This is a genomic window from Pseudomonas sp. Marseille-Q1929 (assembly GCF_017316265.1).
GTDB lineage: Bacteria > Pseudomonadota > Gammaproteobacteria > Pseudomonadales > Pseudomonadaceae > Aquipseudomonas.
The window spans coordinates 57,672-248,539 of the sequence record NZ_JAFLWU010000004.1 but is presented as its reverse complement, the minus strand read 5'-3'; the positions used below and the strand labels follow the sequence as shown (position 1 = coordinate 248,539).

158 protein-coding genes, 3 tRNA genes and 1 pseudogene (1 of these 162 only partly in view) are annotated in these 190,868 nt (G+C 60.6%); 88 read left to right on the top strand and 74 right to left on the bottom strand.

Annotation, left to right across the window (positions count from 1 at the left end; all coding sequences use genetic code 11):
• The first annotated feature begins 396 nt into the window (after positions 1-396).
• Both glnL and ntrC read left to right on the top strand, forming a co-directional pair.
• Positions 397-1,482 (top strand): nitrogen regulation protein NR(II), encoded by a 1,086-nt coding sequence (glnL, locus tag J1G37_RS08525; protein WP_017734850.1) that lies wholly within the window; start codon positions 397-399, stop codon positions 1,480-1,482.
• Positions 1,479-2,915, top strand: coding sequence for a nitrogen regulation protein NR(I) (gene ntrC, locus J1G37_RS08520; RefSeq protein ID WP_017734849.1), 1,437 nt, complete (start codon positions 1,479-1,481; stop codon positions 2,913-2,915). The genes glnL and ntrC overlap by 4 nt, the downstream gene beginning before the upstream one ends.
• A 537-nt stretch (positions 2,916-3,452) precedes the next feature.
• Here ntrC and J1G37_RS08515 read toward each other — a convergent pair.
• Complete coding sequence (locus J1G37_RS08515) at positions 3,453-3,893, bottom strand: hypothetical protein (protein ID WP_207041088.1); 441 nt, start codon at positions 3,891-3,893, stop codon at positions 3,453-3,455.
• Between J1G37_RS08515 and J1G37_RS08510 the strand changes: the two genes are divergently transcribed.
• Positions 3,892-4,347 (top strand): tRNA (cytidine(34)-2'-O)-methyltransferase, encoded by a 456-nt coding sequence (locus J1G37_RS08510; RefSeq protein WP_003171120.1) that lies wholly within the window; start codon positions 3,892-3,894, stop codon positions 4,345-4,347. The two genes, J1G37_RS08515 and J1G37_RS08510, sit on opposite strands and share 2 nt — an antisense overlap.
• A gap of 121 nt (positions 4,348-4,468) precedes the next feature.
• Here the strand turns inward: J1G37_RS08510 and secB are convergent, their stop codons facing one another.
• Genes secB through J1G37_RS08495 form a run of 3 tightly spaced genes read right to left on the bottom strand, consistent with a single transcriptional unit; the run spans position 4,469 to position 5,649 of the window.
• Positions 4,469-4,948: a protein-export chaperone SecB gene (secB, locus tag J1G37_RS08505; RefSeq protein WP_003171119.1), complete on the bottom strand. Its 480-nt coding sequence runs from the start codon at positions 4,946-4,948 to the stop codon at positions 4,469-4,471.
• Positions 4,949-4,982: 34 nt separating this feature from the next.
• On the bottom strand, positions 4,983-5,234 hold the full coding sequence (grxC, locus tag J1G37_RS08500; RefSeq protein ID WP_017734847.1) for a glutaredoxin 3: 252 nt from the start codon (positions 5,232-5,234) through the stop codon (positions 4,983-4,985).
• 1 nt (position 5,235) lies between these two features.
• Positions 5,236-5,649, bottom strand: coding sequence for a rhodanese-like domain-containing protein (locus J1G37_RS08495; RefSeq protein WP_017734846.1), 414 nt, complete (start codon positions 5,647-5,649; stop codon positions 5,236-5,238).
• A gap of 151 nt (positions 5,650-5,800) precedes the next feature.
• Between J1G37_RS08495 and gpmI the strand changes: the two genes are divergently transcribed.
• The 4 genes from gpmI (at position 5,801) to J1G37_RS08475 (ending at position 10,995) form a co-directional block, all read left to right on the top strand.
• Positions 5,801-7,327 carry a 2,3-bisphosphoglycerate-independent phosphoglycerate mutase gene (gpmI, locus tag J1G37_RS08490; RefSeq protein WP_207041086.1) on the top strand — a complete coding sequence of 509 codons (1,527 nt, stop codon included), beginning with the start codon at positions 5,801-5,803 and terminating at the stop codon, positions 7,325-7,327.
• Between the two features lie 259 nt (positions 7,328-7,586).
• Positions 7,587-8,882 carry a murein hydrolase activator EnvC gene (locus J1G37_RS08485; protein WP_124525400.1) on the top strand — a complete coding sequence of 432 codons (1,296 nt, stop codon included), beginning with the start codon at positions 7,587-7,589 and terminating at the stop codon, positions 8,880-8,882.
• A 30-nt stretch (positions 8,883-8,912) separates the two neighbouring features.
• Positions 8,913-10,220 (top strand): S41 family peptidase, encoded by a 1,308-nt coding sequence (locus J1G37_RS08480; protein ID WP_207041085.1) that lies wholly within the window; start codon positions 8,913-8,915, stop codon positions 10,218-10,220.
• Between the two features lies 1 nt (position 10,221).
• Positions 10,222-10,995, top strand: coding sequence for a divergent polysaccharide deacetylase family protein (locus tag J1G37_RS08475; protein ID WP_207041083.1), 774 nt, complete (start codon positions 10,222-10,224; stop codon positions 10,993-10,995).
• Here J1G37_RS08475 and J1G37_RS08470 read toward each other — a convergent pair.
• The 7 genes from J1G37_RS08470 to J1G37_RS08440 all read right to left on the bottom strand — a co-directional run bounded on the left by J1G37_RS08470 (position 10,986) and on the right by J1G37_RS08440 (position 16,674).
• Positions 10,986-11,741 (bottom strand): ABC transporter substrate-binding protein, encoded by a 756-nt coding sequence (locus J1G37_RS08470; RefSeq protein WP_207041081.1) that lies wholly within the window; start codon positions 11,739-11,741, stop codon positions 10,986-10,988. The genes J1G37_RS08475 and J1G37_RS08470 overlap by 10 nt on opposite strands.
• Before the next feature lie 67 nt (positions 11,742-11,808).
• Positions 11,809-12,579, bottom strand: coding sequence for an imidazole glycerol phosphate synthase subunit HisF (gene hisF, locus J1G37_RS08465; protein WP_003171107.1), 771 nt, complete (start codon positions 12,577-12,579; stop codon positions 11,809-11,811).
• Between the two features lie 9 nt (positions 12,580-12,588).
• Positions 12,589-13,326, bottom strand: coding sequence for a 1-(5-phosphoribosyl)-5-[(5-phosphoribosylamino)methylideneamino]imidazole-4-carboxamide isomerase (gene hisA / locus J1G37_RS08460; protein WP_078740239.1), 738 nt, complete (start codon positions 13,324-13,326; stop codon positions 12,589-12,591).
• A 39-nt stretch (positions 13,327-13,365) separates the two neighbouring features.
• Entirely contained in the window at positions 13,366-13,623 is a 258-nt protein-coding gene (locus tag J1G37_RS08455; RefSeq protein WP_133076491.1) for a DUF2164 domain-containing protein, read from the bottom strand.
• Complete coding sequence (gene hisH / locus J1G37_RS08450) at positions 13,624-14,262, bottom strand: imidazole glycerol phosphate synthase subunit HisH (RefSeq protein ID WP_124525393.1); 639 nt, start codon at positions 14,260-14,262, stop codon at positions 13,624-13,626. It abuts the gene before it with no gap.
• The gene (gene hisB, locus J1G37_RS08445) at positions 14,262-14,855 is read right to left on the bottom strand and encodes an imidazoleglycerol-phosphate dehydratase HisB (RefSeq protein ID WP_003218037.1); all 594 of its coding nucleotides are present in this window, start codon (positions 14,853-14,855) and stop codon (positions 14,262-14,264) included. The genes hisH and hisB overlap by 1 nt, the downstream gene beginning before the upstream one ends.
• A gap of 157 nt (positions 14,856-15,012) precedes the next feature.
• Positions 15,013-16,674, bottom strand: a complete 1,662-nt coding sequence (locus J1G37_RS08440; protein ID WP_017738353.1) for an OFA family MFS transporter — start codon at positions 16,672-16,674, stop codon at positions 15,013-15,015.
• 326 nt (positions 16,675-17,000) lie between these two features.
• Here J1G37_RS08440 and J1G37_RS08435 point away from each other — a divergent pair, with 326 nt between their 5' ends.
• The 4 genes from J1G37_RS08435 (at position 17,001) to J1G37_RS08420 (ending at position 20,735) form a co-directional block, all read left to right on the top strand.
• Complete coding sequence (locus tag J1G37_RS08435; protein WP_207041079.1) at positions 17,001-19,223, top strand: AsmA family protein; 2,223 nt, start codon at positions 17,001-17,003, stop codon at positions 19,221-19,223.
• Positions 19,220-20,287, top strand: coding sequence for an A/G-specific adenine glycosylase (gene mutY, locus J1G37_RS08430; protein WP_207041077.1), 1,068 nt, complete (start codon positions 19,220-19,222; stop codon positions 20,285-20,287). The genes J1G37_RS08435 and mutY overlap by 4 nt, the downstream gene beginning before the upstream one ends.
• Entirely contained in the window at positions 20,284-20,556 is a 273-nt protein-coding gene (locus tag J1G37_RS08425; RefSeq protein ID WP_207041075.1) for an oxidative damage protection protein, read from the top strand. Before mutY ends, J1G37_RS08425 begins: the two co-directional genes overlap by 4 nt.
• A 103-nt stretch (positions 20,557-20,659) precedes the next feature.
• Positions 20,660-20,735: transfer RNA gene (locus J1G37_RS08420), tRNA-Phe, on the top strand.
• 224 nt (positions 20,736-20,959) lie between these two features.
• On the opposite strand, the gene J1G37_RS08415 is transcribed toward J1G37_RS08420, so the two are convergent.
• The 4 genes from J1G37_RS08415 to J1G37_RS08400 all read right to left on the bottom strand — a co-directional run bounded on the left by J1G37_RS08415 (position 20,960) and on the right by J1G37_RS08400 (position 24,136).
• Positions 20,960-22,558, bottom strand: coding sequence for a glycosyltransferase family 39 protein (locus tag J1G37_RS08415; protein ID WP_207041073.1), 1,599 nt, complete (start codon positions 22,556-22,558; stop codon positions 20,960-20,962).
• A 77-nt stretch (positions 22,559-22,635) separates the two neighbouring features.
• Positions 22,636-23,601, bottom strand: coding sequence for an arsenic resistance protein (locus J1G37_RS08410; RefSeq protein WP_207041071.1), 966 nt, complete (start codon positions 23,599-23,601; stop codon positions 22,636-22,638).
• Positions 23,602-23,643: 42 nt separating this feature from the next.
• A complete protein-coding gene (locus tag J1G37_RS08405) occupies positions 23,644-23,952 on the bottom strand; it encodes a type II toxin-antitoxin system RelE/ParE family toxin (protein WP_207041098.1) in 309 nt (102 codons plus the stop codon).
• On the bottom strand, positions 23,942-24,136 hold the full coding sequence (locus J1G37_RS08400; protein ID WP_078731168.1) for a stability determinant: 195 nt from the start codon (positions 24,134-24,136) through the stop codon (positions 23,942-23,944). Before J1G37_RS08400 ends, J1G37_RS08405 begins: the two co-directional genes overlap by 11 nt.
• 180 nt (positions 24,137-24,316) lie before the next feature.
• Here J1G37_RS08400 and J1G37_RS08395 point away from each other — a divergent pair, with 180 nt between their 5' ends.
• Positions 24,317-25,282 (top strand): alpha/beta fold hydrolase, encoded by a 966-nt coding sequence (locus J1G37_RS08395; RefSeq protein ID WP_207041069.1) that lies wholly within the window; start codon positions 24,317-24,319, stop codon positions 25,280-25,282.
• Between the two features lie 19 nt (positions 25,283-25,301).
• The gene (locus J1G37_RS08390) at positions 25,302-25,715 is read left to right on the top strand and encodes a hypothetical protein (protein ID WP_207041068.1); all 414 of its coding nucleotides are present in this window, start codon (positions 25,302-25,304) and stop codon (positions 25,713-25,715) included.
• Between the two features lie 119 nt (positions 25,716-25,834).
• On the opposite strand, the gene gabP is transcribed toward J1G37_RS08390, so the two are convergent.
• On the bottom strand, positions 25,835-27,226 hold the full coding sequence (gene gabP / locus J1G37_RS08385; RefSeq protein WP_207041067.1) for a GABA permease: 1,392 nt from the start codon (positions 27,224-27,226) through the stop codon (positions 25,835-25,837).
• Between the two features lie 553 nt (positions 27,227-27,779).
• Between gabP and J1G37_RS08380 the strand changes: the two genes are divergently transcribed.
• The 5 genes from J1G37_RS08380 (at position 27,780) to J1G37_RS08360 (ending at position 31,983) form a co-directional block, all read left to right on the top strand.
• Positions 27,780-28,553 (top strand): ABC transporter ATP-binding protein, encoded by a 774-nt coding sequence (locus J1G37_RS08380; RefSeq protein ID WP_017738342.1) that lies wholly within the window; start codon positions 27,780-27,782, stop codon positions 28,551-28,553.
• 13 nt (positions 28,554-28,566) lie between these two features.
• Positions 28,567-29,319: an ABC transporter substrate-binding protein gene (locus tag J1G37_RS08375; protein ID WP_207041066.1), complete on the top strand. Its 753-nt coding sequence runs from the start codon at positions 28,567-28,569 to the stop codon at positions 29,317-29,319.
• A gap of 72 nt (positions 29,320-29,391) precedes the next feature.
• Positions 29,392-30,087, top strand: coding sequence for an ABC transporter permease (locus tag J1G37_RS08370; RefSeq protein ID WP_017738340.1), 696 nt, complete (start codon positions 29,392-29,394; stop codon positions 30,085-30,087).
• Between the two features lie 38 nt (positions 30,088-30,125).
• Positions 30,126-30,815, top strand: coding sequence for an ABC transporter permease (locus J1G37_RS08365; RefSeq protein WP_025999969.1), 690 nt, complete (start codon positions 30,126-30,128; stop codon positions 30,813-30,815).
• Positions 30,796-31,983, top strand: a complete 1,188-nt coding sequence (locus J1G37_RS08360) for a methyltransferase (RefSeq protein ID WP_207041065.1) — start codon at positions 30,796-30,798, stop codon at positions 31,981-31,983. Before J1G37_RS08365 ends, J1G37_RS08360 begins: the two co-directional genes overlap by 20 nt.
• Positions 31,984-32,225: 242 nt before the next feature.
• On the opposite strand, the gene bcsQ is transcribed toward J1G37_RS08360, so the two are convergent.
• Positions 32,226-33,185 carry a cellulose biosynthesis protein BcsQ gene (gene bcsQ, locus J1G37_RS08355; protein WP_207041064.1) on the bottom strand — a complete coding sequence of 320 codons (960 nt, stop codon included), beginning with the start codon at positions 33,183-33,185 and terminating at the stop codon, positions 32,226-32,228.
• Between the two features lie 291 nt (positions 33,186-33,476).
• Between bcsQ and lapG the strand changes: the two genes are divergently transcribed.
• Together lapG and lapD are read left to right on the top strand one after the other, a co-directional pair.
• On the top strand, positions 33,477-34,169 hold the full coding sequence (gene lapG, locus J1G37_RS08350; protein ID WP_207041063.1) for a cysteine protease LapG: 693 nt from the start codon (positions 33,477-33,479) through the stop codon (positions 34,167-34,169).
• A gap of 11 nt (positions 34,170-34,180) precedes the next feature.
• Positions 34,181-36,127 (top strand): cyclic di-GMP receptor LapD, encoded by a 1,947-nt coding sequence (lapD, locus tag J1G37_RS08345; protein WP_207041062.1) that lies wholly within the window; start codon positions 34,181-34,183, stop codon positions 36,125-36,127.
• Between the two features lie 56 nt (positions 36,128-36,183).
• Here lapD and J1G37_RS08340 read toward each other — a convergent pair whose 3' ends face one another.
• The gene (locus J1G37_RS08340) at positions 36,184-36,522 is read right to left on the bottom strand and encodes a hypothetical protein (protein ID WP_017738335.1); all 339 of its coding nucleotides are present in this window, start codon (positions 36,520-36,522) and stop codon (positions 36,184-36,186) included.
• A 124-nt stretch (positions 36,523-36,646) separates the two neighbouring features.
• On the bottom strand, positions 36,647-54,973 hold the full coding sequence (locus J1G37_RS08335) for a retention module-containing protein (RefSeq protein WP_207041061.1): 18,327 nt from the start codon (positions 54,971-54,973) through the stop codon (positions 36,647-36,649).
• Positions 54,974-55,314: 341 nt separating this feature from the next.
• Here J1G37_RS08335 and J1G37_RS08330 point away from each other — a divergent pair, with 341 nt between their 5' ends.
• The 5 genes from J1G37_RS08330 (at position 55,315) to J1G37_RS08310 (ending at position 62,419) form a co-directional block, all read left to right on the top strand.
• Complete coding sequence (locus J1G37_RS08330) at positions 55,315-56,667, top strand: TolC family outer membrane protein (protein ID WP_207041060.1); 1,353 nt, start codon at positions 55,315-55,317, stop codon at positions 56,665-56,667.
• A gap of 45 nt (positions 56,668-56,712) precedes the next feature.
• Entirely contained in the window at positions 56,713-58,866 is a 2,154-nt protein-coding gene (locus J1G37_RS08325; protein WP_017734865.1) for a type I secretion system permease/ATPase, read from the top strand.
• The gene (locus J1G37_RS08320) at positions 58,856-60,232 is read left to right on the top strand and encodes an HlyD family type I secretion periplasmic adaptor subunit (protein WP_026136536.1); all 1,377 of its coding nucleotides are present in this window, start codon (positions 58,856-58,858) and stop codon (positions 60,230-60,232) included. Before J1G37_RS08325 ends, J1G37_RS08320 begins: the two co-directional genes overlap by 11 nt.
• A 108-nt stretch (positions 60,233-60,340) precedes the next feature.
• A tRNA-Thr gene (locus tag J1G37_RS08315) sits at positions 60,341-60,416 on the top strand.
• A 785-nt stretch (positions 60,417-61,201) separates the two neighbouring features.
• Positions 61,202-62,419 (top strand): colicin-like pore-forming protein, encoded by a 1,218-nt coding sequence (locus J1G37_RS08310; protein WP_207041059.1) that lies wholly within the window; start codon positions 61,202-61,204, stop codon positions 62,417-62,419.
• Between the two features lie 26 nt (positions 62,420-62,445).
• Here the strand turns inward: J1G37_RS08310 and J1G37_RS08305 are convergent, their stop codons facing one another.
• Positions 62,446-62,760 (bottom strand): colicin E1 family microcin immunity protein, encoded by a 315-nt coding sequence (locus J1G37_RS08305; protein ID WP_207041058.1) that lies wholly within the window; start codon positions 62,758-62,760, stop codon positions 62,446-62,448.
• Positions 62,761-63,052: 292 nt separating this feature from the next.
• Positions 63,053-63,527 (bottom strand): annotated as a pseudogene (locus tag J1G37_RS08300) (phage portal protein); the annotation flags it as partial.
• Between J1G37_RS08300 and J1G37_RS08295 the strand changes: the two are divergent.
• Positions 63,502-63,939: an Eco29kI family restriction endonuclease gene (locus J1G37_RS08295; RefSeq protein WP_347402337.1), complete on the top strand. Its 438-nt coding sequence runs from the start codon at positions 63,502-63,504 to the stop codon at positions 63,937-63,939. The pseudogene J1G37_RS08300 and the gene J1G37_RS08295 overlap by 26 nt on opposite strands.
• Before the next feature lie 145 nt (positions 63,940-64,084).
• Here J1G37_RS08295 and J1G37_RS08290 read toward each other — a convergent pair whose 3' ends face one another.
• Both J1G37_RS08290 and J1G37_RS08285 read right to left on the bottom strand, forming a co-directional pair.
• On the bottom strand, positions 64,085-64,360 hold the full coding sequence (locus J1G37_RS08290) for a hypothetical protein (protein ID WP_207041056.1): 276 nt from the start codon (positions 64,358-64,360) through the stop codon (positions 64,085-64,087).
• Positions 64,361-64,486: 126 nt separating this feature from the next.
• On the bottom strand, positions 64,487-64,879 hold the full coding sequence (locus J1G37_RS08285; protein ID WP_207041055.1) for a hypothetical protein: 393 nt from the start codon (positions 64,877-64,879) through the stop codon (positions 64,487-64,489).
• Positions 64,880-65,235: 356 nt separating this feature from the next.
• Between J1G37_RS08285 and J1G37_RS08280 the strand changes: the two genes are divergently transcribed.
• The 9 genes from J1G37_RS08280 (at position 65,236) to J1G37_RS08240 (ending at position 75,623) form a co-directional block, all read left to right on the top strand.
• Positions 65,236-65,502, top strand: coding sequence for a ribbon-helix-helix protein, CopG family (locus J1G37_RS08280; RefSeq protein WP_124526174.1), 267 nt, complete (start codon positions 65,236-65,238; stop codon positions 65,500-65,502).
• A complete protein-coding gene (locus J1G37_RS08275; protein WP_207041054.1) occupies positions 65,465-65,755 on the top strand; it encodes a type II toxin-antitoxin system RelE/ParE family toxin in 291 nt (96 codons plus the stop codon). The genes J1G37_RS08280 and J1G37_RS08275 overlap by 38 nt, the downstream gene beginning before the upstream one ends.
• A 228-nt stretch (positions 65,756-65,983) precedes the next feature.
• Positions 65,984-66,484, top strand: coding sequence for a sigma-70 family RNA polymerase sigma factor (locus tag J1G37_RS08270; protein ID WP_207041053.1), 501 nt, complete (start codon positions 65,984-65,986; stop codon positions 66,482-66,484).
• Entirely contained in the window at positions 66,484-67,431 is a 948-nt protein-coding gene (locus J1G37_RS08265; protein ID WP_242551481.1) for a FecR domain-containing protein, read from the top strand. The genes J1G37_RS08270 and J1G37_RS08265 overlap by 1 nt, the downstream gene beginning before the upstream one ends.
• A 100-nt stretch (positions 67,432-67,531) precedes the next feature.
• On the top strand, positions 67,532-69,961 hold the full coding sequence (locus J1G37_RS08260) for a TonB-dependent receptor (RefSeq protein ID WP_207041052.1): 2,430 nt from the start codon (positions 67,532-67,534) through the stop codon (positions 69,959-69,961).
• A 140-nt stretch (positions 69,962-70,101) separates the two neighbouring features.
• The gene (locus J1G37_RS08255; protein WP_207041050.1) at positions 70,102-71,445 is read left to right on the top strand and encodes a CHASE2 domain-containing protein; all 1,344 of its coding nucleotides are present in this window, start codon (positions 70,102-70,104) and stop codon (positions 71,443-71,445) included.
• Positions 71,446-71,483: 38 nt separating this feature from the next.
• Positions 71,484-71,849 carry a hypothetical protein gene (locus J1G37_RS08250; protein WP_207041048.1) on the top strand — a complete coding sequence of 122 codons (366 nt, stop codon included), beginning with the start codon at positions 71,484-71,486 and terminating at the stop codon, positions 71,847-71,849.
• 12 nt (positions 71,850-71,861) lie between these two features.
• Positions 71,862-73,427, top strand: coding sequence for a M48 family metallopeptidase (locus J1G37_RS08245; protein WP_207041046.1), 1,566 nt, complete (start codon positions 71,862-71,864; stop codon positions 73,425-73,427).
• A gap of 66 nt (positions 73,428-73,493) precedes the next feature.
• Positions 73,494-75,623: a M48 family metallopeptidase gene (locus J1G37_RS08240; RefSeq protein WP_207041044.1), complete on the top strand. Its 2,130-nt coding sequence runs from the start codon at positions 73,494-73,496 to the stop codon at positions 75,621-75,623.
• Between the two features lie 73 nt (positions 75,624-75,696).
• Here the strand turns inward: J1G37_RS08240 and J1G37_RS08235 are convergent, their stop codons facing one another.
• The gene (locus J1G37_RS08235; protein ID WP_026136539.1) at positions 75,697-76,992 is read right to left on the bottom strand and encodes an OprD family porin; all 1,296 of its coding nucleotides are present in this window, start codon (positions 76,990-76,992) and stop codon (positions 75,697-75,699) included.
• 409 nt (positions 76,993-77,401) lie between these two features.
• Here J1G37_RS08235 and J1G37_RS08230 point away from each other — a divergent pair, with 409 nt between their 5' ends.
• On the top strand, positions 77,402-79,471 hold the full coding sequence (locus J1G37_RS08230) for a TonB-dependent siderophore receptor (RefSeq protein ID WP_207041041.1): 2,070 nt from the start codon (positions 77,402-77,404) through the stop codon (positions 79,469-79,471).
• Between the two features lie 128 nt (positions 79,472-79,599).
• Here the strand turns inward: J1G37_RS08230 and J1G37_RS08225 are convergent, their stop codons facing one another.
• The 3 genes from J1G37_RS08225 to J1G37_RS08215 all read right to left on the bottom strand — a co-directional run bounded on the left by J1G37_RS08225 (position 79,600) and on the right by J1G37_RS08215 (position 84,176).
• The gene (locus tag J1G37_RS08225; RefSeq protein ID WP_207041040.1) at positions 79,600-79,812 is read right to left on the bottom strand and encodes a hypothetical protein; all 213 of its coding nucleotides are present in this window, start codon (positions 79,810-79,812) and stop codon (positions 79,600-79,602) included.
• A 234-nt stretch (positions 79,813-80,046) separates the two neighbouring features.
• A complete protein-coding gene (gene aguA / locus J1G37_RS08220) occupies positions 80,047-81,153 on the bottom strand; it encodes an agmatine deiminase (protein ID WP_207041038.1) in 1,107 nt (368 codons plus the stop codon).
• A 122-nt stretch (positions 81,154-81,275) separates the two neighbouring features.
• Entirely contained in the window at positions 81,276-84,176 is a 2,901-nt protein-coding gene (locus J1G37_RS08215) for an aminotransferase (RefSeq protein ID WP_207041036.1), read from the bottom strand.
• 151 nt (positions 84,177-84,327) lie between these two features.
• Here J1G37_RS08215 and rfbB point away from each other — a divergent pair, with 151 nt between their 5' ends.
• Genes rfbB through J1G37_RS08180 form a run of 7 tightly spaced genes read left to right on the top strand, consistent with a single transcriptional unit; the run spans position 84,328 to position 91,360 of the window.
• Positions 84,328-85,410, top strand: a complete 1,083-nt coding sequence (rfbB, locus tag J1G37_RS08210) for a dTDP-glucose 4,6-dehydratase (RefSeq protein ID WP_207041034.1) — start codon at positions 84,328-84,330, stop codon at positions 85,408-85,410.
• Positions 85,407-86,282, top strand: coding sequence for a glucose-1-phosphate thymidylyltransferase RfbA (gene rfbA / locus J1G37_RS08205; protein ID WP_207041032.1), 876 nt, complete (start codon positions 85,407-85,409; stop codon positions 86,280-86,282). The genes rfbB and rfbA overlap by 4 nt, the downstream gene beginning before the upstream one ends.
• A complete protein-coding gene (gene rfbC, locus J1G37_RS08200) occupies positions 86,279-86,824 on the top strand; it encodes a dTDP-4-dehydrorhamnose 3,5-epimerase (protein ID WP_207041030.1) in 546 nt (181 codons plus the stop codon). The genes rfbA and rfbC overlap by 4 nt, the downstream gene beginning before the upstream one ends.
• Positions 86,821-87,690 carry a dTDP-4-dehydrorhamnose reductase gene (gene rfbD, locus J1G37_RS08195; RefSeq protein WP_207041028.1) on the top strand — a complete coding sequence of 290 codons (870 nt, stop codon included), beginning with the start codon at positions 86,821-86,823 and terminating at the stop codon, positions 87,688-87,690. Before rfbC ends, rfbD begins: the two co-directional genes overlap by 4 nt.
• Positions 87,691-87,726: 36 nt before the next feature.
• A complete protein-coding gene (locus J1G37_RS08190) occupies positions 87,727-89,535 on the top strand; it encodes an ATP-binding protein (RefSeq protein WP_207041026.1) in 1,809 nt (602 codons plus the stop codon).
• Positions 89,532-90,908 (top strand): sigma-54 dependent transcriptional regulator, encoded by a 1,377-nt coding sequence (locus J1G37_RS08185; RefSeq protein ID WP_207041025.1) that lies wholly within the window; start codon positions 89,532-89,534, stop codon positions 90,906-90,908. Before J1G37_RS08190 ends, J1G37_RS08185 begins: the two co-directional genes overlap by 4 nt.
• Complete coding sequence (locus J1G37_RS08180; protein ID WP_207041023.1) at positions 90,905-91,360, top strand: YiiD C-terminal domain-containing protein; 456 nt, start codon at positions 90,905-90,907, stop codon at positions 91,358-91,360. Before J1G37_RS08185 ends, J1G37_RS08180 begins: the two co-directional genes overlap by 4 nt.
• A 128-nt stretch (positions 91,361-91,488) precedes the next feature.
• Here J1G37_RS08180 and cysQ read toward each other — a convergent pair whose 3' ends face one another.
• The gene (gene cysQ, locus J1G37_RS08175; RefSeq protein ID WP_207041021.1) at positions 91,489-92,325 is read right to left on the bottom strand and encodes a 3'(2'),5'-bisphosphate nucleotidase CysQ; all 837 of its coding nucleotides are present in this window, start codon (positions 92,323-92,325) and stop codon (positions 91,489-91,491) included.
• Positions 92,322-92,888 (bottom strand): ADP compounds hydrolase NudE, encoded by a 567-nt coding sequence (nudE, locus tag J1G37_RS08170; protein WP_124526194.1) that lies wholly within the window; start codon positions 92,886-92,888, stop codon positions 92,322-92,324. Before nudE ends, cysQ begins: the two co-directional genes overlap by 4 nt.
• Positions 92,889-92,975: 87 nt before the next feature.
• On the opposite strand from nudE, the gene yrfG reads away from it, so the two are divergent.
• On the top strand, positions 92,976-93,638 hold the full coding sequence (gene yrfG / locus J1G37_RS08165) for a GMP/IMP nucleotidase (RefSeq protein WP_017737570.1): 663 nt from the start codon (positions 92,976-92,978) through the stop codon (positions 93,636-93,638).
• 108 nt (positions 93,639-93,746) lie between these two features.
• Here yrfG and lysM read toward each other — a convergent pair whose 3' ends face one another.
• Positions 93,747-94,187, bottom strand: a complete 441-nt coding sequence (gene lysM, locus J1G37_RS08160) for a peptidoglycan-binding protein LysM (protein ID WP_207041019.1) — start codon at positions 94,185-94,187, stop codon at positions 93,747-93,749.
• 142 nt (positions 94,188-94,329) lie between these two features.
• Here lysM and J1G37_RS08155 point away from each other — a divergent pair, with 142 nt between their 5' ends.
• The 4 genes from J1G37_RS08155 (at position 94,330) to J1G37_RS08140 (ending at position 99,174) form a co-directional block, all read left to right on the top strand.
• A complete protein-coding gene (locus tag J1G37_RS08155) occupies positions 94,330-95,217 on the top strand; it encodes a LysR family transcriptional regulator (protein ID WP_017737568.1) in 888 nt (295 codons plus the stop codon).
• A 97-nt stretch (positions 95,218-95,314) separates the two neighbouring features.
• On the top strand, positions 95,315-96,154 hold the full coding sequence (fdhD, locus tag J1G37_RS08150; RefSeq protein ID WP_207041017.1) for a formate dehydrogenase accessory sulfurtransferase FdhD: 840 nt from the start codon (positions 95,315-95,317) through the stop codon (positions 96,152-96,154).
• Positions 96,151-98,499 carry an FdhF/YdeP family oxidoreductase gene (locus J1G37_RS08145; RefSeq protein ID WP_207041015.1) on the top strand — a complete coding sequence of 783 codons (2,349 nt, stop codon included), beginning with the start codon at positions 96,151-96,153 and terminating at the stop codon, positions 98,497-98,499. The genes fdhD and J1G37_RS08145 overlap by 4 nt, the downstream gene beginning before the upstream one ends.
• A 201-nt stretch (positions 98,500-98,700) precedes the next feature.
• Positions 98,701-99,174 (top strand): glycine zipper domain-containing protein, encoded by a 474-nt coding sequence (locus J1G37_RS08140; protein WP_017737565.1) that lies wholly within the window; start codon positions 98,701-98,703, stop codon positions 99,172-99,174.
• 153 nt (positions 99,175-99,327) lie between these two features.
• Here the strand turns inward: J1G37_RS08140 and J1G37_RS08135 are convergent, their stop codons facing one another.
• The 3 genes from J1G37_RS08135 to J1G37_RS08125 all read right to left on the bottom strand — a co-directional run bounded on the left by J1G37_RS08135 (position 99,328) and on the right by J1G37_RS08125 (position 103,183).
• Positions 99,328-99,759 carry a thioesterase family protein gene (locus J1G37_RS08135; RefSeq protein WP_207041013.1) on the bottom strand — a complete coding sequence of 144 codons (432 nt, stop codon included), beginning with the start codon at positions 99,757-99,759 and terminating at the stop codon, positions 99,328-99,330.
• Positions 99,760-99,783: 24 nt separating this feature from the next.
• Positions 99,784-101,721 (bottom strand): RecQ family ATP-dependent DNA helicase, encoded by a 1,938-nt coding sequence (locus J1G37_RS08130; protein WP_207041011.1) that lies wholly within the window; start codon positions 101,719-101,721, stop codon positions 99,784-99,786.
• A gap of 286 nt (positions 101,722-102,007) precedes the next feature.
• Entirely contained in the window at positions 102,008-103,183 is a 1,176-nt protein-coding gene (locus J1G37_RS08125; RefSeq protein ID WP_124526201.1) for a tetratricopeptide repeat protein, read from the bottom strand.
• Positions 103,184-103,358: 175 nt separating this feature from the next.
• Between J1G37_RS08125 and J1G37_RS08120 the strand changes: the two genes are divergently transcribed.
• The 8 genes from J1G37_RS08120 to J1G37_RS08085 all read left to right on the top strand — a co-directional run bounded on the left by J1G37_RS08120 (position 103,359) and on the right by J1G37_RS08085 (position 110,159).
• Positions 103,359-103,529, top strand: a complete 171-nt coding sequence (locus tag J1G37_RS08120; protein ID WP_207041009.1) for a YhfG family protein — start codon at positions 103,359-103,361, stop codon at positions 103,527-103,529.
• Positions 103,529-104,128: a putative adenosine monophosphate-protein transferase Fic gene (locus J1G37_RS08115; protein WP_207041006.1), complete on the top strand. Its 600-nt coding sequence runs from the start codon at positions 103,529-103,531 to the stop codon at positions 104,126-104,128. Before J1G37_RS08120 ends, J1G37_RS08115 begins: the two co-directional genes overlap by 1 nt.
• Before the next feature lie 311 nt (positions 104,129-104,439).
• The gene (locus J1G37_RS08110) at positions 104,440-104,931 is read left to right on the top strand and encodes a hypothetical protein (protein WP_207041003.1); all 492 of its coding nucleotides are present in this window, start codon (positions 104,440-104,442) and stop codon (positions 104,929-104,931) included.
• On the top strand, positions 104,928-105,563 hold the full coding sequence (locus J1G37_RS08105) for a DUF1493 family protein (protein WP_207041001.1): 636 nt from the start codon (positions 104,928-104,930) through the stop codon (positions 105,561-105,563). The genes J1G37_RS08110 and J1G37_RS08105 overlap by 4 nt, the downstream gene beginning before the upstream one ends.
• Before the next feature lie 269 nt (positions 105,564-105,832).
• On the top strand, positions 105,833-106,189 hold the full coding sequence (locus J1G37_RS08100) for a DUF1493 family protein (RefSeq protein WP_207040999.1): 357 nt from the start codon (positions 105,833-105,835) through the stop codon (positions 106,187-106,189).
• A 146-nt stretch (positions 106,190-106,335) separates the two neighbouring features.
• Positions 106,336-107,199: a DMT family transporter gene (locus tag J1G37_RS08095; RefSeq protein WP_242551480.1), complete on the top strand. Its 864-nt coding sequence runs from the start codon at positions 106,336-106,338 to the stop codon at positions 107,197-107,199.
• Positions 107,200-107,546: 347 nt separating this feature from the next.
• Positions 107,547-108,608 carry a hypothetical protein gene (locus J1G37_RS08090; protein WP_207040997.1) on the top strand — a complete coding sequence of 354 codons (1,062 nt, stop codon included), beginning with the start codon at positions 107,547-107,549 and terminating at the stop codon, positions 108,606-108,608.
• On the top strand, positions 108,609-110,159 hold the full coding sequence (locus tag J1G37_RS08085) for a hypothetical protein (RefSeq protein ID WP_207040995.1): 1,551 nt from the start codon (positions 108,609-108,611) through the stop codon (positions 110,157-110,159).
• Between the two features lie 43 nt (positions 110,160-110,202).
• On the opposite strand, the gene J1G37_RS08080 is transcribed toward J1G37_RS08085, so the two are convergent.
• The 3 genes from J1G37_RS08080 to J1G37_RS08070 form a co-directional block, all read right to left on the bottom strand.
• Entirely contained in the window at positions 110,203-111,744 is a 1,542-nt protein-coding gene (locus J1G37_RS08080) for a phosphoenolpyruvate carboxykinase (RefSeq protein ID WP_207040993.1), read from the bottom strand.
• Between the two features lie 179 nt (positions 111,745-111,923).
• Entirely contained in the window at positions 111,924-112,826 is a 903-nt protein-coding gene (gene hslO, locus J1G37_RS08075; protein ID WP_207040990.1) for an Hsp33 family molecular chaperone HslO, read from the bottom strand.
• 107 nt (positions 112,827-112,933) lie between these two features.
• Entirely contained in the window at positions 112,934-113,341 is a 408-nt protein-coding gene (locus J1G37_RS08070) for a S4 domain-containing protein (protein ID WP_207041092.1), read from the bottom strand.
• Between the two features lie 330 nt (positions 113,342-113,671).
• Between J1G37_RS08070 and J1G37_RS08065 the strand changes: the two genes are divergently transcribed.
• Both J1G37_RS08065 and rimK read left to right on the top strand, forming a co-directional pair.
• Positions 113,672-114,121, top strand: coding sequence for an ATP-dependent zinc protease (locus J1G37_RS08065; RefSeq protein WP_177325340.1), 450 nt, complete (start codon positions 113,672-113,674; stop codon positions 114,119-114,121).
• Complete coding sequence (gene rimK, locus J1G37_RS08060) at positions 114,118-115,023, top strand: 30S ribosomal protein S6--L-glutamate ligase (protein ID WP_003187674.1); 906 nt, start codon at positions 114,118-114,120, stop codon at positions 115,021-115,023. The genes J1G37_RS08065 and rimK overlap by 4 nt, the downstream gene beginning before the upstream one ends.
• Before the next feature lie 141 nt (positions 115,024-115,164).
• On the opposite strand, the gene J1G37_RS08055 is transcribed toward rimK, so the two are convergent.
• Together J1G37_RS08055 and ompR are read right to left on the bottom strand one after the other, a co-directional pair.
• Entirely contained in the window at positions 115,165-116,478 is a 1,314-nt protein-coding gene (locus J1G37_RS08055) for an ATP-binding protein (protein ID WP_207040988.1), read from the bottom strand.
• A gap of 117 nt (positions 116,479-116,595) precedes the next feature.
• Positions 116,596-117,336 (bottom strand): two-component system response regulator OmpR, encoded by a 741-nt coding sequence (gene ompR / locus J1G37_RS08050; RefSeq protein WP_017737550.1) that lies wholly within the window; start codon positions 117,334-117,336, stop codon positions 116,596-116,598.
• Positions 117,337-117,690: 354 nt separating this feature from the next.
• Between ompR and J1G37_RS08045 the strand changes: the two genes are divergently transcribed.
• From J1G37_RS08045 to J1G37_RS08005, 9 genes are all read left to right on the top strand, one after another.
• Entirely contained in the window at positions 117,691-120,027 is a 2,337-nt protein-coding gene (locus J1G37_RS08045; protein WP_124526211.1) for a Tex family protein, read from the top strand.
• Complete coding sequence (locus J1G37_RS08040) at positions 120,027-120,410, top strand: PaaI family thioesterase (RefSeq protein ID WP_207040986.1); 384 nt, start codon at positions 120,027-120,029, stop codon at positions 120,408-120,410. Before J1G37_RS08045 ends, J1G37_RS08040 begins: the two co-directional genes overlap by 1 nt.
• Positions 120,411-120,625: 215 nt before the next feature.
• A complete protein-coding gene (gene gshA, locus J1G37_RS08035; RefSeq protein WP_207040984.1) occupies positions 120,626-122,209 on the top strand; it encodes a glutamate--cysteine ligase in 1,584 nt (527 codons plus the stop codon).
• 263 nt (positions 122,210-122,472) lie between these two features.
• Positions 122,473-123,450: a taurine ABC transporter substrate-binding protein gene (gene tauA, locus J1G37_RS08030; RefSeq protein ID WP_207040982.1), complete on the top strand. Its 978-nt coding sequence runs from the start codon at positions 122,473-122,475 to the stop codon at positions 123,448-123,450.
• 16 nt (positions 123,451-123,466) lie between these two features.
• The gene (gene tauB / locus J1G37_RS08025; protein WP_017254560.1) at positions 123,467-124,246 is read left to right on the top strand and encodes a taurine ABC transporter ATP-binding subunit; all 780 of its coding nucleotides are present in this window, start codon (positions 123,467-123,469) and stop codon (positions 124,244-124,246) included.
• Positions 124,243-125,070 (top strand): taurine ABC transporter permease TauC, encoded by an 828-nt coding sequence (gene tauC, locus J1G37_RS08020; RefSeq protein WP_207040980.1) that lies wholly within the window; start codon positions 124,243-124,245, stop codon positions 125,068-125,070. The genes tauB and tauC overlap by 4 nt, the downstream gene beginning before the upstream one ends.
• A gap of 11 nt (positions 125,071-125,081) precedes the next feature.
• The gene (gene tauD, locus J1G37_RS08015; protein ID WP_207040978.1) at positions 125,082-125,918 is read left to right on the top strand and encodes a taurine dioxygenase; all 837 of its coding nucleotides are present in this window, start codon (positions 125,082-125,084) and stop codon (positions 125,916-125,918) included.
• Positions 125,919-126,000: 82 nt separating this feature from the next.
• Positions 126,001-126,246, top strand: coding sequence for a plasmid stabilization protein (locus J1G37_RS08010; protein ID WP_207040975.1), 246 nt, complete (start codon positions 126,001-126,003; stop codon positions 126,244-126,246).
• Positions 126,243-126,662 (top strand): type II toxin-antitoxin system VapC family toxin, encoded by a 420-nt coding sequence (locus J1G37_RS08005; RefSeq protein ID WP_207040973.1) that lies wholly within the window; start codon positions 126,243-126,245, stop codon positions 126,660-126,662. Before J1G37_RS08010 ends, J1G37_RS08005 begins: the two co-directional genes overlap by 4 nt.
• A gap of 123 nt (positions 126,663-126,785) precedes the next feature.
• Here the strand turns inward: J1G37_RS08005 and mgrA are convergent, their stop codons facing one another.
• The 4 genes from mgrA to epsC all read right to left on the bottom strand — a co-directional run bounded on the left by mgrA (position 126,786) and on the right by epsC (position 132,766).
• Positions 126,786-127,823 carry an L-glyceraldehyde 3-phosphate reductase gene (gene mgrA / locus J1G37_RS08000; RefSeq protein ID WP_017734615.1) on the bottom strand — a complete coding sequence of 346 codons (1,038 nt, stop codon included), beginning with the start codon at positions 127,821-127,823 and terminating at the stop codon, positions 126,786-126,788.
• A 108-nt stretch (positions 127,824-127,931) separates the two neighbouring features.
• Positions 127,932-129,260 carry an OprD family outer membrane porin gene (locus J1G37_RS07995; RefSeq protein WP_207041090.1) on the bottom strand — a complete coding sequence of 443 codons (1,329 nt, stop codon included), beginning with the start codon at positions 129,258-129,260 and terminating at the stop codon, positions 127,932-127,934.
• A 223-nt stretch (positions 129,261-129,483) separates the two neighbouring features.
• Positions 129,484-131,445 (bottom strand): choline transporter BetT, encoded by a 1,962-nt coding sequence (gene betT, locus J1G37_RS07990; RefSeq protein ID WP_017734617.1) that lies wholly within the window; start codon positions 131,443-131,445, stop codon positions 129,484-129,486.
• A 394-nt stretch (positions 131,446-131,839) separates the two neighbouring features.
• Entirely contained in the window at positions 131,840-132,766 is a 927-nt protein-coding gene (epsC, locus tag J1G37_RS07985) for a serine O-acetyltransferase EpsC (protein ID WP_207040971.1), read from the bottom strand.
• A 167-nt stretch (positions 132,767-132,933) separates the two neighbouring features.
• Between epsC and J1G37_RS07980 the strand changes: the two genes are divergently transcribed.
• From J1G37_RS07980 to J1G37_RS07925, 12 genes are all read left to right on the top strand, one after another.
• Complete coding sequence (locus tag J1G37_RS07980; RefSeq protein ID WP_207040969.1) at positions 132,934-133,929, top strand: D-cysteine desulfhydrase; 996 nt, start codon at positions 132,934-132,936, stop codon at positions 133,927-133,929.
• A gap of 278 nt (positions 133,930-134,207) precedes the next feature.
• Positions 134,208-135,002, top strand: coding sequence for a cystine ABC transporter substrate-binding protein (gene tcyJ, locus J1G37_RS07975; protein ID WP_207040967.1), 795 nt, complete (start codon positions 134,208-134,210; stop codon positions 135,000-135,002).
• Complete coding sequence (gene tcyL / locus J1G37_RS07970) at positions 135,002-135,667, top strand: cystine ABC transporter permease (protein ID WP_003187646.1); 666 nt, start codon at positions 135,002-135,004, stop codon at positions 135,665-135,667. Before tcyJ ends, tcyL begins: the two co-directional genes overlap by 1 nt.
• Before the next feature lie 3 nt (positions 135,668-135,670).
• The gene (gene tcyN / locus J1G37_RS07965; RefSeq protein WP_207040965.1) at positions 135,671-136,417 is read left to right on the top strand and encodes an L-cystine ABC transporter ATP-binding protein TcyN; all 747 of its coding nucleotides are present in this window, start codon (positions 135,671-135,673) and stop codon (positions 136,415-136,417) included.
• Between the two features lie 392 nt (positions 136,418-136,809).
• Positions 136,810-137,574, top strand: coding sequence for a hypothetical protein (locus J1G37_RS07960; RefSeq protein WP_207040964.1), 765 nt, complete (start codon positions 136,810-136,812; stop codon positions 137,572-137,574).
• A gap of 187 nt (positions 137,575-137,761) precedes the next feature.
• A complete protein-coding gene (locus tag J1G37_RS07955; RefSeq protein ID WP_207040961.1) occupies positions 137,762-139,003 on the top strand; it encodes an SfnB family sulfur acquisition oxidoreductase in 1,242 nt (413 codons plus the stop codon).
• Between the two features lie 39 nt (positions 139,004-139,042).
• Positions 139,043-140,236: an SfnB family sulfur acquisition oxidoreductase gene (locus tag J1G37_RS07950; RefSeq protein WP_207040960.1), complete on the top strand. Its 1,194-nt coding sequence runs from the start codon at positions 139,043-139,045 to the stop codon at positions 140,234-140,236.
• The gene (locus tag J1G37_RS07945) at positions 140,237-141,589 is read left to right on the top strand and encodes an LLM class flavin-dependent oxidoreductase (RefSeq protein ID WP_207040958.1); all 1,353 of its coding nucleotides are present in this window, start codon (positions 140,237-140,239) and stop codon (positions 141,587-141,589) included.
• A 157-nt stretch (positions 141,590-141,746) separates the two neighbouring features.
• Positions 141,747-142,562 carry a MetQ/NlpA family ABC transporter substrate-binding protein gene (locus J1G37_RS07940; protein WP_207040956.1) on the top strand — a complete coding sequence of 272 codons (816 nt, stop codon included), beginning with the start codon at positions 141,747-141,749 and terminating at the stop codon, positions 142,560-142,562.
• On the top strand, positions 142,559-143,674 hold the full coding sequence (locus J1G37_RS07935) for an ATP-binding cassette domain-containing protein (RefSeq protein WP_207040954.1): 1,116 nt from the start codon (positions 142,559-142,561) through the stop codon (positions 143,672-143,674). Before J1G37_RS07940 ends, J1G37_RS07935 begins: the two co-directional genes overlap by 4 nt.
• On the top strand, positions 143,664-144,308 hold the full coding sequence (locus J1G37_RS07930; protein ID WP_017736886.1) for a methionine ABC transporter permease: 645 nt from the start codon (positions 143,664-143,666) through the stop codon (positions 144,306-144,308). The genes J1G37_RS07935 and J1G37_RS07930 overlap by 11 nt, the downstream gene beginning before the upstream one ends.
• Before the next feature lie 39 nt (positions 144,309-144,347).
• Entirely contained in the window at positions 144,348-144,992 is a 645-nt protein-coding gene (locus J1G37_RS07925; protein WP_207040952.1) for a class I SAM-dependent methyltransferase, read from the top strand.
• Here the strand turns inward: J1G37_RS07925 and J1G37_RS07920 are convergent.
• From J1G37_RS07920 to J1G37_RS07900, 5 genes are all read right to left on the bottom strand, one after another.
• Positions 144,978-146,294, bottom strand: coding sequence for an amidohydrolase family protein (locus J1G37_RS07920; RefSeq protein ID WP_207040951.1), 1,317 nt, complete (start codon positions 146,292-146,294; stop codon positions 144,978-144,980). The genes J1G37_RS07925 and J1G37_RS07920 overlap by 15 nt on opposite strands.
• Before the next feature lie 41 nt (positions 146,295-146,335).
• Positions 146,336-148,534, bottom strand: coding sequence for a glycoside hydrolase (locus tag J1G37_RS07915; protein ID WP_207040949.1), 2,199 nt, complete (start codon positions 148,532-148,534; stop codon positions 146,336-146,338).
• A 215-nt stretch (positions 148,535-148,749) separates the two neighbouring features.
• A complete protein-coding gene (locus J1G37_RS07910; protein WP_207040947.1) occupies positions 148,750-151,809 on the bottom strand; it encodes an efflux RND transporter permease subunit in 3,060 nt (1,019 codons plus the stop codon).
• Positions 151,806-152,876 carry an efflux RND transporter periplasmic adaptor subunit gene (locus J1G37_RS07905; protein WP_207040945.1) on the bottom strand — a complete coding sequence of 357 codons (1,071 nt, stop codon included), beginning with the start codon at positions 152,874-152,876 and terminating at the stop codon, positions 151,806-151,808. The genes J1G37_RS07910 and J1G37_RS07905 overlap by 4 nt, the downstream gene beginning before the upstream one ends.
• Complete coding sequence (locus J1G37_RS07900) at positions 152,873-153,955, bottom strand: efflux RND transporter periplasmic adaptor subunit (RefSeq protein ID WP_207040943.1); 1,083 nt, start codon at positions 153,953-153,955, stop codon at positions 152,873-152,875. Before J1G37_RS07900 ends, J1G37_RS07905 begins: the two co-directional genes overlap by 4 nt.
• 121 nt (positions 153,956-154,076) lie before the next feature.
• On the opposite strand from J1G37_RS07900, the gene J1G37_RS07895 reads away from it, so the two are divergent.
• A complete protein-coding gene (locus J1G37_RS07895; RefSeq protein ID WP_207040941.1) occupies positions 154,077-155,237 on the top strand; it encodes an AAA family ATPase in 1,161 nt (386 codons plus the stop codon).
• Positions 155,238-155,335: 98 nt separating this feature from the next.
• Here the strand turns inward: J1G37_RS07895 and J1G37_RS07890 are convergent, their stop codons facing one another.
• The 12 genes from J1G37_RS07890 to J1G37_RS07835 form a co-directional block, all read right to left on the bottom strand.
• Entirely contained in the window at positions 155,336-156,190 is an 855-nt protein-coding gene (locus J1G37_RS07890; RefSeq protein ID WP_207040940.1) for a transporter substrate-binding domain-containing protein, read from the bottom strand.
• Positions 156,187-156,963 (bottom strand): amino acid ABC transporter ATP-binding protein, encoded by a 777-nt coding sequence (locus J1G37_RS07885; protein WP_207040938.1) that lies wholly within the window; start codon positions 156,961-156,963, stop codon positions 156,187-156,189. Before J1G37_RS07885 ends, J1G37_RS07890 begins: the two co-directional genes overlap by 4 nt.
• On the bottom strand, positions 156,960-157,619 hold the full coding sequence (locus tag J1G37_RS07880) for an amino acid ABC transporter permease (protein WP_017736877.1): 660 nt from the start codon (positions 157,617-157,619) through the stop codon (positions 156,960-156,962). The genes J1G37_RS07885 and J1G37_RS07880 overlap by 4 nt, the downstream gene beginning before the upstream one ends.
• Positions 157,600-158,265 carry an amino acid ABC transporter permease gene (locus J1G37_RS07875; RefSeq protein ID WP_017736876.1) on the bottom strand — a complete coding sequence of 222 codons (666 nt, stop codon included), beginning with the start codon at positions 158,263-158,265 and terminating at the stop codon, positions 157,600-157,602. Before J1G37_RS07875 ends, J1G37_RS07880 begins: the two co-directional genes overlap by 20 nt.
• Positions 158,266-158,608: 343 nt before the next feature.
• Positions 158,609-159,391: a MetQ/NlpA family ABC transporter substrate-binding protein gene (locus tag J1G37_RS07870; protein ID WP_017736875.1), complete on the bottom strand. Its 783-nt coding sequence runs from the start codon at positions 159,389-159,391 to the stop codon at positions 158,609-158,611.
• A gap of 144 nt (positions 159,392-159,535) precedes the next feature.
• Positions 159,536-160,456, bottom strand: a complete 921-nt coding sequence (locus J1G37_RS07865; RefSeq protein ID WP_207040936.1) for a sigma 54-interacting transcriptional regulator — start codon at positions 160,454-160,456, stop codon at positions 159,536-159,538.
• Positions 160,457-160,505: 49 nt separating this feature from the next.
• Positions 160,506-161,087, bottom strand: coding sequence for an alpha/beta hydrolase (locus J1G37_RS07860; RefSeq protein WP_124526238.1), 582 nt, complete (start codon positions 161,085-161,087; stop codon positions 160,506-160,508).
• A 194-nt stretch (positions 161,088-161,281) separates the two neighbouring features.
• On the bottom strand, positions 161,282-164,125 hold the full coding sequence (locus J1G37_RS07855) for a DUF6543 domain-containing protein (protein WP_207040934.1): 2,844 nt from the start codon (positions 164,123-164,125) through the stop codon (positions 161,282-161,284).
• A 208-nt stretch (positions 164,126-164,333) separates the two neighbouring features.
• Entirely contained in the window at positions 164,334-164,735 is a 402-nt protein-coding gene (locus J1G37_RS07850; protein ID WP_159932397.1) for a biopolymer transporter ExbD, read from the bottom strand.
• 1 nt (position 164,736) lies between these two features.
• Entirely contained in the window at positions 164,737-165,459 is a 723-nt protein-coding gene (locus tag J1G37_RS07845) for a MotA/TolQ/ExbB proton channel family protein (protein ID WP_085986520.1), read from the bottom strand.
• A gap of 51 nt (positions 165,460-165,510) precedes the next feature.
• Positions 165,511-166,323, bottom strand: coding sequence for an energy transducer TonB (locus J1G37_RS07840; protein ID WP_207040932.1), 813 nt, complete (start codon positions 166,321-166,323; stop codon positions 165,511-165,513).
• Between the two features lie 240 nt (positions 166,324-166,563).
• On the bottom strand, positions 166,564-167,427 hold the full coding sequence (locus tag J1G37_RS07835; protein ID WP_207040930.1) for a LysR family transcriptional regulator: 864 nt from the start codon (positions 167,425-167,427) through the stop codon (positions 166,564-166,566).
• A gap of 96 nt (positions 167,428-167,523) precedes the next feature.
• Between J1G37_RS07835 and J1G37_RS07830 the strand changes: the two genes are divergently transcribed.
• Together J1G37_RS07830 and J1G37_RS07825 are read left to right on the top strand one after the other, a co-directional pair.
• Positions 167,524-168,693, top strand: a complete 1,170-nt coding sequence (locus tag J1G37_RS07830) for a CynX/NimT family MFS transporter (RefSeq protein WP_207040928.1) — start codon at positions 167,524-167,526, stop codon at positions 168,691-168,693.
• Positions 168,694-168,790: 97 nt separating this feature from the next.
• Complete coding sequence (locus tag J1G37_RS07825; RefSeq protein ID WP_207040926.1) at positions 168,791-169,726, top strand: LysR family transcriptional regulator; 936 nt, start codon at positions 168,791-168,793, stop codon at positions 169,724-169,726.
• On the opposite strand, the gene J1G37_RS07820 is transcribed toward J1G37_RS07825, so the two are convergent.
• A complete protein-coding gene (locus tag J1G37_RS07820) occupies positions 169,617-170,711 on the bottom strand; it encodes a fatty acid desaturase (RefSeq protein ID WP_207040924.1) in 1,095 nt (364 codons plus the stop codon). The two genes, J1G37_RS07825 and J1G37_RS07820, sit on opposite strands and share 110 nt — an antisense overlap.
• 100 nt (positions 170,712-170,811) lie before the next feature.
• Between J1G37_RS07820 and J1G37_RS07815 the strand changes: the two genes are divergently transcribed.
• Complete coding sequence (locus tag J1G37_RS07815; RefSeq protein ID WP_207040922.1) at positions 170,812-171,816, top strand: AraC family transcriptional regulator; 1,005 nt, start codon at positions 170,812-170,814, stop codon at positions 171,814-171,816.
• A 119-nt stretch (positions 171,817-171,935) separates the two neighbouring features.
• Here the strand turns inward: J1G37_RS07815 and J1G37_RS07810 are convergent, their stop codons facing one another.
• Both J1G37_RS07810 and J1G37_RS07805 read right to left on the bottom strand, forming a co-directional pair.
• Complete coding sequence (locus J1G37_RS07810; RefSeq protein ID WP_207040919.1) at positions 171,936-172,301, bottom strand: response regulator; 366 nt, start codon at positions 172,299-172,301, stop codon at positions 171,936-171,938.
• 29 nt (positions 172,302-172,330) lie between these two features.
• Complete coding sequence (locus J1G37_RS07805) at positions 172,331-173,026, bottom strand: Crp/Fnr family transcriptional regulator (RefSeq protein ID WP_207040917.1); 696 nt, start codon at positions 173,024-173,026, stop codon at positions 172,331-172,333.
• A gap of 83 nt (positions 173,027-173,109) precedes the next feature.
• Between J1G37_RS07805 and J1G37_RS07800 the strand changes: the two genes are divergently transcribed.
• On the top strand, positions 173,110-173,637 hold the full coding sequence (locus J1G37_RS07800; protein WP_207040915.1) for an Mpo1-like protein: 528 nt from the start codon (positions 173,110-173,112) through the stop codon (positions 173,635-173,637).
• A gap of 59 nt (positions 173,638-173,696) precedes the next feature.
• Here the strand turns inward: J1G37_RS07800 and J1G37_RS07795 are convergent, their stop codons facing one another.
• The 6 genes from J1G37_RS07795 to dibA form a co-directional block, all read right to left on the bottom strand.
• The gene (locus J1G37_RS07795) at positions 173,697-174,677 is read right to left on the bottom strand and encodes a sulfate ABC transporter ATP-binding protein (RefSeq protein WP_017736171.1); all 981 of its coding nucleotides are present in this window, start codon (positions 174,675-174,677) and stop codon (positions 173,697-173,699) included.
• A gap of 3 nt (positions 174,678-174,680) precedes the next feature.
• Positions 174,681-175,553 (bottom strand): sulfate ABC transporter permease subunit CysW, encoded by an 873-nt coding sequence (cysW, locus tag J1G37_RS07790; RefSeq protein ID WP_207040913.1) that lies wholly within the window; start codon positions 175,551-175,553, stop codon positions 174,681-174,683.
• A 13-nt stretch (positions 175,554-175,566) separates the two neighbouring features.
• Positions 175,567-176,385: a sulfate ABC transporter permease subunit CysT gene (gene cysT, locus J1G37_RS07785; RefSeq protein ID WP_017736173.1), complete on the bottom strand. Its 819-nt coding sequence runs from the start codon at positions 176,383-176,385 to the stop codon at positions 175,567-175,569.
• A gap of 77 nt (positions 176,386-176,462) precedes the next feature.
• The gene (locus tag J1G37_RS07780) at positions 176,463-177,473 is read right to left on the bottom strand and encodes a sulfate ABC transporter substrate-binding protein (RefSeq protein ID WP_207040911.1); all 1,011 of its coding nucleotides are present in this window, start codon (positions 177,471-177,473) and stop codon (positions 176,463-176,465) included.
• Between the two features lie 74 nt (positions 177,474-177,547).
• Positions 177,548-177,730 carry a sulfur starvation response protein OscA gene (oscA, locus tag J1G37_RS07775; protein WP_003170956.1) on the bottom strand — a complete coding sequence of 61 codons (183 nt, stop codon included), beginning with the start codon at positions 177,728-177,730 and terminating at the stop codon, positions 177,548-177,550.
• A gap of 302 nt (positions 177,731-178,032) precedes the next feature.
• A complete protein-coding gene (gene dibA, locus J1G37_RS07770) occupies positions 178,033-179,946 on the bottom strand; it encodes a phosphodiesterase DibA (RefSeq protein ID WP_207040909.1) in 1,914 nt (637 codons plus the stop codon).
• Between the two features lie 166 nt (positions 179,947-180,112).
• On the opposite strand from dibA, the gene desA reads away from it, so the two are divergent.
• Complete coding sequence (gene desA, locus J1G37_RS07765; protein WP_207040908.1) at positions 180,113-181,297, top strand: delta-9 fatty acid desaturase DesA; 1,185 nt, start codon at positions 180,113-180,115, stop codon at positions 181,295-181,297.
• 188 nt (positions 181,298-181,485) lie between these two features.
• Positions 181,486-182,487 (top strand): sensor domain-containing diguanylate cyclase, encoded by a 1,002-nt coding sequence (locus tag J1G37_RS07760; RefSeq protein ID WP_207040906.1) that lies wholly within the window; start codon positions 181,486-181,488, stop codon positions 182,485-182,487.
• A 136-nt stretch (positions 182,488-182,623) separates the two neighbouring features.
• On the opposite strand, the gene J1G37_RS07755 is transcribed toward J1G37_RS07760, so the two are convergent.
• The 3 genes from J1G37_RS07755 to gabD form a co-directional block, all read right to left on the bottom strand.
• Entirely contained in the window at positions 182,624-183,832 is a 1,209-nt protein-coding gene (locus J1G37_RS07755; RefSeq protein WP_207040904.1) for an HDOD domain-containing protein, read from the bottom strand.
• Positions 183,833-183,971: 139 nt separating this feature from the next.
• Positions 183,972-185,249, bottom strand: coding sequence for a 4-aminobutyrate--2-oxoglutarate transaminase (gabT, locus tag J1G37_RS07750; protein WP_207040902.1), 1,278 nt, complete (start codon positions 185,247-185,249; stop codon positions 183,972-183,974).
• Between the two features lie 182 nt (positions 185,250-185,431).
• Positions 185,432-186,874 carry an NADP-dependent succinate-semialdehyde dehydrogenase gene (gabD, locus tag J1G37_RS07745; protein WP_207040900.1) on the bottom strand — a complete coding sequence of 481 codons (1,443 nt, stop codon included), beginning with the start codon at positions 186,872-186,874 and terminating at the stop codon, positions 185,432-185,434.
• A 370-nt stretch (positions 186,875-187,244) separates the two neighbouring features.
• Between gabD and J1G37_RS07740 the strand changes: the two genes are divergently transcribed.
• Positions 187,245-187,321: transfer RNA gene (locus tag J1G37_RS07740), tRNA-Arg, on the top strand.
• 141 nt (positions 187,322-187,462) lie between these two features.
• Positions 187,463-188,182 (top strand): hypothetical protein, encoded by a 720-nt coding sequence (locus tag J1G37_RS07735; RefSeq protein WP_207040898.1) that lies wholly within the window; start codon positions 187,463-187,465, stop codon positions 188,180-188,182.
• A gap of 70 nt (positions 188,183-188,252) precedes the next feature.
• Here the strand turns inward: J1G37_RS07735 and J1G37_RS07730 are convergent, their stop codons facing one another.
• The 3 genes in view from J1G37_RS07730 to J1G37_RS07720 are tightly spaced (at most 26 nt apart) and all read right to left on the bottom strand, a layout consistent with a single transcriptional unit that may run on beyond the window.
• Positions 188,253-188,846: a hypothetical protein gene (locus J1G37_RS07730; RefSeq protein WP_207040896.1), complete on the bottom strand. Its 594-nt coding sequence runs from the start codon at positions 188,844-188,846 to the stop codon at positions 188,253-188,255.
• Entirely contained in the window at positions 188,843-189,415 is a 573-nt protein-coding gene (locus tag J1G37_RS07725; RefSeq protein ID WP_207040895.1) for an RNA polymerase sigma factor, read from the bottom strand. Before J1G37_RS07725 ends, J1G37_RS07730 begins: the two co-directional genes overlap by 4 nt.
• Positions 189,416-189,441: 26 nt before the next feature.
• Positions 189,442-190,868, bottom strand: partial view of a VWA domain-containing protein gene (locus J1G37_RS07720; protein ID WP_207040893.1) — the 3' portion only. 214 nt of this gene lie beyond the right edge of the window; only the last 1,427 of its 1,641 coding nucleotides appear in the window; its start codon lies off the right edge, out of view; its stop codon occupies positions 189,442-189,444.

Genomic DNA, 190,868 nt, shown 5'->3' with positions numbered 1-190,868 from the left:
GATCGCGTAGCGTAATCAACTACGCGATCACTAGTGGAGTAGTACACGGCATAGGCTGTGGGCGGTTTTATGGCTGCCTTAATGATGCTTTTTGAAAAGCTGCCAAGACAGTTGCTCCCACATTTGAACAGAGTGCATTCAGACACCCATTTGCAGTCTTCCTGAACAAGCTTCACAAAACCGCACTATATTGGTGCGACAGGCTGCACCCTTCCCACCGGCCAGCCCATTTTGGTTCGAAACTTCCCGGGCAAGCTGGCAGAACGCCACAGATTCGCGCCTTAAACCCCCATTTCAGGGCTTTCGCGCTTCTTTTCGGAGCCTTGGTTTGGTTTTTGCATTTTCCTTGTATCAGCGCGTGCCTCAAGCCCGCGCCTTGCTCCAAAAGAGGTCCTGATGACCATCAGCGATGCACTGCACCGTTTGCTACTCGACAACCTGACCACCGCGACCATCCTGCTCAACGACGACCTGCGTCTTGAGTACATGAACCCGGCGGCTGAGATGCTCCTGGCCATCAGCGGCCAGCGCAGCCATGGACAGTTCATCAGCGAATTGTTCACCGAGTCGGCCGAAGCCTTGAGCTCGTTGCGCCAGGCGGTGGAGCAGGCACACCCGTTTACCAAGCGCGAAGCGATGCTCACCGCCCTCACCGGCCAGACGCTGACCGTCGATTACGCCGTGACCCCGATCCTCAGCAACGGCACGACCCTGCTGTTGCTCGAAGTGCATCCCCGCGACCGCCTGCTGCGCATCACCAAGGAAGAAGCGCAGCTGTCCAAGCAGGAGACCAGCAAGATGCTGGTGCGCGGCCTGGCCCATGAGATCAAGAACCCGCTCGGCGGCATTCGCGGCGCGGCGCAGCTGCTGGCCCGCGAGCTGCCCGACGAGAACCTCAAGGACTACACCAACGTCATCATCGAGGAAGCCGACCGCCTGCGTAACCTGGTGGACCGCATGCTCGGCTCCAACAAGCTGCCGTCCCTGGCGATGACCAATGTGCACGAGGTGCTGGAGCGCGTGTGCCAGCTGGTCGAGGCCGAAAGCCAGGGCTGCATCACCTTGGTGCGCGACTACGACCCGAGCATCCCCGACGTATTGATCGACCGCGAACAGATGATCCAGGCGGTGCTCAATATCGTGCGCAACGCCATGCAGGCCATCAGCAGCCAGAACGAGCTGCGCCTGGGCCGCATCAGCCTGCGCACCCGCGCCCTGCGCCAGTTCACCATCGGCCACGTGCGCCATCGCCTGGTGACCAAGGTCGAGATCATCGACAACGGCCCGGGCATTCCTGCGGAACTTCAGGAAACCATCTTCTTTCCCATGGTCAGCGGCCGCCCGGACGGTACCGGGCTGGGCCTGGCCATTACCCAGAACATCATCAGCCAGCACCAGGGTCTGATCGAATGTGAGAGCCATCCTGGCCACACCACGTTCTCGATCTTTCTGCCTCTGGAACAAGGAGCCCCATCGACATGAGCCGTAGTGAAACTGTCTGGATCGTCGATGACGACCGTTCTATCCGCTGGGTCCTCGAGAAAGCCTTGCAACAGGAAGGCATGACCACCCAGAGCTTCGACAGCGCCGACGGCGTGATGAGCCGCCTCGCGCGCCAGCAGCCCGACGTGATCATCTCCGACATCCGCATGCCCGGCGCCAGTGGCCTGGACCTGCTGGCACGCATCCGCGAGCAGCACCCGCGCCTGCCGGTGATCATCATGACCGCGCACTCGGACCTGGACAGCGCTGTCGCGTCCTACCAGGGCGGCGCGTTTGAATACCTGCCCAAGCCGTTCGATGTGGACGAGGCGGTGGCGCTGGTCAAGCGCGCCAACCAGCACGCCCAGGAACAGCAAAGCCAGGAAGCCCCACCGGCCCTGACCCGCACCCCGGAAATCATCGGCGAAGCGCCGGCGATGCAGGAAGTGTTTCGCGCCATCGGGCGCTTGAGCCATTCCAACATCACCGTGCTGATCAACGGCGAGTCGGGTACCGGTAAAGAACTGGTGGCCCATGCCCTGCACCGCCACAGCCCCCGGGCGGCGTCGCCGTTTATCGCGCTGAACATGGCGGCGATTCCCAAGGACTTGATGGAGTCCGAGCTGTTCGGCCACGAAAAAGGCGCGTTCACCGGCGCGGCCAACCTGCGGCGCGGGCGCTTTGAACAGGCCGACGGCGGCACGTTGTTCCTCGATGAAATCGGCGACATGCCGGCCGACACCCAGACCCGCCTGTTGCGCGTACTGGCGGACGGCGAGTTCTATCGCGTCGGCGGGCACACGCCGGTCAAGGTCGACGTACGCATCATCGCGGCGACCCACCAGAACCTGGAAACCCTGGTACACGCGGGCAAGTTCCGTGAGGACTTGTTCCACCGCCTCAACGTGATCCGCATCCACATCCCGCGCATGTCGGACCGTCGCGAAGACATCCCGACCCTCGCCCGCCACTTCCTCAGCCGCGCTGCCCAGGAGCTGGCCGTCGAGCCGAAGCTGCTGAAAAGCGAGACCGAGGAGTACCTGAAGAACCTGCCATGGCCGGGCAACGTGCGCCAGCTGGAGAACACCTGCCGCTGGATCACGGTGATGGCGTCCGGGCGCGAAGTGCACATCAGCGACCTGCCGCCCGAGCTGTTGAGCCTGCCGCAGGATTCGGCGCCGGTGACCAACTGGGAGCAGGCGCTGCGCCAATGGGCCGACCAGGCGCTGGCACGCGGCCAGTCGAACCTGCTGGACAGCGCCGTGCCGGCGTTTGAGCGGATCATGATCGAGACGGCCTTGAAGCACACCGCTGGTCGCCGTCGCGATGCGGCGGTGTTGCTGGGTTGGGGGCGTAATACCTTGACCCGCAAGATCAAGGAGTTGGGGATGAAGGTTGATGGTGGTGATGATGACGAGGGCGATGACGCCTGACATCTCTCTAACCTCCACCGAAAATCCAATGTGGGAGCGGGCTTGCCCGCGATAGCGCCGTGTCAGTCACTAGATGTGCTGGCTGATACACCGCTATCGCAGGCAAGCCAGCTCCCACATTTGTTTTGTGCCGGACCCAATACCGTGCACCGCTTCAAGGCACCATGAACCGGCATTGGGCATGGAACCAACACATGAAACTTCAGCGTCGCTGATAAAAACCTGAAAACCAAAAACACCAAAGCCCCGTATCCCGGGGCTTTGCGCTTTCTACAGATTTTTTTCGGCACAACTTGGCGAATCTGGCACGCCCCCTGCAATAACCCTTGTACAACCCAGTTTCGGGGACCTTGGTACAGGCAGGCCGAGAATCCCCTCTTTACACCCGGGGTGCTTGATGCGAACCGCGTCGCGCTCCACACCGCTTTGGGGAACCTTGGTACAGGCAGGCCAGGGATTCCCTCTTTAACACCGAAGCCCGTGCGGCTTCACCCCGTTTTGGGAGCCCTGGTACAGGCAGGCCGGGAACTCCCTCTTTTATTGCTCCTGGAGATGGATCTCCAACCGCCAGCGGCCTTCGGCCTCCTCACCCTTCCAGTCCCCGCGCAACGGCCGAGCTGCCACCAGGTTCAGCAGCAGGCCGCCATCGGTCTTGCGGATACGCCAATTCACATCCTTGTCATTGACCTTGAGCTGCCCACTGGCCGCCTTGCCCTGGGCGTCGAACAGCAGCGCCACGGTGCCATCGATATGTTCACCGTGCAGCTTGGGTTCGCTGTTGAACCACACCACCACGCCGTCCGCCGCTGTATCAAGCTGTTGCAGTTCCACCGGGTCTGAAGTGGTCAGGCGACCAATCATCAGCCCCACCATCATGCCGACAATCGCCAAAGAGCCCATGACCCTCGGCATTAGCTTCGGCCTTGGGTCCTCTTCGGGGGTAGAATGCAGCGCATCTTTACCTTCGGAGCCGTGCATGTTTCACGTCATCCTTTTTCAACCAGAAATTCCGCCGAATACCGGCAACGTTATCAGGCTGTGCGCCAACAGTGGCTGCCACCTGCATTTGATCGAACCTTTGGGCTTCGACATGGACGACAAGCGCCTGCGCCGCGCCGGGCTGGACTACCACGAGTACGCCACGCTCAAGCGCCACGCCGACCTGGCCAGCTGCCTGGAAAGCCTGGGGCACCCACGGCTGTTCGCGTTCACCACCAAAGGCTCGCGGCCGTTTCATGATGCCAGCTTTGCCGAAGGCGACGCCTTCCTGTTCGGCCCGGAAAGCCGTGGGCTGCCGGCCGAAGTGCTGGATGCCCTGCCCGATGGCCATCGCCTGCGATTGCCGATGCGTGAGGGCTGCCGCAGCTTGAACCTATCGAACACCGTAGCCGTTGCTGTCTATGAAGGTTGGCGACAACTCGGTTTCAAGTAATACACAAAACAAAATGTGGGAGCGGGCTTGCTCGCGAATGCGGTATGTCAGTCACTGAAGATGTCGACTGAAGTACCGCATTCGCGAGCAAGCCCGCTCCCACATTTTTTACCGCGTCGACTTATTGAACAGTCGACGAACCTTCCTGTTGCATGCGCTGCAGCTCTTGCGCGTACAGGGCATCGAAGTTCACCGGTGCCAGCATCAGCGCTGGGAACGAGCCACGGGTGACCAGGCTGTCCAGGGTCTCACGGGCATACGGGAACAGGATGTTCGGGCAGAACGCGCCCAGGGTGTGGCTCATGGACGCTTCGTCCAGGCCCTGGATCAGGAAGATACCGGCCTGTTGCACTTCAGCGATGAAGGCCACTTCTTCGCCGTTCTTCACGGTCACCGACAGGGTCAGCACGACTTCGTGGAAGTCGCCTTCCAGTGCCTTTTGACGGGTGTTCAGGTCCAGCGCAACGCTTGGCGTCCATTCCTGGCGGAAGATCGCCGGGCTTTTCGGCGCTTCGAACGACAGGTCACGCACGTAGATGCGCTGCAGCGAGAACTGTGGGCCTTGGTCTTGCGCAGCTTCGGTGTTCTGTTGGTCAGTCATCGCAGATCCTTGTGATCTTGGGGTCTTTTAGGGGTTAGGCGAGCAGCGCATCCAGCTTGCCGGCGCGCTCCAGGGCAAACAGGTCGTCGCAGCCACCGATGTGCTTGGCGCCGATCCAGATCTGCGGCACGGACGTGCGTCCCGCCTTCTGGGCCATTTCGGCACGCACCTGGGGTTTGCCATCGACCTTGATTTCTTCGAAGGCAACGCCCTTTTTCTCCAGCAAGGCCTTGGCCCGCATGCAGTAAGGGCACCAATCGCTGGAATACACGACAACCTGGCTCATATCACTTCACCAGCGGGAGGTTATCGGCTTTCCAGCTGCCGATACCGCCGGACAGTTTGGCGGCGGTGAAACCGGCCTTCAGCATTTCGCGGGCGTGGGTGCCGGCGTGCTGGCCCTGGGCATCGACCAGGATGATGGTCTTGGCCTTGTGCTTTTCCAGCTCGGCCAGGCGCGCGATCAGCTTGTCCTGTGGAATGTTCAGGGCACCGACGATATGGCCGGCGGCAAAATCCTTGGCCGGGCGAATGTCCACGACAACGGCCTCATCCTTGTTGACCAGCGCGGTCAGCTCCGCTGTGCTCAGGCTGCGGCCACCACGGCTCATCTCGTGAGCGATCAGCAGCGCCAGCAGGATGACGAAGGCACCCACGAGCAGATAGTGGGCAGTGGCAAATGCAATCAGGTGATCAACCATCAAGGAGGTTCCAGGGCGTTAAAATGGCGGTAAGTATACACAGCCGTCAGGGGCGGCCAACCCCCGTAAAGCGGTGACGCGGTCGGAACTTCGCTTTAAACTGCCACTCCCTTTTCAATCGCCTTCCTTTATTACCGCCACGAGAGGATCTATGACTACTACGCCTAAACCTTTGGTCCTGATAATTCTCGATGGCTTCGGACACAGTGAAAGCCACCACGACAACGCGGTATACGCGGCCAAGAAGCCCGTACTCGACCGCCTGACCGCGACGATGCCCAACGGCCTGATCTCCGGTTCCGGCATGGACGTCGGCCTGCCGGACGGCCAGATGGGCAACTCGGAAGTCGGCCACATGAATCTCGGCGCCGGACGAGTGGTCTATCAAGACTTCACCCGCGTGACCAAAGCGATCCGCGACGGCGAGTTCTTCGAGAACCCGACCATCTGCGCCGCCGTCGATAAAGCCGTGGCTGCCGGCAAGGCCGTGCACTTCATGGGCCTGTTGTCCGATGGCGGCGTACACAGCCACCAGGACCACCTGGTCGCCATGGCCGAGCTGGCTTTCAAGCGCGGTGCCGACAAGATCTACCTGCACGCCTTCCTCGACGGCCGCGACACCCCGCCGAAAAGCGCGCAATCGTCCATCGAACTGCTGGACGCCACCTTTGCCGCCCTGGGCAAAGGCCGCATCGCCAGCCTGGTGGGTCGCTATTTCGCCATGGACCGCGACAACCGCTGGGATCGCGTGTCCCAGGCCTACAACCTGATCGTCGACGGCCAGGCCGAATTCAATGCCGCCACTGCCCAGGAAGGCCTGGAAGCCGCCTACGCCCGTGGCGAGAGCGATGAGTTCGTCAAGGCCACTACTATCGGCGAGCCGGTGAAAGTCGAAGACGGCGACGCCGTGATCTTCATGAACTTCCGCGCCGACCGCGCCCGCGAGTTGAGCCGGGTGTTTGTCGAAGACGGTTTCAGCGAGTTCGAACGTGTGCGCCAGCCCAAAGTCCACTACGTCGGCCTGACCCAATACGCCGCCAGCATCCCGGCCCCAGCCGCTTTCGCGCCAGGCAGCCTGGAAAACGTGCTGGGCGATTACCTGGCGAAAAACGGCAAGACCCAGCTGCGCATCGCCGAAACCGAGAAATACGCCCACGTGACCTTCTTCTTCTCCGGCGGTCGTGAAGAACCGTTCCCGGGCGAAGAGCGCATCCTGATCCCGTCGCCCAAAGTCGCCACTTATGACCTGCAACCGGAAATGAGCGCGCCGGAAGTCACCGACAAGATCGTCGATGCCATCGAACACCAGCGTTATGACGTGATCGTGGTCAACTACGCCAACGGTGACATGGTCGGCCACAGCGGCAACCTCGCCGCCGCGACCAAGGCCGTGGAATGCCTGGACGAGTGCGTCGGCCGCATCGCCGAGGCGCTGGAAAAAGTCGGCGGCGAAGCGCTGATCACCGCTGACCACGGCAACTGCGAGCAGATGTCCGACGAGTCCACCGGCCAGGCCCACACCGCCCACACCACCGAGCCGGTGCCGTTCATCTATGTCGGCAAGCGTGATCTGAAAGTGCGTGAAGGTGGCGTGTTGGCCGATGTGGCGCCGACCATGCTGAAGCTGATGGGGCTGGAGAAGCCGATTGAAATGACCGGCACCTCGATTCTGGTCTAAATCTCGGATACAGCACAAAACAGTGTGGGAGCGGGCTTGCCCGCGATAGCGGCAGATCAGTACACATTTATGTGGCTGACCCACCGCCATCGCGGGCAAGCCCGCTCCCACATTTGTTTTGCACAGCTTTCAGAGATGTCTTTTAGCCATACCCCCGCCACTCGGCACCTATCTTGCCCCCCAGCCCGAATTGGGCGTTTTTTTTGCAGCAGTTGGCGGGCATACTAGGCCGTCCATTTCCCTGGTGTCGCCCGCCTCTATGCTTCGCGCCTTGATTTCCCTTGCCCTTGTCTGCCTGCTCCAACCGGCGTTTGCCGATGAGCGCGCACAAACCCAACAACAGTTGGACGCTACGCGTCAGGACATTACCGAGCTGAAAAAGCTGCTCGGCAAGCTCCAGGAAGAAAAATCCGGGGTGCAGAAAGACCTGCGCGGCACGGAAACCGAGATGGGCAAGCTGGAGAAGCAGGTCCAGGAGCTGCAAAAAGAATTAAAGAAGAGCGAGTCGGAACTGGAGCGACTCGACGCTGAGAAAAAAAAACTCCAGGGCGCACGCGTTGAACAGCAACGCCTGATCGCCATCCAGGCCCGCGCCGCTTATCAGAGTGGCCGCCAGGAATACCTCAAGCTGTTGCTGAACCAGCAGAACCCGGAAAAATTCGCGCGCACCCTTACTTATTACGATTACCTGAGCCAGGCGCGTCTCGCGCAACTGAAGGGCTTCAACGAAACCCTGCGCCAGTTGGCCAACGTCGAACAGGAAATTGCCGACCAGCAATCACAGCTGCTCGACCAGAAAACCGCCCTCGACACCCAACGCGATCAGTTGGAACAAGTACGCAAGGAGCGCCAACAGGCCCTGGCCAAGCTCAATGACGACGTGAAGGCCCGCGACGCCAAGCTCCAGGCCCGCGAGCAGGACCAGGCCGACCTGGGCAAAGTCCTCAAGACCATCGAAGAAACCCTGGCCCGCCAGGCACGTGAGGCCGAAGAGGCGCGCCAGAAAGCGCTGATCGCCCAGCAGGAAGCCGAAAAAAAGCGCCAGCGTGAGGCCGAGCTGGCAGCCACCACGGATGCTCCGGCGCCGCGTAAACCGGCGCATGCAGCCCCTGGCCCGCTGGTTTCCAGCGCCGGCGAGAACTTCGGCGGCCCTTTTGCTTCAGCCCGCGGCAAACTTCCATGGCCAGTTGATGGTCGACTACTGGCACGCTTCGGTGAAACCCGTGGCGATGACACCCGTGCCAAGTGGGATGGGGTGATGATCAGCGCCTCCTCCGGCAGCCAGGTCCACGCTGTCCACGGTGGCCGCGTGGTGTTTGCCGATTGGCTGCGGGGCGCCGGTTTGTTGGTGATTTTGGACCACGGTAATGGCTATTTGAGCCTTTACGGCCACAATCAGACTTTACTCAAGTCGGCAGGTGATGTTGTAAAAGCCGGTGAATCCATCTCCACTGTCGGTAACAGTGGTGGCCAGGATACCCCGGCGCTGTACTTCGCTATTCGTCAGCAGGGCCGCCCGAGCGATCCTGCACAATGGTGCCGTTCCCAAGGATAGGGCCGCATCTACATTAGGAGTTCGTTCGACATGCTGCATTTGTCCCGCCTCACTTCGCTGGCCCTGACCATCGCCCTGGTGATCGGCGCACCTCTGGCTTTCGCCGCACCGGCGGCACCGGCTGCACCCGCAGTGACTACCAAGGCGCCGTTGCCGCTGGACGAGCTGCGCACCTTTGCCGAGGTCATGGACCGGATCAAGGCGGCTTATGTCGACCCTGTAGACGACAAGACCCTGCTGGAAAATGCCATCAAGGGCATGCTCAGCAACCTCGACCCGCACTCCGCCTACCTCGGCCCGGAAGATTTCGCTGAGCTGCAGGAAAGCACCAGCGGTGAGTTCGGCGGCCTGGGCATTGAAGTCGGCTCCGAAGACGGCAACGTCAAGGTGGTATCGCCCATCGACGACACCCCGGCTTCCAAGGCCGGCATCCAGGCCGGCGACTTTATCGTCAAGATCAACGGCCAGCCGACCCGTGGCCAGACCATGACCGAAGCCGTGGACAAGATGCGCGGCAAGATCGGCCAGAAAATCACCCTGACCCTGGTGCGCGATGGCGGCACGCCGTTCGACGTGACGCTGACCCGCGCGACCATTGTGGTCAAGAGCGTGAAGAGCCAGCTGCTGGAGTCGGGCTACGGCTACATCCGCATCACCCAGTTCCAGGTCAAGACCGGCGACGAAGTGGCCAAGGCCCTGGCCAAGCTGCGCAAGGACAACGGCAAGAAGCTCAACGGCATCGTGCTCGACCTGCGCAACAACCCGGGCGGGGTGTTGCAGGCGGCGGTGGAAGTGGTCGATCACTTCATCACCAAGGGCCTGATCGTGTACACCAAGGGCCGTATCGCCAACTCCGAGCTGCGCTTCTCGGCCACCGGCAACGACCTCAGCGAAAACGTGCCATTGGCCGTGCTGATCAACGGCGGCAGCGCCTCGGCTTCAGAAATCGTCGCCGGCGCCCTGCAAGACCAGAAGCGCGGCGTGCTGATGGGCACCACCAGCTTCGGCAAAGGCTCGGTGCAAACCGTGCTGCCGCTGAACAACGACCGTGCCCTGAAGATCACCACCGCGCTGTACTACACGCCGAACGGCCGTTCGATCCAGGCCCAGGGCATCGTGCCGGACATCGAAGTGCGCAAGGCCAAGATCACCAACGAGGCCGACAGCGAGTACTACAAAGAGGCGGACCTGCAAGGTCACCTGGGCAATGGCAACGGCGGTGCCGACCAGCCAACCGGCAGCGGCGCCAAAGCCAAGCCGATGCCGCAGGACGATGACTACCAACTGGCCCAGGCGCTGAGCCTGCTCAAGGGCCTGAGCATCACCCGCAGCCGTTGATATGCGTTTTGCCCTGATCATCGCTGTGCTGTGCAGCCTGGCCGGAGTCGCTCACGCGGCCCCGGCCAGCGAGCCGCACAAAGCCTACCTGACCCTCATCATCGACGACCTCGGGCAAAACCTGCCCCGGGATCGTCGCGTGCTGGCCCTGCCTGGGCCGGTGACCACGGCGATCATGCCCGACACGCCCCACGCCGCCGAATTTGCCCGCGAAGCCCACAAGGCCGGCAAGATTGTGATCCTGCACATGCCCATGGACCCGGCCACCGGCCCGTTCGCCTGGCACCCCGAGCTGCCCATCGAAGAACTCGGCAAACGCCTGGACGCCGCGTTCAAGGCGGTGCCCTACACCGCCGGCATCAACAACCATATGGGCAGCCGCATGACCGCACAGCCCGCGGCAATGGCGTGGCTGATGGCCGAGCTGCTACGGCGCCACAAGTTCTTTGTGGACAGCCGCACCAGCGCGCAAACCGTCGCTGCCGCCGAGGCGCAGAAGATCGGCCTGGCCAGCGTCTCGCGGGATGTGTTCCTGGATGACGAGCGCACCGAAGCGGCAATCACCACCCAATTGCAGACGGCAATCAAGCTGGCCCACAAACAAGGCTCGGCCGTGATGATCGGCCATCCCTACCCGCAGACCCTGGCGGTGCTGGAGCGCGAACTGCCCAAGCTCAAGGCCCAGGGCGTGGACTGGATCGATATCAAGTTGATGATCAGCGTGCGCAGCAATCAGGCGATGGCCGGGCACGGCAAGGATGGCACCTACAGGTAGCGCGCCATGATCTCGTCAATAGCGCCGTCTTTGCGCAATTGGTCGAGCGCCGCCTGCAATTTGCTCACCGTGTCATCCGGCACTTCTTTGTTCAGCGCCAAGTACAATTGCGCGCTGTTGAAACGCAATACAGTCTTGAGCCCGGTCACACCCACTTGGCGCGCCAGGTAACGCCCGGCCGGGTCGCCGGTGGCCCACAGGTCGATCTGGCCATCCAGCAGCTTTTGCGCGTTGTCCTGGTCGCGCAACACCACCACCGGGTTGAGGCCCTGTTTCTCCAGGGTTTCGGCAATGGCATCGCCTTTGTAGGCGCCAATCTTGTAGCGCCGTGCGTGTTCGAGGTCCGTCAGTTGGATCTTGCTGTCAGCCTTGGCCAGCAGCACCCAGTCGTCCGGGCCGATGGGGCCGACCCATTTGAACAAGGCTTCGCGATCCGGCAGGCGCGCCATCACGAACACGCCGTAGCCAGGTTTTTCCAGGGCGAGTTTGTAGATGCGCTCCCAAGGAAAACGTAGGGTCAGGTTGTAGGAAATGCCGGCGCGCTTGAAGGTTTCGCGCACGATGTCCACGGCGATGCCTTCGATGTTGTCTTCCTTGGCGAAGTTCTTGCCGTTTTTCGCCATGTTGTAGGGCGGGAAGTTTTCCGTCAGCAGCACCAGGGCGGTGCCCGACGGTTCCTCGGCATGGGCCGAGCCCGTCAAAAGGATGGACGTACTGGCGAGGGCGAGCAGCAGCTGTTTGAACATGAAGGGATACCGGAATCCATGGCAAGCGCAGAGAGTGCCGCGCACTTGCCATGGTGTCCAGCAGCGTTTAGCGAACGACGATACCGCGCGCCGCCATGTAGGCTTTTGCCTCGGGAACGGTGTATTCGCCAAAGTGGAAAATACTCGCCGCCAACACCGCGCTGGCATGGCCTTCGATCACGCCGTCGGCCAAATGCTGCAGGTTGCCGACGCCGCCGGAAGCGATCACCGGAATCCCCAGCGCGTCGCTGATGGCACGGGTTACGCCCAGGTCAAAGCCGTTTTTCATGCCGTCCTGGTCCATGCTGGTCAGCAGGATCTCACCGGCGCCCAGGCCTTCCATCTTCATCGCCCACTCCACCGCGTCGAGGCCGGTAGGCTTGCGACCGCCGTGGGTGAAGATCTCCCAGCGCGGGGTTTCGCCCGGGCCGGAGACTTTCTTGGCGTCGATGGCCACCACGATGCATTGCGAGCCGAAGTGCTGCGCGGCTTCGCCGACGAACTCCGGGTTGAATACGGCGGCGGTGTTGATCGACACCTTGTCCGCGCCGGCATTGAGCAGGTTGCGGATGTCTTGCACAGTACGCACGCCACCGCCCACGGTCAGCGGGATGAATACCTGGCTGGCCATGCGCTCGACGGTATGCAAGGTAGTGTCGCGGCCGTCGACGCTGGCGGTGATGTCGAGAAAGGTAATCTCGTCGGCACCTTGCTCATCGTAGCGACGGGCGATTTCCACCGGGTCGCCGGCGTCGCGGATGTTCTCGAACTTGACGCCCTTGACCACGCGACCGTTGTCGACGTCCAGGCAAGGGATGATGCGTTTGGCCAGCGCCATGGTCAGTCCTCAGCCGTTGTAGGCGTCGCAGTAAGCCTGGGCTTCGGCGACGTCCAGGGTGCCTTCGTAGATCGCACGGCCGGTGATGGCGCCGATGATGCCCGGGGCCTTGGCGTCCAGCAGCGACTTGATGTCACCCAGGTTATGGATACCGCCGGAAGCGATCACCGGGATCTTGGTCGCAGCGGCCAGCGCGGCGGTGAACGGCACGTTGCAGCCCTGCATCATGCCGTCTTTGGCGATGTCGGTATAAACGATGGCGGACACGCCATCGGCTTCGAACTGCTTGGCCAGGTCAATCACCTGCACGGTGCTGATTTCAGCCCAACCGTCGGTGGCGACGAAACCGTCTTTAGCATCCAGGCCCACGATCACTTTGCCCGGGAACGCGCGGCAGGCTTCGGCAACGAACGCCGGATCCTTGACCGCCTTGGTGCCGATGATCACGTAGCTCACGCCCGCCTTGACGTAGTGCTCGATGGTTTCCAGGGAGCGGATACCGCCACCGATCTGGATCGGCAGGTGCGGGTAGCGCTTGGCGATGGCGGTGACCACTTCACCGTTGACCGGCTGGCCTTCGAAGGCGCCATTCAAGTCCACCAGATGCAGGCGACGGCAGCCCCCTTCCACCCATTTGGCAGCCATGCTCACCGGGTCATCGGAGAACACGGTGGAGTCTTCCATGCGGCCTTGGCGCAGACGTACGCAGGCGCCGTCCTTGAGATCGATAGCGGGGATAATCAGCATCTGGCAAACCTTATTCGATATTCAGCAATGCTTGGGAAATCAGGGTTTCTCAAGCGACCACAGGTCGCTTTCGATGCTTTCGAACCGCTCTTTGAGCAGCGTCTGCGCATCGAAAATCGCCCGGTTGTAATAGTGCGGCGCAACTTCGGTGGTGAACAGTTCGAGGATCTCGGCGACCTCGAACGAACCCAGCTTCAGCTCGAAGCGATCTTCCATGAACCGCTTGATCTTGAGGGTAGCCTCACTCTCCTGTTCGGGCGTGAGGTTCAAGAGCGGCAACTTCGGCTTCTTGGCCATTTACCAGCGCCCGTTCCAGGCGGCGAAGTTCTGCAGCAATTGCAGGCCATGGGTATGGCTCTTCTCCGGGTGGAACTGCACGGCAAAGCGCGAGCCCTCGGCCAGCGCGGCGGCGAAATCGACACCGTAGTGCCCGCCGCCCACCACCTGGGCCGGGTTACCGGCGGCGATGTAGTAGCTGTGCACGAAGTAGAAGCGCGCCAGGTCCGGGATGTCATGCCACAGTGGGTGATCCACCGTCTGACTGACTTCGTTCCAGCCCATGTGCGGGACTTTCAGGTGGGCGCCGTCTTCGTGCAAGTCCTTGCCGAAGAACTTCACCTGGCCAGGAAACAGGCCGATGCAGTCCACGCCGTCGTTCTCTTCACTGCGGTCGAGCAAGGCTTGCATGCCCACGCAGATGCCGAGGAACGGACGGTCCTGGCTGACTTCGCGCACCAGGCTGTCAAAGCCCAGGCGGCGGATCTCGGCCATGCAATCGCGAATCGCGCCCACGCCGGGGAATACCACCCGGTCGGCTTCGCGAATCACATTGGCATCGCTGGTGATCAGCACCTTGCCGGCACCTACATGTTCGAGGGCCTTGGCCACCGAGTGCAGGTTACCCATGCCGTAATCGATAACCGCGACCGTCTGCATTACAGGACGCCCTTGGTCGAGGGCATTTGCCCGGCCATGCGGTCATCCAGCTCCACGGCCATGCGCAGGGCGCGGCCGAAAGCCTTGAACACGGTTTCGATCTGGTGGTGGGTGTTAGTGCCACGCAGGTTGTCGATGTGCAGGCTGACCAGGGCGTGGTTGACGAAACCCTGGAAAAATTCCTGGAACAGGTCGACGTCAAAGCCGCCCACGGTGGCGCGGGTGTACGGCACGTGCATCTGCAGGCCTGGGCGGCCGGAGAAGTCGATGACCACACGCGACAGCGCTTCGTCCAGCGGGACATAGGCGTGGCCGTAGCGACGGATGCCTTTTTTGTCGCCGATGGCCTTGGCAAACGCCTGGCCGAGGGTGATACCGACATCCTCCACAGTGTGGTGGTCGTCGATATGCAGGTCGCCCTTGCTGACGATATCCAGGTCGATCAGCCCGTGACGGGCGATCTGGTCCAGCATGTGCTCAAGAAAAGGTACACCGATATCAAATCGGGCCTTTCCGGTGCCATCCAGGTTGATCGAGGCTTTGATCTGGGTTTCCAGAGTGTCGCGCTCGACGGACGCCTTACGTTCGGCCATCACCAGCTCCGCAAAATCATTGGGCGAAAAAGGCAGCCATTATAGGGGCGCGGGCGCTAAACAGAAACATCGGAGGGGATAAGACTGATGGAGTGTCGGGGATAGACATGTGCATACAAGCAGGTGCTCCAGGATGGTGCACCTGCCTGTATTCAACTTAGTGGAACAGTACCGCCGTCTTCTGCAGGGTCACCCACACACCCCACGCCAACGGAATACCCACCACCAACCAGGCGGCAATCGCCAATGGCACAGTACCTGGCGCAGCTTTCCACTCCAGGGAAGTGCTGGCGTCGGCGCCTTTGTCATGGCCCAGCGCCTGTTCGGCGGCCAGTTCGGCGTCGGTCATGAAGTACTTGTCGGCCACCGGACGCACCAGCAGGTTGCAGATGAAGCCCAGCACCAGCAGGCCGGCGAGGATGTACAGGGTGATGTCGTAAGCCGCAGCGCGTTCAACGCCGATGCTCAGCTGATACTCACGCAGGTAGTTCACCAACACCGGGCCCAGTACGCCCGCTGCTGCCCAGGCGGTCAGCAGGCGACCGTGGATCGCACCGACCATCTGCGTACCGAACAGGTCGGCCAGGTACGCCGGAACCGTGGCAAAACCACCGCCGTACATCGACAGGATGATGCAGAACGCCGCCACGAACAGCGACACGTTGCCCAGGTGACCCAGGTTCGGGATCAGCGCGTACAGGGCAAAACCCAATGCGAAGAACACGAAGTAGGTGTTTTTACGGCCCAGGTAGTCGGAGAACGACGCCCAGAAGAACCGGCCACCGATGTTGAACAGGCTCAACAGACCGGTGAAGCCCGCCGCGATCGCCGCGATGGACGCCAGTTGACCGGCATCCAGTTGGCCAAACGGCACATCCACGCCCAGCAGCTTGCCGCCGAACACTTCCTGCAGCAGGGGCGACGCCATGCCGAGGATGCCGATACCGGCGGATACGTTCAGGCACAGCACCAGCCACACCAGGCGGAACTGCGGGGTTTTCCAGGCCACATTCACATGCACGTGACGGTGGGTGATCATCGCGTTGCTGGCTTTTTTCGCCGGCGCGGTCCAGCCCTCAGGCTTCCAGCCGGTCGGCGGTACGCGGTAGGACAAGGCGCCACCGATCATGAACACGAAGTAGATCGCCGCCATCACCAGGAAGCTCTGCCATACGCCCACGCTGTCAGGCGTGGCGAAGTGGCCCATCAATGCCGCTGCCAGCGGGGCGCCAACCATCGCGCCGCCGCCGAAGCCCATGATCGCCATGCCAGTGGCCATGCCGCGCTTGTCCGGGAACCACTTGATCAGGGTCGACACGGGCGAGATGTAACCCAGGCCCAGGCCGATACCGCCAATGACCCCGGAGCCGATCCACATCAGCCAGATCTGGTGGGTATAGATCCCCAACGCCGAGATCAACAGGCCGCCACACCAGCACAGCGCCGATACAACGCCGGCCTTGCGTGGCCCGGCATGTTCCAGCCAGCCGCCCCAGATCGCTGCCGAGCAGCCCAGGAAGATGAAGAACAAGGTGTAGATCCAGCCCAGCATGGAGATGGGCCAGTCACATTGGGACGAGAAGATTTGCGCGATAAAACTCATGTCTGGCGCGCAGGCGAGCGGCTTGGTGACGCCCAGCGCCTTCGACAACGGCAGCCAGAACACCGAGAAACCATAGGCCATGCCGATGCACAGGTGGATGGCCAGGGCGGCCGGCGGAACCAGCCAGCGGTTGAAGCCGGGCTTGGCGATGATGCGCTCCTTGGACAGGAACGCAGGCTGTGCGGCAGTTGAAGCTGCCGCAGTGCTAGTGCTCATTGGTGTTTCCCCCAGTTATTAGTATGCGTTCGTCAGGCGCTCTCTCCCTCGGCCTTGCACGCAGAGCGTTGGCCGTTGTTGTTGAGTGAAGCTCCATTGATGCGCGACGTTGTGTCGCAGAAGGCAGACGAACCCGCGAAGATTAGCACCTGTGGATGACAGAAAAACCAAACTGACATCACCTTTTTCGGGATATCTGTTTTGTTTGACGCCAAAATCCCGTTTTGCTGGGTCTGGATACAATGTAACGATGAGGGAACTGACGTACGGTTACGGGCGTTATACTCTGCGGCTAAATTTTGAAATCGACATACAAGGACTCGCCCATGAAAGCGTTCGGCAAAATCCTGGGTCTGGTACTTCTCGGGCTGTTGCTGATCATTGTGGCGCTGGGCTTTGCCCTGACCCACCTCTTCGATCCCAACGACTATAAAGACGAGATTCGCCAGATTGCCCGCGACAAGGCCCACATCGAGCTGACGCTCAATGGCGACATCGGCTGGAGCCTGTTCCCCTGGCTCGGCCTTGAGTTGCACGAAGCCAGCGTGGCCACCCTGACCACCCCGACGCAACCGTTCGCCGACCTGCAGATGCTCGGCCTGTCGGTACGCGTGCTGCCGCTGCTGCGCCGCGAAGTGCAGATGAGCGACGTGCGCGTCGAAGGCCTGAACCTGCGCCTCAACCGCGACAAGCAGGGCCACGGCAACTGGGAAGATATCGGCAAGAACGCGCCTGTCGCGTCCACCGAAACCACCGCGCCAGCCTCCACGCCGGCAGAGCCCGCTGCCGAGCCCAAGGCAGAGAAGCCGCCACAGCCGATCCGCCTGGACATCGACAGCCTGACCATCAACAACGCCCGCGTCGAATACAACGACGAGCAGACCGGCAAGCAATTCAGCGCCGAGAGCATCCAGCTGAGTTCCGGTGCGATCCACGACGGCGCGAGCATCCCCGTGAAGCTCACCGCATTCTTCGGCAGCAACCAGCCGGTGATGCGCGTCAAGACCGAGCTCAACGGCAACCTGCGCATCCAGCGTGCGCTCAAGCGTTACCAGTTCGAAGACATGCGTCTGAGCGGCGAAGCCACCGGCGAGCCACTGCAAGGCAAGACGGTGACCTTCTCCACACAGGGGCAGTTGTTGGTGGACTTGGCGGCGAACGTCGCCGAATGGACCAACTTGAAGCTGTCGGCCAACCAGTTGCGCGCCTTGGGCGAGCTGAAGGTCAACGACCTCGACAAGACCCCGCAACTGAGCGGCGCCCTGTCCATCGCCCAGTTTGACCTGGCCAAGTTCCTCGACAGCGTCGGCCAGCCGTTGCCGCCGATGGCCGAGGGCAGCCTGAGCAAGGTCGAACTGGTCAGCCGCCTCAGCGGCACGCCCACCCGCGTGGCCCTGGACGACCTGAACCTGAAGGTCGACGGCAGCACCTTCACCGGCCGCATTGCCGTGGATGACTTCGCCAAGCAATCCCTGCGCGTACAACTCAAGGGCGACACCTTCAACGCCGACAACTACCTGCCGGCCAAGTCCGAAGCCGCCAAAGGCGCCTCCGCCGCACGCCAGGCCGAAGTGCAGAACAGCGAAGCCGGGGCCATGGCCGCCGGCGGCACCACGCCGCTGCCGGACGCGCCCACCAAGGGCGCGTGGAGCACCGACAAACTGCTGCCACTGACGCGCCTGCGCACATTGGACGTGGATGCCGACCTGGCCTTTGGGCAACTGACCCTGAGCAAGCTGCCGATCGAGAACGCCGTGCTCAAAGCCACCGGCATCGACGGCCAACTCAAGCTCAACACTTTGAGCGGCGGCCTCTACAACGGCACCTTCCAGGCCAACGGCAACCTCGACGTACGCCAGGATATCCCGCTGCTGGCGCTGCAAAGCCAGATCAAGCAAGTGCCGGTCGAACGCATCCTGCAAGCCCAGGGGCAAACGCCACCGGTGAAGGGCCAGATCACCCTCGACAGCAACCTCAGCGGCCGCGGCAACAGCCAGAAAGCCCTGATCGACAGCCTCAACGGCACCGCCAGCTTTGTGATCAACAACGGCATGCTGCTCAACGCCAACCTTGAGCAACAGCTGTGCACCGGCATCGCCCTGCTCAACCGCAAGACCTTGAGCAGCACGCCACAAGGCAAGGACACGCCGTTCCAGGAACTGCGCGGCAACCTGACCTTCCGTAACGGCGTCGCCAGCAACCCAGACCTGAAAGTGCGCATCCCCGGCCTGACCGTCAACGGCAACGGTGACATCGACCTGCGCGTGCTGGGCATGGACTACCGCGTGGGCATCCTTGTCGAAGGCGACCAACGCGCCGTGCCAGACCCGGCCTGCCAGGTGGGCAGCAATTTCCAGGGCATCGAAGTGCCGCTGCGCTGCCGCGGCCCGCTGGAACTGGGCGCCAAGGCCTGCCGCCTGGACAAGGACGGCCTCGGCCAGGTCGCGATCAAGGCGGCCGGCAACAAGCTCAGCGACAAACTTGAAGAGAAACTCGACAAGGTCAACCCGCAGCTCAAAGACGCGCTCAAAGGCCTGTTCAAACGATGAGAAACGAGCAGTTTTCAACGGCGGTGCTGGACTGGTACGACCGCCACGGTCGCCATGACCTGCCCTGGCAACAGGGCATCACGCCGTACCGGGTGTGGGTCTCGGAGATCATGTTGCAACAGACCCAGGTGAGCACCGTGCTCAACTACTTCGACCGTTTCATGGCCTCGCTGCCGACGGTCGAAGCCCTGGCCGCCGCACCGGAAGACGAAGTGCTGCACTTGTGGACCGGCCTGGGTTACTACACCCGCGCACGCAACCTGCAAAAGACCGCAAAGATTGTCGTGGCCGATTACGGCGGCGAGTTTCCCCGGGACGTGGAAAAACTCACCGAACTGCCGGGCATCGGCCTGTCCACCGCCGGCGCGATTGCGAGCCTGAGCATGGGCCTGCGCGCGCCGATCCTCGACGGCAACGTCAAACGCGTGCTGGCGCGCTTTACCGCGCAAGAGGGCTACCCAGGCGAGCCCAAGGTGGCCAAGCAGCTGTGGGCCACCGCAGAGCGCTTCACGCCCCATGATCGCGTCAACGCCTACACCCAGGCGATGATGGACATGGGCGCCACCCTCTGCACCCGCAGCAAACCCAGCTGCCTGTTGTGCCCGCTGGAAAAAGGCTGCGAAGCCCACATGCTCGGCCTGGAGACGCGCTACCCGATCCCCAAGCCGCGCAAGACCATCCCGCAGAAGCGCACGCTGATGCCGATGCTGGCGAACGCCGAGGGCGCGATCCTGCTTTACCGCCGCCCATCGACAGGGCTATGGGGTGGACTGTGGAGCTTGCCGGAGCTGGACGACCTGCAAGACCTCGAACACCTCGCCCACCAGCACGCGCTGGAACTGGGCAAGCAACAGGCATTGCCGGGGCTGATCCATACCTTCAGCCACTTCCAGCTGGCCATCGAGCCCTGGCTGGTGCAGGTCGAGGAATCCGCCCATCACGTGGCCGAGGCCGACTGGCTCTGGTATAACCTCGCCACCCCGCCGCGCCTGGGCCTTGCCGCCCCGGTCAAGAAACTGCTGAAGCGCGCGGCCGACGTTTTGAATGCAGGAGTGTCGTCATGACCCGCACCGTAATGTGCCGCAAGTACAAAGAAGAACTGCCAGGCCTGGAACGCCCTCCGTATCCTGGCGCCAAGGGCCAGGACATTTTCGAGAACGTCTCTGCCAACGCCTGGGGCGACTGGCTGAAACACCAGACCCTGCTGATCAATGAAAAACGCCTGAACATGATGAACGCCGAAGACCGTAAATACCTGGCGGGCGAAATGGACAAGTTCTTTTCCGGCGAGGATTACGCCAAGGCCGACGGCTACGTGCCGCCTGCTCAATAATTGATCAAAAACCGGGGTCGGCACGTAAGCGACGGTAATAATTAAATATTTTTTGAAAACTTGCTTGACGACCCCCTGAAAAACCCGTTTAATGCGCCCCGTTGCCCAGATAGCTCAGTCGGTAGAGCAGGGGATTGAAAATCCCCGTGTCGGCGGTTCGATTCCGTCTCTGGGCACCACTAATTAGTTTTAGGTGGTGCGAACATCATCTGAAACACACAAGAAACCCGCCTAGTGCGGGTTTTTTGTTGCCTGCGATTTTGTGCAGAAATTTCACTTATCCAAGTGGCGATTTAGAGATAGTGAATTTATCTGCAGCGGCCTCGAAGCTGATTCCACAAGGGCTACGCCACTCACTTTTTGAGATAACGCTTCGCCCAGTTAGAGAAATCCTCCAGCATCGTCACTTAAGCAAAAACACCATCAACGGATTGTCATTCAACCGCCCACTGAACACCGGCGCCTGATGCTCCAGCGGCGTCCCCGTCAGCAACGCCGTTTCCTTGCGCGCCACGATCACCCATGCAGGCCGTGGCAACGCGCCCAGCCGCGCTACCTCGCCGGCACTGACAAACAGCGGCTGCTCATCGTGATCCAGATTCATCATGTAGCGCACCGCCCAGGTATCACGACCCAGATTGAGAAACACCAAGGGCCCGGGCTGCGTGACGCGAAGCGCCTCAACCTGGCCAACGAAGGTGCGGGTGTCGAATTGCAGGTCCTTGGCGCGATCCACCACGGTCACCAGCACCAACCATTGCGCGATCAAGGCGATTGCACTGAGCCACACCAGCCGACGCCAGGCGATCACTGCCGCCACCTGCAAAATCAACAACGCGCCAATCAGCAACGGCAACGAAACGTCCGGCCAGTAACCGTGCTTCTGCCACCCATGCCGACAGACAAAGACTACAACCACGCACAACGCCGGTAGCGCCGCGACAAGCCCTTCGTAGCACCTGCGCACGCCAACGAGCCAGCTTTGCGCCTGGAGCAGCCCATAGGCGGCGACAGCGGCAAACAGCGGCACCATGGGCAAGATGTAATAAGCGCGCTTGAAGTGCGGCACCGACAGCCCGAGCAGGATCATCAGGCCGCAGGCTCCCAGTCGCACGACCAATTGCAAATCGTCATTCGCAAACCGCTCAGACCAGCGATGGCGCAGCGCAATCAGTGTCGCCAGCGCCAGCGGCACGACCGGGAAGTAGCGGTACACGCTCAACTGGAAGTAGAAGTAGAACGGCTCGCCACTTTCATCGAGGCGCCCGCCGACCTGCATCTTGAACACCTCATCGGCAAAGGCATCGCCACCGCTGATCCGCGCCAGCTTCACCAACAGCCACCAGCACGCCGCCAACAGCAGCAGGCCAACCGCGCCGTGGATCAGCACCTGCCTGACCCGCCGCCCGGGGCGGCTCAGCGCCCAGTACACGCAGACCACCCCACAGACTTCGATCAAGCCCAACGGTCCACGAATCGCAAAGCCGAGAATGAACAACGGGAACACAGCGAGCTGGCGCCAGCGCGATCCCAAGCGTTCACCGGTGTGCAGCAGGTAGAAACTACCTACACACAGCAGCGACACCATCTGATCCAGGCACACCGAGCGCGATTTATCGAGCAACTGCGCGGTGAGCAGCGTCAGCAGCACCGTCAGCAGCGCCCATTGACGACTCGACGGGACCAGCAGGCGGTAGATCAAGGCAACCACCCCGGCGGACGCCAGGGCTGTGGGCAGGATATTCGCCAGGTGATTGGGCGCACCGAACAGCCGGGCAAATACAAAACTGAAGAAGGTCGCGGTGCCGGGATAGTCCGCGTAGGGCTGGCCGTAGGTTGTCGGGAAAAAACTCGCGCCATGGCGAAACATTTCTTGCAGGAACAGCGCCCAGCGTCCGTCAAAGCCCTGGGGCTGCTGATCCCAGATGCCCAAGGTAAACAGCAATAAGGCCAGCAGGAAAATGCCCAGGGACTCCAGGCGAAAACGGTTGCGGTGATCCATCGGTTGACCTGTCAGGTGAAGGGCGCCGACCTATGGTGCCGACCACCCTGCTGAATCGCGCCTGAACAGACTCACAGTTACCGACGTGCGGGCCACACCAACGCCGGGATCAGGCGGATGTAGATCAATTCACCCACCAACTCGATCAAGGTTTGCAGGATCACCACCGTCGCCGCCAACCCGCGTACATCCTCGGGCAGGGCCAGCGCCAAGGGCAGCACCACCAACGAGTTGCGCGTCGATGCGCTGAACGTCACCGCGCGCGCCGTCGCCGCCGGCAGTGCGAACAGGCGCGCGGCCAACATCCCCATCAGCGGCGACAACACAAGGAAGCCCACGTACACCGGAATCACCGGCACCAGCAGGCTGATATCACGTACCACCGAGGTGATTTGCGACGCGATCACCACAAACAGCACCAACGCCATCGCCGGCACCGGCAGCCAGGCCCAGGCGTTGTTCCACGCGCTGACGAGCGAGGATCGTCGTGCCAGTGATGTGGTCAGCACTGCCAGAATCATCGGCAGCACAATCAACAGCAGGAACGCCTCGACAAACGGCCCCGCCGCCACCACCACGCCCGATTGCGCCCCCAGCATCAACCCCAGGTACACCGGCAACAGCACCAACTGCACCAGCAGCAACACCGGCGTCGCCGCCAGCATCAACCGCGAATCGCCCTTGCCGATATGGGTAAACACCACCACGTAGTCGATGCACGGCGTCAGCAACACCAACAACACCCCCACCAGCAACGCTGGACGTTCTACCAGGCCAAGGGTCAACACCCACACCAGCAACGGCACCAGGATGAAGTTGGCCAGCAGCAAAGCCGATAGGAAACGCTTGTTGACCAGGGCTTGGCGCAATTCCAGAAACGGGATTTGCAGGAATATTGCGTACATCAGCAAGGCGATTGCGGGCGTGACCAGCATGCCCAGGCCGCTGGCCGATGAAGGCACGAGCAAACCGAAGCCGGCTGCCAGGAGGACGGCGACGAAGTAGAGGGGGATCTGATGGTGTTCGAGGGTGTCGCGGGTCATGACAGCGCCCTAGCTGATCGCAAAGGCAACAAGCCTATGGATCTATTGGCGAGAGGTCGAGTGGTAAGGCTTGAGCTTGTCAGAGGGATATTCCTGACGGGTGTGTAGCACCGTCAGTACCTCGATTTGCTCCAGCACTCGATAAACCACCAGATAATTGGGATGAACAACCATTTCGCGCGTACCGATCAAGCGACCACACTTGAATCCGTAGGGCATTGAAGACAGCCCTTCAGTGGCCGCCACAATCTCTCGGTGAAGGGCTGCAGCGGCAACGGGGTTGTACTGCTCAATATAATCAATGATATCGGTCAGGGCGGCGATAGCCTCAGGCCGCCACTTAACGAGCAGCACGGCGAGCCTTGCGCCTCTCTTCCAGCATCCTCTCGACTTCGGCCATGGCCTCATCATGCGGAATGCTCGGGCGAGGATCATCAATCGACGCCTGCACCTTGGCCCGAAACCAACGGTCGTAGCTGGCAGCCTGCTCTTCTGTTTCAAACTCTGAAACGATGGGAGAAAGTGGGATGCTCATAGAGATCTCCGAGTTGGGTGCCTGCCAGTCTAATCGGTCCATGGTCGGGTGTCGTTCCTCTCGGATGTATGGCTCTATCAGTGAGCGCCGAGATTAGTGAACCCACCAAAGGCAGGACAAGTACTGGCAAACTGGCCAACTGTTACTAAAAAAATAAAAACGATTAAAGGCAGAACCCCAATGAATTTGAATGACGCCTCTTCGCGAATGCCCGATGTGACACGCATGCCAAGTCAAAGCACCCCATTCAAAGAACCCACCGCCGACAACCACCTCCTCGGCGGCTTCACCTGGCGCCACCCGCGCACCGACTTCGAACGCGCCGTCGTCATCATCAACGCCGCCACTTCCCTGCGCTGCCGCTATTACTCGCGTTTCGCCGACTACCTCTACACCAACGGCCTTGACGTCATCACCTACGACTACCGTGGCATCGGCGAGTCCCGCAGTGGCTCGCTACGCGGCTTCAAGGCTTCCTGGTCGGATTGGGGCACGCTGGACTTCGAGGCGATCCTGCAGCGCGCCCAACGGGAGTTTCCCGGGCAACCCATCGACGTGGTGGGCCACAGCTTCGGCGGCTGCGCGGCAGGCCTTGGCGCGTCGGGCACGGTGATCCGGCGCATCGTTACCGTCGGTGCACAGTTTGCCTATTGGCGCGACTACGCAGCACGTGGGCGCTGGCAGATGCTCGCCAAATGGCATGTGCTGATGCCATTGCTAACGGCCCTCTGCGGATACTTCCCCGGCAAGCGCCTGGGCTGGCTGGAAGACACGCCAGCAGGCGTGGTGCGGGACTGGAGCTCGCCGACGCCCCGCTATGAAACGCGGCCCAGCGGACGAGACCTGGGTGAGCTGCCATTCAGCCGAGTGACGGCGCAACTCCTGGCCATCAGCCTCACCGATGACCCATTCGGCACCGTGGCAGCCATCGAGCGGCTACTCGGCTACTTCGTCAACAGCGAACGTAGCCATCTGCGGATTGCGCCCGAGGACATCGGCGAGAAACAGGTCGGGCATTTCGCCTTTTTCCGCAGCGAGTATCAGGACCGGCTGTGGCCGATAGCATTGGCGTGGCTGCAAAACGGCCAATTACCGACAGATACCCTTGGGATTTGCGCCAAGCTGCGCTTCAATACCCCACTCTGAACCCTAGGACGTCACACCCATGGCCTCGCCAAACAAGCAGCAAAAACGCGCCCAACGGGCCAAGACCAAGGCCAAGCAAAACCGCACCCAGCGCGCTACCGCGAGCAAGCCAGACGCGTTTGCCGGCGATGACAGCCGCATTGATCTTGAGTCAGTGGATTTGACCGAGCTGTTCGTCGAGATGCGCGCCGCGGGCGAGATCAGCCAGCAGGCATTGTGCGCAGCGTTCCTGTCGCACCCGTTGCTGGCGCTGGTGCTGGAGCAGGAAGGCGAAGAGGAAGCCACCGACTTTATCCTGGCGGCGCTGATCGAGTATCGGCAGTGGGCCACGGATAGCGATGATGAAGCGACGGCACTGGCGTGGATTGAGTCGCCAGCGTTCCAGGCGGATTACGTTGCGGCGTCCCAGGCGCTGGCTAACTCAGCAGACTGACGCAGAACCCAATGTGGGAGCGGGCTTGCTCGCGAATGCGGTGGATCAGCCAACTGATTCAGTGACTGACACTCCGTATTCGCGAGCAAGCCCGCTCCCACATTTTTTAACGCATTCCGTCAGTTAGTGACTGCGGCGCCTACTCTCTGCGCCTTGCGACGACTGGACACCAACAACCCCGCCGCCACCACCAGCAAACTCAACACCCCAGTCGCAATAATCTCGACCCGATGCGCTTCCTGAAACAGCATGATGGTCAACGTACCGACGATAAACACCATCACCGCGTAGGTCAGGCCCGGGAACAGCCACATCTTGAAGACAATCTTCTCACCCGCTGCCGTACGCTTCTGACGCATACGCAGTTGCGACACCGCGATCACCAGGTACACCAGCAGCGCGATCGCGCCGGAGCTGGCCAGCAGGAATTCAAACACGGCAGCCGGAGCCACGTAGTTGGCGAACACCGCGAGGAACGCCGCGCCGGTAGACAGCATCACTGCCCAATAAGGCGTGCCGCTCTTGTTGGTGCGCTTGGCCACGGCCGGTGCATCACCACGACGACCCAGGGAGAACAGCATGCGCGACGCGGTGTACAACGCCGAGTTCAGGCAGCTGGTCACGGCAACCAACACCACGATATCAACGATCATCTTGGCGTTCGGGATGCCCATGCGTTCCAGCACGGTCTGGTAGGAACCTACGGCCGCGAGGGTCGGATCGTTCCACGGCACCAGGGACACCACGATGAAGATCGACAGCAGGTAGAACAAACCAATCCGCCAGATCACCGAGTTGGTGGCCTTGGTGATTTGCTGACCAGGGTTCTTCGATTCAGCAGCAGCGATGGTGACGATCTCGGTGCCCATGAAGGAGAACATGGTGGTGAGGATTGCAGCCAATACCGCGCCCATGCCGTTCGGCATAAAGCCTTGGGTGTCGAACAGGTGCGAGACGCCGCTGACCTGGCTGGTCGGCAGGAAGCCGAAGATCGCGGCCAGACCGAGGATCACGAAGCCCACGATGGCCACGACTTTGATCAGCGCAAACCAGAACTCGAACTCGCCGTAGTTCTTCACGCTGAACAGGTTGGTCGCCGTCAGCAGCAGGGTGATGACCAGCGTAAACGCCCAAATGGCGATATCCGGGAACCAGGCGTGCAAGATGGTCGCGGCGGCGTTGGCTTCCAGCGGGATCACCAAGACCCAGAACCACCAGTACAACCAGCCGATGGTGAAACCGGCCCAGTGGCCGATGGCGCGGTCGGCGTATGTCGAGAACGAACCGGTGTCCGGCGACGCCACGGCCATTTCGGCCAGCATACGCATCACCAATACCACCAGCGTACCGGCGGCGGCGTAGGCCAGCAGCACAGCAGGGCCGGCGGCAGCAATCGCGTGGCCGGAGCCAACAAACAAACCGGCACCAATAACGCCGGCAATCGACAGCATGGTGACGTGACGCGGTTTGAGCCCCTGTTCGAGGTCATTGGAGCTTTGCGTACTACTCATTGACACACCTTTGCGAGGAATTGCGAAAACGGTCCGCCCGGCCTGCGCTCTTTCTCGTGAAAAGAAACCAACAGGGCGTTCTTTATTTTTTACGCAAGATTTGCGCCAAAATGTTACAAGCCCGCAATTGACGCGGGCTGTAGGACAATTCAACAGCCCTCGCAACTCATTGAGAACAATGAAATTCCGCTATAGCGTTACCGTGCGACTCACTTTTAAACGAAAGCACGCACCAAAAACACACACAAAAAGTACGTGACGCGCCATAACGGGGCTGATATGCACCGTTTGCCCGATTGACCCTTCCAACCCCCGGCCAAAGCTGGCACCATCGCGCCCTTTTTTACGCGAAGCCTGCCGGTTTACGGGTTCAAACGTCTGTTCGGTTGTTGATGGCGCGACACGCTGCTGTGCCGATGCGACACCCTGCCGCAGACCACCTGTTAACCGTCCGCAGCGCTGTTGGCTGTCATTCAAACGCTATGCTAGCTTGGCGCCTCGCCAGGAAGGCGGCCCAACAGCAAGCACGCAACGAACACAATGAGGACCGCACATGGCCGAGGCCACGCCCGCGCTTGAAATCCGCAACTTGCATAAACGCTATGGTGAGCTGGAGGTACTCAAAGGTATCTCGCTGACCGCTCGCGACGGCGATGTGATCTCGATCCTGGGTTCCTCCGGTTCCGGCAAGTCCACGTTCCTGCGCTGCATCAACCTGCTGGAAAACCCGCACCAGGGCCAGATCCTGGTCGCCGGCGAAGAGCTCAAGCTCAAGGCCGCGAAAAACGGCGAGCTGATGGCCGCCGACGGCAAGCAGATCAACCGCCTGCGCAGCGAAATCGGTTTTGTGTTTCAAAACTTTAACCTGTGGCCGCACATGAGCATCCTCGACAACATCATCGAGGCCCCACGTCGTGTGCTCGGCCAGAGCAAGGCCGAAGCTATCGAGGTGGCCGAAGCCCTGCTGGCCAAGGTCGGCATCAGCGACAAGCGCCACGCCTACCCCGCGCAATTGTCCGGTGGCCAGCAACAACGGGCCGCCATCGCGCGTACCCTGGCCATGCAGCCTAAAGTCATCCTGTTCGATGAGCCCACATCGGCCCTTGACCCGGAAATGGTTCAGGAAGTACTTAATGTGATCCGCGCACTGGCCGAAGAAGGCCGCACCATGCTGCTGGTCACCCATGAAATGGGCTTCGCCCGCCAGGTGTCCAGTGAAGTGGTGTTCCTGCACCAGGGCCTGGTCGAAGAGCAAGGATCGCCACAGCAGGTGTTTGAAAACCCGCTTTCGGCGCGCTGCAAACAATTCATGTCCAGCAACCGCTAACGGAGCAACATGCATGCAGAACTATAAAAAATTCCTTCTGGCTGCGGCCGTATCGATGGCGTTCAGCGCCACGGCCATGGCGGAAACCCTGAAAATGGGGATCGAAGCGGCCTACCCGCCCTTCAACAATAAAGACGCCAGCGGCAATGTCGTGGGCTTCGACAAGGACATCGGCGACGCCCTGTGCGCCAAGATGAAAGTCGAGAAATGCGAAGTGTACGTGTCCGACTGGGACGGCATCATCCCGGCCCTGAACGCCAAGAAGTTCGACTTCCTGGTGTCCTCGCTGTCCATCACCGATGAACGCAAGCAGGCCGTCGACTTCACCGACCCGTACTACTCCAACAAGCTGCAGTTCATCGCACCCAAAGCCACCAAAGACTTCAAGACCGACGCCGGTTACCTGAAGGGCAAGATCATCGGTGCACAACGCGCGACCTTGGCCGGTACATACCTGGAAGACGAGCTGCCGGACACCACCTCCAAGCTCTACGACACCCAGGAAAACGCCTACCTCGACCTGATCTCCGGCCGCCTCGACGGCATGCTCGCCGACAAGTACGTGCAGTACGAATGGCTCAAGAGCAAAGACGGTTCCGCCTACGAGTTCAAGGGCGACCCGGTAGTAGAAAGCGACAAAATCGGTATCGCCGTACGCAAGGGCGACCCGCTGCGCGAGCGCCTGAACAAAGCCCTGGCAGAGATCAAGGCAGACGGCACCTACAAGAAGATCAACGACAAGTACTTCCCTTTCAGCATCGAATGATCTGAACGGTATGCCCGGCGCGCTCACTTGAGCGCGTCGGCTTTTAGCAATGCCTTGCGATATGAAAACACCATGAATTTCGATCTCTACGGATTCGGCCCCGCGCTTGCCGCTGGTGCGCTGATGACCGTCAAACTGGCGCTCACGGCACTGTGCCTGGGGCTGGTGCTCGGCCTGGCCGGCGCCCTGGCCAAGACGTCCCCGTACAAGCCGCTGCAATGGCTTGGCGGCGCTTACTCGACCCTCGTGCGCGGCATTCCCGAACTGCTGTGGGTACTGCTGATTTATTTCGGCACGGTCAACCTGATGCGTGCCCTCGGCGAGTTCTTCGGTAACCCCGACCTGTCCCTCAGCGCCTTTGCCGCCGGGGTCATCGCCCTGGGCCTGTGCTTTGGCGCCTACGCTACCGAAGTGTTCCGTGGCGCGATCCTCGCCATTCCCAAGGGCCACCGCGAAGCCGGTGTGGCACTGGGCCTGTCGAAGTTTCGCATCTTCACCCGCCTGATCATGCCGCAGATGTGGCGTATCGCCCTGCCGGGCCTGGGCAACCTGTTCATGATCCTGATGAAGGACACCGCGCTGGTGTCGGTGATCGGCCTGGAAGAAATCATGCGCCACGCGCAGATCGGCGTGACCGTGACCAAGCAGCCCTTCACCTTCTTCATGGTCGCGGCCTTCATGTACCTGGGCCTCACCGTCCTGGCGATGACCGCCATGCACTTCCTGGAAAAACGCGCCGCCCGCGGCTTTGCAAGGAGCACCCAATGAGCGGCGACTACAGCTGGCTGGCGCATTTCGACCTGGGCCTGAACTGGGCCGTAATCATCAAGTGGCTGCCCAAACTGGCCCAGGGCGCGATCCTCACCCTGGAGCTGGTGGCCATCGCCGTGATCGCCGGCCTGCTGCTGGCGATTCCGCTGGGTATCGCCCGTTCCTCGCGGCGCTGGTACGTGAGCGCCCTGCCCTACGCCTACATCTTCTTCTTCCGCGGTACGCCGCTGCTGGTGCAGTTGTTCCTGGTCTACTACGGCCTGGCGCAGTTCGATGCAGTGCGCGAGAGTTTCATGTGGCCGTACCTGCGCGATCCGTTCTGGTGTGCCACCGCCACCATGACCCTGCACACCGCCGCCTATATCGCCGAGATCCTGCGCGGCGCGATCCAGGCGATCCCACCGGGTGAGATCGAAGCGGCGCGTGCCCTGGGCATGTCCAAGCCGAAGACGCTGTTCTACATCATCCTGCCGCGCGCCTCGCGCATCGGCCTGCCGGCGTACAGCAACGAAGTGATCCTGATGCTCAAGGCCAGCGCCCTGGCCAGTACCGTGACCCTGCTGGAACTGACCGGCATGGCCCGCACCATCATCGCCCGCACCTATTTGCCGGTGGAGATCTTCTTCGCCGCCGGGCTGTTCTACCTGCTGATGGCCTACATTCTGGTGCGCGGCTTCAAGCTGTTGGAACGCTGGCTGCGCGTTGATGCCTGCCAGGGACGTTGAGGCCCGATTCGAGGCGCTGGATCGGTTCCTGTGCGAACACCAAGGGCTGTGGCGACCACGGCCCTTCACCCACCGGCAACTCTCCTGGGAAGCCGAACACCCCGCGCTCTCCCACTGGCTGCGCCAACGTTCGTTGGCAGACGCTGAAACCGTCCACAACCATCCCCATGACCTAGCTGCCCCCGCACCGTTTCCACAACTGGCAGCCGAGGCGTTGGCGCTCAGTGCTGTGGATAAGTTACCGACGACGCCCCTTGATCCGGCCCGCCATCGCCTGAATGTCGATGTACCCGGGCGCAAATGGCAACAGATCGAAGCCTTTGGCGCCGCACTGGGATTTTCCGCAACGCCGACACACTGGCTGGATTGGTGCGCCGGCAAGGGCCACCTCGGCCGTCGCTTGCTGCAAAGCGGGCAACACCTGACCTGCCTGGAATATGACCCCGCACTGATCGCCGCCGGCCAGGCCTTGAGCGAACACCACGGCCTGCCCGTGACCCATCGCCTGCAAGATGTGATGGCCGACGTCGCGCTCAGCGCCGAGCACACGCCCGTCGCCCTGCACGCCTGCGGTGACCTGCACGTGCGCCTGCTGCAACTGGCCAGCAGCGTCGGCTGCAAACAACTGGCCCTGGCGCCCTGCTGCTACAACCGCATCGGCGCAGAGCGTTATCAAGCCCTGTCCAGCGCAGGCCAGGCCTCGGCGTTGCAGTTGTCTATCGACGACCTTGGCCTGCCTCTCAGCGAAACCGTCACCGCCGGCGCCCGCGTGCGTCGCCAGCGCGACACCTCCATGGCGCGGCGCCTGGGTTTCGATCACCTGCAACGGCAACTGCGCGGCTGCGACGACTACTTGCCCACCCCTTCTCTCCCCAGCGCCTGGCTGGACAAACCCTTCGCCGACTACTGCCGGGAACTGGCGACGCTCAAAGGGTTATCCACAGGTGAGCAAGATTGGCATGCGTTGGAGGCGCACGGCTGGCAGCGCCTGGCCGAGGTCAGAAACCTGGAATTGGTGCGTGGTCTGTTTCGGCGCCCGTTGGAACTATGGCTGGTGCTGGATCGGGCACTGTTCCTGCGCGAAAACGGCTACAGGGTTGAGGTGGGCAGCTTCTGCGAAGCTACATTGACGCCGCGCAACTTGATGGTGCTTGCCGAGCGCGATTAAAGGGCAAGATTGTCGCAGCCAAGCCTGTGGATAACTCTGTTGATGAAATCTTTACAGCGCCTGTAGCCATCTGCATTACGGGCCAAAAGCCAGGCTGTTCATTTTTTGTTCACAAAATAAAACACTCGCAAAACAGGCAGTTGCGACGTGTTGAGAACAGATCCACACAATCGCTGTTGAATCGCGGCAGCAACCAACCAATTGTGCATAAGCATCTGGCATCTTGCCTATAACGCGACCGCTCAAGGCGTGGTTGTTGGCCGGGTCAGTACACGGCACAGCTCGTTGATATCGTCGCTGGCGAGGCTCTGGCCCACGTTGTCCAGCGGGTCCGAACCAAAGGCCAGGGCTTCGCTGAAGGCCAGGTCGCGGTGCACGACATCCAGCAGCTGTTCACCCAGGCGCAGCTTGAACGCTTCGACCATGTCCAGGCTGAACGCCGAATGTTCATCCAGCTGGTTTATGACGAAGTGACAACGCGGCGGGTGATGGCGCTCACGGTAAGGCGCCAACAAGGCCTCCATCTGGTCCAGCGTGCCGAGGCAGGCGGCGTCCGGCTGCACCACCACCAGCACGATGTCGGCGACGTTCAGCGCTTGGTGCAGGTACGCATTATTGCCAGCGGGCGTATCGATGATCACCGTCTGGAGCGCGCTCAAACTCAGCACCGACAGGCGCTGCGCCAGCCAAGTCGGCTCACGGGTAAGCCAGCGCTGGAGGTTTTCCTGCTGCTGCACATCGGTGTCGCCAAAGGGCATCACCTGGCAACCGGCAAACCCGGTTTGCAAGACGCTCTGCCACTGCCCATTGATCAGGCTGGTACGGCCGATGCCCGGTAGCTCATGGCCCACACCAAAGTGCTGGCGCAAGGCGTTCTGCGGGTCGAGGTCCAATGCCACCACCGACTCGCCCAGGCGCTGCAAGCCGCTGCTCAGTGCCGTGACCAGGGTACTGCGGCCAACGCCACCATTGACGGAGACCACGGCCATTACGGTCGGGTGCGGCGCGTTCGCATCAAAAGGCAGGGCGTGTTCGTAGGCATACGGCGTGTTGGCGCTGAAGCGCGAACCGTCCTTCGCATTCACGCGAGTGCCATCATCGAAGGGGATGGTGCCGAAAAAGTGCAGTCGAGCTTTGCGCCCTTCGGGGTCGCGGGACACGCCCTTGCCGAACAGGGCAAACAGATCATCAGTGCGGCTCATGGCCGGAGCTCCTTCACGGCGCGTTTAAAGACGTGGGAGGTCGGCAAGAAACAAGGGGCTTACCGCAGTCTTTTTGTAGGCGCTTTCGTTGGGCCATTTTGTGACAGAGATCAGGGAGTGTCATTATTTTGATGTTATTCTCGGCGCTCTTTCGGACGAGCGGAAAACAGCCAATTTACTGACGTTTAAATCCCGTTATTTATGGCCCCGTGATTTCACCGTGCCATTGTTTTTTACCCGCTATCACCGCACCATTGCCGCACCTTCCAGGCTGCAAGCTCGGGTATAGCTGTGGCGATACGCTTTAAAATCCCCCGGATTCTGTTCGGTTTTGCCATCACGCTGATGCTGGGTGGCGGGCTGCTGGGCGATTTGCATGCCGATTGGGACTTCAGCCAGATCAGCCGCCGTGCCGAGGCGCTCTATGGCCCACTGGGCGCCGGGCGCCAACGCATCGATGCCTGGCAGAACTTGCTGTCGACGCAGAAGCAAATCGGCGAGCTTGAGCAACTCAAAGTGGTCAACCTGTTCTTCAACCGGCAGATGAAGTACGAAGAAGATATCGACCTGTGGCACGAGATTGATTACTGGGCGACCCCCATTCAATCCCTGTGGAAAGGCGCCGGTGACTGCGAAGACTACGCCATCGCCAAGTATTTCAGCCTGCGTAACCTCGGCATCCCGGCCGACAAGCTGCGTATTACCTACGTCAAGGCCTTGCGCCAGAACCGTGCGCACATGGTGCTGACCTATTACGCCAGCCCCGAAGCCATGCCGTTGGTCCTGGACAGCCTGATGGACCCGATCCTGCCCGCCAGCCAGCGCACCGACTTGCTGCCGGTCTACGCGTTCAACGGCGAAGGGCTGTGGCTGACCGGGGCGGCGGGCAATAAGAAAGTCGGTGACACCAAGCGCCTGTCGCGCTGGCAGGATGTCTTGAAGAAAATGACCGCCGAAGGGTTTCCGGCCAGTTCGGATAATTAACAGGAGCTACGATGTCACTGTTCAAACAATTGCTGATCGCTATCTGTGTGTTTCTCGTGGTCGCCTTCAGCGGTAGCTTCGTGGTCAGCCTGGAAAGCTCGCGTACCCAGTACGTCAACCAGCTGCGCTCCCACGCCCAGGACGCGGCTACCGCGCTGGCGCTGTCGCTGACGCCGAACATCGATGACCCGGCGATGACCGAACTGATGGTCAGCTCGATCTTTGACAGTGGCTACTACGCCAGCATCCGCGTGATCGACCTGAGCAATGACCAGGTGCTGGTGGAGCGCTCCGCCGAACCCGACGCCAACGGCGTGCCGGCCTGGTTCGTGAAGATGATCGGCCTGGCGCCGGCCGGCGGCGATGCCATCGTCAGCCGTGGCTGGCAGCAGGCGGCGCGCGTGGAGGTGGTCAGCCACCCGATGTTCGCCCTGGCCAAACTCTGGCAAAGCGCCCTCGGCAGCCTCGGTTGGCTGCTGCTGTGCGGGGCGGCGAGTGCGATCCTCGGGGCCTTGTTGCTGCGCCGTCAGCTCCGGCCGCTGGACTATATGGTCGAGCAATCCCATGCGATTGCCCGTCGTGAATTCCTCAGCCTGCCGGACCTGCCGCGCACCCCGGAATTGCGCCGCGTGGTGCAAGCCATGAACCAGATGGTGGAGAAACTCAAGGCGCTGTTCCACGAGCAGACCGAGCGCAGCGAGAAGCTGCGCGTCGAGTCCTACCAGGACAGCCTGACCGGCCTGGCCAACCGGCGCTATTTCGAGATGCAGCTCAGCTCCCGCGTCAGCAACCTGGAAGAACCCAGCTCCGGCTACCTGCTGATGCTGCGCGTCAACGACCTCGGCGGCCTCAACCAGCGCCTCGGCGGGCAACGCACCGACCAATTGCTGCAAGCCGTCAGCCAGCAACTGGTGCGCACCTGCGCCAAATACCCGGAAACCCACAACCTGATCACCCGCAGCCGTGGCGGTGAATTCGCGGTGCTCGCACCGGGCCTGGTGCGTGACGAAGCCCGGCAACTCGCCCAGGAGCTGGAAGCCACCTTGCAGAGCCTGTACGAAACCGGCGCCACCGACATGCCCACCGTGGCCTACATCGGCCTCGCCCCGTACAACCCCGGCGACGCCTCGGCCGATCTGTTGAAACTGGCCGACCAGGCCCTGACCCAAGCGGAAGCCAGCAGCAGCCAGAGCTGGGTGTGCCTGGAACACCACACCGCTGGCACCGTCAGCGATGACCCGCACAGCTGGCATACCCTGCTCGACCATGCCCTGAAGCAAGGGCGTTTCCGCCTGTTCTTCCAGCCGGTGGTGAGCAGCAGCGATACCCAGCGAGTGCTGCACTACAAGGTGTTGTCGCGCCTGCTCGACAACGAGGACCAAACCATTGCGGCCGGTCATTTCCTGCCGTGGCTGGAACGCTTCGGCTGGACCGCGCGCCTCGATCAAGTGATGCTCGATCTGGTCATCAAGCAATTGGCCCAGCATAACCAGTCGGTGGCGCTGAACCTCTCCGCCGCCACGCTGAACGACCCGCAGGCCATGGAGCAGATCTTCGAACGCCTGGCCCAGCACCCAACCTTGGGGCCGCGCCTGACCCTGGAAATCGGCGAAGAGCAAGTGCCCGAGCAAACCCAGTTGGAGCAACTCATCCGGCGCATGCGCAGCCTGGGCTACAGCCTCGGCCTGCAACGTTTCGGTGGGCGCTTCAGCATGATCGGCAACCTGGCGCACCTGGGCCTGGCCTACCTCAAGATCGATGGCAGCTACATCCGCGCCATTGACCAGGAAAGCCACAAACGCATCTTTATCGAGGCCATCCAGCGGGCCGCCCACAGCATTGACCTGCCGTTGATTGCCGAGCGCGTGGAAACCGAGGGTGAGTTGCGGGTAATCCGCGAGATGGGTGTAGAAGGGGTGCAAGGCCAACTGGTCGGTGAACCGGCGCCCTGGAAGTAAAACGTCGAAGCCTCATGCCTCCTTGACGCTGATGCCGTGAAGGAGGTGTGCGGTGTTCAGATCAGGCCGGTCTCATCGTCATTGATCAGCTCACTCAAGCCGCCCAGCGCCGCCCGGGCCTGGGTCCGCTCCAGAAACTTGGCCTGTGCTGCCGGCGGCAAGTCGGTGATGCGGATCACGCCTTTGGAGGTCAGCACCTGAATCAAGTCGTCCAGCACTCGAATCATCTCAAGGTCACTGTTCTTGAGCTGCTTGAGGCTGTCTTCGATCTCATCGCCGGCAAACCACGCCTGGATCTCATGATGGTCAGCCGGTAGCGTCTCGGTGGCTTCCGCGTAGGCCTGCGCCTCGACGCGTACCAAAGCGTTGTTTTGATCGCGTTGCACGTAGAACATCAGCGTTCTCCCAATAAAAAATCCCTGCAGGCGCCGCGCACGACGCCCACAGAGATTACACACATTTTCCCGAAGCCGATGCCACTGGGGCGCCAATCCCGAAAGATTGCCGCCCCGGTGGTGATCAGTCGTGGTGCTTGACGGTCAGGTCGCCACCGGCGATCAGGTTGTTGATCGCGCTGCTGCCGTTGCCCCAGTTCGCGCCATCGACCTTGATCGTCACATCGGCCGTACCGCCACTGGTGGTGAACGAACCGGTGCTGCTCACGCTCAGCGTCGAGTTGCCCGACGAGTCGGTGGTCAACTTCAGGTAGTTCGCCAAGTTGGTGTCGTTATTGCCTTGCAGCAAGTCGGACAGGTCCAGCTTGTCGCCTTCGCTGTGCTTGAAGTCCGTGATCTGGTCAAAGCCACCGTTGGTGTTGGTATCGCCTTTGAGCCAGACGAAGGTATCGGCACCTGCGCCACCGGTCAGCACATCATTGCCCTTGCCGCCCACGAGGATGTCGTTACCGGCACCACCGGAGAGTTTGTCGTTGCCGCCCTGGCCGAACAGGATGTCGTTGCCGGCATTGCCGATCAACGTGTCGGCGCCATCGTTGGTGCCATAGATGTTCGACGCGTTGGCCAAGGCCCCGACGTCCTGCACGTGCTCAGTGATGTACTGGTGCAAGGTGCGGTCATCCAGCTGATCAACCGCGATGGACAGCTTCTCGGCAGCGAAAGCCTTGAGTGCCGCGTTGCCTTCCTGACCTTTGTAGCTGATCAAGTCGCCGAACAGGATGTCGTTGCCCGAACCACCGGACACGTTGTCCGCACCCGCATCGGCGGTGTGGCCGGTGATGGCGTCTGCCAGCTTCGCGGTGTCGATGGTCGAAACCGACTGGTCGGTGTCGAACTGCTTGAGCACCGCAGTATCGATGCTTGAACCCAAGCCGATCGCCTCGACCACGACTTTGTCGGGCACCGCGTTGACCAGATCGCTGTAGGCCGTCTTGGCGTTTGCCAGTGCGGTATTGGAGCTCTGGTAGACAGCAGCAACGTCAAAGCCGCCATTGCTGTTGGCCACAACCGTACCTTCATAGGTCGAGTTGCCGCGGCTGTCGTAGGAGTAAACCTTACCGCTGCCATCGACAACCACCCGCCAGCTGCCATTGATCACAGCGTAGACAGAATTGCTCTGGCCCAGGACGTAATTGGAGTTGTTCACCACGTTGTCGAAGTAAACGGACGAGCCCCGGCCGCTGTTCAGGTTTGGGTTGCCCTGCACGTCGGTGTACACGTTCGGCGAACCGTCGGTGATGAAGTATGTGAGATTTTTTGCGCCCACGTTGCTGGTGGCGTCGCTGCTCTTGAACCAATCCGAGGCAGCTTTGAAGGCGTCCTGGTAGTTGGTCATGTCGCTGGAATTGGACACCATCTGGTTCAACACGGCCTGCAAGGCAGCCTTGGCAGCGGTTTTGTCGGCCAGGTTGACCGAGACTTCGGACTGGACGCGGGTGTCGAAATTCACCAGCAGCACTTTCACAACGCCCGAATCTTTAGTAGCGGCATTGGCAATCAAGGTATCGAAGATGCTCGAGAGCTGGTCTTTGATCGACTTCATGGCGCTGGAGCCGATACTGCCCGACGTGTCCACAAGGAACGCGATGTTGTAGTTGGTGCCCGGGTTGGTGATGCCGCCTTTGTCGCCAACCACAATGTTGTTCGCCGAGCTGGAACCCAGGTCGATGGTATCGGCACCCGCGCCGCCTTCCAGGTTCAAGGTGTAAACCTGCGGCTTGACCGTGATGGTGCTGGTGGCGACCGAGGAGCTCAAGCTGTCGGAACCGGCGCTGTCCTTCACGGAGATGTCGATGAGACGATCACCGGTGGTCGGGTACTTGCTGGTGCTGGAGTACTGGAACGACTCCAGCAGCGCCTTGTAAGTGGCCGAATCCGCTGCGCCCGAGAGCGTCAGCACGATCTTGCCACTGACGTCGGTACCGACGCTGGTCAAGGTCACGCCTTTGTAAGTACCGCCCACCGCAATCAGGCTGGAGCTGAGCTGATCGCCCGAACTGGCGTTTTTCAGGGTGATGGTCGCACTTTGCATCTGCGTGCTGTCGACGTCGGCAATGCCCACGCTGGCGGTGATCGCCACGCCAGCGTCGGAACGCTCGGTGTACGAGGTGCTGTAGCCGGTGGCGAGAGCGCCGTCTGCGGTGCTGAGGTCCAGGACTGGGGCGTCGTTGACCGGGGTGATCACGATGCTCACCTTGCCGCTCGACGTCACCGTTTCACCGGTGCTCTGCTCGGTGGAGGTTGCCTTCACGGTCAGGTCGAAGGTACCGGTGGAATCCTTGACCGGCGTGAGCGTCAGGGTTTTCAGGTTCCAGGTGCTGACATCGTAGAGCGTGCCCGTGCCGGTCGAGGTGTAGGTGTGGCCGGTGGTGCCGTCGGTGATCACGGTGCCTTTCGGCAGGCCGCTGATTTCCACCTTGTGCAATTCCGAACCGTCGTTATCGGCAAACGTGGCGGTAATCGGGCTGACCTTGATGACGGTGTCTTCCAGGCCGCTGTTGTAGACGTACCCGGTGTAGTAACCCTCGCCATTGACCACATGGCTGTCGCCCAGCACCGCACCGGCGGCTTTCAACGCCTCGATGCTGGTGTAGGTCTGGATGCCGCTGCTGCCCAACGACACCGACGGGGCGTTGTTGATCGACACATTGACGTTGTAGTTGCCCGCGCCAGCCTGGTTGTAGTGGTAGATGTCGAGGGTGTAGTAGCCCGACTCGGTCGGCGTGTAGACCGAACCGGTAATCGCGCTGCCGCTGCTCCAGGTTTCGGTCGCAACCAACTTGCCGCCCACGGTGATTGCCAGGCTGTCGTCGGCCGTACCGGTGAAGGTGTAGCTCTTGCCGGCTTCCAGGTAGATCAGGCCCGAGACCTTGGTCGCGGTGGTGGCCGTCACATTGTCGTTGGCCACGGTATGGATCACACCGGTGGACACAGCGCTGGCAGCGGTTTTGGCGTCGATGACCTTGATCAGGTCGTCGGATTTGACCACGCCGTTACCGTTGGTGCCCAACGCGGTCGGCAGGTTGCCGCCCGTCCAGGTCTGGATGACCAGGCCCTGGGCCGCAGCGCCGGCCTGAGTCACCGTCACAACCCCGGCATCCGCCAGCGGATGGATATCCACGGTGATGGTTTTGGTCTCGCTGTTGGTGTTGCCGTCGGTGGCCTGGAACTTCAGCTCGGTGTAGTGACCTTGCTTGTTGCCCACGCCGGTGCCGCCGAAGCTGCTGTCGCCGGATTCGTTATCCGCCGGGCTGTAACGCACGTTGTGGTTATCGAAGTCCGCCTGGCTGAAGGCCTTGCCGGCCGAAGTGGCGGTTGCCAGATCTGCCGTGGTGAGTTTGACCCACACGCCGTTGACGTTGTACTCGATGGAACCGGCAGGCAGCGCGGTGAACACCACTTTCGGGTTCGCCGAGTCTTCATCCTTGACGCCGAAGGTGGCCCAGGTCAGTTCGACCGGGGTGTCTTCGTTGCTCTGGATGCTGCCGTTGGTGGCGGTTGGGGTGTCGTCGACCAAGGTCACAGTCGGCTGCGCCACGTTGTGCGAGTTCAGGCCTTCTGGGTCGGTAACGGTCAGGTCGATCTTCGGCAGCTGGTTGCCCTTGTTGACGAAGTCAGCACCTTTCTGGGTCAGCACCACGTTGTTGCCGGACAGGCTGTAGTAGCCATCCGCGTTGGTGCCGGGGGTGAAGGTAATCTTCAACTGAGCAACAGGTGTTTCTTCGTCGCTCGCAGTGAAGGTACCAGCCACGGTGCCAACTTTGGCAGTGTCTTCAACGATGGTGGTCGCCGTGATCGCGATCACTGGCACGTCGTTATGCAGGTTAACCACTGGCTGAGCGTTGTTGTTGGAGCTCAGGCCTTCTGGGTCAGCGACAGTCAGGTCGATCTTCGGCAGCTGGTTGCCGGCGTTGACGAAGTCCGCGCCTGCTTTGGTCAGCACAACGTTGTTGCCAGAGATGGCGTAGTAGCCAGCCGCGTTGCTGTTGCCCGTGAAAGTGATGGTCAGACCTTCGCGTGGGGTTTCTTCGTCTTTCGCGACGAAGGTACCGGCGACGGTGCCCGTGGTGACCGAGTTCTCTTCCAGGGTGTTGGCGGTAACGGTGATGACCGGCACGTCGTTATGCAGGTTAACCACTGGCTGCGCGTTGTTGCTGGAGTTCAGACCTTCTGGGTCGGTGACAGTCAGGTCGATCTTCGGCAGCTGGTTGCCGGCGTTGACGAAGTCAGCACCTGCTTTGGTCAGCACAACGTTGTTGCCCGAGATGGCGTAGTAGCCAGCCGAGTTGCTGTTGCCGGTGAAGGTGATGGTCAGACCCGAACGTGGAGTTTCTTCGTCTTTGGCGACGAAGGTACCGGCGACGGTGCCCGTGGTGACCGAGTTCTCTTCCAGGGTGTTGGCGGTGACGGTGATCACCGGCACGTCGTTGTGCAGGTTGACCACTGGCTGCGCGTTGTTGCTGGAGTTCAGACCTTCTGGGTCGGTGACAGTCAGGTCGATCTTCGGCAGCTGGTTGCCCGCGTTGACGAAGTCAGCGCCTGCTTTGGTCAGCACGACGTTGTTGCCAGAGATCGCGTAGTAACCGGCAGCGTTGCTGTTGCCCGTGAACGAGATGGTCAGGCCTTCGCGCGGAGTTTCTTCGTCTTTGGCGACGAAGGTACCGGCGACGGTGCCCGTGGTGACCGAGTTCTCTTCCAGGGTGTTGGCGGTGACGGTGATCACCGGCACATCGTTATGCACGTTAACCACTGGCTGGTCGGAACCTTTGGAGTTCAGGCCTTCAGGATCAGTAACGGTCAGGTCGATTTTCGGCAGCTGGTTGCCGGCGTTGACGAAGTCAGCACCTGCTTTGGTCAGTACAACGTTGTTGCCGGAGATCGCGTAGTAACCGGCAGCGTTGCTGTTGCCAGTGAAAGTGATCGTCAGGCCAGCACGTGGAGTTTCTTCGTCGGTCGCAACGAAGGTACCGGCGACGGTGCCGACGGCAGCAGAGTTTTCTTCCAGGGTGTTCGCTGTAACGGTGATCACCGGCACGTCGTTGTGCACGTTAACCACTGGCTGAGCGTTGTTGTTGGAGTTCAGGCCTTCTGGGTCGGTGACGGTCAGGTCGATCTTCGGCAGCTGGTTACCGGCGTTGACGAAGTCAGCACCTGCTTTGGTCAGCACGACGTTGTTGCCAGAGATGGCGTAGTAGCCAGCCGAGTTGCTGTTGCCCGTGAAGGTGATCGTCAGGCCTTCGCGTGGAGTTTCTTCATCTTTGGCGACGAAGGTACCGGCGACGGTGCCCGTGGTGACCGAGTTCTCTTCCAGGGTGTTGGCGGTAACGGTGATGACCGGCACGTCGTTGTGCAGGTTGACCACCGGCTGATCGGAACCTTTGGAGTTCAGGCCTTCAGGGTCGGTGACGGTCAGGTCGATCTTCGGCAGCTGGTTGCCGGCGTTGACGAAGTCCGCGCCTGCTTTGGTCAGCACGACGTTGTTGCCAGAGATGGCGTAGTAACCAGCCGAGTTGCTGTTGCCCGTGAAAGTGATGGTCAGGCCTTCGCGCGGGGTTTCTTCGTCTTTCGCAACGAAGGTACCGGCGACGGTGCCCGTAGTGACCGAGTTCTCTTCCAGGGTGTTGGCGACAACTGTGATGACCGGCACGTCGTTGTGCAGGTTGACCGCTGGCTGCGCGTTGTTGCTGGAGTGCAGGCCTTCTGGGTCGGTGACGGTCAGGTCGATCTTCGGCAGCTGGTTGCCAGCGTTGACGAAGTCAGCACCTGCTTTGGTCAGCACGACGTTGTTGCCGGAGATGCTGTAGTAGCCAGCAGCGTTGCTGTTACCCGTGAAGGTGATCGTCAGGCCAGCACGTGGAGTTTCTTCGTCGGTCGCAACGAAGGTACCGGCGACGGTGCCTGTAGTGACCGAGTTTTCTTCCAGGGTGTTGGCGGTAACGGTGATCACCGGCACATCGTTATGCAGGTTGACGTTCGGCTGGCCTTCGCCATTCGAGTGAGCGCCCGCTGGATCGGTAACAGTCAGGTCGATCTTCGGCAGCTGGTTACCAGCGTTGACGAAGTCAGCACCTGCCTTGGTCAGCACAACATTGTTGCCGTCGATGGCGTAGTAGCCAGCCGAGTTGCTGTTGCCCGTGAAGGTGATGGTCAGGCCCGAACGTGGGGTCTCTTCGTCAGTCGCAGTGAAGGTACCGGCGACGGTACCTACAGCGGCCGAGTTCTCTTCAATCGTAGCTGGAGCAACGGTAATCACCGGCACATCGTTAACCAGGTTAACGGTCGGCTGGCCTTCGCCATTGGAGTGAGCGCCCGCTGGATCAGTAACGGTCAGGTCGATCTTCGGCAGCTGGTTGCCCGCGTTGACGAAGTCAGCACCTGCCTTGGTCAGCACAACATTGTTGCCGTCGATGGCGTAGTAGCCCGCGTCGTTGGTGCCCGGCGTGAAGGTGATGGTCAGACCCGAACGTGGAGTCTCTTCGTCAGTCGCAGTGAAGGTACCGGCGACGGTACCGACAGCGGCCGAGTTCTCTTCAATCGTGGCCGGAGCAACGGTGATAACCGGCACGTCGTTAACTAGGTTAACAGTCGGCTGGCCTTCGCCATTCGAATGCGCGCCTGCTGGATCGGTAACGGTCAGGTCGATCTTCGGCAGCTGGTTACCCGCGTTGACGAAGTCCGCACCAGCCTTGGTCAGCACAACATTGTTGCCATCAATGGCGTAGTAGCCAGCGTTGTTGGTGCCCGGAGTGAAGGTGATGGTCAGACCCGAACGTGGAGTCTCTTCGTCAGTCGCGGTGAAGGTACCGGCGACAGTACCTACAGCAGCTGAATTCTCTTCGATGGTGGCCGGAGCAACGGTGATGACTGGCACGTCGTTCACCAGGTTAACAGTCGGCTGGCCTTCGCCATTCGAATGCGCGCCTGCTGGATCAGTAACAGTCAGGTCGATCTTCGGCAACTGGTTGCCAGCGTTGACGAAGTCCGCACCCGCCTTGGTCAGCACAACATTGTTGCCATCGATGGCGTAGTAGCCAGCCGAGTTGCTGTTGCCAGTGAAGGTGATGGTCAGACCCGAACGTGGGGTTTCTTCGTCAGTCGCAGTGAAAGTACCGGCAACGGTACCCACAGCAGCCGAGTTCTCTTCAATCGTAGCCGGAGCAACGGTGATGACTGGCACGTCGTTAACCAAGTTAACGGTCGGCTGGCCTTCGCCATTCGAATGCGCGCCTGCTGGATCGGTAACGGTCAGGTCGATCTTCGGCAGTTGGTTGCCCGCGTTGACGAAATCAGCACCTGCTTTGGTCAGCACAACGTCGTTGCCGGAAATGGCGTAGTAGCCAGCGTCGTTGGTGCCCGGAGTGAAGGTGATGGTCAGACCCGAACGTGGAGTCTCTTCGTCAGTCGCGTTGAAGGTACCGGCGACGGTACCCACAGCAGCCGAGTTCTCTTCAATCGTAGCCGGAGCAACGGTGATCACCGGCACATCGTTAACCAGGTTCACAGTCGGCTGGCCTTCGCCATTCGAATGCGCGCCTGCTGGATCGGTAACAGTCAGGTCGATCTTCGGCAGCTGGTTACCAGCGTTGACGAAGTCAGCACCTGCCTTGGTCAGCACAACATTGTTGCCGTCGATGGCGTAGTAGCCAGCGTCGTTGGTGCCCGGCGTGAAGGTGATGGTCAGACCCGAACGTGGAGTCTCTTCGTCCGTCGCAGTGAAGGTACCGGCGACGGTACCGACAGCGGCCGAGTTCTCTTCGATGGTGGCCGGAGCAACGGTGATGACTGGCACGTCGTTAACCAAGTTAACGGTCGGCTGGCCTTCGCCATTCGAATGCGCGCCTGCTGGATCGGTAACAGTCAGGTCAATCTTCGGCAGCTGGTTACCTGCGTTGACGAAGTCCGCACCCGCCTTGGTCAGCACAACATTGTTGCCGTCGATGGCGTAGTAGCCAGCCGAGTTGCTGTTGCCAGTGAAGGTGATGGTCAGACCCGAACGTGGGGTTTCTTCGTCAGTCGCAGTGAAAGTACCGGCAACGGTACCAACGGCGGCAGAGTTCTCTTCAATCGTAGCCGGAGCAACGGTGATGACTGGCACGTCGTTAACCAAGTTAACGGTCGGCTGGCCTTCGCCATTCGAGTGCGCGCCTGCTGGATCGGTAACGGTCAGGTCGATCTTCGGCAGTTGGTTGCCCGCGTTGACGAAATCAGCACCTGCTTTGGTCAGCACAACGTCGTTGCCGGAAATGGCGTAGTAGCCAGCGTCGTTGGTGCCCGGAGTGAAGGTGATGGTCAGACCCGAACGCGGGGTCTCTTCGTCAGTCGCAGTGAAAGTACCGGCAACGGTACCCACGGCAGCCGAGTTCTCTTCAATCATAGCCGGAGCAACGGTGATCACCGGCACATCGTTAACCAGGTTAACAGTCGGCTGCCCTTCGCCGTTCGAGTGAGCGCCCGCTGGATCAGTAACAGTCAGGTCGATCTTCGGCAGCTGGTTACCCGCGTTGACGAAGTCCGCGCCTGCCTTAGTCAGCACAACATTGTTGCCGTCGATGGCGTAGTAACCACCAGCGTTGGTGCCCGGAGTGAAGGTGATCGTCAGACCCGAACGTGGAGTCTCTTCGTCCGTCGCAGTGAAGGTACCGGCGACGGTACCTACAGCGGCCGAGTTCTCTTCGATGGTGGCCGGAGCAACGGTGATGACTGGCACGTCGTTCACCAGGTTAACAGTCGGCTGGCCTTCGCCATTCGAATGCGCGCCCGCTGGATCAGTAACAGTCAGGTCGATCTTCGGCAGCTGGTTACCAGCGTTGACGAAGTTCGCGCCCGCTTGGGTCAGCACTACGTTGTTACCAACGATGGCGTAGTAGCCAGCGTCGTTGGTACCCGGAGTGAAGCTGATGGTCAGGCCGTCACGTGGAGTCTCTTCGTCAGTCGCAGTGAAAGTACCGGCAACGGTACCAACGGCGGCCGAGTTCTCTTCAATCGTCGCCGGAGCAACGGTGATAACCGGCACATCGTTAACCAGGTTCACAGTCGGCTGGCCTTCGCCATTCGAATGCGCGCCCGCTGGATCAGTAACAGTCAGGTCAATCTTCGGCAGCTGGTTACCCGCGTTGACGAAGTCCGCACCCGCCTTGGTCAGCACAACATTGTTGCCGTCGATGGCGTAGTAACCATCAGCGTTGGTGCCCGGAGTGAAGGTGATGGTCAGACCCGAACGCGGGGTCTCTTCGTCAGTCGCAGTGAACGTACCGGCAACAGTACCCACAGCAGCCGAGTTCTCTTCAATCGTAGCCGGAGCAACAGTGATCACCGGCACGTCGTTAACCAACGTCACATCCGGCGTCGCCGCATCGTGCGCGCTGCCTTTGTCGGCATCGGTCACGGTCAGATCAATCGCCGGCAGCTTGTTACCCGCGTTGACGAAGTTCGCGCCCGCCAGGGTCAGCACAACAGCATTGCCAACGAGGGTGTAGTAGCCGTCTTTGTTGCTGTCGCCGGTGAAGGTGACTTTCAGCTGGGCAACCGGGGTTTCAACATCGCTGACGGTGAAGTTACCGGCAACGGTGCCTTCCGCCACTTGGCCTTCCACCAGGGCATTGGCGACCACTTCGATGACGGGCAGGTCGTTGACCGAAATCACATTGATCGGCAGCGTGATCGACTCGGACTTAGGCAACGCATCGCCATCCTGCGCCGTGGCGGTCACGGTCAGGTTTACCACTCCGTAGGCGTTTGCCACCGGGTTGTAGACCAGTGTGGCCCGGCTCCAGTCGCTGATGTCGACGCTTTGATTGCCGGCCGTCGCGGTGAAGGTGTGGCCCGCGCCATCAGAAATGGTCGCGCCTGCCGGAATGCCGCTGATTTCCAGCTTGAGGGTCTCGGAGCCATCCTTGTCGGTAGCGTAGGCGTCAATCGCCGACAACTTGATCGCGTGGTCTTCCAGGCCGGTGTTCAGCACCTGGGTGACGCTGATGTTGTCCATCACGCCGCCAAGGGAGTTGTTGGCTTCGCCGGCCGGGGCCTTGAATTCGAGTTTGGCGTCGCCGTCGGCAGTCACCGGCACCACGAAGGTGTAGGTCTTCATGCCAACGACAGTGGTATCCAGGGTGCCGATTTTGACACCGCCCCAGAATACATCGATGACCGAGTTGTTCTCGGCGCCGGCACGCGGCGAGTAGTCGACCGAGATGGAGTACGCGGTGCCGCTTTCAGCCTTGATGATGGTGTACAGGCTGGAGTCGTCGCCGGCATTTTTCTCCAGCTCGATGACCTGGCTGTTGCCCGGGGTCTCGACGCCGTAGATGCTGCTTTGGCCGATTTCGACTTTGCCGTCGCTGTTGCCGGTCTTCCACTCGGTGGCAGGACCGGTGCCGGCTGCGTTGTTGGCATTGCCGACTGCGACGGTGCCCCACGAACCGTTGAGGTTCGCGCTGTCGAAGTTGATCGCGCTGACAACGCCGCCACCGAGCAGGCCCAGGTGCGGGGTGTCAGTGACCGGTGCAATGGTCACAGGAGCGGTGGTGACGTCGCTGGCTTTGCCGGCATTGTCGACCGCCGTGAAAGTGACCGCCGTTGTGCCGCTCCAGTCAGCCGTTGGGTTGAAGTAGACCAACGCCTTGCCGTCAGCGCCCGCAGGCACCGAGTCACCGACCTTGAGTTCGGTGGTCATGCTTTCGTCGCTGTACAGCTTGCCGTTCTCCGGCAAGCTGGTGATGACGAAGTTGGCAACGGTGCCGTCCACATCGGCGCCGCTCAGCACGATCGTGGCCCCGTGGTCTTCGTCTGCGCCAGTAGAGCTACCGGTTGCAGTCGGGGCATCGTTGAACAGCTCGACAGTGACCTTGCCAGTCGCGGTGCTGGTTTCTGGCGGCTCACGGTCGAGGTTGCCGCCACCATTATCGGTAACGGAGATGGACACGGTGCGATCAGTGCCGGCCGGGTTGTTGCCCGGGGCCTGGAAGGTGATCGCTTCAACCAGCTTGATGAAGTCGGCGGCGCTGCTGCCGGCCGGCAAGTTGCTGGTCAGGGTGTAGACGATCTTGCCATCGGCGGCGCTGCCGCTTTCGGTGATGGTGATACCGGCAACGGCGAGGGCCTTGAGCACGTCGGCGTTGGTGAGCAGGTCGCCAGACACCAGGTGGTCAACGGTGACCACCACTTTGCTGAAGGTTTGGTTGTCGACGTCGGTGATGCTCAGTTTTTCAACCAGTGCCACCGCGCCTTTTTGCTCGACGAACTTGGTGCTCTCGAAGCTGATCACCGGCGCATCGTTGACCGGCACCACGTAGATCACGGAGGTCACTGGCGCCGAATCCGCCTGGCCGTCGTTCACGGTGATGGTCAGGTTGCGGTTGACCGGGCTTGGGTCTTCGCTTTCGCTGGCGAAGTGCACCGAGCGCAGGACTTCCTGGTATTCAGCCTTGGTCGCTTCGCCGGACAGGGTCAGCACACCGGTGGTCTTGTCGTAGCTGACGGTGATCTTGGTGTTGCTCACATCCGCGATCAGCACGTCGTCGGTCAAGTGGTTGACCAGCGTGACCTTGGCGCTTTGCAGGGTGGTGTTGTCGACGTCGGTGATGGTCAGGTTCGCCGCGACGTAGCCGCCTGGCTTGCCTTCGATGTAGGTATCGCCGAACGCGTTGGTCGATTCATTGCCCAGTACCGGGGCATCGTTGACCGCGGTGACCACGACACTGATCTTGCCGGTGGTGACCTCTTCAACGCCGGTGCTCAGCTCTTTGGCCGTGGCTTTCACGGTCAGGTCGAAGCTGGCGGTCGAGTCCTTGAACGGGGTAACGCTCAGGGTGCCCAGGTTCCAGGTGCTCACGTCGTACAGCGTGTTTGCGCCGGTCGAGGTGATGGTATGGGTGCCGTCGGTCAGCACGGTGCCTTCCGGCAGGCCGCTGATTTCGACCTTGTGGGACTCCGAACCGTCGGTGTCGACAAACTTGACGTCAATCGGCGCGATCTTGATCGCGGTGTCTTCCAGGCCGTGGTTGTAGACGTTGCCGGTGTAATAGCCTTCGCCATTCACCACGTGGCTATCGCCCAGCACCATGCCGGCGTCTTTCAACGCTTCGATACTGGTGTAGGTCTGCACGCCGCTGCTGCCCAGCGATACCGACGGGCCGTTGTTGACCGACACGTTGACGTTGTAGTTGCCCGGGCCGTTCTGGTTGTAGTGGTAGATGTCGAGGGTGTAGTAACCCGACTCGGTCGGCGTGAAGGCCGAGCCATTGATACCGCTGCCTTGGCTCCAGGTCTCGGAAGCAACCAGCTTGCCGCCCACAGTGATCGCCAGGCTGTCGTCGGCCGTACCGGTGAAGGTGTAGCTCTTGCCCGCTTCCAGGTAAACCAGGCCCGAGACTTTGGTCGCGGTGCCTTCGGCCACGTTGCCGTTGTTGACATCGCTGGTCACGCCCGTGGTGGCTGCGCTACCGGCGGCTTGGCCGTTGATTACCTTGATCAGGGTGTTGGAGTCGGTCACGCCTTGGCCGTTGGTGCCCAGGGCACCCGGCAGGTTGCCGCCGGTCCAGGTCTGAATGGTCAAACCGGTTGGCACTTGGCCGATGGTCAGCACCGGCACATCCGTCACCGGGTGGATATCCACGGTGATGGTTTTGGTGTCGCTGTAGGAGTTGCCGTCGGTAGCCTGGAATTTCAGCTCGGTGTAGTCACCTTGCTTGTTGCCCACGCCGGTGCCGCTGAAGCTGTCATCGCCGGATTCGTTCTCAGCCGGGCTGTAACGCACGTTGTGCGCGTCGAAGTCAGCCTGGGTGAAGACCTTGCCTGCCGAAGTGTCGGTTTTCAGATCGGCCGTGGTGAGCTTGACCCACTCGCCGTCGACTTTGTACTCGATGGAACCGGCCGGCAGGCTGGTGAACACCACGCCTGGGCTGGTGGTGTCTTCATCCTGAACGCCGAAGGTCGCCCAGGTCAGTTCGATTGGGGTGTCTTCGTTGCCTTCGATGTGGTTGTCGATGGCGGTTGGGGTGTCATCGACCAGGGTGACGGTCGGTTGGCCAGTGCCGTTGGAGTGGAGGCCTTGTGGGTCGGTGACGGTCAGGTCGATTTTTGGCAGTTGATTGCCGGCGTTGACGAAGTCGGCGCCGGCCTTGGTCAGCACAATGTTGTTGCCGGAGATGGCGTAGTAGCCCTGCGTATTGGTGCCTGGCGTGAAGCTGATGGTCAGGCCTTCGCGCGGGGTCTCTTCGTCTTTGGCAACGAAGGTACCGGCGACGGTGCCTTCGCTGGCGGTGTCCTCAACAATGGTGTTGGCCGCAATTTCGATCACAGGCGCATCGTTATGCAGGTTGACCACTGGCTGGTCGGAACCGTTGGAGTGCAGACCTTCAGGATCGGTGACGGTCAGGTCGATTTTTGGCAGTTGATTGCCAGCGTTGACGAAGTTCGCACCCGCCTGGGTCAGCACAACGTTGTTGCCTACGATGGCGTAGTAGCCCGCGTCGTTGGTGCCCGGCGTGAAGCTGATGGTCAGGCCTTCGCGTGGGGTTTCTTCGTCTTTGGCAACGAAAGTACCGGCGACGGTGCCCTCAGTGGCCGAGTTTTCTTCCAGGGTGTTGGCCGTAACGGTGATGACCGGCACGTCGTTATGCAGGTTCACCACTGGCTGGTCGGAACCCTTGGAGTTCAGGCCTTCTGGATCGGTGACGGTCAGGTCGATTTTCGGCAGCTGGTTGCCGGCGTTGACGAAGTTCGCACCCGCCTGGGTCAGCACAACGTTGTTGCCTACGATGGCGTAGTAACCCGCGTCGTTGGTGCCTGGCGTGAAGCTGATCGTCAGGCCATCACGTGGAGTTTCTTCGTCTTTGGCAACGAAGGTACCGGCAACGGTGCCCTCAGTGGCCGAGTTTTCTTCCAGGGTGTTGGCCGTAACGGTGATGACCGGCACGTCGTTATGCAGGTTCACCACTGGCTGGTCGGAACCCTTGGAGTTCAGGCCTTCTGGATCGGTGACGGTCAGGTCGATTTTCGGCAGCTGGTTGCCGGCGTTGACGAAGTTCGCACCCGCCTGGGTCAGCACAACGTTGTTGCCTACGATGGCGTAGTAACCCGCGTCGTTGGTGCCTGGCGTGAAGCTGATCGTCAGGCCATCACGTGGAGTTTCTTCGTCTTTGGCAACGAAGGTACCGGCGACGGTGCCCTCAGCGGCCAAGTTTTCTTCCAGTGTGTTGGCGGTAACAGTGATGACCGGCACGTCGTTATGCAGGTTAACCACTGGTTGGTCGGAGCCCTTGGAGTTCAGGCCTTCTGGATCGGTAACAGTCAGGTCGATCTTCGGCAGCTGATTACCAGCGTTGACGAAGTTTGCACCCGCCTGGGTCAGCACAACGTTGTTGCCTACGATGGCGTAGTAACCCGCGTCGTTGGTGCCTGGCGTGAAGCTGATCGTCAGGCCATCACGAGGGGTTTCTTCGTCTTTCGCGACGAAGGTACCGGCGACGGTGCCCTCAGCGGCAGAGTTTTCTTCCAGGGTGTTAGCCGTAACGGTAATCACCGGCACATCGTTGTGCAGGTTGACCACCGGCTGGTCGGAACCGTTGGAGTTCAGGCCTTCTGGGTCGGTGACGGTCAGGTCGATTTTCGGCAGCTGGTTGCCGGCGTTGACGAAGTTCGCACCCGCCTGGGTCAGCACAACGTTGTTGCCTACGATGGCGTAGTAACCAGCGTCGTTGGTGCCTGGCGTGAAGCTGATCGTCAGTCCATCACGTGGAGTTTCTTCGTCTTTCGCAACGAAGGTACCAGCGACGGTGCCCTCAACGGCTGAGTTTTCTTCCAGGGTGTTGGCGGTAACGGTGATGACCGGCACGTCGTTATGCAGGTTCACCACTGGCTGGTCGGAACCCTTAGAGTTCAGGCCTTCTGGATCGGTAACAGTCAGGTCGATCTTCGGCAGCTGATTACCAGCGTTGACGAAGTTCGCACCCGCCTGGGTCAGCACAACGTTGTTGCCTACGATGGCGTAGTAACCAGCGTCGTTGGTGCCTGGCGTGAAGCTGATGGTCAGGCCTTCGCGCGGGGTTTCTTCGTCTTTGGCAACGAAAGTACCGGCGACAGTGCCCTCAGCGGCCGAGTTCTCTTCCAGGGTGTTGGCGGTAACGGTGATGACCGGCACGTCGTTATGCAGGTTGACCACCGGCTGGTCGGAACCCTTGGAGTTCAGACCTTCTGGATCAGTAACAGTCAGGTCGATCTTCGGCAGTTGATTGCCAGCGTTAACGAAGTCCGCGCCTGCTTTGGTCAGCACAACGTTGTTGCCGGAGATCGCGTAGTAGCCAGCGTCGTTGGTGCCTGGCGTGAAGCTGATGGTCAGGCCTTCACGTGGGGTTTCTTCGTCTTTGGCAACGAAGGTACCGGCGACGGTGCCCTCAGTAGCCGAGTTCTCTTCCAGGGTGTCGGCCGTAACAGTAATCACCGGCACATCGTTGTGCAGGTTGACCACTGGCTGGTCGGAACCTTTGGAGTTCAGGCCTTCTGGATCGGTAACAGTCAGGTCGATTTTTGGCAGCTGGTTGCCAGCGTTGACGAAATTCGCACCCGCCTGGGTCAGCACTACGTTGTTGCCAACGATGGCGTAGTAACCAGCATCGTTGGTGCCCGGCGTGAAGCTGATGGTCAGGCCTTCGCGCGGAGTTTCTTCGTCTTTGGCAACGAAGGTACCGGCGACGGTGCCCTCAACGGCTGAGTTTTCTTCCAGGGTGTTGGCTGTAACGGTGATGACCGGCACGTCGTTATGCAGGTTCACCACTGGCTGGTCGGAACCCTTGGAGTTCAGGCCTTCTGGATCGGTAACAGTCAGGTCGATCTTCGGCAGCTGATTACCAGCGTTGACGAAGTTCGCACCCGCCTGGGTCAGCACAACGTTGTTGCCTACGATGGCGTAGTAACCAGCGTCGTTGGTGCCTGGCGTGAAGCTGATGGTCAGGCCGTCACGTGGGGTTTCTTCGTCTTTGGCGACGAAGGTACCGGCAACGGTGCCTTCGACGGCAGAGTTTTCTTCCAGAGTGTTAGCCGTAACAGTAATCACCGGCACATCGTTGTGCAGGTTGACCACCGGCTGGTCGGAACCCTTGGAGTTCAGACCTTCAGGATCAGTAACGGTCAGGTCGATCTTCGGCAGCTGGTTACCAGCGTTAACAAAGTCAGCGCCGGCTTTGGTCAGCACAACGTTGTTGCCAGAGATTGCGTAGTAGCCAGCGTCGTTGGTGCCCGGCGTGAAGCTGATAGTCAGGCCTTCGCGCGGGGTTTCTTCGTCTTTCGCAACGAAGGTACCGGCGACAGTGCCCTCAGCGGCCGAGTTTTCTTCCAGGGTGTTAGCCGTAACGGTGATGACCGGCACGTCGTTGTGCAGGTTGACCACCGGCTGGTCGGAACCCTTGGAGTTCAGGCCTTCTGGATCGGTAACGGTCAGGTCAATCTTCGGCAGCTGGTTGCCGGCGTTGACGAAGTTCGCACCCGCCTGGGTCAGCACAACGTTGTTGCCAACGATGGCGTAGTAGCCCGCGTCGTTGGTGCCTGGCGTGAAGCTGATGGTCAGGCCTTCACGTGGAGTTTCTTCGTCTTTCGCAACGAAGGTACCAGCGACGGTGCCCTCAACGGCTGAGTTTTCTTCCAGGGTGTTGGCTGTAACGGTGATGACCGGCACGTCGTTATGCAGGTTCACCACTGGCTGGTCGGAACCGGTGGAGTTCAGGCCTTCTGGGTCGGTGACGGTCAGGTCGATCTTCGGCAGTTGATTGCCGGCGTTAACAAAATCCGCACCCTTCTGGGTCAGCACGACATTGTTATCAACGATGGCGTAGTAACCGTCTTTGTTGCTGTCGCCCGTAAACGCGATTTTCAGCTGGTCAGCTGGCGTTTCTGCATCGCGGGCCACAAAGGTGCCCGCCACAGTACCGGCGACCGCGGTATTTTCGACCAGGGTATTGCCCGTCACTTCGATCACCGGCGCATCGTTCACCGGCGTCACCGTCACATTCAGCGTGCTGCTGGAGCCGGTGTTGGTGGTGTAGCCAATGGTTGGCACTTCACCGTTGTAATCCTTGACCGGGGTAAAGGTGTAGGCACCATCAGCACCAATGGTGATGCTACCTACGCCTTCGATATTGGCTGTCTGACCTGCGTTGTAGGTATTACCGCCCACCTGGAAGGTGGCCACGCTCAACACGTTGTCGATGTCGCTGTCGTTGCTCAGCACGTTGCCGGTGGCGACGCCATCTTCGGCGATTGTGTTGGTATCCGGCTTTAATACGCTTGGATCATCAACAGCGACAACAGTGGAAGTTGCTGGCGCAGGATTGATCGCCAGGTCTTCGTAGTTGCCACCGGTCGCGCTGGTGATCGTGGCGGTGACGGTAAGGTCTTTGCCATCTGCCAGGTTGGCAGGCGTGTCGACGCTGACCGTGCCGGAGGACTTACCGGCCTCGATGGTGATGGTGGTGTTGTTGGACAGCTTGATGACGACGTCGGTCTGCGCCGGGTTGTTCACGGTCGCGGTGTAGACGATCTGGCCGCCTTCATTCACCGACGGGGTCGCGGTCAGCGTGACGGTGGTGGTGTCGATGGTGTCGTTGATCTGGGTAACCGCTGGCGCCGGGTCAGTGGTGATGATCAGGTTGCCGCCGCCGGCGGTGCCGGTGATGGTCGCGGAGATCGACGAGGCGTCCAGGTAAGGCGTGTCGTTACCCGCGAACGTGACGTTCAGCGCGCCCGAGGTCTGGCCGGCAGCGATCACCACGGAGAGGCCGTTGGACAAGGTAACGGTCAGGTCGCTGGTCGGAGCCTGGGTGATGAATACGGTGTAGACAACGACGCCACCGGCTTCGGTGATGCTTGGCGTGGCGGTCAGGGTAATCGTGACGCTGCGCGCGTCGGGGCCGTTATTATCGGCGCCGCCGGTTTGGGTGGTGCCCACTGCGTCACCGGCATTCAAGCCGGTCGTCGGGTAGCCGATGGTAGGGTCAACCACGCCTGCGGTGGCTTCCAGTACGACAAAGCTGTGGCCGCCGCCAGCAGCGCCGTCGGCGCCGGCAGAGGTCGGGCCGGCTGCGGTGGCTTCAAGGTCTTGGGTCGGGTCGGCACCGGCAGCGATGGCTTGCTGCAGTTCGGCGACGGACGGTGCGGCTTGAGCGGTGGCGGCGCTGAGGTCGGTAACGGAGTCAGGAGCGTTTGCGCTCCACTGAGTATCACGGCCCAGGTCGATGGTGCGGCCATCGGCCAGTTCCAGGGACACGGCGCCCGCTGCGCCCGTATCAACCTGCTCACCGGCGAACAGACGATCCCCTTCTACAAGCAGGCGACGAATCCCTTCCGGGGATACCGCAAACACTTGACCGACAATGCTTTTGACGACCGCAACGCTGCTCATAAAAGACTCTCCGTGTATTACCGTTCGGGGTATCCATCATGGAGACCGGCCTCATTACCTATGCCGATTCGATAGCTGGAGTACGTAACTAAGTGTGATAAATTTGGCGTCAATAATTTGTTGTTTAATTCAGCAAATTACTTTTCCGTCAAGGTATTGACCTATTTGGCGCCATCCTAAACAATCCGCCCGGTAATGTCACATTGATATTTAATCGGCTCGCGACTTTCTGTTTGGACTACCAGGTTCCTATGACAAGCAGTCATTTCGGTTGCCAATTCCAATGCAATTTTTCACGTTTGTTGCGTTTTTAAGGCAACCAATCCCGGGGAAACATCAGAATGCGTTTGCACCTTTTCAAAGCCGTGCCGTTTGCTCTAGCCGCCAGTTTCGTCCAGGCCCAGACCCTGCCGGAAGCGATGCAAGACGCGGTGCAGAACCATCCTGAGATCCAGGCTGCCATCAATGCGCGCATTGCCGCCGACTATCAGGTCCGCGAAGCCCAGGGCGGCTACCTGCCTAAAGTGGACCTGTTGGGTGGTTATGGCCGCGAAAGCTCCGACAACACCTCGACCCGCGCCGCCAGCAACAGCCATGACTGGAAAACCCTGAACCGCGGCGAGTCGACCATCCGCCTGCAACAAAATTTGTTCCAGGGCTTTGGCACCGTCAATGAAGTCGGCCGCCAACAAGCCACCGCCAACTCCCGTGGCTATGCACTGCTGAACACTTCCGAGCGCACCGCGCTGACCGTCGCCCAGGTGTATCTGGATGTCTTGACCCGTCGCGAGATGGTGCAACTGGCAGAAGACAACCTGAAAAGCCACGAACGGATTTTTGACCAGATCAAACTGCGCACCAGCCGCGGCGTCGGAAGAATGGCGGACATGGACCAGGCCGAAGCCCGTCTGGCCCAAGCGCAAAACAACCTGATCACCGAGCAGACCAACCTGGCAGACGCCAACACCAACTTCTTCAGCGTTGTCGGCAAAGAGCCCGATCAACTTGAAAAGCCATTGGGCGTTGTCACCGCGCTGCCTGCCAGCCTGGATGAAGCCCGTCGCCAGATGATCGCCGACAGCCCGGTGCTGCGCTCGGCCGAATCAGACATAGCCGCCGCTGAAAAGCAGTACGAAGCCGCCAAGTCGACCTTCTACCCGCGTTTTGATGCCGTGCTGCAACGCTCCGCCAACAACAACGTCGGCGGCGACGAAGGCCATGACAATGGCTATTCCGCGATGCTGAACATGCAGTTCAACCTGTACAACGGCGGTAGCGACAAGGCCAGCCTGCAATCCAAGGCTTCCCAGGCCACCCAGGCGCTGGATATCCGCAACAACGCCCTGCGCCAGTTGAACGAAGAGTTGGGCCTGGCGTGGAACGCCTACAACAACGCCACCCAGCAGGTGCCGATCGCGCAGCAATACGTGGACCGCAGCACCAAAGTTCGCACCTCGTACCAGCAGCAGTTCAGCCTGGGTGAGCGTACACTGCTCGACTTGCTCGACAGCGAGAACGAACTGTTCACCGCTCAGCAGCGTTTGGCCCAGATCAAAAGCCTGCATATCTACACGCAGTACCGTATCAAGGCCGACATGGGCCAACTGCTGAAAAGTCAGGGCGTGGTTGCTCCGATGGCATCAGTTGTGCAAAACGATATTAAACCGTCGGTAAACCTGCCAGGGATGAACTGATTCTTGACGGCGTTGAACCACAAAACCGCTTAAGAGAGAGTCAGCTTGGATCCTGAAATTGGTGTGGCGCAACTCAACCATGACCCGCGCACTCAGCATGACGACCCATTGCTAGATGGGTTGTTGGCTCTCTGCTCCCTGCATTACAAGCCCGCCAGCCGGGCCATGCTGACCACCGGCTTGCCGCTGGCAGGCCAGCGCATGAGCGCCGACCTGCTGCCGCGCGCAGCCGCCCGGGCGGGTTTGCAGGGGCGGTTGCTGCAACGCAAGCTGGAACAGATCCCCTCCATCGCATTGCCGGCCTTGCTGCTATTAAAGGAAGGGCGCAGTGCGGTGCTGCTGGGCTGGGAGGGTGATACCGCCCGCCTGCTGCTCAGCGAAAGTGACGGTGGCGAAGTCCACGTCAGCCGTGAAGTGTTGAGTCAAGATTACAGCGGTCGGGTTTTCTTCGCCCAGCCGCAGCATAAATTTGACGTAACCAGCGGCACCCTGATCCCACGCGCTCGCTCGTGGTTCAAAGACACCCTCAAGCGTTCACGCTGGCTCTACGCCGACGCCATCGCCGCGAGCCTGGTGATCAACCTGATCGCCCTGGCCGCGCCGTTGTTCGTGATGAACGTGTATGACCGCGTCGTGCCGAACCAGGCCACCGCCACCCTGTGGGTGCTGGCCATCGGTATTTGCGGCGCCTATCTGTTCGACCTGCTGCTCAAGAGCATGCGCAGCCTGTGCCTGGACCTGGCAGGCAAGAAAACCGACCTGATCATTTCGGCGACGCTGTTTGAGCGCATCGTCGGCATGTCGATGAAAATGCGCCCGGCGCGCGTCGGCAGCTATGCGTCGAACATCCACGAGTTCCAGGGGATGCGTGACTTCCTCACGTCCCTGACCCTCGCCAGCCTGATCGATTTGCCGTTTACCTTGATCATCCTCGGCGTGATCGCGCTGTTGGGCGGCCACCTGGTGTGGATCCCCATCGTCGCCTTCCCGCTCGCCCTGGGGATCGGCCACTTCCTGCAAAAACCGCTGACCGCGACACTTGAGCGCACCATGGCCCTGGGCGCCGAGCGCCAGTCGAGCCTGATCGAAACCCTCGCCGGGCTGGATGCGGTGAAGGTCAACAACGCCGAAAGCGAACGCCAATACCAGTGGGAACAAACCATTGGCACCCTCAGCCGCCTGGAACTGCGGGTCAAAGTGCTGTCGGGCCTGGCGATGAACATCACGTTGCTGATCCAGCAAGTCGCCGGCGTGGCGATGATCATTTTCGGTGTGTACCAGATCATCGACGGCACCCTGAGCATGGGCGGCCTGGTGGCCTGCTACATGCTCAGCGGCCGCGCACTCGGCCCGTTGGCCCAGTTGTCGGGCCTGCTGACGCGTTACCAGCAAGCCAAGGTGACGATGGTTTCGGTGGACCAGATGATGGAGCTGCCGCAGGAACGCAACTTCGACGAACGCCCCCTCAGCCGCAAGACGCTGCAAGGCGCGATGACCTTCCGCGAAGTCAACTTCACCTACCCGGACCAGCAGAACCCGGCACTGCGCGGAATCAACCTGAACGTTCGCCCGGGCGAAAAAATCGGCATCATCGGCCGCAGCGGTTCGGGCAAAAGCTCGCTGGCCAAGCTGCTGGTGGGCCTGTACCAGCCGGACTCCGGCTCGTTGCTGGTGGACGGTGTGGATATCCGCCAGATCGACGTCAGCGAACTGCGCCACAACATCGGCTACGTCGCCCAGGACATCCAACTGCTGGCCGGCACCCTGCGTGACAACCTGGTCTCGGGTGCGCGCTACGTGGACGACGAAATGGTGCTGCAAGCCGCCGAACTGGCGGGCGTGCATGAATTCGCCAGGCTGCACCCGCAAGGTTACGAGTTGCAGGTGGGCGAGCGCGGGCAGAACCTCTCCGGCGGCCAACGCCAGAACGTCGCCCTGGCCCGTGCGTTGCTGCTGAACCCGCCGATCCTGCTGCTCGACGAACCGACCAGCGCCATGGACAACACCGGCGAAGAGCGCCTGAAACAGCGCTTGCAAGCCGTCATCGAAAACAAGACGGTGATTCTGGTCACCCACCGCGCCTCGCTGTTGAGCCTGGTGGATCGCCTGCTGGTGATCGACCGTGGCCAGATACTCGCGGACGGTCCAAAAGCGGCCGTCATGGAAGCGCTGAAAAAGGGGCAGATCAGTGTTGCTTAAGTCCGGCCCAGGCCGTTGGAAAGATGTGATCTTCCGCTACTTCAAGGGCAGCGACTCGCTGGATGACCAGCCCCTGCCCGAAGTCGAAAAAGCCCTGATCGACGACGCCCCGCGCATCGTGCGCCTGACCATCTGGGGCGTGATCGGCTTTTTCGTGTTCATGCTGCTGTGGGCGCACTTCGCGATCATCGACGAAGTGACCAAGGGCGAAGGCAAGGCGATCCCGTCGTCGCGCATCCAGAAGATCCAGAACCTGGAGGGCGGCATCGTCGCCCAGATCTATGTGCACGAAGGCCAGATCGTCGAAGCCGGCGCGCCGCTGATCCGCCTGGACGACACGCGCTTTGCCTCCAATGTCGGCGAAACCGAAGCCGAGCGTGTGTCCATGGAACTGCGTGTGGAACGCCTCAGCGCGGAAGTCGACGACCGCCCGCTGAAGATCACCGACGCTGCGCGCAAAGCCGTGCCCAACCAGGTGTCGAACGAAGAGTCGCTGTACGCCAGCCGCCGCCAGCAACTGGCCGACGAAATTGGCGGGCTGCAACAGCAACTGCTGCAACGCCAGCAAGAACTGCGTGAATTCAGCTCCAAGCAGGACCAGTACCGCAACAGCCTGAACCTGCTGCGCCAGGAGATCGGCATGTCCGAACCTCTGGTGGCCCAAGGCGCGATTTCGCCGGTAGAAGTCCTGCGCCTCAAGCGCTCGGAAGTGGAAACCCGCGGCATGCTCGACGGCACCACCCTGGCCATCCCCCGCGCCCAGGCGGCGATCAACGAAGTGCAGCGCAAAGTCGACGAAACCCGCGGCAAATTCCGCAGCGAAGCCCTCGCCCAGCTGAACGAAGCGCGCACCCTGCTGAGCAAGGCCCAAGCCACCTCCAAAGGCCTGGAAGACCGCGTCAGCCGCACCATGGTCACCTCGCCCGTACGCGGCATCGTCAAGCAGATGCTGGTCAACACCGTCGGCGGCGTGATCCAGCCCGGCAGCGACATGGCCGAAGTGGTGCCACTGGACGACACGATCCTGGTAGAAGCCAAGATCCGCCCACAAGACATCGCCTTCCTGCACCCCGGCCAGGAAGCCATGATCAAATTCACCGCCTACGACTACACCATCTACGGCGGCCTCAAAGGCAAACTCGAACAGATCGGCGCCGACACCGTGATGGATGAAGAGAAGAAAAACACCTTCTACATCATCAAACTGCGCACCGACCGCAGCCACCTGGGCACAGACGAGAAACCGCTGCTGATCATCCCCGGGATGGTGGCTTCGGTGGACATCATCACCGGCAAGAAGAGCATCCTGAGCTACCTGCTCAAACCGATCATCAAGTCCCGGGCCGAGGCGATGCACGAGCGTTGATTGCGGGGAAATAGGGGGTGGTGATGCGAAAACTTGGGTTTTCGCAAAAATAGTCAGATTTCAGGGGTTTACAGAACCTTGGCAGTCGCTATAATCGTCGCCCAACACGCCGGTATAGCTCAGTTGGTAGAGCAACTGACTTGTAATCAGTAGGTCCCGGGTTCGACTCCTGGTGCCGGCACCATACAAAACAAAGCCCCTGCAGAAATGCAGGGGCTTTGTTGTTTCTGGGGTGTTCATATTCTGTCCACGCCTGGCGCCCCAGCTAAACAAGCCGGTGAGCCTCCCCCAGCCGCTGCAAAATCAGCGGCCGGATGTGGAGGTCCGTACTATGGCTAAAGGCGCTCAAACGCCCATGAACACCTGACGGCGTTTTTTTCGCCTGTATTCTTGTGTTATGGCGGCTGTGTGCGGGGCACTTCGGTGCGCCGGGTTCCTTTAGCCCCGGTCTTCCACACCTGCACACAGCCGCCACACTCATGTGGAAGTGCGATTGGCAGTTCCTGAACCGCTAAAGGAGCTTCGCCATGTTCAAGGTCACACCCAACCCGCCTCAAGACCCAATCGACGCCAAGCAGATTGCTCGCTTCCGCTATTGCCTCTGATCAAAAAGCACGAAGGACAGGTAAAAATCGCTGCCACGAATCACAAAACATGCATAAACGCATAATTTTGTTGCGCGCAAATACTGTTCATGCGTACAGTATCGCTGTGCCTCGTGAGTTGTTGAACCGCGAGGCCGAAACCAAGGGGAACACCCTTTAAAGGAATAGCGGCACATATTGTGTCCAATATAAGGATATTAATTTTGGCTAATTTAAAACGTACTGCTGCCTTCGTGGTGGCGAAGGTCTCTGGCAATACAGTTACTGCTCGGAATAACTTTCCACTGCGTACTCATTGTTTTGCGGATATGCATTTTAAACAACAGTCCGTTATCACAATGAAAACAAAAAATGGAGAACAACTATGAGCGGCAGTGGAGCTTCTGGTGACCCGCTTGAAATTGGCTCGACGGTGATTACAGCCTACAAGGAACAAACATTCAGTAGCGGTCCCATCGGGGGCGGTGGTTATAATGATTTTGCGAATAGCCCGATGGAACGCAACGTCATTATCGAGGACAGAAGGATTGTTAGACAGCAATACGGTGTACTTATCAACGACGCAGTCAAAGCCCAAGAGTCTGATTACGCAGCCAAACGTGAATTAATACCTGCGGATGTTCAAAAAAAAATCCAAGGCGACAAACAAGCAAAGGGAGTTAATTCAGAGGATAGAGTTGCGAGTATGACAAGCGAAATCGCTTCTCTAAACCAAATCACCTCACAGACTTCCCTGGATATTATTTCACTCCAAGTAGTCGCCAATAGTTTTTACAAACAAAACTTTTTCGACCGCCCCGTCAATGCATTCATTGAGCGAGCTGCCGGGCTGATCAGTTATCGTATTCAACTCCCTGAACAAAGCTATCTTGATTGGCTAGTGTCACTTAAGGCTGCTTATGAAATTAAACGACTAAATGACCTCGCTGACTTCGCGAACAAGGTTAAACTTAAAACCGAAGAGGCTCGAGTTGCCGCTGAAATCGCAGCAAAGGCTGCCGCCGACAAAGCCGCTGCCGATGCTGCCAAAAAGCCTGTTGACATTGAAGTAGCGATCAAAGCTACGGCAGCATTTTATACAGAGGTGGCAGGCAAGTTTGGTGAAAAATCGGCAACGCTATCACGTAACTTGGCAGATAGCGCTAAAGGGAAGAACATTCGCAGTGCCGAGGATGCATTCAAAGCATTCGACAAATATAAAAACGATATCAATAAAAAATTCAGCGCTAAAGACAGGGCGGCCGCTGCTAAATACATTGACTCAATGGATTTTGACGCCATTAGCAAAGCAGCCGCCAAGTTCAGTAGAGGCTTCGGTTATGTCGGTCCTGCAATGGACTTCAAAGACAGCATTGTTGAGTTCAACAAATCGATGAACTCAGGCGATTGGAAACCGTTCTTTGTGAAGATCGAGTCAATCGCCCTTGGCGTAGCAGCAACAGCCTTGGTGAGTGCAATGTTCGGCTTCATTGCTGTAACCCCCCTAGGCATCATAGCGTTTGCTGCTCTGATTGCAGCTACCGGTGCAGCGATTGATGACAAGCTAGCCGCTGACCTAAACGCATTCATTAAAGCACTGTAACAAATCGCGCTGCCTATACGGCAGCGCTATTTTTTCATGTAAAACAACATCAGAAAAAACATTCCCAACGGAATGGCAAATGCAAAATAAAACAAATACAAAATCGCGTGACCGCCATTAGCAGCTGCCGTCCTTGATGGACCCGTCTCCCAAAACCCCTTTTGCGTATAACGGAACACAGTATCTTCTACTAAGCGCTTTGAGAGCGGGAACAAAAATGCGTTTACGCCAGACACAATAAAAAACACAACTGCATTATCATTCGACTTAAAAACGAATACACATATAAAACAAAGGACAACCCCAATGACTAAATTCTTGAAAAAGTAACTTTTTTCCATGTTTACCAATCCTTGACCAAAACGCTTAAAGCAAAATTAACCGTAGGGAATCTAGCCCTCTGTTCCTACAAGACTACTACACTCATCGAAGATCTGGCCAGATTTCCATCGTGAGCCAAACTGGCCACTATTTGGCCGAACCCCATAATGCTACTCCACACCCCTGCTCATAACTCGCCTAAGCTGATTACCTAAAGGCGCGTGTTACTTCTCCCTCTCCGAACCAAAACGCTTGGCCAAGGAAAAACTTTATGAAATCGCTAACAATTCGTTAAATTTCCAATTAATACCTTCAAGCAATCAAGCTCTGCCAATCAACTTTTCGATCATGTCTGAGCCTCATATTCACTTGCAAAAACAACTGCCGAATCGGCCGTATCTCATTGTTGGTATATACCCGATCAATCTTCTCCACATCCCCAAACCCCGCCGCATTTTCCGGCATACACCCCGCCAACGCCGGGTTCATCCGCCACGCCGCGATCACATCATTCCTCGTAACATTCTTGATCCGCTCAAACTCGTCCTTCGTCGCAATATCCCCCCCCCGGAATAATCTGAATCGCCTTATCCCTGCCCCCCGGAATATTCACAAACAACGACCGAAAATTCACCACGCCCTTGCTCGCCCCAATCTGCGCCTGCATCCGTTCCTCATCCGCCTCCGACAGGTTCGGGTCATTGGTGTAGAAGAAGAACCCCGCATGCGCGCCGTTGTTGTAGTACCGCCGCCGAAACAACGTGGCCGATTCGTTGAGCAACAGCGCAGGATCAAAGGGGTCTGTCCCTATTTCTCTCTCCATTGAGGATTTTGAATGCCGCTTTCTGATCGTGCAGACAGGCTTTCAAAAATCAGCAAAAGATTACTTGATCAAGTTCTTCACGCCGATTTGGAACTCGGAGACAAAAATTTGCTTTGGTTTGGGGAAACACCGCGATAGCTCAAGCACCCGAGCCAATAAGCGCTCGCCATGGGACACGTTACACCCTGGCCGGGAAGGGGCGAACTCTAGCGATCAGGATCAGAAGCCTTACGAGCCTATTCTCGATCAGATAGCCAACCACTTTGTAAAAAACCCAGCATACAAAGACGCTGTACAGATCTATGACCATTTTATGGCTGATATGAGGCAGCTAAATCCTGATGTGGATAAGGCTTACCCACCTGTTCAGGATTAGATAGTCGCTCCACGGAATCTCGGTTCGCCTCAATGCACCTGCGGTCCGGGATTTTCCAGCAGAGAAAGGGGCCCGCTCCCACTTCCGTTAACACCACTTAAAAATGTAAGAGCAGGCCGTCCAGTTAACATAACTAAAGCACCAACTATTTCATCTGCGCCTTGAGATCATACGTATTAACTACCGAAAACCCTTCAATAGACGGGAGACGTATAAGTTGCCCTTCAGGGGCAGACACATCAAACAACATACAATCATCTTCACACCCTAAGAATACTGCCCGATCAAACTTATAATTTCTAGCAAGCGCATCACCTACATACTCTTTGTTAATACCCACGAGGATTTTAATCACCTTAACTTTTTTGCTAGCCATTTTAACTATGGCAACCGTACGAAATTTATTTTCGGCCATCAACATAGAGCGTACAACTGTCAAAAATAACAGGCATGCAAAACAATTTGAAATAACGCTTATTTCCTATGCCCCCCACGCATGGAGGAGTAATGGGGACTGTCCCATTACCCCAATCCCCATTACCCCGATTCAATAATGGCGAATCGCTGAAATCTCATGTTGAGTGAAAATTTTTTCCTCCCCCGAAGGAAGTCGGATTTTTAAAAACCACAATTGTGTTTTGTCTCCATCATACTCTAATGACACCTTCTCGCCTTCAAAGCGCTGCCCTTGTAAGTCATAAACGATCAGAATCGGATACTTGTCGATATGATCGAAAATATTTGGGGGCGGATTATTCATTGCATTTTGTTTATCACCGATATATTTCATAATAAATACCCTCTGAATAATGCGGTACAACATCAACAAGATAACCAATTCAGACCAAAGAACACCTGTAATAAATGACAGTATTTTATGAAAAAATCGAATAACCTTTATGAAAATAAACTCACAACCAGGCTTCAACAAACTGCTCAAAGACAGCTTTCATTGGCAGTATTCTACACATTCCAAGTCACCCTCCTTTCAACTCTAAGCCGTTCATTTACTTGCGAAAACAACTGCCTAATCGGCCGTATCTCATTATCCATATACATCCGATCATTCTTTACCATCGTTATAGACAATGCCCATCAAAATCAGATAGTTACATATTGAGTCAACTCCTCGTGCCGAACCAAATAGAACAAAGCCCTTGCACAAACGCAGGGGCTTTATTGTTTCTACCCCCGCCACACCCAACCGACAAACAGCTATTGACCACCTACCCCCCCAAAGCCTAACGTCTGCATACCGTGTACACAGCGTATACAGAATATGTATGGAGCAACGTTATGGCAGCCTCTCCCGTTCTGTCTTTCCGAGTAAAGCCCGAGCTTGCCAACGAGTTGGATCAACTGGCACACGCGACCGACCGAGATCGTCAATACCATCTGCAGCGGGCTTTGAGTCGCTATATGGCCGATGAATCCTGGCATTTCAAAGCTGTGCAAGAAGGCATCGAGGATGCTGCAGCCGGCAACGTCACTGATCTGGATGCCGTAAAGGCTAAGTGGGTAAAACGTGCCGAAGATCGCATTAAGCAGCAAAGCGGAAAGTGACCTGGATGGAATTTACGAGCACTACGAAGCATTAGTTGGCGCTGAGCTGGGGGAGGCTGCCGTCTTCCATATTCTCAGCAGTCTGGAGATGCTGGAGCGCTTCCCTAACGCGGGTAAAGCGTCTCCAAGCCCCGATTGCCGGGAGCTCATCATCACTACCTACCCGTATCGGGCTACGTACAGCCTGCAAGGTGATCGAGTGATCGTGTTTCGAATTCTTCATCAGCATTCGCAGCGTCGTGAAGATTGGTGATACGTAAAACGTTCAAGCAAGAGGACCTACTGATTACAAGTCAGTAGGTCACGATTCAGCGCCACAGTACAAAGCCCCGCACGCGGGGCTTTGTGGTTTCTGATGTATGAAGAAAGGCAATTTTAAATTGACTCGACACCGCTCATCCAGCATCGAATGCCCCTTGCCTAAATACCCCACCATCACAATAATGAGAGCCATTACCATTTACTCCCCAATGGCCCGCTCATGTCGCCCCTCGATCATTCCGCGCTTCATCAGCTCTACAGCGAACACAACAGTTGGCTAAAAGGCTGGTTGCGCGTGCGTCTGGGCAATGCGGCGGATGCGTCCGATCTGGCGCAGGACACCTTCATACGTGTCATGACGGCCCGCAACACGGCGCCTATCCGTGAACCTCGCGGCTACCTGAGTGCGATTGCCCGCTCGTTGTTGATCGACAAATCCCGCCGTCGGGCGATCGAGCAGGCGTACCTGTTCGCGCTGGCACAACAGCCAGAACCGGTGGCGGTGTCGCCGGAGGTGCGCTTGTCGATCATTGAGATGTTGCTGGCAATCGACAGCCTGCTCGATGAATTGGGCACACGTACCCGGGAGATTTTCCTCGCGGTGCAGCTCGAAGGCCTGACCTACGTGGCAGCCGCAGAGCGGTTTGGGGTGTCGGTAACGACGGTGAAGAATCATCTGATCCGCGCCATGACCCAGTGCCTGTTGCTGGTCGAACCCTGATGGCGGCGCCGCTGGATCTGAAAACGCTGGAAGCCGCCGCCACCTGGTACGTGCAGCTGAATGACGGCGCACCCGACGAAGCGCGTACCCGCGCCTGGCAGGCGTGGTTGCAGGCGAGCCCGCAGCATGCGGCGGCCTGGGCGCGGGTGGAGGCGCTGCAACAGCAGTGGGCGCGAATGCCGCAGCGGGCGGCGCTTTCCGGGTTGGGGGCGGCGCAGCAGCAACGGCGTGACGTATTGAAGATTCTCGGCATGCTAATGGCCGTTGGCGCAGGTTCCTGGCTGGCGGTGGAGCAGGTGCCGTATCGCTCGATGCTCGCCGGGCAACGCACCCACGCCGGTGAGCGGCGGTCGCTGCAACTGGACGATGGCACGCGGTTGGAGATGAATGTCGATACGTCGCTGGATATCCAGTTCGACGGCCAGCAACGGCTGATCCAGCTGTACCAGGGCGAGATCCTCGTGCAAACCGCCAGGGACCCGGCCCAGCGGCCGTTCAGCGTGACCACCAGCGATGGCAACGTGCGCGCACTCGGCACCCGATTCAGCGTGCGCCAATGGGGCGATCACACCGAAGTGGGCGTCGAACAGGCCGCTGTCGAAGTCCGCCCACGCCGCAATGACACGCAACGACTCACCCTGGAAGCCGGCCAACAAGTCAGCTTCGACCGCGATGCCATCGGCCGCCCTCGTCCGTTACCCCAAGGCTCAACCGCCTGGGTCCAGGGCATGCTCAGCGTGGACGACTGGCGCCTCGGGGATTTCATCACCCAGTTGGGCCGCTACCGCCCCGGTGTGTTGCGTTGTGCGCCGGCGGTACAAAACCTGAGCATCTCCGGCGCATTTCGGATTGATGACACTGACACCGTCCTACAAAACCTGGGCAAATCCCTACCGGTGAAAGTGACGTACCTGACGCGCTACTGGGTCAGCGTCGAAGCCCTGTAAAAAAACCTACAAGCAACCTTGCTGATTTCGATTCTCATCCGTCAATGACACAAGCCGCGCACACAGCGGCTCTCTGCCAAGACCACGCAAGGACAATCGAATGCTCCCGCTTCCTCTTACCGCCAAGACGGCCATGGCCCGTGCCGTGCGCCTGGCGCTGTTTGGTTTGACCCTTGCCAGCCTGCCCGCGCTGGCGCTGAACGCGACGCCCGCACATGCCCAGAGCCAAGCCGCGTACGAGATTGCGCCGGGCTCGCTAGGAAACGCTCTGACCCAATTCGGCGTGCAGGCGGGCGTGACGATTTCGTTCGATACCCAGCAGACGCGCAACCTCACCAGCGAAGGGCTCAAGGGCTCGTACACGGTTGAAGAGGGCCTGGCGCGGTTGCTGGCCAACAGCGGCCTGGCGGCGCAACGCCAGAGCAATGGCGGTTATGTGCTGGTCGCCAGCACCAGCGATGGCCCACTGCAACTGCGCGCCACCGAAGTCACCACCAACCAGCTGGGCACCGTGACCGAAGGCAGCGGCTCCTACACCCCGGGCACCATCGCCACCGCGACCAAACTGGTGCTGACCCCACGGGAGACCCCGCAGTCGATCTCCGTGGTAACCCGCCAGGCCATGGACGACTTCAGCCTCAAGTCCCTCGACGACGTGATGCGCCACACGCCGGGCATCACCGTCGCGGCTTACGACAGTGAGCGTACGTCCTACTACTCCCGTGGCTTTGCCATTCGCAACTTCCAGTACGACGGCATCCCGATCCTGCAGGATGCGCAGTACTCCTCCGGCCACACCCTCACCGACACGGTGATCTACGACCGCGTCGAGATCCTCAAGGGCGCCACCGGCCTGCTCACCGGCGCCGGCGGCCTGGGGGGCACCATCAATATGGTGCGCAAAAAACCCACATCGGAGTTCAAGGGCTACATCGACCTGGGCGCGGGTTCCTGGGACAACTATCGCTCGGAAGTGGACGTCAGCGGCCCGCTGACCGAGTCGGGCAACGTGCGTGGGCGCGCCGTCGCGGCCTATCAGGACAAGCACTCGTTCCTCGACCACTACCAGCGCCAGACCGCTGTGTACTACGGCATCCTGGAATTCGACTTGTCCCCCGACACGCTGCTGACCGTCGGCGCCGACTACCAGGACAGCAACCCGCAGGGCTCCAGCTGGTCCGGTTCGGCAGCGCTGTACGATTTGTCCGGCAACCGCATCCACACACCGCGTTCGTTCAACAACGGCGCCAAGTTCAGCTCGTGGGCGCAGTACACACGCACCGGCTTCGCCACCCTCGAACACGAATTCGCCAACGGCTGGGTGGGCAAGGCGCAGTACAACCACCAGATCAACGGCTACGACGCACCGCTTTCCGCGCTGCTGAGCCCGAATGCGACCACCGGCAAAGCCATGATGCTGACGCGCGCCTACTACGGTGAAACCACCAGCGACACCGGCGACCTGTACGCCACCGGCCCGTTCAGCCTGTTTGGCCGCGAACATGAACTGGTGGTCGGCACCTCGGTCTCGCGCTCGCGCTGGACCGGCAAGGACTACACCGCCGCCGTCCACGTCAACGGCAACAGCCACGACTACTTCCCCTGGGATGGCGACGCCGCAGAACCAGGCCGTGGCCCGATGACCAATTACAACGACGAAACCACCCGCCAGAGCGCCGGTTATGTCACCGCCCGCTTCAACGTGACGGACGCCATGCACCTGATGCTCGGCACCCGGGTCAACAACTTCGAAGTCACCGGCACCAGCCAGGTCAAAGACACCGGCAAGGTCGTGCCTTACGCCGGCCTCACCTACGACCTCAACGACAACCTCTCGGCCTACGCCAGCTACACCGAGATCTACCTGCCGCAGCGCGAATACCGCGACCTCAACAACAAACCGGTGGAGCCGGATGAAGGCCAGAACTACGAGATCGGGCTCAAGGGTGAATTCTTCGATGGCCGCCTGAACGCCAGCCTCGCCTACTTTGAAATCCACGAGGACAACCGCGCGGTCAGCGACGACAGCTATGTCTCCGAAACCATCCCCGGGCTGTACGGCGCCTATAAAGGCGTGGAATCCAAGACCAAGGGCTACGAAGCGGAAATCTCCGGCGAACTGGCCCCCGGCTGGCAATTGCAGGCGGGCTACACCCACAAGATCATGCGCGACAAGCAGGGCGAGAAGCTGTCCACCTGGGAACCGGAAGACCAGTTCAACCTCTACACCAGCTACAAGCTGACCGGTGCGCTGGACAAACTCACCCTGGGCAGCGGCGTGCGCTGGCAAGGCACCGGCTGGAAGCTGTTGACCAACAACTACACCACCGGCAGCCAGGACAACTTCTCCCAGGAACCGCTGTGGCTGCTGGACCTGATGGCCCGCTACCAGATCACCGACAACGTCTCGGCCACGCTCAACGTCAACAACGTCTTCGACAAGACCTACTACACCAACATCGGCTTCTATAACTCAGCCTATTACGGCGACCCGCGCAACGTGATGCTCAGCACGCGCTGGAATTTCTGACCGCTACACCCCTCGGCCACAGACTGGCCGAGGGGTTTGGATTGGCCTAGCGCAATGGCACTTAGCCACTTTTCCAATTGACACCCCCTCCCCGCTCCGCTAAAAACCCTGTCTTGCTTGTGCTTTCTATCGAGACACGGATGTTGTCGAACGCCCCGCTGTTCAAATACCGCCGCTATTGGCTGGCCGCATTTATCGTGCTGCTGGCGATTCTCGATCCGTTCGGCCTGGCCAGTTCCAGTGACAAAGCCTCCTCGCAGTGGCTCAACCGTCTGTTCGCCAGCAATTACCCCAGCACCGGCCAGCAACAGGTGGCCGTGATCTTGATCGACGACGCCTACCTGATGCGCAACCAGACTTCCTGGCCGATGCCCTACGGCGAGCAGAGCAAGCTGTTCAAGCGCTTGCTCGCGTACAAGCCCAAGGCGGTGTTTGTGGACCTGCTCTACAGCCACGACCACTCGTTCGGCGACCCGGCGCGGGGCAGCCAGTTGCTGGCAAATGTGTTCGAGCGTTATCAACGCCAAGGCATCCCGTTGTGGCTGGCCAATACCGGCGTGGTGCGCGGCGAGGCGGGCCAGGCCAATACGCTGGCGCCGTTTGTCGAAGTCAGCCGGCCGGGCCTGGTGGCGTGGGAAGGCGTGGACGACAAGTACCCGCTGGCCGTGAACACGCCGATCGGGCTGATGGAAACGCCAGCCCTGGCGATGTATCGATACTTCTGTTCCACGCAACCGTGCAAACAGCCGCCGGTGGATGCGCAGGTCGCCGCACAGATGCAACCCATCGCCGTGCAATGGGGCCTGAAACTCGCGCCGCAACAAGCACGCATCGCTGATATCGGCCATTGCGCGCCAGCGCGGCATTTTTTGCTGGAAGCGGTGGTGCAGTTGTTCCAGGCGGTGTTCTGGAAACTCGACGATTCGGCCCAGGCGCGCTGCCCCTACACGCTGACGTTGGCGGCCAGCGACCTGGAAGTCAGCGACCCGCAAGACCAGGCACTGATCGCCGAATTGCTGCACGACCGCCTAGTGATGGTCGGCGCCAACATCACCTCCACCGGCGACCTGGTGGAGTCGCCGGTCCACGGCCAACTCCCCGGCGTGTACCTGCACGCCATGGCCCTCGACAACCTGATCAATGACGGCATGGACTACGACCACGAGCCCGCCAACCTGCCCGGCCTGCCCTTCCATTGGCTGGATTTTGTCGAGATCGGCCTGCTCGCCTTGATCGCCCTGCTCAAGGCGCTGCACGCGCGGCGGCTGGCGGGCTATCGCACCTGGAGCCGTTGGCGGCGCCAGGAAATCTGGTTTTTCACGTCGCCATGCCCATCGTGGCTGTTGGTGATGTCGGTGCTCATCGCACTGAGTGTGCTGCTGAGCCTGAACCACATCACCCCGGTCAACGTGCTGGGCATTGTATTGCTGTCGTTGGTGCTGTTCAGCGAACGGATCGAAGCCTGGTTCGACCGCGATCGCTGAAGGCACCGCTGTGTTTTTTTGACTCAAGGAACCCAAGGATGAACAAACACCTGATCGTATTGCTCGCCGCCCTGTTCACTCAAGGCGCCTGGGCCGAAACCCACAACGTCATGGCGTTCCTCGCCGACCCGGTGGCGGTGTTGGATGAGCAGGGCAAACAACAGCGCGAGCTGCCGAAAAAAGACACGCCCAGCCAACCCGTGCCGGTGTTGCAGTACAACAAGGCGCTGGACCTGGTGCAGGTGGAACTGGCCGGCCAGAAGGTCTGGCTGGACACCATGGACCTGCGCATCGTGCCGCCGCTCAATATCGTCGAGCTGCCTTGCCAGGGCCTGACCAAGAGCCAGACCAAAGACAGCCGCAACGCCTCGACCATCGGTTTTGGTGCGGGCTGCAATCAATAAAGGAGCGTGGCGGTGAAGGGATATCTATTGCTGGCCAGCGCACTGCTGAGCGGTTGCGCGACATTGAAAGGTGCGGACCAGGCATTCATGAACCTGGTGGGCCCTTCGACCCAATCCAGGGTACAGGGCCACTACGTGGACAACACCGACGTGCGCCAGTACTACAAGCTCGACCCGCAACGCCAGAGCCAGCAACGCTTGAGCTACGACGGCCGCGCGGTGCCAGCAGCTGAAGCGCGCCAGCAGAACCTGGTGGATATCCCGATGTTGCAGGTGTACTTGCAGGGCATCGTCACGCGCTTGTCCAAGGGCTGGCCGGGCGAGTTGCCGACGTTGCAGGTGAAGATCACCGACAGTTACGGCTTCGGGCCGTCGGCCGACCCGTACGGCAATCTGTTCGTGCCGCTGGGCATGCTCGATAACGTCGGCAGCGAAGATGAAATCGCCGCGATGCTCGGCCACGAGATGAGCCACGTGCTGCTGCATCACCATGACCGCATGGCCGCCTTCCAGCAGCAAAAAGAGATGTTCACCACCGTCGCCTCCACGGTCGCCCTGGCCACTATGGCTGCCGACACCGGCATCGACCGCAGCTCCGGCACCATGAAAGTGTTCAGCAAAGACCCGGCCGGCACCCAGAAAACCATCGGCAACACGGTGCTGTACACCACGCTGGCCAACACTTTTTCCGACCACGTGTGGAGCACCGCCTGGGGCCGCAGCCAGGAAGACCAGGCCGATTTGCTCGGCACCGACCTGATGATCCGCGCCGGCTACGCGCCCCGCGCCGCCACCCATAGCCTGGAGCGTTTGAATGACTTCCAGGGCAAGCAAAAACCGTTGCTCACCGGCTTTCTCACCGCGCGCAAGAACGCCATGCAGGACTCGTTGCAGCAGTTCAACCTCAACCAGTTCACCAAAGAGCTGGACGTGCTGGTCAAGGACGGTTTGACCACCGGCATCACCGCCACCACCCAATACTTCAACCGCTCGCATATGTCGGCGATGGACCGCGACACCGAGCTGCGCCAGTACTTGCAGCGCGAATACCGCCAGGAACGCCGCGCCCGGGTCAGCCCGCAAAGCTGGACGACGATGAAGAACACGCCGCAAGTGGCAAAGGCCATGCAGGGCTACAAGGACGCGTATTTCGCCATCGACGCCCTGGAGAAAAACAAGGTGTCCGATGCCGACAGTTTTGTGCGCAAGGCGCTGGCCTCGCCGGTCAAGGATCAACCGGGCATCCGTCGCACCGCCTACACCGTGCGCCTGGCCCAGGGCAAAAACAGCGAGGCGATCAAAGAGTTGCAGGCGATCAAGGACTGGTCGCTGGCCGGCCCTTCGACCTATGACCTGATGATCAGCTACCACCTCAAGCGCGGCGATGGGCAATCGGCGCTGGCGATGATCGACAAAGCCGAGCGTCACCTCGGTTCGGAAGAGCTGTTCATCACCGAGAAGCTGCTGGCCAACCAGCAAATGCAGAACGCGCAACAGGTGCAAAGCGTGCTGCGCAAGTGCGAGCAGTACCCGACGCGCAAGGAGAACTGCAAGAAACTGGCGCCGGTGAAGGCCTGACGGGTATCCCTTAAACGCGGCTTTTCGGTATAACCGGAAAATTTCCCGCGTTGTGAACGGACTCCCATGAACGCCCTGAAGCTGATCTGCCTGCTGGTTGTTTTCCCGTTGCTCCTGGCCACCCTTGGCGGTTGGGAGCTTCAGCGGGCTGACCGCGCCGCAACGGCGCTGGTTGAATTGCGCGTCAACCTTGCGAACTACAAACAACCACTGCAAGCGGTAGCAGCCAGACAACCCGCATCGGCAATCCCCCCACCCGAAGGCCTCATCACCGTTCAAGAGGCCATCGCGCGGGTGGAAAAAACCGAAGCAGAACTGCCCACCGCCCATCGTATCAACCGCGTCCTGCACGCACTGGCGCCGTGGGTGATTGGCCTCGGGTCGCTCGCGGCCCTCATCGGCCTGGCCGCACTCGCCGGCACCCACTGGGCCGGACGCCGCGCGCAGCAGTCGCGGCAGAAGTTGTTGCAGGTGTTCTCCCTCGGCAGCCGCCTGTTGCCCTATGTGCTGGTGAGCCATGTGGTGGCGATGGCCGCGACGGTCGCGTTGGTGCTGGTATTTGAGGGCTTGGCGTTGTGGCACGTGGGTCGACTTGGCAGCGGCGTTATGAAGCTGATGGGCCTGCTCGGGGTCGTCGCTGCGTTTTGCCTGTATTCGATCTGGCTGTTGCTCAAGCAACTGCGGCCCATGCTGGCGATGTTCGAGCCCGAGCCGCTGGAGATGTTCGGGCAGCGCGTCACGCCGGAACAGGCGCCGGGCCTGTGGCGCCACGTCGATGAGCTGGCGGCCAAGCTGGGCGCGTTGCCACCGGAGCATATCGTGGTGAGCCTGGCCCAAGGCTTCTACGTGACCTCCAGCGACGCCTTGGTGATGCCGGCCGAAACTCTGTTGCGCGGGCGCACCCTGCATATCCCGTTGCTCTACCTGGGGCTGCTGGACCGAGAGGAAATCGGCGCAGTGATCGGCCATGAACTGGCGCACTTTGCCGGCGACGACACCGTGTACAGCCTGCGTTTTTTGCCGATCTACGACGGGGTCCACCGCAGCCTCTGTGGGTTGCTCGAAACAATGGCAGCCAGCGACCCGATCCAAGGCCGCTTGATGCGCCCGTCGTTTATGCTCGGCATGTTTTTCATGCAGCGCTTTGATCATGCGGTGAACCATTGGAGCCGCGAGCGTGAGTTGCTCGCGGATGCCGCCGGCGCACGGCTGGTGGGCAATGCGGCTGCCGCTTCGGCGTTGTTGCGGATCTCGGTGTTGCAGGCGCCTCTCGACGACGCGCTGATGGCAGCGTGCGAAAACGCCGTTGAGCGCGACCTGCCCGCTGCCGTGCTCAACGCGCTGCAAGGCGCTGAGTTGCACCTGCCAGCCGAGGCGCTGGACATTCATCAGCCACACCCAACCGATTCCCATCCGTCCAATGGCGAGCGCTTGCAGGCCCTGCACGTACCGCTGGAAGACGCGATGCACAGCGCCACACGCACCGTGGACGCCGAAGCAGCGAACGGGCAACTCGACGCCTGCTTCAGCGCGCCACACATACTGCGCGAGCAATTGACGCAGGACTTGATCGCGGTGGCGGCGCACGAAGAATCTGCCCACACCCATCTGTTGGAAACCCTGGCGGCGTCGGCCGAAGGCGAGCGTGAATTGCACGAAGGCGGCGCGTGGCGAGGCGCGCTGATGGCCGTGTCGGGCCTGCCCTTTGCGCTGGCCGGGCTGTTTATCGTGAGCCGCGTCTGGCTGGTGCCTGAACGCTTGAAAAGCACCCCGCTGTCAGCGCTTGGCGCAGGCGCGTGCCTTGGCCTGATCGGCCTGGCCCTGCTGTGGCTGGGCATCCGCCGCTTCAAGCGCGCGCCACAGACCGCCTTGCGCCTCACGCCAGAGCATTTTGTGTTCAACAATCTGGCGCAGCCGCTGCCCATCGAGCATATCGACGAGATCACCTTGCAGTTCGTCCAGGGAATCTGGGTGACGCTACAGCTGACACCCGAGGCGCCGCTGCCCGAAACACGCAAGACCGCATTCGGCGTACCCGGCGTAAGGGTCAACAAGAAGAAGCGCCAGGTGCTGCTGCTGATGGCGCAGTTGTGCATAGACGGGAAAAAGATCGAGCCCTACGAAGGGCTGTCGATGATGCTCGACTACAAGAACGCCGCACTGGCCCGCAGCATTTTGCAACACCGCGAGGACTGATCCCGCGGCATAAAAAAACCCCGAACCAGTCGGGGTTTTTTATCGCCTGAAATCAGGCGCTACAGCCGATCACTTAGAAAACGTTGATCGGGTAGTCAGCGAACAGACGCAGTTCGTTACCGCCAATGTTGTAGTTGCTGGCGTTGTTCGAAACGCGCAACCACGAGGCACGAGCACGCAGGCTCAGGTCTTTGGCTGGGCCGCTCTGAACCACGTACTTGAACTGGTTGAAGATTTCACGCTCGGTGCCATTGCCGCGGTTGGTGCCGTCGTCAATGTTGGTGCCGCGCACGTAAGCCACGTTGTAGCTCAGGCCAGGCACGCCGTAGGCGCTGAAGTCCAGGCCGTAGCCAACCTGCCAGGAACGCTCGTCCTTGCCGTTGAAGTCAGACCAGTAGGAGTTTGCCAACAGGATGGTGTTGCCACCGTCGCCGATGCCGCTGTTCTTGTTGTCCTGGTGGTAGCCGCTGTACAGGTAGCCGGTGTCACCGGTGCTGCGCTGGTGAGCGACGGTGAAGCTGTGTGCGCCAACAGCCCAAGTAGCCGCCAGGCTCCAGATTTTGTTGTCGCGGGCGTCTTGATCGCCTTGGGTCAGCTGGGCGAAATCTTTGTCCAGCTTGGTTTTGTAGCCGTTGAAGTCGAACGTCAGCGACTGCTTCTCTGGCAGGGCCAGCACGTAGTTCACGTTGACGTATTGCTTCTTCAGCACGTCCTGCATATCGGAAGCGTACAGCGCGGCCGACAGGCTTTCGGTGAACTTGTAGCTACCGCCGACGTAGTCGATGCTCTTCAGGTGGCCGCTGTCGCTGCCTTCGGCGCTTTTACGGCCTTGTTTGGTGAAATGACCAGCGTCCAGTTGCAGGCCGGCGATTTCTTTGGAAACGATCGAGGTGCCCTCGTAGGTTTCCGCCAGCAGACGGCCGCTGTCGTAGGCCAGGACCGGTACGTTCGGCAGTTGCTGACCGTATTTCAGTACGGTGTTGGAGATACGCGCCTTCACGGCTGCGCCGCCCTTGGCCAGGTCGTTGGCTGCAGCGCCGCTGTCGCCTTGCTTGAAGAAGTCGATGCCGCCGCCGCCGCTGCGACCTTTACCACCGTCCAGACGGATAGCGTATTGGCCCAGTACGTCCACACCCACACCCACGGTGCCTTGGGTGAAACCGGACTCGAACTTGCCGATGAAGCCTTGGCCCCATTCAGCTTTGTCCTGGTTGTGGTTTTTGTAGTCACGGCTAATGTAAGCGTTACGTGCCGCGATGTTCAGGTGGCTGTCTTCAACGAAACCCTTGGATTGTTCCTGGTCGTTGGCCATTGCTGTCGATGCGCTCAAAATCCCCAGAGCGATCAGACTCATCCGTTGCTTCAACATTTCTTATATTCCTTATTACTGGTTGAGTACGCGCTATGACACCAGGCTCCGTATTGCTTTCTGGTATCGACTTTTCCCGGAAAAAAGAAGGCCCGCGGACGACTGAACTGCCGCAGGCCTTTTTTTATTGGATGAGTCATGGCTGTTAGCCACAGGCGTTGGGCGCAATCCTAGTCGCGCCCGGAACTATGTGTCAATTTCGCGAATCGTCTGTATTTAGGCGAAATAATTCTAAGCAACGGCCTACAGCGCTTCTGAAAACGACAAAAAACCCTCTCAACCGGGTCGTTAAACACATCCTGTAACATATTTCAAAGCCGATACATTTGGGAATCCATCACGAGCGTTAATGCAAAGCATTACCATTAACGCGCAATTTTCCTCCCAAACAATTCGGATACATATCCCCATGCCTGCCCCACGCCTGACGCCCATCACCCTTGGGCTCTCCGTTCTGCTGTCCGCTGGTTTTGCCTGTGCTGCCACCACCTTGCCCGCTACGTCGATCAGCGCCGAAGCTGACGAAGACGACCCGCGCATCAAGGAAACCAGTACGGCCACGCGCACAGCCACCCCGGTGCGTTATGTGCCCCAGGCCATCGACTCGGTGAAGACGGAAAGCTTGCGGTCCTACGGCACCAATGACCTGGGCCAGGCGTTAAGCGGCATTCCCAACGTCAGCAGCGGCGCCGACACGCGCTTCGACAGCCTGCGCATTCGCGGTTTCGACGCGAGCAACGACTTCTACCTCGACGGCATCCGCGACGACAGCCAATACATCCGCGACCTGCACAACATCGAGCGCATCGAAGTGCTCAAGGGCCCAGCCGCAGTACTCTACGGGCGAGGCGGTCAGGGAGGGATCGTCAACCGCGTGAGCAAACTGCCCACCGCCGGGCATAAATCCAGCATCGAAGCCCAGGGTGGCAGCAATGATCTGCGCAGCCTGTACGCCGACTTGAGCACCGACCCCAGCGACACCATCAGCCTGCGCCTGAACATGGGCAACCAGGACAACAACAGCTTCCGTCACGGCGTCAGCGGCAACCGCCAGCTGTTCGCACCGTCCATGAGCTGGCAGCTCACCCCCGACCTGAATTGGCTGGTGCAATACGAATACAGCCGCTACAACCGCACGCCCGACCGTGGCATCCCCGGCGTCAATGGCCGCCCGGCCGATGTGAGCCGCAGCACCACCTACGGCGACAGCCGCGACTACATCGACGACAAGTCCCAGTCGCTGCGCTCCAAGCTCGCCTATGAGCTCAACGACAACTGGCAACTGCGCCAGACACTCGGCCTGTTCAAGCTCGACAGCGACTTCGACAACACGTATCAAGTCGGTTACGTGCCGGCGACCAACCGCGTCACGCGCCAGCGCTGGCAGCAGGACCTGCGCACCTTCAACATCACCAACAACGTCGAACTGGAAGGCAGCTTCAGCACCTTCGGCCTGGAGCACCGCCTGCTCACTGGCGTCGAAATGGGCAGCCAACGCCGCGACCCGAAGCTCTACAACGGTGGCAACAGCGTGCCGAGCCTCGACCTCAACCAGCCCAACCGCCACCTCAGCCACACCGGGCGCATGAGCGTATCGAGCAACAACCACACCGAAGTCGAAAGCCGCGCCGTCTACGTGCAGGACCAACTGCGCCTGAACGATCAATGGCAAATCCTCGCCGGCCTGCGCTACGACCGCTTTGAAGTCGACACCAAGAACAAACTCAACAACCGCCAGCAAGCCGTCGACAGCCACAACGCCAGCCCACGCATCGGCCTGGTGTGGACGCCCCTGGAAAACCACTCGTTCTACGCCTCGTGGAGCAAGACGTTCTCCCCGGCGGGCGGCGGCCTGATCGGCATCACCCCGAGCGCCACCAGCGGCGCCAACGACCTGAGCCCCGAGCTGACCAAGCAAAAGGAAATCGGCGTCAAAAGCGACTGGCTCGACGACCGTCTGAGCACCACGCTAGCCGTGTACGAGCTGGAGCTCTACAACCGCCGCACCAGCGACCCGCTGGACCGCTCTATCACCCTGCTCAGCGGCCTGCAACGTTCACGCGGCGTCGAGTTGACCGCCACCGGCAAGATCGTCGGCAACTGGTACGTACGCGGGGGAATCGGCCTGCAAGACGCCACCGTGGTGAAGGACAACAACGGCTTTGAAGGCAAGCGCGTCAACGACGTGGCCAAGCGCAATGGCAGCCTGTTTATCACCTGGAAACCAGAGATGGGCTGGTACGCGGAAACCGGCTTGACCCTGGTGGGCGACCGTTACGCCGACAGCCTCAACACCGTGGTGCTGCCGGGCTACGGCCGTTGGGATGCGTTGGCCGGGTTCCGTCAGAAAGAATGGGATGTGCGCGCGGCGCTGAACAATATTGCCGACAAAAACTACTACGCGTCGGCGACCAGCGTGGCGCAGATCCAACCGGGCGAGCCGCGTAGCCTCGTCGTAACGGGCACCTACAGCTTCTAAGACCGAACACAGAACCAATGTGGGAGCTGGCTTGCCTGCGATAGCGGTCTATCAGTAACTGATAGGCAAGCTGGCCCACCGCTATCGCAGGCAAGCCAGCTCCCACATTTTCTAGATTGCAGTGTTCTTTAGTTTTTCAGCAGATCGCACAACGCGTGTACTTCATCCTCACTGAACAGCCCCACCGGATACCGCTCGCTCAACACGCTGCGCAAATCAGGCAGCCTGCTCTTCCGTGAGCCGTTTTCCTTCAACCAGAGCCCCAGTGCTTGGATCGCGTCGCCGTTGACCCGCATCGGGTGAAACGTGCGCGTGTACATCAGGTTGATTTGAGGACTCATTTCAGCGCTCTCTCCTACTGCTTGAGCGGCTAACTTACTCAAGGTTTATGACAGAACCGCTTAGTCATAAACCTCGATCACTGTCACAACAGCGATACAAGAGCTATGCCAACCCCCTGTTTTTGTAGGCATTTACCCACAAAAAAGCCCGCGACCTTGCCAGGCCGCGGGCTTGCCATGACTACCGGAACTGCTCAGTGCCCGGTCACCGTCATGCTGCTGTTACAACTGCACTCACTTTTTCTGCGCAGCTGGCTGTTGTTGGGTCAGGCAATGGATATTGCCGCCACCCAGTAACAGTTCGCGGCCAGGCACCATCACCACTTCGTGCTGCGGGAACAGGTCCTGGAGGATCTTCTTCGCCGGGCCGTCCATCGGGTCATCAAAGCTTGGCGCGATGATGCCGCCGTTGACGATCAGGAAGTTCACGTAGGAACCCGCCAGGCGCACAGTCGGATTACGCTCCTGCGAACCGTCTACCGGGTCGACACCGGCGCATTCTTCCTCGGTGGCATACAGCGGCCCCGGGATCGGCATTTTATGCACAGTGAACGCGCGGCCCTGGGCGTCGGTGCTGCTTTGCAGCACGTCCATGGCGGCGTGGCAGCGGGCGTAGTTCGGGTCTTGCGCGTCATCGGTCCAGGCCAGCAACACTTCGCCGGGGCGCACGTAGCAGCAGAAGTTATCCACATGGCCGTCGGTTTCGTCGTTGAACAGGCCGTCCGGCAGCCAGATGATCTTATCCACAGCCAGGTTGGCGCTGAGCACCGCCTCGATCGCCGCGCGGTCGAGGTGCGGGTTGCGATTGCGGTTGAGCAGGCATTCTTCGGTGGTGATCAGCGTGCCTTCGCCGTCAACGTGGATCGAGCCGCCTTCCAGCACGAAGCCTTCGGTGCGGTAGCGTGGCGCGCGTTCGATTTCGAGGATCTTGCCGCCCACCTGCGAGTCGCGGTTCCACGGGGCGTACAGGCCGCCGTCAAAGCCGCCCCAGGCGTTGAAATCCCAGTTCACGCCGCGCACTTCGCCGCTGTGGTTGATGACGAAGGTCGGCCCGGTGTCGCGCACCCAGGCGTCGTCGCTGGACATTTCCACCACGCGGATATTCGGTACATCCAGGCGCGCGCGCGCATTTTCGTACTGGCCAGCAGATACCGCCACGGTCACCGGTTCAAAACGCGCAATGGCCTTGGCCACCGCCACATGCGCTGCCTGCGCCGGCTTGCCGCCCAGGCGCCAGTTGTCCGGGCGCTCGGGCCAGATCATCCAGGTTTGGGTTTGTGGCGCCCATTCGGCAGGCATATGAAAGCCATCGGCGCGGGGTGTGCTGTGCAGGGTGGTCATGGCGTTCAAGACTCCGAATGGGGGCAAAGGCCGACTTTATAACGGATAAAAATCGGCTTTAAAAGCGATCAAAGATCATCGGCGATAAATATGACAATAAATAGCCGATAAGAATCGATTAATTACAATTGCTCACCGAGCACCTTCGACAGCATGTCGACGAAGAAATCCACACTGCGTTTAGAGGTAACCATCGGCGGCTTGATCTTGAGGATGTTCAGATAATCCCCCGTCGGCTGCATGAAAATCCCCAGCTCGCGCAGGCGATCACACAGCAACGCGGTTTCTTCAGTGGCCGGCTCCAGCGTTTGCCGGTCGCGGACCAACTCCAGGCCCAGATAGAAGCCGGAACCATGGACCGCGCCCACCAATGGATGCCGGTCGATCAGTTCTGCCAACCGCGCCTTGAAATGCCCACCAACCACCTGGGCGTTTTCCCACAGCTTTTCTTCGGCCATCACGTCCAGCACCGCCATGCCGATCCGGCAACTGACCGGGCTGCCCCCCGACGACGAGAAGAAGTACCCCTCGGCCTCCAGCGCCTCGGCGATGTCGCGCCGGGTAATCACCGCGCCCAGCGGCTGGCCGTTGCCCATGCCCTTGGCCATGGTGATGATGTCCGGCACCACGCCCTGTTCTTCAAAGCCCCAGAAGAAGTGGCCCATGCGCCCGTAGCCAACTTGCACCTCGTCGGCGATACACACACCGCCCTGGGCGCGTACCAGCCCATACACCTGCTGCAAATAGCCCGGCGGCAACGAGATACCCCCGGCATTGCCGTACACCGGTTCGCAGATGAAACCCGCCAGCTGGCGTTTGCTCGCGGCGATTTTCGCCAAGTTGTGTTCCACACTTCGTACGTAGTCCGGCGCACTGTCTGGCCCCCGGAACTCGCCGCGATAGGTATTCGGTGCAGTCACCGGATGCACCCAGTCCGGGCGGCTGCTCAACGCCTGCGGGTTGTCGGCAATCGAGGTGGACACCGCATCCGCCGCCACCGACCAGCCGTGATACGCCTCCAGCACGCTGAGCATGTCGCGCCCGCCGCTGTAGGCCCAGGCCAGGCGGATCGCCAGGTCATTGGCCTCGGTGCCGCTGTTGACCAGGAACACCCGGTCCATGCCTTGCGGCGCCAGCGCGAGCAGGCGCTCGGAAAATTCCGCAATCGCCGCGTAGTGGAAACGCGAGTTGGTATTGAGCAGCGACCACTGCCGCGCCGCCACCGCCGCCATGCGCGGGTGGCCATGGCCGAGCACCGCGACGTTGTTGAGCATGTCCAGGTAGGCGCGGCCCTGCATGTCGATCAAATGGTTGCGCCAGCCGCGCTCGATGCGCGGCGGGTCGACGTAATAGTGCTTTTGCGAACGCGCGAAGCTGGCATCGCGGCGGGCCAGCAGCGCCTCGGGGTCCAGCTCCGGTTCGGCGTCGCAGGCCAGCCCCAGCAAGGTCGCGGGCGATGGGCACAAGGCTTGCCACGCCAACGCCCGCGACGGCGTGCAGAACAGCGGCGGCGCAAGCTCGGCGCGGCACAGTTGCACGGTCAACGGCGCGTGCACTTCACCCAGCACTTGGCCCTCGACCAGCAGCGCGCCCGCGTTCAAGACGGTGTTCACGCCCCACAAGCGCAGGCTCACCGCCACGCCCTGCACACTTAGCAGGCCGTCCGCGCCGTGCTGCAACGTCCCGGCGAAAGGCACTTCCAACAGCGTGCCGTGGGGCAAATGCAGCTCGACATGCAGCGGGAACGTCGCTGGTTCAACGGCACTGTCCGGGCAGGTCTGCGACAGACGATACTGGCCATAACGGCTGGCCGCCAGTCCATGCACCGCCGCCGCTTCATCCAGCAAGCGGCGATCAATCCCCGGTTGCTCCCAGTTGCCCGCCTCGAAATGCGGGCTGAGTACGCCGAGGTCGATCAAGGCAAATTCACGCCCCACCAGCCCCGGCAGCAACGGTGCGAAATCCTCGCTGGCCACCGCCGGCAGGTCTTCGCCGACACTGCGCAGAATCGCCGCCTCCATCAACTCGAACGGCACCGACGTGGCCACGTGGAAGATTTCCCACTCGTGCTCGGCGTTTTTCAGCAGGTAAGCGTTTTCCGGGTCCAGGCGCTGCTGTTGCTCGCTGCTCAACACCAGCACCGCCGCCCGCGCGACGATCAGCGGCCACAGCGCCTGTAGCTCGGCACGCTGCAACGGCGTCACCGCATGGCACGCCTGGATCGCCGGCAAGATCGCAAAGGGATCGCCCTCAGCGTGATGCAGCAACGCGGCGCACGTCACCGAGAGGTCGGCAATGCGCCAGGTGTGCACCAGGTCGCCAAAATCAATCACGCCCTCGACCTGCCACTGCCGCGCGGCATCACGCTGCCAGACCACATTGTCATCGGTGATATCCATGTGCACGGCTTGCCACGGCAACTGCTCCGCCAGCGGCCGGATGCGCGCTTCAACCTGTGCGGCGACCTGTTCCAGCGCGGTGCGGTACGGCAGCTCCGGCAAGGTCGCCAGCAAGTGCGCGATCAGTTCACATGCGTGGCGCGGGTCCCACTGCAACGTGCGCTCCAGGCCCGCATGGGTGAAATCCGCCAGGGCCAGGCTCATGCGCCCGCACAGTTCACCAAAGCCTGCGATCACGCCGCGTCCCAGGTGCGGCAGATGGGTCAGCGGCTGGCCGTCGATGTAGTCGAGCAGGCGCAGGTGCAGGGTTTGCCCGTCGAGGGTGACGGTCAGCAGCTCTTCACCGTTCAGCGCCTTGATCACCTCTGGCACGCGCACGCCTTGCAGGCTATTGAGCGCAGCGTGCTGGGCCTGCAACTCCACGGCGGCGTAATCGCCCCGGCAGATTTTCAGAACAAATCGGCCGCGAGGGCTGTCCACCCTGTAATTGAGGTCTTGCTGGCTGCCCAATGATTGCAAGGTGCCAGCCAGGCCATAATGCTGCCCCAACAATTGCGCTGCCTGCTCGGGGCCCACTTGCGGGCAGGGTAGACTGGCGCGGTGAATCAACGTGGCGAGCAGCATCGGGGGCGACCTCGGTATTTTTATCAGGCGCTTAGTTCGCCATTGTTCAGGGGGCTTGTGCAACCCCCCGACACATCCTGCCCCACCCCGCGCAGTAACACAGGCTATGCTCCATTCGCTAAATGTCCGTCAAAAGGAAAAGGGCCCCGACATGCGCATTCTCATTACCGGTGGCGCCGGTTTTATCGGTTCTGCTCTGGTACGTCACCTGATCCAGCACACCGAGCATGAAGTGCTCAACCTCGACAAACTCACCTACGCCGGCAACCTGGAATCGCTGACCAGCATCGCGTCCAACAGCCGCTACGAGTTCGTCCAGGCCGACATCATCGACCAGTCCACTGTCAGCGCCGTGCTCGCGCGCTTCGAGCCGCAGGCCATCATGCACCTGGCCGCCGAGTCCCACGTGGACCGCTCCATCGACGGCCCGTCGGATTTTATCCAGACCAATATCGTCGGCACCTACAGCCTGCTGGAAGCCGCCCGGGGTTATTGGCAGACCCTCGATCCAGCGGCGAAAAACGCATTCCGCTTCCACCACATCTCCACCGACGAGGTGTACGGCGACCTGCACGGCGTGGACGATCTGTTCACCGAAGCCACGCCCTACGCCCCCAGCTCGCCCTACTCCGCGAGCAAGGCCGCATCCGACCACCTGGTGCGCGCCTGGCAGCGCACGTATGGCCTGCCGGTGCTGCTGACCAACTGTTCAAACAACTACGGGCCGTTCCACTTCCCCGAAAAACTCATCCCGCTGGTGATCCTCAACGCCCTCGCGGGCAAGCCGTTGCCGGTCTATGGTGATGGTTTGCAGGTGCGCGACTGGCTGTTTGTCGAAGACCACGCGCGGGCGCTGCTCAAGGTGGTGACGCAAGGCGTGGTGGGCGAGACCTACAACATCGGCGGCCACAACGAGCAAAAGAACATCGATGTGGTGCGCAGTATCTGCGCGCTGCTGGAAGAACTGGCGCCGCCGCATCCGGTCGGCGTGGCGCACTACGCCGACCTGATCACCTTCGTCAAAGACCGCCCCGGCCACGATCAGCGCTACGCCATCGATGCCGGCAAGATCCAGCGCGAACTGGGCTGGGTGCCGCAGGAAACCTTTGAAACCGGTCTACGCAAAACCGTGCAGTGGTACCTGGATAACCTGGAATGGTGCCGCAGGGTCCAGGACGGCAGTTATCAGGGTCAACGATTGGGCAACACCGACATGAAGGATCTGATCGCATGATGAAAGGAATCGTACTGGCCGGTGGCTCCGGCACGCGTCTGCACCCCATCACCCTGGGCGTGTCCAAACAGCTGTTGCCGGTGTATGACAAGCCGATGATCTACTACCCGATCTCGGTGCTGATGCTGGCCGGCATCAAGGAAATCCTGGTGATCTCCACCCCTGCCGACCTGCCGCAATACCGCAACCTGCTGGGTGACGGCAGCCAGTTCGGCGTCACGTTCAGTTATGCCGAACAACCGTCGCCGGACGGCCTGGCGCAAGCGTTCCTGATTGGCGAAGCATTCATTGGCAGCGACCCGGTGTGCCTGATCCTCGGCGATAACATCTTCCATGGGCAAAGCTTCAGCGCGCAGTTGCACGCCGCGGTACAGCGCGGCAAAGGCGCCACGGTGTTCGGCTACTGGGTCAAAGACCCGGAGCGCTTCGGTGTGATCGACTTCGACAGCGAAGGCCGCGCCCTGTCCATCGAGGAAAAACCGGCGGTGCCCAAGTCCAGCTATGCGGTCACCGGCCTGTATTTCTACGACAACGACGTGATCGAGATCGCCAAGGCGGTCAAGCCCTCGGCCCGGGGCGAGCTGGAAATCACCGACGTCAACAACGCCTACCTGCGCCGCGGCGACTTGCAGGTGGAACGCTTTGGCCGTGGCTTCGCCTGGCTCGACACCGGCACCCACGACAGCCTGCTGGACGCCTCGCAGTACGTGCAGACCATCGAGCGCCGCCAGGGCCTGAAGGTCGCGTGCCTCGAAGAAATAGCCTACGCCAGCGGCTGGATCGACCGCGAACACTTGCTCGAACGCGCCAAGTATTTCGGCAAGACCAGCTACGGCCAGTACCTCTACTCGCTGGCGGGAGACAACCTGTGAACGTGGTTGAAACCGCACTGCCCGGCGTGCTGATCCTTGAGCCCAAGGTGTTCGGTGACGAGCGCGGGTTTTTCTACGAAAGCTTCAATGCCCGGGGCTTTGCCGAGGCCACCGGGTTGCAGCGCGACTTTGTGCAGGACAACCACTCACGCTCGCAAAAAGGCGTGCTGCGCGGCCTGCACTATCAGCTCGAACACACCCAGGGAAAACTGGTGCGCGTCACGGCCGGCGAGGTGCTGGACGTGGCCGTGGACATCCGCCGCAGCTCGCCAAACTTCGGCCAGTGGGTCGGTGTGCGGCTGTCGGCGCAGAACCACCGCCAACTGTGGGTGCCGGAAGGCTTCGCCCATGGGTTTGTGGTGCTCAGCGATTACGCCGAGTTCCTGTACAAGACCACCGACTATTACCAGCCGAGTGCCGAGCGCAGCATCCTGTGGAATGACCCGACGCTGGCCATCGACTGGGGGCTGAGCGAGGCGCCGCAACTGTCGGCCAAGGACCAGGCGGGCAAATTGCTGATGGAAGCCGACCTGTTCCCATGAAGATCCTGATCACCGGCCAACACGGCCAAGTCTCCCAGGCACTGCAACAGCGACTCCAGGGTTTGGGCGAACTCATCGTGCTCGGCCGCGACCAATTGGATCTGGCCAACCCCGAGCACATCCGCCAGCAAGTCCGCGCTCACCGCCCCGGCCTGATCATCAACGCCGCCGCCCACACCGCCGTGGACCTGGCCGAAAGCGAGCCGGACGCCGCGTTCGCGATCAACGCCATAGCGCCCGGCATACTCGCCGAGGAAGCCAAGGCCCTGGGCGTGCCGTTCATCCACTACTCCACCGACTATGTGTTCGATGGCCGCAAATCGGCGCCCTACTCCGAAAGCGACACGCCGAACCCGCTCAGCGTCTACGGCCAAAGCAAGCTGGCCGGCGAGCGGGCGATTGCGGCGGTGGGCGGCGAGTACCTGATCCTGCGCACCAGCTGGGTGTATTCCAACCACGGCAAGAATTTCCTGCTGACCATGCAACGCCTGCTGCAAGAGAAGCCGCAGATGCGCATCGTCGCCGACCAGATCGGCGCGCCGACCTGGGCGGGCAGCATCGCCAATAGCACCCGCGCCCTGATCGAACGCTGGCAGGCCGGCGCAGCCGGTGAATGGGGCGTCTATCACCTGACCGCCGGGGGCGAAACCTCATGGTTCGGCTTCGCCCAGGCCATCGCCCAACAACTGCGCGCCGAAGGCAAGGCCTGCGCCGAACTGGAGGCGATCCCCTCCAGCGCCTACCCCACACCCGCCCAGCGCCCGCTGAACTCGCGCCTCGATTGCAGTCGCCTGCAACAGCAGTGGCACGTCAGCCAGCCCCACTGGCAGGACGCATTGCGCGAGTGTCTTGCCGCGCAGCACTAGGCATAATGCGCCTGTACCCACAGGCGCCCGACTCCCATGACTCCAACCCTCCCGCGAAGACCCCGCTGGCGCAGCCTCGCCCTGTTGGCGTTGTGCCTGGCGCCGCTGCTATGGCCGCTGGAGCATCTGGCCGAGCGTTATTACCGCAACGAGCTGGCCGGGCAGAACCGCCAGACCCTCGACCTGTACGTCGCCAACCTGCTCGGCACCCTGCACCGCTTTGAGGTGCTGCCGCAGATCCTCGGCGACTTGCCGGCCCTGCGCACGGCGCTGGACGCGCCGCAGGTCAGCACCAACCTGACCAACGCCAACCAGTTGCTCAAGGACGTCGCCGCCCAGGCCGGGGTGGAGGTGATGTACCTGATGGACACCCACGGCAAGACCCTGGCCGCGTCGAACTGGGATAAACAGGACAGTTTCGTTGGGCGCAATTTTTCCTTCCGGCCGTATTTCAGCGAAGCCATGGACGGGCGCCTGGGGCGGTTTTTCGGCCTGGGCACCACCTCGGCCAAGCGCGGCTACTTCTTCGCCGCCGCTGTGCGCGATGGCGACACCATCATCGGCGTGCTGGTGGTCAAGGTCGACCTGGACCACACCGAAAGCCTGTGGGGCAATACCCCGGAACAACTGCTGGTAACCGACCACAACGGCGTGGTGATCCTCACCTCACGCCCGCAATGGCGCTTCCGTGCGACCCGCCCGCTGACCGCCGAAGAGCGCCAGGCGATCATCGCCATCCAGCCCTACCCGACGCGCGACCCGCAACCGCTGACCCTCAGCTCCACGGCGTGGCTGCGCCAGTCCACGGCGATTGCCGAGACCGGCTGGAACGTGGAAATCCTCGCGCCACAATCCTTGATCAACCGCCCGGTGCGCACCGTGGTCGCCGTCGGCGGTGCGACGTTGCTGGTGCTGATGCTATTGCTCGGCTTGATGATGCAGCGCCGCCGTCACTACCTGGAGCGCATCGCCTTCGAAGCCAAGGCGCGCCGCGAGCTGGAAGCGCGGGTGGTCGAGCGGACCAGCGACCTCGAAGGCCTGAACCGGCGCCTGAAACAGGAAGTGCTGGAGCGCGAACAGGCGCAGCAGGAACTGGTGCGCGCCCAGGATGACCTGGTGCAGGCGGGCAAGCTGTCGGCGCTGGGCACCATGTCGGCGAGTATCAGCCACGAGCTCAACCAGCCGTTGGCGGCGATTCGCAGCTATGCGGAAAACGCCGAGATCCTCCTCGACCACCAGCGCACCGACGATGCGCGCGGCAACCTCAAGCTGATCAGCGAGCTGACCGGGCGCATGGCCTCGATCATCGCCCACCTGCGCGCCTTTGCCCGCCGCGATCGGCATGCGCCGGAAAGCGTCGGCCTGCAACCGGCGCTGGACGATGCGCTGGCCTTGCTGGCCAAGCGGCGGCGCTCGATGGAAGTCGAGCTGATCCGCGACATGCCCGAGGCGACGCTGTGGGTACAGGCCGGCGAAACCCGTCTGCGCCAGGTGCTGGGCAACCTGCTGGCCAACGCCCTCGACGCCCTCACCGAAAAAGGCCCGCCGCGCAAACTCTGGCTGAGTGCCGAAACCACCGAACAGGGCGTCAACCTGTACATTCGCGACAACGGCCCGGGCTTTTGCATGGAAGCCCTGGGCCGCGCCAGCGAGCCGTTCTACACCACCAAGACGCGTACCCAGGGCCTTGGCCTCGGCCTGGCGATCTGCGACACCTTGATGCGTGCCTTTGGCGGCGAACTGTTGTTCGCCAACCACAAGGAAGGCGGCGCGCTGTTAACCCTGAAATTGCGTGCCGGCTCGCCGGGCGTCAGTCTGCAACCGTCCGAGGACCGCAGCGTATGAGTATCGACAACGGGATTCAGGTGGTGTTGATCGACGACGATCCACACCTGCGTCAGGCCCTGTGCCAGACCCTGGACCTGGCGGGGCTGAAAGTCCTGCCACTGGGCGAAGCCAGCGGCCTCACCGCGCGCCTGTCGCGGGATTGGCCGGGGGTGGTGGTCAGTGACATCCGCATGCCCGGCATGGACGGCCTGGAGCTGCTCGCCGAATTGCACGGCCAGGACCCGGACCTGCCCGTGCTGCTGATCACCGGCCATGGCGACGTGCCGCTGGCGGTGCAGGCCATGCGCGCTGGTGCTTATGATTTCCTGGAAAAACCCTTCGCCAGCGACGCCCTGCTCGACAGCGTGCGCCGCGCCCTGGCCCTGCGTCGCCTGGTGCTGGACAACCGCAGCCTGCGCCTGGCCCTCAGCGACCGCCAGCAACTGAGCACGCGTCTGGTGGGTCACTCGCCGCAAATGCTGCGCTTGCGCGAGCAGATCGGCGCCCTGGCGGCGACCAAGGCCGATGTGCTGATCCTCGGCGAGACCGGCGCCGGCAAAGAAGTGGTCGCACGGGCGTTGCACGATCTGTCCAGCCGGCGCAGCGGGCCGTTCGTGGCGATCAACGCCGGCGCCCTCGCCGAATCAGTGGTGGAAAGCGAACTGTTCGGCCACGAGCCCGGCGCGTTTACCGGCGCGCAGAAACGCCGGATCGGCAAGTTCGAATTCGCCAACGGCGGCACGCTGTTCCTCGATGAAATCGAAAGCATGAGCCTGGATGTGCAGGTCAAGCTGCTGCGCCTGCTGCAAGAGCGTGTGGTGGAACGCCTGGGTGGCAATCAGTTGATCCCGCTGGACATCCGCATCATCGCCGCCACCAAGGAAGACTTGCGCCAGTCGGCGGACCAGGGCCGCTTCCGCGCCGACTTGTATTACCGCCTCAACGTCGCCTCGCTGCGCATCCCGCCCCTGCGCGAGCGCGGCGAAGATGCGCTGATGCTGTTCCAGCACTTCGCCGATGAAGCCAGCAGCCGCCACGGCCTGACCCTGCACGAACTGCAACCGGGCCAGCGCGCGCTGCTGCTGCGCCACAGTTGGCCGGGCAATGTGCGTGAGTTGCAAAACGCCGCCGAACGCTTCGCCCTCGGGCTGGAGTTGGCGCTGGACGCCACGCCGGACAATCCCAACGCCCACGTGCTGACCTCCACGTCGGGCGGCTTGAGCGAGCAGGTCGAGCAGTTCGAAAAAAGCCTGATCGCCGCCGAACTGACCCGCCCCCACGGCTCCATGCGCAGCCTCGCCGAAGCCTTGGGCGTGCCGCGCAAAACCTTGCACGACAAGCTGCGCAAGCACGGCCTGAACTTTGCCAACCAAAGTGGTGACGACGAATGACCCACGCCAGCGACTACCTGGAATCGGTGCTGCACCACGACATCCCCCTGACCCGGGAGATGGGTCTCAAAGTGCGCGACTGGCAACACGGGCGGCTGGAACTGCACCTGCCGTTGCAGGCCAATATCAACCACAAGAGCACCATGTTTGGCGGCAGCCTGTATTGCGGCGCGGTACTGGCGGGTTGGGGCTGGCTGCATTTGCAGTTGCGTGAGGAAGGGATTGAAGACGGGCATATCGTGATTCAGGAGGGGCAGATCAGTTATCCGCTGCCCGTCACGCGGGATGCCAACGTTGTATGCGAGGCGCCGGAAGAGAAAGTGTGGAAGCGGTTTGTGGCGACCTATAAGCGTTATGGCCGCGCAAGGTTGACGTTGGCAACGTGGATCGTGAATGAGGGCAGTGAGGACCGCGCCGTTGCCTTCACAGGCCAGTACGTCCTGCACCGATAACCGCCACAACACGAAACCAATGTGGGAGCGGGCTTGCTCGCGAAAGCGGTGGATCAGTCAAAGATGTATTTACTGACCCACTGCATTCGCGAGCAAGCCCGCTCCCACATTTTTGATCTGCTGTGGTTTTAAGACCTCGCCAGACTCAGCAGGCGTTCGCGCCATGCAGCTTTTGCCGGCAACGCCAAAAAGAACGGATTCAACAACGATTCCCGCGCCGGATAACTGAACGGCACACCGCTCAACTCCAGCACTTCGCCGCCCGCCCCTTCCAGCACACCCTGAGCCGCGGCAGTGTCCCACTGCGACGTCGGCGCCAGGCGTGGATAGCAATCGGCGCTGCCCTCCGCCAACAGGCAGAACTTCAACGAGCTGCCGATATTAGCCAGTTTCAGCTCGCCCAACCCTTCGCTCAAACCTGCCAGCAAACGCTCCTGCTCCGGGCTGCTGTGGCGCCGGCTGGCAACCACGGTGAACGCTTCACCCGCCGCCGGGGCCGTGCGCACCTGGATCTGCTTGGGCGCTTCGTTCACGTCCGAACGCCATGCGCCCAGGCCCGCACCGCCGAAGTAGCAACGCCCGCTGGTGGGCATCGACACTACGCCAAACACCACGCGGCCCTGCTCGATCAAGGCGATATTGACGGTAAATTCTTCGCTGCCGGCGATAAATTCCTTGGTGCCGTCCAGCGGATCAACCAGCCACCAGCGCTGCCAACCGACGCGGATGTTCTGGTCGATATCGGCATCTTCTTCGGACAGCACCGGGATGCTCGGGTCCAACGCGGTCAGGCCGGCGAGGATCAGGTGGTGCGCCGCCAGGTCGGCCGCCGTCACCGGCGAGTCATCGGCCTTGGCTGTCACGGCCACATCGGCACGCCAATACGGCAGGATCACTTCGCCAGCTTGACGCGCCAGCTCGATCACCGGGGCAATAAACGGGTGGCCTAAAAACAATTCGCTCATGCGTCAAACGCTCCACGCTGGGTCAACAGGTCTCGTACCAGATACAACGCGGCCAGCGCACGGCCTTCGCTGAATTGCTCGTTTTGCGCAAGCTGCGACAGCTCGCGCAGGTTGACCTTGTCCACGCGCATCGGCTCAGGCTCATCGCCTTCCAGACGTTCTTCGTAGAGATCGGTGGCCAGCACCACCTGGATTTTCTGGCTCATGTACCCCGGCGACAACGACAGCTCGGTGATCAGCTCCAGTTGGCGTGCACCGTAGCCCGCTTCTTCCTTGAGCTCCCGCTCGGCCGCCGCCAACACATCTTCGCCGGGCTCGATCAGGCCCTTGGGCAGGGACAGTTCATATTCGTCGGTACCGCCGCAATACTCTTCCACCAGCACCGCATGCTCGTCATCCAGCATCGCCACGATCATCACCGCGCCGTAGCCGGCACCGCGGCCCACCAGGCGTTCGTAGGTCCGCTCAACGCCATTGGAGAAGCGCAATTGCACGGCCTCCACGCGGAACAAACGGCTACTGGCGACGATTTCGCGGGCGAGGACGGTGGGTTTCTGGCGCATAAGCGGCTCCTTGGCGTGATCGGGTTACTATACCGTGGCTTTTCCGATTGTTTGTGTCGGATATTTTTACTTACATGAGACCGCCCCATGCCCTCTTTGCCCTGGCACGCCATCGACACCGTCCTGCTGGACATGGACGGCACCTTGCTCGACCTGCATTACGACAACCATTTCTGGATGGAACACCTGCCGCAACGCTACGCCGAGTTGCATGGGGTAAGCCGGGCCATGGCCGAGATGGAATTGCAGCCGCTGTTCGAGCGTAACGCCGGACAGTTGCAATGGTATTGCCTGGATTTCTGGAGTGCCGAGCTGAAGCTGCCGGTGCGCGAACTCAAGCTGGAAACCGCCCACCTCATCGCCCTGCGCCCGGATGCCGACACCTTCCTGGCGGCGATCAAACAGGCTGGCAAGCGCGTGATCATGATCACCAACGCCCATCGCGACTCGCTGTCTTTGAAGTTGGAACGCATTGAACTGGCGCCGTATTTCGAGCGGTTGATCAGCTCCCACGACTACGGCTTCGCCAAGGAAAACCCACAATTCTGGGATGCCCTGCAAGCCGATATCGGCTTCGACCCGGCGCGCAGCCTGTTTATCGACGATACCTTGCCGATTTTGCGCAGTGCGCGGGCGTTTGGGGTGGGGCATTTGTTGGCGGTGAAAGAGCCGGATAGCAAGAAGGGGCCAAAAGACACTGGGGAGTTTGCCGCAGTCGAAGACTACCGCGACCTCATTGGCGGACTCTGACCCAATGTGGGAGCGGGCTTGCCCGCGATTACGGAGTGTCAGTCAATGTTGTTGTGACTGATTCACCGCTATCGCGGGCAAGCCCGCTCCCACATTTTGCTCCGTGTATTACTCAGGAATACGCAGCGTCTGCCCTGGGTAAATTTTATCCGGGTGTGACAACATCGGTTTGTTCGCTTCAAAGATCTTGTTGTACAGGTTGGCGTTGCCATACACCGCCAGGGAAATCGCGCTCAGTGTGTCGCCCTTCTTCACTACGACAAAACGCGCGGCCGCAACCACTGGGCCAGACACCGTAATCTGATCTTCAACACTGGCCACCCCGGCAATGTTGCCTGCCGCCAGAATGATCTTTTCCTTCTCTTCCTGGCTGGCGACTTCACCGGTGATCGTCACCTTGTCACCGTCAACGGTGGCATGCACGTTCGGGTTGCCCAGCCCCACATCTTCAATATGCTTTTTCAGATTCTCACCGGCGTTGGCATTGCCCGGTGTCAACAGGTCGATCAACTTCGCGCCCGCTTCCTTAACAAAGCTAAAAAGACTCATGGTTCGCTCTCCTTTGGGTTTAAGTTCCAGATGCCAAAGACTAGACCAGTCCTACAGAACCTGGTTCCAGCCCGACCAATGACCAGACGACTCCTACACGCGCTAGAATCCCCCCGCCATTGGAATAAGCCCTGGAGCGAAGATGGACATCAAACAGCTGAAATTCCTCATCGCCCTCGACGAAACCCGTCACTTCGGCCAAGCCGCGGCACGTTGCCACATTACCCAGCCGACCCTGTCGATGCGCCTGCGCAGCCTCGAAGAAGAACTGGACCTGCCGTTGGTCAATCGCGGCCAGCGCTTCGAAGGCTTTACTGCCCCCGGTGAACGCGTGCTGGCCTGGGCACGCACGGTGCTGGCGGCCTATGACGGCTTGCAGGCCGAAGCCGCCGCCTGTCGCGGCAACCTCGTCGGTACGCTGCGCCTGGGTGTGGTGCCGCTGTCGAGCTTTGATCCACTGGCCTTGATGCAACAACTGCATAAAGAGCACCCCAGCCTGCGGTTCGAGCTGTCGGCACTCAGCTCCGAGCAAATCCTTGAACAACTGGCGAGCAATCGCCTGGACCTGGGCGTGTCCTACCTGGAGCGCCTGGACAATGAACGCTTCGACTCCCTGGCCTTGGGCGAAACCCGTATGGGCCTGCTCTACGACCAGCGCTTCTTCAGCTTTGGCGACAAACCGCTGAGCTGGGAAGCGTTGACCGAACTGCCCCTGGGCATGCTCACCAGCGGCATGCACTTTCGCCAATCCATCGACCACAACTTCCACAGCCGTGGGCTCAACCCGCAACCGCTGCTGCAAACCGACGCCGTCCATCAGTTGTTACAAGCTGTGCACGGCGGCCTGTGTTGCGCGGTGATGCCGCTGGACGGCGGCCTGGACGCGCTGACCGAGCATCTGCGCCTGCAACCGATCGAAGATGCCCACACCCTGGCGCGCCTCGGGCTGATCATGCGCCGCAGCGCGCCGCGCTCGGCGTTGGCCGAGGCGTGTTTCGCGCTGTTTCAGAAATCGCAAAACCCGTCTTGATCGACGTCATCTATCGGTAGATCAGTACTGGCAATTAGACGCGACGCTTTGTCGCGCCTAGTCTAAACACTGATCAATCCGCCGGTGGTATTGCCCCATGAACGCCAAGCGTCCAGTCTGCGCGGCGCCCGCCCTTGATACACCCGCGCCGGCCGCCAGCCAGAGCTACCAGTTTTGCAATCTCGAACACACCGAAGTCGCCAGCACCGCGCTGGCGGAAGAAGTGGCGTTGGCGATTGCGTATAACGATATTAGCCAGGCGGTCATGCTGGTGACGCCCACCGACCTCGAAGATTTTGTCGTTGGCTTCAGCCTCGGTAGCGGCATTATCGCCGACGTTAGCGACATATATGACCTGAAACTCAGTGGTTCAGGCTCAGCCCAATACGCTCAGGTGCAGATTTCCAGCCGTGCGTTCTGGAACCTCAAGCAACAGCGCCGCCAGTTGGCCGGCACCAGCGGCTGCGGCTTGTGCGGCGTGGAAGCGGTGGAACAAGCCCTGCCCGACTTGCCAGTGCTGCCCGGCGCACCCTTGCCGCCTGCCGAATGGCTCGACGGCCTGCGCCAGCGCATCAGTGCTTTCCAGCCTTTGGGCCAGTACAGCGGCGCCGTGCATGCCGCCGTGTTTATGAACCATCAGGGCGAATTGCTGCTGGGCCGCGAAGACATCGGCCGGCATAACGCCCTGGATAAGTTGATCGGTGCCCTAATCCGCCAAAAGATTCCGACCGACGGCGGCCTGGCGATTGTCACCAGCCGTTGCAGCCTCGAGCTGATCCAGAAAGTCCTGCGCGCGGGCATCCAGACCCTGGTCAGCCTGTCGTCGCCCACCGGCCTGGCCCTGCAATGGGCGCGCCGGCATAACCTCAATCTCATCCACCTGCCGCAGAAAAGTGCGCCGCGGGTCTACAGCCCTGCGATGGAGAACCAGCCGTGAGCAATCATAACCAAGCCGACCAAACCCCAACCCCGCGCTACAAACCCTACAAAGGTGCGGCCGGCGGCTGGGGCGCGCTGATCAGCGTGGCGCAGGCCTGGCTGACCAGCGACAACGCCCTGAAAAACCTGCGCATGATGCTTAAGACCAACCAGAACGGCGGCTTCGACTGCCCGGGCTGCGCCTGGGGTGACTCGCCTGAAAGCGGCATGGTCAAGTTCTGCGAAAACGGCGCCAAGGCGGTCAACTGGGAAGCCACCAAGCGCCGTGTGGATGCAGCGTTTTTCGCCAAGCACAGCGTCACCTCGCTGATTGCACAAAGCGACTATTGGCTGGAATACCAGGGCCGTCTCACCGAGCCGATGCGCTACGACGCCGAGACCGACCGCTACCAACCCATCAGTTGGGAAGCCGCGTTCGACCTGGTGGGCAAGCACCTCAACGCCCTGCCCAGCCCGGATATGGCCGAGTTCTACACCTCGGGCCGCGCCAGCAACGAAGCGGCGTATCTGTATCAGCTGTTTGTGCGTGCGTTTGGCACCAACAACTTCCCGGATTGCTCGAACATGTGCCACGAAGCCAGCGGCGTCGCCCTGGCGCAAAGCGTGGGCGTGGGCAAAGGCACCGTGACCTTTGACGATTTTGAACATGCCGACGCCATCTTCGTCTGGGGCCAGAACCCCGGCACCAACCACCCGCGCATGCTCGAGCCGCTGCGCGAAGCGGTAACACGCGGCGCCCAGGTGGTGTGCATCAACCCGCTGAAAGAGCGCGGCCTGGAACGCTTCCAGCACCCGCAGCACCCGCTGGAAATGCTCACCAACGGCGACAAACCGACCAACACCGCGTACTTCCGCCCGGCGCTGGGTGGCGACATGGCCATCCTGCGCGGCATGGCCAAGTTCCTGCTGCTGTGGGAACGCCAGGCCCAGGCCGAAGGCAAGGAAGCCGTGTTCGACCACGACTTCCTCAACGAACACACGGTCAACGTGCTGGATTACCTGGCCAAGATCGACGACACCTCCTGGGATGAAATCGTCGAGCAGTCCGGCCTGACCCTGGTTGAGATCGAGCAAGCGGCGCGCATGTACGCCAAAGGCAAGAACGTGATCATGTGCTGGGCCATGGGCATCACCCAGCACCGTCACTCGGTGCCGACCATCCAGGAAATCGCCAACCTGATGCTGCTGCGCGGCAACATCGGCCGCCCGGGCGCCGGCCTGTGCCCGGTGCGTGGCCACAGCAACGTGCAGGGCGACCGCACCATGGGCATCAACGAACGGCCACCGGTGGCGTTCCTCGATTCCCTGGAGCGCCGCTTCCAATTCCAGGTGCCGCGGGAAAACGGCCACAACGTGGTCGAAGCGATCCACGCCATGCTCGAAGGTCGCTCCAAGGTGTTTATCGGCCTGGGCGGCAACTTCGCCCAAGCCACGCCAGACAGCCCGCGCACCTTTCAAGCCCTGCGCAACTGCGACCTGACCGTACAGATCAGCACCAAGCTCAACCGCAGCCACCTGATGCACGGCAAAGACGCGTTGATCCTGCCGTGCCTGGGCCGTACCGACATCGACATCCAGGCCGATGGCCCGCAAGCGGTGACGGTGGAAGACTCGTTCAGCATGGTCCACGGTTCCAACGGCCAGTTGCAGCCACTGTCGAAGCTGATGAAATCCGAACCCGCCATCCTCGCCGGTATCGCCGCCGCCACCTTGGGTAGCAAGCCGGTGGATTGGAACTGGCTGGTGGCCGACTACGGGCGCATTCGCGACCTGATCGCCGACACCATCCCGGGTTTCAAGGACTTCAACGAGAAGATCAAAAACCCGGGCGGTTTCTACCTGGGCAACTCCGCCGGCGCCCGGCGCTGGAACACGCCTTCGGGCCGCGCCAATTTCCGCGCGAACATCCTGCCCAAGGACCTGATCCACGAGCGCACCCACGCCACGGGCCGCGTGCCGGACCTGATCATGCAATCGATGCGCTCCCACGATCAGTACAACACCACGATTTACGGCCTGGACGACCGCTACCGTGGGGTCAAGGGCCAGCGTGACGTGTTGTTCGTCAACGAAGCCGACATCATCCGCCTGGGCTTCAAGCCGGGGCAGAAGGCGGACATCGTGTCGCTGTGGGAAGATGGCCGTGAGCGCCGGGTGAAGGGCTTCACCCTGCTGGCGTTTGATATTCCGGCAGGGCAGGCAGCCGCTTACTACCCGGAAGTGAACCCGCTGGTGCCGCTGGAAAGCACGGGGGATGGCAGCCATACGCCAACGTCGAAATTCGTCGCGATCCGTTTGGAAGCCGCGAGTGACAACGGCTTGATCATGGCGCGCACGGCGTAGATCTGCGGGCACAAAAAAGGCCGCTTTTGCATAAAAGCGGCCGTTCCGAAGAGCTAAAGACCCACCAAATCGACTTAAGTTCCCTAGCCAAAACAATAACTTAGCTAATTGTGCACAACTCGTGTTACTGGTCGGATTTCTATTGTCACAATGCCGATACAGCCTCAGGATCGCGCCGTCATCCCCTTGAGGTTTCCCTGAATGAAGTTCTCCTCGATTCTCTTGTTGTCCCTTGGCCTGGTCAGTGGCGCAGCCATGGCCGGTGGCACCACCGAAGCCGGTGTAGGCGGCGCATTGGGCGGGGTTCTAGGTTCGGTTGTTGGCCAGCAGCTCGGCGGCAACACCGGCTCCACCATCGGCGCGGCCCTGGGCGGCGCAGGTGGTAGTGCGGTCGGTGCCGACAAACGCAGCCGTGGCGAAGCCGCCATTGGCGGCGCATTGGGCGCGGCCGGCGGCAACGTGGTCGGCCGCAGTGTCGGCGGCAGCACTGGCAGCCTGATCGGCGCAGCCGCCGGCGGTGGCGCAGGTGGTGCGCTGGGTAACTACATGGGCAACAAGAGCGACGACGATGATCGCCGTTCGCGCGACAACCGTCGTTATGATCGTGATGACCATCGTGGCCGTGGGCATGCTTACGGGCATCGCAAGAACAAGCATCACTACCGTCACCGGTAAGCCCGCGATCTAAAAGGCACCGCAGGCTAAAAAATGTGGGAGCTGGCTTGCCTGCGATGGCGCCGTGTCAGGCAACAGATGCAAACCTGACATACCGCTATCGCAGGCAAGCCAGCTCCCACAGTTGGCTTTCATCGTTTGCAGAATTGGGGCTCAGACCACCAACCCCTGCAACGCCTCTCGCAACACCCCCGCAATCGCCACCGGCTGATTCGACCCACGCTCCACAAACACATGCACAAAGCGCCCCGCCGCGCAGGCGTCGTCTTCGCCCGCCTTGAACACCGCCAACTCGTATTGCACCGAACTATTGCCCAACTTGCCCACCCGCAGGCCGATCTCGATACGCTCGGGAAAGGCGATCGACGCAAAGTAGTCACACGCCGAGCTCACCACAAAGCCCACCACCTTGCCGTCATGAATATCCAAACCACCCTGTTCGATCAGGTAGGTGTTCACCGCCGTGTCGAAGAAGCTGTAGTAGGTGACGTTGTTCACATGCCCGTACACATCATTGTCGTGCCAGCGCGTGATGATCGGCTGGAAGTAAAGGTAGTCGGCACGTTGTGGCACTGAGTCGGGCATCGGGCGCATCTCGTGTAGGTGAGTTCAAAGGTCACGCAAATGGGCTTCGGCCCACTCGCGTACTTCGGCATACGGATAGTCTTCCAGCGCAGCAAAACCCGGAATACCCCGCGCCTTCAACTTGGTAAACAACGGCACGCTGATCCCGCCGAGGAACCGCGTCAGGCGTTCCGCTTCGGGCAGTTGGCCGGTGTGCTGATGATGCCTGTGGATAAAATCCCCGCACAGCCCCATGAAGTTTTTATCCACAAGCGGCGGCAAAGCGGGCGGCGGCGGCAAGTGCGCAACATTGCCATGGCAAACCGAGCAATGCCCGCAGCGCAGCGGCGCGTTTTCATCGCCAAAATACTGCGCCAGCCGTTGGCCCAGGCAGCGCTCGGTGGCGAACAGGTCGAGCATGGCGTGAATCCGCGCCACCTCGCCGATCTCGTGCTGCTTGAAGCCTGTGTATAACTCGGCGCTCAACGCCTGTGGATCAAAATCCGTGTCCAGCAGGCTGTAGACTTCGGTCATCTGCTTGCTTTCCAACTCGATCAGGCCCTGCTCCTGGAAGTAATCCAGCGCTTTCACCACGCGGTCGCGCCCGGCGTTGTGCTGTTGATACAACGCCTCGAAATCCACCGTGGCCCAGCTCCTGGCACGCTTGCACACCTCGACGATCGCCGCGACAAACTGCTGCCGCTCGCCGCTGAACCTTGCCAACAACGCATCGGGCTCGATCAGGTACTTGAAGCGGTATTCCGCATAAAACGCGTAGCGCGGCGCAATCACGCCCTTGAGCTCCAACTGCACCAACAGCGTCTTCAGCGGCAGCTCGCGGATGTTGCTGTGATCCGATAGCGAGCGCAGCAAAAACTCCCACTGCCTCTCGCCCCGCGCCGCCAACAACTCCTCCAGCACACGTCGGATGCCATCCTGCTCCGGCGTATCGCCATACACGAAGTTTTCCAGCACGTTGAGGCTGTCGCGGTTGGCCAACACCAGGCAGTCGGACGGCTGCCCGTCACGCCCCGCGCGGCCGATCTCCTGGCTGTAGTTCTCGATGGATTTGGGCAGGTCGAAGTGCACCACGTTGCGGATATCACTCTTGTCGATGCCCATGCCAAACGCGATGGTCGCGACGATGCAGTTGGAGCGCCCGCCCATGAAGCGCTGCTGGATGCCCTCGCGCTTATCGTGAGGCAGACCCGCGTGATAAGCCTCGGCCTGGATGCCGTTGCGGTTGAGGTGCTCGGCAATCTGCTCGGCGGTTTTTTGCAGGGTCACGTAGACGATGCTCGGCTGGTTCGCCCACTCGCTCATCCACTGCACCAGCCGTCGGCGCTTGTCTGCCCCACTCACCGGCTCCACCAGCAAATTGAGATTGGGCCTGTAGAAGCCTGTGGTGACCACATCGCCTGGCGCGATGGCGAACTTCGCCTGCATGTCGGCAATCACCTTGGGAGTTGCTGTGGCCGTCAACAGCAGTGCTTGTGGGATATTGAACTGACGCTGGTAGTCCGGCAGCTTCAAATAGTCCGGACGGAAGTTGTGGCCCCATTCGGAAATACAGTGCGCCTCGTCCACCACCAACAGCGAAATCTGCACGCTTTGCAGGAAGTTGCGAAAGCGCTCGTTCTTCAAGCGCTCCACGGAAATCATCAGGATCTTCAATTCACCCGAACGCGCACGGGCCATCACGTCATTGGCGTCTTCGCGGCTCTGCGCCGAGTCGATGCTGCCAGCTGAAATGCCATGGCGTTGCAGGAAACCCAACTGGTCCTGCATCAACGCCAACAACGGCGACACCACCAGCGTCAGGTGCGGCAGCAGCACTGCCGACAGCTGGTAACACAGGGACTTGCCCGAGCCGGTGGGGAAAATCGCGGCCGCAGAACGGCCGGCCAGCACGGCGCTGACCGTCTCTTCCTGGCCCAGACGAAACTGTGGATAACCAAAGACCTGCTGGAGGGTGTCGTGCATCGGCTGTCACTCCATTGACCACTGAGTTGGCTTGAAAACATAGCCCGGGAAGTTCAGCGGATCGAGAAAGGTCGCATGGAAAAAAGAGACAGGATGATACACAGGGTGAGGGATGGTCCTGAGACTAAGTAGGAACTTCCCACGGAGTCCGCGGGAAAAACACAAATCCAAATGTGGGAGCGGGCTTGCTCGCGAATGCAGGGTGTCAGTCAATACTCTTCTGACTGATACACCGCATTCGCGAGCAAGCCCGCTCCCACATTTTGTGTTCTGCGCTATGACGGAATCAGCGGTTCTTCACGCGCTCAATCGCCGTGTCATACACCGGATTGGCCTTTTGCTCTTTGGCCAACTGGTAGTGACGCAACGCATCCTGGAACTGCCCGGCCGCTTCATAGATCCGCGCGATGTTGTAGTAAGACCCGGCACGCACGGTTGCAGCATTCGCACCCGACGCCAACGCGATGGCCTTGCGGTTGGCCCAGATCGACTCGGCAGTGTTGCCGGCCTTCTGATACGCCAGACCGAGGTTGCCGTAAGCCTTGCCGAAGCTGTTATCCAGATCGATGGCCTGGCGGAAGTAGTCAATCGCCTGATCCAGGTTACCCGCCTGGTAGGCCGCTTCGCCTTTCAGGTTCAGCTTCTTCGCATCAGCCTGTACGGACGAGCTAACAACCACTTCGGTGACGGCCACGCTGTCATCCAGCAACGGTTTGACTTCGTTCAGCACATTCGCCGCATCCACGGTGACGCCGGTGAAGCTGTTGATATCCTGGAAGTCGCCGCTGCCGGTCATGCGGAACACGGTCCACAGGTTGCCGGTGCGATTTTTCGGCACGTAGTAGGTGCGTACCAGGGATTGCCCCATGTACACGAACACCTTGGCTTCGCTGTCGGACAGCTGGCTCGAATTCGGGTAGCTCTGGTTGGAGTAGTCATGCACGGCATACACGTAGCTTTCGCCGTAGTGTTTTTTCTGCAGGGTGATGGTTTCCGGGCCGTAGCTGTCGGTGTCATCCACGTCCAGCTCGGCATCAGTGCCCTTTTTGCTGGCGTAGTAGATGTTGTTGCCCGGGAAAATCATGTGGGAGTCGAGGTCGGAAGGGTTGCGGCCCCAGGTCAGCACGACGCGCAGGCCGTCGAGGTTTTCCATCACCGGGCTGATCGCGTAGGTCATGCCCTTGCATGGGCATTTCACCACCAGGTTGGAATAGCCGGGTTTCTTGATGATCAGCAGGCTGCTGCCATCATCGGCGGCCGCGCTGGTGAGGACCACCTGGCCTTGGGCGTTGGTGCGGCCCACGACGTTTTGCGCGCCGTTGCGTTGCAGCAGCACTTCGGCGTCGGCGATTTTCTGGTCCTTGACCACTGCGCTGAGCACTTCAATCGGCAACTGCTCGGCCTGGACTGAAAACGCTACTGCACACAATGACATCGCCGAGGCGACACGAAGCAAACCCATGCTTAACTCCCTTTAAGTAGTGGGCAAAATCGCCCTACAAGATTTTGCGCTGCAACATACGCTGAATTCAGCGAGCTGGCAGTTTTTTTGTACAAAATGTGACGTGGTTTTTATCGCGCCTGCCCTCGGAAGCATTGCGCTACAATCAAACCTTGCCACCCCGGAGTACGCTGCGATGAGCGAACTGACGTTTGAGCAAAAACAGGATCATTACCACAAGATCCGCCGTTCCAATTACCTGGCCAGCCTGCGCCTGGAAGGGTTCGACACCCAACCGGCCGACGTCGACAAACCCCTGCCGACCCGCGAAGCCGTCCTTGCCAAGTACCGCGACCCCCCACGCTGATGCTCGACAAATATGGCGTGGGCCAGGACCCGTACTGCTATCCCGGCAGCAGCGTGCTGCGCAACCGCCTCGATTTGCACGACGAAGCCCGACTGCACCAGGCTGAGCGGGAACTCTCCGAAATCGCCGTAGGTAACCTCCCGCTCTTCCCACCGCCCTACGACCTCGATCGCTTGCAGCACATCCACCGCATCCTGTTCGGCGACCTCTACGACTGGGCCGGCGAACTGCGCAGCGTCAACATCCAGAAAGGCGACACCCTGTTCTGCACCCCGGAACGCATCCCACCGGAAGCGGCGAAAATCATCGGGCATATGGAAGCGGCCAACTGGTACGTCGGCGCGACCCAGGCCGAGTTGGTGACGCAGATTGCCGAGGCGTACGGCGACCTCAACGTCATCCACCCCTTCCGCGAAGGCAACGGCCGGGCGCAGCGGATTTTGTTTGAACAAATCATTGTGAATGCGGGGTTTTCGGTGAACTGGTGGCTGGTGAAACACGCCGCTTGGGTGCCGGCGAATATTGATGCGGTGGCGTGCGATTATCGCGGGTTGGAGGCGATTTTCGAGCGGTGTATCAGCAGGCCTGCCAGCAGTTGATCGCTCCCAGCCACACCGCTAAACCTGTGGGAGCTGGCTTGTCGAGTCGTCGCACCGCTGCGATGGCGGTGTATCAGCCGAAAATCCCCTACCTGACCCACCGTCATCGCGGGCAAGCCCGGCTCCCACAATTGGCGCGTTTTTCCTGTGAAATCACTGCCAAGCTACCAATGCCGGACGGCACTGTAAGAAACCGCCAAACACCGTGACATCCGCGTCTGAAACTGCTTAAAACACTCATGCGCCCCTCTACAAAACCCACATTCGCCTGACCGAAACTAGCGCCTTTTCCACGGCCTGGGCAAAACCCTGTGAACATCGAAAGGACTCAATACATCGGCCACTACGGCGTCATTTTCACCGTGTTGCGCGTTACCGTTTTACCTGCCAATCGGCACGCGCTGGCAAACCTCTGCCTACTAGACGCTGGCGCGTCCGCAAATAAGGTCCGCCAACAACTGGTGGATCTCTACGGAAAAATGCTTGCTCGCGATTTGCCTTGCAGGATGACCATCGCGATCACCAAACCGCTAACCCGACAGCAGGCGGACCTGTTCAATGAGCGCGGGACCATCATCGCTTTGCTGCTAGCGGGCGCTTTCAGCGCGCCAATTCACCCATTTTCAAAACTCGTGGCTCGCGTTGCTGCCACAACGGTGGGAGTAATCACCAAAAGCTTCATTCGCACCTATCACGCAGGCTATGTGGTTATTGGAATTGAAGCGCAGGTCGATGGTGGGATAGGCCCCCAGCGCTCCATGTCTGCAATGGTTATTCCATTCATGGGGGGCATCACCCGATGATGGAGTACCTGCAATGGCTGATTTTTATTGTGTTGAACGTTGTCATCGACAATAAAATACGCGCGCAAAACCTAAGGAAGTATGTCGGTTTGTCTCTGCTAGCCACAGGGCTAGCCTGTGCAATATGGCTCCCTTACTGGGCACACGAAGCCCAGTTGCCCAGCGTGCCGATAGGCGCAGTCCTATTAGGTTCGGGACTGTTCCTGGACCGCCACCGCTACAGTCGAACCAAATCCGCTCACCCACTGCTTGTGGCACCCACGCTTAACTTGGCCGCCGATTTCCCAGACGACCCCCTCATGCTCCATCTTCTACAACTCGTACATGAAGATGTGGGCCTGCCCAAGCACCAGGCCATTAACCTCAATACCTCAATCAACCACGACCTCGGCTGTAGCAGTAGCGAGGCCAGACGATTGATGGCAGCGCTGAAACAAGATTTCGGTTTGAAACTCGGTGACTATAAAAGCAACCGCTACTTCAAGCGCCGAGGTTTCGACGTCTATTTGCGATATGTAGAAAGAGGGTGCGAAGGCAAGGCGCCACTCACCATCAACATGCTCTACCAAGCCATCAGAGCCAAACGCTGGGACTCTGAGACGCTCGAAGCAATCGGTTACCCGTCGTCATGAGTATCTATCTGCAAACAGCCTTTTTCCTCGGCCTTTACTTGCTGCTGCATCTACAAATCACAGACCCCACCCTCAGAAAGCGTTTCGCACTCACATTTCTCGTGACCGGGCTCACTTTGACGTTCCTACTACCCTACGTGGCGGTGATTCTCAGAATGCCCTTCCTACCTGTCTTCGTATTCTTGATAGGCTTGGCACTCTTCATCACCCGCAACAAATACCGCCTGCAACACAACCATCCCCCTCACCCACTCCTGCGTGCCCCCACCATGAACCTTGCCGCCGACTTCCCCGAAGACCTCGCCATGCAGCAACTCCTGCAACTGCTGCACGAAGAAATCGGCCTGCCGAAACACAAGACCCTGCGCCTGCAAACCTCGATCAACTTCGACCTCGGTTGCGACGGTGCGGAGGCCAAGCAGTTCATGGAAGCCGTGGAGGAGGAGTTTGCCCTCGATATGGGCGACTACGACGCCTATCGCTACTTCAACCCGCCGGTGTTCGATGTCTTCCTGAAGCACCGCGCCAAGGGTCGCGGCGACAAAATCCCTCTGACCATCGGCATGCTGTACCTGGCGATCAAGACCCACACCTGGGACACGCAAACCCTGGAAAACCTCAGCTGACCTCAACAACACAGAGACCCCACTGTGGGAGCGGGCTTGCCCGCGATGGCGGTATCAACTGACACACCGCTATCGCGGGCAAGCCCGCTCCCACATTCGATCTGCGCTAATCTGGCAAGCCGCGCACGAACCAACAAGGACCTTACATGGACGTAACAATGGGCCTGCTGGCCGCCCTGCTCTGGGGTGGCACGGACTTCCTCGTGGGCCTCAACGCCCGCGCCGTCGGCGTTAAACGCGCGGTGTACTTCGGCCAAGCCCTCGGCTTTTTGATCATGACCCTGTTGCTGGTCATCTTCCCGGCCTTCCTCTTCAAATCCCTCGACGCGCCGCTGAGCGTTTGGCTGCTGGGCATCGCCGCCGCCCTGCTCACCGTCTCCGGTGCCCTCGCACTGTCCAAGGCGTTCGCCCTCGGCAAAGCCGCCATCGTCGCGCCGCTGGTGACGTCCTACGGCGTAGTCACCACGCTGCTGTCCTGGGCCAGCGGTGAACACATCAGCCTGCTTCAACTGGGCTGCATCGCCCTGTGCGTGGTCGGCGTGATCCTCTCCAGCCTCCACAAGGACAACGGCACGCCTCACAACAACCCACGGCTGTCCATCGCTTACGCCATGCTCGCCGCAACGCTGTACGGCACCAGTTTCTGGCTGCAAGGCCGCTATACATTGCCGGCGCTGGGGCCGATCAGCATGTTGTGGCTGGGTTACCTGGTGGGGCTTTGCGTGCTGGTGATGATGGTGCTGAGGATCAAGGATGGCCTGAAAATCCCGCCGCTGAAAAACTGCGCGACGTTGACCGGGGCGAGCCTGATGAACCTGGGTGGGTTCTCGGCATTTTCGTGGGGGGCGATGGCGGGGTCGGTGTCGGTGGTGACGGTGATCAGTACGTTGTCGGGGGGAATCGCGGCGATTCTGGGGTTTGTGTTTTTCAAGGAGCGGTTGTCGAGGGTGCAGGTGCTGGGGGTCGTGCTGGTGCTGGCCGGGGCCGTGGTTTTACACATCGCCCACTGATCTGTCACGCACAAAAAACCGTCTGAAAGAAGCGGCTCTTTCATAACAACCGAATCCTAAACTTGGGATAGCCAGCCTTGATCGCATCTAAATGCTAGCAAAATGATGCTATTCCGGCTTAACCTCTTGAAGCGCTGTCCGAGCGCAGGCATAGCGACTAAATATTGGCGCTGCCCAAGGATGAAAGGAAAGCAAATGGATGCGACATACTGGATAGGGAAATCCGAAATAGAACGCCCCCCTCGACTTACAATCTACCTAGTCGATAACTGGTTAATACGCTCGCGCAAGTCCGCCGCCAAAGAACAAAATAACTCACCTTATCAAATAATTTAAAGAGGCTCCCTATGGCAGTTCTTGATAGAAATAGCGTAATTAGCACGTGCTTTTTCCACGTGGACATTTTAAACAAAACAAAAGAGCAAATTGCCGGCGATCTTAAGAACCAAGATCTTGAGGTGTATCTCGAAACATTACTAGTAGAAATCAACGATAAAGAGCAAAAAAGGATTTTTGATTTCAGTGAGCCAGAGAGTGCCTTCAAACTTTCAACGAGGGTAGTATCAGATAGCGAAGACTTAAGCACCAATCTCGCTGGAGAGCAACTCGTACAAAAACTACTAGACCAAGAGATAATAACTAATGAGCGATACAAACATCTTGGAAAAAATGAGGGCGCCCATGTTAAAACAGGTAGTTTTTTACAGTTCATTTATAAAGAAAATGGAAACCTCCGATATCTTGGTGTAAAGGTCGACCATTTGGTCATTTTAGATGACATCGACTTCAAGAAAAGGAAAGGGCTAAGTTTAACCGAAAAAGTATACAAAGCATTCAAGGTTGACTATAACGAAAAAAAGTCACCAACATGCATTAATATTTATGATTCGAAATCAGGACTTACCAAATACTGGTGGGCAGAGTTCCTTGAATTAAAGGAAAGAAACACAGACACATACAACACAACTACAGCTTGTACAGAAACGATAACAAAACTCGCAACATTGAAAAAAGACTTCCCTCAGGACTACACCATACTTAGAAATGCCACTGTTGCCGCCTTCAAAAAAGAAGGTGCGATGAACTATTTAGGTTTTGTTGAAGACACAATATCAAAATACAAATCAGACAATGAAAAATTCGAAGAAGCCAAACAAAAAATAATCGTAAAACTTAAAGACCTCCCAAAAGCAAAAGGTTTCGATACCGTATTTGAATTAGTACCTTCAGCAGTACCGTTTCGCAATACAAATTACAAACTCACAACTGAGATTTCCCTTTCCATCCGAGAAGGCATTAGCAACTTGTCTGAAAAAGTCTGGTCAGAAGTCACATCAGATGGACGAGAGTTAGTGGTGATAGAATCAAAACTGGCTAAGCAGTTCAAAAGAAAAGAACGGGAGCTATAGATGCTAAATCTATCCGAACTTAAAAAAAAATCTAAAGCATTTGAAGCCCGCGACGTGCTTTCTAGATTTTCGCTGGACATGAGTTTGGAACAGCACTGCTGGCAGGATATCAATACCTTAGTGGCTCAACTGGCAGGAGTAGCGGCCAGGGATAGTTTTGAGTTTACGATTGATTTGGATGGCGCAGATAAAACAATAACATCCTGCGAACAGCCAAATATAGATGAACTGCAAAAACACTATCAGGAGCACAACGATGAAAACACAGGCTTAACGCTAGAGCTCAAGATAAATAAAACACTTAGCGAAAGCACTTACTCCGTATACAACCTACAACTGTTCGCAGAGTTCATTTCATCCCAAAGCGTATTGAAATCTATAGAGCTCTTCAGTAGAAATATGGGAAGCCATCTTACATTCGAAGTATTCGAAGATATAACGCCTTTCGGAAGCGAGGTCATAAAATTCATAAAGCACGGCGAAAACATAAAACATAGCCAGCCACACACAATCAAAAGACGAAACAAACGAATCGAGTCCTTTAAAGAAGGCACTACATCAGTAGGGCTGCCTAATAATTTTACGGCTGATGACTTCGAACTTTCAACTCAAGAAAAAATAGATCCAAAGCTGGTAACTTTTTTCGAAACCTCAAAACTCGTTTACGCTCTTGCTTTTTTGTCTAACAGTACGGAGGTCAATGCAAATGGGGAAGTGCAGTTTAAATTTAACGGATATAGATCCTTCGTCACAATTGCTCAGCGACCGGAGGACCTCAAAGAAGATAATAAAATCGCCTTCAAAATATATTCATGGGCTTTTGCAGAAGGCCCTTCCACCGACAAACTAGGATTAATCAGAAACATAATAACTTTAAACCATCAAGACCAAAGCCTAAATCTTACAAGTAACACTTGGCACACAATTCAATCAAATTACGAAATATACCTAAAAGAAAACATAAGCCAATACCTTGAATTAAAAGGTAAATTATTAGAGTTCATATCCGAATTCAACAAGAGAGTTCTGGATTCGACCGACGGATTCATCAGCTCATTCCAGAATAGCACCGTAGCCTTTGTTTCATTCATAATTTCAGTCGTAGCCATTAACGGATTAAAAGACGCTGGTTCTGAAAAGATTTTTTCAAAAGAATATTTTTTAATATCCGCTTTCATTTGTGCAACTTCAGCTCTCTGGCTGCACTTCTCTAGAAAAGACACCCAAGATAGAATCACGCATATAACAACCCAGACTAAAAATTCAATTTTGACAAACTATAAAAACATTCTTAGCGAAGACGAATTGAACTTGAGCATTGAGCCTGCAATAGCAAGTATTAATATACATACAAAGGAGCGAATAAAAAAATATACAACTCTTTGGATTTTTACAATTGTTTTGTTTTTTCTTGTTTTCTCAATCGGGCTTGCAATCTCAACCGTTGATCCCATCTCTCCCAAACCTAAAACCGACTTAATTTCTCCACCAACGATCAAAGATCAGATAAAGAACGCACCTCTGCCTCAAACCAATCTTCTATCGACATAAAAAAGCCGCCTACAAGAGGCGGCTTTTTCACAACGATCGAATCTTACAACTTAGGACCCGCAGCCTTGATCGCATCGCTCACTTCAAACTTCTTGAAGTTCTCGATGAACAAGCCAGCCAGCGCCTTCGCCGCTTCATCGTAGGCAGCCTTGTCAGCCCAGGTGTTGCGTGGGTTCAACAGGCCAGTCTCAACGCCCGGTACGGCCAGTGGCACGTCGAGGTTGATGGTATCGAGGTGTTCGGTCTCAGCACCGATCAACGCGCCGCTCTGGATCGCTGCGATCACGCCGCGAGTGGTCGGGATGTTGAAGCGGTTGCCGACGCCGTAGCCGCCGCCGGTCCAGCCGGTGTTGACCAGGTAGACCTTGGAGCCGAAGCCGCGGATGCGCTTGATCAGCAGCTCTGCGTATTCGCCAGCCGGACGCGGGAAGAACGGTGCGCCGAAGCAGGTGGAGAAGGTCGACTTGATGCCGCCGCCGGAACCCATTTCGGTCGAGCCCACCAGTGCGGTGTAGCCGGACAGGAAGTGGTAGGCCGCTTGTTCTTCGCTGAGGATCGACACCGGTGGCAGTACGCCAGTCAGGTCGCAGGTCAGGAAGATCACCGCATTTGGCTCGCCGCCCAGGTTCTTCTCGGAACGCTTGGCAACGTGTTCCAGCGGGTAGGCAGCGCGGCTGTTCTGGGTCAGGCTGACATTGGTGTAGTCAGCGTGCTTGGCGTCGTCGATGACAACGTTTTCCAGCACGGCGCCGTGTTTGATGGCTTTCCAGATGACCGGCTCGTTCTTCTCGGAGAGGTCGATGCACTTGGCATAGCAACCGCCTTCGATGTTGAACACCACGCCTTCGCCCCAGCCGTGTTCGTCGTCACCGATCAGGTAACGGCTTTCGTCGGCGGACAGGGTGGTTTTACCGGTGCCCGACAGACCGAAGAACAGGGTCACGTCGCCTGCTTCGCCGATGTTGGCGGCGCAGTGCATTGGCAGCACGTCGGAAGCCGGCAGCAGGAAGTTCTGCACCGAGAACATGGCTTTTTTCATCTCACCGGCGTAGCGCATGCCGGCGATCAGCACTTTCTTCTGGGCGAAGTTGAGGATCACGCAACCGTCGGAGTTGGTGCCGTCACGCTCTGGCACGCACTCGAAGTTGGCCACGTTGAGCACTTGCCATTCATCACGGCCGGCCGGGTTGTACTGGGCCGGGTTGATGAACAGGCAACGACCGAACAGGTTCTGCCAGGCAGTCTGGGTGGTCATTTTCACGGCGAGGTAGTGGTCTTCGGCCGCACCTACGTGAACGTGGGAAACGAAATGCTCTTGCGCATTGTTGAAGGCCTCGACGCGAGCCCACAGGGCATCGAACTTGTCGGCCGGGAACTTGCGGTTGATCGGGCCCCAGGCGATGGCGTCCTGGGTAGTCGGCTCTTCAACGATGAAACGATCGACTGGCGAACGACCGGTACGGTGACCGGTTTCTACGACCAGCGCGCCAGTATCGGCAAGCACGCCTTCACCGCGCTGCAGGGCTTCTTTGACCAGATCGTCAACACTCAGATCGGTGTATACGGCGTTATTGGCTTGCGTCATGAGGTTCCCCGTCGGCCTATGGCCGAGTGCTCCAAACGTTTTGTAGTAGAAAGTTGCGCACTACTACCGCGAAAAAAGTGGGCCGGATTATGCCAGAAAAGCCCAAAAAGAGTAGGGCCCTCCCGTCAGAACTGCGCTAATCCGGCGTTTGTCAGGTGATTTACCTGTGCTTAAACGTTTTAGTGGCGGGTATCGGAAGGGGTGTCGATGCCTGCGCCGGCGAACAATTGCGACACATCGGCGGCATCGAACAGGTAGCGCTCATTGCAGAACTGGCAGTCGATCTCGATATGGCCGCCGTGTTCCACCACCAGGTTCTGTGCATCTTCCAGGCCCAGGCTGACCAGCGCATTGGCCGAGCGCTCGCGTGAGCAGCTGCAGTTGAAGCGCAGGGACTGTGCGTCGAATAGACGCACGGCTTCTTCGTGGTAGAGGCGGTGCAGGATCGTTTCGTTGCTCAGGCCCAGCAGTTCTTCCGCCGTGAGCGTGCCGGCCAGGGCGGTGAGACCGCGCCAGCTTTCCGCGCGATCGTCGTCGTCCTTGATGCGATCGGCCGGCAGTTGTTGCAGCAGCAGGCCACGGGCACGATGGCCGTCGGCGTTGAGCCAGAACTTGGTGCCCACTTGCTGGGACATCACGAAATAGTTGGTGAAGCAGTCCGACAGCGTCTCGCCGTCAAGGTCGACGATGCCCTGGTAGCGCTGGCCTTCGGTCGGGTCGACGGTGAGTGCCAACACGCCGTTGGGCATCAGGTCGGACAGGGTCGCGTCCGGGGCGATCTGGTCGGCCTCGTAACGGGCCAGGCCACGGATGTCGCGCTCGCTGGAGCACTCGATCATCAGCAACGGGATCGGGCCTTCGGAACGGGCCTGCAGGATCAGCAAACCGTCGAACTTCATGGTGCCCACCAGCAGCGCCGCAGCCGCCATCAACTCACCGAGCAATTGCGCGACCGGCTCAGGATAGGCGTGCTTGGCGAGGACTTCGGCGTAGCTGCGCTCCAGCGAGACCAGTTCGCCACGGGCGTCGGTCTCGTCGAAGATGAAGCGTTGGGTGAAGTCGGTATCCGGTAGATCAGTCATAGGTCTGGGTATCTGAATTGAAGAATATTGACGCGAAGATGCTGCAGTTTATGAACAAACCGAGGCAGTTCCAAGCCAAGTGACGCTTTGGGCGATTGCCGGTGGCCTCAGTCGTCGTTTCCGCTGCCGCGAAACTTGAACAGGTCGCGACGTTGTTTTTTGCTCGGTTTGCCATCGGTGGTCATACCGATGGCGCCGGCTTTGCGCATCGCCGCCGCATTTTCGCGCTTGGCGATGCTGGCTTCGGTCTCGGCGTACAGCGCCTGGGCTTCAGGCGCACCACGTCGCACAGCGGAAAGCGCCTGTACTACGACAGTCTTTTCATCAAACCCTGTACGAATCTGAAACTCATCTCCGACGCGCGGTTCTTTGCCCGGCTTGCAGCGCTCGCCGCGATGGTGCACCTTGCCGCTCTCGATGGCGGCCTTGGCCAGGGCACGGGTCTTATAAAAACGCGCCGCCCACAGCCACTTGTCCAAACGGACCTTTTCTTCCTCTTCCTGCTTTTGAGCCACTTGAATTCCTCGCTCTGAAAAATGTCGCAACTTTACCGTTGAAACCCTTCGACGCATAAACCTCAAGGCTCACCTAAGATACGCCAGGCGGCTGGAGTTTTACGTGACTTTCCATTGCACCGACTGATTACCGGCACCTGAGCGATATCTGTCGCCATTTGCCGAATATTCTGCGTGAATACCGCGAATTCGGCGCCACCCCTTCACGGATGGTCGGGGATTGTCACAATCCATGCGCAGTTGGACGTTACTGTCCTCGAAGACTACGAAACATTTCTGAATGACCGGTTACCCATATTGAAGACATTTGACCATTTGACCGTTGTGGGTCTGCGTGAGTGGGTGGCACTTCCCGACTTGGGAGTGGCCGGCCTGCGCGCCAAGATCGACACCGGCGCCAGCACCTCAAGCCTGCACGCCACCGATATCGAGCCTTTTGAGCGCGACGGTGAGAACTGGGTGCGCTTTACCGCGCACCTGGGCAGCGTGGTGCAATTGCGTCACCGCCGCTGTGAAGCGCCCCTGGTGACGATGAAAACCATCAAGAGCTCCAACGGCCATGCGCAGGTGCGCTATGTCATCAGCACCACCCTCGCGTTGGGCGATCGGGTATGGCGGGTGGAATTCACCCTGGCCTGCCGCAAAGCCATGCGTTACCGCCTGTTGCTCGGTTCCAAGGCGCTGATTGACGGCCAGTTGGTGGTCAATCCCGGCGTCAAGTACGTACAAGACAAGCCGGTGTTCCCGGTCTCTACTATTTCTGCCCCAGGTGCTGCATGAAGATTGCTGTGCTGTCGCGAAACCCGCGTCTGTATTCCACCCGCCGCCTGGTCGAGGCCGGCACCGAACGTGGCCACGAAATGGTGGTGATCGACACGTTGCGTGCCTATATGAACATTGCCAGCCACAAGCCGCAGATCCACTACCGGGGCAAACCCCTGGAGGGCTTCGATGCGGTCATCCCGCGTATCGGCGCTTCGGTGACCTTTTATGGCTGCGCGGTGCTGCGCCAGTTTGAAATGATGGGCGTGTTCCCCCTCAATGAATCGGTGGCCATCGCCCGCTCGCGGGACAAGCTGCGCTCGCTGCAACTGCTGTCACGCCGGGGCATCGGCTTGCCGGTCACCGGTTTTGCCCACTCCCCGGACGACATCCCCGACCTGATCGAGATGGTCAACGGCGCACCGCTGGTGATCAAGGTGCTGGAAGGCACCCAGGGCATTGGCGTGGTGCTGTGTGAAACCGCCACGGCGGCAGAGTCGGTGATCGAGGCGTTCATGGGCCTCAAGCAGAACATCATGGTTCAGGAATACATCAAGGAAGCCGGTGGTGCGGATATCCGCTGCTTCGTGGTGGGCGACAAGGTGATTGCGGCGATGAAACGCCAGGCCAAGCCGGGCGAGTTCCGCTCCAACCTGCACCGTGGCGGCAGCGCCAGCCTGATCAAGATCACCCCGGAAGAGCGCATGACCGCGCTGCGGGCGGCCAAGGTCATGGGGTTGAGCGTGGCAGGTGTGGATATCTTGCGCTCCAACCACGGGCCGCTGGTGATGGAGGTGAATTCATCGCCGGGCCTGGAAGGGATTGAAACCACCACGGGCAAGGATGTGGCGGGGATCATCATTCAGCATCTGGAGAAGAATGGTGGGCCGAATATGACGCGGACCAAGGGCAAGGGCTGATTTCACGCTCTCTACCAGCCACCACAAAAGACTGTGGGAGCTGGCTTGCCTGCGATGAGGGCGGCACATTCAACATAATTGTTGACTGAACCACCGCTATCGCAGGCAAGCCAGCTCCCACATTGGGTTACTGGGTGTCTGTTAGACCGCGTCTCTGGGCAGCATCAGCCCAAGCGGCAAACGCACCCGCGCCTCCAGGCCACCGCCCTCACGGTTGCGCAGCTCAACATTGCCGCCATGCATCGAGGCAATCCGCCGCACAATCGCCAGCCCAAGGCCGGTCCCCTTGCCACCCCGGGCACGGTCGCCACGGGTGAACGGGTTGAAGATGCCTTCCAGCTCGTCCGGATCGATACCGGCGCCGCGGTCCATCACGCTCAGCACGACATAAGGCGCAGCACTGTCGCCGGACACATAGGCCGCCACTTCCACATCGGAACCCGCGTGATGCAAGGCGTTGCCGATCAGGTTGTTCAACAGGCGCTTCATCGACACCCGACGCAGCGCAAACGGCTGGATCGGCTCCAGGCGCATGCGCACCTGTTCGCCATTCTGGTTGTAGGGCGCCACCACCTCACGTACCAGGTCCGTCAGGTCCACTTCCTCGACCACTTCGTCACGGCCATCACGGATAAACGCCAGGAACTGGTCGAGGATCGCGTCCATGTCCTCGATATCCCGGACCATGTCGTCGGTGAGATCGCTATGGTTGCCCATCAACTCCAGTGACAGACGCAAGCGCGTCAACGGTGTGCGCAGGTCATGGGACACCCCCGCCAACATCAGCTCGCGCTCGCGCCCGGCCTGTTCGACGTCCTCCGCCATCTGGTTGAAGGCGCCGTACACCTCGGTCATCTCACTGGGGGTATCGCTGACCGGCAGGCGCACGCTGCGCCCCTGGCCCAGTTGGCGGGCGGCAAACACCAGGCGTTTGAGCGGCTGGTTGAGCTGGCGCACGAAAATCCACGCGGACGCAGTCGAAAGCAAGCCAATGGCCAGGAACCAGCCCAACACGTTCCAGATCTTCTGGCCCCGCAACGGGTGCGGGTACAGCGGCACTTTCAGCCAATCCTCACCCAGGCTCGGCGCGCGCACCCACAACGCAGGCGATACATGCATGCGCAGACGCACCTCGGTGTCTTCACCCAGTTCGGCCTGCATCTGGCGCTGGTAAATCTCGCTGTAGGGCCAATGCTGTTCGCCCTCCGGCACACCGGCACCGGCCACGCGCACCAGGGTGGCGGCCTTGGCGATCTTCTCGCGGTTCTCAGGGTCGGCGGCCCAGTAGGCACGCAGCGTCAGGGCGACGCCGTGGCTGTACTGTCGATCCACGAGCACGTCTTCGTTCATCAATAGATAAACGAGCGTGAGTGCCTTGGAAAACAGAACGACGATCAGCACCAGCCAAAGGGTGCGGGAGAAAAAGCTTTGCGGGAACCACAGCGGGGTTTTCATAGAAGACAGCTAGACACCTTGCAGGAATGAGCGGCGCTCGCAGAATTGCAGACGCCGGGCATCCCGTCGACCCTCACGGAGCCGAACCCATGGATGCCCGTTCCTGCAAATCTTCGGTCACTTGGTTGCAGTGCCATCCGGCACAAACACGTAACCCACGCCCCACACGGTCTGGATATACCGTGGTTTGGACGGATCCGGCTCGATCATTCGGCGCAGACGGGAGATCTGCACGTCGATGGAGCGCTCCAAAGCGTCCCACTCCCGGCCACGGGCCAGGTTCATCAGCTTGTCGCGGGTCAGCGGCTGGCGTGCGTTCATGACCAGCGCCTTGAGCACGGCGAACTCGCCCGTGGTCAGCATGTGCACTTCGTCACCACGCTTGAGCTCACGGGTCGCCAGCGACAGCTCGTAGTCGCCAAACGTAACGCTCTCGTCTTCGCTGCCCGGCGCGCCCGGAACCGGCGGTGCCTGGCGACGCAATACGGCCTTGACCCGCGCCATCAGCTCGTCCGGATTGAACGGCTTGGCCAGGTAGTCATCAGCGCCCAGCTCCAGGCCCTTGATGCGGCTCAGCTCATCGCCCTTGGCGGTCAGCATGATGATCGGGATCTGGTTGTTCGCGCTGCGCAGGCGCTTGCAGGCAGTCAGGCCGTCTTCGCCCGGCAGCATCAGGTCGAGGACGACCAGGTTGAATACTTCACGCCCCAGCAGACGATCCATCTGCTCGGTGTTCGGCACCGCGCGGGCACGGTAGCCCTTGGAGTTGAAGAAACGCTCCAGCAGGCTGCTCAGCCCCGGATCGTCATCAACGATGAGAATTTTTTCGCCTTCAGCAGTTTGTGCAGTGCTGCTCATTGGATGCTCCTCTTATCTCGGCGCGCATTATGGCGTAGCTGCCGTTATACGCACCGTGTGCATTGTTAGCAGATTTTTCCTCTACTGCCAGCGAACCCGCGCCCTACAACCTTTGGCACAGTCCCCCCAAGGACAGAACGCTGGTTATAATGCGGCGCCTTCGTGCAGGGCAACGTCAGATCGTTACCGTTTACTGCCGGGCTTTTTTTACCCGCTTGTCGTGATTTTTTCGATTTCGAGGGTCAATAGGCTGCCTCTTGACCCAGGCAGCGGCGCCAGTCGGGCCGCTCAACCAGCCGCGCAAGGCCTTGTTCTACGGGCCTGCGGGCTGCTTTCAGAATTTCAGGTGGTTTTATGGACAGCATCAACAGCCGCATCGCCGAGGAACTCGGTGTACGCCCGCAACAGGTCGAAGCGGCCGTCGCTCTACTGGATGAGGGCTCCACGGTGCCCTTCATCGCCCGTTACCGTAAAGAAGTGACCGGCAGCCTCGACGACATCCAGCTGCGTCACCTGGAAGAGCGCCTGCGCTACCTGCGAGAACTCGACGAACGGCGTATCAGCATCCTCGCCAGCATCGAGGAACAGGGCAAGCTGACCCCTCAGCTTGAACGCGACATCAAGCTCGCCGACACCAAGACCCGCCTCGAAGACCTGTACCTGCCGTACAAGCAGAAGCGCCGCACCAAGGGCCAGATCGCCCTGGAAGCCGGCCTCGGCGAGCTGGCCGACGGCCTGTTCAACGACCCGTCGCTGACCCCGGACACCGAAGCCGCGCGCTTCATCGACGCAGAAAAAGGCGTCGCCGACGTCAAGGCCGCCCTCGAAGGCGCCAAGTACATCCTCATGGAGCGCTTCGCCGAAGACGCCAGCCTGCTGGAAAAACTGCGCACCTACCTGAAGCAGGAATCCATCCTCAGCGCCCGCGTGATCGCCGGCAAAGAGGAAGAAGGCGCCAAGTTCCGCGATTACTTCGAACACGACGAACCGCTCAAGAGCATGCCGTCCCACCGTGCGCTGGCGATTTTCCGCGGGCGCAACGAAGGTATTCTCAGCTCCGCGCTGAAAGTCGGCGACGAGCTGCCGGGCACCATGCACCCGTGCGAAGGCATGATCGGTCAACAATTCGGCATCCAGAATCAGAATCGTCCTGCGGATAAGTGGCTCGGTGAAGTGGTGCGCTGGACCTGGAAGGTCAAGCTCTACACCCACCTCGAAACCGACCTGCTCGGAGAGTTGCGCGACGGCGCCGAAACCGAGGCGATCAACGTGTTCGCCCACAACCTGCACGACCTGCTGCTGGCCGCACCGGCCGGCCCGCGTGCCACCCTGGGCCTCGACCCGGGCCTGCGCACCGGCTGCAAGGTCGCGGTGGTCGACTCCACCGGCAAGCTGCTGGACCACGCCACCGTGTACCCGCACGTGCCACACAATAAGTGGGACCAGACCCTGGCGATCCTCGCAGCGCTGTGCGCCAAGCACGCCGTGGACCTGATCGCCATCGGCAACGGCACCGCCAGCCGCGAGACCGACAAGCTGGCCGCCGAACTGATCAAGAAATACCCCGCCATGAAGATGACCAAGGTCATGGTCTCCGAGGCCGGCGCTTCGGTGTACTCGGCGTCGGAACTGGCCTCCAAGGAATTCCCGGACCTCGACGTGTCGATCCGTGGCGCGGTGTCCATTGCCCGCCGCTTGCAGGACCCGCTGGCCGAACTGGTGAAGATCGACCCGAAATCCATCGGCGTCGGCCAGTACCAGCACGACGTGTCGCAGCTGAAACTGGCGCGCGGCCTGGATGCGGTGGTGGAAGACTGCGTAAACAAGGTCGGCGTGGATGTAAACACGGCCTCCGTCGCCCTGCTGGCGCGTATCTCCGGCCTGAACAGCACCCTGGCGCAGAACATCGTTACCCACCGTGACGAAAACGGCGCCTTCAAAACCCGCGCCGCGCTGAAAAAAGTCGCTCGTCTGGGTGAGAAAACCTTCGAACAAGCCGCAGGCTTCCTACGCGTCATGAACGGCGACAACCCACTGGATTCGTCCGCTGTCCACCCGGAAGCCTACCCGCTGGTGCAACGCATCGCCGCCGAAACCGACCGCGACATCCGCTCGCTGATCGGCGACGCCGCGTTCCTCAAGCGCCTGGACCCGAAGAAGTACACCGATGAAACCTTCGGCGTACCGACCATCACCGACATCCTGCAAGAGCTGGAAAAACCTGGCCGCGACCCGCGTCCCGAGTTCAAGACCGCCGAGTTCCAGGACGGCGTCGAAGACCTCAAGGACCTCGAGCTGGGCATGATCCTCGAAGGCGTGGTGACCAACGTGACCAACTTCGGCGCGTTTGTGGATATCGGCGTGCATCAGGACGGTTTGGTGCATATCTCTGCGCTTTCGGAGAAATTCATCAAGGACCCGCGTGAGGCGGTGAAAGCCGGTGACGTGGTCAAGGTCAAGGTCATGGAAGTCGATATCCCGCGCAAACGCGTCGGCCTGTCGATGCGCATGAGCGACACCCCTGGCGAGAAAATCGACGGTGCCCGTGGCGCCCGTCCAGGCTCGGCGCCGCGCCAGTCGCAGAACCGCTCGGAAAACACCGCGCCGCGCAAGGAAACCGCGACCGCCGCACCAAGCAACAACGCCATGGCCTCGCTGTTCGCCAACGCCAAGCAGTTGAAGAAACGCTGATGGAAATCCCGGCCGGGTTGACCCAGAGCGCGTTCAGCGAACTGATCGGCTGCCGCCTGCAACGCCTTGAAGAAGGCGTTGCCGAGGTGGCCCTGACCCTGGAGCCGCACCTGCGCAACCGCGCGGGCAAGCTCCACGGCGGGGCGATTTTCAGCCTGGTGGACATTACGATGGGGCTGGCCTGTTCCAGCACCCATGGTTTCGACCAGCAGAGCGCGACCATCGAATGCAAGATCAACTACATCCGCGCCGTCGAAGACGGTGACGTGCTGTGCACCGGCCGGGTGATTCATGCTGGCCGACGCACCCTGGTGGTCGAGGCGGATGTGTACCAGGACGACAAACTGGTCGCAAAAGCACAAGGCACCTTCGCTGTCCTATAGCTCCCCACCCTCGATTTGAGTTAATTTCGGCGCTGCACTAAACAGCGTCGGAATTTTCTTGCTGCGCTATAGCCAAATTCATGGAGTGAAGTCGGCTTTTTCAGAGCGGGTCAAATCGACTCTAGACCAGGCGATCACGCCAGTTTTAACTTCACCCTTGTAGACCGTCCTGCCCACCCCCATATTGGGGCGACTGACGCGTGAAGGAATCCAACTTGAGCGAACTTCTCAACCGCCGCCTGGCTTTGCTCGGCAAGCGCGAACACCTCTCCCTGCTAGAGCAGTGCTTGCACGGCATCGAGCGCGAATGCCTGCGCGTCACCGGCGAAGGCCGCCTGGCACAAACGCCGCACCCCGAAGCCCTGGGCGCCGCGTTGACCCACGAACAGATCACCACCGACTACTCGGAATCGTTGCTGGAGTTCATCACTCCCGCCCTGCCAGACCCGGCCGATACCCTGAGCAGCCTGGACAAGATCCATCGCTTTGCCTACACCAAGCTCGGCAGCGAATACCTGTGGAGCCCCTCGATGCCGTGCCCGCTGCCGGCCGAGGAAGACATTCCGATTGCCTACTACGGCACGTCCAATATCGGGCAGCTCAAGTACGTGTACCGCAAGGGCCTGGCCCTGCGTTACGGCAAGACCATGCAGTGCATCGCCGGCATCCACTACAACTTCTCCCTGCCGGAACAGTTGTGGCCGTTGCTCAAGGAGACTGAAGGATTTGTCGGCACCGACCGCGATTACCAGTCCACGGCCTACATCGCCCTGATCCGCAATTTCCGCCGCTACAGCTGGCTGCTGATGTACCTGTTTGGTGCGTCGCCGGCCCTGGACGCCGGCTTCCTGCGCGGTCGCTCGCACCAGCTCGAAGTGCTGGACGCCGACACCCTGTACCTGCCGTACGCCACCAGCCTGCGCATGAGCGACCTGGGTTACCAGAGCAATGCCCAGGCCGGTCTTACGCCGTGCTACAACGATTTGAGCAGCTACACCGACAGCCTGCGCGAAGCGGTGGCAACGCCCTACGCGCCGTACGTCGAAATCGGCACGCACAAGGACGGTGAATGGGTGCAGCTCAACACCAACATCCTGCAGATCGAAAACGAGTACTACTCCAACATCCGCCCCAAACGTGTGACCTACACCGGCGAGCGGCCGATCCAGGCGCTGATGGCCCGTGGCATCCAGTACATCGAAGTGCGCTGCCTGGACATCAACCCGTTCCTGCCGATGGGCATCGACCTGCCGGAGTCGCGTTTCCTCGACGCCTTCCTGCTGTACTGCGCGCTGAATGACAGCCCGCTGTTCGCCAGCAACGAGTGCGGCAACGCCACGTCCAACTTCCTCAGCGTGGTCAAGGAAGGTCGCCGTCCAGGCCTGCAATTGCAGCGCGACGGCCAGCCTGTGGGCATGAAGGAATGGGCCACCGAGTTGCTGGAGAAGATCGCCCCGCTGGCCGCTTTGCTCGATGAGAGCCACGGCATCAACGAACACAGCCAGGCCCTGGACGCCCAGCTGGCGAAGGTCCAGGACCCGTCCCTGACCCCGTCGGCCCAGGTGTTGGCGGCGATGGCCGAGCGCAAAGAGAGCTTTGCGCAGTTTTCCCTGCACCAGAGCCAGGTGCATGCCGAGCATTTCCGCAGCGAACCGCTACCGGCTGCAGAGCAAGCGCACTTTGAAGAACTGGCCAGCAAGTCGCTGGCACAGCAGGCGGAGTTGGAGCAGAACGAAGTGGGCGACTTTGATGTGTTTGTGGGCTCGTACCAGGCCAGCATTTTGGCAATCAGTAACTAAAACAGAACCCGGCCCCCTCTGTGGAGCCTGGCTTGTGTGGGAGCTGGCTTGCCTGCGATAGCGGTGTATCAGTTGGCATCTGTGCTACTGACCTACCGCTATCGCAGGCAAGCCAGCTCCCACATTTGCCTGCGCCAGACTGAAGATCTGGCTCCACGCTTCTCCTCATAAGCTAATTCGAAAATGTTATTTATTTTCGAGTTCTTAGATCATTTAGTCTCCTCACACGCCGACCCTCGGCCGCCTGATTGAGGAGCTTCCCCTTGAAACGATTGACCCCTCTGCGCCTCTTGGCCGCATTGTCCCTGGCCGGTGCCAGCCTGTTTGCCCAGGCGGCGGATGTGACCATCGCTTACCAGACCACCGTGGACCCGGCCAAAGTCGCCCAGGCCGACGGCGCGTATGAAAAAGCCACCAACGCCAAGATCGACTGGCGCAAATTCGACAATGGCGCCGACATCATCGCGGCCATTGCTTCCGGCGACGTGCAGATCGGCTACCTCGGTTCCAGCCCGCTGACCGCTGCCATCACCCGCAAAGTGCCGGCGGAAACCTTCCTCGTCGCCACCCAGATCGGCGGCGCCGAAGCCCTGGTGGCGCGCAATGGTTCGGGGATCAACGGCCCGCAGGACCTGATCGGCAAGAAAATCGCCGTGCCCTTTGTGTCCACCGGCCACTACAGCCTGCTGGCCGCGCTGAAGCACTGGAACATCGACCCGTCGAAAGTGACCATCCTCAACCTCGCGCCACCGGCGATCATCGCCGCCTGGAAGCGTGGTGATATCGACGCCACTTACGTATGGGACCCAGCCCTCGGCGTGGCCAAGGAAAACGGCAAGGTGCTGATCACCTCCGGCGAACTGGCCAAGTTTGGCGCACCGACCTTCGATGCCTGGATCGTGCGTAAGGACTTCGCCGCCAAGCACCCGGAAATCGTCACGGCTTTCGCCAAAGTCACCCTGGATGCCTACGCCGCCTACCGCAAAGACCCACAAGCCTGGATCGCCGACAAAGGCAACGTCGACAAGCTGGTGAAACTCTCCGGCGCCAAGGCCAGCGATATACCGCTGCTGCTGCAAGGCAACGTCTACCCGCTGGCCGCCGACCAGGTAACCCTGCTGGGCGCACCGACCACCAAGGCGGTGACCGACACTGCCGCGTTCCTCAAGGAACAAGGCAAGGTTGACGCCGTACTGCCGGACTACGCCCCTTACGTCAGCGCCAAGTTCATTACCAACTGATCAGGAGTTCATCGCGATGGCCTTGCTACAACTGGAGCGCATCAGCGCACAGTACCCAGGCGCCACAGAACCGGTACTGTCTGACATCTCAATCGACCTGGGGCCCCAGCAATTGCTGGTGGCCCTCGGCCCGTCCGGCAGTGGCAAGACTTCGCTGTTGAACCTGATCGCCGGCTTTGTCGAACCCTCTGCCGGGCGCATCACCCTTGATGGCGTGCCGGTCAAAGGCCCCAGCGCCGAACGCGGCGTGGTGTTCCAGGACGACGCCCTGCTGCCCTGGCAGGACGTGCTGGCCAATGTCGGCTTCGGCCTGGAACTGGCCGGCGTGCCCAAGGCGCAACGTGAAGTGCGCGCCCGGGAAATGCTCGCCCTGGTGGACCTGGCCGGTTTCGACAGCCGCCGTATCTGGCAGCTCTCTGGTGGCCAGAAGCAACGCGTCGGCCTCGCCCGTGCGCTGGCAGCCGACCCGCGCGTGCTGCTGATGGACGAACCCTTCGGCGCCCTCGATGCGTTCACTCGCGAACAGATGCAGGAGTTGCTCCTGCAAGTCTGGCGGCGCACGGCCAAGCCGGTGTTCCTGATTACCCACGACATCGAAGAGGCGGTCTTCCTCGCCACGGACTTGATCCTCCTGGCGCCCAACCCTGGGCAAATCGTCGAACGCCTGAGCCTGGACTTCGGCCAGCGCTACGCGGCCGGTGAATCGGCGCGGGCGATCAAGTCCGACCCGCGCTTTATCGAAACCCGCGAACACGTGCTGGGCAAAGTGTTCTCCCAACGGCAGGTGTCCGCATGAGCAGCTACGAACTCGCCGCCAAGCCGGCGGTGCACACCGTTATCCCAGTGCGTCGCAGCTTGAGCACGCGCTGGATCAGCGTGCTGACGCTGGTCGCGCTGTTGGCCATCTGGTGGGCCGTGACTGCCACCGGTCTGATCGAACCGCTGTTCCTGCCGCCGCCGTCCGCCGTGCTGCAAAAGGGCTGGCTGCTGGCGACCAGCGGCTATATGGATTCCACCCTGTGGCAGCATCTGGGCGCGAGCCTCAGCCGCATCGGCCTGGGCCTCGGCTTTGCCGTGCTGACCGCCGTGCCGGTGGGGATTGCCATCGGTTCCAACCGTATCGCCCGGGGCATTCTCGATCCGTTGATCGAGTTCTACCGGCCGATTCCGCCGCTGGCCTACCTGCCGTTGATCGTGATCTGGTGCGGCATTGGCGAGCTGTCCAAGGTGCTGCTGATCTACCTGGCGATCTTTGCGCCGATCGCCATCGCCACCGCGACCGGCGTGCGCACCGTTGACCCGGCCAAGCTGCGCGCGGCGCAGTCGCTGGGGGCAACCCGCGCCCAGTTGATCCGCCATGTGATTTTGCCGAGCGCCCTGCCCGATATCCTCACCGGCGTGCGCATTGGTTTGGGTGTGGGCTGGTCCACGTTGGTCGCCGCCGAATTGATCGCCGCCACCAGCGGCCTGGGCTTCATGGTGCAGTCGGCGGCGCAGTTCCTCGTCACCGACGTGGTGGTGCTGGGCATCCTGGTGATCGCCCTGATCGCCTTCGCCATGGAAATGGGCTTGCGTGCCCTGCAGCGTAAATTAGTGCCGTGGCATGGCCAGGCACATTGAGTGAGAACCGCATGAGCAGCCTGACCGTTACCCCCTTGAGCATCGCCCTCGGCGCCGAGATCCGTGGCGTCGATATCACCCAGCCGCTGAACCTCGAACAGCGCGACGCCATCGAACAGGCGTTGCTCACCCACTCGGTGCTGTTCTTCCGCGGCCAGGCCATCACCCCGCAACAGCAAGCGCGGTTCGCCGCGAATTTCGGCGACCTGCATATTCACCCGATCTACCCCAACGTGCCGGAACAGCCCGAAGTGCTGATCCTCGACACCGCCGTCACCGACGTGCGCGACAACGCCGTGTGGCACACCGACGTGACCTTCCTGCCCACCCCGGCGCTCGGCGCCGTGCTCAGCGCCAAGCTGCTGCCGGCGTTTGGCGGCGATACGTTGTGGGCCAGCGGGATTGCGGCGTACGAGGCATTGTCCGCGCCATTGCAGCGCTTGCTCGACGGGCTGACGGCTACACACGACTTCACCAAATCCTTTCCGCAGGAGCGCTTTGGCAACACTGCCGAAGACCTGGCGCGCTGGGAAGAAACCCGCAAGAAGAATCCACCGTTGTCCCACCCGGTGGTGCGTACGCATCCGGTGAGCGGACGCAAATCGTTGTTTGTCAGCGAAGGGTTCACCACCAAAATCAACGAACTTGAACCGACTGAAAGCGAGGCGATTCTCAAGCTGCTGTTCGCCCACGCCACACGGCCGGAGTTCACCATTCGCTGGCGCTGGCAGGAAAACGACGTAGCGTTCTGGGACAACCGCGTGACCCAGCATTACGCCGTGGATGATTACCGGCCGCAACGGCGGGTGATGCACCGGGCGACGATTTTGGGGGATGTTCCGTTCTGACGATCCGATGGGCGGGCTCGTCGAATCCCCAGGACAGCCGCTATGCTATCAATGATTTCATTGATAGCATGAGGACAGTCCCATGGCCAGCCTTACCATTCGTAATCTAGATGACAGCATCAAGGAACTCTTGCGCATCGAAGCCGCCCACAACGGGCACTCCATGGAAGAAGAAGCTCGTCTGATTTTGCGCAAGTCCTTGGTAACCGTCGGCAAGAGCCAAGGGCTGGGTAGCAGAATTCATGCGCGTTTTGCACAAGCAGGCGGCCTGGATCTGGACTTGCCCGAGCGCAATGCCCTCGTGAGGACGGTGGAGTTCGATGAATGATCGTTCTCGATACCAATGTCCTGTCTGAATTGATGCGAGCTACGCCCGCAGAAGCAGTGCTTCACTGGATTGACAACCAAGCCGCTGAAGCGCTGTTCATCACCGCAATTACGATGGCGGAAATTCTTCACGGCATCGAGCGCTTGCCTGACGGGAAACGCAAGCACAGTCTACAAACTCACGCGTTGGCGATGTTCGAAGACGACTTTGCTGAGCGCATCCTGCCATTCGATGCAGACGCGGCACTGCATTACTCGAAGCTGGTGACCACTCGCGAGAAATCCGGAAAACCCGTTGGATTGGCTGACGCACAGATAGCCGCAATCTGTCGTGCGCGACAAACAAAGCTGGCAACAAGAAACGTAAAAGATTTTGAAGGCACCGGGGTGAATATCATTAACCCGTGGGCCGCCTGATGAAGATCAAAATGTGGGAGCTGGCTTGCCTGCGATGACGGTGTATCAGCCAAAACTTCATCGACTGACACTCCGCATTCGCGAGCAAGCCCGCTCCCACATTGACCGCGTACTGCCTGCCGGTTACTCAGCGGTGGATGGTTTTTCCCACAGGTTGATTCCGCCCTCCTGGGCAAACCGGTCGATCTCCGCCAACTCTTCAGCGCTGAAGCTCAAGTTCTTCAACGCGCCGACGTTCTCGATGATCTGCTCCGGCCGACTGGCACCGATCAGTGCACTGGTCACCCGTGGATCACGCAGTGTCCACGCCAGCGCCAACTGCGCCAAACTCTGGCCACGACGCTGGGCGATTTCGTTCAGTGCACGCACGTGGGCGATGTTCGCTTCGGACAAGTGCTTGGCCTGCAACGAGCCGCCACCCGGACGATTCACCCGCGCATCCGCCGGTACGCCGTTGAGGTACTTGTCGGTCAGCAGCCCCTGGGCCAATGGCGTGAACGCAATCACCCCGGCGCCGAGTTCTTCGGTGGTGTCCAGCAGGTCTTTTTCCACCCAACGGTTGAGCAGGTTGTAGGCCGGCTGATGGATCAGCAGCGGCACTTTCCACTCTTTGAGCAAGGCGGCGATTTCGCGGGTTTTCACCCCGGAGTAGGACGAGATACCGATGTACAACGCCTTGCCCTGTTGCACGGCGGTGGCGAGGGCGCTGGCGGTTTCTTCCAGGGGGGTGTCGGCGTCAAAACGGTGGGAGTAGAAGATGTCCACGTAGTCGACGCCCAGGCGTTGCAGGCTCTGGTCCAGGCTCGCGAGGATGTATTTGCGCGAGCCGCCGCCCTGGCCGTAAGGGCCGGGCCACATGTCCCAGCCGGCCTTGCTGGAGATGATCAGCTCATCGCGGTAATGCTTGAAATCTTCGCGCAGCAAACGGCCGAAATTGATCTCGGCGCTGCCGTACGGCGGGCCGTAGTTGTTGGCCAGGTCGAAGTGGTTGATACCCAGGTCGAACGCGGTGCGCAGCAGGGCGCGCTGGGTGTCGATCGGGGTGCTGTCGCCAAAGTTGTGCCACAGGCCGAGGGACAGTGCAGGCAGCACCAATCCACTGCGGCCTACGCGGCGATACGGGATAGATTCATAGCGGTTTTCGGCAGCAATGTACGTCATCGAATCCTCTCTGGGCTTAGGGCAAATAAGGCCTGGGAATAACCTTATTCCCAGGCCTTTTAACCAGCTGAATCGCTTAAGTCTGCCCTTCCGTTTTACAGCAATTGCCTACCAGAGTGGAACGACGTAGCTGACATAAAAGCGGTTTTCATCCTGCACGGTGGCACCGGTAATGTCCGGGCTGGCGTGGGCATTTTTCCAGGTCACGCCGAGGCCCTTGAGGGTGCCGGTGGGCACTTGATACGCCACGGCCACGTTGCGCTCCCATTCGCTGGTGGTGCCTTGTGCGGTGCGGATGTCATCGCCGTGGGCATAGGCCGCCGAGAACGTCAGGCCAGGTACGCCGAGTTTGCCCAAGTCATATTTGTACTGCGCCAGCCAGGTGCGTTCGCCGGCGTGCTGGAATTTGTTCAACTGCATGTTGGTCAGTGCCGGCGTGTCGGCGCCTGAGCCAGGGCCTTGGCGGTTATTGCCGCTGTTCAGGCCGGAGTCGAGGTAGGGGAAGTCGCTTTCGCCGCTGTTTTTCTGGATGCCCAGGCCGACGGTGTGGCCGTCCAGGCTGTAGCTCTCCAGCAGGCTGGCGGTGGTCTGGTTGATACGCCCCTTGTTCACGCCGTCGCCGTAAAGGCCACTGGCGGCGTAGTCTTTTTCACCGTCGGCGTTACCGCCCACACCCAGGCTGCGGAACACGCGCACGTCGGTGTCCAGTGCGCCCACCGACAACGCGTCATGGCGCTTGGCGCCCACGAAGAACTGCTGGTAGTAATCCTCAAGGTTGGAGTACCAAAGGCTCACCGTGGTGTTCTGGATGCCGGTGTAGTCGGCGCCGCCGAACAGGAAGCGATCACTTTCCTTGGTCCCGCCGGCAGTGATCATGCCCTGGTCGCCGGTTTCGTTGCGGATCTTGGTCTTGAAGATATCGCCACCGGTGAAGGTGAAATCACTGAGGTCCTTGGACACCAGTTGCACACCGGTATTGGTCTGCTGGTACAGGCGCCCATCAGTGTTGGCCAGCACCGGGTTGTTGCCATACAGCGTGCCCACGCGCAGCTCATCCTTGGCGAAGCGCATCTTGAACGTCGGGCTGAGCACGCCGAACTGGTCGGCGGATTTGCCGTTGTCCAGCGGGAACATGCTGCCGGGGTAGCGGCTCTGGTGATCCTTGTCGTTGAGGTCGCCACCGGAATCCAGTTTCAACCCGTAGAACGCCTGCAAGTCGAGGCCAAAGCCCACCGGCCCTTCGGTGTAGCCGGACTTGAAGTTGAACTCGAAACCCTGGCCCCAATCACGAATGCTGTGGGCCTTGGCGTTGCTGTTCACCACATCGCGCCCTTGCTGGTTGAGATAGCGATTGAGCAGGGTCACATCGGCGTGGCTGTCATCGATAAAATCGGCATGGGCGGACAGCATAAAGCTCGCCATGGCGGCACCCACCATGGGGCTTAATAACGTCTTCATTGGTACCGGTCTCCGTCACTGTTCTGAAATGAAAGCGTCAAACGCTTCACACAATTAGGCGGTGGACAGATGACAGTTGCGCGTCAAAACCGGCGTGCGACGGATGAAATTAAATTCATGAAAGCCCTGTAGATCAGGGCTTTGCGAGGTTTTTGCGGGAGGGTTCCCCCTCCCACAAAATGCAGACTTCACACACCAGCTATCAGCGCACCAAATGCAGGAACTGCAAGTGCCGCTCGTACTGATCAAGGATGTCGTTGATGATCTGCTCCTTGGTGTAACCCACCAAGTCATAGTCCTGGCTACCCTCGGCCAAGTGCACTTCCGCCCGGTAGTAGCGGCGGTTGTTGAGCTCCTTGGAACCCATGCCGCCCCGCGCAAACGACGGCGTGAAGTAGCCGCGCATCTGCACCTGGTAGATGAACGGATGTTCCTCGCCATGGCCGATTTCCAGGCTGACACTGTCGTTGGACGGGTCGGGCTGCGTCGTCACATTCAGGCCTTTCTCGACAAACACCGCCGTCACTTCTTCAATCGCCGGGCGCACCGTCGATTCAAGGAAGCGATACACCTCATCCCGCGACGGGAAGTGCACGGCCTGGCTCAAGCGCTGGCGCCAACCGCCACGGCCCCTGCGCGAGGCCGACACCGGTGCCAGCGAATGCAGTTGCGCGATCTGCTTCTGGGATTCGAGGTAGAACGCCTTGTGCAGCCCCCACATCATCAACAGCAGGATCAGCGAGAACGGCAACGAGGTCAGCACCACTGCGGACTTCAGCGAATCGATGCTGCCGGCAAACAGCAGCGCACTGGTGACCAACCCGGTCATCACGCCCCAGAACACCCGCAGCCATTTCGGCCCGTCTTCATCGGCGTTGCCACCCTTGGACGACAGCGTGGACAGCACCACGGTGCCGGAGTCGGCCGAGGTGACGAAGAACACAAAGCTGATAAACACCGTGACCGCAATCACAGTCTTGCTCCACGGGTAGGTTTCCAGCAGCAGGTAGAGGCTCATCGACGGGTTGTCGATGGCCGACTGGCCAAGCGCGGCCATGCCGTGGTTAAGCACCTGGTCGATGGCGCTGTTGCCGAAAATCGACATCCACGCCAGGGTGAAACCCAGCGGGATCAGCAGCACGCCAAACACGAATTCACGGATGGTACGGCCACGGGAAATACGCGCGATAAACAGGCCCACGAACGGCGACCATGCGATCCACCAGGCCCAGTAGAACACCGTCCAACCGCCCAGCCAGTCGCTGGGTTTGTCGTAGGCGTACACGTCGAAACTCTTGGTCGGCAAGGCGCCCAGGTAGTCGCCTAGGTTCTGGATCAGGGTGTTGAGCAAATGCTGGGTGGGCCCGGCGAACAACACAAACAGCAGCAGCGCGCAGGCCAGCAGCATGTTGATGTCGGACATTACCCGCACGCCCTTATCGACACCGGCCACCGCGACAATAATCGCCGCGCCCATCATCAGGGTGATCAGGCCGACCTGGATCCACTGCGTGTGGGCAATGCCAAACAAGTAGTCCAACCCGGAGTTGAGGTGCAACACCCCAAAGCCCATGTCCGCGCCCAGGCCGAACACCGTGGCGATGATGCCGAAGCCATCCACCGCGTAACCGATGGGGCCGTTGATGCGCTTGCCGATCAGCGGGTACAGCGCCGAACGCAACGCCAGCGGCAGGTTATGCCGGTAGGCGAAATACGCCAGGGCCATGCCGACAAACGCGAACACGCCCCAGCCGTGCAGGCCCCAGTGCAAGAACAGGATCTGCATGGCCTGGCGCGCAGCGTCGGCGTTCATCGGCGCGCCTTGGGGCGGTTGCACCAGGTGCGTCAGCGGCTCGGATACGCAGAAGAAAAACAGCGTGATGCTGATCCCGGCGGCGAACAGCATGCCGGCCCAGGACAGGTAACTGAATTCGGGCTCGTCGTGGTCGGCACCGAGTTTTATCTTGCCGTAGCCCGATAACGCGGTGACCACCACGAAGACCAGATACAGGGTCATCGCCAGCATGTAGTACCAGCCGACCGTATTGGCCGCCCAGTTTTGCGCGGCCAGCAGCCAGGCACCGGCCTGTTGTGGGATCGCGATGACAATCAAGCCGAACAGCAGGATGAACGTGGCGGCGAAGTAGAAAACCGGCGCATTCATGCGCACCAGGCCGCTGGGTGGGGTGGACGATGCACTCATGAACGATGCACCCCGAGGGTGAGGGATGTGGCTGTAAAAAACGGACTCAGCAAAGGTAAGCCTCCTGTTGTGAGCGGGCAGCGAACCACCGGGTTTAACTTGAACGAGCATTCAAGTTAAACATGGATAGGCAGTTTTGGACTAATCCCAGGGCCGAGCGGTAGGCAATTCCTACACTAGCTCAAGGATGGGTATGACGGACGGGGATGGCAAATCGTTCAGCGACTTGGGGGTGAAATACACAAAACATGTGGGAGCTGCCTTGCCTGCGATAGCGGTCAATCAGCTAGCACTATGCTGACTGATCCACCGCTATCGCAGGCAAGCCAGCTCCCACATTGAGTCTGTGTTCGACTTACTTTTGCGTACCATCATCATGTTGCAGATTGGCCTGGGTGATATTCGCCCCGCTCGGTACGCTGCGGGTCAGCCACACGTTGCCGCCGATGGTCGAGCCCTGGCCGATGGTGATGCGCCCCAAAATCGTCGCCCCGGCGTAGATCACCACGTCATCCTCGACAATCGGGTGGCGTGGGTGGCCTTTTTGCAATTGCCCATCTTCATCGGCCGGGAAGCGTTTGGCGCCCAGCGTTACGGCCTGGTAGATACGCACGCGCTCGCCGATGATCGCGGTTTCGCCGATCACCACGCCGGTCCCATGGTCGATAAAAAAGCTCGGGCCGATCTGCGCGCCGGGGTGGATATCGATCCCCGTCGCCGAATGGGCGATTTCCGCACTGATGCGCGCCAACAGCGGCAACCCGGCGCGGTACAGGTGATGCGCCAGACGATGGTGAATCACCGCGAGGATGCCGGGGTAGCACAGCAGCACTTCGTCCACGCTGCGCGCGGCCGGGTCACCGTGGTAGGCGGCCAGCACGTCGGTGTCCAGCAGGCTGCGCAGGGACGGCAAGGCCAGGGCAAAATCCTGGATCAGGCGGATGGCATGGGCGTCCACGCTACCGTCATCTTGGCCGCTCTGGCGGGCGGCGTAGCGCAGTTCCAGGCGGGCCTGGGCCAGCAGGGCATTGAGCGCGACATCGAGCGTATGGCCGACGTAGAAGTCTTCACTTTCCTCACGCAAATCCACCGGCCCCAGGCGCATGGGGAACAGCGCACCGCACAGCGACTCAAGGATCTGCGCCACCGCCTCGCGCGATGGCAACTCGCGCCCGCCATGTTCGCCGCTCAGGCGGCCATTGCGCGTTCGCCACTGGTCCCGGGCGCCGCGCAACTGGCTGACGATGGTCTGTAACTGCCAATGACTGGAACGCTCACTCACGGTATTCACTCCTGACGAAATGGCCATCACTTTACGGTATGCAGGCGGGCCGCCCTTAAGAACCAATGGTGCGATGCTAAGAACCATCAGGCATAAGCAGATTGGCGGTTGCCCGATGAAAAGTGCCTGCCTATAGTCGCCCCATCACTTAGCCACCGTGCGCAGCCATGATCAAACAACAGCTGGACCGCTTTAACCGCCTGGAACTGCTGGGCGGCGCCACTGCCCTGGAAAAACTCGAACGGCTGTCGGCCTGGCTGGGCCGGGACATCTACGTCAAGCGCGACGACACCACGCCCCTGGCCATGGGCGGCAACAAGCTGCGCAAGCTCGAATACCTCGCCGCCGATGCCATCGCCCAAGGCGCCGACACCCTGGTGACGGCCGGCGCGATCCAGTCCAACCACGTGCGCCAAACTGCCGCGCTGGCGGCCAAGCTCGGCCTGGGTTGCGTCGCCCTGCTGGAAAACCCCACCGGCACCGACGACCCCAACTACCTGGGCAACGGCAACCGCCTGCTGCTGGAGTTGTTCGACGCCAAGGTCGAACTGGTCGAAAACCTCGACAACGCCGACGAGCAACTCCACGCCCTCGCCGAGCGCCTGCGCAGCAACGGCAAAAAGCCGTATCTGGTGCCCATCGGCGGCTCCAACGCCCTCGGCGCCCTCGGTTACGTGCGTGCCGGCCTGGAGCTGGCCGCGCAGATCGAAGACAGCGGAATCGAGTTCGCCGCCGTGGTCCTGGCCTCCGGCAGCGCCGGCACCCACAGCGGCCTGGCGCTGGCGTTGAGCGAAGTGCTGCCGGATTTACCGGTGATTGGCGTCACCGTCTCGCGCACCGACGAAGCCCAGCGCCCGAAAGTCGAAGGCCTGGCCGAACGCACCGCCGAGCTGCTCGGTGTGGCAATTCCCGAGGCATTCAAGGTGACCCTCTGGGACGAGTACTTCGCCCCACGCTATGGCGAGCCGAATGCCGGGACACTGGCGGCGATCAAGCTGGTGGCAAGCCAGGAAGGCCTGCTGCTGGACCCGGTCTACACTGGCAAGGCCATGGCCGGGTTGCTGGACGGCATCGGCCGCCAGCGGTTTGAGGATGGGCCGATCATTTTCCTGCATACCGGTGGGGCGCCGGCGCTATTTGCCTATAACGCCGCATTTAGCTGAAGGAACAGGGATCAACATGTGGGAGCTGGCTTGCCTGCGATAGCGGTGGGTCAGCTTGCTCATCTGTAACTGATAGACCGCCATCGCAGGCAAGCCAGCTCCCACATTAGATCGCCGCATATTTCCAAATAGAATATCAAATTATATTTATATTATTTTCAAGTCTTAAAAACCGGCTTTATCATCGCGCCGTAGGCGAAGACGCGCTACGCGCTTTAAGGCAGGATACGACTACTGCGTCACCTGCTTCGCTCAACATAAAAACACAGGGGCTCTTCATGACTATTTCCGTATTCCGTCGCACGCTGCTGGTAGGCACTTTGGGCCTGGCACTCGGCGCTGGCCTGATCGGCCAAGCCGTTGCCGGCGAGCAGTTGGACAACATCAAAAAAGCCGGCGAAATCAAGATCGGCCTGGAAGGCACCTACCCGCCGTTCAGCTTTGTCGATGAAAGCGGCAAGCTCAGCGGCTTCGAAGTGGAACTGTCCGAAGCCCTGGCCAAGGAGCTGGGCGTGAAGGTCAAGCTGCAAGCCACGCCATGGGACGGCATCCTCGCCGCCCTGGAGTCCAAGCGCCTGGACGCGGTGGTCAACCAAGTGACCATCTCCGAAGAGCGCAAGAAGAAGTACGACTTCTCCAAGCCGTACACCGTCTCCGGCATTCAAGCGCTGACCCTGGCGAAAAACGTCGACACCATCAAGACCGCCGACGACCTGGCCGGCAAGAAAGTCGGTGTGGGCCTGGGCACCAACTACGAACAATGGCTCAAGGACAATCAGCCTAAAGCCATCATCAAGACCTACAACGATGACCCAACCAAGTTCCAGGACCTGCGCATCGGCCGCACCGACGCGATCCTGATCGACCGTCTGGCCGCCCTCGAATACGCGAAGAAAGCCACCGACACTGCCGCTGCCGGCGCTGCGTTCTCGCGCCAGGAAGCCGGTGTTGCCCTGCGCAAAGGCGAGCCTGAACTGCTCGACGCCGTGAACAAGGCCCTCGACAAGCTGCGCGCCGACGGCACCTTGAAGAAGCTGTCCGAGAAGTACTTCGCCGCTGACGTCACTCAATAATGGAAGCAGGTTTCCAACTCGCGCTGGACTCCGCGCCCTTTCTGCTCAAGGGCGCGTATTACACGGTGATTCTCAGCCTCGGCGGGATGTTCTTCGGTTTGCTGCTGGGCTTCGGCCTGGCCTTGATGCGCTTGTCGCGCTTCAAGCTGTTGAGCTGGACCGCCCGAGTCTATGTGTCGTTCTTTCGCGGCACGCCCTTGCTGGTGCAGCTGTTTTTGATCTACTACGGCTTGCCGCAAGTGGGCATCGAGCTGGATCCGATCCCGGCGGCCATGATCGGCTTTTCGCTGAACATGGCCGCTTACGCCTGTGAAATCCTGCGCGCCGCCATCGCCTCCATCGAGCGCGGTCAGTGGGAAGCCGCGGCCAGTATCGGCATGACCCGCGCGCAGACCCTGCGCCGGGCCATCCTGCCGCAGGCCATGCGCACCGCATTGCCGCCACTGGGCAACAGCTTTATTTCGCTGGTCAAGGACACGGCGCTGGCCGCCACCATCCAGGTGCCCGAGCTGTTCCGCCAGGCGCAATTGGTCTCGGCACGCACCTTTGAAATCTTCACCATGTACCTGTCCGCCGCCCTGATCTACTGGATTCTGGCGAGCATCCTGGCGCATTTGCAAAATCGTCTGGAAGACCGGGTCAACCGGCATGACCTGGAGTCTTGACCCATGATCGTGGTTGAACAACTGACCAAACAATTCAAGGGCCAGGTGGTGCTCAACGGCATCGACCTGGAGGTCAAGGAAGGCGAAGTCATCGCCATCATCGGCCCCAGCGGCTCCGGCAAGACCACCTTTCTGCGCTGCCTGAATTTCCTCGAACAACCCACCAGCGGCCGGATCAAGGTGGGTGACATCGAGATCGACACCAGCAAGCCGATCAACCAGCAACAAGGCCTGGTAAGGCGCTTGCGCCAGCACGTGGGTTTTGTGTTCCAGAACTTCAACCTGTTCCCCCACCGCACCGCGCTAGAAAACGTCATCGAAGGCCCGATCGTGGTCAAGAAGATACCCCGCGACGCAGCTGTTGCCCTCGGGCGCAAGCTGCTGGAGCGGGTCGGTTTGGCGGGCAAGGAGGACTCATACCCGCGACGCCTCTCGGGTGGCCAGCAACAGCGCGTGGCGATTGCCCGGGCGCTGGCCATGGAGCCGGAAGTGATCCTGTTCGACGAACCCACCTCGGCGCTCGACCCGGAACTGGTCGGCGAAGTGCTGGCGACCATCCGCAGCCTGGCCGAAGAAAACCGCACCATGGTCATCGTCACGCACGAGATGAGCTTTGCGCGGGATGTGGCCAACCGGGTGATCTTCTTCGACAAGGGGGTGATCGTCGAGCAAGGCGAAGCCAAGGCGTTGTTCGCCAACCCCAAGGAAGAACGCACCAAACAGTTCCTGAGCAAATTCCTCGCGCACTGAGTGCCATGGACTTGTGTGAACTGGCTTTTGTGGGAGCTGGCTTGCCTGCGATGCAAACACCTCGGTGTTACAGGTAGACCGAGGTGATGCCATCGCAGGCAAGCCAGCTCCCACATCAACTGCGTTCCTACAGGGAATGCTCATTCCAGCCTATAAAACATCCCGCCATCCCCACCCGAAAATCCCCGCGCCAGTCGGACACTTCTGAATCTCCCCCAACCCGCCGTTTAGCCCTTTGCCGCCATTGACGCCTCTTGGCCAACCCTCTTATCTAGCGCCCTGAGGATTGGATCCTATCCCGGCTATTCACTGAATCGTTCTTTTCAGCCCCTGCCCGCACCCCGCGCAAAAGGCCGGAACGATTGCTGCTGGCTGCATCAAGGAGATTACTTATGACGCACACCCTGCTCACCGCGCCGACCCTGCCACAGGCCCTTCGGAACGGCATCAACGCCCTGGCTGCCGCGCAGCTGCAGGTCGATATCGCGCCCTATCCCGACATGGACGAAGGCGACCTGATCGAGCTGTTCTGGAACAACTGCTTTGCCGCCTCACGCCGGGTGACCGCCTGCAAGGTCGGCACGCCCACACACCTGCGGGTGCCGGAAAGCTTTGTGCAGGATGGCCCGGCCCAGGTTCATTACCAGGTCATGCAAGTCGGCCACGCCGCCGCCCGCTCGGCCGTGACGCAGGTGCGGGTGAAGACCAACTACCCGGGCGGCCAGCCCTCGCCGCTGTATTGCGACGAAAACCTGAACCTCGCCCCCGCCAGCCTGCCCGAGACCATTCGCCGCTACGGCGTCAATGCCAACCAGGTACGGCGCGGCGTTCCCCTGACCATCGAGCCCTACCTGAACATGACCAGCGGCGACGCCATCACCCTGCGCTGGGGCGATGTGCGCCTGGACCTGCCGAAGATCCGGGCCAAGGATATCGGCCTGCCTGTGCGGGTGTGGGTGCCTTCGGCGGTGATTGTCGAAGCCGGCGACGACAGCCGCCTGGACGTCACGTACTGCATCCTCGATCACGTCGGCAACAATTCGCGCTGGGCGCCGGCACGCACGTTGCGCATCGCCGCCGGGACGCCGACCCGCCCGGCCGGGACGGCGCTGATCTATCAGCCGCGCCCCCTGGGCTCGCCTTGCGAACCTGGGTGACAGACCTTCTATGCTTATTCCAAAAATCACGTTTATTTAAATATTTAACACGCTTAGGGTATATGCACCGGACCACCGGACATCTTTGATTTTTCTGTTTTCATTTCATTGAATGCGAGGTCGGTATGGTCAGAATTACCCCGGTGCACAACGCCAGGGCATTGCGTGCAGCCAAGGAGCGGCGCTGATGTCTAACTTGGCTCAAACACCCCCCCAGAGTGATCGGGACGTCGCCCCCCTGCTGTTGCCAGCCACCGTGCTGCGCAACGATGCAGAGGCGCTGGACGCGGCCCATGCGCTGGCCCAGGCGGCACGCCTGCAAGCCGCCCAGCGCGATCAGCAACGCAAGCTGCCATGGGCGCAGCTGGAACAGTTCACCCGCAGTGGCCTGGGCAGTATTTCCATTCCTCGTGAATACGGCGGCCCGCAGGTGTCTTTCGTGACCCTGGCCGACGTATTCGCCATCATCAGCGCAGCCGACCCGGCCCTCGGCCAGATCCCGCAAAACCATTTCGGCATCCTGCACCTGGTGCAGGGCGCGGCCACCGAGCGCCAGAAAAAACAGCTGTTCCAGAGCGTCCTCGACGGCTGGCGCATCGGCAATGGCGGCCCGGAACGCGGCACCAGGAACACCCTGGAACTCAAGGCGCGCATCACCGCCAAGGGCGACGGCTATGTGATCAGCGGCCAGAAGTTCTACTCCACCGGCGCGCTGTTCGCCCACTGGGTGGCAGTCAAGGCGCTCAACGACGACGGCAAGCAGGTCATGGCATTTGTGCGCCGTGGCACCGAAGGGCTGCGCATCGTTGACGATTGGTCGGGCTTCGGCCAACGCACCACCGCCAGCGGCACGGTATTGCTGGATCAAGTACCGGTGGACGCCGAGTTGGTAGTGGAAAACTGGCGCATCGGCGAAACCCCGAACATCCAGGGCGCCGTCTCGCAACTGATCCAGGCCGCCATCGACGCCGGCATCGCCCGCGGCGCCCTCGACGACACCATCGCCTTCGTGCGTGAACGTTCGCGCCCGTGGATCGACGCCAAGGTCGAACGCGCCAGCGATGACCTGTATGTGATCGCCGACATCGGCAAGCTGAAGATCGAACTGCACGCCGCCGAAGCGCTGTTGCGCAAGGCTGGCCACGTGCTGGACCAGGTCAGCGCCGCGCCGATCACCGCGCAGTCCGCCGCCCGTGCCTCGATTGCCGTGGCCGAAGCGAAAGTGCTGACCACCGAAGTGTCGCTGCTGGTCAGCGAAAAGCTCTTCGAATTGGCCGGCAGCCGCGCCACCCTCGCCGAGTTCAACCTCGACCGCCACTGGCGCAACGCCCGCGTGCACACCCTGCACGACCCGGTGCGCTGGAAGTATCACGCCATCGGCGCCTATCGACTGAACGGCACGTTGCCGGCTCGTCACTCCTGGATTTAACCGACCAGAACACTTCCTCTACAAGCTTCTGGAGCACATATGACTTTCTCTGCAAACGTCGCGGTTATCACCAGCGACGAACAAGCCCTTGTTGTCGCCAGCGACCTGGCCGAAGACTTCCGCCGCGACAGCGCCCAGCGCGACCGCGAACGCCGTCTGCCCTTGCCCGAACTGGACGTGTTTTCACGCTCCGGCTTGTGGGGTATCAGCGTGCCGAAAGAATACGGCGGCGCGGGCGTGTCCAACGTCACCCTGGCCAAGGTCATCGCGCTGATCGCCCAGGCGGATGCGTCTTTGGGCCAGATCCCGCAAAACCATTTCTACGCCCTCGAAGTGCTGCGCATAAACGGCACGCCAGCGCAGCAACAACGCCTGTACGCCGAGGTATTGGCCGGCCAGCGGTTCGGCAATGCCCTGGCCGAACTGGGCACCAAGACCGCCCACGACCGCGTCACCTCGATCACCCGCGACGGCGACGGTTTTCGCATCAGCGGCCGCAAGTTCTATTCCACCGGCGCGATCTACGCCCAACGCATCCCCACTTCGGTGGTGGATGAACACGGCGTGCAGCAACTGGCCTTTGTCCCGCGTGACAGCGACGGCCTGACAGTGATCGACGACTGGAGCGGCTTCGGCCAGCGCACCACCGGCAGCGGTTCGGTGGTGTTCGACAACGTGTGGGTCGCCGCCGCCGACGTGATCCCGTTCCAGAGCGCTTTCGAACGCCCGACCACCGTCGGCCCGCTGGCGCAGATCCTGCACGCCGCCATCGACACCGGCATCGCCCGCGCTGCGTTTGAGGATGCGCTGCATTTTGTGCGCACCAAGACCCGCCCGTGGATCGATTCCGGCAACGACAAGGCCAGCGAAGACCCGTTGACCCTGAAAAGCTTCGGCCACCTGAGCATCCGCCTGCACGCCAGCGAAGCTTTGCTTGAGCGCGCCGGCGAGTTCCTCGACCGCGCCCAGGCCGACAGCAACGCCGAGACCGTGGCGGCCGCCTCGATTGCAGTGGCCGAAGTGCGTGCCTTGAGCACCGAGATTTCCCTCGCCGCCGGCAGCACCCTGTTCGAACTGTCCGGCAGCCAGGCGACCCTGGCCGAGCACGGCCTCGACCGCCACTGGCGCAACGCCCGCGTGCACACCCTGCACGACCCGGTGCGCTGGAAGTACCACGCGGTGGGCAATTACTACCTCAACGATGCAAACCCGCCACTGCGGGGGACCATCTAAATGGCCAAGAAAAAAATCCTGCTCAATGCCTTCAACATGAACTGCATCGGGCACATCAACCACGGTATGTGGACCCACCCACGGGACACCTCGACCCAGTACAAGACCATCGAGTACTGGACCGAATTGGCGCAGATCCTGGAGCGCGGGCTGTTCGACGGGCTGTTCATCGCCGATATCGTCGGCGTGTACGACGTCTATCAAAATTCCATCGACGTGCCGCTCACAGAGTCGATCCAGCTGCCGGTGAATGACCCGTTGCTGTTGGTCTCGGCGATGGCGGCGGTGACGAAAAACCTCGGCTTCGGCCTCACCGCCAACCTCACCTACGAGCCGCCGTATCTGTTCGCGCGGCGCATATCCACGCTGGACCACCTGAGCCGTGGCCGTGTGGGTTGGAACATCGTCACCGGCTACCTCGACAGCGCCGCCAAGGCCATGGGCCTCACCGAACAGGTCGAGCATGACCGCCGCTACGACCAGGCCGACGAGTACCTGGAGGTGCTCTACAAACTCTGGGAAGGCAGCTGGGAAGACGACGCCGTGGCCAACGACCCGCAGGCGCGGGTGTATGCCCAACCGGGCAAGGTGCACAAGGTCGAGCACCACGGCGAGTTCTATCAGGTGGAGGGTTATCACCTGTGCGAGCCGTCGCCGCAGCGAACGCCGGTGCTGTTCCAGGCCGGCAGTTCGGATCGCGGTTTGCTGTTCGCCGGGCGGCACGCCGAGTGCGTGTTTATCAGCGGGCAGAACAAGACCGCGACCAAGATCCAGGTGGACAAGGTGCGCGCCAGCGCCGTCGAAGCTGGGCGTAACCCGGACGACATCAAGGTGTTCATGGGCCTCAACGTGATCGTTGGCGCCACCGAAGAGGCGGCCTGGGCCAAGCACGCCGAGTACCTGAGCTATGCCAGCGCGGAAGCCGGTGTGGCGCACTTCTCGGCGTCCACGGCGATTGATTTCTCGCAATACGAACTGGATGAACCGATCCAGTACGTGAAGAGCAACGCGATCCAGTCGGCCACCAAGAACCTGCAAAACAACGACTGGACCCGACGCAAATTGCTGGAGCAGCACGCCCTCGGTGGGCGCTATATCACCCTGGTCGGTTCGCCCGAACAGGTGGCGGATGAGTTGGAGTCGTGGATCAGCGAGACCGGGTTGGATGGGTTCAACCTGACGCGGATCGTCACGCCGGAAAGTTATGTGGATTTCATTGAGTTGGTGGTGCCGGAGTTGCAGAAGCGGGGGTCGTACAAGACCGCTTATGAGACCGGAACACTGAGGGAAAAAGTCTTCCACAACACCGCGCGCCTGCCCGAGCAACACACCGGTTCCAACTACCGACACTGATCAAAAATGTGAACAGAGAATGTGGGAGCTGGCTTGCCTGCGATAGCGGTGTGTCAGTCACCTGATTCATCTACTGACAGACCGCTATCGCAGGCAAGCCAGCTCCCACAGTGGACCTCCATTGTTTGTACCAATACCTTATGACTGGAAAATCATTATGAAAAAAACACTGCTCTCCCACCCAGTCAAAGCACTGGCCCTGGCCCTCGGCCTGTTCAGCTCGGCGGTCTTCGCCAACGACGCACCGCTGAAAGTCGGCACCACCGCCGCCTTCGCCATCCCCCTCGAAGCCGCCGTGGCCGAAGCCGGCAAGCAAGGCCTGAAAGTCGAGCTGGTGGAGTTCACCGACTGGATCGCACCCAACGTCAGCCTGGCCGCTGGCGACATCGACGTGAACTACTTCCAGCACATCCCGTTCCTGGAAAACGCCAAGGCCGCCGCCGGGTTTGACCTGGTGCCCTACGCACCGGGGATCATCAACAACGTCGGCCTGTATTCAAAGAAATTCAAAAGCATCAACGACCTGCCCCAAGGCGCCAGCGTGGCCATCGCCAACGACCCGATCAACAGCGGGCGCGGCCTGCAACTGCTGGCCAAGGCGGGTTTGATCACCCTCAAGCCGGGTGTGGGCTACAAGGCCACCGAAGAAGACATCGTCAGCAACCCGAAGAAGATCAAGATCCTGCAAGTCGAGGCCGTGCAACTGGTGCGCGCCTATGACGACGCCGATCTGGTGCAGGGCTACCCGGCCTATATCCGCCTGTCCAAGACCTTCGATGCCGAGTCGGCGTTGCTGTTCGACGGCCTCGACCACCCGGAATACGTGATCCAGTTCGTCACTCAGCCCAAGGGCACCACCGACCCACGCGTAATCAAGTTCGTCGATATCTACCAGCACTCGCCCGTGGTGCGCGCCGCGTTGGACAAGTCCCTGGGCAAGCTCTACCAAGTCGGCTGGGAAGCTAAAAAATGACCGCCGCCCACTCCCAACTGCGCGACCTGGGCACACCGCCCAGGGACGCCGAGCAGACCGAACTGCACCCGGACCTCAACCGCGCCCATGTGCGTTTCATCAACCTGGGCAAGAGCTACGACGGCAAGGTGCATGCCCTGCAAGGCATCGACCTGGCGATCCAGCGCGGTGAAGTGTTCGGCATCATCGGCCGCAGCGGCGCCGGTAAATCCTCGTTGATCCGCACCATCAACCGCCTGGAACAACCCAGCAGCGGGCGGGTGCTGATCGATCAGGTGGACATCGGCGACTACGACGAAGACCGCCTGGTGGCGCTGCGTCGGCGCATCGGCATGATCTTCCAGCACTTCAATCTGATGTCGGCCAAGACCGTGTGGCAGAACGTCGAGTTGCCGCTGAAAGTGGCCGGCGTGCCCAAGCCGCAACGCGAACAGAAGGTGCGCGAGCTGCTGGAACTGGTGGGCTTGCAGGACAAGCACAAGTCTTACCCGGCGCAGTTGTCCGGCGGGCAGAAACAGCGCGTGGGCATCGCCCGCTCGCTGGTGCACGACCCCGAGATTTTGCTGTGCGACGAGGCCACGTCGGCCCTCGACCCGGAGACCACCCAGTCGATCCTTGGCCTGCTGCGCGAGATCAACAAACGCCTGGGCCTGACCATCGTGCTGATTACCCATGAGATGGCGGTGATCCGCGAGATTTGCGACCGCGTGGTGGTGCTGGAACACGGTCACATCGTCGAGCAAGGCCCGGTGTGGCAGGTGTTTGGCGCCCCCCAGCATGAAGTCAGCAAAACCCTGCTGGCGCCCCTGCAACACGGCTTGCCGGAGGAACTGCAAAGCCGTTTGCAGGCCGTGCCAACATCGGCCGAGGCGGCGGTGGTGCTGCGCTTGCAGTTCACCGGCAGCGACACCGACGAACCTGACCTGGCCGCGCTGTTCAGCGCCCTCGGCGGGCGCGTGCGCTTGCTGCAAGGCGGCGTGGAGCGCATCCAGGGCCATGCCTTGGGGCAATTGCTGCTGGCAGTGAGTGGCTCGTTCCACAGCGCCGATGAGTTGCGCAAGCGCGCTGGCAATTGGGCACAACAGGCGGAGGTGCTGGGCTATGTGGTTTGATCGTTTATTGCAGGGCGCCATCGACACCTTGTTGATGGTCGGTGTGTCGTCGCTGATCGCGCTGCTGGTGGGGATTCCGCTGGCAGTGTTCCTGGTCACCAGCGACAAGGGCGGCATCTACCAGGCCCCGGCGCTGAACCGTGTGCTCGGGGCGTTCGTCAATCTGTTCCGCTCGATTCCGTTCTTGATCCTGATGGTGGCGTTGATCCCGTTCACCCGGCTGATCGTCGGCACCACCTACGGCGTGTGGGCGGCGGTGGTACCGCTGACCATCGCGGCCACGCCGTTCTTTGCGCGGATTGCCGAGGTGAGCTTGCGTGAGGTCGACCATGGCCTGATCGAAGCCGCCCAGGCCATGGGCTGCCGGCGCTGGCACATCATCTGGCACGTGCTGTTGCCGGAAGCGCTGCCGGGGATTGTCGGCGGGTTCACCATCACGTTGGTGACGATGATCAACTCCTCGGCCATGGCCGGTGCGATTGGCGCCGGTGGCTTGGGCGACATTGCCTACCGCTACGGCTATCAGCGCTTTGATACGCAGATCATGCTGACCGTGATCGTGCTGCTGGTGGTGCTGGTGGCGTTCATCCAGCTCGGCGGCGATCGGTTGGCGCGGGTGCTGAACAAGCGCTGAGGTATAGTCGGGGCATCTCCGCACTCGGTATCGCCCGCTATGTCCCTCAAGCCCGACGACCTCGACCAGATCACCTCCACCACCCTCGGCCACTACAACAAAGTGGCCGAGGACTTCCGTGCAGGCACCCGCGACCACGATGTGAGCCAGAACATCGACGCGCTGCTGCGCCACATCCACGGCACTGCACCGTTTACCGTACTGGATTTCGGCTGCGGCCCGGGTCGCGATTTGCAGACCTTCACGCGCATGGGGCATATCGCCGTGGGCCTGGACGGCTCGGAGCGTTTTGCGCAGATGGCGCGGGAAGACAGTGGGTGCGAGGTGTTGCAGCAAGACTTCCTCAAGCTGGACCTGTCGGCTGAACGCTTCGACGGGATCTTTGCCAACGCCGTGCTGTTTCATATCCCCAAGCAGGAATTGCCGCGCGTGCTCAAGCAGCTGCATGGGGCGTTGAAAGCCGGGGGCGTGTTGTTCAGTTCCAATCCTCGCGGGGAAAACCAGGAAGGTTGGAATGGGCCGCGATACGGCTCTTATCACGACCTTGAAGCGTGGCAGGCGTTGTTGGCCGAAGCCGGGTTTGTGGAGCTGGAGCATTACTACCGGCCGGCGGGGTTGCCGCGAGCGCAACAACCCTGGTTGGCCAGCGTCTGGCGCAAGCCGGATCTATCAGCGGGCCAGTGACAGGCCATCCACAAACACTTCGCGGATATCCTTCACCCCTGCGGCAAATACCAGTGCGGCATACGGCTCCTGCCAGGGCGCAAAACTGCGGGGGTCGAGCAACACCATGTCGGCGCGCTTGCCCACCCTGAGGCTGCCCACTTGGGCATCGATGCCCAACACCTCGGCACTGCCCAGGGTATGCAGGCGCAGCACTTCATAGGCCTGCATCGCCGCTGCACGCTGATGCACGGCGCGCACTTGGTACAACCCCATGCGCATGTTTTCAAAAGGATCGGCCCGGTCAGCGCTGGCTTCGCCGTCCACGCCCATGCCGACTTTCATGCCCGCCGCGCGATAAGCCAGTACATCCGCATTACCGGAGCCGAGCCGCCCGTTGGACATGGGGTTCCAGCTCATGCTCACGCCGGCGCGGACCGCGGCGGCAGTCAGCTCGGGCGTGGAGTGGATAAAGTGACCGAAGATCAGGCGCGGCCCGATGATGCCTGCCTGTTCGAGCAACGGATAACGCTCACGCTCTCCCGCTGACTCCACCACTGACTCCAGGTAATGCTGCTGATTGCCCAGTGAGAACTCGCGCATCAAGTCACCCTCAACCTGGGCCTGCCCGGGCGTGGCGCTGATAAACCCTGCATAACCCGCCAGCATGGTGCCCAGGTATCGTCCCGATTCTGGTTGCGCACCGGCCCACGCCAGGAATGCCGCCGTGCGTTCACGGGCCATGGCCGGCGTCCAGCTGTCGTTGATCGTGCGCACATTGAACCCATGCACCACACGCACCCCGGCATCCAGCGCACCGCGCAACTGCTGACGATCCACTTCGCCGCTGCGGTCGGCACCGGTGTAGGTGAAATTGAACACACTGGTGATGCCATTGCGCAGGTGCTGGGTAGCGCCGCGCCGGGTCAGTTGGTAGAGCTGTGCAGCGTCCAGTTTCGGCGCCTCGACCCCATACAGCTGGGCAATCCAGCCTTCGAGATTATCGTTGGCGGCAATACCGTAGAACGCGCTCTGCCACAGGTGGCTGTGCGCCGAGACAAACCCCGGCAACAACCACTGCCCCTGAGCATCAAGCCGACGCTGCACAACGAGCCCATCCGGCGGTTGGCCAGCCGCCAGGCCGCTGATGGCACCGTCCTGGCCCACCAGTAAATACCCCTTCACTGGCTGGGTCTGGCCCGGCTCCAGGGTGAGGATGTAGGCATTTTCGATCAACAGCCGTGGGTCGCCCTTTCGAGGTTCGTGCTGGCACGCAATGACAACCAGCAACCCAAGGGCCAGAAGCGCAGATTTCAGATACATGGAGGCACCCTCCCGTTTTTGACCGGCAAAGGTGGCCTCACTCACTGCAGAGGGGTGCCGGCGCGATACTGCGTTGTGTGGTCGCCTGCCTCGAACGCGGTAATGCTGTATCCCTCGAACGTGACGCCATCGATCTCACGGGACTGCGCAGAGAAGTTGGCGACCAGTCGAGTACCCTCGGCAAACGTGGTCTGTTGCACCTGCCGATCATCCGTCAGCCAGCGAAAGTCAGTCATGACCTGAGTCGCCAGCCGCTGATGCAAGGGGCGGAAGAATTGATCCTGGCGCTGTATCCCCGGCAAACGCTGTTTGAGTGTAGACGCGCTCAAGTGATACAGCGGCGGCACGTTGTAGAGCAACTGCGCCAGCTCATTCTGGACCCGCACATTGCTCAGCTTGAGGCTGTCGAACAGCCAGTGATGGGTGGTGATCACCGAACCATGGAACACCGCCTGATACAGCGGCAAACGCATGCTTGGCTCGAAATGGATCGTGCGAAACGGCTCGTTCAACGGCACCGGCTTGAAGAACACCGCAGGCTGCTCCGGCGGGTACCAGTTGCCCACGTAATACGGTGATTGCTTGTCCTGGGTCATCGCTTTATCCCCCCAGCCAATCACCGGCGTCTGCATGCCGTGGGCGAACAGGATGCCCTGGGCAGTGATTGCATTACCGTCTTCGGAACCGGCCGGCAACTGGCGTGCGGTGTTGAGCCAACGTGACGCATCGATATTGCCTTCGGCATTTTGCGCCTGGCTCATGGGGGCGCCGTCGCGGTAGCTGTCGAAGACCATGCCTGTGGCGTAGGCGTCGAGGAACCAGGCGTTGAAGCCGGCCTTGGCTTGCACCGCCTGTACCCGCGCCTCCAACAAGGGCCGCACACAACGTGGGTCGGTGTAGTGGCCCGATTGCTGGAAGCCGGTTTTCAGCTTGCCGGTTTGCAACACAATCGCGCAGTCACGATAGGCCCGAGTGCCAAGATGGGCGGTGGTCCAGTCGGGGTTTTCGCTGGCGGACAAGGCGGTCTCATAGGAATCGTAGGGCGCCATCAGGAAACCGGCGTCCACTCCGGTGCGAATCGCCTCGGGGTGCCAGAGGCCGCCTTCCCAGCCTTCGCCCAGGGTCACCAGCAAACGTGGCAGACCTGCACGGCTCAACGCTTGAATCGTTTGGTTGCCCCACGTGCCAGGGGTGTCACGCAGCGCTCCGGCAAATGTGCCGGCCAATTCACTGCGCAGCTCGCCATAGCGTGCAGCGAGGCGCGTCATGTCGGGCTCGTCCACCTGCCAGCTCTGCCGGGCTTTTTTGTTGATCGCTGCGTTGAGCCCACGCAGCAACACCGTCTGTTCGTAGCGATTGAGCGGCGTGGCCTGGGCCAAGACGTTTGTCGCTTCCTTGTCCAGCAGACCCTTGAGTTCATGGGTGCGCAGCCGCTTGAGCAGCAGCGGCCAGTCCTGCACATCTTGCGCAGCCAACAGATCATTGCCCCACAGATAAACGTGGCTGGCCCCCAGCAATTTCCCGCCCTCGGGTGTCTGCTGCAACTTATCCACAAGCGGCTCATAACGGCCCTGCTCAACCAGCCACTGGCGATAGCGTTTGGCACCGGCCAAGGGGTCGGCATCGCCCAAATGCAGCAACAGGGTCATGGGCGCGGCGGGATCAAGTGCGGTGAACTCATGGGTCACCGACAACGCCTGGTCCGCCTGCCAATGCAAGTGGTTGTTGTGGGGGTTGGTCAGCAACCAGTTCAAGGTGAAGCGGCCGTGGTCCATGCCCCACAACGGCAGGCTGAGATCCTGGGTGGTGTTGATGTCGCCCTGATCGAGTAGAAAGGCTTTCCACACGGCATTGTCGGCGGGCACGTAATGCCCTTCGGCCAACGGCCAGATCAAGCCCTTGCCAAAGGCGCTGGCGGGTTGTTGAAGGATCGGTAATTCACCCGGTTCGCGCGCGGTGATGGCGAATGTCAGGTCACGTTGCGCAAGGCTTGCCGTCACGCGCAAGGCGCCCCACTGCCAACTGGCTTGCTGGGCGTCCTGCGCGAGCTGGCTGACGGCGCGTGCGGCAACGCCGCTGGAGGCCTGCACTGGCGCCTGGCCGTTGGGCGTAACGCGGATGGCGAGGGTGGCGGGGTCGAGTTCGACGCGCCACAGCGGGTTTTCGAGGACGGTGCTGGCCAGGGCGAGCGGGGAGATGAGGAATGTGCAGAGCAGTAAGAAATGACGATGCCAGTTCATAGCGTTCGACCGGGTGGGGTGGAGGTCGGGAGGGTAGAACACTGCGCTGCCTGACATGGCAGTGATAGATATTTCAGGAGGTTTCCCACAGCCCCTCAGCCCTGTGGAGATCCAACTGTGGGAGCGGGCTTGCCCGCGATTGCGGTGGGTCAGCCACTAAATTGTTGACTGACAGACTGCTATCGCGGGCAAGCCCGCTCCCACATTTTCTAACCTCATTCGGCCTGTTGCTCAGCCTTTGGTTCGCGGATCTTGTACCAAGCCACATACAGCGCCGGCAGGAACAACAACGTCAACAACGTGGCAATGATGATCCCGCCAATCATCGCGTACGCCATCGGCCCCCAGAACACTTCGCGGGCGATGGGGATCATGCCCAGGCTCGCCGCTGCCGCCGTCAGCAGGATCGGTCGTCGGCGGTGCTCGGTGGCTTGCACCACCGCATCCCACGGTGAATAACCGGCCACTTCGTACTCGTCGATCTGCGTCACCAGGATCACCGAGTTGCGGATGATGATGCCGATCAGCGCGAGGATGCCAAGGATCGCCACAAAGCCCATGGGCGTGCCCGTGGGAATCAGCGCCAGGACCACGCCGATCAGCCCCAGCGGCGCGACGCTGGCCACCAGGAACATCTTCTGCACGCTGTGCAGCTGGATCATCAGGAACGTCGCCATCAGGAACAGCATCAGCGGCACCACGCTGGCAATCGGGCCCTGGGCCTTGCCGCTTTCTTCCACGGTGCCGCCGGTGGCGACCTTGTAGCCCACCGGCAAATCGGCGTTGAATTTGTCGATAGTCGGGGCCAGCTGTTTCACCAGATCCGTCGGCTGCATCTCATCGCGCACCGACGCCTTGATGGTGATGGTCGGCTTGCGGTCACGACGCCAGACCAGCGGCTGCTCCAGCTCATAACGCACCGTGGCAAACGCCAGCAGCGGGATCGACGTGCCGTTGGGCGTGACAATCTGCAAGTTCTGCAAGGTTTCCGGCGTGCCGCGCTCGGCGTCTTCGGCGCGGCCGACCACGTTGATCAGGTAGATATCGTCATGCACCTGGGTCACCGAGGCGCCGCTGACCACACTGTTCATCAACTGCGCGACGTCTTCCGACGACAACCCCAGTTGCCGCGCCTTGTCCTGGGCGATGTCCACCCGCAGCACTTTACCGGGCTCGTTCCAGTCGTAGATGATCTCGCCCAGGTGAGTGTTCTGGTCGAGCAACGTGGCCAGTTCGATGGCATGTTTGCGCACCTGGTCGATGTCCTTGCCGGACACCCGGTACTGGATCGGCCGCCCCACCGGCGGGCCCATTTCCAGCGGCTGCACATAGCTGCCGATGCCGACGAAGTCATCGCGCAGGCGCTTTTGCAGGCGCTTGATCAACTCGCCGCGTTCTTCCAGGCCTTTGCTGACGATCACCAGCTGTGCGTAGTAGGGGTTTTCCAGTTGCTGGTCCAGCGGCAGGTAGAAACGGATCGCGCCCTGGCCGATGTAGGTGCTCCAGCGCGCGATGTCCGGGTCGTCCTTGATGATCGCTTCGAGGCGGTCGACGGCCTTGCGCGTCTCGTTGATCGAGGCGTTTTGTGGCAGGTTCAGGTCGACGAGGATTTCCGGGCGGTCCGACGACGGGAAGAACTGGTTCTGCACGAACTGCATCGAGAACACCGACGCCACAAACAACGCCACGGTAATGCCGATGGCCCACCAGCGGTTGCGCATGGCCCAGAGCATGCCGCCGTTGAACGCACGACCGACCCGCCCAGGCTCCGCATCGTGGGGTTTGACCTTGGCGCTGAGGATATGCACGCCAATCACCGGCGCAAAGAGCACGGCCACCACCCACGACACCAGCATCGCCACGGCAATCACGGCGAACAGGGTGAAGGTGTATTCGCCCGCCGAGCTGGCGTTGAGGCCAATCGGCACGAAGCCGGCGACCGTGACCAAGGTGCCGGTGAGCATCGGGAACGCTGTGGAGGTATAGGCGTAGGTCGCCGCCTGTTCCTTGGTTTCGCCTTTTTCCAGGCGCGTGATCATCATCTCCACGGTGATCATGGCGTCGTCCACCAACAGGCCGAGGGCGATGATCAACGCGCCCAGCGACACGCGCTGCATGGTGATGCCGCTGTATTCCATGAACACGAATACCAGCGCCAGCACCAGCGGGATCGAGCACGCCACCACCAGCCCGGCACGCAGGCCGAGGCTGATAAAGCTCACCACCAGCACGATGATCACCGCTTCAAACAGCGCGCTGGTGAAGCCGCCGACGGCCTCTTCCACCACTTCCGCCTGGTCGGACACCTTGTGCACGCCAACGCCCACCGGCAGGTCGGCGGTCAGCTCGTCCATGCGCTCATGCAGGGCCTTGCCGAACGCCTGGATATTGCCGCCCTTCTGCATGGCAATGGCCAAGCCAATCGCCGGCGTGCCGTTGAAACGGAACATCGGCCGCGCCGGGTCGACGTAGCCACGGCTGATCTCGGCGATGTCTGCCAGCCGATAGAAACGGTCATTGAGCCGCAGGTTGACGTCGGCCAGGTCTTTTTCCGAGGCGAACTGCCCGGACGTGCGCACCGAAATCCGCTCCGGCCCGGCCTCGATCACCCCGGCGGGCGTCACCGCGTTCTGCGATTGCAGGCTTTGCACGACCTGGCGCTGATCAATGCCCAGCGCGGCCAGTTTGCGCGTGGAGAAGTTCAGGTAAATCACTTCATCCTGCTGGCCGATCATCTCGACCTTGCCCAGCCCCGGCACCGAGCGGATCTCGGCGCGCACCTGCTCCACGTAGTCGCGCAACTGGCGCATCGACAGGCCGTCGCCGGTAAAGGCGTACACCGAGCCAAACACGTCACCGAACTCATCGTTGAACGACGGCCCCTGCAACCCCTGGGGGAAGCTGCCGCGAATATCGTCGATCTTCTTGTGCACCAGGTACCAGATGTGGGGGATGTCCTTGGCGCTGGTGGTGTCCTTCAAGAACACAAACACCGTGGACTCACCGGGCCGGGTGTAGCTTTTCACGTAGTCGAGGGAGTCCAGCTCTTCGAGTTTTTTCTCGATGCGGTCGGTGACCTGCTTGAGGGTTTCTTCCTGGGTCGCACCGGGCCAGCGGGTCTGGATCACCATGGTCTTGATGGTGAAGGACGGATCTTCCTCGCGGCCCAGGTTCATGTAGGAAAACACGCCCATCAGCAGCGCGACGAACATCAGGTACCAGACGAAGGACTGATGCTTGAGGGCCCAGTCGGATAAGTTGAAGCTGCCTTTCATCGCGGGCTGTCCTCGTCGATTTTGACTGTCTGCCCGGGTTTCAGGCTGTTCACGCCGGCGGTGACGATGCGCTCGCCGGGTTTGACGCCGCCGTTGAGCACGGCGCTGCTGGCATCACGGCTGATGACGGTGATGTCACGCGGTTGCACGGTGCGGCTTTGGGTGTCGAGCAGCCAGATGCGGGTCTTGCCATCGAACTCCTGCAACGCGCTCAGGGGTACTTCGATGCGTGGCGCGATGGCGGTGCTCAAGGTCACGCTGATCGCCGTGCCCAGGCGGAACGCAGGCGGCGTCTCGGCCAAGGTCAGGCGCGCACGACGGGTGCGTGTGGCGCTTTGCGCCTGGGGTTCGATCTCGCGCACGATGGCGGTAGTGTGCACGCTCGGGTCGAGTTGCCCGGCGACCAGGAACACCACGTCAGGGGGCAGCCGCTCGGCCAGGCCGGCCGGCAGGTCGATCACCGCTTCCTTGATGTCCGGGCGGGCCAGGGTCACCACTTGCTGGCCGGCGCTGACCACCTGGCCGGCTTCGGCATTCCAGGCGGTGACGATGCCGGCGTGGTCGGTGCGCAGTTCGGCGTAGTTGAGCTGGTCCTTGGCCTGGTTGACCGCCGCCTGGGCCTGGTCCAGGGACGCCTGGGTGGTTTTCAGGTCGGTCTGGGCAATGTCCAGCTGGGCCTGGGCGCCGACGCCACGGTTGAACAGTTCCTGCTGGCGGCGCGCGTTGGCCTGGGCGTTGATGAATTGCGCCTGGACCTTGGCCAGGTCGCCCTGGGCCGCGCGCAGCTGGTTTTGCTGGTCGGTGGGGTCGAGCACCGCGAGCAAGGCGCCCTGCTCCACTTCGGCGCCCACATCCACCGCACGCCGGGCGATACGCCCGGGCACGCGGAAACCCAGGTTGCTTTCATAGCGCGCCTGGATCGTGCCGGCGAAGCGGCCGAGATTGGCCTGGTCCTCCGCTTTCACTTCCATGGACAACACCGGGCGCACTTGTTCGGGCGGCGCCTCTTCCTTGGAGCACGCCGCGAGCAACAGGCTGGCAGTGAGCAAAACCGTCAGGCGCTTCATGGCTGGGCTCCTGGTTGGGCAATCTCGACCAGCATGCCGGGGTGGAGCAATTGCCCACCGGCCACCACGACTTTTTCGCCGCCCTTGAGGCCCTCGCTGATGATGACTTTACCGGTGAGGTAACGCGCCACGCTGACCTTGTGCAGCTGCGCCTTGCCGTCGCCGTCGATCAACCACACGGCGGGCTCGTTGAGGTCTTTGGTCAGGGCCGACCAGGGCAGCTCGATGCTCGGCTTGGCCGGGCCATTGGCGGTGGCGCTGACCACCGAGCCCAGTCGCATGCCCTTGGGCAACGCCTCCAGGGCAATCTTCACCTGCACGGTGCCGGTGTTGGCAGCCACGGCCGGGGTGACTTCGCGGACCTTGCCTTGGGCCTTGATGCTGGGGTTATCCAGCAGGCTCACGGTAATCGGCGCGTCGGGCGGTGGCTCCACCAGCAGCGACTCGTAAACGTTGAACACCGCATCGCGTTCGCCATCCTGGGCCAGGCTGAAGATCGGCACGGTGGCCTGCACCACCTGGCCCACTTCGGCCTGGCGCGCAGTAATCACACCGGGGGCTTCGGCGATCAGCGCCGTGTAGCCGAGTTGCTCGCGGGCGTTGGCCAATTGCGCCTGGGCAGCGGCCAGGGCGCTTTGGCTGCTGCGCAGTGCGGCCTGGGCGGCGTCGTATTCGCTGCGGCTGGTGTAGCCCTTGGGCAGGAGTTTTTCCTGGCGCACAAAGGCCGCCGCCGTTTGCTTGACCCGTGCCTGTTCGGCCACGACCTGGGCCAGGGCGGAATCGACATTGGTCTGCAAATCCTTGGGATCGAGCTTGGCCAGCACTTGCTTGGCGCTGACGCGGTCACCCACATCGACCATGCGCTGGATGATCTTGCCGCCGACGCGAAAGGACAGGTCGGTTTGCACGCGGGCCTGGATGTCGCCGGTGAGGGTCACCGCCGCGGCGAAATCCGCCGGTTGCACGGTCTGCACAAAGACCCGTGAATGCTGCTTGGGCTCGGCCTTTTCCTGGCCACAACCGCTGAGCAGCGCCAGTAGGCCAAGTCCGAAAATACAGGTGCAAATACGACCGCCCATGCAGGCTCCTTTTGCGCGATGCGATATACCAAGTGTGTATGCGACTGTGAGCTTAGTTCAGGGTTCCTTATCTGCATGCAGGCTCCCATACTCCGAGGGTTCCCACACCGATTGAATGCCCATGCTCAAGACCCTCGCGGTGGCCAATTACCGCTCGATCAACCAATTGGTCGTGCCCCTGGACCGGCTGAACCTGATCACCGGCCCCAATGGCAGCGGCAAGTCCAACTTGTACCGCGCCTTGCGCCTGCTCGCCGAAACCGCCCAGGGCGGGGTGATCAATGCGCTGGCCCGTGAGGGCGGCCTGGATTCGACCTTCTGGGCCGGGCCAGAGACTATCAGCAAGCGCATGCGTGAGGGCGAGGTGCCGATACAAGCCACAACGCGCAACAGCGCCAAACGCCTGCGGCTCGGGTTCGCCGGCGAAGACTTCAGCTACGCCATCTCCATGGGGCTGCCTTCACCGGGTATCAGCTACTTTTACCTGGACCCCGAGATCAAAAAGGAATGCATCTGGGCCGGCCACCTCTATCGCCCGGCCAGCCTGCTGGTGCAGCGCTCCGGCCCCATGGTACGCGCCCGGGAGGGCCGCGCCTGGGATGTGCTGGCCCAACACACACCGACCTACCACAGCCTGTTCGATCAGGTCGGCAGCCTGCGTGGCTCGCCGGAGGTACTGATCCTGCGGGAAAACATCCGCGGTTGGCGTTTTTACGATCACTTTCGCAGCGATGTCGATGCCCCGGCGCGCCAGCCACAACTGGGCACGCGCACGCCGGTGCTGCACCACGACGGACGCGATCTGGCGGCAGCGTTGCAGACCATTCGCGAAATCGGCGACCACGAGGCTTTGCAGCGAGCGGTAAGCGACGCGTTCCCCGGCGCGCGCTTGAATATCGAGCCATTGGCGGGCGGGCGTTTTGCCCTTGAGTTCTACCAGGAAGGCTTGCTGCGGCCATTGTCGGCAGCGGAGTTATCGGACGGCACCTTGCGCTACCTGCTGCTGATCGCGGCGCTATTGACGCCACGGCCACCGACCATGATGGTGTTGAACGAGCCAGAAACCAGCCTGCATCCGGATCTGCTGCCGGCGTTAGCGCGCTTGATTATCCAGGTGTCCCGGCAGTGCCAGGTGTGGGTGGTGTCCCATGCCAGCCGCTTGATTGCGGCGTTGCAGCAGGATGAAGGGTGCAATTCAATTGTGCTGGAGAAGGTGTTGGGGGAGACGCGGATTGTGGGACAGGGGATTTTGGATGCGCCGGCGTGGCATTGGCCGCAATAGTGGGTGACTGGGAGGGCCTCATCGCGGGCAAGCCCGCTCCCACATTTGAACTGTGAATACCTTCAAATGTGGGAGCTGGCTTGCCTGCGATGGCTATTTCAGCCCTGCCACTTACCGCCTTCAACAATCACACTCTCAGGCTTGGTGTCATCGCTCAGCTCTTTACGCACATATTGGTCATACAGCTTGAGCAGGAACTTCTCCTCACCCAACTTCGCCAACTCGGCATTCACCCAGTCACGCAGTTCGATATTGCCCTTCTTCACCGCTGGCGCAATCGGTGCTTCATCACCGAGTTTCTCTTCCAGCACGCGGTAGCCCGGGTTCTGCTTGGCCCAGCTGAACAGCACCAGGTTGTCTTGCGCATAAGCATCACCACGGCCCGCCGACAGCGCTTGCAGCGACTCGGAGTTTTTCTCGAACTTGAGCAGTTTCCAGTCCGGATGGTTTTTGGTCAGCCAGATATCGGCGGTGGTGCCGGTGGTGACGATGGTGGTGCGCGTCGCCAGGTCATCCAGGCTTTTCACCACGCTGTCGTTGGGCACCAGGGCCTGCACCGCGACTTTCAGGTTGGGGTTGGTAAAGTCCACCGCTTCCTTGCGCTCTGGCGTCACGGTCATGTTGGCGAGGATCAGATCAACCTTGTCGCTTTGCAGGAACGGAATGCGGCTGGCCGGCTCGACGGCGACGAATTCGACTTTGTTTTCATCGCCCAGCAGGTCCTTGGCGAATTGGCGACCGATGTCGGTATCGAAGCCGACGTAGCGCCCGGCTTCGTTCACAAAGCCGAACGGCGGCTTGTCGGTGAACACGCCGACGATCAGCTTGTCGCGCGCCTTGATCTTATCGATGTAGCTCGCCGCAGCGGCGACGGGTTTGGCAGGCTCTTCGGCCTTTTTATCGCAGCCGGCCAATACAGCGACGGCCAACAGTGGCAGCAGTAGTTTTTTCATAGCAGCTCCAGTTCCTTGGTTTTCTTCGGCAGTGTTGAGACAAAGGAGAACTTCTCCAGGAACTGCTGCGCGCGTGCGGTCTGCGGGTTCGTAAAGAATGCCTCGGGGGTGTTGTGTTCGAGGATGCGACCGGCCTCCATAAACACCACGCGGTCGGCGACGGCGCGGGCGAAGGCCATTTCGTGGGTGACGATCAGCAGGGTCATGCCATCGCGGGCCAGGCCCTGGATCACTTCCAGCACTTCCTTGACCATTTCCGGGTCGAGGGCGGCGGTGACTTCGTCAAACAGCATGACTTGCGGGTTCATGCACAACGACCGGACGATGGCAATGCGTTGCTGTTGCCCGCCCGAGAGCTGGCGCGGGAAGGCGTCGCGCTTGTCGGCCAGACCGACGCGCTCCAGGAGTTTTTCGGCTTGCTCGCGGGCTTCGCGGGGTTCGCGTTTTTGCACTTTCAGCGGGCCGAGCAGGATGTTGTCGAGCACGCTCATGTGCGGAAACAGGTGGTAGCTCTGGAACACCATGCCGATGTCCTGGCGCACTTGGCGCCAGTCGGTGTGTTTATCCAGCAACTCTTTACCGGCGAAACGCAGGCTGCCGCTGTGGGCGACTTCCAGCCCGTTCAGGCAGCGCAGCAAGGTGCTTTTGCCACAGCCGCTGGGGCCGAGGATCACCACCACTTCGCCGCTTTGCACGCGCAGGTCGATGCCCTTGAGCACCTGCGCTTCGCCGAAATATTTATTGAAACCCTGGAACTCGATCAATGCACTCATGCTTGGGCCCAGCGCCGTTCCAGCACCTTGGAGGCGGCCGACAACGGGTAGCAGATAAAGAAGAAAAACAGGAACAGCACGCCGTAAATCAACACGGATTCGTAGGTGCGTTCGATGATTTGCTGGCCGACCTTGATCACGTCCACCACACCGATCAGCACCGCCAGGGAGCTGGTCTTGATGATGCGCGTGTAGACGTTGATGGTCGGCGGCGTCATGCGCTTGAGCGCCTGGGGCAGCAGCACGTAGCCGTACAATTGCGGGTCGGACAGGCCAATCGACAAGCCCGCCTCACGCTGGCCCCGGGGCAGCGAATGCAACGCGCCGCGCACCACTTCGCCGACTTCACTGGCGCCCCACAGCGACAGCACCAGCACCGCGCACCAGAAACTCGGGATGCTCAGGCCAAAGAAAATCGGCAGGCCGAAAAACAGCAGGTACAGCCACACCAGCACCGGGATCGCACGGAACAGCTCCAGGTACACCCGCAGCACCGCGTTGATCACTTTGTTATTCAAGGTGCGCAGCACGCCGTAGAGCACGCCACCGACGGTGCTGAAGGCGATGCTCAAGAAGGAAATCGACAGGGTTTGCGCAGCGCCCTTGCCCAGTTGCGGCAACGACACCCATAACAACTCAAGACCCGAACTGGCCATGCTGGAGCCTCCTTTCCAGGCGGCTGAGCAGCAGCGACAGCGGCAAGAACAGCAGCACACAGATCAGCGTCAGCACGGCGAGCATTTCGTAGGTCTTGTAGTACAGCGCGATGTAGCTCTTGGTGGTGTAGAGAATCTCCGGCACCGCCACGGCGGAAACCACGGTGGTTTCCTTGAGCAGGAAGATAAAGTTGGCGAACAGCGCCGGCAGGCTGAGGATGCCGGCCTGGGGCAGGATCACATGGCGCAGCAGCTGCCAGTCGGACAAGCCGATGGACTTGCCCGACTCGATCTGCGCCAGCGGCACCGCTTCCACACCGGCGCGCAGCACTTCGGTGAGGTAGGCGCCGCCGAGGAACGTCATGGTGATGATCGCCGCCCAGAACCCGGAGATATTGAAACCCAGGGCCGGCAGGGCGAAGTAGACGAAGAACAGTTGGATCAGCAGCGGTGTGTTGCGCGCCAATTCCACGTACAGCGCCACCAGGCGCGACAGGTACGGCGTGCGAAACACCAGCAGCGCGGCGTTGATCAGCGCCACCAGCAGCGAGGTGGCGATGGCGATCAGGCCCACTTGCAGCGTCACCCCCACGGCTTTCAGAAACGCCGGCAGGGTGGTGAGGATAAATGCGAAATCGAAGGTCATCGGCAGTCCAAAACACCGCAGGGGTAATGCGGCGTGCGCGGTTCGATCCGGCGTGGGTAACGTCGGGTAGCGCAGACTTTAAAGGTATAAAAACAAATATTTAAATACCTAAATAGCATATTGATATCACGCAAAAACCTAACTGCCGCAAACCCACACAAATCCCCTGTGGGAGCTGGCTTGCCTGCGATAGCGGTGTGTCAGATACAGATGTGCTGGCTGATACACCGCTATCGCAGGCAAGCCAGCTCCCACAGTTTTGACCGTATTCCAGGCCCAATAAAAAACGCCGACGCTGTAGAAGCCGTCGGCGTTGAAACCTTGAAGGGGGTTTTCAGCTACATCAGAACGCCGGCAATACCGCGCCGCTGTATTTCTTCTCGATGAAGGCTTTGACTTCCGGGCTGGTCAGGGCCTTGGACAGTTTCTGGATCGCATCGCTGTCCTTGTTGTCCGGGCGTGCCACCAGGTAGTTCACATAAGGAGAATCCGCACCTTCGATCAACAGCGCGTCTTTCGCTGGGTTCAGACCGGCTTCCAGGGCGTAGTTGGTGTTGATCAAGTCCAGGTCAACCTGGTCCAGCACGCGTGGCAACAGGGCCGATTCCAGCTCTTTGAACTTCAGGTTCTTCGGGTTGCTGGCGATGTCTTTCGGCGTAGCCAAGGCGTTTTTCGGGTCTTTCAGGGTGATCACACCCGCCTTTTGCAGCAGCAACAGGGCGCGGCCGCTGTTGGAGCCTTCGTTAGGGATGGCAACGGTGGCGCCATCTTTCAGCTCGGAGATGTTCTTGATCTTCTTCGAGTAGGCGCCGAACGGTTCAACGTGCACGCCGACCACGGTGGTCAGGTTGGTGCCTTTACCTTTGTTGAAGTTTTCCAGGTACGGCAGGGTCTGGAAGTAGTTGGCGTCCAGGCGCTTCTCGGCCACTTGTACGTTAGGTTGTACGTAGTCAGTGAAGACTTTGATCTGCAGGTCCACGCCTTCTTTGGCCAGGGTCGGCTTGATCAGCTCAAGGATCTCCGCGTGCGGGATCGGCGTGGCGGCAACCACCAGTTTCTCGTTGGCTTGGGCGAAGCTTGCAGTCAGGGCAGCCGCCAGCGCGGTAAACAACAGAACCTTTTTCATGCAGTGTCCTTAATTCCGGGGCGTCGGTGACGGCCGCTTGTTATGTGATGTGCCAGCGATGTGCTATCGCGGCGTGAAACGGACAATACCTAGATTTTTTATTCCCGAACAATATCTTTTATTCACTTTGATATTCCATTTTGCTCATGTAGCTGCTTTTTGAGATAGAAAGTTGCGCAAGGTTTCCTGCTCAGCCGGGCTGGCACTGTTGAAGATCCGCTGCACTTGCTCCAGCGGCGAGCCCACCACCGGCAAATTCAAATGCTCGGGCAGGATTTCGTCGCCACTGCTCACCAGCAACGCAAAGTGAATAACGTTCTCCAACTCACGGGTATTGCCCGGCCAGCTGTGCTGTTCCAGCACCTGTTGAGCTGCATCGCTAATCAACGGCACCGGCAAGTCCAGGCGCTGGCTGTAGATACCGAGGAAATATTCGGCCAGGGACAAGATATCGCCCACCCGCTCGCGCAGTGCCGGCAGTTCCAGCTGGCCTTCGCTCAGGTAATGAAACAGGCGCTCATGGAACTTGCCCGCCGCCACGGCCTGGGCCAGGTCGATGCTGGTGGCGGCGACCAGGCGCACGTCCACCGGGCTCGGCTGATGGGCGCCGACGCGGGTGACTTCGTGGTTTTCCAGGGCGGCGAGCAATTTGACCTGGATCGGCAGCGGCAAGTCGCCGATCTCGTCCAGGTACAAGGTGCCGCCATTGGCCGAACCAAACCAGCCGGCTCGGCTGCTGGCCGCGCCGCTGTGGCTGCCGGCGGCGTAACCGAACAGCTCGGCATCGGCATAAGTCGGGCTGATCGCGCCGCAGTTGACCGAGACAAACAAGCCGCCGCGATCGCTGCCACGGTGAATGTGCCGCGCCAGCAACTCCTTGCCGCTGCCGGTCTCGCCGCGAATCAACACGGGCAAGGCGCGCGGCGCGAGGCTTTCGAGGTCTTCGCGCAGTTGGCGCGAACGGGGGTCGACAAACACCAGCGCCTTGGCGCGGATGCTCAGCGGGCTTTTATCGGCGTCGGGAAAGGTCAGCAACGGCTGGCCGTAGGTTTCATGCAGACTCATGGCAGGCTCCCGCCCCGGCTCCACTCAGGGACGGGGCGTTGAAAAATATTCAGGCACTACGGCGGGCGTGGTGCTCAAGGCGGTTTTGCAGGCGATAGAGGTAGGCAAAACCCTGCTCCCAGCGCTGATGGCCGGACTTCACATTGATATGCCCGGCGCCCGAGAGGATGCCGGCTTCGGCACCCCACTGACGTGCCAACTCCAGGGCCCGTGGGGCGCTGACGGCACTGTCGTTGTCGGAGCTGACCACCTGGCTCGGAAACGGCAGCAGGTCGGTAGGAATCGGCGCGAAATTGCGCAGGGCCGGCGAGCAAGCAGGCCGTTCGACATCGGCCGGCGCCACCAGCAAGGCGCCACGCACCTGCCGCAAGAACTGCACGGGGGCCGTCGCCGCCCAATGCGCCACGGTGATGCAACCCAGGCTATGGGCGATCAGGATCACCGGCGTGCTGTCGGCGGCGATGGCCTCGGCCAGCGCAGCCACCCAGTCTTCGCGGCGCGGCGTCAGCCAATCGGCCTGCTCCACGCGGGCGCTGTTGGGCAGGCTGTTCTGCCAGTGACTTTGCCAATGATCTTCTGGCGATCCTTGCCAGCCCGGCACGATCAGATAACGAATCGACTCGCTGTGCATGGGTGTGCCCTCCTGCAGCGTTTAACGTTGTAGGACAGTATAGGGACGGGTTTTATATTCGTTAAGGAATAAGAAGCTATTTATTAATAACTAAAAACTCATACCCCCTACTCGCTCCGCCACCCACGGGTGCAGCTTGCGCGAACCCGGCACCTGAGTTCCGGGGGCAAAAACGCCCGAAGATGCACGCCGACTCAGCGAGAATGGCGCATGGAATGCTCTGCTCCGATGTCGACTCCAAATTTCCGGTCCATGGGCAGGTAGTATTCCTGTGCTTGTTGCAACTTTCGGCTGTAGTCCTCGGGCGCTACCAGCCGCCCACTCAGTACCTCAGACAAATCGTCGAGCACAGGGAAAAGCCCATACTTTTCTTGTTTAAGGACGTCATTGAACATGACAGGACCTGTCACCTCAAAAATTTTCTTCTCATAGGCCTTGTATGCATCCAACTCGGCCGTAGTCGGGTTTTCTCCGATGAAGGGCCGATTGGCATCCAACCAACTTTTGTTGGCTTTAAAACGCCGATCGATCTCCTCGAGAATTTTGTCAAATACCGGGTTATCCGCGTGGCTCGCAAAGTTGCTGGTATTAAACCCGGCAAAATCAGCCTGCGCGTAGGTAACAGGAGAATTCAACAAGACATCGTTGGGTGTAGCCGTGAGAGAGACTTCACCTACGCCATGGGTGAGTGCATCGTCCGTATCCAAATAAATACCACCGTAGCGTTTTATCAATACCGCACGCATGACATCTGACGACGCGGCCAGATTCTGCCCTTGCCCTGATCGAAAGTATTGATACAGCTCAGCATATTCCCCAGCGTTTAACTCACGAAAAACTTCATCTGTTTTTATGTCGTGCACTTCAAGACCACCCACCTTGTGATCCAGGGCGTCTTTCACCGCGGAAAAAACACTCTGGTTATTGGCATCAACATGCACAATGGATTTGTAACCGGGGCTTTTACGAGCGTTCTCCATTATATTTTTTACGAGTTGATCGGGCATTTCATTTCCAGCCCAAAAATAATGTATTACCTTGGGTATTTCCGTAGCGTTCGACGGCACTGACGGCAATACAGGCAGCGTTACAACCTTGTTTTCAACCGACGGCAGCCTCTTCTCGGCACTGGCCAACAGCTGCGTTTTTGTACCCGACTTCCATTCACCCTTGACTTCTCGCCAATAAAAAATATCCGCCGGAGTACCGTCTAACGCGAGCCCTCGCCATGCGCCGGCCTCCAAGTCATAAATCGCGGGGGCCAAATACCCATCTACAGCCACCGCGTACGTTGCCGATTTTGAAACCACCACATCATCCATGGGCATATCAAAACTTTTAAATAGAGTCGGTGCTTTAACAGGGCTCATGGGATAGCCAATCTGACCATTGACCCGTTGTGGTGCCCTGAAAAATGGCTGCGCCGTTTCATCGGTGGGGATTGAATGGGCAATCGCCTCGCTTTCCGGTTTCAATGCCCCGGCAAGCGCGCCGCTTCCATGCGCCACCACGGGTGGTACCGCGTTCAATACGCCAAACACAATACGGTCGGCTCCCGTGGATTTGCCCTTGGCTACATCGTCAATGCCAATGGTTGTTTCGGTGATACCCGCCCCCAGGTAGAACACATCCACCGCTAACGCAACCTCCGGCATGACAAGCGCCAATGGCGTCATGAACAGCGCCACTTTTGCGGCTTCCTCCACGCCTTGGGTGATCTTCGCCTTTGTATAATCACTGTCACTGACAATCGCATTGTCTGCGTCCGAGAAAGACCGCGCCTTTTGCAGAGCCATGACCTCCTGAAACGGGTCGCCGGTCAACGGAGCCACTTTGATGTATCGTTCGGGCAACCACGCATTGATCTTGGAAGGGCTGAACTCTTGCGCTTCCTGCGCCGTGGACCAGGCACCCAAGCCTTGCAAGGACTGGTGTACGCCGTCGGAAAAAGTCTTGTCTGCCTGGTCCTCAAGGGAGAAGTGCGTCATGAGCGCAGCGCGCTTGATCGGATCGGCGGCCTGCTTGGCCAACCACACCCCCATTTGCTGAGGATTATCAAAACGGTGCAGGGGCGAAGAGTTGCCGGGCACATACAACAATGTCAGCTGTGTTTTCTTGTCCGTCACACACAGCAAATCTGTCGACTTCATACCGTTTACGCTGACCAGGCCGATGTCCAGGTCCGGGTCCTGCAACGTGCGCTTCTCAAAGTCTTGAACGCTCAGTTCAGGCCATGGCTTCTTGGCAAAGGGCCCCATTGCACGCTGGGCCAGGTCTACCGCCTCCGGGTCCAGGCTCCCCTCCAGGCTCTGGAACTTGATGGCCTTGACGAAAGCCATCCGGCTCAGGGTCGTATAGGCGTCGGATTGCTTCTCCCAAAAAGTGCTGAGGGCATTTTTGTATAGCTCGGTCCGGTCTGTATCCCAAACCAGGGTTTTTAAGTCGGCGACGGGTATGTCGACACGCGTGGACTCACTGTAGGGCTGAACCGCCGCAGATGCCGGATCATGATAGATGCCTTGTTCGGCGCGCGAAGACTCAACCACCTCCTCCACTTTGTTGTAAGCAAATATCAGGGGTGAAACGTATTGGCCGAACTTCTGAAGCCAGTTCTTATGATCTTCAACCGGCACCCCCTGAAGATTTTTCAACGCTGCCTGAGTCAGTGTCACTTTTTCTACAACATCTTTTTCAGTACGCCCCGAATCCTTGAATGTCACCAGGTATGTTTTATCCGGATCAATAGTTAAACCCCAACGTTGATTGATTTTACTTGCGAGGATTTTTGATATTTCGCTTTCTGGTGTCATTTGCCTGAAAGCATGCGACTTCAGATAAGACTCGATTCGGTCATTTTTCCCCAACGGCGGCTGGTCGGGCACTGTCGAAAGGGATGTCTGAGGGACAGTTGATGAATGAGCGGGCGCTTCAGAAGATGGGGTCACATCTTCATGACTGGGGGGATTGTTGGTTTTTTTGTCTTCAATGACGGGCGTGGTCAACAAACTGACAAGATCAACGGGAAACCGAATGGCCATCTAATTTTTCCTTCCATTAAATCACTATGTACCCCTCCAAAAAATAATAAAACTTCCGACAATTCGCACGCTCGGAAACACTAAAAAACAACAGTAAATCTTACAGACAGCACCGTATTCAGCTACATATTCACATACATTTCGAGAATAAAAAAAGGCCGCACCCTGCCAAGGAGACGGCCAAAAAATTGTCGAGGCTTTGTTGCAACTAACGAGCGGTAATCACCGACAACTTGGTAATCCCCGCGCGTTCGATAGACGCCATGGCTCGCGCCACTTCTCCGTAGTTCACACCATCGTCAGCCTGCAGTTGCACCCGCACATCGGGGTCCTTGGCCTTGGCCGCCTGCAGGTTGAACTCCAGCAGGTTCGGCTGGATTTCGTCCTTGTTGATAAACACTTTGCCGGCGCCGTCGATGCTCACCACCAGCGGGTCCTTCTGCTCCACCGGGGCCACGGCCTCGGTCTTGGGCAGGTTGATCGGGATCGCGTTGGTCAGCAGCGGCGCGGTGACGATAAACACCACCAGCAGTACCAGCATCACGTCCACCAGCGGCGTGACGTTGATCTCGCTCAGCACCTCATCACTGTCTTGCGTGGAGAAGGCCATATCAGGACGCCTCCTTCACTTTTTGCGGGGTGCCGGCCGCAGTTTTGTTCAGCGCCGGGTGCAGCAGCACGCGGAACGAATTTTTCTGCGCGAGGCTGTAGAAGTCGTGGGCGAAGTCGTCGAGGTCGGCAGCGGTGAGCTTGAGGCGACGCAGGAAGTAGTTGTAGACCAGCACCGCCGGCACCGCGACGGCAATACCAACGCCCGTTGCAACCAGCGCGGCACCAATCGGCCCGGCCACGGTTTCGAGGCTGGCGGAGCCGGCGGCGCTGATGCCTTTGAGGGCTTCCATGATGCCCCACACGGTGCCGAACAGGCCGATAAACGGCGAGGTGCTGCCGATACTGGCGACCACGGCCAAGCCGGTTTCCAGGGAGCGACGCTCACGTACGATCTGCTGGCGCAGGGCGCGTTCGAGGCGGTCCTGGTGGTTGATGGCCTGGCTCAAATCCGCTGCGTGAGGGGTGTCACCAACCTGGATCGCCGCATAACCGGCCTGGGCCACACGAGCAGCGGCGCCAGGTTGGGTCTCTGCCAGCTCGGCGGCCGAGTCGAGACTCGACGCCGCCCAGAACTGTTTGTGGAACTTGCGATCCTGCGCCTTGAGGCGACCGAACTGCACGCCCTTCAACAGCGCCAGGCCCCAGGTCGCGACCGAAAAGACCACCAGCAGCCAGATCACCGCGCTTTCGATGGATTCAAGTGGAGATGCTAATGCCATGATGTGTTCCCTCTGTGCAGGTCGCGGCGTGTGAGACACACCGCAGCCGAATAGTTAGTGAATCTTGAAATCGATCGGGACGCTGACCCAGCCGTTCTGGGCCACGTCGCCCTGCTTGGCCGGCACAAAGCTCCAGCGTTTCACTGCGGCCAGCGCGGCGTCGTCGAGTTGCTGGCGACCGCTGCTTTTCTGGATCTGGATCTCGCCTGGCTTGCCGCTGGCCAGCACCTGCACCCGCAGCAACACCGTGCCTTCCCAGCCCCGGCGCTGGGCCAGTGACGGGTATTCGGGCGCCGGGTTCTTCAAGTACGCGGCGTTGGCCGAGGCCGGTGTGACCGGGGCCGGCGCCGGTGGAGCAGGCGGCGCAGGCGGTGCGGGTGTCGGTGGCGTGGGAGGTTGCTCGACCGGCTTCGGGGCGGGCTTGGGCTCAGGCTTCGGCACGGGCTTTGGCTTGGGTTTTGGAATCGGTTTTGGCGGCGCCGGCTTGGCGGCCAACTCATCCACTACCGGCGGCGGTGGCTCGACCACGGGCGGCGGCGGTGGTGGCGGCACGGGCGGTGGCGGTTCAACCACCGGCGGCGCCGGCTGGGAAAATTCGATGGTCATCGGCGGAATTTCCGGCGGCACGATCGGCAGCACCGGCGTGGGCTTCTGCGCCACCCAGTAGATCACCGCACCGTGCAGGGCCAGCACCAGCAGGCCCAGCAGAATCCCTTCGCGCCGGCTGGAGAAACGCTTGGGGGTTTGCTGCGTTCGCAGTTGCCCCAACGGCGCGCGGTGCGGCCGCCCAAGGTCGACCAACTCACCACTCGGTGCCTGGCGCCATTGCGCCTCTTGTGCACTGGCGGCGGTCTGGACATTGCCCATTGATTCACTCCCTACGGTCTTGAAACCAAAAAACCGACGGGCCTGCATGGAAGGCCGTCGAGGGCTGAATCATCGGGGCCAGACGCTTATCTCTTAAAGTAATCTTTAAAGTTATACATAGATCTAAATTGAATAAACGAAACATTCAGAAACGCCAAGCCCACGTCTTCCGTGGCCTGGCGCCGAGGCGGTTTTTTTCAATGCTTTGCAGGCATACAAAATATTCCGCAAAGGCATTGATCAATAGGGGTTGTTTGCACACAAATCGAACAACTCGCTCTGCAAACACTGCCCCGCCGCGCCCAAGCCGCTGCGCGCATACAACGCCAGGCGCACGCCCTGCACCGCCGGCAAACCGCTGTCTTCGCCAAGGATCAGGTGCCCCGCCTGCACCACACGACGCGGCAACAAGCTGATCCCCAACCCCGCCGCCACCGCCGAGCACACACTGGCCAGGCTCGCGCTGGAGTAGCCAATGCGCCAGCGCCAGCCGCCCACTTCCAGGTGTTGCAGCATTTCATTGCGGTACAGCCCGCCCACCGGAAACGCCACCAACGGCAGCGGGTCACGGCCCAGGGACGGCGTGCTGCGGCTGTCCACCCAGCACAGCGGTTCCGGCCATGAGGCCAGGCAGTCGTCGCTGTCGCCCATTTGCTTGACCAGCAACACGTCGAATTCACCGCTGCGGTACTGGCGCTGCAACTCCGGGCCGAGGCCGCTGGTGACTTCCAGGCGCACCCGTGGATACGCCAGCACAAACGCCGACAACAAGGGCATCAGGCGCTCGGCGGCAAAGTCTTCCGGCACCCCGAGGCGCAACACGCCGTCGCTTTGCTGGTTGATCAACACATCGGCGGCCTCTTCATGCAGCGCCAGGATGCGCCGCGCGTAGGCCAGCAGGCGTTCACCCTCGGCGGTGGCGACCACATGGCGCTGGTCGCGGTCGAGCAACTGGCAGCCGGTAACGTCTTCCAGGCGGCGGATCTGCTGGCTCACGGTGGATTGGGTCAAGTGCAGGCGCTCGGCGGCGCGGGTGAAGTTGCCGCAATCCACCACGGCGACAAAACTGCGTAACAACACGGGATCGAACACGGCGCTCACCATTCCATTTGCCACTGGTTTTCATGGTTATATTTAATTTCAGAATACCTGCGTGGCTGGCCATACTCACGCCTCATTTACCTGCCGCAAGGGCGCTGCATGACCCTCAATAAATCCTTCGCCGGCTGGGGCCTGCTGATTGTGCTGGGCCTCAACCTGCGGCCGATCCTCAGTTCCATCAGCCCATTGCTCGGCGAGATTCGCCTGGCCACGGGCTTGAGTTTCCAGAGCAGCGCCCTGCTCACCAGCCTGCCGGTGATTTGCATGGGCTTGGTCGCGTTGGTCGGCGTGCGTGTCGAGGCGCAGTTGGGTGAACGGCGCGGCATCGCCCTGGGCCTGATGATGATCCTGCTGGCGTGCCTCGCCCGCTGGCTGATGGGCCAGGGCGCTGCGCTGCTGGTGACGGCGTTGCTGGGCGGTGCCGGTGTGGCGCTGATCCAGGCGCTGGTGCCGGCGATGATCAAGCGCGAATTCCAGCACCGCGTGCCGGTGGCGATGGGCGTGTACTCGGCCTCATTGATGGCCGGCGGTGGGCTCGCGGCGCTGCTCAGCCCGCTGGTGGCCACGCAGTTCGGCGATTGGCAGGCGGGCCTGGGCGTGTGGCTGTTGCCGGCGCTGGGCGCATTGTTGCTGTGGGCCTGGTTGCCACTGGGGGCGGAAAAAAGCGCCAAGGAGATCCCGGCGTTCAAGGGCCTGCGCAATCGCCGCGCGTGGTTGCTGGCGCTGTATTTCGGCCTGGTGAACTGCGGCTATATGAGCCTGGTGGCGTGGCTGCCGGCGTTTTATCAACAGTTGGGCTGGGGCGTGCTGCCCAGCGGTTCGTTGCTGGCGTTCATGACCATCTTCCAGGTGCTCGCGGCGCTGTTGATGCCGGTGCTGGCACAACGCGGGATCGACCGGCGGCCGTTACTCGGCATCAGCCTGTTGGCGCAAACCGTGGGTTATCTGGGCTTGATCATTGCGCCGCTGCAATTTCCCCATCTGTGGGTCGCGTTGTGTGGCTTTGGCCTCGGCGCGTGTTTTGCCCTGAGCCTGCTGCTGACCCTCGACCACCATCGCGACCCGCGCCAGGCCGGGCAACTGGCGGCCTTTGTGCAGGGCGTGGGCTTCTTGATCAATGCCGTGTCGCCGTGGATGACCGGCTGGCTGCGCGAACTCACCGGCAACTTTGTCAGCGCCTGGGTGGTGCTGGCCGTCACCGCCGTGGCGATGCTGGTGGTCACACGGGTATTCAGCCCGGCGACCTACCGCACGGCGCCCGCTCTATAGTTATGCGTTTAAGATCTAGATAAAACAAACATGCTTCATTGACGGAATAAGCACGCCGCTTAAAATCCCGGTTCTCCTCTTGGACGCCGGGCCCCCCATGGATCTTCGCCAACTGCGCTATTTCATCGCGCTCAACGAGCACCGCAGTTTCGTGCGCGCCGCCGACGCCATGGGCATCACGCAACCGGCGTTCAGCCGCAGCATCCAGGGTCTGGAGCAAGAGTTCGGCTGCGTGCTGGTGGACCGCGCCCACAAAGAGCTGCGCCCGACCCCGGAAGGCCAGGTGGTGCTGCAACATGCCCTGAGCCTGGTGCAAGGCGCGGCATTGCTAAGCCACGAAGTCACGCGCATGACCAAGCTCGACGCCGGCGAAGTGCGCTTGGGTTGCGACGTGGTGGCGGCGGTCAACCTGCTGCCCCAGGCCCTGGCGCGGTTTGTCAGTGCCTACCCCAAGGTGCGCAGTGCCTTGCAGGTGGATAACTGGGAACGGCTCGGGCGCAGCCTGAGCCGCGAAGAGATCGAATTTTTTATCGCCGATGTGCGCCACTTCGAGGCCGACCCGAACTTCCAGACCCAGGCCCTGACGCCCCGACGCAGCGTGTTTTTCTGCCGTGCCGGGCACCCGCTGCTGGCCAAGGACAGCCTGTCCACCAACGACCTGTTCGGCTACCCGCTGGCCACGCCGTTGATCGCGCCGGGCATTCGCAAGCTGTTGGCAAACCTCAGTGGGCGCATCGACTTTGCCCCCGCCATCGAGTTGGAACAGTTCGCCGCGCTGGCGAGCATCGTGCGCCAGTCCGATGCGATTGGCCTGGGCGCCAGAGAAGCCTTCGTCGATGACTTCGCCAGCGGCGCGTTGCAGGTGCTGCACTGGCGCAACCTGCCCCACGCCCTCGACAGCTTGAGCAACCGCTGCGGGATCATCAGCCGCGCTGGGGCGCGCTTGTCGCCTGCGGCGAAGGCGTTGATCGAGACGTTGCTGGCGGTGGAAAACCAAGCCGATTGGCCCGCGCAAACGTCCCAAAGTCATTGAAGCGTACGCCCATCTGCGCCATCACCTTGTGCGCCACCTTGGCGGTCATCTGGCGGATGTAGAACGGCTCCTTCACCACAAAATGGTGGATGCCATGGGTGCTGCCAAAGTTGAAGCAGAACGCCTGCAACGGCCACAGCCACCACGGGTTCAATACCTGGGTCTGCTGGATCACATTGCCCAGTTCCACATCGCCGTAGTAGTGCATGTTTGAGCTGACAAAGTGCAGGCAAAAGGTGCGCAGCACATTGGGGCCGATGATCACCACGGCGGCGATGTCGATCACCTGCATCATCTGCAAGGTGCTGGCTGACCACTCGATGGGCGCGCCCAGCAGGCTGGCGATGCCATTGGCCGCGTGGAAACCGAGGAACACGTACCATGCGCCCCAATGCAGCAGCGCCAGCGGCGCGTACACCAGCAGCGAGCGCTTGAGGATGCTGAGCTTGTGCTTCCAGGTCTTGGCCCGCAGCAGGCGAATAAACGCCGACATGACGTTGTCGCCGACCATCAACAACCGCGCAAAACCCCAGGGCTCGCCGTTGGTGATGGCGCGTTCTTCCATGTCCGTCTCGGTGCCGGAGACCTTGTGATGGTTGAGGTGCAGGTGGCGGCGAATCCACGGGTTGATCGTGCTCGGCCGCGCCAGCCACACCAGGCCCATCATCAGGTGGTGGGGGATGCGCTGCTTGCGAAAGTACATGCTGTGGATCAGGTCGTGTTCCAGCTCGTGGGTCAGCGAAGCCAGGAACGCGTTGATCAACAGGCACGCCCACCAGGCCATATGACCCGTGATGTAGAGCGCTGCCGAGCCCAGCATGCCGAGCAACGCAAACGCCAGGATGCCCGCGCCCAGCGCGTCCTGATGCAGCAGCCACGGGTGCTGCTGGCGCAGGCGTACGCCTTCGGCCAGCACCACTTCACGGATATGCGCCGAACGCTGTTGCGCGTTCATCTGCTGGGGACTTGCAGAAGTACCGTCCATGCTTCCATCCTCTGGTTATTGATGCGTCCATCCTGCCCCACGCGATCTGGCAGGGCGCTAGCCCCGGACGCCAACCTGTTGACCGCAAGCGCCAATCGCCATGACCGAACCCACCTCCCTCGCCAGCTGGACCCGCGCCCTGCGCAAGCAGCTCGACGCCCTCGGCCTCGACAGCGCCGCACTGTGCGTGCAAGCCGGGCTCGACCCGCAGCAGATGGACGACCCCAATGCGCGCTACCCACTGTCGGCCACCACACGGTTGTGGGAGCTGGCGGTGCAGGCCAGCGGCGACCCGGCGATTGGCTTGCGGGTGTCGCGGTTTGTCAGCCCCACCACCTTTCATGCGTTGGGTTATGCGCTGGTGGCCAGCGGCAGTTTGCGCGAGGTGTTCGAGCGCATCGTGCGTTATCACCAGGTGGTCAGCGATGCGCTGACCCTGGAGTTGAGTGGTGATGGCGAGCGCTATCGTTTTCGCCTGCTGCAACCCAGCGGCAGCCCGGCGCCGGCGTTCGAAGCCATTGATGCGTTTGCGGCGATTTATGTGCGTACGTGCCGCAATCGCCTGGGCCGGGACTACGCACCCTTAGCCGTTTACTTGCAGCGCCCCGAGCCGGCCGATCCCCAGCCCTGGCACACGGTGTTTCGCGCGCCGGTGTTTTTTGGCGCCGAGGAAGACCGCCTGGAATTCGCCGCCCAAGACTTCGACAGCCACCTCGACGACGCCAACCCCGAACTGGCCGAGCACAATGAAACCGTGCTCAAACGCACCCTTGCCCAGCTGCAACCGCTGACCTGGGAGCGCAAGGTGCGCCGGGTGATCGAAGCGCAATTGCCCGACGGCGAGCCGAGTGCGGAACGGGTCGCCCAGGCGTTGCACTTGAGTTTGCGCAGTTTGCAGCGGCATCTGGCGGACGAAGGCTGCCGGTTTGATGCGTTGCTCAATGAGTGCCGGGAGAATTTGGCGTTGCTGCATTTGCGCGATCCGCAGTGTTCGTTGGCGGAGATCAGTCATTTGCTGGGGTTTGCTGATACGAGCAGTTTTAGCCGGGCGTTCAAGCGGTGGACGGGGGTGACGCCGGGGCAGTTTCGGGAGGGGTTGAGGTAGATTTGTGGGGTTTTTGAGGGCCTCTTCGCGAGCAAGCCCGCTCCCACATTTGACTGCATTCCAAAGTTGGAACTCGATCAAATGTGGGAGCGGGCTTGCTCGCGAAGGCGTCAGATCAGTCACCGCCCACGATCACGCCGTAACACTTTCCTCACCCGCGCCACCAACGCCTTGGCCTCAAACGGCTTGAGCAAGTAGTCATCCTCATGCAATTCCAACCCACGCAGCCGGTCTTCAATGCCGCCGGGCGTTGTCAGGAACAACAGCGGCGTGTCGCCTTTCTGGCGAATCGCTTGCTGCAACTTCCAGGCATTCAGCCCGGGCAGCATCACATCGAGTATCACCAGGTCGTACTCGCCGTCCTCGACCAGACGCTGGGCCGCCATGCCATTGGCCGCGACTTCCACGCTGTAGCTGGCCTCGTTCAAGCCCTGGGCCATCCGCTGTGCCTCGTCGGATTCATGTTCCACTAACAGCACGCGCATAAGACACCTCGATTGATCAGGCCAGCAGGCTAACACCCTCGGGTGTGCGCCGCCTCCCGCAACCGCCCGGCGTCGAGAATTTCGATCTCGCCGTAGCCCAAACGCACAATGCCCTGGGCTTGCAGATCCTTGAGCAAGGCGTTGGTGGTCTGGCGCGACAGACTGAGCATCGCCGCCAGGTCTTCCTGGGGCAGTTGCACGATGCGCCGTGCGGGCTCGATGTCGCCGTGGCCGTCAATGATCATCAGCAAGCGGTGGGCCAGACGCACCGACGCCGGCATCAGGCGCATTTGTTCGAGGCCGATAAAGCTCAGGCGCAACTTCTGGCTCATCAACAACGCCAGGTCGCGCCAGTAGCGCGGGTTTTCGTCGAGGTCTTTCAACAGCGCCTGCTGCGGCACCTGCAACAGTGTGCACGGGCCGACGGCGCAGGCGTCGTGGGTGCGCGGCAGGCCGTCGAACAGGCAGATCTCGCCAAACCAGAAAGGCGGCTCCACCAGGCTCAATACCGCCTCCTTGCCGTGTTCATTGACCGCGCTGATGCGCAAGCTGCCATCGAGCACCGCATACAGGCCGCATGGCGGGTCGCCGCGCTTGAACAGGTATTGCCCCGCCGTCAGCTGGCGCAACCGGGCGTGGGCCAGCAAGCTAGTCTGAAACGGTGCGGGCAGGTGACTGAACCACTGGCCTGTCGCCAATTGCGAGTGCCATTGCGCTGCATCCATGGGAACTCCAAAGATTGTCGCCCAGCTGACAGTCAGGCAAAGGCTGACAGGGCATGATCAAACATCCTACAGGAGGAACAACAATGAAAAGCCTCGTCGATCACCTCAGCCAATACGCCGCCTACCATCGCGACCCGCGCAATATCGCCAGCCACTTTATCGGCATCCCGTTGATTGTGGTGGCGGTGGCGGTGCTGCTGTCGCGTCCCGAATGGCCGGCGGGCGCGCTGTGGATTTCTCCGGCGGTGCTGCTCGCGTTGTTTTCGGCGTGGTTTTACTTGCGCCTGGAACTGGCACTCGGCGTGTTGATGACGGTGCTGATGGGCTTGTCGGTGTGGGCCGGGCATGTGTTGGCGGCGCAGAGCACGCTGGTGTGGCTGGGCAGCGGGATTGGCATGTTTGTGGTGGGCTGGGTGATTCAGTTTGTCGGGCACTATTACGAGGGTAAAAAGCCCGCGTTTGTGGACGATGTGTCGGGGCTGATCGTCGGGCCGTTGTTTGTGGTGGCGGAGTTGGCGTTTCTCGTGGGGCTGCGCCATGACCTCAAGCAGCAGATCGAAGCACGCTCGGGGCCGGTGGCGCGCCGTGATCTAAAGCCTAGTGGGATTTAAATGTGGGAGCGGGCTCCCACAGTTTGATCCCATTCCACATTTGGCCGGGTGGTGGGTTCTTAAGCTTTTTGCCAGACCTTGGGTTTGAAGAACAGTGTCTCGCCGCGGGCCAGGCCGGTGAGGCTGTCGTGGTCTTTGACCACTTCGGCTTCGATCAGCTCGCTCTGGCCTTCCACTTTCAACGTCACGCGCGTGGTTGCACCCAACGGGCGGATATCGCGCACTTCGGCGGCGTGGTGGTCTTCCAGTTCATGGCGCGACAGCGACACTTCATGGGGGCGGAACAACACATGATTGTCTTCGCCCAGATGCAGGCGGTTCGAATCACCGAGGAAGTGATAGACGAAATCACTGGCCGGGTTTTCGTAGACTTCGCCCGGTGAGCCGATCTGTTCGATCACGCCCTTGTTCATCACCACAATGCGGTCGGCGACTTCCATGGCCTCTTCCTGGTCGTGGGTCACGAACACCGAGGTCAGGTTGATGTCTTCGTGCAGGCGGGCGAGCCAGCGGCGCAGTTCTTTACGCACCTTGGCGTCGAGGGCGCCGAACGGCTCATCCAGCAGCAGCACTTTCGGTTCCACCGCCAGGGCGCGGGCCAGGGCGATACGCTGGCGCTGGCCACCGGAGAGTTGTTCCGGGTAGCGGTCGGACAGCCAGTCCAGTTGCACCATGTTCAGCAGCTCGTGGACTTTGCTGGCGATCTGGCTTTCGCTCGGGCGCTGGTTCTTCGGCTTCATGCGCAGGCCAAAGGCGACGTTGTCGAACACGGTCATGTGGCGGAACAACGCGTAGTGCTGGAACACAAAGCCGACGTTGCGATCACGCACGTCATGGCCGGAGACGTCTTCACCGTGGAACACGATGCTGCCGTCATCCGGGGTTTCGAGGCCGGCGATGATGCGCAGCAAGGTGGTCTTGCCGCAGCCGGACGGGCCAAGCAACGCCACCAGCTCGCCACTCTGGATGTCCAGATTGATGCTGTTCAGGGCCTTGAAGGCGTTGAAGTTCTTGCTGACATTACGGACTTCGATCGACATGACTTATTCCTCACCGGCACTGTTGCGCAGGCGGTTGATACGGTTCTCGCTCCACTGCTTGAGCAGCAGGATGAAGAGCGCCAGGATCAGCAGCAGGCTGGCCACCGCAAACGCGGCGACGTGGTTATATTCGTTGTAGAGAATCTCGACGTGCAGCGGCAGGGTATTGGTGACGCCGCGAATGTGGCCGGACACCACCGACACCGCACCAAACTCACCCATGGCCCGTGCGGTACACAGCACCACGCCGTAGATCAGGCCCCATTTGATATTCGGCACGGTGACGTGCCAGAACATCTGCCAGCCATTCGCACCCAACAGGCGCGCGGCTTCTTCTTCCTGGGTGCCCTGCTCTTGCATCAGCGGGATCAGTTCACGGGCCACGAACGGCACGGTGACGAAGATGGTCGCCAGCACAATGCCGGGCAAGGCGAACACGATCTGGATGTCATGGTCCTGCAACCACGGGCCAAAGAAGCCCTGGGCGCCGAACATCAGCACGTAGACCAGGCCGGCGATCACCGGCGACACCGAGAACGGCAGGTCGATCAGCGTGACCAGGATGCTCTTGCCACGGAACGAGTATTTGCTCACGCACCAGGCAGCGCTGACACCGAACACCACGTTGAGCGGCACCGAAATCGCCACAGCGATCACCGTGAGTTTCAACGCCGACAGCGCGTCGGGTTCGAGGATCGCGGTGAAGAACGCGCCGAGGCCGTTCTTCAGGCCCTGGGTCACCACGATCAACAGCGGCAACAGCAGGAACAGCGCAAACACCAGCCAGCCGAGGCTGATCAGGATACGTCGCGACACCGCACTGCCACGCCGGGCAGCGTTGGCCGAGGACGCGGCGGAAATAGACGATTGGGACATGTTCCGCGCCTCCTTATGGACGTTCGATGCGCCGCTGCAACAAGTTGATCAGCAGCAGCAGGACAAAGGAAACCACCAGCATCAGCACACCGATGGAGGTGGCGCCGCGGTAGTCGTATTGGTCGAGCTTGACCATGATCAGCAGCGGCAGGATCTCGGTTTTCATCGGCATGTTGCCGGCGATGAAGATCACCGAACCGTACTCACCGACGCCACGGGCAAACGCCAGGGCAAAGCCGGTGAGCCAGGCGGGCAGCAACGCGGGCACAAGGATGTAGCGGAACACCTGCAACGGCTTGGCGCCCAGGCAGGCGGCGGCTTCTTCGATTTCCCGGGGGATATCGGCCAGTACCGGCTGCACCGTGCGCACCACGAATGGCAGCGTGACAAAGGTCAGCGCCAGGGTGATGCCCAGCGGGGTGTAGGCGATCTTGAAGCCCAGGTCGGCGGCAAACTGGCCGACAAAACCATTAGGCGTATACAAGGCGGTCAGTGCGATACCCGCCACGGCGGTGGGCAAGGCGAACGGCAGGTCGATCATCGCATCGATGATCTTGCGGCCGGGGAAGGTGTAGCGCACCAGCACCCAGGCCAGCAGTGTGCCGATCACGCCGTTGATCAGCGCGGCGTACAACGCGGTGCTGAAGCTCAGCTTCAAGGCCGCCAGTACGCGCGGGGCGGAGATGATGTTCCAGAACTGATCCCAGGTAAGTTGAGCGGCGTGTACAAACATCGCCGCGAGGGGGATGAGTACGATCAGGCTGAGGTACACCACGGTGTAGCCCAGCGTCAGCCCGAAGCCGGGTATGACGGGGGAGATACGACGCGACATAAGAGTCCTTGGTTAGGGGAACTGACACACAAAACCCGCAGGTGAATGCGGGCTCTGTGGGCGGGTTGCTGCTCGGCTTACTGCGCCGTGTAGATCTGGTCGAACACGCCACCGTCGTTAAAGAATTTCGGTTGGGCAGTTTTCCAGCCGCCGAAGTCTTTGTCGATAGTCACCAGGTCCAGTTTCGGGAACTGTTGGGCGTATTTGGCGGCAACTTTCGCATCGCGTGGGCGGTAGAAGTTCTTCGCCGCAATCTCCTGGCCAGCCGGGCTGTACAGGTGTTTCAGGTATTCAGTGGCGATTTCGGTGTTGCCCTTTTTCTCGGCGTTCTTGTCGACTACGGCCACTGGCGGCTCGGCGAGGATCGACAGGGACGGCACGACGATGTCGAACTTGTCGGCGCCGCCGTCTTCCTTCAACGCCAGGAAGGCTTCGTTTTCCCAGGCCAGCAACACGTCACCCTGACCGTTGTTGACAAAGGTGATGGTCGAACCGCGTGCGCCGGTGTCCAGCACTGGCACGTGCTTGAACAGCGCTTGAACGTATTCCTGGGCCTTGGCTTCGCTGCCGCCAGCCTTGAGGCCGTAGGCCCAGGCGGCAAGGAAGTTCCAGCGGGCGCCGCCGGAGGTTTTCGGGTTCGGGGTGATGACCGAAACGTCTTTCTTGATCAGGTCGCCCCAATCCTTGATGCCTTTAGGGTTGCCCTTGCGCACCAGGAACACGATGGTCGAGGTGTACGGGGTGCTGGCGTCCGGCAGGCGGGTCTGCCAGTTTTCCGGGAGGGTCTTGCCCAACTTGGCGATTTCGTCGATGTCGCCGGCCAGGGCCAGGGTCACCACGTCGGCGCGCAGGCCGTCGATCACGGCGCGGCCTTGCTTGCCCGAACCACCGTGGGATTGCTGGATTTTCACGTTGTCGCCGGGGTGGGACTGTTTCCAGAAATTGGTGAACTCAGCGTTGTAGTCCTGGTACAGCTCACGGGTCGGGTCGTACGAGACGTTGAGCAACTCGTAGTCCTTGGCAACGGCGGAACCTGCAAACACGGCGCTGGCCAGGGCGGCCAGGGCGTAACGGCGAATCGACGACATAGAAGCTCCTGAAAATTCTGGGTGTTGGCTTTTTCTTATAAGTGCGGGTCTAGCATGCGAATCGCCGTGACTGCTTAGCTCGGTTTGTTACCCGGGTTCTGCAGGCGAAATTTTTCTTTGCGTTCGATCTGGACCACTTGCGCGTTATGCACGGTGATTTCCACTGCGCCAAAGCGCAGGTCGCGCAATGCGCTCTGGATCTCACGCAAAATGGCTGCTTCGTCCTGGCCGTCGACGCTACGTAGAGATGCGCTCATGGTCTCGCTCCTGAAATAAAGAGTGCCTTGCAGTGGCGGCACTGCGGGTGGCGTGAGAGCGATAGTAGATAAGCGCGGATATTCTTAAAAATACTATTTAAGAATGTTTATATAACCAGAAAGAATTTTCTGGTGGGACGTGGGGTTGCGTGCGGGTTTTATGCCCGCACGCTGAAATAAAGCCTTATTAAGATCCAAATGTGGGAGCTGGCTTGCCTGCGATAGCGGTGTGTCAGCCAGCACATCACTGGCTGATCGACCGCTATCGCAGGCAAGCCAGCTCCCACATTTTTGGCCACATTTCAATTCTGGATTGGCGGGGCTCGGTTCCAGTCGATTTCACTCGCCGGCACTGGCCGGCCAAACCAGTAGCCCTGGCCCAGGTCGCACTCATGCTCCAACAGGAACCGCGCCTGCTCCACCTGCTCGATGCCTTCGGCGTGCACCTGCATGCCCATGCTTTTCGCCAGGGCGATGACCACGCGCACGATGGCGGCGTCGTCTTCGTCCCACGGCAAGCCGGCGACAAAGCCCTGGTCGATCTTGAGTTTCTGCACCGGCAGGCGTTTGAGGCGAAGCAGTGAAGAATAACCGGTGCCAAAGTCGTCGATGGCCAGGCGCAAGCCCAGTTCGCGCAGGCGGTGCAGTTGCTCCAGGGCGGCTTCGGGGTCGTCCATCACCGCGCTTTCGGTGACTTCCAATTCAAGGAAAGCCGGGTCCAGGCCGGTGTCGTGCAGCACCTGGGCGACTTGCTCGTACAGCTCACGCCGGGCAAACAGACGGCTGGAGACGTTGACCGCGATAAAATTCAGCGCCACGCCCTGCGCCAGCCATTGGCCCATCTGGCGGCACGACTGGTCCAGCACCCAGGCGTCGATGTCGGCGATCAACCCGGTGCGCTCGGCGATGGGGATGAAATCCCCCGGCGGCACCAGGCCACGCTCCGGGTGTTCCCAACGCACCAGTGCCTCGACGCCGATCAGGCGGCTGTCTTGCAGGTCGTGCACGGGCTGGTAGTAGACGCGCAGTTCGTGCTGGTCGAGGGCGCGGCGCAGTTCGCTGGCGATTTCCACGCGGTTTTGCGCGTGGGCGGTGAGTTCTTCGGTGTACAGCGCGTAACCTTCGCGCCCGGCACTCTTGGCCTTGAACAGCGCGGAGTCCGCGTTGCGCAGCAGTTGTTCGGCGCTCAAGGCATCGCTGGGGAACAGGCTGATGCCGACGCTGGCGCTGATAAACAGTTGGTGGCCGTCAAAGATGAACGGTTGTTTCATCGCGTCCAGCATGCGTTGCGCCAGGCCGGCGGCTTGCACCACCTGTGGACAACTTTCCGCCAGCACGGCGAACTCGTCGCCGCCCAGGCGCGCCAGGGTCACGCCGGGGCCGAACAGCGCCTTGAGCCGCTCGCCCACCAGCTTGAGCAGTTGGTCGCCGACGTTATGGCCGAGGCTGTCGTTGATGATCTTGAAGTGGTCCAGGTCCAGCAGCAGCAAGGCACAGCCGCGCTTGTGCACTTGCGCCGAGGCCAGCGCCTGCTCGGCGCGGTCGGTGAACAGCAGGCGGTTGGGCAGGTCGGTCAACGGGTCGTGGTGCGCGAGGTGCGCCAGTTCGTGCTCGGAATGCTTGATGGCGGTGATGTCGGAGAACACCGCGACGTAGTGGCTGACGTGGCCGAGATCATCCTGCACGGCGCGGATGGTTTGCCACTGTGGATAAATCTCGCCGCTCTTGCGCCGGTTCCAGATTTCCCCGCTCCATTCGCCGGTACGCCCCAGGGCCTGGAACATCTGTTGATAAAAACCCGATGAATGGCGCCCGGACTTGAACAGGCTCGGCTGCTGGCCCATGACGTCTTCGCGCCGGTAGCCAGTGATCTCCATAAACGCCCGGTTCACATGCACGATCAGACCCATGGCGTCGGTGACCAGCACGCCTTCGCGGGTGCAGTCGAACACGGCGGCAGCCTGGCGCAGGCGCTCGCGGTTTTCCTTCAAGGGTTGGGCCAGCCGGTGGGCCCGGTCGAACCGCGCGCAGATCAGGTAAATGGCCAACGCGCTGAGGGCCACCCACACATAGCCGCGCACCTGAAACCAGTGACCCAAGTCCCTCGGTTCATCGAGAAAGTTGATCAATACCTGGTTGCTGAGCTGGAGCCAGACAATGGACACCAGCAGGTATACCAGCCCAACACGCAGGGCACCTCGGTATGAAAGCAGCATATGCTCAGTAATCCTTACTAAAAAAACAGAATCGCCCTACAAAGGCTGCGGATTATAGAATAAGAAACATCCCGTCACTCCTATCTGAAAGGGTGGCTGGTTTTCTCTGTAGGCTTAGTGATAATGCGTGAGCTGTTTTTTTCTTTATCTGAGGGCCATACAGCCTATGTGGTACAACGGTTTTCTTGACCTGTCAGCCTGGCAACTGGTGGCAGTCACTCTGTTGATGACCCACGTGACCATCGTTGGGGTCACCGTCTATCTGCACCGCTATTCAGCCCATCGTTCCCTGGAACTCAATGCTGGCCTGAAACACTTCTTCCGCTTCTGGCTGTGGCTGACCACGGCGCAGAACACCCGCGAGTGGACCGCCATCCACCGTAAACACCACGCCAAATGCGAAACCGTCGATGACCCGCACAGCCCGGTGATCAAAGGCCTGTCCACCGTATTGCGCAAAGGTGCCGAACTGTACCGCGCCGAAGCGGAAAACCCCGAGACCTTGCGCATCTACGGCAAAAACTGCCCGGACGACTGGGTCGAACGCAAGGTCTACACCCCCTACCCGCTGCTCGGCGTGGCGATCATGGGCGTGATCGACCTGCTGCTGTTCGGCACCATCGGCATCACCATCTGGGCGATCCAGATGATGTGGATCCCGTTCTGGGCCGCCGGCGTGATCAACGGCCTGGGCCATGCCGTGGGCTATCGCAACTTCGAATGCCGTGACGCGGCGACCAACCTGGTGCCGTGGGGCATCATCGTCGGTGGCGAAGAGCTGCACAACAACCATCACACCTACCCTAACTCCGCCAAGCTGTCGGTGAAGAAGTGGGAGTTCGACCTGGGCTGGGCCTGGATCAAGGTGTTCAGCTGGCTGCGCCTGGCCAAGGTGCAGCGCGTGGCGCCGATTGCCCACCGCGTCGAGGGCAAGGGCCACCTGGACATGGACACCGCGATGGCGATCCTCAACAACCGCTTCCAGATCATGGCCCAGTACCGCAAGCTGGTGATCGGCCCGCTGGTCAAGCAAGAGCTGGAGAAGGTCGATCACTCGGTGCGCCACCAGTTCCACCGCGCCAAGCGCTTGCTGTCGCGGGAGACCAGCCTGCTGGATGAGCGCCATCACCTGCGCATCCAGAGCATGCTGGAGCACAGCCACGCGTTGAAAGTGATTTATGAAAAGCGCCTGGCACTGCAACAGATCTGGCTCAAGACCAGCACCAATGGCCACGATATGCTCGCTGCCATCAAGGAATGGGTGCATGAGGCCGAGGCCAGCGGCATCCAGTCCCTGCGCGACTTTGCCCACCAATTGAAGACCTATTCCCTGCGTCCTGCAGCGGTCTGAGCCTACGGTGGGAGGGCTTGCCCTCCCACCCACCGGCTTTTTGGCGCCATTTCTCGGACACCGTCAATCGCGCCCGATGACGGAACTTCACTGCAATTCCCCTCTCTCAATGAACACTTCGCCATCATGGTGGCCCCTTGTTGTGACCGCTGTTCCATCCTGCGGCGCGCCCAGAGAGAGTTGTGCCGATGGTTCACGAAAAGCCCTACCAGCCCGATCCCCCCAGCGCCGAGCACCCGCGCCCCGCAGCGGCGGCGACGCTGCTGGCGCTGATGCACGCCCAGGGCGAAGTCGAGCGGCTGAGCGAGCGCGAACAGTTGCTCAGTTCACTGTTGGTCAGCGTGAACGCCGTGCTGTGGGCCATCGATTGGCAAACGCGCCGCGTGCTCTACGTGAGCCCGGCCTACGAGCGGGTATTCGGGCGCTCGGCTGGCGCGCTGCTCGCCGACCACCGCGAATGGCGCAACAGCATTCACCCCGAAGACCTCGACTACGCCGAACACAGCCTCGCCCGCGTGCTGGAACAGGGCGCCGTGGAAGACCGCGAGTACCGCATCATCACCGCTGACGGGCAGATCCGCTGGCTCAGCGACAAGTGCTACATCAACCAACAGGTCGAACCTGGCGAGCCAGTGATCGTGGTCGGCATGGCCGAAGACATCACCGAGAAAAAGCAGCTGGAACTGGAGCTGCATCGCCTCGCCACCACCGACGTGCTGACCCAGAGCAGCAACCGCCGGCATTTCTTCGAATGCGCCAACCAGGCATTCGACAGCGCCTGCGCCCAAGGCGCGCCTTTGGCGTTCCTGTTGCTGGACATCGATGACTTCAAGGACGTCAACGACTCCTACGGCCATTTGGAGGGCGACCAGGTGCTGCGGCGTATCGCCGAGAGCGGTCGCGGGGTATTGCGCCGTGGCGACCTGTTCGGGCGCATTGGCGGCGAAGAATTCGCCGCCGTCCTGCCCGGTTGTGCGCCAGAGATGGCGTTGCAGGTGGCTGAGCGGCTGGGCAAGGAGATCCAGGCGTTGAGTTTCAGCTATGAAGGCTTGGCGTTTACGGTGACGGTGAGTCAGGGGTTGGCCAGCCTGAGCGAGGAAGACTCCACCCTCGACAGCCTGTTCGCCCGCGCGGATGCGGCGATGTATGAGGCCAAGCGGCTGGGCAAGAATCGCGTCGTCGCCAGTTAGACACAGATCCAAATGTGGAGCAGATCCAATGTGGGAGCGGGCTTGCCCGCGATGGCGGCGGATCAGTTAAAAATTTGCTGACTGACACGCCCTCATCGCGGGCAAGCCCGCTCCCACATTTGCATCTCACTGTTCTCTAGGCCTTGCGCACCCGCGTCAGCTCCGACAAACCCACCTTGAGCAATCGCGCAGTCTTGCCATTGGCCAGCGCCTCCAACCCTTCATGCTCGGTCAACCGCGCCATCTGCGCCGCCAGGTTCACCACCAGCGCATCCCGCGCATACACCCCGCCCTCCAGCGAGTAGATCGCCGCGATCAACTGGCGCAGTTCATGGGGCAAGCGCCAACGCGCACGCAACGCCGAACCGTAGGCGGCACCGAAGGTGTAGAGCGCTTCGCCAATCGCTTCGTCATCCAACTCGCCGCCGCCTTGGCGCCAGTCTTCCAGGCAGCGCAACAACGCCAGGTCGCCGAGCCGATGCAGGATGCCGGCGCTGTAGCAGCGCTCGTGATCCAACTCCAACATGCGTGCCAGGCGGCGCGCGTAGTCGGCGGTGTCCTGGGACAACTGCCAGTGACGCTCGGCATAGGCCACCAGCGCTGGATCCCCCAACACCACGTTGTGCTTGAGGGACAGCCCAAGGATCAGGTTCATGCTTTGCCCGGCAGCCAGCTTGTGCAACGCCGCTGGCAGGGTTTGCACCGGCGTGCCGTGATGGCCGGCGCTATTCGCGGCGGCAATCAGCACGGCGGTGATTTGCGGGTCCATGCGCACCTGGTCTTCCAGACGCTTGAGGTCCAGGCCCTCAGGGCCAAGGCTTTTTTGTACCGCGTCTTTCACATCCACGCGCAACGGTGCGCCGTCAGAGGCCTCGCGACGGCGCTCCAGGAACACCGGCAAGGTGATGCCCGGGGCCAGCGGCGGGATTTCGCAGTACACCGTTTCGCCTTCATTGAGCAGCAGGTCTTGCAGGCGCTGGGTCAGGCTTTCCATGTTCAGGGGTTTGGTCAGGTAGGCCGTGGGCGCCAGGGGCAGGGCTTCGCGCACACTGGCGCTGTCATTGCGACTGCTCAGCAGAATGAACGGCAGCGCAGGCGAGCGGCGCTGCTGGCGCACGCTGCGCAGCAGGCTCAGGCCATCGATGCCCGGCAACTCCCAATCGGCCAGGATCAGGTCGTAGGCTTTTTCCCGCAGCAAGGTAGCCGCTTGCTGACCATCGGCACACACGTCCAGCCGTGCGTCGCAGCGCACGTTTAACAACACTTGCTTGAGCAGGTCCCGCGACCAAGGGTCCGCTTCAGCAATCAACACGCGGGGTACAGCGGGTAAATCAACAGCAGTCATCCAGCACGCTCCATCGGCAATGCTTGCACCTTAGTCAATGGAGGCGGTTACGTACAATGAACCTGGGCTGAATGTGCTGTATCGGGCACAAAAAAACCCGCCGAAGCGGGTTTTTTCTGTCGATCAGCTCAGCTTTTGCTTACAGCTCTGCGAAGCACTCTTCGATGATCGCCAGGCCTTTGTCCAACTGCTCGTCCGGCGCGGTCAGCGGGACCAGTACGCGCAACACGTTGCCGTAGGTGCCGCAGCTCAGCAGGATCAGGCCCTTGTCACGCGCCTTGGCCACCACGGCAGCCACGGCCGCAGCGTTTGGCTTGTGGGTGTCGCCACCGTCGAACAGCTCGACGGCGATCATCGCGCCCAGGGCACGCACATCACCGATCACCGGGTACTTGGCCTGGATGGCTTTCAGGCCAGTGACCAGACGCTCGCCGACGGATTTGCAACGGTCCAGCAGGTGCTCTTCTTCGAACACTTCCATCACCGCCAGCGCAGCCGCGCACGCGATCGGGCTACCGGCGTAGGTGCCGCCCAGGCCACCAGGGGCGATGGCGTCCATGTATTCAGCCTTGCCGCACACACCGGCCAGCGGGAAGCCGCCGGCGATGGATTTGGCGAAGGTGGTCAGGTCGGCAGCAACGCCCATCTGTTCCATGGCGAAGAAGGTACCGGTACGGCCGGCGCCGGTTTGCACTTCGTCGGCGATCAGCAGGATGCCGTGCTTGTCGCACAGTTCGCGCAGGCGCTTCATGAAGGATTTCGGCGCGACGTAGAAACCGCCTTCGCCCTGCACCGGCTCGATGATGATGGCAGCGATGTCACGCGGCTCGGCATCGTTCTTGAAGATGCGTTCGATGCTGGCGATGGAATCGTCATCGCTCACACCGTGCAGTTCGTTCGGGTACAGCGCACGGAACACGCCGCCTGGCATCAGGCCCATGCCGGCCGAGTAAGGCACGACTTTGCCGGTGAGGCCCAGGGTCATCATGGTACGGCCGTGGTAGGCGCCGGTGAAGGCGATCACGCCGGCACGGCCAGTGGCGGCACGGGCGATCTTCACGGCGTTTTCAACGGCTTCGGAACCGGTGGTGACCAGCAGGGTTTTCTTGGCGAAGTCGCCAGGTACCTTGGCGTTCACTTTCTCGCACACTTCGACGTACGGCTCGTAGGCCAGGACCTGGAAGCAGGTGTGGGTCAGCTTGTTCAGCTGCTCGGTCACGGCCGCGATGATTTTCGGGTGCACGTGGCCGGTGTTCAGCACGGCGATACCGCCGGCGAAGTCGATGAACTCGCGACCTTCAACGTCGGTCACCGTGGCGTTCTTCGCGGATTCGGCGAAGATCGGGTGGATCTGGCCAACACCGCGCGGGACAGCGGCTTCGCGGCGTTTCATCAGGGATGCGTTGGTCTTGCTCATAAAGTCCTCATTCGCCACTCATCGGGTGGCGGGGTCCAAGGAATACGTGGCGGGGAGGCAACTGCGACAGCATGCGATGATCGACTGTCACAGCGTTCCCGGCCACTACGAATAACGTCTTGAAACACGCAAAGGGTCAGCGCTCTCGTGCCCTCTGCGTTCACTGCAATCTCTTACAGGGCTTAGATGCCCAGGCAGAGGTATTTGATTTCCAGGTAATCCTCGATCCCGTACTTGGAGCCTTCACGGCCCAGGCCCGAGGCCTTGATGCCGCCGAACGGCGCCACCTCGTTGGAGATCAACCCGGTGTTGACGCCGACCATGCCGTATTCCAGGGCTTCGGCCACACGGAACACACGGCCTAGGTCACGGGCGTAGAAGTAGGAAGCCAGGCCGAACTCGGTGTCGTTGGACATCGCGATCACTTCGGCTTCATCTTTGAAACGGAACAGCGGCGCCAGCGGGCCGAAGGTTTCTTCCTTCGCCACAGCGGCGTTTTTCGGCACGTTGGTGAGGATGGTCGGCTCGAAGAAGTTGCCTTCCATGACCTTGCCACCCGCCAGCAACGTCGCGCCTTTGCTCAAGGCATCGGCGATGTGTTCCTGGACCTTCGCCACGGCTTTTTCGTCGATCAGCGGGCCGGTGGTGGTGCCGTCTTCCAGACCGTTGCCGATCTTCAATTTGGCCACGGCCACTTTGAGTTTTTCGGCGAAGGCGTCGTACACCGAATCCTGGATGTACAGGCGGTTGGCGCAGACGCAGGTCTGGCCGTTGTTGCGGTACTTGGAGATGATCGCGCCTTCGACGGCCTTATCCAGGTCGGCGTCGTCGAACACGATGAACGGCGCGTTGCCGCCCAGCTCCAGGGAAACTTTCTTGATGTCCTTGGCGCATTCGGCCATCAGCTGGCGACCGATTTCGGTCGAGCCGGTGAAGGACAATTTACGCACGATCGGGTTGCTGGTCAGCTCGCCGCCGATGTCGCCAGCGCTGCCGGTGACCACACTCAGCACGCCTTTCGGGATACCGGCACGGTGCGCAAGTTCCACCAGGGCCAGGGCCGAGAATGGAGTTTGCGAAGCGGGCTTGATGACCATGGTGCAACCGGCGGCCAGGGCCGGGCCGGCTTTACGGGTGATCATCGCGGCCGGGAAGTTCCACGGGGTGATGGCAGCGGTCACGCCAATTGGCTGCTTGATCACGATCAGGCGCTTGTCGGGCTGATGGCCAGGAATCACATCGCCGTAGATGCGCTTGGCTTCTTCGGCGAACCACTCGATAAAGGAGGCAGCGTAGACGATTTCGCCCTTGGCTTCGGCCAGCGGCTTGCCTTGTTCGAGGGTCATCAGGCGCGCGAGGTCGTCCTGGTTTTCGATCAGCAATTCGAACCAACGGCGCAGCTTGTTCGCACGCTCCTTGGCGGTCAGCGCACGCCAGGCCGGCAAGGCGTTGTCGGCGGCTTCGATGGCGCGGCGGGTTTCCGCGGCGCCCATCTTTGGCACGGTGCCGAGAATCTCGCCCGTGGCAGGGTTGTTGACCTTGATGGTCTGACCGTTGTCCGCATCGACCCAAGCACCGTCGATAAAGGCTTGCTGGCGGAACAACTGGGCATCTTTAAGCTGCATGTCGGGTTTCCTTAACAGCACCGCGCGCACGCGGAGCGAATTAGAGTTGTTGAAAGGCGCCTTGTGGGCTGCCGTCAGGGAAATCAGCCCCAGCGCGCGGAATAAGTGAAGCGCACGCGGGAGACAGAGCGTTTGAAATCTCAAACGAATCCTAGGATCAATGGGGGTACAGGGCAATAGTCTGTTCGAAAAAAAGAACGAAAACGGCGCATTTGCCGAATCTTTCGGATCAGCGTGATTGGCCCCGGTTCCCACGCCTTGACCGGTGGCGCCCGGTTTAGGGCGCCAGCGCGCCGATTTCCTACGGTTCAGCGGCCAAAAACCAGCATGGACGCCCAAGGGCGACATGGGTATGATGTCGCCCGCACAAGCATCCGTAGCTCAGCTGGATAGAGTACTGCCCTCCGAAGGCAGGGGTCGTGGGTTCGAATCCCGCCGGGTGCACCACATAAAGACGAAAAAGCCCCAGGTCGAAAGACCTGGGGCTTTTTTTTGGGCGCTGGGAACCAGAGCCCTGGGGCGTTCCACAGATTGAAGATGCCAGCAATCGCTAGCACGTCTTCTTTGAACCTCCATTGGATAAATCCCATGTTGCCACTTAACAATCAGCTCCCTCCCAGCGTTCCAACTACCCTGTCTTCACCAACCCCTGTTAGCGACAAGGCCAATAATCATATTGAGTTAAATCAAGACCCTCTTAACCCGCAGATACAACAACAAATTTCCAATTTCCTGCAGGGCATGAAACCACCCCCCAGTCTGAATGCGATGCGGGATCAGGTACCCGATAATGTTTGGAAAAACAGTGACGGCGTAGCTTCCCGTGAACTGAGCGCGTTGCTCAATACGCCGATCGGCAAGGAAATGTCGCAAGAGCTCCAGAATAGATTCGGCAGCTCGACCTTCAATGCTTTGACGTGGGGGATGGCGGGTCTTGCCAGTATGATGGTCGATCAGAGCCAGGGGGCTAGCACCTATTCCATAGAAGGTTTTGACTGGGGAGCAGGAGACGACAACCCAGCCAACACTCTCGGACATCTAAAACAGTTTTTGGTCGAACAAGAGCAGACGACGCCTGAACTGGCTGGCGCTGTTGCCTACGTGCAACTGTGGAAATTCTCACCTGCATCCCTTCTGAGGAATATTCCTCCCTACGCAAATAAAACCAGCCTGGAGTGGGAGAAGGTATCGAACAAAGTAGACGAGCTTATGTCGAAACACCCATTGCAGACCCTGAGCATGACCTATGACGACGTGCTCGACCTTATAGACCCCACCCGCGTCGAAAAAAGGGTGACCGAGTTCTAAGCCAGCCTCGCGCCCGCCAGCATCGAGAGACTGGCGGGCCACAACTTGATGCAGACGCGATGTCGCGCACTCAAGGTTTTTTCAACGCTTCCAACCGCGCGGGCAAGTCTTCTGCGCGAAAACGCTCATGCAATATCAATAGCTTCTCATCCGCCGCCTTGGTCTGTCCTGCCTCACGCAGTCGCACAATTTCCTGCAACCCGTCTTCCAGCGACGGCAACGCCACCGGCGCACGCTTGCTGAGCTTCGCGCTGGACTCATCCGCCATCGAGCCCATCACTTGCGCGCTCTCGGCCCTGGGCGCAGCAGCCATGCGGGCCACCGGCGCGGGGGCGGACATCATAGGCGGTGGTGGGCTGGCGGCTTCTTCGTGGAGGGCAGAGAAGGTCGCGGTAGAAATTTCCGGCTGCGGCACGGGCGAGCGCGTAACCACGCCAACCATCAGCGCCAAACCAGCGACGGTGGCAAATGCCATTTGCCAGCGCGGCCGTTGGCAGGCGTGCAGCCAGCGTTGCCACAGGCTTGGCTGCGGCACCGGGGCTTCGCGGCGGGCGGTGGCGAGGATGAAGGCATCAAGGGACGCTGGTGGCTCGCCCGTGTGGTGTTGACGGTAGTGCTGGAGCAGCACGTCGTCGGCATCGGTAGTGTGTCGGGAGTCGGTCATGCGGGGATCTCCTCGGCCAGCAGGCGCCGCAGTTTCTGCTGGGCGTAGCGCAGGCGGCTTTTTACGGTTTCCAGCGGGGCCTTGGTCAGTGCGGCGATTTGCGGCACTTCGAGGTCGCCGTGCAGGCGCAGCAGGAAGACTTCGCGCTGGTCTTCGGGCAGGTCTTGCAGCGCGGCGTCGAGCCGTGCCTGGTCGCGGCTGAGGCTCAGTTGCTGCTCGGGGCCGGCGCTGTCGTCGGCCTGGGCATGCAGCTGCTCGTCGTAGCTGTCGTGCAGTGGGTTGTGGATGCCGTGCTTGCGCCAGTGGTCGATCAGGCGGTTGCGGGCAATCTGAAACAACCACGTACGAAAACTCGCCCGGCCCTGTGGCTGGGTGGTGCTACGGATCAGGCTGAGCCAGGTCTCCTGGTAGATTTCCTCGGCCAGTTCGGCTTTGTTGCTCAGGGACACGAGGAAGCGGTAGAGGCCCTGGCGGTGCCGGGCGTACAAGGCTTCGAACGCGGCGCTGTCGCCGGTTCGGTAGCGGGCCAGCAGCGATTCGTCGCTGGGTGTGTCTTCTGGAACGGCCATGTCGATGGCGAACTCCTTTCGATGGATCAATGCTTGAGGCTCTGCGCCAATTCCACCAGTTGCACAAACTCATGACGCAGCCCGAACGGGTCATCTCCACTGGCCGAGCGGGCCAGTGCAGCAGTGTCCTGCAAGCTCATGCTGCCAGTGTAGCGGCCATCGCCCTTGAGCTGTTGGGCGAAGGCTGCCACGGCCGCCGAGAAACGCAGGTCGTCGCTGGCCTGGGTGGATTCGTTGTGGATTGGCCGCTCAATCAACTCGCTGGCACCGCCTGCGGCAGGCTTGTAGCGCACACGCAACATTGCCAGTTCATCGGCTTTGTTTTGCACCTTGGACTCGGCAGCGTAGCGCAACGGTTCCAACCAGCCTTTCTCGCCCGTCGGGACGATTTCATACAGCGCCGTTACCGTATGCCCTGCCCCGATTTCACCCGCGTCGACCTTGTCGTTGTTGAAATCCTCACGCTTCAAGGCGCGGTTTTCATAGCCGAGCAAGCGATATTCGCTGACACGGGCCGGGTTGAATTCCACCTGCAATTTCACATCCCGCGCCACCACCGCCAGGGTCGAGCTGAGCTGGTCCACCAGCACCTTGCGGGCCTCACTCAGGTTGTCGATGTACGCGTAGTTGCCGTCACCGGCGTCGGCCAGTTGCTCCATCAGGTGTTCGTTGTAGTTATCCACACCGAAGCCCAGAGTGGTGAGGGAGACGCCGCTTTTACGCTGCTCAGCCGCCATCTGCTTGAGGCTGTCAAAGTCGCTGATGCCGACGTTGAAGTCACCGTCAGTGGCCAGCAGGATGCGGTTGATGCCCTTGTCGATAAACCCTTCGCGGGCCATCTGGTAGGCCAGTTCGATGCCGGACGCGCCCGCCGTTGAACCGCCAGCGGTGAGTTGGTCGATGGCATTGCGGATCTTCACCTTGTCCCGTCCGGACGTGGGCTTGAGTACCACACGGGATTCCCCGGCGTAGACCACCAATGAAACGCGGTCCTGCTCACGCAACTGATCCACCAGCAATTTCAGCGTACTTTTCACCAGCGGCAAGCCTTCGCGGCGGTCCATGGAGCCGGACACGTCCACCAGGAACACCAGGTTGGCCGGCGCCAGTTGCGCCACGGCGCGGTCGGAGGCCTTGATGCCGATACGCAGCAACTGGGTGTGAGGGTTCCACGGTGTGGCGGCCACTTCGGTGGTTACGCCAAAGGGTGAACCGTCGGTGGGCAGCGCGTAGTGGTAGGGGAAATAGTTGACCATTTCCTCCAGTCGTACAGCGCCTTCGGGCGGCAGGCTGCCTTGATTGAGGAAGCGTCTTACGTTGGCGTAGCTGCCGGTGTCGACATCAACACTGAAGGTTGAAACCGGCGTTTCGGCCACGCGATGCACCGGGTTGTCCGGCAGGTTTTCGTACTGTTCGCGGGGTTCACTGTGGTAGTCCATCGCCACGGACTCCT

Bases quoted from the DNA above. Each gene is read 5' to 3' on its own strand.
- glnL (WP_017734850.1), top strand. From the start codon at position 397: ATGACCATCAGCGATGCACTGCACCGTTTGCTACTCGACAACCTGACC.
- ntrC (WP_017734849.1), top strand. From the start codon at position 1,479: ATGAGCCGTAGTGAAACTGTCTGGATCGTCGATGACGACCGTTCTATC.
- J1G37_RS08510 (WP_003171120.1), top strand. From the start codon at position 3,892: ATGTTTCACGTCATCCTTTTTCAACCAGAAATTCCGCCGAATACCGGC.
- J1G37_RS08515 (WP_207041088.1), bottom strand. From the start codon at position 3,893: ATGCACGGCTCCGAAGGTAAAGATGCGCTGCATTCTACCCCCGAAGAG.
- secB (WP_003171119.1), bottom strand. From the start codon at position 4,948: ATGACTGACCAACAGAACACCGAAGCTGCGCAAGACCAAGGCCCACAG.
- grxC (WP_017734847.1), bottom strand. From the start codon at position 5,234: ATGAGCCAGGTTGTCGTGTATTCCAGCGATTGGTGCCCTTACTGCATG.
- J1G37_RS08495 (WP_017734846.1), bottom strand. From the start codon at position 5,649: ATGGTTGATCACCTGATTGCATTTGCCACTGCCCACTATCTGCTCGTG.
- gpmI (WP_207041086.1), top strand. From the start codon at position 5,801: ATGACTACTACGCCTAAACCTTTGGTCCTGATAATTCTCGATGGCTTC.
- J1G37_RS08485 (WP_124525400.1), top strand. From the start codon at position 7,587: ATGCTTCGCGCCTTGATTTCCCTTGCCCTTGTCTGCCTGCTCCAACCG.
- J1G37_RS08480 (WP_207041085.1), top strand. From the start codon at position 8,913: ATGCTGCATTTGTCCCGCCTCACTTCGCTGGCCCTGACCATCGCCCTG.
- J1G37_RS08475 (WP_207041083.1), top strand. From the start codon at position 10,222: ATGCGTTTTGCCCTGATCATCGCTGTGCTGTGCAGCCTGGCCGGAGTC.
- J1G37_RS08470 (WP_207041081.1), bottom strand. From the start codon at position 11,741: ATGTTCAAACAGCTGCTGCTCGCCCTCGCCAGTACGTCCATCCTTTTG.
- hisF (WP_003171107.1), bottom strand. From the start codon at position 12,579: ATGGCGCTGGCCAAACGCATCATCCCTTGCCTGGACGTCGACAACGGT.
- hisA (WP_078740239.1), bottom strand. From the start codon at position 13,326: ATGCTGATTATCCCCGCTATCGATCTCAAGGACGGCGCCTGCGTACGT.
- J1G37_RS08455 (WP_133076491.1), bottom strand. From the start codon at position 13,623: ATGGCCAAGAAGCCGAAGTTGCCGCTCTTGAACCTCACGCCCGAACAG.
- hisH (WP_124525393.1), bottom strand. From the start codon at position 14,262: ATGCAGACGGTCGCGGTTATCGATTACGGCATGGGTAACCTGCACTCG.
- hisB (WP_003218037.1), bottom strand. From the start codon at position 14,855: ATGGCCGAACGTAAGGCGTCCGTCGAGCGCGACACTCTGGAAACCCAG.
- J1G37_RS08440 (WP_017738353.1), bottom strand. From the start codon at position 16,674: ATGAGCACTAGCACTGCGGCAGCTTCAACTGCCGCACAGCCTGCGTTC.
- J1G37_RS08435 (WP_207041079.1), top strand. From the start codon at position 17,001: ATGAAAGCGTTCGGCAAAATCCTGGGTCTGGTACTTCTCGGGCTGTTG.
- mutY (WP_207041077.1), top strand. From the start codon at position 19,220: ATGAGAAACGAGCAGTTTTCAACGGCGGTGCTGGACTGGTACGACCGC.
- J1G37_RS08425 (WP_207041075.1), top strand. From the start codon at position 20,284: ATGACCCGCACCGTAATGTGCCGCAAGTACAAAGAAGAACTGCCAGGC.
- J1G37_RS08415 (WP_207041073.1), bottom strand. From the start codon at position 22,558: ATGGATCACCGCAACCGTTTTCGCCTGGAGTCCCTGGGCATTTTCCTG.
- J1G37_RS08410 (WP_207041071.1), bottom strand. From the start codon at position 23,601: ATGACCCGCGACACCCTCGAACACCATCAGATCCCCCTCTACTTCGTC.
- J1G37_RS08400 (WP_078731168.1), bottom strand. From the start codon at position 24,136: ATGAGCATCCCACTTTCTCCCATCGTTTCAGAGTTTGAAACAGAAGAG.
- J1G37_RS08395 (WP_207041069.1), top strand. From the start codon at position 24,317: ATGAATTTGAATGACGCCTCTTCGCGAATGCCCGATGTGACACGCATG.
- J1G37_RS08390 (WP_207041068.1), top strand. From the start codon at position 25,302: ATGGCCTCGCCAAACAAGCAGCAAAAACGCGCCCAACGGGCCAAGACC.
- gabP (WP_207041067.1), bottom strand. From the start codon at position 27,226: ATGAGTAGTACGCAAAGCTCCAATGACCTCGAACAGGGGCTCAAACCG.
- J1G37_RS08380 (WP_017738342.1), top strand. From the start codon at position 27,780: ATGGCCGAGGCCACGCCCGCGCTTGAAATCCGCAACTTGCATAAACGC.
- J1G37_RS08375 (WP_207041066.1), top strand. From the start codon at position 28,567: ATGCAGAACTATAAAAAATTCCTTCTGGCTGCGGCCGTATCGATGGCG.
- J1G37_RS08370 (WP_017738340.1), top strand. From the start codon at position 29,392: ATGAATTTCGATCTCTACGGATTCGGCCCCGCGCTTGCCGCTGGTGCG.
- J1G37_RS08360 (WP_207041065.1), top strand. From the start codon at position 30,796: ATGCCTGCCAGGGACGTTGAGGCCCGATTCGAGGCGCTGGATCGGTTC.
- bcsQ (WP_207041064.1), bottom strand. From the start codon at position 33,185: ATGAGCCGCACTGATGATCTGTTTGCCCTGTTCGGCAAGGGCGTGTCC.
- lapD (WP_207041062.1), top strand. From the start codon at position 34,181: ATGTCACTGTTCAAACAATTGCTGATCGCTATCTGTGTGTTTCTCGTG.
- J1G37_RS08340 (WP_017738335.1), bottom strand. From the start codon at position 36,522: ATGTTCTACGTGCAACGCGATCAAAACAACGCTTTGGTACGCGTCGAG.
- J1G37_RS08335 (WP_207041061.1), bottom strand. From the start codon at position 54,973: ATGAGCAGCGTTGCGGTCGTCAAAAGCATTGTCGGTCAAGTGTTTGCG.
- J1G37_RS08330 (WP_207041060.1), top strand. From the start codon at position 55,315: ATGCGTTTGCACCTTTTCAAAGCCGTGCCGTTTGCTCTAGCCGCCAGT.
- J1G37_RS08310 (WP_207041059.1), top strand. From the start codon at position 61,202: ATGAGCGGCAGTGGAGCTTCTGGTGACCCGCTTGAAATTGGCTCGACG.
- J1G37_RS08305 (WP_207041058.1), bottom strand. From the start codon at position 62,760: ATGGAAAAAAGTTACTTTTTCAAGAATTTAGTCATTGGGGTTGTCCTT.
- J1G37_RS08290 (WP_207041056.1), bottom strand. From the start codon at position 64,360: ATGTTGATGGCCGAAAATAAATTTCGTACGGTTGCCATAGTTAAAATG.
- J1G37_RS08280 (WP_124526174.1), top strand. From the start codon at position 65,236: ATGGCAGCCTCTCCCGTTCTGTCTTTCCGAGTAAAGCCCGAGCTTGCC.
- J1G37_RS08270 (WP_207041053.1), top strand. From the start codon at position 65,984: ATGTCGCCCCTCGATCATTCCGCGCTTCATCAGCTCTACAGCGAACAC.
- J1G37_RS08265 (WP_242551481.1), top strand. From the start codon at position 66,484: ATGGCGGCGCCGCTGGATCTGAAAACGCTGGAAGCCGCCGCCACCTGG.
- J1G37_RS08260 (WP_207041052.1), top strand. From the start codon at position 67,532: ATGCTCCCGCTTCCTCTTACCGCCAAGACGGCCATGGCCCGTGCCGTG.
- J1G37_RS08255 (WP_207041050.1), top strand. From the start codon at position 70,102: ATGTTGTCGAACGCCCCGCTGTTCAAATACCGCCGCTATTGGCTGGCC.
- J1G37_RS08250 (WP_207041048.1), top strand. From the start codon at position 71,484: ATGAACAAACACCTGATCGTATTGCTCGCCGCCCTGTTCACTCAAGGC.
- J1G37_RS08240 (WP_207041044.1), top strand. From the start codon at position 73,494: ATGAACGCCCTGAAGCTGATCTGCCTGCTGGTTGTTTTCCCGTTGCTC.
- J1G37_RS08235 (WP_026136539.1), bottom strand. From the start codon at position 76,992: ATGTTGAAGCAACGGATGAGTCTGATCGCTCTGGGGATTTTGAGCGCA.
- J1G37_RS08230 (WP_207041041.1), top strand. From the start codon at position 77,402: ATGCCTGCCCCACGCCTGACGCCCATCACCCTTGGGCTCTCCGTTCTG.
- J1G37_RS08225 (WP_207041040.1), bottom strand. From the start codon at position 79,812: ATGAGTCCTCAAATCAACCTGATGTACACGCGCACGTTTCACCCGATG.
- aguA (WP_207041038.1), bottom strand. From the start codon at position 81,153: ATGACCACCCTGCACAGCACACCCCGCGCCGATGGCTTTCATATGCCT.
- J1G37_RS08215 (WP_207041036.1), bottom strand. From the start codon at position 84,176: ATGCTGCTCGCCACGTTGATTCACCGCGCCAGTCTACCCTGCCCGCAA.
- rfbB (WP_207041034.1), top strand. From the start codon at position 84,328: ATGCGCATTCTCATTACCGGTGGCGCCGGTTTTATCGGTTCTGCTCTG.
- rfbA (WP_207041032.1), top strand. From the start codon at position 85,407: ATGATGAAAGGAATCGTACTGGCCGGTGGCTCCGGCACGCGTCTGCAC.
- rfbD (WP_207041028.1), top strand. From the start codon at position 86,821: ATGAAGATCCTGATCACCGGCCAACACGGCCAAGTCTCCCAGGCACTG.
- J1G37_RS08190 (WP_207041026.1), top strand. From the start codon at position 87,727: ATGACTCCAACCCTCCCGCGAAGACCCCGCTGGCGCAGCCTCGCCCTG.
- J1G37_RS08185 (WP_207041025.1), top strand. From the start codon at position 89,532: ATGAGTATCGACAACGGGATTCAGGTGGTGTTGATCGACGACGATCCA.
- J1G37_RS08180 (WP_207041023.1), top strand. From the start codon at position 90,905: ATGACCCACGCCAGCGACTACCTGGAATCGGTGCTGCACCACGACATC.
- cysQ (WP_207041021.1), bottom strand. From the start codon at position 92,325: ATGAGCGAATTGTTTTTAGGCCACCCGTTTATTGCCCCGGTGATCGAG.
- nudE (WP_124526194.1), bottom strand. From the start codon at position 92,888: ATGCGCCAGAAACCCACCGTCCTCGCCCGCGAAATCGTCGCCAGTAGC.
- yrfG (WP_017737570.1), top strand. From the start codon at position 92,976: ATGCCCTCTTTGCCCTGGCACGCCATCGACACCGTCCTGCTGGACATG.
- lysM (WP_207041019.1), bottom strand. From the start codon at position 94,187: ATGAGTCTTTTTAGCTTTGTTAAGGAAGCGGGCGCGAAGTTGATCGAC.
- J1G37_RS08155 (WP_017737568.1), top strand. From the start codon at position 94,330: ATGGACATCAAACAGCTGAAATTCCTCATCGCCCTCGACGAAACCCGT.
- fdhD (WP_207041017.1), top strand. From the start codon at position 95,315: ATGAACGCCAAGCGTCCAGTCTGCGCGGCGCCCGCCCTTGATACACCC.
- J1G37_RS08140 (WP_017737565.1), top strand. From the start codon at position 98,701: ATGAAGTTCTCCTCGATTCTCTTGTTGTCCCTTGGCCTGGTCAGTGGC.
- J1G37_RS08135 (WP_207041013.1), bottom strand. From the start codon at position 99,759: ATGCCCGACTCAGTGCCACAACGTGCCGACTACCTTTACTTCCAGCCG.
- J1G37_RS08130 (WP_207041011.1), bottom strand. From the start codon at position 101,721: ATGCACGACACCCTCCAGCAGGTCTTTGGTTATCCACAGTTTCGTCTG.
- J1G37_RS08125 (WP_124526201.1), bottom strand. From the start codon at position 103,183: ATGGGTTTGCTTCGTGTCGCCTCGGCGATGTCATTGTGTGCAGTAGCG.
- J1G37_RS08120 (WP_207041009.1), top strand. From the start codon at position 103,359: ATGAGCGAACTGACGTTTGAGCAAAAACAGGATCATTACCACAAGATC.
- J1G37_RS08115 (WP_207041006.1), top strand. From the start codon at position 103,529: ATGCTCGACAAATATGGCGTGGGCCAGGACCCGTACTGCTATCCCGGC.
- J1G37_RS08105 (WP_207041001.1), top strand. From the start codon at position 104,928: ATGATGGAGTACCTGCAATGGCTGATTTTTATTGTGTTGAACGTTGTC.
- J1G37_RS08100 (WP_207040999.1), top strand. From the start codon at position 105,833: ATGAACCTTGCCGCCGACTTCCCCGAAGACCTCGCCATGCAGCAACTC.
- J1G37_RS08095 (WP_242551480.1), top strand. From the start codon at position 106,336: ATGGACGTAACAATGGGCCTGCTGGCCGCCCTGCTCTGGGGTGGCACG.
- J1G37_RS08090 (WP_207040997.1), top strand. From the start codon at position 107,547: ATGGCAGTTCTTGATAGAAATAGCGTAATTAGCACGTGCTTTTTCCAC.
- J1G37_RS08085 (WP_207040995.1), top strand. From the start codon at position 108,609: ATGCTAAATCTATCCGAACTTAAAAAAAAATCTAAAGCATTTGAAGCC.
- J1G37_RS08080 (WP_207040993.1), bottom strand. From the start codon at position 111,744: ATGACGCAAGCCAATAACGCCGTATACACCGATCTGAGTGTTGACGAT.
- hslO (WP_207040990.1), bottom strand. From the start codon at position 112,826: ATGACTGATCTACCGGATACCGACTTCACCCAACGCTTCATCTTCGAC.
- rimK (WP_003187674.1), top strand. From the start codon at position 114,118: ATGAAGATTGCTGTGCTGTCGCGAAACCCGCGTCTGTATTCCACCCGC.
- J1G37_RS08055 (WP_207040988.1), bottom strand. From the start codon at position 116,478: ATGAAAACCCCGCTGTGGTTCCCGCAAAGCTTTTTCTCCCGCACCCTT.
- ompR (WP_017737550.1), bottom strand. From the start codon at position 117,336: ATGAGCAGCACTGCACAAACTGCTGAAGGCGAAAAAATTCTCATCGTT.
- J1G37_RS08045 (WP_124526211.1), top strand. From the start codon at position 117,691: ATGGACAGCATCAACAGCCGCATCGCCGAGGAACTCGGTGTACGCCCG.
- J1G37_RS08040 (WP_207040986.1), top strand. From the start codon at position 120,027: ATGGAAATCCCGGCCGGGTTGACCCAGAGCGCGTTCAGCGAACTGATC.
- tauB (WP_017254560.1), top strand. From the start codon at position 123,467: ATGGCCTTGCTACAACTGGAGCGCATCAGCGCACAGTACCCAGGCGCC.
- tauC (WP_207040980.1), top strand. From the start codon at position 124,243: ATGAGCAGCTACGAACTCGCCGCCAAGCCGGCGGTGCACACCGTTATC.
- tauD (WP_207040978.1), top strand. From the start codon at position 125,082: ATGAGCAGCCTGACCGTTACCCCCTTGAGCATCGCCCTCGGCGCCGAG.
- J1G37_RS08010 (WP_207040975.1), top strand. From the start codon at position 126,001: ATGGCCAGCCTTACCATTCGTAATCTAGATGACAGCATCAAGGAACTC.
- J1G37_RS08005 (WP_207040973.1), top strand. From the start codon at position 126,243: ATGATCGTTCTCGATACCAATGTCCTGTCTGAATTGATGCGAGCTACG.
- mgrA (WP_017734615.1), bottom strand. From the start codon at position 127,823: ATGACGTACATTGCTGCCGAAAACCGCTATGAATCTATCCCGTATCGC.
- J1G37_RS07995 (WP_207041090.1), bottom strand. From the start codon at position 129,260: ATGGTGGGTGCCGCCATGGCGAGCTTTATGCTGTCCGCCCATGCCGAT.
- betT (WP_017734617.1), bottom strand. From the start codon at position 131,445: ATGAATGCGCCGGTTTTCTACTTCGCCGCCACGTTCATCCTGCTGTTC.
- J1G37_RS07980 (WP_207040969.1), top strand. From the start codon at position 132,934: ATGATCAAACAACAGCTGGACCGCTTTAACCGCCTGGAACTGCTGGGC.
- tcyJ (WP_207040967.1), top strand. From the start codon at position 134,208: ATGACTATTTCCGTATTCCGTCGCACGCTGCTGGTAGGCACTTTGGGC.
- tcyL (WP_003187646.1), top strand. From the start codon at position 135,002: ATGGAAGCAGGTTTCCAACTCGCGCTGGACTCCGCGCCCTTTCTGCTC.
- tcyN (WP_207040965.1), top strand. From the start codon at position 135,671: ATGATCGTGGTTGAACAACTGACCAAACAATTCAAGGGCCAGGTGGTG.
- J1G37_RS07960 (WP_207040964.1), top strand. From the start codon at position 136,810: ATGACGCACACCCTGCTCACCGCGCCGACCCTGCCACAGGCCCTTCGG.
- J1G37_RS07955 (WP_207040961.1), top strand. From the start codon at position 137,762: ATGTCTAACTTGGCTCAAACACCCCCCCAGAGTGATCGGGACGTCGCC.
- J1G37_RS07950 (WP_207040960.1), top strand. From the start codon at position 139,043: ATGACTTTCTCTGCAAACGTCGCGGTTATCACCAGCGACGAACAAGCC.
- J1G37_RS07945 (WP_207040958.1), top strand. From the start codon at position 140,237: ATGGCCAAGAAAAAAATCCTGCTCAATGCCTTCAACATGAACTGCATC.
- J1G37_RS07940 (WP_207040956.1), top strand. From the start codon at position 141,747: ATGAAAAAAACACTGCTCTCCCACCCAGTCAAAGCACTGGCCCTGGCC.
- J1G37_RS07935 (WP_207040954.1), top strand. From the start codon at position 142,559: ATGACCGCCGCCCACTCCCAACTGCGCGACCTGGGCACACCGCCCAGG.
- J1G37_RS07930 (WP_017736886.1), top strand. From the start codon at position 143,664: ATGTGGTTTGATCGTTTATTGCAGGGCGCCATCGACACCTTGTTGATG.
- J1G37_RS07925 (WP_207040952.1), top strand. From the start codon at position 144,348: ATGTCCCTCAAGCCCGACGACCTCGACCAGATCACCTCCACCACCCTC.
- J1G37_RS07920 (WP_207040951.1), bottom strand. From the start codon at position 146,294: ATGTATCTGAAATCTGCGCTTCTGGCCCTTGGGTTGCTGGTTGTCATT.
- J1G37_RS07915 (WP_207040949.1), bottom strand. From the start codon at position 148,534: ATGAACTGGCATCGTCATTTCTTACTGCTCTGCACATTCCTCATCTCC.
- J1G37_RS07910 (WP_207040947.1), bottom strand. From the start codon at position 151,809: ATGAAAGGCAGCTTCAACTTATCCGACTGGGCCCTCAAGCATCAGTCC.
- J1G37_RS07905 (WP_207040945.1), bottom strand. From the start codon at position 152,876: ATGAAGCGCCTGACGGTTTTGCTCACTGCCAGCCTGTTGCTCGCGGCG.
- J1G37_RS07900 (WP_207040943.1), bottom strand. From the start codon at position 153,955: ATGGGCGGTCGTATTTGCACCTGTATTTTCGGACTTGGCCTACTGGCG.
- J1G37_RS07895 (WP_207040941.1), top strand. From the start codon at position 154,077: ATGCTCAAGACCCTCGCGGTGGCCAATTACCGCTCGATCAACCAATTG.
- J1G37_RS07890 (WP_207040940.1), bottom strand. From the start codon at position 156,190: ATGAAAAAACTACTGCTGCCACTGTTGGCCGTCGCTGTATTGGCCGGC.
- J1G37_RS07885 (WP_207040938.1), bottom strand. From the start codon at position 156,963: ATGAGTGCATTGATCGAGTTCCAGGGTTTCAATAAATATTTCGGCGAA.
- J1G37_RS07880 (WP_017736877.1), bottom strand. From the start codon at position 157,619: ATGGCCAGTTCGGGTCTTGAGTTGTTATGGGTGTCGTTGCCGCAACTG.
- J1G37_RS07875 (WP_017736876.1), bottom strand. From the start codon at position 158,265: ATGACCTTCGATTTCGCATTTATCCTCACCACCCTGCCGGCGTTTCTG.
- J1G37_RS07870 (WP_017736875.1), bottom strand. From the start codon at position 159,391: ATGAAAAAGGTTCTGTTGTTTACCGCGCTGGCGGCTGCCCTGACTGCA.
- J1G37_RS07865 (WP_207040936.1), bottom strand. From the start codon at position 160,456: ATGAGTCTGCATGAAACCTACGGCCAGCCGTTGCTGACCTTTCCCGAC.
- J1G37_RS07860 (WP_124526238.1), bottom strand. From the start codon at position 161,087: ATGCACAGCGAGTCGATTCGTTATCTGATCGTGCCGGGCTGGCAAGGA.
- J1G37_RS07855 (WP_207040934.1), bottom strand. From the start codon at position 164,125: ATGGCCATTCGGTTTCCCGTTGATCTTGTCAGTTTGTTGACCACGCCC.
- J1G37_RS07850 (WP_159932397.1), bottom strand. From the start codon at position 164,735: ATGGCCTTCTCCACGCAAGACAGTGATGAGGTGCTGAGCGAGATCAAC.
- J1G37_RS07840 (WP_207040932.1), bottom strand. From the start codon at position 166,323: ATGGGCAATGTCCAGACCGCCGCCAGTGCACAAGAGGCGCAATGGCGC.
- J1G37_RS07835 (WP_207040930.1), bottom strand. From the start codon at position 167,427: ATGGTGAGCGCCGTGTTCGATCCCGTGTTGTTACGCAGTTTTGTCGCC.
- J1G37_RS07830 (WP_207040928.1), top strand. From the start codon at position 167,524: ATGACCCTCAATAAATCCTTCGCCGGCTGGGGCCTGCTGATTGTGCTG.
- J1G37_RS07825 (WP_207040926.1), top strand. From the start codon at position 168,791: ATGGATCTTCGCCAACTGCGCTATTTCATCGCGCTCAACGAGCACCGC.
- J1G37_RS07820 (WP_207040924.1), bottom strand. From the start codon at position 170,711: ATGGACGGTACTTCTGCAAGTCCCCAGCAGATGAACGCGCAACAGCGT.
- J1G37_RS07815 (WP_207040922.1), top strand. From the start codon at position 170,812: ATGACCGAACCCACCTCCCTCGCCAGCTGGACCCGCGCCCTGCGCAAG.
- J1G37_RS07810 (WP_207040919.1), bottom strand. From the start codon at position 172,301: ATGCGCGTGCTGTTAGTGGAACATGAATCCGACGAGGCACAGCGGATG.
- J1G37_RS07805 (WP_207040917.1), bottom strand. From the start codon at position 173,026: ATGGATGCAGCGCAATGGCACTCGCAATTGGCGACAGGCCAGTGGTTC.
- J1G37_RS07800 (WP_207040915.1), top strand. From the start codon at position 173,110: ATGAAAAGCCTCGTCGATCACCTCAGCCAATACGCCGCCTACCATCGC.
- J1G37_RS07795 (WP_017736171.1), bottom strand. From the start codon at position 174,677: ATGTCGATCGAAGTCCGTAATGTCAGCAAGAACTTCAACGCCTTCAAG.
- cysW (WP_207040913.1), bottom strand. From the start codon at position 175,553: ATGTCCCAATCGTCTATTTCCGCCGCGTCCTCGGCCAACGCTGCCCGG.
- cysT (WP_017736173.1), bottom strand. From the start codon at position 176,385: ATGTCGCGTCGTATCTCCCCCGTCATACCCGGCTTCGGGCTGACGCTG.
- J1G37_RS07780 (WP_207040911.1), bottom strand. From the start codon at position 177,473: ATGTCGTCGATTCGCCGTTACGCCCTGGCCGCCCTGGCCAGCGCCGTG.
- oscA (WP_003170956.1), bottom strand. From the start codon at position 177,730: ATGAGCGCATCTCTACGTAGCGTCGACGGCCAGGACGAAGCAGCCATT.
- dibA (WP_207040909.1), bottom strand. From the start codon at position 179,946: ATGCTGCTTTCATACCGAGGTGCCCTGCGTGTTGGGCTGGTATACCTG.
- desA (WP_207040908.1), top strand. From the start codon at position 180,113: ATGTGGTACAACGGTTTTCTTGACCTGTCAGCCTGGCAACTGGTGGCA.
- J1G37_RS07760 (WP_207040906.1), top strand. From the start codon at position 181,486: ATGGTTCACGAAAAGCCCTACCAGCCCGATCCCCCCAGCGCCGAGCAC.
- J1G37_RS07755 (WP_207040904.1), bottom strand. From the start codon at position 183,832: ATGACTGCTGTTGATTTACCCGCTGTACCCCGCGTGTTGATTGCTGAA.
- gabT (WP_207040902.1), bottom strand. From the start codon at position 185,249: ATGAGCAAGACCAACGCATCCCTGATGAAACGCCGCGAAGCCGCTGTC.
- gabD (WP_207040900.1), bottom strand. From the start codon at position 186,874: ATGCAGCTTAAAGATGCCCAGTTGTTCCGCCAGCAAGCCTTTATCGAC.
- J1G37_RS07735 (WP_207040898.1), top strand. From the start codon at position 187,463: ATGTTGCCACTTAACAATCAGCTCCCTCCCAGCGTTCCAACTACCCTG.
- J1G37_RS07730 (WP_207040896.1), bottom strand. From the start codon at position 188,846: ATGACCGACTCCCGACACACTACCGATGCCGACGACGTGCTGCTCCAG.
- J1G37_RS07725 (WP_207040895.1), bottom strand. From the start codon at position 189,415: ATGGCCGTTCCAGAAGACACACCCAGCGACGAATCGCTGCTGGCCCGC.